Here is a 226,563-nt window from a genome sequence, read left to right on the forward strand (position 1 = left end):
GGGCGGGTGCCGCGTTCCTCGTCGGCTACGGCCTGCTCGCCGCCCGTCGGGCGCTGCGCCCGAGCGGAGCGGCACTCGACGCGAACCCGAGCGAGATGGAAGCGAGCACGAGTCGCGCCGGCACCGGCACGAGGGCGACGGATGCCGGGGGGCCGACGGATGCCGAGGGCGGGGCGCCTTCGGCAACCGCCGGCCCCGCGGCATCCGGTTCGCCCGTCGCGACGCTCGCGCGGCGCAACACCGGACTCGCGGCCGCGGTGCTCACCTGCCTCGCCCTGACCTGGCTGAATCCGCACGTCTACCTCGACACGGTGTTCCTGCTCGGCTCGGTCGCGAACACCCACGGCGACGGCCGGTGGGCCTTCGCCGCGGGTGCTGGTGTCGCGAGCATCCTCTGGTTCTTCGGCCTCGCCTACGGCGCGCGACTGCTCGGCGGCGTGCTCGGCAGCCCCCGCGCCTGGCGCGTGCTCGACGCGGTCATCGCGGTCGTCATGGTCGTGCTCGGCGTGCTTCTCGTGCTGCCGCACTGAGCGATCGGGCGAGCACCGCGCTATCCGGCCTCGGGTGCGGCCTCGGGCTCCGCTGAGCCGAGCGGCCAGGCACGACGCAGCTCGATCCGCCCGAATCGGGCCATCGGATGCTTCGACGCGACCTCGATGGCCTCGTCGAGGTCGCGCACCTCGATGACGTCGAACCCGGCGATCCACTCCTTCGACTCGGTGAACGGGCCGTCGGTGACGATGGCGTCCTCGCCGCGAACCCTCACGGTCTTCGCGAACTCGGGCGGCCGCAGCCGATCGCCCGCGACCGCGACGCCTCGCTGCGTCATCTCCTCGACCCAATCGCCGATGTTGTCCTCCTCGGGCCGGTACGGTTCGGCGTCGGGGTCGGTCGCGACGAACATCATGAACTCCATCGCGTCACTCCCCCGACCCGATCGGCCAGACCGGCCGCAGCTCGAGGGCGCCATGGCGGGCCAGCTCGTCGCCCTTCGCGATCTCGATCGCCTCATCGAGGTCGGCGACCTCGAGCAGGTCGTAGCCCGCGATCCACTCCTTCGACTCGGTGAAGGGGCCGTCGGTGACGAGCACCTCGCCGCCGCGCACCCGAACGGTCACCGCCTCGTCGACGGGACGCAGGCGCATCGCGCGCTTGAACACCCCGCGCGCGGCCATCACGCGATCCCATTCGGCGGATGCCACCTGGTCGACCTCGCCGGCGTCGACCTCTGGGTCGGCGACCACGAACATCATGATTTCCATCGCACGCTCCTTCTGCGTTCACGGTATGCCCATGCGACGAACGGCGGCGGCTGCGATCGACACCTGTCGGAGACTCTCCGCCGAACCGATTCGGCGAGGCATCCGTCAACGTGTCGATTCCAGGACCTCCCGTTCGTCGCATGGGCATACCGTGATACCGAACCGAAGGAGTACTCATGCGCTACATGATGTTCGTCGCCACCGACCTCGACCCCGACCGTTCAGGCGACGAAGGCATCGACATAGAGGACTGGGTCGCCGAGAACGACGGGAGCGGAGTGCGGGTTCTCGGCGAGCGTCTGCGCCCGCCGGCTGATGCCACGCTCGTGCGGGTGCGGAACGGCGATGTGCTCATCACCGACGGCCCCTTCACCGAATCCAAGGAGTGGATCGCCGGATTCGACATCCTCGAGTGCGACGACCTCGATCAGGCCATCGAGGTCGCGTCGAGGCATCCGATGGCCCGCGGTGGCCGCATCGAGCTGCGGCCGTTCCACCCGGACGACCAGGACTGACGTGGGCCGCAATACGGCGTCCGGAGCCGGATGAGCAGCGCCGCCGAGGTCACCGACGCGGTCGCCCTCGTGTACCGCGAGGAGTGGACGCGCATCGTCGCGACGCTCATCAGGGCGACCGGCGACTGGGATGTGGCGGAGGAGGCGGCCGCCGACGCGTTCGAGCGAGCGGCACGGCGGTGGCCGGTCGAGGGCATCCCGCGCAACCCCGGTGCCTGGCTCACGACGGTGGCGCGCAATCGGGCGCTCGACGTGCTGCGCCGGCGCGGAGTCGAGTCGGGCAAGGTCAGGGAGTGGATCGCGATGGACGACATGAGAGGGGGCAAGGCGCCGACCGATCCGGCCGAGATCGCGGCCGCCTCGCCCGAGTGGGACGACCGGTTGCGGCTCGTCTTCACGTGCGCGCACCCTGCCCTGCCACTCGAGGCCCGTGTGGCGCTCACGCTCCGCACCGTCGGCGGCCTCGAAACCGGCGAGATCGCCCGGGCGTTCTTCGTGCCCGAGGCGACGATGGCGCAGCGGCTCGTGCGCGCCAAGCGCAAGATCAAGAACGCCGGCATCCCCTATCGGGTCCCTGGGCCCGAAGACCTCCCCGAGCGGCTCGGCGGGGTGCTCGCCGTGCTCATGCTCGTGCACAACGAGGGCTATCTCGCCTCCTCGGGTGATCGGCTGCTGCGCCTCGATCTGCAGGAGGAGGCGATCCGACTCGCCCGGCTCGTCGCCGGCCTGCTGCCCGACTCGAGCGAGGCGCGCGGCCTGCTCGCCCTGCTCCTCCTGCAGCACGCGCGTTCGGCCGCCCGCGTCGATGCCGGCGGCGAGCTCGTGCCGCTGCACGAGCAGGACCGCTCAGTGTGGAACGCCGCCGAGATCGACGAGGGACTCGCACTGATCGACGCACCGGCAGGCGAGCCGCCCCACGCGGCATCGGGCGCCTACCGGTTGCAGGCCGAGATCCAAGCGATGCACAGCCGAGCGCGCACCGCCGACGAGACCGACTGGACGGCGATCGTCGGATGTTACGACCGACTCCGTGCGGTCTCGCCATCGCCGATCGTCGACCTCAATCACGCGGTCGCGCTCGGCCTTGCCGGCGACCTCGCCGGCGCACTCGACGCGCTCGGCGAGCTCGAGGCATCCGGCCGCCTCGCCGACTACCACCTCTTCGCCGCCACCCAGGCTGATTTCCTCCGTCGGAGCGGCCGAACCGACGAGGCGACGATGCGCTACCGCGATGCGATCCGGCTCGCGCCCACCGGGCCTGAACGACGCTTCCTCGAACGGAGACTCGCGGAGCTGCCAGAACCCCGCCGCGACTGAGGCATCCACCGACCGGTGGATGCGCGAATCGACCGGCCGGACGCTATCGCGGAGATCGCCGAGCGGGCAGTCTCGGAGCATGGAAACAACAGCTCCCGCAACGGGCACCACGGCACAGCGCACGGAAGCCGCAGTGCGGATCCGCGGGCTCCGAAAGAACTACGGCGGGTTCGCCGCCGTCGACGGCCTCGATCTCGACATCGCGCACGGCGAGACCTTCGCCCTGCTCGGCCCGAACGGGGCGGGCAAGTCGACGACCGTCGAGATCCTCGAGGGGTATCGGCTGCGCACCTCGGGCGAGGTGAGCGTGCTCGGCGTCGACCCGGCTCGCGGCGGCCTCGACTGGAAGGCGAGGCTCGGTATCGTGCTGCAGTCGAGCGGTGAGACCGGAGTTCTCACCGTGACCGAGATGCTGCGTCACATCGCCTCGCTCTACCCGAACCCGCGTGACGTTACCGAGGTGATCGCCGCCGTCGGACTCGAGGCGAAGGCGAACACGCGCATCGCCAAGCTCTCGGGCGGCCAGCAGCGACGCGTCGATGTCGCACTCGGCATCGTCGGTCGACCCGAATTGCTCTTCCTCGACGAACCCACCACCGGGTTCGACCCCGAGGCACGCCGACAGTTCTGGGACCTCATCCGTTCACTGAAATCCGACGGCACGACCATCGTGCTCACCACCCACTACCTCGACGAGGCCGCACAGCTCGCCGACCGCGCCGGCGTCATCGCCGGCGGGCGACTCGTCGACGTCGGCGGCATCGACGAGATCGGCGGCGTCGAGGCCCGTGTGCCCATCGTGCGGTGGCGGGATGCCGCAGGCGCCACGCGCGAGATGCGCACCGACGAGCCCGGCCTGCTCGTGGCATCCGTCGTCGGTGAACTCGGCCGTGAGCCGGCCGGCCTCGAGGTGATCCGCCCCACTCTCGAAGACATCTACCTGGGGCTCGTGAAGAGCGCGATTCCCGACACCATCGCCGAGGAGGCATTCGCATGACCACCAACCTGCTGGCCCAGGGCGCCTCGCGCCTCGGCGTCGAGACGAAGGCGTACTTCCGCGCACCCGACTCGCTGTTCTTCACCTTCTTCTTCCCGTTCGTGATGCTCGCGATCTTCAGCGCGGCCTTCAGCGCCTCGGGCGAGGTCGGCCCTCCCGGCGCGGAGATCTCGATCGGCGCCCTGTACCTGCCCGGCATGCTCGCCGCCGGCATCCTCCTCTCGGGGGTGCAGAACCTCGCGGTCGACATCGCCGGTGAGAAGTCGAACGGCACGCTGAAACGCCTCGGCGGCACCCCGCTCTCACCGGTCGCCTACTTCCTCGGCAAAATCGGCCAGGTGTTCGTGACCGGAGTGCTGCAAGCGGCGCTGCTGATCCTCGCCGGGTGGCTCGTGCTCGGCGTCGATCTGCCGACGGACCCGGCGAAGTGGCTCACGTTCGCGTGGGTGTTCCTGCTCGGTCTCACGACGTGCTCGCTCATCGGCATCGCCCTGTCGGCGCTGCCGCGCTCGGGCAAGAGCGCGAGTGCCGTCGTCGTGCCGATCGTGCTGCTGCTGCAGTTCATCTCGGGCGTCTACCTGCAATGGAACATGCTGCCAGAGTGGCTGCAGAACATCGCGAGCCTGTTCCCGCTCAAGTGGATCGCCCAGGGCATGCGCTCGGTGTTCCTGCCCGAAGGGTGGGAGGCCCTGGAGCAGGGCGGCGAGTGGAATCTCGGCGGCATCGCGATCGCACTCGGCGTCTGGCTCGTGGTCGGGTTCGTGCTGACGCGAGTCACCTTCCGGTGGATCCGACGTGATTCGTAGTGGGCGTGCGAAGGTAGCTCTGTGCTGAACAGACGATGGTGGGATGTCGCGGCGATCGCCGTGGCATCCGTCATCGTGCTGTTCAGCCTGATGGACCCGCCGCCGTACGGCCCGAACGACTGGGGAGTCTGGGCGACCAGCGCCGCATTCCTCGCCTTCTACTTCGCCTACGCTCGCCGCCATCTCGGGGTTGATCGCCTCGGGCCGCACCTCGCGGTCTCGATCGGGTTCGCTGTGCTCGTCGGCATCGGCAGCTCGTTCGAACCGTCGTTCGCGATCATCCAGGTGTTCGTCTACCCGTTCATCTGGACGACGGCGCCATCGACTCGTGCCGCGATCGCAGCGAACCTGCTCATCGGTGTCGCCCTCATGATCGGGTACTCCGTGCAGCTCGGCCCGGAGGGCATCGTCACGGGGGTCGTCAGTGCGGCGATCTCGGTCGGCTTCAGCATCGCGCTCGGCTTGTGGATCACGCGCATCGCCGCCTACGGTGTCGAACGCGCTGCACTGCTCGACGAACTGCAGGCGGCGCAGGGTCAGCTCGCCGCGATGCACCGCGACGCCGGAGTCGTCGAGGAGCGCGGGCGGCTCGCGCGCGAGATCCACGACACGATCGCGCAGAGCCTGACCGGACTCGTGATGGTGGCCCAGCGCACGGGCAACCGACTCGCTCCGGTCGAAGGCGTCGCCGCGGCATCCGCTCGCGCCGACGTCGAACTCATCGAGCAGATGGCGCGCGACACCCTCACCGAGGCACGTGGGCTCGTCGCCTCACTGGCACCGGTGGACTCGTCCGCAGGGCTCCCCGATGCACTTCGGCGGCTCGCCGCGGGCTTCGAGCGCGAGACGGGAGTTCGGGTCACCGTGACGACGGATGACTCCGAGCTCAGTCGCGACACCGAAGTCGTGCTGCTGCGGTCGGCTCAAGAGGGGCTCGGGAACGTGCGCAAGCACGCCCGGGCCCGGCACGCGACCGTGACCGTCGAGGCCGGCGACGGCGAGGTCGTGCTCACCGTCGCCGACGACGGTGTCGGGCCGGGGGCCGCGGTGCCCGGCGAGTCGGGCTTCGGGCTGGCCGGCATCCGCGACCGGGCCGCCCTCGTCGGCGGGTCGTTCTCGATCGAACCCGGTGAGGCCGGCGGCACCGTGCTGCGCGTCGGCATTCCCCGCGCGCCCGCCTCCGCGCCCGGTCTCGATACTCTCGCTTCGCTCGCTACTCGACCAACGAACACTCCCGCTGGTCGAGTAGCGCCCGACGTAGGAGGACGCGTATCGAGACCCACCACCGAGGAGACCCCATGACCGCCGCGATCCGCATCGTCGTCGCCGACGACCACCCGATCGTGCGCGCGGGCATCGTGGGCCTGCTCGAATCCGAGCCCGGCCTCGAGGTCGTCGGGGAGGCCGCCGACGGCGCCGACGCGGTTGCGGTCGCGGCATCCGCGCGCCCCGATCTCGTGCTGATGGACCTGCGGATGCCGCAGCTCGACGGCGCCGCCGCCACTGCGCGCATCGTCGCGGAGGTGCCGGGCACCCGCGTGCTCGTGCTCACGACCTACGAGACCGACGACCACATCCTCGCCGCGATCGAGGCGGGCGCGAGCGGGTACCTGCTGAAGGCGGCGCCTCAGGCGGAGATAGTCGCGGGCATCCGCGCGGTCGCCGCCGGGGAGACGGTGCTCGCCCCGTCGATCGCGGCGAAGCTCGTCTCGCGAGTGCGTGCGGATGCGGCATCCGTCACCCCGCCCTCGCTCTCGCCGCGCGAGCTCGACGTATTGCGACTCGTGGCCGACGGCCGCTCGAATCCCGAGATCGCCCGTGCGCTCTTCATCGGGGAGGCGACCGTGAAGACGCACCTCCTGCACGTGTTCGAGAAGCTCGAGGTGAGCGACCGCACTCGCGCTGTGACGCGCGCGATGGAGCTCGGGCTCATCTGAGCCGCGGCCGGATCGGATCGGGCACAGCGGATGCCGCCTACGCTTGAAGCGGAGGCACGCATGAACCCGTATGAACACCGGCCATGGCTCGACCACTACGCCGAGGGCGTGCCGCCGACGATCGAAGAGCCGACGCAGACCCTCGTCGACATGATCGACGATGCCGTCGGCCGATTCCGTCGCCGCACGGCGCTCGAGTTCTTCGGGGCCGAGACCAGCTACCGCGAGCTCGGGGCGCAGATCGCTTCGGCCGCCGAGGGGCTGCGCCGGCTCGGCGTCGGTCCGGGCGACCGGGTCGCACTCGTCCTGCCGAACTGCCCGCAGCACGTCGTGGCGTTCTACGCGGTGCTGCGGCTCGGCGCCATCGTCGTCGAGCACAACCCGCTCTATACGCCCCCCGAGCTGCGGCACCAGTTCGAAGACCACGGCGCCCGCGTCGCGATCGTCTGGGACAGCATCGCCGACACGGTCGCGGAGTTCCCCAGCGACATCCGGCCGGAGCACACGGTGGCCGTCGACCTCACGCGGGCGCTCCCGCTGGGCAAGCGGATGGCGCTGCGCCTGCCGATCCCGAAGGCGCGGCGCTCCCGTGCCGCGCTCACCTCGAAGCCGCGCGCGCGGGGGCTCGTGCCGTGGGAGCGTCTCACCTCCCGGCGGGCACTGGCCACGCGGCATCCGCGGCCCTCGCTCGACGACACGGCGGTGCTGCAGTACACGAGCGGCACCACGGGAAGCCCGAAGGGCGCCGTGCTCAGCCACCGCAACCTGCGCGCCAACGCGATGCAGGGTCGCGCATGGGTGCCGGGCCTCCTCGAGGGCGAGGAGGTCTTCTACGGAGTGCTGCCGCTCTTCCACGCGTACGGCATGACTCTCTGCCTGACGGTCGCGATGAGCATCGGCGCCAGACTCGTGCTGTTCCCGAAATTCGACTCGGGTCTCGTGCTCGACGCAGCACGGCACTCGCCGCCGACGTTCCTGCCCGCGGTGCCGCCGATCTACGACCAGCTCGTGCATGCCACCCAGCACCGCCCGCGTGCGCTCCGGAGCATCCGCTACGCCATCTCGGGCGCGATGAGCCTGCCGATCGCGACCGTCGATCGCTGGGAGAGCGCCACCGGCGGGCTGCTCGTCGAGGGCTACGGCATGACCGAGTCGTCGCCGATCTCGCTCGGCAACCCGATGGGGCCGACCCGTCGCCCCGGCACCGTCGGAGTGCCGTTCCCGAGCACCGAGATCCGAGTGGTCGACCCCGACGACCCAGATGTCGACCGGCCGGCCGGCGAGTCCGGTGAACTGCTCGTGCGCGGCCCGCAGGTCTTCCAGGGGTATTGGCGGCGACCGTCGGAGACGGCCGAGACCTTGCTACCGGGCGAGTGGCTCCGCACCGGCGACATCGTGCACGTCTCCGACGACGGATTCGTCACGATCGTCGACCGGTTGAAGGAGCTCATCATCACGGGCGGGTTCAACGTCTCGCCGTCGGAGGTCGAGGCGGCACTGCTCGCGCACCCCGACGTGCGCGGCGCCGCGGTCGTCGGCCTGCCCCGCGCCTCGGGCGGCGAAGCCGTCGCCGCGGGCGTGGAACTTCGCGAGGGAGCGGTGTTCGACGAGGCCGCGCTCCGCGACTTCTGCCGCACGAGTCTGACACCGTACAAGGTGCCGCGCCGCATCGAGGAGTTCGACGAGTTGCCCCGCTCGCTCATCGGCAAGGTGCTGCGCCGCGAAGTGCGCGACGTGCTGCTCGCGCGCGACACGGCTCGGTAGTCTCGCCGCGGGCTGTGGCCGTGAACGGCGACGTTGATCGCCGACGCGGACGACAGCTGCAGCTCGGAGACATCGTCAGCTTCGATGGACGCACGGTTCGCGTCTGCCCGTGAGGGTACCGATGCGGACGGGAGACAGCGCGGGTCTCACGAGCTGCGGGCTGCGGGCTGCGGGCTGCGGACACGAGATAATGAAGCATGTCCTCTTCCGTCGAACGCCGTTCCAATCCGGCTGCCTGGGCCGCGTTCTGGTTCGCGCTGGCCGGCCTCGTGCTCATGCCCATCCCGCTGTTCATCGGGCTGATCCTCGGCGGCGGCCTCTCGATCGTCGCCGCGATCCTCGCCGTGATCGCCCTCCTCAAGGGACTCGCGCGCAGCGGCACGGGCATCGCGCCCGTCGTGTTCGCCGCGATCTTCATCGCGCTCACGTGGGGCGGCATCTCGGTCGGCGGCGGCACTATCTGGTAGGTCGACCGGCCGGCGGTTTCCTGATCGTGGTGTCATTCGGTCTGCGAACCGACGTTCCCGGCGAGCGCGACTACAGCAACCGCCGCGCATTCGCCCATGCCGTGAGCTCGTGGCGGCTCGAGAGCTGGAGCTTGCGCAGCACCGCGGAAACGTGCGTCTCGACCGTCTTCGTCGAGATGAAGAGCTCGGCCGCGACCTCTTTGTAGGCGTAGCCGCGGGCGATCAGCCGCATGACCTCCTGCTCGCGAGCCGAGAGCCGGTCGAGCTCATCGCTCGCCGAGGCCGTCTCGCCGACCGCGGCGCCGAAGGCATCGAGCACGAAACCCGCGAGCTTCGGTGAGAACACGGCGTCACCTCCCGCGACGGCGTGCACGGCGCGACTGACGTCTGCCCCCGACGAGCCCTTCGTGATGTAGCCCCTTGCGCCTGCACGGATGACGCCGACGACGTCTTCGGCCTTGTCCGAGACCGAGAGCGCGAGAAATCGAGTCGAGGGCACGGATGCCGCGGCGCGCCGGATCACTTCGGCACCGCCGCTCGTGCCCGCCGGCACGGCCACCCCGGGCAAGTGCACGTCGAGGAGCACGACGTCGGGCGCGGCATCCGTCACGGCCGCGACGGCGGACTCGACATCGTGCGCCTCGCCGACGACCTCGATGGAATCGTCGAGGTCGGCCTTCAGACCCGACCGGAAGATCGAATGGTCGTCGACGATGACGACCCGCACGCGCTCAGCCACGAACCGTCTCCGTCCATTCGGCCGGGAACCGCAGGCGCACCTCGGTGCCGACACCACCGACGCCCGTGCGCACTTCGCCGGAGCCACCCGAACGGCGCATGCGGCCGATGATCGACTCCCGCACCCCGAGTCGGTCGCCCGGCACCTCGGCGATCGCGAACCCGGGCCCGCGATCGCGCACGAACACCTCCACCGTGTCGGGCGTCGACTCGACGTACACCGACACCTCCCCGCCCGCATGCCGTGCGGCGTTCAGCATCGCCTCTCGCGCTGCTGCCGCTACCTCGCCGCTCGCGCTCTCACGCGACTCCCCCACCACGACGACATCGACCGTCACCGCGTAGTCGATCTCGAGCGCGGCCGCGAAGTCGCGCAGGTCGGTGCCGAGGTCGCTGTCGGCCGGGGTGTCGCCGGCGAAGAGCCAGTCGCGCAGTTCCCGCTCCTGCGCTCGCGCAATGCGGGCGACCTCGCTCGTCGCGCCGGCGCGGTTCTGGATGAGGGCGAGCGTCTGCAGCACCGAGTCGTGCAGGTGCGCGGCGATCTCGCTGCGCTGCTCCTCGCGGATGCGCTTCGTGCGCTCGGCGGTGAGGTCTCGCCACGCGGTCACGAGCGTCGGCGCATAGACGAGCCCGATACCGAGCACCGCGGCGAGCGCTGCCGCGAAGGTCGGCACGGGATACCAGGCTGCATTCGGGCCGAAGACGAGTGCGAGCGCGGTGATCGCGAGCAGCGCCGTCGCGACGATCCGGATGGCGAGTTCGTTGCGAGGGCCGCGTTCGGGGTCGGGCCGGTCGATGAAGGTCGCCCATGCCCCGGATGCCGCGGCGAAGCCAACCCCGGCGAGCACCGCGCCGATCCACCACTCGAGCCCGTTGCCGCCCGCTTGGGCGACGCGCCAGCTCATGACCCAAGCGGTGAGGAGCGACACGGTCGAGGCGACGACGAGCAGCCAGGCGACGGGCGCGCGCCGGGTCGGACGCTCATCGCCCGGCGCCCATGGCGTGAACACCCAGAGCCACACGTAGAGCAGGAGTCCGGCACCGCCGGCGAGGCTCGTCACCACGAACGCGGCGCGCACGACCCAGACCGGCCAGCCGAGGTGGGTCGCGAGCCCCGCCGCGACGCCGGTCGCGACGCACGAGCGCGGGCGCGTCATGCGGGGCGCCGACTCGTGGGTCGCAGCGGTATGCGTCACCGATTCCGCGCTCGACTGCATGAGTGCCATCCAATCAGACTGAGCCGCTTCGCCCCCGGCCCCGGCCCCACGGTCAGGGTCGAATCAGGGATTCACCCCATGGCGGAGCATCCGTCATCGCTGCCAGCATCGAAGCATGGAGACGAACCCGACTGCCCCAGAGGCGGACCCAATGCCGGACGACGCGAATGGGGACTCCGCGGCGCCCGGCACGTCTGCCGATGGGGCGGCCGGGTCGGCTCCATCCTCCGGTGCACCCGGCGCGGCGACACCCGCGCCGGGGACACCCGCGCCGGGCACCGGCACCGGCTTCTACCCGTGGCTGCGCCGACTCGGCGTGCCGCGGCGTGCGGGGTGGCTCGGCGGGGTCTGCGCGGGCGTCGCCGCTCGCCTCGGCATCGACCCGATCATCGTGCGCGGCATCGTCGTGGTCATCGCGGTGCTCGGTGCGCCGTTCGTGCTGCTGTACGCGATCGCCTGGCTGCTGCTGCCCGACACCGACGGCGAGATCCACTTCGAGCGACTGACCCGGGGCGTCGTCGACCCGGCGATCGTCGGCATCGCCGTCATGGGCGTCATCGGGCTCATCCCGCTCGTTCAGGGCGGATGGCTCGGCTGGCGCTGGTGGCCCGACTGGACGCCGTACTCGTGGGGCTCGGTCGCCGGCATCGACATCGCCTGGCCGCTGCGCGTGCTGTGGGTGCTCATCGTCGTCGGCGCGATCGTCACGTTCGTCATCTGGCTCGCACGGCGAGCCTCCCAGAACTCCCCGGACGGCGGTGGGCCGCGAATGGCTTCCGCGGCGACCGCCGCCGCTCCGGGGTACCACTCGACGACAGCGTTCGCGACGGATGCCTCGGCGACGACCGGGCCGGGAACCGCCGGTTCCTCCGCGTCACCGACCAGCACCGCCTACCCTGACATCGGCACCGACCCGATCGACGGGCTGACCCCACCGCCTGCCGCCGCCGCACTCGGTACCGCCGCAACCGTGCCGAACGTCGAACCCGCCGTTCCCGCCGAGGGCGCCGATGCCGCCGCGATCGCCGAGTGGCGCGCGCAGCACGAGGCGTGGCGCGTCTCGCACGCCGAGTGGAAGGCGGGCCACGACGACGCCGAACGCGCCGCACGAGCCCTCGCTGCCGCGGAGAACAAGGAGAAGGCCCGCCTGCTCACGGCGCAGGCCGATGAGGCGCGAGCGGCGCGACGCGCCTGCCGGCCTCGCGCGAGTGCCGCGTTCGTCTTCGCGTTCCTCGGTCTCGCCGTCGTCGCCGGGTCGATCACGGCGATCTGGTCGCTCGGCACACCGAATGTGGCCGGGTACGCGATCCCGATCGCCTTCGCGGTCGCGACGCTCCTCCTCGCGGTCGGAATGGTCGTGGCGGCGCTCCGGAGACGACGCAGCGGAGCTCTCGCCTTCACGACGACCATCGCCACGGTCTCGATGTCCATCGCCGTGCTCGTCGCCTCGATCATTCCGCAGGGATCACTCGTGCCGCCCGGGTACGGCATCTCGCTCGGCCACTCGCAGCAACTCGTGCAGCCGTTCGGCGACGCGTCCTTCTATGCGACACCCTCCCTCTTCGGCGCCTATGCACCCGTCATCGAGCTCCGACAAGGCACCGGCAACTCGTGGATCACGATCGAGGCGGACTCGCAGATCCTGCTCGACGCGAGCGAGGCCGGCCCGATTCAGCTCTTCGTCTACCCTGCCGATGGCTCGGTGAGCACGACCCCGCAACTCGAAGGGCTCGACCGCGGTGCCCTGATGCTCGGCGGCGAGACGGGGGTCAGCGAGTACCGCCCGGGCGATACCCCCGCCGACGCGAAGATCGTGCTCGAACAGGGATCCGGCATGGTGTACATCGAGATCCGCGAAGGAGCATGACCATGACCACGAGCACCCCGAATTCCGGCGAGCAGGCGCCAACCGCTCCGAGTGACGCGGATGCCGCCGTCACCGCGATCCTCGCCGACTGGGGCGACCCTGCACTTTCCCCGCCGGCGGCCACGCCGCCCGCGAGCGGCGACTCCCACGCGAGCGCTGCCGCGACCCGCCCGACGGTGCGATTGGGGGGCCCTCGTCTGGGCGTTGCTCTTCGGCGCGATGGCCGCGACGACACTCTGGGTCATCGTCGATCCCGCGCGCCGCGATGCGGTCGGCGAGTGGCTCACGACACTGAGCCCGCTCGCCGCCGCCCTCTACGCGGTCGCCGCGGTGGGTGTCATCGTGGCGTTGTTCGGCATCGTCGGCCTCATCCGCCGCGGCGAGCGCCAGCGCCGCAGCTGACCCGTCGCCCCGCGACATCCGCACGCTGAAGTGACGCGAATCGACCTCTGCCTGCCCGGTGCGGGTCGATCCGCGTCGCTTCGCCGGCGGAACCGTCGGAACCGTCGGAGGGCGCTACAGCTCGACGCCGACGAGCACCGGCTCTGGCCGCAGCAGGATGCCGAACTCGGCCTGCACTCGGCTCTGCACGAACCGTGCGAGTGCCGCGATCTCATCGGCGGTCGCGTCGCCGCGGTTCGTGAGCGCGAGCGTGTGCTTCGACGAGATCGCCGCCCGCGAGCCGGGCAGGGCGAACCCGCGGCGCACGCCGGACTGCTCGATCAACCATGCGGCCGAGAGCTTCACGAGCGGTTCGTCGGCCGGGGCATCCGTGACGGTCACGGATGTCTCGAGCTCGGCCTGGTGCGCGAGGAACGCGTCGAGCGGCGACTCCGACGCGAGCGAGCCGAGCGGGGTCACCTCGTCGGCCGCCTCGGGTTCGACGTACCACCGCGGAGCGCCGGCGGGCAACGACCGGGCGACGTGCTCGGAGACGATCGGGTTCGTGAAGAACGAGCCGGCGCTCACCGAGTCGGGGTCGGCGGGGTCGAGCACCATGCCCTTCGAAGCACGCAGCGCGAGCACGCTCTCGCGAACCTTGGCGATGGGCACCCGGTCGCCCTGCTGCACGTGCAGCGCGTCGGCGAGATGCCCGTAGGCGATCGGCCGACCGAGGGCCTCTCCGAGCACCGCCCGCTCGGCGGCGGTGTCGTGCAGTTCGAGCTCGACTGTGACGACGATGCCGCGGAGGCCCTGCTTCAGCACCGAGGTGCGATACCCGAGCTCGAGCTCGGCGGCGGTCATGCGACGCGGGGCGTCGGCCCCCTCGTCGAGGAACTCGATCGCGACGAGCGTCGACTCGAGCTCCTGCCCGTAGGCGCCGATGTTCTGCACGGGCGCCGCACCGACCGAGCCGGGAATGCCCGAAAGCGCCTCGATGCCCGAGTAGCCGTGCTCGACGGTCCACGCCACGAGGTCGTCCCACGACTCGCCCGCCTGCACGCGCAGTCGAGCTGAGTGCTCACGGTCTCGAGACGCTGCGTCGTCTTGGTCTCGATACGCTCCTTCGTCGCTACTCGACCCGAGGCTCGACCCCAGGCTCGACTCATGCGGAGGCAGCACCTCGATGCCGCGCGTCGCGACGCGGATCACCGTGCCATCGAAGCCCTCGTCGCCGACGAGCAGATTCGAGCCGCCGCCGAGCGCGAGCCACGGGGCATCCGTCGCCCATGCCTCGTTCGCGACGTCGACGAGGTCGCGCTGCGTCGTCGCCGTGACGAGTCGGTCGATCGGCCCGCCGACCCGCAGGGTCGTGAGCTCCGAGAAGCGGATGTCGCCGCTCATGTCAGGCGCTGGGATCGAGTAGCGCGGAGCGCGTGTCGAGATCGACGCGCACTTGCGCCTTGCCGAGCACGGTGTCGTCGCCGAGCTTGACGGTGAGGTCGATGCGGGCGACGTTCGCGGACTCGTCGAGCTGGCCGACCTTCGCGGTGACCGTGACAGTCGCACCGGTCTCGGGGTCGACCACGACGGGGCGAGTGAACCGCACCTGGTAGTCGGCGATGCGGCCGGGGTCGCCGGCCCAGTCGACGACGGGCTGCACGGCGAAGCCCATAGTGAGCATGCCGTGGGCGAGCACGCCGGGCAGGCCCACCTCGGCTGCGACGTCGTCACGGTAGTGGATCGGGTTGAAGTCGCCAGAGGCACCGGCGTAGCGCACGAGCGAGTCGCGAGTGAGCGGGAACGACTCCTCGGCGACGATGTCACCGACGGTGAGGGACGCGAAGTCGGGGGCGGGCATCAGTCTTCTCCTCGCACGACGAGCTGCGACAGCGCGGTGACCACGTGGGCGCCGTCGGCGTCGACGATGACCGATTCGGCCACGACGATCGAATGGGCGCCGAGCGACTTCACGCTCGAGACGGTGAGGGTCGCGGTGAGCAGGTCGCCCGCGACCACCGGGCGGGTGTAGGTGAAGCGCTGGTCGCCGTGCACGACGCGGGAGAAGTCGATGCCGGCGTCGGGCTCGGCCAGCAGCTGGGCGAGCGTGCGCTCCTGCACGACGATCGGGAACGTCGGCGGCGCGACGACATCGTCGTACCCGGCAGCACGCGCCGCTTCGGGGTCGAGGTTGATCGGGTTCGTCGCGAAGACGGCACGGGCGAACTCGCGCACCTTCTCACGACCGACGAGGTAGGGCTCGGTCGGCGGGAGGACCCGCCCCTGCAGCTCGGGGTTCACTGGCACCCCGCCAGTCTATGCAGTGGGCCAGAAATCGCCGGTCGAGTAGCGCCGGTCGAGTAGCGCCGGTCGAGTAGCCGCCGGTCGAGTAGCGCCCGACGAAGGAGGACGCGTATCGAGACCCCTCGCGAGGTCTCGCTTCGCTCGCTACACGACCAACGGGTGAGTCAGCGCTTGCCGACGCCGAGCCACCAGCGCGACCGCTCAGTCCTCTGCGACCGCCCGCGAGAGCGTCTCGCCACGGAAGAACGCCGGGCGCTTGCGCCACTGCCAGAGCATGATGACGACGCCCGAGAGCAGCACCACCATCCCGAGCACGAAGACGAGCCCGAGGCCGAAGACCGACGAACCCGATCCGTAGTCGGGGTCCATGCTGTCAATCAGGGTCGTGAAGAACAGCACTCCGAGGATCACGCCACCGACGAGCGGGAACAGGAGCGTGAAGAAGAAGTTCCGCACGGAGCGGAACCACACCGAGCGGAAGAACCACACGCACGCGAACGCCGTGATGCCGTAGTAGAAGCAGATCATCATGCCGAGGGCGGTGATCGTGTCCCACAACACGTTCTCGCTCACGAAGCGCATGACCGCGTAGAAGGCCGATGCCACGATCGCCGAGACGATCGTCGCGTACCCGGGCGTGAAGAAGCGCGGGCTGACCTTCGCGAACTTCTCGGGCAGGGCGCCGTAGTGCCCCATCGCGAGCAGGGTGCGCGCCGGTGAGACGAAGGTCGACTGGAGTGAAGACGCCGAGCTCGTGAGCACCGCGAGCGAGACGAGCACCGCGAGCGGTCCGAGAATGGGGCCGGCGAGATGGAAGAACACGTTGTCCTGGATGTCGGGGTTGCCGAGACCGAACTCGCCGGTGCCGACGCCCGCGAAGGCGATGAGCGAGACCGCGATGAGCAGGTAGAGCACCACGATCGTGACGACCGTGATGGTCGCCGCGCGGCCGGGCGTCTTCTCCGACCCGCGGGTCTCCTCGTTCATCGTGAGTGTGACGTCCCAGCCCCAGAAGATGAAGATCGAGAGCGAGAGGCCTGCCGCGAACGCCGAGAACGAGTCGATGGCGAACGGGTTGAACCACGCCCAGTCGATCGCAGTCGCATCGAACGCATCGCCGTTCGCGACCTCGACGAGCGCCGCGACGGAGAAGATCACGAGCACGAGCACCTGGAAGCCGACGAGCCAGTACTGCAGCTTCTGCGTCGTCTGCATGTCGCGGTACGAGATCCAGGTCGCACCGAGCATGAACAGCAGGCACGTCACGACGTTGACGAGCGGGTTCGCGGCGATGCCGGCGATCTCGGGATTGCCCGCGATCTGCGAGATCAACAGGAAGAGGAAGTCGACGGCGATGCCCGCGAGGTTCGACAGCACGAGGATCGTCGCGGCGACGAGGCCCCACCCGGCGAGCCAGCCGACCCATGGCCCGAACGCACGGCTCGCCCACGTGAACGAGGTGCCCGAGTCGGGCATGCGGCGGTTCAGCTCGCGGTAGCCGAAGGCGACGAGCAGCATCGGGATGAACCCGACGAGGATGATCGCCGGCACCTGCACGCCGACCTCCGACACCGTCGGGCCGAGCGCAGCCGTCAGCGTGTACGCGGGCGCAATGCACGAGATGCCGATGACGATCGCGCCGATGAGGCCGACCGATCCCGCTGAGAGCCCCTTCTTCGAGATGCCGTGCTCGGAGCCGTCGATGGCGCGGGATGCCTCCGTGAGCGGGGCTGTCGATTCTGAGGGATGCGTCATTGCGGTCTCTTTCAGTGGGTCAGTGTGCGCTGGCGTTCGCGGTGCGCGGCACCACGATCATCGGCACCGGCAGCTCGCGCAGCATCTTCGCCGCCGTCGAGCCGAGGAACAGGCGGCTCGGTGTCGCGAGCCGGTTGGAGCCGACGAGCACGAGCTCGCCGGCATGCCAGTCGAGTGATTGCACGGCGGCCTCGATGGTGGCGCCTTTCGCCGTGACGGCGGTGGCCTCCACGCTGGAGGGCAGCGCGCGCCGGGCGGCGAGCAGCACCTCGTCGGCGTGCACGGTGCTCGTGAGGTCGGCGAGTTCCTCGTCCAGGCCTGCGGGCAGGTCGATGGAGACGAGCGAGAGCAGTCGCAGCGGCGCATGGGTCAGGCGTGCAAGGCGAACGGATGCCTCGAGCAGCCCCTCGGCGCCGGGACGCGTGCCGACCGCGGCGGTGATGCGGGTGACGCCCTGCCCGGGCGACACCTCGCGCGAACCCGCGGGCGCGAGCGCCACCGGCACGTCGGAGGAGTGCAGCAGTTCGTTCGCGACCGAGCCGATGCGCGAACGCCCGAGGATGCCGCCGCGCGCCGCGCCGACGACGACGAGCATCGCCTCGAACTCGTGCGCGGCCGCGATCAGCCCTTCGGCGAACGACTCCGCGTAGCGGATGTGCAGCGACTGGGCGACATCGTCCCCGAGCGCGGCGGAGGCTTCGGCCAACCACGTGCGCGAGCGTTCCCTGAGGAATCGTTCGTATCCGGCATCCGTCGGCACGACGCTGTTTCGGGCCTCGCTCGGCAGCACGATGACGACTTCGAGCACGGCCTCGCTCGCTCGCGCGATGCGCGTCGCGAGCGCGAGCGCGTCGGCGCCGCTGTCGTTGGCGATGTAGCCGACGACGATGCGGGTGGGCATCACTGCCCCCCGAGGATCTCGGCGGCGACCTCGCGGCCGACGCGAATGGCACCGTCGACGTGCTGGTAGCCCTTGCCTGCCATGTCGGAGCACGAGAAGTGGATGGGCCCGACCGGCATGCGGAGGTCGGCGCCGTAGCGCGCGAGCCCGCCCATGTCGAAGCTCGCGGCGTAGGCGCCGCGGGTCCATTCCTCGGAACCCCAGTCGCTCTCGTAGTAGACGACCGGGTCCAGCGTCTCGGGCCCGTAGTAGTGCGACATCGACTCGAGGATCTTGGTCTTTCGCTCCGCTGCCGTGAGCGAGAAGACGCCGTCGGCCTCCTCGTCGGAGACGAAGCCCACGAGGGTGCCGCGCGGGTCGCCGTGGTTCGTGTTGTCGTAGGCCTCGTGGCACAGCTCGTACGGGCTGAACGCCGTGCCGCTGAGTCCCGCATCTCGCCAGAACGGCGTCTCGTAGACGGCGTGCACCTTGATGACGAAGCCCATCGAGAGGTGCTGGTGCAGCTGTTGCTGGCGACGCGGCAGCGGCGGCTCATATGAGATGCGGCTGATCAGAATCGGCGGCAGCGCGAGCACGAGGTGCTTCGCGTGCACCTCGAGCGAGTCCGTCACCGCGACGACGCCCGAAGCCGGCGCACCCGGGCTCCAGCGAACGGTGCGCACGGGTTGGCCGAGGCGCACCGCGTTGCCGAGTCGCTCGGCGAGACGCAGCGGCACCTGCTGGAGGCCGCCGACGACCCGCTTGTCGAGGATGAAGTCGGCGTCGACGAGGTTCGAGAACGAGCCCGCGGATGCCGCCATCAGCAGCGCCTGCAGCGCCGAGAAGGCGTGCGCGGGCTTCGTGAGCATGGCACCGGCGATGAACATGGCGACGTTCAGGCGCGCCTCGAGGTCATCGGTCTGGGTCTCGAGCCAGTGCGCGAACGAGATCTCGTCGAGCTCTTTCGCGCGCGGGTGCGCCCACGGCCGGTCGGGGTCGATCTCGGCGACGAGGGCGTCGAGCTTCTCGATGAGGCCGACGATCTCGTTCTCGGTCTTCGCCGGCACCGGGAAGATGTCGCCCTCGAACCTCTTCAGCACACCGTCGGGCCCGATGTAGACGTTCTCGCCCTCGCGGTAGCGCGAGTACATCTCGAGCCCGAGTTCGCCCAGCGTCTCGATGAGCGCGTCCTGGTCGGGCGAGACCCACTGGCCGCCGATCTCGAGCATCGCGCCGTCGATGTCGTCGGTCCAGAGGCGGCCGCCGATGCGGTCACGGGCCTCGAGCACGACGACGGACTTGCCGGCGTCCTTCAGCCGGTTGGCGGCGGTGAGTCCGGATGCCCCGGCGCCGACGATGACGACGTCGCAATCGATGCGTTCCATGGTTCCTGCTCCTGTCTCTGCGCGAACTGCGTTCGTCGTTCGAGTAGGTCCGCCAGGGCCGCCCACCCGCTGGTCGAGTAGGCCCGCCAGGGCCGTATCGAGACCCCGTCACGGATCTCGATACGCTCGCTTCGCTCACTACTCGATCAACGGATGGTGCCTGGCTCAGCTCACCGGGATGAGCGTGTACTTCGTGTCGAGGTACTCGTGGATGCCCTCGAGCCCGCCCTCACGGCCGATGCCCGACTGCTTGATGCCGCCGAACGGCGCTGCGGCGTTGGAGACGAGGCCCGTGTTCAGGCCCATCATGCCCGTGGCGAGACGGTCGATCATGCGGTGACCGCGCGCGAGGTCTTGCGTGAACACGTAGGAGACGAGACCGAACTCGGTGTCGTTCGCGAGGCGCACGGCCTCGTCTTCGGTCGAGAAGGTCGTGATGCCGAGCACCGGGCCGAAGATCTCTTCACGCAGCAGGCGAGCGTCGGCCGGCACCGAGCCGAGCACGGTCGGGGCGTAGAACGTGCCCTCGCCTTCGATCGGGCTGCCGCCGACGAGCACCGTGGCGCCCTTGCCGACCGCGTCCGTGACGAGCTCGTCGGTCGAGGCGACCGCCTTCGCGTCGATGAGCGGGCCGATCGCAACGCCGTCTTCCGTGCCGCGGCCGACGCGCATCGCCCGCACCCGCTCGGCGACCCGGCTGCCGAACTCCTCGGCGATCGACTCGTGCACGATGAAGCGGTTCGCCGCGGTGCACGCCTGCCCGATGTTGCGGAACTTCGCGAGCATCGCGCCGTCGACGGCCTTGTCGAGGTCGGCGTCGTCGAAGATGACGAACGGGGCGTTGCCGCCGAGTTCCATCGAGGTGCGGAGGATTCCCTGCGCCGCCTGCGCCATCAGGCTGCGGCCGACCTCGGTCGAGCCCGTGAAGCTCAGCTTGCGCAGGCGCGGGTCGGCGAGGATCGGGCCCGAGACCTTGGACGACGTCGACGTCGCGATGACGTTGACGACTCCGGCCGGTAGGCCCGCTTCTTCGAGCAGTTGCACGAATGTGAGGGTCGTGAGCGGCGTGAGGGCCGGGGGCTTGATCACCACGGTGCATCCGGCCGCCAATGCCGGGGCGATCTTGCGCGTGGCCATCGCGAGCGGGAAGTTCCACGGCGTGATGAAGAACGACGGGCCGACGGGCCGCTGCGAGACGATCATGCGGCCGGTGCCCTCGGGGTTCAGGCCGTAGCGGCCCGAGATGCGCACGGCCTCTTCGCTGAACCAGCGCAGGAACTCGCCGCCGTAGGCGACCTCGCCGCGCGCCTCGGCGAGTGGCTTGCCCATCTCGAGCGTCATGAGGAGTGCGAACTCCTCCTTGCGCTCCTGAATCAGGTCGAAGGCGCGGCGCAGCAGCTCGCCACGCTCACGCGGAGCGGTCGCAGCCCACGCGTCTTGTGCGGCCACCGCGGCGTCAAGGGCACGGATGCCGTCGGCGACGGAGGCATCCGCGATTTCCTTGATGGTCTCGCCGGTCGACGGGTCGGCGACGGCGAGGGTCTTGCCGCCCTCGGCGTCGACCCACTCGCCGCCGATGAAGAGCCCGCCCTTGACCTTGTCGAGCACGGTGGCTTCCAGTGTGGCGTTCGTCATTCGTGTGCTTTCCGTTCGATGTTCCGTGAGTGGCGGTGCGGGATCCGGTCGGTCTGTCGGTCGGTCGGTCAGGGGTAGAGCCCGCGCAGCTTGTGCGCCTCGGCGACGCGTTCGACGGCGAGCGCCGTTGCTGCGGTGCGAAGCGAGAGCCCGCGCGCCTCGGCGTAGCCCAGCACATGCTGCCATGCGCTGAGCATCCGCTCCTCCAGTCTGGACTCGACCTCGTCGGCGCGCCACCAGTAGGCCTGGTTCGCCTGCACCCATTCGAAGTACGAGACGATGACGCCGCCCGCGTTCGCGAGGATGTCGGGCACGACGAGCACGCCGGCCTCGCGCAGGATGCGGTCGGCGGCCGGGGTCGTCGGGCCGTTCGCGCCCTCGACGACGACCTTCGCACGCACTCCCCCGGCGTTGCCCTCGTGCAGCACGCCCTCCACGGCGGCCGGCACGAGCAGGTCGACCTCGAGGGTGAGCAGCCCTGCGCCGTCGAGCGCCTCGGCGCCCGGGAAGCCCACGACCGATCCGGTCGTCCGCACGTGGTCGGTCAGCGCCTCGATGTCGAGGCCGCTCGCATTGAACACGGCGCCGTACTGGTCGCTCACCCCGGTGATGGAGACGCCGGCCTCGGAGAGGAATCGCGCGGCATCCGCACCGACCTTGCCGAAGCCCTGCACCGCGGCGGTCGCCCGCGACGGCTCGATGCCGGTATGCCGCAGCGCCGCGAGCGCGATGTGGGTCACCCCTCGGCTCGTCGCCGAAGCCCGCCCCTGCGATCCGCCGAGCGAGATGGGCTTGCCGGTCACGATGCCGGGCACCGTGTAGCCCATGTTCACCGAGTACGTGTCCATGATCCAGGCCATGGTCTGCTCGTCGGTGCCGATGTCGGGCGCGGGGATGTCGCGCTCCGGGCCGATGATCGGCAGGATCTCGCTCGTGTAGCGGCGGGTCACGCGCTCGAGCTCGGCCATGGAGTGCTCGCGGGGGTCGATCGCGACGCCGCCCTTCGCGCCGCCGTACGGCACGTCGAGCAGGGCGCACTTCCACGTCATCCACATCGCGAGCGCCCGCACCTCGTCGAGGTTCACGCTCGGCGCGTAGCGCAGGCCACCCTTGGCGGGGCCGCGCGAGAAGTTGTGCTGCACGCGGTAGCCGAGGTAGAGGCGGCTCTCGCCCGAGTCCATGCGCAGCGGCACGGCGACGCTCAGCTCGCGGCGCGGAGTCGCGAGCATCTGGTGCAGTCCGTCGGTGTAGCCGAGCAGCCCGATCGCCTCGGCGAGCTGCGAGCGCGCGTCGGCCAGCGGGGTGGCGATGTGCGGGGCCGCAGCATCCGAGCGAGCGCCGGTGCTCGCCGGATCTGGCGCGGCATCCGATGCGGTCGACATCGTCGTCGCCGCGAGGAGGTCGGTCATGCGGTCTTCAGTCCTTCCGCGACGACGCCGAGGCCGTCGACGAGCAGTTCGTCGGAGATGGTGAGCGGCGGCAGGAATCGGATGACGTTGCCGTACGTGCCGCACGTGAGCACGACGACGCCGTTCGCGTGGGCGTACGTGGCAACCGCATTCGTGAGCGCGGCATCGGGCGCGCCGGTCTCTGGGTCGACGAGTTCGATCGCGACCATCGCGCCGCGACCGCGAACGTCGCCGATACGGGCGTCGGCGGTGCGCAGTGCGTTGAGCCGGCCGATGAGCACGGCGCCGATCTCGCGGGCACGCACGATGAGGCCGTCTTCTTCGTAGGACTCGATCGTCGCGAGCGCCGCGGCGCAGGCGAGCGGGTTGCCGCCGTAGGTGCCGCCGAGGCCGCCGGCCGCCGCGGAGTCCATGATCTCGGCGCGGCCCGTGACCGCCGAGAGCGGCAGGCCGCCGGCGATGCCCTTCGCCGTGACGACGAGGTCGGGCACGATGCCCTCGTGCTGGCTCGCGAACCAGGCCCCGGTGCGGGCGAACCCGGTCTGCACCTCGTCGGCGATGAAGACCACGTCGTTGGTCGCGGCCCACTCGACGAGGGCCGGGAGGAAGCCCGCGGCGGGCACGATGAAGCCACCCTCGCCCTGGATCGGCTCGATGATGATCGCGGCGAGGTTCTCGGCGCCGACCTGCTTCTCGATGACCGAGATGGCGCGGGCCGCGGCATCCGCACCGCTCAGCCCGCCGTCGCGGAACGGGTAGCTGAGCGGGGCGCGGTACACCTCGGAGGCGAACGGTCCGAAGCCGCTCTTGTACGGGATGTTCTTCGCGGTGAGGCCCATCGTGAGGTTCGTGCGGCCGTGGTAGGCGTGGTCGAACGCGACGACGGCCTGCTTCTTCGTGAAGTGGCGGGCGATCTTCACCGCGTTCTCGACGGCCTCGGCGCCCGAGTTGAAGAGCGCCGAGCGCTTGACGTGGTCGCCCGGGGTGAGCGCGTTGAGCTTCTCGGCGACGGCGACGTAGCCCTCATACGGCGCGACCGTGAAGCACGTGTGGGTGAAGGCGTTCAGCTGGGCGGTGACCGCCTCGACGACGCGGGGGTTCGCGTTTCCCACGCCGGTGACGGCGATACCCGAGCCGAGGTCGATGAGCGAGTTGCCGTCGGCGTCGATGATGACGCCGCCGCCCGCGGCGACCACGGAGACGGGGATGGTCGTGCCGACGCCCGCGGCGACGGCCTCGGCCTTGCGTGCCATGAGCTCCTGCGAGCGCGGGCCGGGGATGGCGGTGACGAGACGGCGCTCTTGTGGGAGCGCGGGTCCTCCGGCGATGGTGACCGGGTGGGCCGGGGTGGCCGGGGTGGCCGGGGTGTCGACGAGAGTCATGGATGCTCCGATTCGAGGTGACGACGGTGGCTTTGCGGCCATGCTAGGTCGCGGCCCGCGGATGCCCCAGCGCCACTGTGTACACTCGTGCACTGGTTCGTCGACACGAGGTACACCGCGCTCGAGGCATCCATTCACCGCGCGCACCTCTCCCGACGTCCGCTCCATTCCGGGGGTGATTTCCCGCCACGAATGGGCCTTCGGGGCGCAGTATCTGTCGCAGAACAACCCCGGGAACGGAGTGAGCATCGAGGAAGAGAGGGTAAAAGCGCAATGAAGCCCACCGTGCAGACCCTGCTCGACCGAAGCGAGCTCGGGCTCGGGCTGCTCACCCCTGCCGACGCGATCGCACCGGGCGCACTCCAGGCCCCGGTCGTGTGGGCGCACAGCTCCGACCTGCCCGACCCGACGCCATTCCTCGACGCAGGCCACCTGCTGCTCACGACCGGCACGCAGTTCGGCGATGCGACTCCCGACGGCGCGGGCCCCCCTGGCGGGTCATCCGACGACGACTTCGCCGCAGCCTACGTGCGGCGCCTGCGTGAGGTGGGCGTCGCGGCCCTCGGCTTCGGCACCGAGGTGATTCGCGCCGGCACGCCGGAATCGCTCATCGACGCCTGCACGCGACAAGGCCTGCCGCTCTTCGAGGTGCCCTACCGGGTGCCGTTCATCGCGATCGTCCGCACGGTCGCCGACCTGATCGCGGAGGACGCCTACGCGCGCCGCACCTGGGCATTCGCCGCGCAGCGCGCCATCTCGCTCGCGGCCCTGCGACCCGACGGACTCTCCGCGACGCTCGCCGAGTTGTCGCACCGCATCGGCGCCTGGGTCGGACTCATCGACGCGACCGGGTCGCTCGACCGCGAGGCGCCGTCGGGCGGGCTCGACCAGCCGCTGCTCGGCGAGGTCATCGGCGAGGCCCGTTCGATGCTGCGGCGCGGGCAACGCGCCAGCCGCACCCTGCAGGCGGGCGGGTCCACGGATTCACCCCAGCGGATGACGCTGCAGACGCTCGGCAGCGGCGGAGCGCTCCGCGGGGTGCTCGCGATCGGCGACTCGGCCGAGCTCGACCAGGCCGGCCGTGAGGTCGTCACCTCGGTGATCGCGCTCGCCGGGCTCGCGCTCGAGCAGAACCGAGACCTCGACCGGGCGCGCGGCCACTTGCGCTCAGGCCTGCTCCGCGGCATCCTCGCTGGCGACACCGCGCTCGCCGAGCGCGTCGCGACCGAGATGTGGGGTCCGCTTCCGGCGGCGCCGGTGCGCATCGCAGTGACGGATGCCCCGCTCGCGGGCGCCGACCGCCTGACCGAGCTGCTCGAGCTGCGTGTCGACGAGCGGGGCGGCCGACTCTTCTTCGGCCGGGCCGACGAGCAGTTCGTGCTCGTGCTCGAGGAGTCCGACACCGGCCTGGCCGAGGAGCTCGCGGCAGAGTTCGAACTGCCGGTCGGGCTCTCCGATCCTGTCGGCACGGGCGGCATCGCACTCGCCCACGAGCAGGCGATGCGGGCGCTCGAGCGTGCGCGCGAGTCGGTCTCGGGCGTCGTGCTGTTCGACGAGATCAGTCGTCAGGGCGTGCTCGCGTTCCTCGCGCGCACCGATGCCCGAGCCGTCGCCCTCGCGACGCTCGCCCCACTCGCCGAGCACGACGCCGCGAACGGCACCGCCCTGCTCGCCACGGCGCGGGCATGGCTCGAGCACGGCGGCCAGTACGACGCCACAGCGCAGGCGCTGGGGGTGCACCGGCACACGGTGCGCAGCCGCATCGCGCACGCCGAGCGGCTGCTCGGCCGTGACCTCTCGGGCTTCCATGCGCGCGCCGACCTCTGGGCGGCGCTCCTCGCCGTCGACTGACGTCGCCTCGCGCGAGCGCGTCAGGGCGTCAGCGCGTCAGCGCGTCAGGGCAGGTGATGCCCGCGCTCGCGCGCGATCAGCTCGCGGTACCAGGCGTAGGAGTCCTTCGGCGTGCGCACGCCTGTCGCGAAGTCGACGTGCACGAGCCCGAACCGCTGCGTGTAGCCCTCGGCCCACTCGAAGTTGTCGACGAGCGACCAGAGGTAGTAGCCGCGCACGTCGACGCCGAACTCGATCGCGCGGCGCACCGCGGCGATGTGCTCGTCGAGATACGCGATTCGCCGTTCGTCGTGCACGGCGCCGTCGACGAGCTCGTCGGGGAAAGAGGCACCGTTCTCGGTGATCACGATCGGCGGCAGCCGGTCGCCGTAGTCGTCTTGCAATGAGACCAGCAGGTCGGTGAAGGCGGCCGGCACGATCGGCCAGTCGAACCCGGTGACCGGCACGTCATCGAAGTCGACGGGTTCGAACGGCAGTCCGGCGGCGGCGAACTCCGAGCCCTCGGATGCCGCGGCGACACGCGTCGGGTTGTAGAAGTTGACCCCGTAGAAGTCGAGCGGTGCGCCGATCACCTCGAGGTCGCCGTCTTCGAGGCCCGGCATGGATTCCAGTCCGAGTCCCGAGAGGTCGGGGTAGGTGCCGGTGAGCACGGGGTCGGCGAAGACCCGGTTGTACACGAGGTCGAACCCACCTGCGGCGAGACGGTCGCCCGGGGCATCCGTCGCCGGCACCACGAGGGTGTGATTGTTCGTGATGCCGACCTCGGCGTCGCCGCGCGCGCGAATCACGGCGACGGCGAGCCCGTGCGCGAGCAACTGGTGGTGCGCGGTCGGCAGCGCGCCCATCATGAGCGCATGCCCCGGCGCTTGAGTGCCGAGGGCGTACCCCTGCAGGGTCGTCATCGCGGGCTCGTTGAGGGTGATCCAACGGCCGACGCGATCGCCGAGCCGGTCGACGACGAGCTCGGTGTAGTCGGCGAAGTGTCGAGCGGTGTCGCGGTCGAGCCAGCCGCCGGCGTCTTCGAGGGGCTGCGGCAGGTCCCAGTGGTAGAGGGTCGGCACGGGTGCGATGCCGGCGGCCAGCAGCGCGTCGACCAGTCGTTCGTAGTAGTCGAGCCCTGCCTCGTTGGCCGGGCCGGTGCCGCCGGGTTGCACGCGCGGCCACGCGATCGAGAAGCGGTAGTCGTCGACGCCGAGCCCTGCGAGCAGCGCGACGTCGTCACGGAAACGCCGGTAGCTGTCGGCGGCGACCTCGGCGTTCGCCCCCTCGAGCACGCGGCCCGGGGTGCGCGTGAACACATCCCAGATCGACTCGCCGCGTGCGTCGGCACTCGTCGAGCCCTCGATCTGGAACGCGGCCGTGGCGGCGCCCCACCGGAATCCCTGGGGGAACGGCGGCAGCTCGGCCGTGAGATGGGAGGAGGCGGCAATGCCCATGGGAACCTCGCTGTTCGTCGGCAGTTCACGGTCAGCGGATGCCGCGGCATCCGTTCGCCCGAAGTGGGACGCTCGACCCACTCTGGCAACGTTAGGCCCGCGAGCCCGATCAGGGAAGAGTCGTCATCGACCCATCAACCGGGTGGCGGCGGCATTTCAGCGAGGTCGGGCCACTTCAGCGCGATCGCGGCGACGCGCGCACAGAGCGGCCATCGCCTCGCGCCACTTCCGCCCCGCGCGCGCCCGGCGTACTCTGGAGCGAGCGGGAGGGGACACGATGCAGGCAGCGGTCGGAGCACACCTCATCATTCACGGCAAGCAGGTCGGCCAGGCCGACCGCCACGGCGAGATCCTCGAGGTCCGCGGCGAAGACGGCGGGCCGCCCTACCTCGTGCGCTTCGACGACGGACACGAGACACTGCTCTACCCCGGCGCCGACTGCGAACTCGAGCGCGAGCACGAGGCGCACTGAAGGCGGCGCTCCCTGAACTCGTCGACGGGCGGGGCCCACTCGCCCGCTTCGACCAGCTCCACTCGCCCGCTTCGACCAGCTCCGCGGGCAGGCACGCACGCTAGCGTTGACCCATGTTCCACTCCTATGCGGCGATCGGTGACAGCTTCACCGAGGGCGTCGGCGACGAACTGCCCGACGGCTCCACTCGCGGCTGGGCCGACTTCGTCGCGCTCGGCCTGGCGGCCGCGGCCCGCGAACCGATCGGCTACGCGAACCTCGCGATCCGCGGGCGCAAGCTCGGCCCGATCATCGACGAACAGCTCGACCGCGCCATCGCACTCCGCCCCGAACTGCTGAGCTTCAACGGCGGCGGCAACGACATGCTGCGCCCTCGCATGGACGAGCAAGTCACCGCGTCGAGGTTCCGCGATGCGATCCAGCGCATCCGCGCGGCGGGCATCCACGTGCTCATGTTGAGCGGCGCGAACCCCACCGAGCACCTCCCGATGGGCCGCGTGTTCGATGCCCGCGGTGCCCGGCTCACCGCGGCCCTCGTCGACCTCGCCGACGAGCCCGGCGTCACGTTCGTCGACAATTTCAACGATCGCGGGCTCCGCGACATCCGTTACTGGTCGCCCGACAAGCTGCACCTCAATCCACTGGGCCACGCACGCGTGGCCAGCAATGTGCTGACCGGCCTCGGCGTGGCGGTGCCTGCCGAGTGGGGTGTCGACGAGGTCGCGGCCGCCCCAGCCGGCCCGAAGAGTCGCAACACCGCGGCCTACTACCGCGAGTTCGTGCTGCCCTGGATCGGCCGCCGCCTCACCGGCCGCTCATCGGGCGATGGGCGCACCGCCAAGCGGCCGACGCTCGAGCCGGTGACTCCGGATGCCGCGCGCTGACGCCTGCCCCTTCGCTCTCTGAGCCCGTCGAGCCGAGCGAACCTCGTCGAGCTCAGTGAACCTCGTCGAGCTCAGCGAACCGCCCCGAGCACGTCTGCGACGAACGCCCTCGTGCGTCGGGCCAGCCCCTCGATGCGCTCGAGCTCATGCGCACTCGGCTGCACCTCGGACGGCGCCGGAGGCCGGCCCAGGCGAACCGTCTCTTGACAGCCGAGGTCGGCGCAGATGTAGGTGGCGACGCTGTCGCCGCGCTCCCCGGCCGAGCCTGCTCGCCGAGCCGAGAACAACTCGACCTGGTCGCCGGGCTGCTGCGTGTGGCAGAGATTGCAGATCGCTGCACGGTGGTGCGAACCCGTGCGTTCCGCCGCCCGGAGCACGACGCCCGCCGCTTCGCCGCCGAGCTCCGTGACGAGGTAGCCGCGCGACGAGATGCGCGGGTCGCGCCAGGCGAACGCATCGAGCGGCGCCCACTCGGTGACGAAGAACCGCACGGGGAGCGAGAGCTGTTCGAGCTCGGCGGCATTCGCGTTCCCGAGCGACGAGCGGACTTCGTTCTCGATCAGCGGTTGCATGCATCCCCTTCAGTGCGTGCGTCCCAGTCTACGAATCGGGGGCGACGTGGCTACGAATCGGGGGCGACGTGCCAGGCGATCTCGACGGATCGCGGCCCCCAGGTCACGACGACGACGTCGTCTCGTCGCACCTCGCGAGGCCTGGCCCCGTCGCGGATGTCATCGCCCGAGATGCGCCGTTCGAGGCCGTGTTCCGCAAAGCTCTCGAGCGACGTGCACGTCGTGACCCAGTCGAAGAAGAACTCGCGGCGCGAGAGCAGACAGACCCGGTCGTCGCGACGCGCGACCCAGAACTCGTGTCCGACGGCGACGCCGACGGTGCGGAGCCCGCCGCGATCGCGCTCGTTGAGCTCCGTACCCGCGACGACCTCGCCGGCGAGTCCCTGCTCATCGACCGTCTGCGGCCGGTCGAACACTCCGAGCCCCCCGGCGGGTGAGAGCGACTCCCGAACGGGAGCGAGCAGTGCCCAGCCGCCGGCGACGACCAGGAGCACTGCGGCCGCGACCGCGAGCACCCGGAGCCGCACCCGCGTCGCCGCACGACCGTCGGGCCGAGTCGGCGTCGGGATGACGGTGACGCCCGGCGTCTCGGCGTCATCCGGTACGCCCTGCGAACCCGGGGCACCGGGTGGACCCGACGCAACGGGCGACCCCGACGCAACGGAGGAGCCGTGGTGCCCACGACTCGCCAGCTCGCGCTCCACCTCGGCGAGTTCGTTCACGAGGTCGGCGGGCGGCTCAGCCGAGGTGCCGTAGACGATCCGCTGCAGTTCGTCCCGGCGACGTTCCAGCTCGTCCTCGCCCGCCATCTCCCGCCTCGCGGTGCGGCGGCGGAGCGCACTTCCGCCGTCGCGATCAGTTCACCGGTGGCTGCCCGCCCACCCGTGTCGCGGGCGCCGCTTCGGCCGCGGCATCCGCTCGATCGGGCGCCGCGGCCCGCCCTCGGATCAGGAAGCCGAACGCGAGCGCCACGAAGAACATCAGTACGCCGTACACCGCGGCGGGCAGGCTCATCTCGACGCTGCCGATGACCGTCTGCGCGATCACGATCGCGAGGGTGGCGTTGTGAATGCCGATCTCGAACGAACTCGCGATCGATTGGGCTCGGTCGACCCGCAGCATCCGCGGCACCAGGAAGCCGACCGTCAGGCTGACCAGGCAGAAGAGCACGGTGATGGCCGCGAGACTGCCGAAGTTCTCGAGCAACAGCTCGAGGTTCGAGACGATCGCGCCCGCGATGACGATCACGAGGATCACGACCGAGGCGATGCGCACCGGCTTGTCCATGCGGTCGGCGAAAGTCGGGCGCCACCAGCGCACGAGCATGCCGAGCACCACCGGCAGCAGCACGATCGCGAACACCTCCACGGTCTTGGCCAGTTGCAGGCCGAGGGTGTCGTCGCCCGGCAGGAAGTATGCGATCGCGAGATTCGTGATGAGCGGCAGCGTGAAGACGGCGAGCACCGAGTTGATCGCGGTGAGCGAGATGTTCAGGGCGACGTCGCCACGGAACAGATGGCTGTAGAGGTTCGCGGTCGTCCCTCCGGGGGAGGCGGCGAGCAGCATCATGCCGACCGCGAGCACCGGCGGCAGGCGGAACGCCAGCACGAGTGCGAGGCAGATGCCCGGCAGCAGCAACAGCTGGCAGAGCAGCGCGACGATCACCGCCTTCGGATGCTTCGCGACACGCGCGAAGTCGCCCGGCGTGAGTGAGAGGCCGAGCCCGAACATGATGATGCCGAGGGCGACGGGTAATCCGATGGTGGTCAACGCTGATCCCATGCGCTCAGTGTGCCGCAAAGCGGGCTCGGGCGGAACACCGAATCGCGCTCGTCTCAGGGGCATTGTTCCGCGATTGAGTGCACCGTCACTGTCACTGTCACCGTCACCGTCACCGTCACCGTCACCGAGCGATGGTCAGCAGCACCCATTCGAGTTCGGCGGCATCCGGGCTCCACGTCACCTGCACCACGTCGGACTCGTCGGAACCGTCGGGCCGGTGCGGGCCGAGCTCGGCGACCGAGTACTGCACGGCGATGCCGTGCTCCTCGAACCGGCTCGTCGAGGCGCACTCGCCGCGCTCGACCGTGCCGGTGCCGATCGGCACCACCGAGAGGCACACGCGGTCCTCGCCGTTTCGGTACGCCCAGAATCCGCGGCCGAAGAGCACGCCGAGGTTGCGCACCGTGTCGGCCTGGCTGCCGAGCACGACGGTGAGGCTCTCATCGCTCGAACGTTGCGGCCGGTCGAACACGGCGAGCCCGTGCGGCGCCTGCGAAACGCCGATCGCGGCACTCGCGCCGAGTCCAGCGGCCACGGCGAGCACAGCGGCGAACGCGGCGACGGTCGCGAGGCGACCGGCCGGGCGCGCAGGGGCCACCGGCTCATGCACCGGCCCCGCCCCGGTGTCCGAGACTCCGGCGCCCGAGACCCCGGCGCCCGAGACTCCCGCATTCGAGACTCCGGATTCAGACAACGCACCGGTGATCGACTCCGCGTCGCCGCGCGTGGCACGTCGCGCCGCCAACTCGCGTTCCACCGAGGCCAGCTCTGCCGCGGCATCCGTTCGGTACCCATCGGGCGTGCCGTAGACGACCCGACGCAATGCGACCGCGCGAGCCTCGAGTTCCTGCTCGTGGTCGGTCATCGGCGCCCTCCGGTCCGACGCTACCGAAGGCTCGGCGACGCGCGGAAGCCCCCGCTCGGGTCGCAAAACGAGGTCGACGTCGAACGCGGTGCGAGCCCTACGAATCGCCCGACCGGGCGGCGCTGCCGGACGACGACCACTCCTCGTACGTCATCGGCACCGATCCTCCATCTCGCGTGATCGGCACCCAGACCCAGGCGTCGTCGGTCGACGCCGTCGAGCGCGGCACGATCGACCACTCGACGGTTGCGGATCGGTCGGTCCAGATCAGTGCGACGGCGCTCGCCGGATCGAGCCCTGCGGGCCGCGCCTCAGCGCCGAGCTCGTCGTAGCTGATCAACTGACGGATCCCCGAGCGCGCGAACTCCGTCTCGCTCACGCAGTTCGCGCCCCAACTGCTCCGGTGCTGCGTCTGCGCGATCATGCAGACCTCGTTGCCGTCGCGGAAGACCCACACGTCGTGGTCGACGGCACGTCCGATGCTGCGGAAGCTCGACACGGCGTCCGCTCCGAGCACCGCCACGAAGGCCCGCGGGCCCGCATCGACCTCGTCGCGGGCCTGGTCGAACACCTCGAGCCCCCGCGGCGGGGAGATGGGGTCCATCGCCGGGCGGAACGCGATGACGAGAGCCACGGCGACACCGACGGCGGCCGCGACGGCGAGCGCAGGCCGCCGCCAACCGTGGAGCCGCTGCGACGCCTTCGAGTCGATCGCGACCGCGGTCGCAACCGGCGGCGTCGCCGTCACCGCTCGGGTGCCCGCCGCTGCCTCGGTCGCGGCCTCGGTCGCGGCCTCGGTCGCGGCCTCGGTCGCGGCCTCGGTCGCGGCCTCCTCTTGCGCCTGCATCGCTCGAAGCTGCGCGAGCGTCTCTTCGACGGCGACCAGCTCGGTCACGGCGTCCGACTCGTGCCCACCGGGCGCGCCGTAGACGACTCGCCGCAACTCGTCGCGGCGGGCGGAAAGGCGTGCACGATCGCGGTCCATCGACAGCTCCCGCTTCAACCGTACGCCGCCGAACCGAGAGCCGCACGCGGCGATGCCGAACGCCTGCGGCGCATGGTCGCAGGGCACGCCCCGCCCGAAGAGTCAGTCGGCGAAGTTCGGCCGCGGCCGGTCGTCGACCCGAGGACACCAGCCTGCAGGCGACGAGTCGTAGACGTGCGCGGGCCCGTCGGCGATAAGCCGTGCGAGCGCGTCGAGAAGACGTTCGATGTCGTCGGCTGAGGTGCCGGCGCCGAGGCTCGCGCGCAGGCCGTTGGTGCGCGTCGCCACGCGCTCGAAGAAGGGGTGGGCGCAGAAGCGACCGGCGCGCACCGAGATGCCGTATTCGGCGCCCAATGCAGCGGCCAGGAGGCCGACCGAACCGCGTTCGAGTTCGAGGGTCGCGATGCCGAGCCGGTCGACGGGCGAGGCGGCGGAGTCATCGAAACCGCGGATGACTCGGATGCCGCGCTGCGCGGCGAGCCCGTCGTGCAGGCGAGCAGTGAGCGCGGCCTCGTGCTCGTGGCGGGCCGGCTCGCCGATTCGCTCGAACTCGGTGAGCGCGCGGGCCAGTGCCGCGACGCCGACGACGTTCGGGGTGCCGGCTTCGTGGCGTTCGGCGCCGCGCTTCCACTCGACCCCGTCGAGTCGCACGGCCTCGACCGCTCCCCCGCCGGCGAGATGAGGGGCGGCTTCGTCGAGCCAGTCGCCGCGGCCGATGAGGGCACCCGCACCGAACGGTGCGTAGGCCTTGTGCCCTGAGAAGGCGAGATAGTCGATGCCGGATGCCGCGAGGTCGACCCTGCGGTGCGGCAGCAGTTGCGCGGCGTCGACGGCGAGGCGGGCGCCGTGGGCGTGGGCGATCTCGGCGAGCCGCGCGATGGGCAGCACTTCGCCCGTCACGTTCGACGCGCCCGTCACCGAGAGCAGTGCCGCCGGACATCGTGCGAGTTCGGCCTCGAGCCTGTCGACCGTCGCGTCGATCGTCGACTGCCCGACGACGACCCGGCGCGATCGCCACGGCAGGAGGTTCGCGTGGTGCTCGAGGTCGAGCACCACGGTGTCGCCCGGCACCGCCGAGGCGAGCAGGTTGAGTGCATCGGTCGTGTTGCGGGTGAAGACGACGAGGTCGTCGTCGCGGGCACCGACGTGCCGGGCGACCGTGACGCGGGCGTCATCGACGAGCGAGGTCGACAACTGCGACGGGTAGCCCGAACCGCGGTGCACGCTCGCGTAGTACGGCAGCACCCGCGTCACGTGCTTCGCCACGACCTCGAACGCGGGGGCGGATGCCGCGACATCGAGGTTCACGTGACGCACCCGCCCGCCGCCGAGCACGGGAACCTCGAGTCCGGCGTCGGCGAGCACCGCGAGCGGGCCGAGTGGCGCGGGCGGAGGGACCTCCGTCGCCGCCGTCGCCTGGGCGCGCGAAACGCGGGCGGCGGCGGTCACGTTGGCGATCACGGGGCTCCTCAAGGCGTGGTTTCGTCGAGGCTACGGACGCCCCGCGCCGTGCCTCAACCCTCGCCGACGCGAACCGTCACGGCGCGACACATTCGGAAACATGCCGCACCTCGCGAGTCGGGGAGCGACGAGTCCGAACAAGCGGGCGTGCGAGACGGCTACTCGCCGGGCGGGTTCTCGGGCTCGCCGAGCGAGAGCATGAGCCGATTCGCCCAGTTGAAGAACGCCGCGGAGTGGATGACGTCGGAGACCGCCTGCTCGTCGAACCCGGCAGCGCGCAGCGCGTCGAGGTGACGGCGCTCGAGCCGCGAGGGTGTGGCGGCGAGGGCGACGGCCGCATCGATGACCGCGCGCCACGCGGCATCCTGCTCGCCCGCGATGCCCTCGTCGAGCAGGCGCTGCACGTCGTCGTGACGCTTGGAGTGGTGCGTCGCGAACCGCGCGTGCACCGAGGCGCAGAAGATGCATCCGTTGAACCGGCTCGTCGCGGCGGCGGCGAGTTCGCGCTCGGCACGAGGCAAACCGTCTTTCGCGTTGTAGAAGATGTCCTTGTCGGTGAGCGTGCGCGCTTTCAGAATGTCGGGGTCGCGCGCGAGCAGCCGGAAGTAATCGCTCTTCGCGCGCGAACGGTCGACGAGTCCGTCGTACTGGCGCTCGGTGAGCGTCTCCTCGTCAGCAGGCTCGAGCCACGGCAGCCAGCCGAGCTCGGCCTGCGTGAAGGCCAGGGGCACGGATGCCTCGGGGTGGGTGATGATGCGCACGGGCTCGCCGGTCGCGGCATCCGTCGAACCTGCCGGTGCACCCTCGGTGCGGTCGATCGTCTGTTCGGTCATGCTGCGTCCTCCGTGGTGAGCAGGCGGAGCCCGGCCGCGACGCGCAGTTGGAACGCGAGGAACGAGACGAGCTGGGAGAGGGTGACGATGCCATCGGTCGACCAGCCCGCGTCGCCGAGTGCGGCGAGGGCGGCGACCGACGACTCACGCGGCCGGAAGATGAGGAGGTGCGTGTGCTCGAGAGCGCCGGCGAGCCGCTCGCCAAGTGCTGCTCGCGCGTGGTCGTCGACGGCGAAGCGGCGCCCGGCCACGCTCTCGCCCGCGAGCGGGCCCTCGGCTGGATAGTCGCCGTACGGACCTGTCGTGCGGGCCGCCTCGGCGAGGTCGGTGATCGCGGCGGCGAGCACTTGGCCGCCGGCCTGTCGCGTGAGCGCGTCGTAGTGGCCGGTCGCCACCTCGTCGTCGTGCAGGATCGCGACGAACTGCGCGACGGCCGCGCGTTCGGCGAGGCTCGCGTGCGTCTCGTCGATCGTCGAGAACAGTGCGTCGTAGCTCGCCTGCGCATTGTCGCGGGTGGCGGGCCGGTGCCGGCGGAGCGCGTCGACGGCGCCTCCGGGTGCCACCCCCGCGAGCCGGTCGATGATGTCGGTCATGTGGTCTTCCCTTCGATGGTTCGTTCTTCGCTGATCGAGTAGGCCCGCCAGGGCCGTATCGAGATCCCTCGCCGCTGGTCCGTTCTTCGCTGATCGAGTAGGCCCGCCAGGGCCGTATCGAGATCCCTCGCGAGGTCTCGATACGCTTCCTCCTCCGTCGGGCGCTACTCGACCGGCGGGCGGGCCCTACTCGACGAGTTGGGGTGTACGTGCCTCCCGGGCGCTCCCCCACCCGAGCGCGGGGGCGACCTCGCGGGCGATGAGTTCGATCGACCGCAGCACGAGCTCGTGCGGCGGATCGACGGAGTGCACCTGAAATGCCACCTCGCTCGCCTGCGCGGCCACGGTGTCGGCGGCGAGCGACTCGACGACCTCGTCGACGGTGCCCACGTGCGTGTCGTACGAGGCGATGAGCTCGTCGAGCGTGTCGCCGAACGGTGGCTGCCCGGTGCGCGTGAAGCCGGCGGCCGCCCGGCGCAGCCCGACCTCGGCGTGGCGACGCGCCTCCTCGCGCGAGTCTGCGACGAAGAGCGTGCGCGACGCGAGGATCCGCGGGGGCACGCCGTGCGGGAGCGACTCGAGGTACGCGTCGACGATCGGCTGCTGCAGTTCCGAGATCGAGGCCCGCGAAGCATCCGCTTGCCTGGGTTGCGTACGCGAGAGCATGAGCCCGTGGCCGGCGCGGCCGGCGCGAGTGCCGCCCGAGGCCGAGAACGTCGCCTGCCAGACGTGGCCGAGCAGGTCCCGGCCCAGCGGCTGCAGGCGGTTGCGTTCGTCGCCGAGTGCGCCGCCGGCGAGCGCGGCGACGAGCGTGTCGACCTTCTCCGAGAAGACCCGTGCGCGATCCTCCGAGCGCGCTCCGAACGCGAGGAACGATGCCGGGTTCGCGCCCGAGCCGAGGCCGAGCTCGGCGCGACCGCTCGAGAGCAGGTCGAGCACGACCGCGTCTTCGGCGACCCGCACTGGGTCCTCGAGCGGCAGCGTCACGACGGCCGTGCCGAGCCGGATGCGCGAGGTCGACGCGGCCACGTTCGCGAGGAACACGAACGGCGACGGCAGCCCGCCCTCGGCGGCGTGGAAGTGGTGCTGCGCGACCCACGCCGAGTCGAACCCGTGGCGCTCCGCAGCGACGATCTGCTCGGTCGCGATGCGGTAGCGCTCGGCGGGCCCGGCGTCGTCGAGCAACCTGGTGAAGAATCCGATGCGGGTCATGCGAGGGCCTTTCCGATGGGGACTGCTGACGTTGCTGGTGCTGGAGGCGCCGATACTGCTGGAGGCGGTACAGCTGCTGTTGCTCGCCGGGGAACCGCGTCGAGCAACTCCCGCGTGTACTCGTGCTGCGGGGCACGGAAGACCTGCTCGGTCGGCCCGTTCTCGACGATCCGGCCGCGGCGCATGACCGAGACCGAGTGGCTGAGCCGGGCGACGACCGAGAGGTCGTGCGAGATGAACAGGTAGCTGAGCCCGAGTTCGCCCTGGAGCTGCTCGAGCAGTTCGAGAATGCGCGCCTGCACGGTGACGTCGAGCGCCGACACGGCCTCGTCGAGGATGACGAGTTCGGGTTCGAGCGCGAGCGCCCGTGCGATCGCCACCCGCTGGCGCTGCCCGCCCGAGAGTTCGCCCGGCCGGTGCGAGGCGAGCTGCGCCGGCAACGACACGCGATCGATGAGTTGCCGAGCGGATGCCGCGCGCGACCGTCGATCGCCGACGCCGAAGTTGCGCAACGGCTCGGCGATGATCTCCTCGACCGACTGACGCGGGTCGAGCGAAGCGAAGGGGTTCTGATAGACGAGCTGCACTCGCCGACGGAATGCGCGCTTGGCGCCCCCGGCGAGCGCCGTGACCGGTTCGCCGCCGAGCGACACCTCGCCGGCTTCGGGCGTCACGAACCGGGCGATGATGCGCGCCGTCGTCGTCTTGCCCGAGCCCGACTCCCCCACGATCGCGTGGGTGGTGCCGCGCAGCACGCTGAACGAAACGTCGTCGACGGCGCGGAACGGCTCACGGCCCCGGCCCCGGCCGAGCGAGAACTCCTTCACGAGCCCGGACGCCTCGAGCACGAACGGATTCTCAGCGGCGGCGACGCCCGCGTCGCGCAGGTACAGCGGCGGGCGGGGGTGGCGGAACGCGTGCTCGGCGAGCCCCGGGGCATCCGCCAGCAATTGCCTCGTGTACGTCTCGGCGGGCGCGTCGAGCACCGACTCGGTCTCGCCCTGCTCGACGATGCGCCCGTGCTGCATGACGACGACCCGCTCGGCACGTTCGGCCGCGACGCCCAGGTCGTGCGTGACGAGCAGCACCGCGGTGCCGTGTTCACGGCGCAGTTCGTCGATGAGGTCGAGGATGCGCCGCTGCACGGTCACGTCGAGCGCGCTCGTGGGCTCGTCGGCGATCACGAGTTCGGGCTCGAGGGCGACCGCATTGGCGATGAGCACGCGCTGCCGCATGCCGCCCGAGAGTTCGTGCGGATACTGCTTCGCCCGAAGTGCCGGGTCGTCGAGGCCGACGCGCTCGAGCAGCTCGAGCACCCGCCCCCGTACGTCGCGCCGGTCGCCGCGACCGTGGATGCGGAAGGTGTCGGCCAGTTGCACGCCGATGGGTCGCACGGGATTCAGCGACGACACCGGGTCCTGCGGGATGTAGCCGATGCGGGAGCCGCGCACGCTCTGCAGGCGTCGGTCGCTCCAGCCCGAGATGTCGGTGCCCGAGAGGCGGACCGCACCCGATTCGATGCGTCCGCCGCCGGGCAGCAGCCCGAGCACCGCGCTCGAGGTCGTCGTCTTGCCCGAACCCGATTCGCCGACGAGCGCGACGACTTCGCCGGGCCGCACGTCGAACGAGACGTCGTGCACGACGCGGCGCGGCCCGCCGGAGGTGCGGTACGCGACGTCGAGGTGCTCGATCACGAGCAGCGGTTCGGTCATCGGTTCCTCCCGAGGGAATGGCTGATGCGATTGGCCGAGAGCACGACGGCGACGACCACGAGCCCCGGCAGCACCGTGAGCCACCACGAGGTCGCGACGTAATTGCGGCCCTCGGCGATGGCGAGACCCCACTCGGGCGTCGGCGGCGGAGCGCCGTAGCCGAGGAAGCCGAGCGTGGAGATCGCGAGGATCGCCGTGCCGAACTGCAGCGCGGCGAGCCCGATGACGGCCGTCAGCGAGTTGGGCAGCACGTGCCGGAACAGCACTGTGTGCAACCGCGCCCCCGAGCCGAACGCCGCCTCGACGAAGTCGCTCTGCCGCACCCGCACCACTTCTGACCTCGAGAGGCGCGCGAATGCCGCGATCGAGCCGACGCCGACGGCGATCGCCGCATTCACGGTACCGAAGCCGAGCAGGATGATGATCGAGAGCGCGAGCAGCAAGCCCGGGATCGAGAGCAGCACGTCGACGATGCGCATGACGACCGCATCGACCGCGCCGCCGAGCGAACCCGCGAGCACGCCCAGCAGGGTGCCGACGACGAGACCGACCGTCACCGCGACGAAGGCGCCCGACAACGAGTGCACCGCCCCGTAGACGACCCGGGTGAAGAGGTCGCGCCCGATCGCGTCGGTGCCGAAGAGATGCGCCGCGCTCGGCCCCTGCAGCTTCTCGGCCGGCACGCCACTGATCGGATCCTGCCCGGTGAAGAGCCACGGCACGATCGCCCACGCGATCACGACGGCGATCACCAGCCAGGCGAGCACGAGCCCGGGTCGGATGCCGCGGAGCCGGTGCAGCACCGAACGTCGAGTCTCGACCGTCCCCTCCGCCGGTCGAGTAGCGCCCGACGAAGGAGGACGCGTATCGAGACCGCTCGCGGGGTCTCGATACGGCGCTGGCGCGCCTACTCGACCAACGGGATCCTGCGGCGCTGGCGCGCCCGCCCCATCCGCTGGTCGAGTAGCGCCCGACGAAGGAGGACGCGTATCGAGACCCGTCACGGGATACGGCGCTGGCGCGCCTACTCGACCGGCGAGGTCGTGATCGGTGCTCATGCCGCCACCGCCTTCCGCTTCAGTCTCGGGTCGAGCACGGGGTACACGAGGTCGACGGCGAGGTTCACGACGACGAACACGACGGCGGCGAGGATCACGATGGCCTGCAGCACCGCGACGTCCTGATTCGCGACCGCCTGCTCGGTCAATCGGCCGACGCCCGCCCGGCCGAAGACCGTCTCGGTGACGACGGCGCCGCCGATGAGCTCGCCGATCAGCACGCCCGCGATCGTGATCGCCGGCAGCAGGGCGTTGCGCGCGACATCCCGCCACAGCACGCGCGCCGGGCCGGCTCCCTTCGCCCGCACGACCGCGACGAACGGCGACAGTTGCACCTCGTCGATCGAGCGGGCGAGCACTTGGGCGAGCGGCGCCGAGATCGGGATCGCGAGCGTGAGTACCGGCAGGATGAGCGCCTGCGCCGGATCGGCCCCGATCACCGGCACGAGCTTCAACTGGAACGAGAACACCTGGATCAGCACGATGCCGAGCCAGAACACCGGCACCGACACGAACAATCCGGGTAGCGAACGCAGTGCCTGCCGCAGCCACGCGAACGGCGCAAGCGTCGAGAGGAACGCGACCGCGACCGCGATGAGCACCGCGACGAGGAAGCCGAGGCCCGCGAGCGCGAACGTCTCGGGCACCGCGGCTGCGAGCAGCTCGTGCACGGGAGTGCCGTACTGCACCGAGTACCCGAAGTCGCCCGCGACGAACCCAGACACCGTGTGCAGGTACTGCTGCCACGCCGGCACGTCGGCGCCGTAGCTCGACCGGATGTCGGCGATCTGCGCGGGCGATAACCCGAGTTCGGGGCTCTCGAACTTGATCAGGATCGCATCGCCGGGCAGCGCCTGCAGCAGCACGAACGTCACCGTGAAGGCGAGTGCGAGCACCACGAGCGCCTGCCCGACGCGACGTGCGAGGTACGGCATGGGTGCTCCTTCCGAGGTTTCGCTGGTCGAGTAGCGCGAAGCGCGTATCGAGACGGCGAGCGGGTCTCGATACGGCCCTGGAAGGCCGACTCGAGCAGCGGGTGCGCTACTGCTTCTCGACCCAGGTGTCGTAGAACTGCGGGCGGGCGACGGCTTCGGTCGTGAACCCGTGCACGTACGGCGCGGCGCCATAGACCTGCGGCTCCTCGAAGAGCGGGATGACGTACGCCTGCTCGGTGAGGTAGTCCTGCACGGCGGCCGACGCTGCATCACGTGCCGTCACGTCGGGCTCGGATGCCACGGCCGAAAGCAATTCGTCGAGCTTCGCGTCGTTCGAGAGCAGGGTGTTGCGGTTCTTCGTGAAGTACTGGCTCTTGATCACGTCGTGATCGGCGCGTCCGACCATCGAGTGGTAGAGCGGGGTCTTCAGCGGGTCGGGGATGTCGGCTGCGTAGCTGCCGGCATCCGCTGCCTTGACGTTCAGTTCGACGCCGATCTTCGCGAGCTGCTGGCTGACGAGTTCGAGGGTCTGCTTCGAGAGGGGCTGCGGGGCCGCCTCGTAGACGGTGAGCGAGAGCCGCTCGCCGTCTTTCGCACGGACGCCGTCGGCGCCGACCTTCCAACCGGCCTCGTCGAGCAGTTCCTCTGAGAGGTCGGGGTCGAACGCGAGTGCCTTCGATTCGTCCGTGTACCCCGCGGCGGTCGAAGCGAGCTGCGAGGTCGCGACCGGGTAGTTCTCGGTGAAGATCGTGTCCACGACCTCTTGCGCGTCGACGCCGTGCACGAGTGCCTGTCGCACCCGCAGGTCGCTGAGCAGCGGGTTCGTGAACCGCAGGCCGATCGAGTTGTTGACACCCCGGGTGGGCGCGGCGATGATCTCGAAGCCCGCGCCCGAGACCTGCGCCTCGTCGAAGGCCTGCACGTAGCGGATCACGTCGGCCTGTCCGGCGAGCAGCGAGCCGATGCGCACGCTGTCTTCGGGCGTCACGACGAGGTCGATCGCGTCGAGGTGGGCGCGACCCTGGTGTTCGAACGAGGGCGGGGCCCAGCCGTAATCCTCACGCGCCTCGAGGTGCAGCGAGGTGCCGATCTCCTCCTCGGTGATGACGAACGGGCCCGAGCCGATGATCTCGGTCGACGAACCCGCGCCGAAGTCTTCGAGTTCGCGGTCGAGCGTCTCGGTCGAGAGCAGCCCCGAGTTGATCGTCGAGGTCGCCTGCAGGAACCCGGGCGCCGGCGCTGAGAAGTGGAACGTCACGGTGTCGTCGTCGACGACCTCGCTCGAGGCGTAGTTGTTGATCGCCTCCGAGATGGTCAGGCCGAGCTCGGTGTTGCCGAGGCCGTAGGTGTCGAAGTTCTTCGCGACGGCTGCGGCATCGAGCACGGTGCCGTCGGAGAAGGTCACGTCATCGCGCAGATCGAAGGTGTACTCCGTGGCATCCGCATTCACCGTCCACTCGGTCGCGACCCACGGCTCGATCTCGAGCGACTCCGGGTCCTGCCAGGTGAGGCGGGCCGTGAGATTGTTCACGATGCCGCCGTTCGGGTAGAACCCGGCCTGCGGCGGGTAGAGCGTCGTGTGCGCCTGGTGCTCGAGGTAGGTGAGCGTGCCGCCCTCGACGGGGTCACCGCCCGCGGCGGTATCCGTCGCGCCGGATTGGGCGGCGCATGAGGCGAGCAGGGTCACTGCGGCGAGCGCGGCGGTGCCGGCGACGGCGAGGCGACGGGTGCGTGGGGTGGACATCTGGTGGTCTTCCTTCGGTCGGTACGGATCGTGTGCTCCGTTGGTGAGGGCGTGCGCTCGAAACTACGGATGCCGCGGGGCGGTCTCAACCGGGCCACGACCCGCGCGGTCACGGGGTGAAACGAGGTGAAACGCCGCGTCACCGGGCGACACGTGCACGTTGCCCGGGCGGCCGAGTCCGAGGTGATCGCGCAGCGTCTCGCCCTCGTACTCGGTGGGGAACACGCCACGTCGCTGCAGTTCGGGCACCACTTGGAGCGCGAAGGCCTCGAACTGCTGCGGCTGCACCGCGGAGAGCACGTTGAAGCCGTCGACGGCTCCGGCGTCGCCCCACGCCTCGAACTCGGCGGCGATGTCTTCAGCGGTGCCGACGATCATCGATGCGTTCACGGACGCCGCGACCACGAGGTGGCGCAGCGTCGGCGGGCGCTCTCCGCTGGGGCTGCGCCCGGTGCGTTCAGCGACGATCTCGACGAGCTCCTGCCCGGGGGCGCTGAACTCGGCGACGAGCGCGGGCGTGACCGCCCGATCGGGTGAGAGACCGGCGAGGTCGACCCCGACGAGCGTCGAGAGCTGCGCGAGCGATCGGTTCGCGGGGAACGCCGCCGGCGGACCGCTCGGCCAGTCCTCGGCGATCTGCACGAGCTCGCTGAGCTCATCGGCGATCGACTGGGCGTGTTCGCGGGTCTCCCCCACGATCGGCAGCACCGGCGCGATGACCTTCAGCGTGCGGTCGTCACGACCTGATTCGAAGGCGAGCGAACGCAACTCCTCGCGGATCGTGACCGCGTGCTCGAGCCCGCTGACCGCGACGAGCGCGAGGTCGGCGCTCTGCGCGGCGAACAGCCGTGACCGCGGCGAGGTGCCGGCGTGCACGATCGGCAGGTGCCCCTGCACGGGCCGCGCGACGTTCAGCGGACCCGTCACGCTGAGGTGTTCGCCGTGGAAGTCGGTGGCGTGCAGCTTCTGCGGGTCGAGGTACACGCCGCGCGCGGCATCCGCGACGATCGCATCGTCTTCGAAGGAATCCCAGAGCCGGCGCAGCACGATCTCGAACTCGACGGCCCGGTCGTAGCGTGACTCGTTCGCCGCGTGGAAGTCGAGACCGTGATTGCCGGCGGCGCGCGGCTCGGCCCCGGTCACGAGGTTGAGGCCGACGCGCCCGCCCGAGAGCAGGTCGACCGAGGCCGTCGCCCGCGCGAGCGTGTACGGGTCGGAGTAGCTCGTGTTCGCCGTGGCGATGAGCCCGATGCGGGAGGTGATGCCCGAGAGGTAGGTGATCGCCGAGATCGGGTCGATGCGGGCCACGAGGTACGGGTCGCGGAACTCGAGGTCGTGGCCGGTGGCGAGCCAATCGCCGAAGAAGAGGTAGTCGAGTCGGGCGGCCTCGGCGACCTCGGCCGCGCGCCGCAGCACGGCGGCGTCGGTGCGGGGATCCCGATGGGCGCCGGGGTACCGCCAGCCCGAGGGGTACGCGCCGATGGCCCTGACCATTGCGCCGATGATGAGTCGTGTCATGTTTCGACCTCCTGGGCTCGACGCTAGAGAGGCCGAGCGGATGCCGCGAGGGCCGCTGTCACACGAGGGAACCGGCCGTCACACGCGTCAATCGGGGGTCACACGGCGTCATCGGCATCGTCAGTCCTGACAGCGCCACGCACCTGCCGCGACGCGGCGATGACGCGAAGCAGTGTCGCGAGGGCTGCCCTCAACTCCTCGACCCCGACGACCGCCCCGACCGCGTCGGCCCACGTGTGCTGAGCTGCGCCGAGGCGCGCGACGGCCGCGCGCCCATCGGCGGTGGGCTGCAGCAGCTTGGCCCGGCGGTGCCGCGGATTCTCTGTGTACTCGGCCCAGCCGCGTTCGACGAGGAGGTCGGCGGTGCGCTGCACGCTCTGCCTGGCGAGGCCGAGACCGACCCTGCGGGCGATCTCGGCCACCGGGATCCCCTCGTCGAGCGTCGCACCGAGCACCTGCCATTGCGCGGGGGTGAGGCCGGCCGGGCCGGCGATGTCGCGGGCGGCGTCGAGGAACTCGCCGTTCAGTTCGAACACCGGCAGCACGAGCTCAGTGAGCGCGTCACCCGCGGGGCTGCGGCCTGCCATCATTCGGCACCGACGAGCGCGTCGTAGTACCGGCGCTCGCCGGTCGTGTAGAGGCCGTACCAAGCGTCGATCACCGACTGCGGCATGGCGTCGAGTGCTTCGAAGATCGCCTTGGCGAATTCGATCGGCGCGGTTGCACCCGCGGTGATCACGCCGCCGGCGACGACGGCACGGGCATCGGCGTAGTGCGCGGCCCCGGTGTACCCGCCGGCCAGACCGAGGAAGTCGGGAGCGTTGCTCGTGTGCCGCCGCTCGTTCAACAGCCCCGCGCGGGCGAGACCGAGCGTGCCACCGCAGATCGCGGCGACCGGCGTGCCCGACTCGACAAGGCGCACGGCGAGCTCGAGCACCTGCTCGTGCCCCTCGGCCCAGGTGTCGGCGCCGGGGATGACGAGCATCGCGATGCGGTCGGGATCGAGTTCGGCGAGCGCGACATCCGGTCTCACATGGAGCCCGCCCATGGTGTCGACTTCGTCGCCCGTCTCACCCGCAGTGACGAGCCGGATCGCGCCTCCGGTCATGCCCAGACCGGCGGTGAGGTAGCCGTACTCCCAGTCGGCCATGGTGTCGGTGGCGTAGAGCACCACGAGCCGTTCGTTCGCGTCAATGTTTGTCAGCATGCTGTCATTTTCCTCCAGTTGACAGAGTGCTGTCAAGGGCGGGGATGAGGGCGGGAACAGGAAGAGTGGCGCACACCGCCGCGCTGCGTACAATCAGAGCACCGCGCAATCGCGCACTCCCCACGACCCCTGGAGGCCACTGCTCCGTGACGAGACCCGACCGCGATCGAACCCCTGACCGGCAGCTGCACGACGGACACGCGTTCGCGAGGAGGGAAGCGACGCCCGCCCCGCCGATGCGGCTCTCCGACGCGTCCGAACTCGTGCTCGTGGCATCCGCGAATCGTGTCGCCCGGTTCGATCGCGACGACCTCGTCATGCGCAAGGGACAGTACGCGTTGCGCAACGGCCACATGACCCCTCAGGAGTCGATGGTCGAAGATCTGCTCGCGGTCGGCGATGCGCTGGATGCCGCGAAGATCCCGTTCCTGCTCGTGCGCGGCAACGACGACCGGCCTGTCATCGCCGTCGACCGCGGCGAGCGCAAGGCGGTCGCCCGGGCCTTCGCCGAGTCGTTCGCCGACGAGCCGTTCTACGCGGCGACCCTCGCGCCGGCGCGCGCCGCCGACACTCACCCCGTGCTGCTCGCCGACGGACGCCTCTCGGCCGGGCGCAAGCCCACCGTGCTGCGGGTGTACCGCCCGCGCATCGAGCCGATCGGGCGGCTCCGCTACGGCAGCGAGACGGCGGTGCAGATCGAGTTCTGGCGATTCGGCGACGACACCATCGAGGCGCCCGTCGAGAACGCCCTGATGCGCCGCACCCTGCAGCGCTCCGAGACGACCGACGACGTCGTGCACCTGCACGGCCGCGACTGGCCGACGCTCGAGCACATGTTCGAGTCGCTCGCGAGTGACATCGACTTCGAGATCGACATGGTCTTCTCGTGGGTCGACGGGTCGAGCGACGAGTTCATCCGCGAGCGTGCGAAGCGCATGCAGAGTTACGTCGTCGGCGAGGGCGATGATTCCGAGGCGCGCTACCGGCAGATCGACGAGCTGAAGTACGCGCTGCGATCGGTGCACCTCTTCGCCCCGTGGGTACGGCGCATCTTCATCGCGACCGACTCCCCCGCCCCCGCCTGGCTCGCGAAGCACCCGAAGGTCACGATCGTGCGCAGCGAAGAGATGTTCGCCGACACCTCCGTGCTGCCGACGCACAACTCGCACGCCGTCGAGAGCCAGCTGCACCACATCGACGGACTCGCCGAGCACTTCCTCTACTCGAACGACGACATGTTCTTCGGCCGGCCCATCAGCCCGTCGCTGTTCTTCTCGCCCGGCGGCATCACCAAGTTCGTCGAAGCGGCCACCCGCATCGGGCTGGGCTCGACCCACCCCGGCCGCAGCGGGTTCGAGAACGCGGCACGCGTGAATCGGGCGCTCCTGCGCGACCGCTTCGGCAAGGTCACCACCCGGCACCTCGAACACAGTGCCGCGCCGCTCCGCAAGAGCGTCATGGCCGAGCTCGAGGCCGCATTCCCCGAGGAGTTCCGGCGCACGGCCGCGAGTCGCTTCCGCTCGGCGACCGACATCTCGGTGACGAACTCGCTGTACCACTACTACTCGCTCGTCACCGGGCATGCCGTCGTGCAGACCGATGCCCGGGTGAAGTACGTCGAGACGACGCTGCGCCAGGCGCTGCCCGCGATGAAGCAGCTCCTGAAGCGCCGCGACCACGACATGTTCTGCCTGAACGACGGCAGCTTCCCCGAGATCTCCGTCGAGGAGCGCACGGGCGCCGTGATCGAGTTCCTCGATCGCTACTTCCCGTTCCCGGCGCCGTGGGAGAAGGCGGCGGCGGATGCCTCGGGGCAGGTCGATGCCGCGACATCCATCGCCCCCGACCTCACCGCCTGACGGCCCCCGTTGATCGAGTAGCGAGCGCCAGCGACGTATCGAGATCCCGCACCACCCCGTTGATCGAGTAGCGAGCGCCAGCGAGCGTATCGAGATCCCGCACCACCCCCGTTGATCGAGTAGCGAGCGCCAGCGAGCGTATCGAGATCCCGCACCGGGTCTCGATACGCTCCTTCGTCGCTACTCGACCGACGATCCCGGCTACTGCAGGGCCGAGGTGAGGCGTGCGACCCCGTCGAGGAACGTCGCCGACGCCGGCTCGCGATCCCATTCCTCGAGGGTGAGCTGCCGGCCGGCGTCGCGATAGCCCTGTTCGACGTCGCGCATCTGGTCGACGAACGAGGCGCCGCGCACGAGCAGCATCATCTCGGAGTTCAGGCTGAAGGATCGGATGTCCATGTTGCTCGACCCGATGACGGCGATGTCGTCGTCGATCGACAGGTGCTTCGAATGCAGGATGTACGGGCCGGGATACAGCCAGATCTTCACGCCCGCCCGCAGCAGCGCTCGGTAGTACGAGCGCTGCGCGTGCCAGACGGAACCTTGGTCGCCGACCTCCGAGACGAAGAGCTGCACATCGAGCCCGCGGTAGCACGCCGAGGTGATCGCGTACAGCATCGCCTCGTCGGGCACGAAGTACGGACTCGTGATGATGGCTCGTTGCTGCGCCGAATTGATGAGCGCGAGGAACAGTCGGAGGTTGTTCTCCGCGTCGTAGCCGGGTCCGCTCGGCACCACCTGGCAGACGAGGGCATCGGTCGAGGGGTCGGACGGCACCGCGGCAGCCGGCACGTTCTCCTCGTCGCCGAGCAGCTCGTCGGTCTCGAGGTACCAGTCGGAGAGGAAGACGACGTTGATTCCCGTCACGACCGGCCCGGTCACGCGGGCCACGAGTTCCTGCCACTGCAGGCCGCGCTTCAGGTTCTTCTTGGAGTTGTAGCTGCGGTCGATGAGGTTCTGCGAACCCATGAAGCCGACGAGCCCGTCGACGACGACGAGCTTGCGGTGGTTGCGCAGGTCGGGCCGCTGGTACTCGCCCTTCAGCGGGCGAACGGGCAGCATGAAGCTCCACTTCGCACCGATGCGGTCGAGTTCGGCGTAGGTCTCATCGTGGCCCGCGGCCTTGTTCGAGGCGATGTAGTCGAGCAGCACGCGAACCGTCACTCCGCGCTGCACCGCCCGCTCCATCGCCGCGAAGAACCCCTTGGTCGTCTCATCGAACGAGACGATGAAGAACTCGACGTGCACGAACCGGGTGGCGGTGTCGATGTCGGCAGCCATCGCGTCGATCGATCCGCGATAGTCGCCGATGAGCTGGGCGGTATTGCCGCCGAGCGCCGGCAGGGCGCCGAGCACCCGGTTCTGCTCCGTGATCGAGGCGAACCAGTCGGGCCACGTCGCCCGGTCGGGTGCGAGGTCGAGACCCTCGGCCTTCGCGGCGATCATCGCGTTGATCTCGCGCTGCTTCTCCTGTCGCTTCTTCGGGAGTTTCGAGCTGCCGATGAGTAGGAAGAAGAGGATGCCGACGAAGGGGATCAGGAAGATCGCCAGCAGCCAGGCCATCGCCGCGGTGGGCTTGCGTCCCCGAGGCACGATGATCAGTGCGGCGATGCGGATGGCGAGATCCGCGAGGATCAGCACCACCCCGATGATCGCGGCGAGTTCGGTGCTCATACGCCACCTCCCGTGGTCGGCTCGCCTCACGCGACGTGAAGGGCCGCTGCGGTCGGGAGAAGTGGTCCGAGTATGACACTCCGGCACGATCGCGCGGAAGGTCGCGCGGGATTCCGGCGGGTGCGACTCAGCCGGCGAGCACCGGGATCGGCATGGTGAATGGCGGCTCCTTCGGCACCGGCGCGGCCGCGGCATCCGCAATGCCGATGCCCGACGCGTCGAGGCGCCTCGCACTCTCGCCGGCGTCGATCCAGTCGAGTGCGGGGAACGAGCCGAGCGGCACGACCGAGTGCAGCACCGTGTCCGGGTACACATGCACGAGGTTGAACGCCCTCGCGCCATCGCGGCCGCGGGTGCCGCCGACCGGCACGTTGAGGTCTTGCGTGTAGCAACTGGCCGAAGCGACCGACACCGGCACGCCCGCGAACGTCGCGGTCGACGAGTAGTGCAGATGACCGGCGATGATCGAGCGGATGTCGCTGCCCTCGACGACCTCGGCGAGGCCGGCCTGGTCGCGCAACTCGACCGCGACGGCGAGGTCGAGCACGCTCGGCACGGGCGGGTGGTGCATCGCGAGGATCGTGCCGTGCGGTGCGGGGATCGAGAGCTCTTCGGCGAGCCAGTCGAGTTGCGCCGGTGCGATCTCGCCGTGGTGGTGGCCCGGAACCGTGGAGTCGAGGGTGATGACGCGGAGCCCGTTCACGTCGTCGACCCGGTCGACGGGTCGCACCCCACTCGCGCTGCCCGAGCCCGACTCGCCGAGCAACCCACGCCGGAACGCGCCCCGCTCGTCGTGATTGCCCATGACCCAGATCACCTGGGCGCCGAGCCGTTCGGTGACGGGGTCGACGATGCGGCGGATGCGGTCGTACGCGTCGGGCTCGCCCTTGTCTGCGAGGTCACCGGTGAAGACGATCGCCTCGGGCCGGGCGCCGGATGCCTCGAACTCGTCGAAGAGCGAACGCAGGTGCTGCTCGCTCGCGACCCGGTCGTAGAGCATGCCGCCCCCAGCGAGCACGTGCGTGTCGCTGATGTGGAGGAGGAAGTGGTGCGGTCGAGGATACTCGGCCGTACGGGTGTTCACGATTCGTCCCATCGATCGGTGGTGGACGCGCAGCACCGGGCGTCAGGCTTGAACGCTAGCCGAACACGCTCGCCTGAACGGCTCATGAACGCGGCATGTGACGAAGCCGAACGGGCAGCGTTCACGAACGAACGCGGCATGTGACGAAGCCGAACGCTGCGCATTCGACGAAGCGAACGGGCTGAGCGCCGGTGCGCCACGCATGTGGGCGGCGGATTTGCCGACAGGATGGCGAAGACCGATGTCGAGGGGGAACGAGTGTCGTCGAAGAACACACGCAACACACTGCCGTCGTGGGGCAACGAGATCTGGCTGACCGATCGGCAACGGCGCATCATCGCCATCGTCGCGAGCATCGCCGTGATCGGCTTCCTGATCACCTTCGTGCTGACCCTCACGCCGTGGCCGTCGGCGATGGTGATCCGGGCCGTGTTCGAGAAGGGTGGCACCGACACCGCGGCGGAGATGGACAAATACGTTCCCGACACGAAGCTCACCGAGCAGCTCGAGGTGCCGGTCGACGGCGATGCGGGCGACGCCGGCATGACGTTCGACGTCTTCTCACCCGACGATGGCGACGAGCCGCTGCCCACGATCGTCTGGGTGCACGGGGGCGCGTGGATCGCCGGCAGCTCGACGAACGTCGACCCCTACCTGCGCATCCTCGCCGCCGAGGGGTACACGACGGTGGGACTGAACTACACGCTGGGGCCCGAAGGGACCTATCCCACCGCCGTGTACCAGCTGAATGACGCACTGGCGACCCTCGACGCTCGCGCCGACGAGTTCCGCATCGACCCCGACCGAATCGTGCTCGCGGGCGATTCGGCCGGTGCGCAGCTGGCGAGCCAGCTTGCCACACTGTCGACCAACCCCGACTACGCGCAGCTGATGAGCGTCGACCCAGCGCTCGACGCCGACCAGATCGTGGGCGTCGTGCTCAATTGCGGCGTCTACGATCTCGACGCGATGTCGGAGCTCACCGGCATCGGGGCATGGGGCCTCAAGGTCGCCCTCTGGGGCTACACGGGAGCCAAAGACTGGTCGCAGCGTTCGTCGGGCACGACGATGTCGACGATCGATTTCGTCACGGCCGACTTCCCGACCACCTACATCTCGGGAGGCAACGGCGACGCGCTCACCTGGATCCAGTCCCTGCCGATGGACGCCCGTCTCGATGAGCTGGGTGTCGACGTCACCTCGCTGTTCTGGCCGGCCGACCACGAACCCGCACTCCCGCACGAGTACCAGTTCCACCTGGACTCCGAGGACGCACAGGCGGCGCTCGTCGAGACGCTCGAGTTTCTCGCCGGCGTGACCGGCTGAGCGTTCAGGAGCCCGCGAACCGAGCGGACTAGGCTCGACGGATGTCTGTCGGGCGCACTTCACCTGAGCCCCGGGCGGCTCGGCTCCACATGCCGGAAGGCCGGCACTTCGCCGTCACCTGGTCGATCCCCGACACCTTCGGGGGCATGACCGACGCGATGCTGCGCCGATCGGCCGCATTCCACCGCATCGGCGGCGTGCCCGTCGACGTACTGACCTTCGACGCACGGCCCGATACGGCGAACCTCGAGCGCGAGCTGCGCACTCGCGGTGCACTTGACGACGGGGTGCGCATCTCGAACCTGTACGACTGGCTGCGGGGGCATCCACTGCCGGGCGGTTCGCTGCAGCTGGACCGCGACCTGTTCACTCCGCTCGAGGCGAGCGAGGCGTCGGAGACGCGGCGACACGGGGACGCCGTCATGAGTCGTGAGCGACTCGACGCCGACGGGTACGCACTCCAGGTGGATCACTACCGCGAAGACGGCACCCTGCTGCTGATCGACCGGCGCGACACGCGGGTTCGCGGGGTGCTCGGCGGGCGATCGGTCGTGCTGTGCGACCCTGATGGTCGACCCGTGCGGTCGTGGCGGCACATCTGGCCCCTGTACCGGGCGTGGCTCGACGCCCTGACCGACCATCACGCGAGCTTCATGATCGTCGACAGCAAGACGATCGCGCCATTCATGCTCGACTACCATCGCCCGCACGTCACCACCGCCCATGTGGTGCACGCATCGCACCGGGCCGCGGCCGGTGCGGAGCATCCGATTCGTCGCTCGCGGCGCGAGGTCTTCGAGCGCATCGGCGACTTCGACCTCGTGGTGCTCCTCTCCGAGCGTCAGCGCCACGACGTCGAGCGGATCGTCGGCCCGAGCGAGTACTTGGCGGTGATTCCGAACGCCCGGCCGATGCCGGCTCGAGTGGTGCTGGGGCCTCGCGACCCCGCGCGCGGCATCGTGCTCGCCGCCTTGACCCGGCGCAAGCGCGTGTCGCACGCGATCGATGCGGTACAGAAGGTGAACGCGACGGCGGGTGCATCCGCCGAGTCGGTGCACCTCGACGTCTACGGCGATGGCGAGAGTCGCCGCGCACTCGAACGGCGCATCACGGATGCCTCCGCGGTGCAGCTCCACGGATTCGATCCCGATGCGCGGCGGCACCTCGCCAGTGCGTCGTTCCTGCTGCTGACTTCGCACTCCGAGGGATTCCCGCTCGTGCTCGTCGAGGCGATGGCCGCCGGCTGCCTGCCGATCGCCTACGACATCCCCTACGGACCGGCCGATCTCATCCGCGACGGTCGCAACGGCTTCCTCGTGCCGGCCGGCGACATCGACGGACTCGCGCGCGCGATCCGCCGCCTGCAGGGGATGTCTCCGCGGCGCGTCGTGCGGATGCGGGCCCGTGCGGTGCGCACGGCACGACGCTTCGACGACGAACGCGTCACCCGCAGTTGGGCGCGCGAACTTCGACGGGCAGCACTCCGGCGCGAGGTACGCGGCTCCGCTCGGTTCCGGCGCACCCGGGCAGCGGCGGCGAAGCTGCCGCTGCCACGAGCGGTGCGCTCGATCGGCCGGCGCGCCATCGTGGGCGTCGACCGGGTTCGCCGAGCCTCCGGCGTCGCCGAGTAGACCTCGGCCGTCGGGACAGCATCAGCACGAACAGATCGAGAATGCTCTCGTCACGGGCGGGAGCGCGCGCTGACGGGCTGCCCGGCTGTCAACGCGAGCTGCACGGCGAACGCCAGCACCGCACCACCGGCGTACGCGAGCAGGTCGATCGCATCGAAGGAGCTGCCGAGCAGGAGTCGCGCCGGCGGAAAGACGTCGACCACGCGCTGCGGCAGGCCGGTGAGCTGCAGCAGCTCAACGGCCGCCGCAAAGGCGAACGCCGTCGCCGAAGTCCACACCGCGCCCAGCTGCGGCGAAGCCGCACGGAGGAGGAACGCGATCACTCCCACGTAGAGCATGCTGCCGAGCAGGTCGACGATCATCGTGCGCTCGATCAGTTGCAAGCTGATGCCGAGCACGAGACAGCCGGCCGCGGCCAGGCCGCTTCGCACACGGATGCTGCTCGAGCTCGTCGACCGCACCGGCATCCGCTCGCCGCTCAGCCCTTGTGTCGCGGCTTCCGGAACGGCTTGCCGCCGTCGCCGTCGCTGCGGCGCGCGGGCCCGCCTGCATCGGGCCGCAGCTCGATCAGCCGGCCCGAGATGCGGGTGCCGTCGAGTCGCTCGAGCGTCTCTTGCGAGAGGTCGGCCGGCAGTTCGACGAGTGAGAACTCGGGACGGATCTGGATGGCGCCGAAGTCGCCGCGGCTGAGGCCGCCCTCGTTCGCGAGCGCGCCGACGATCTGACGCGGCTCGACCTTGTGGCGCTTGCCGACGGCGATGCGGTAGGTCGCCATGGGGCCGCTGCTCGGCCGCTGGCGGCGCTCGGGACGGTCGCCGCGGTCGCCGCGGTCGAAGCGGTCGCCGTCTCGGTCACGACGATCGCCGCGCTCGGGACGGTCGCCACGCTCGGGCCGATCGGCGCGCTCACGGTCGGCGCGGCGAGGGCGCTCGGGTTCGGGCTCCAGCAGCAGGGGCGATTCGCCTTGCGCGACGACCGCGAGCGCGGCCGCGACGTCGACCTCGGGCACGTCGTGGTTGCGCACGTAGTGCGCGATGATGTCGCGGAACGTCTCGATGCGCGGAGCCTGGTCGAGCGCCGCGGTGATGCGGTCGTCGAACCGTGCGAGCCGCGTGACGTTGACGTCGTCGACGCTCGGCAGCTGCATCTGCGTGAGCGGCTGGCGGGTGGCCCGCTCGATCGATGAGACGAGGTTGCGCTCGCGCGGCGTCACGAAGCTGATGGCGTCGCCGCTGCGCCCCGCCCGGCCCGTGCGACCGATGCGGTGCACGTACGACTCGGTGTCGGTCGGGATGTCGAAGTTCACCACGTGACTGATGCGCTCGACGTCGAGGCCGCGCGCAGCGACATCCGTTGCGACCAGGATGTCGAGCTTGCCCGACTTCAACTGGTTGACGGTGCGTTCGCGTTGCACCTGCGGGACGTCGCCGTTGATCGCGGCGGCGGAGTATCCGCGTGCGCGGAGCTTCTCGGCGATCTCTTCGGTGACGCTCTTCGTGCGCACGAAGATGATCATGCCCTCGAAGTTCTCGACCTCGAGGATGCGCGTGAGGGCGTCCATCTTCTGCTGGTACGACACCACGAGGTAGCGCTGCGTGGTGTTGACCGACGTCGTGGTCTTGTTCTTGACCGTGATCTCTTCGGGGTCGTGCAGGTACTGCTTCGACATGCGCCGAATGGTGGCGGGCATCGTCGCCGAGAACAGCGCGACCTGCTTGTCGTCGGGGGTGTCGGCGAGGATCGTCTCGACGTCTTCGGCGAAGCCCATCTTGAGCATCTCGTCGGCTTCGTCGAGCACGAGGTACTTGAGCTCCGACAGGTCGAGCGTGCCCTTGTCGAGGTGGTCCATGATGCGCCCGGGGGTGCCGACGACGATGTGCACGCCGCGGCGCAGCGCAGAGAGCTGCACGCCGTAGCCCTGACCGCCGTAGACCGGGAGGATGTGCACGCCCTTGAGGTGTGCGGCGTAGCGCTCGAACGCCTCGCAGACCTGCAGCGCGAGCTCGCGCGTCGGTGCCAGCACGAGCGCCTGCGGGGTCTTCTGCGAGAGGTCGAGGCGCGCGAGAATCGGCAGCGCGAAGGCGGCCGTCTTTCCGGTGCCGGTCTGCGCGAGGCCCACGACATCGCGGCCCGCGAGCAGGGTGGGGATCGTCGCCGCCTGAATGGCGGAGGGGGTCTCGTAGCCGACGTCAGCGAGTGCCTTCAGCACCGCGCCATCGAGCCCGAGATCGGAAAAAGTCGTCGCTGCGGGCTCGGCGGAAGCCTCGGTCTCGACGGGAGTATCACCTGAAGTCACCCTTCAGGGTAGTCCGTCGGGCTGAGAAGCGGCCGGATGCACCGCGGCGCCGATTCTCGACGACTCTGACGCGCGTTCTACTCCAGGAGGGCCCGAAGTGCCTTCTTATACAGCCGGAACGCGTGCCGGCCATCGTCGGTCAAGCTCACGTACGTGACGGGCGATCGCCCCTCGATGACCTTCGAGACCTCGGCGTAACCGGTCTCTTCGAGCTTTCTCAGGTGCGTCGCCAGATTTCCGGACGTCACGCCGAGCACCGACTGAAGCCGTGGGAAGGACAGGGCATCCCCGGCGCCGAGAGCATCGAGCACGGTCACGATTCGAAGCCGAGCCTGGACGTGGATGACCGGGTCGAGTTCATCCATGGTTCTGCCGCGTGATCGGGCCTGAAGTGAGGGTCGGCTTGATGGTCTCGATGAGCGCGAGGGCGAGGAACCCGAGCCCGCCGACGACGCCGACGAGAAGGTTGAACGGCACCGGGACGAGAACCGAGCCGAATCCGATGACGAGGGTCCACAGGCCGAAGACGAGCTGGGACCTGTCGTTCCACATGGCGGCGCCCGCCATGGACTGGATTCCGACGATCAGACACGGCACGGCGACCCAGAAGACCAGCATCACCTCGAAGGGGACGCCGAGGCCCATCATGCGCCCGCCGAGCACGCCCATGAGCGTGAACGCGATCGCAAAGGTGTTGCCGTAGATGGCGCCCTGAACCTTCGACGGGCCCCGCGATCCGAGATTCTTCCGGGTCGAATGCACCGCGGAGAAGACGATCGCCCCCACGAGTGCCGCGCCACCGATGATCGCGCTGAGCAGGAAGGGCAGCGCCGGCCCCTCCACAGGGAACAGGGCGAGGAACAACGCCCCGAACCCGATGATCCACGCCACGCCCCAAGTGCCGTAGAGGAGCCGGGCGTTCGGGCTGAGCGCATTCACCATGCGCTCGCGGTCTCTCTCGATCGACCGGAGGATCTCCGCAGCGTCGACCGCGTCCGATTCCTTGTCATCACTCACAGCAGCACCCTCCGTCGACATTTGTACCACATAGTACTTTCCAACAGACGCTACTTTGTGGTAGAAAGTTCTCGCTTGCATGCCGCGAGCTCAGACATCGGCGGGAGCATCACATGACGGCCGAACACGAGATCGCCCCTGGGGCGGTGATCGAGGCGTTCGAGGTCACCAAGGTCTACCGCGGTGGCGTGCGCGCGCTGGACACGGTGAGCCTGCACATCCGCCCAGGCGAGGTCTACGGCCTGGTCGGCGCCAACGGCGCGGGCAAGACCACCTTCATGCGCGTACTCACAGGACTCGTCGCGCCGAGCAGCGGTGTCATCCGCATGGAGCACGCGCGCAACTCCGGCGACGTCGGCTCCCTGATCGAATCCCCCGCGTTCTACCCGAACCTGTCGGGCTCCGAGAACCTTCGACTCCTGGCGACGTACTGGAACCTTCCTCGCGCGTCGGCGAGTCGAGAGCTTGCTCGTGTCGGCTTGCTGCCGAAGGATCAGAAGCGGCCCTACCGGAGCTACTCGCTCGGCATGAAACAGCGGCTGGGCGTCGCCGCCGCCCTCTTGGGCGAACCCGAGGTGCTCGTGCTCGACGAACCGACGAACGGGCTCGATCCGGAATCCATCGTGAGCATTCGAGAGCTGGTTCGAAGCGTTCGGGACGACGGGCGCACCGTGCTGTTGTCCAGCCACCTCCTCAGCGAAGTCGAGCTGGTCGCCGACCGGGTGGGCGTGCTCGCCAAGGGACGGTTGATCGCCGAAGGATCGCTTCGGGAACTGCGCGATCGCGCCGTGCACCGGAGACGGCTCGCCGTACAGGTCGACGACGCGGAGCGCGCACGCTCGATCATCGGCGCGCTCGGAATCTCTCCGTCCGACATCCACGAGGTCGGACCGGGAATGGAGGTGCAGCTGGGCGAGACTGCACCGCACGAAGTGAATGCCGCGCTCGTTGGTGCGGGCATCGCGGTCTCGTCGCTGGCGGTGGTGTCGGAGTCGCTGGAGAATGCCTTCTTCGAGTTGACCGCTGAACCCGAGACGACAGGGGTGAGCGCAGCATGAGCACATTGGCCGCCACGAGCAGCGGGAACGCGCCGAACTATGCGAGCGCCCTCCGCGGGGAACTCCGCCTCGGCACGAGACGCGTCGCGGTCTGGACGGTGATCGGTGTGTGGGCGGCCTGCATCGCCGCCTTCGCGTACCTCGTGAGCTACATCTCGACGATGGGCGCCGACTGGTACACGCCCGAGCAGCAGGAACTCCAACTCCTGAACATGCTCCCAGAGGGCACCGCGTACTACATCGTGGCGTCCCTGCCGCTGTACTGCGCGCCGATGATGGTGATCCTCGGCGCAATCATCGGAGCATCCGACTACGGCAGAGGAACCCTCCGCGCGATCACCGCACGTTTCATTCGCCGCGGCCCGCTCATCCTCGCTCGCCTCACCGGCGTCGTGGTGATCGCAGCGATCACGGCACTCGCAACCCTCGTGACGAGCATGCTCGCGAGCATCGTCGTCGCCATCGTGGCCGGCCGGGAGATCGTCTTCCCCGAGCTGTACGATCTGGTCGTCGCCACCGTCGCCATCTGGCTGATCGTGACGGTCTTCCTCCTGTTCGGCCTCGCCCTCGGGGTGCTGACGCGAAGTGTCATCGCCGCGATCGCCATCGGGGTGGGCTGGGTGCTCGGCATCGAGACCCTGTTCGTGGGAATGCTCGCTCCTTCCATCGCCTTCTTCGACGCGATCCGCGGGTTCCTCCCGATCGGCGCCAGCAACTCGCTTGCCGCAGCGCTCGTGCCTGACGGGCGCGATGTCGTTCCCGCCGTCGTCGCGTCCACCGGTCCCGGCGTCGCGATCGCCGTGCTCGTCGTCTGGGCGGGTGTGCTCGCGTCGTTCGCCTTCGTTTCGTTCCGCAAGCGCGACCTGGTCTGAACGGCAGCGTTTCAGGGCTGCTCAGGACTCGTCGAAGTCGAGTTCGCCGGTCGTCGGCGATGAGTGCGGCGCGGTCTCATTCGGTCGCGAACGTATACCTCCCAGCCGGCTGAGTGGGTTCTGGCGAGGCCGGCGCAACCGTGTTGCCAAGAATCGTCGAGAACATGCCAAATCGTGCGTCGCGGCAGGCGTTGTCGCGCAGGACGGCCTCGGATATCGTTGCTCAGCAACGCCGCTGCGTGTACTGCTCTGCAGTGCCGGCGCCGGTCAGGGCAGGGGGCGCGGCGGAATGCTGCAGGCGATAGGTCACATACTTCCGATCGCGCTGGCGGTCGCGATCAGTTCCGTTCCGATCATGGCGACGATCGTGATCCTGCTCTCGCCGAAGCGCCGGGCATCCGCCCCACCCTTCCTCATCGGGTGGGTCATCGGCATGGCCCTCGTGGTCTCGATCTGCACGATCTCGGCCCAGGCCATCCCGACGCCGCGATCCTCGCGGCAGCCCGACGTGGCGGTCGCGGCCGCCGAGATCGTCGTGGGCGTCGCCCTCGTCATCATCGCGATCGTCGTCTGGCGGCGCGCCCGACACAACCCTGTGGAGGCCATGCCCGCCTGGCTCGACAGGGTGGAATCGATCGGGCCGTGGAGCGCACTCGGCATTGCGGCCGCCCTGAACGTACGCCCCAAGGCGCTGCTCCTCGCCATCGCGGCCGGCCTGGCCGTGCGCGGTGCCGGGCTCGCCGCTGCCGATGCGGCGCTCGCGATACTGGTCTACACGGTCGTGGGGGCGTCGACCGTGGCCGTGCCGATCATCGTCACGCTCGTCGACGCGAACGGCATGCAACCGAGGCTGGTGAAGGCGAAGGAGTGGATGATCCGAAACAACCGTGAGGTGACGTCACTCATCCCGCTGATGGTCGGCGTGGTCATCATCGGAACCGGCCTCGGCCGTCTGTGAGCCGGCTGCGTTCGCGAACGTCGTGTTGTAGCGAGGGCGGGACTCGAGAGCGAGAGCGAGAGCGACGGGTGTGAGTGCCGTCCGGGCATCGAGGCTCCAAATACACGGATACACCCACGTACACCGAATACACCGAGGTACACCGAGGTACACCGAGTACACCGAGGTACACTGAGTACACATGACTTCACAGGAGGCCCGGATGGCGATCGAACAGGCGCGGAACCCCTTCCGCCCCACGGCCGGTGCCGAGCCACCGCAATTGATCGGCCGCGCCGGCCTGCTGGACGAGTTCGTCTACGGACTCCACATCCGCTCCGGAGCACCGGGCCTGCTGACCATCTTCACCGGCGCTCGAGGCATCGGAAAGACCGTCATGCTGGGCGAGGCCGAGGACGCCGCGCGCGAGCGGGGCTGGGTCGTGGTGTCGGAGACCGCAACACGAGGGTTCTTGGGGCGGATCGGCGAGGCTATGCGCACTGCTGCCCAGGAGCTCAGTGACGGGCCGCCCACTCGACGAGTCACCGGCATCAGCGCAGCCGGGTTCTCCATCACCACTGAACTGCCCCCGGAGCAGCAGGCCGGATGGCGCCAGGTAGGCGAACGACTGCTGCAGCTGCTGGATACACAGAGCACTGGGCTGGCCATCACCCTGGATGAGATCCACGGTGCCAACCGGGACGAACTCGCCCAGCTGGCGGCCTCCGTGCAGCACTTCATCCGCGACGGTCTACCGATCGCCCTCGTCTTTGCTGGCCTTCCCGCGGCCGTGTCTGATCTGCTCAACGAAGGCGTCGCCACGTTCCTGCGCCGCGCTGATCGTATTGACCTGCACACCGCGGCCATCGACGAGGTCGAGGCGTCCTACCGGGAGACGTTCGCCGGCCTACTGCACCCATTGGAGCCCGCCCTGCTCCGGACCGCCGCAGTGTCGACCGGCGGCTACCCGTTCCTGATCCAACTGGTCGGCTACCACCTCTGGCAGCTGGCAGAATCCACGAACACACCGCTGACGGTAGAGGCTGTCGATCTTGCCCTGGCTGCAGCTCACAGGCGCAACACCCGCGTCGTCATCGACGCGGCACTGTCGACCGTGTCACCCAAAGACCTCGACTTCCTGCGGGCCATGGCAGAAGACGACGGGCCCGCGACTAGCGCGGACATCGGTCGGCGGCTCGGAGACCAGAAGAACACCATCGGCAACTACCGCGCCCGACTCATCGACGCGGGCCTGATCCAGCCGGCTGGACGAGGCCGCCTCGACTTCGCGATACCCGGCCTGCGCGAGCACCTCCGCCGGCTTGAGCGATGAGCGGCTGCCCCGCCTGCGGGACCTGGGTGTACGACGACTGCGGCGCCAGCGCGAGCCCATGCCTGAACGAAATTCCTGTTCAGAGGGCATTTATATGTAGCGAGGGCGGGACTCGAACCCGCGACACCACGATTATGAGCCGTGTGCTCTAACCACCTGAGCTACCCCGCCGGGTAGGTCTTCCCGGCCCTGCCGAATGGCCGAACCGAAGAGAACCAGAGCCCCGAGTCAGGATTGAACTGACGACCCCTTCCTTACCATGGAAGTGCTCTACCACTGAGCTATCGGGGCGCGCTGCCGCAATCGGCAACCGTACGAGGATATCACCTCGCGGAGCGTGCTTCGAACCAGTACGACCCCGCGAAATGCCGGTCCGCATCCCCTCCGCTTCCCCCTGCGAAACGCCCGTGTGGCGTCGTCATGAGGGAGGTCTGGCGAGGACTCCACCGATGTAGCCGAGCACCGCGCCGAGCCAGATGACGGGGAGGCCGAGGAAGGGCACCGGTATCGAAACGGCGGCGAATGCGATGGCCACGAGGAAGCCGACGGTGAGCAGCACGACGAGCAGGGCGGACTTGCGGGTCAGCCCACCGGCCTTGCCTGCCATCCCGAACAGCATCGCCACGGCCAAGACGACGAGGAGGATCCGCAACGGGGCCTCGAAGGTGGCGACTGCCGTGTCGGGCGACATGCCTCGGAAGAACTGCACGTTGGAAAGGCTCCCGACCCACTCGTCGAGCGCGAGATCGACGTCGGTGCCGATGAACCACGGGATGAACAACGCACCGATCATGACGAGGAACGCACCGATGACGACCAGCCACCTGCTCGCCGGGCGCCGACGATTCGGGCCGGTCTGGCTGAGCTCCGCGCTCGCCGTGAGATTCTGCACTCCATCGGATGCCACGATCTCGAGCCGGCGCGCACTCACCTGATTCGCCGGCGGGTGCGGGCTCGACACCGACATCCGGGCATGGCCGACGGCGCCCGGGGCGACCGCGACCTGGGGCGGCGCGAAGCTTGCGCGAACGAGCCCGTCGTCGGATCGCCCCGAGAACACCACATTCAGGGGCTCGGCGCCATGGCGGTTGTCGAGCTCGATCGTGTAGTCGCCGCCGCGATGCGTGCCGATGTTCAGCTTCTCGGGACTGACCCGCAACTCGGCGGTCGCGATCGCGGCGGCGGAGGTGCTCATCTCGAGCACGGCCGAGGCCTCGACATCCCTCGTCCCGTCCGAGGCGATGACCGTGAACGGATGCTTCGCACTCGTGCCGCGCGGCGGGGGGTTCGCGCGGAGGCGCCCGTGGGCGAGCGTGACGTGGCCCGGCACGGCGATGAACCGGGCCGGCACGAACGCGAATGCGATCCGCTGTTCGGGGTCGCTTCCCGAGAGCTCCACGGTGACACCGGAGTGGCCGCCTCGGTTGTCGATGTGCACCTCGAACTCGGCGTCGTGAGCATCGACGAGACGGATGCTGCTGGGTTGCAGTTGTACCCGGATCGGCGCGTTCACCGGGGCCGCCGCGGTCGATTGCACGAGGGTCACGATCGTGCTGATCGGCCCCTCGTCGTTCGTCGCCGCGACGGAGAGCTGCCGGTTCAGCTGCTGGCCGGGCGCCGGCTGCGGAGCGGTGAACGACGCGGCGACCTCGACCATCGACCCGGCCGGAACCTCGACGACCTCGGGCGCGAAGGCGAACAGCACGACGCCCTCGGGATCGCTGGCCGACATCCCGACGGTCTGCGGGTAGTTCGCGGCCCGGTTGTCGAGTCGAAGGTAGAACGAGCCCGAGGCCGCGTCCTCGAGCCGGATGAGGGTCGGCCGCGCCTCGAGTGTGGGACGCGGCCCGTAGGGCGGCACGGTCGCGACGAGGCGTACGGTCGCGCTCCGATCCTCGTCTTCCATGGAACGGACGACGACCGTGATCGCGAGGCGTTGCGCGACCACCATGACCCCGTCTCGCAGCCCGAGGGCCAACGCGACGCTGCGCGTCTCACCGGGCATGAGGTGAACGTCGGGATGCGTGAGCTCGAGCCACGACGGAGGATCGACGGCCTCGATGACGTATCCGTCGACGATGCTCGTCGTGTTCTCGATCGCGAAGTCGACCTCGCCGGGAGCATCCTGGGTCACGACCACTTCCGGGGTCGCGACGGTCACGGTGGGAGCATCGTGCTGCGACGACGCCTCGGGGCCGGGCGACGATTGGGCGGGGCCTGCCGCGGCGTCGGCGTCGAGTGCCGTCACAGGTGCGGTGTCGGGCGCGGGCGCGGGCGCGGTCGCGTCGGGCTGCGGCTCCCCCTCGCCCGGCGTGGTCACGTGGGGTTCCGCCGCACCGGCGGGCTCGGCCGGAACCGCGCCCACGACGCGGGGTATCGTGCCGGTGAGCGCCTCTCCGTCGAGCGTCGAGCCTCCGATATCCCAGCCGAGGTACGAGTCGCACGTCGCGCAGAACCGCGCGCCGACGTCGTTCTTGGCGCCGCACGTCTCACAGATGCGTTCGGCCATCTCTGTCCCTCCGGCCGCGACACGGACAAGCAACGACCGATACCGCTGATCATTGCGGAGCGCCGGGCGGGCAACCAGCCCAATGCCTCAACAGGCACCCATCGCTGCCCTCCTGCGACCGATGCGTTCACGCCCGAGAACCAGTGCTCACCCGGACCCGCAGAGGGGCGAGAGGGCATAGATTGAGTTCCGTCAGACCCGAGCGGCGACATCTGCCGACGTGAGGTTTGGCGGTGCGTCGCATGGGGGTTGCGGGAAACGATCAGGCTGCACGCCGGGACTTCGTCCCGGCGCGGTTGGCGCGCCGCCTGCAGTCCCCCTGCGTGTTCATCGTGGCCCCGAGCGGATCGGGGAAGTCGACCCTCCTTCGTCGGCTGAGCAACTCCGTCGACCAGGTCGTCGTCGTCACCCTCGGCCGGGAATGCCGGGATCCTGCGGCGCTCGACGCGTTGATCATGGGCGCCACGTCGGGCGACCCGACGACGGTCGCGATCGATGACGTGCAGCTCGTGGCCGGCACGCGAGGCGAGACCGCTCTCGAGCGGATGATCGCGCACTGCGGCAGCGGACGTCACGTCATCCTCGCCTCGCGGCACGCCCTGGGCGCGAACCTCGCGCACGCCACGGAGATCGAACCCGACATCGTGACCGCACCGGAGCTCGTTCTCCGCATCGATGAGGTGTCCGAGTCATTCCGGGTCGTCGGCGGGCAGATACTCCCTTTCGAATGCGCTTCCCATGTGGCATCCGAGACCTGCGGGTGGGCGGGCCTCGTGCACCAGCTCGCGTTGGCGTCGCGATCGGTCGGCCGCGAGTCGCTCAGCGCGGCGGTCGAGGAGTTGTTGCAGAGCGACTTCGCGGCGACCGGCCTCGAGGTGGCCCTGCATGCGCTTCCGGTCGACGTCGTGCGCTCGCTCGAGCTCACGAGCGGCCTCTCCGCGCTCGGCTTCGCAGATTGCGCCCGACTGCTGGGGGCGGATGCCGCGACGAGACTGCTCGACGCCGTCGACAGCGGTGCGATCATGCACGTCACCGAGTTCGGGTCGCGCGTGTTGCCGCCCATCCTCCGCCGGCATCTCCGTGCGCGCGCGGGACTTCCTGCGGACGTCCGACTTCCCGCGGCACCGAGTCCGAGCAGCGTGGCGACGATCAACGGCACGAACACGGCACCGGTCGCCGCGCGCCTCCGAGTCCCCGCCGTCTCCCGATCCGCGCCGTTCGACGCCGCGATGACGAGGCTCCGCCGCGGCGACGTGGTCGGTGCCGTGCCCCTGCTGCAGCGCGTGCTCCGAACGCCGGGCGACGCTCCCGAGCGCCCCGCAGCGCTCCTCGCCCTCCTCATGATCCGTGAGCCGGTCACGCCGCGCGAGACGACGCTCGACGCGCTTGCGGCCCTCGAACGCGAGTGCGTCGCGCGACGATTGGATGCGCAAGCGCGTGTCGTTCGCGGTGCTGTGGCCGCGACATCCGCCCTTCCCTCTCTGGCCGTGGAAGGAGTCGTCGAGGAGTGCGAGACCCGTGGCGACGACGTGGCCGCTGCTCTCGTCGCGGGAATCGAATTCGTGATGCGCCTACGGCGGGGGCGCGCGACGTACGTGCAAGCGAACTCGCTCGCCGATCGACTCGAACGATTGGGCTTCACGGATGTCGCGGCGTGGGCGCGTGCGTCCGGGGCTCTGCTCGCCGCGGCATCCGGTGCGGCCGACGCGCGCGACCAGATCGTCCAAGCTCAGACCGCCTCGATCGCCACCGGCGTCGAGGGCGCCCGCGCGTTCATCGACGCCGCACGCGCACTCGTCGGGCCCGGCGCGCGTGCGCCCGCCCTCATCGCCTCGGCTCGGCGGTGCGCCCTGCAGACCGGGCTGCCGCGACTGTCCCCTTCTCTCTCCAGCGGGGACGTCGCGGTCATGCGAGCCGGGGCGCCCGGAATCGCCGCGTATGCCGAGCCGAGGCATCCGCACGTGACGGTCAGGTGCTTCGGTGGCTTCCACCTGTGCGCCGACGGCTCCGAGATCGAGCTCAGGGCCGTGCGACCCCAGGCGAGAGCACTGCTGCGAATGCTCGCCCTCAACGCGGGTTCGCCGCTGCACCGAGAGCTCATCGCCGACATCCTCTGGGGCGATCTCGGCATCGACTCCGCCGTGCACGCACTGCACGTGAGCGTGTCCAGCTTGCGCCGAGCGCTCCCCGCGGAGTTGATCGGCCCCGGAGCATCCATCGTCGAACGCGTCGGGGAGGCCTACCGTCTCGGCATCACCGAGCGGCACGACTGCGACCTGGCCGACTTCGACGATCAGCTCGCTCAGGCGGCCGCTTCCAAGCTCGGGCGGGATGCCGTCACCACCGCGAACGGCCTGCGCGGCGCCCTGGCCCTCTACGTCGGCGATGTGCTCCCCGAGGACGGCCCGGCCGAATGGGTGGCCGGGGCTCGTGAACGATACCGGGTGCGGGCAGCAGAGGCCGCCGCGTCGCTGGCGCACCTCGAGCTCCGCATCGGCGACGCGCACGCCGCGGTCGCCGCCGCGAGTCGCGCGGTCGAGATCGACCCGTGGCTCGACGAGTCGTGGCGCACACTCGTCATGGTGCACCGGAGCTCCGGCGACGTCGTCGCGGCACGGCGAGCGGAAGACGGCTACCGCCACATGCGCGTCGCCCTCGGCGTCGAGTAGCCGACCAGCGCCACCCCTGCCGTGTCGTCACGATCCGGCTTCCACCACCGAGACCGACAGGCGAGTCGGCAGGTACGCCGGTACGACGCCGGCGGCCACACGTTCGAAGCGGCGGGCGAGTGACTCCGGGTCGCCGCCCGGCACGGTGATGGTGATGGCGACCACGGCATCGCTCGAGCCGGGAAGCGGCCCGCCCGGGTCCGTCGACCACGAGGTGCCGCCGGACTCCTCGACCTCAACGGTGGCGGCGGGACCTGCCGCCAATTGCAGGGCATCGCGAATGCCTCCCGCCGTGCCGACGCGACGATGCAGCCGCGCGGCATCCGCAACGATGCGGCGGCGCTGCTCCTCGGTCCACTCCTCGTCGACGGCGACGTCGACCCATCCGGCGAGCCATTCGAGGAAATCGGCGGGGGCGTACTCGGGCCGCACGTACGCCTCGAGGTTGTCGAGCGTGGAGTAGACCGGGGCGATCAGGTCGTCGAAGGCGGGCAGCGCCTGATTCAGGAAGTCGTCCTCCTGCAGCACCGCGGGCAGACGGGTGATCAGCGGCACGGGGCTGGGCAGCTCGGGAACCAGGCCGCGCATGTCAGACTCCCGCCGCCACGCGCACACGGTGCTCGAAACTGAACACCAGGGCGTTGCCGCCGATCTCGATGCGTTGCGCGGGCTCACCGCGTTTGCCCGTCGCCGGATCGGCGGTGAAGAGCAGCACCTCGTCGACGAGTTCGGTGCCGGGCAGCGACTGCAGCACCGAGTAGACCTCGCCCGCGAGCACTGGGCGGCCGAACGGCCATCCCCCGCCCGACGAACCGCCCCTGATCGGATCGAAATACCGGTAGAGCGTCGCGAGAGCATCGGCGCGGAGCCGATCGACGGCCACCCTCGGATGTGCGACGAGCTTCGCGACGACCGTGACGCCTTGGTACTCGGGCCGTTCGATCACGAGCCGGGTGCCCGCCATCCGCCGCGGTTCGAGATCCGCGGCGATGGTGCCGAGGAGCTCATCGCCGGGAATCAGGTCGTCGAACTCGATCCGGCCGTCGGCCCCGACCGCCGCGGTCGGCACCAGGAGCAGGCGCACGCCGAGCGTGTCCGGCGCCGCGACGGCGTGGGTGCGGGCGACCCCCGGCGCGGCGCGCTTGGCGAGCTGCTCGTAGTCCTCGAGCGTCACGGCCCGATCGCGAGTGCGCAACGCGAGCGGTCCCCGCACCTTCGCCTCGTCGACGGTCTCGCCGTCGGTGCCGTCGTGCGCGGCCGAGCGGTTCTCCGCGCCGCGCACGAACGGCACGGTCGACCGCAGCACCGAGAGCGTGCCGGCCGCGACATTGCCGCCGCGGCCGCCGCCGACGCGATACCGGGGCACGCGCAGCGGCACGCCCTTGGGCGGCGTGGACCCGTAGACGCGGAACGAACCGTCGGGCTCTCGCACCGCCGGTGGGAACATCACGGTGGCCCGGGCTCGATCGACCATGATGCTGCGGCCGTCATCGCCGGAGCCGGCGAAGGAGTCGACCTCCGTCCACTCGTCCCACCCTTTGCCGGTACCGACCTCGACCACGAACGGTTCGCCGTCGTCGACCACGGGCCGCTCCTGGAGCACGAACGCCTGGCCGGGCACGCCCTCCGAGAGCCCCAGGATCTCGTCGTCGATCGTGTGCGCATGCATGGCCTGCACCACCCCGCCCACGGTTGCCGCCGACGCCTCGCGCACGAGCGGCGGCGACTTGTACCTCGGAACGGTCTGCTCGCGCTCGACGATGCGGCACCGGAGCCAACCGGCGCGTTCGTCTCCAATGACGGATGCCACGTGGTCGCGGGTCACGATGACGATGACGTCGCCCGGCTGGTTGAGCCCGCCGGTTCGGTCGGAGACCACGTCGCAGCGCGACCAGCCGGTGCCGTTCCACGACTCCCAGACGGTCGGCGGATCGAGGGGATCGACGCCGACGCCGCGCACCGCGCAGTCAAGGTGGATGCCGATCGCCAGCCCGGGTGCCGGCTCGTCGAGGCCGATGAGGAACTCGTCGCCGACCTTCGGCGGGTTCGCGAAGGCGTCGAGCGTCTCGGAGCCCAGCCGTGCGCCGCGCACCGTGACGGCCTTGCCCGACCGGTTCCCGATATGGGCGAGCTTTCTGGGCGGAATCGGGAGCTCGGAGGTGGTCTGGAACACGGTCGACTCGGTCTGCTCGGTGCGCGGCGTGCCGACCTCGGTGTGCTCGGGCACGATCACGACGTCTTCCCTCGGGGCGGCAAGCCAGAAGACGAGGTCGGAACGCGCCGCCGTCGGCGGGAAGAGGGTCGTGCCGATGAGCTCCAGGAAGGCGATGTACAGCTTGTCGGGCACGCGGTTCAGCCGGTAGAACAGCTCGTCGGTCATGAACGCGAACGTCTCGATGAGCGTCACACCCGGGTCGGAGACGTTGTGATCCGACCACTCGGGGCAGCGTGCGGCGACGAGTCGCTTGGCGTCGTCGACGAGGTCCTGGAATCGGCGGTCGTCGAGGTGCGGCGTGGGCAGGGTCATGGCAGTCGCTCCGAAGTTCGATCGGGGATGACAGAGGTTCGATCGGGAATGACAGTGCTTCGATCGGGGATGACATAGAACGGGAACACGAGGTTCCGGGGATCGTTCGAGCCGCGGATCGCGTAGCCGACGTCGATGAGCAGCACTCCCTCGTCGGCGTGGTCGAACGTCACCGTGACGCCGGTCACGTCGATGCGGGGTTCCCAGAAGATGAGGGCGGTGCGCACGGCGTCACCGATGGCGCCGGCCGTCGCGGCGTCCGCCGGCGCGAAGACGTAGTCGTGCACGGCGCATCCGAACTCCGGCCGCATCGGCCGCTCGCCGGGTGCCGTGGCGAGGATCAGCCGGATGCTCTCCTCGATCTCGTGCGCGTCGGACGAGAGCGCGATGCGCCCGCTCGCGTCGGCGTGCACGGGGAACGACCACCCTCGCCCGACGAATTCCTGCGACATCCTGTGACCTCCGGTCAGTTGATCTTGACGACGCTGCCCTTGACGACGGTCACGCCCGACGCCGAGAGCTCGGCCGTGCCCGACGCCTTCACCGCGACCGCCGCGCCAGAGAGGTCGAGCGATGCTGCGCCGTCGACCTTCACCTTCGGAGCCGAGATCGCGAGCTCCGATGACGCGTCGAGTGCGATCTTCCTGGCCGCGAGGGAGATGGCGCCCTGGCTCGCGGTCACCGTTGCATCGCCCTCGACGGTGACCGTCGCGTCGCGCTTGGCGACGACCGAGACGGACCCCTCGGACACGATCTGGATGCCCTTCTCGGAGGTCTGCATGAGGGTGACGTGCTGCGCACCTTCGTTCGTGGAGATGCGCAGCAGCTCCTCCCCCTGGCGTTCGACGAACTCGACGACCATCCCCGCGCGCGAGGTGAAACTGCGACGCACGACGCTGCCCGACTCGACGAACGACCCCCAGCCCCCCTGGGGCAGGTCCTTGCCGTTGTAGAGCCCTCCGAGCACGACCGGGCGATCGAATCGTGCCGACTCGAACGCGACGAGCACCTCGTCGCCGACCTCGGGCAGCACGACGGCACCTCGGTCGGCGCCGGCACCCGGCTGTGCGAGGCGGGCCCAGCCGCTCACGTAGTCGTCGGAGAGGGACGGGAACGTCAGCCGGACGCGGCCGTCCTCCCCGGCTGCGCCGGCCCCGGAGATCTCGCTCACGAGTGCACTGACGACCCCGGTCATCCCGAAGCCGGTCACGGCGCGCTCCGGCCGGGATCCGACCCCGAGCAGCGACCGATCCGAGGCGTCGCAGACGGTGAGCGTCGTCGTGTACCCCTGCTCGGAGCTGAACTCGTGCCTCGACTCGGTGACCGTGTAGCGGCCGTCGAACGGCGCACCGAATCCCCGCAGCCGCACGGCGATCCCCGAGCGGATGCGCGGATTGCCGAGGATCTGCGCCTCGACCTCGGCGAACCCGCCGGCGATGCGCGAGGCGATCGCCTCGGCGAGCTTGTCCTGCGGCTGCTGCGCGCCCGCGCCGGCGCCGCTGACGTAGCGGGGGCTCGAGAACACCTTCGCGACCTTCGCAGGATCGAGCGTCGGCAACTCCGTCGTCAGCGTCTTCGCTGGCGCGGTGGACACCACCTTCTCCTTCGCGGCGACATCCCACCCTCGCACCTCGACCTCGGAGACCTGCTCGGCGCTCGTGATCGTGGCGTGCAGGTACGTCGTGTTGCGGCCGTGCTCGACCACGATCGGGTCGTCGTTCGCCGATGCCGAGCCCGATTCCGCCGTCGACGCGTTCGTCGGCGGGCCGAACTGCAGTTGTCGGTCGACGACGGAGAACACGCACCCCGCGGCATCCGCCAGTCGCTTGAGGAACACCCAGTCGCTGACGTTGTCCTGCGTCGTGTGGGCCATGATCGTGGCCGGACCGGTGACGGTGCCGACCTTGACGCCGGCCCGCTGCGCGACCTTCGCCACGATGTCGGCGGTCGACATGTCGACGTAGGCGGCGACCCGACGGCCGCGGAAGAGGCGATGCGAGGTATCGAGGCCGCGCACCCGGGTGCGCAGCTCCCCGCCGACGTCTTCGCGGTCGAGAGCGGTGACCTCCGCGTCGAGCAGCTTCTGCGGTCCATCGCCGCCGTTCTGCGAGACGGCGAGGGTGACGGATGCCCCGATGGCGAACCCGCCCTGCTCGAGCACGATCCCGGCGGAGTCGACGAACTCGAGTTCGAACGAATCGGGGAGGTTCGCGGCATCCGTGACCCTGCTGCGCTCGAGCAGGCCTGTGACGGCGGGCGGCAGCGCCGTGCCCCCGACGGAGACGAGGAGCAGGCTCGTGTAGGTCTCAGTGGAGGCGGGCACGGGCGACCTCCTTCCGGGCGATCTCGCGGCCGTCGGCGCGGGAGAGTTCCTCGAGGGTGGGGATCAGCACGATGTGCCCCGGCCGCAGTCGCAACGGATCGTCGATGCCGTTGACCTCGGCGAGAGAGCGCCAGTGCGCCGGGTTGCCGTACTCGCGGTAGGCGATGCCCGCGAGCGAATCGCCTTCGCGGAGCGTGTGCGCGTGACGTGGCTGCAGGCCCCCCGACGTGGGGTTCTGCTTCTTCGGTTCGTTCGCGAGCTCCTCGAGGGCCACGGTGCAGACCGCCCGGAGCGGCTTGCCGTCGGGTGAGAAGAGCGTGTACTTCGCCGAGACGCTCTTGATGTAGCCGACGAATCCGGTGAGCACCCCCCACTTGAACTTCACCCACGGCGCCGACGGCGTGTCCCCGTCCTTCGAGGCGCTCGTCGGGGTGCACGCCTGGAAGAGCGCCTCGACGTTCTTCACGACGCTTCCGTCGCGCGAGCGCGTCTCGTCGAAGTACATCTCGACGCTCATCTTCTGGGGCTCCGGACCCTGGTAGGTCGCGGGTGGCGCCGACGCCGCCTTCTTCTGGTTCTTGCTCTCCCACTTCGCCGACTTCGCGATGGTCACCTCTTTCGGATTCAGCTGGAAGTCGATCGTGGCGAGGAGGGCGCCGACCTTGCCCGGCGTCTGGCCGGGCTCGTGCACGTCGATGGCGGCGTGCACGAGACTCTTCGTGTCGGAGGCGGTGGAGGTGACGGGCATCGCGGGTCCTCAGTATTTCGAGCCGGTGTTCACGAAGCCGTTGTGGGCGATCTCGAGGGTCTCCATGAGCACCTTCGGCTGGTCGGCGTTCAGCGACGGCCCCGTCCAGCGAACGGGGATGACGTCGTGGAGGTCGTAGGTCGCGACGGTCTGGCCATCGGCGGTCTTCGCTTCGATGTGGCCGGTGCCGCGCGAGAAGCCGGAGACGGCGGCGACGACCCAGTTCACGATCTTGTCGGCGGATTGCTTGCTCACCGGCCGGGTGAGCTTGATGTTCGGATACTTGAGCCGAGTCGGGAACTGCCAGATGAACCCGTTGTTGCCGCCCTCTTCACGCGACTCGAGCACGACCTCGACACCGAGCCCCTCGCAGCTCGCGAAGTCGCCGAGGTCCTCCTCGTCGAGATGCACGAGGTAGTGCACGCCGACGGCGATCTCGGTGTCGGTCAGCATCGTCATCCCCTTCGTTCAGATTCCGTCTCGTTCAGATTCCGTCGATGCGGATGCCGCGGCGCTCGCGGTCGAGCAGCAGTTCGGCCTTGATCCGGCGCACGAGCGGGCCGTACAACTTGCGCACGAGTTGCTCCACGTTCTCGGGACCGGACGCGGCGGCCGCCGCCGCCGCTGCCGTCGCGGGTGCCGCGGACGACAGCGCCTGGCCGGCCTGCGTCAGGGTGTCGGAGGTGGAACGAAGCGCGTCGGCCGCCTCCGGCACCGCATCGGCGGCGCGCGAACGGAGCTCGTCTGCCGAAGGGAGGTCGGGCACCGACGGGAGACCGGGCGCGCGGTCCGCCAGCGACGAGAGGCCAGGCGCCGATGGCACCGACGGCGCCAGGGACGAGAGATCCGGCGCCCGCGGCACCGACGTCGGGAGGCCGAAGGCGCGCTGCACGGGCGCGACGACCGGCTGCGCGGCAGGGCGGGGCGTCGTCGTGCCGTGCATCGCGGCGGACCTCGGCGTTGAGACCCGTGAGACGGATGCCGCGGCCGCGGTTACGGCCGCGGCCGCCCGGGAATCGTCGCTCGGCCATGCCTCGTTCGAGTCGTTCCACGTCCGCGCCGGTCCGTCGACGTGGAACGAACCGTCGGTGGTCGCTGGTGTGCTCGTCGGTCGCGCGGGAGCGGCGGAGCGCTGCACGGGGATCGAGCCGCGCAGGGTCGAGGATGCGGGGGCAGACGCCGCGGCGCGGTTGGAGGCGGGGGTGGAGGGGGTGGGGGCAGGGCCGGAGTTGGAGGCACGGCCGGGGTTGGAGGCAAGTCCGGGGGTGGGGGCAGGGCCGGAGTTGGAGGCAGTGCCGTGGGCGACGAAGGGCGCATCCGGAGCGATCACCCGTGCGGCGACGACCCGGCTGTTCTGGCGCGGCACGGCCGCGGGTCCGAGGCCGGGAGTCGTGATCGCCGGCACGATCGTCCGTGCGGCGAACAGGGGAACTGAGCGCAGCGGGAACGCGGGCGCCGTCACGCCGGGAGCGTCATCCGCGCTGGGAGCGGCAACCGTGTCGGAACCGGCTTGGGCCACGGGCACCGATGCGTCGTCGGCGGGGACGGCTTCAGGCAGGGTCATGTCGACGGATGACGAAGGGATCCCGGACACATCGCGTTGGATGGCGGGAAACGCCGCCCCGCGAGTGTCCTCCGAGTGCACCGATACGCGACCCGGAGGATGCCTTCGGGCGATGCTCGCTGCATCCTCAGCGGAGGAGCGCTGCGCAACCGGAGCATCCGTGGCAGCCGGTTGAGACGTCTCGGACCGTGCGTGAGATCGGTCGGGCGGTTCAGTCGAGGACTGCGCGCCACGATCCGACTCGCGCTGCACCGGTGCGGACGTGAGCGGCGCGCCCAAGCCGACCGGTCGCCGGGTCGAGGCGGGCGGGGGCGATGCATCGAAGGTCGTGGCGGGGCTCCGCGCGAGCCCAGCGTTCAGGGCTGTGCGCTGCAACGTCGGTTGGACACGCGGCGGCGCCGAGGAGGCCGCCTCAGCGGCCGTCGTTCGCGGTGCGGGTCCAGGAGCAGAGCTCGGAAGCGGCTCCGCCCCCCGAGTTGCCCGACTATCGCCGAAGTCGGGAAACTCGATGGGACTCCCAGGCGCGGACTCCACAGAAGGCGGCTCGATCCCTCGAGTTGCCCGACTTCGGCGATAGTCGGGTGAGCCGACGAGGGTCTCGGGCGCGAATGGTTCCGCCTGCGCCTGCGTCGGCGTCTGTGGCTGCACCTGCGTCTGTGGCTGCACCTGCGCCGGTACCTCGGACGAGTCCTGCTCCGGTGTTTCCGCTGCGCTCGATGCTTGCAGCGCCGCGGCGCCCGGGCCCCCGGCAACGACGTCGTCCGCCTCCGCCGGTTGCACGAGCGGCAGCCCCTCGTCGGCATCCAGGCGTTGAACGGGCAGCTCGGGCCCCGCGGCATCCGTCACCGCATGCACCTGACGCGCGGATGGCGCCGACGCTCGACCAGGCGGCTGCTGCGGCCGCTGCCGGAGACTCAGCTCCGACGCGGCCGCGCGCTGCACGGGCGCTCCGAGCGCCCCGCCGTCGAGGCCGAACATGCCCGCCGGAGCCCGGTCGTCGACGAGGTGGCCCATCGTGCCGAGCGACGCCGGCACGACCCGCGTCGGCAGCGACGCGACGAACGCCGGCCGCAAGATGGCCGGAGCGGCATCCGAGACCTGACGTTGCAGCGGCGGCAGGAACGCCCAGCCCGCTGGCGGCACGGAGCGATCAGCGATCGACGGCGCGACGACGCGAGGCGCGGCATCCGTCGTCCGCTCCTCGGATCGCTGCCACGGCCATCGCACGCCTCAACCGCCTTCGCGGAGCCGCGTGTTGATCGCCGCGATCTCGTGCACGTAACGCAGACGCGCCGCGTGCTCCATGTCGAGGATGTCGTCGAGCGACCAGTGGAAGTGATAGGCGACGTACGCGACCTCCTCATGAATGCGGTCGGACGAGTACGTCATGATTCCCCCAGGCGTCCGCCTGCGAGATCGGCGGTGAACCGGTGCGAGCACTCCGGGCACGTCACCGCGATTCGGGTGTGACCCTCGGCGTTGATGCGACGGTAGAAGTCCTGCAGAAACGCGACGTCGGACGCGAACATGTTCTCGATGATCGAGCCGTCGACCGTGCCGAGCGTTCCGAGCGATGTGATCACCCGGCCGAGCAGCACGACCGTCGTGAAGGCGGGGTTCTCCTGCACGCGTGCGTCGTAGAGCGGCAGCAGCTCGTCACGGGCCGTCGCCAGCCGCATGACACCTCGACGATGCACGGTGCCGTCGGCGGTGACGTAGCCGCGCGGAAGCTCGAACGCGAACTCGGTGCGCATGGCCCCCTCGTCGAAGGCGGTCGGCCCCGAGCCCGCACCGGCCCCATCGGATGCCGCATCCGCACCGGGTGCGGCCGACGCGGCCGACGCGCTCGCTCTCGTGGAGAGCACGCGCTGCATCAGGTCACCTCGGACTCGTCGAAGCAGACCGTGAACTTCTCGGTCGCCTGCTCGGTCGCGCCCGCCTTCAGCGAGTTGACCTCGACGACGCGCACCCAGCAGTTGCGGAACTCGTACTTCTTGAGCGAGCTGCCCTCGTAGTCGAGCAACTCGACCGACGCATTCTTGCGCGCCCCGGCCACGTCGCCCTTCATGACGACCTTGAGCCAGTCGGAGATCGTCTTGGATTCGGTGAGGCCCCGCGTCACGGTGAACTCACCCGTCTTCGCCCGGCCGATGAGCTGCCGCGCGACGTATTTTCCGTCGGCGAGCTGCTGTTTCAGTTCGATCTTGTCGACCTCGTTCTTCAGGCCCGAGACCTCGGTCACCTTCGGAATCTCGATTCCGTCGATCGTGACCTTGAAGGCGTAGGCAGGTGAGGAATCGAAGGCATCTGCGAGTGCCATGTCATGCTCCTAGTGGTTGGTGGTCGGTCGTGGTCGGTAGTCGGTGGTCGGTCGTGGTCGGTCATTCGGTGACGAGGCTCGTGCCGCCCGAGAACTGCGAGAGCTGGAACACCACGAACTCGGCGGGCTTCACGGGTGCAACGCCGATCTGGCAGATGACCTGGCCCGCGTCGATGACGTCGGCCGGATTGGTCTCGTCGTCGCACTTCACGTAGAAGGCCTCGTCTGCGCTGCGCCCGAAGAGCGCGCCCTTGCGCCATTCGCCGATGAGGAAGCTCGAGATCGAACGGCTGAGCTTGCCCCACAGGGCCGGGTCGTTCGGCTCGAAGACCGCGAACTGGGTCGCGTTCAGGATCGACTTCTCGAGGTAGTTGAAGAGCCGGCGGATGTTGATGTACCGCCACGCCGGATCGCTCGAGAGGGTGCGTGCACCCCAGACGCGCACGCCGCGCCCCGGGAAGCTGCGGATGGCGTTCACGCCGATCGGGTTGAGGGTCTCCTGCTCGGCGCGGGTCAGCTGCGTCTGCAGTTCGACGGCGCCGCGGATCACCTCGTTGGCCGGCGCCTTGTGCACCCCGCGCTCGTTGTCGTTGCGCGCCCACACGCCGGCGATGTGTCCCGACGGCGGGATGAACCGGTTGGTTCCCGACACCGGGTCGAGCACCTTGATCCACGGGTAGTAGAGCGCCGCGAACTTCGAATCGTAACCCGCGTCCAGGCGCCGCCACTTCGCCGCGTCCTGCGCGGACAGCTGCGGCGGCGGGTCGAGCACCGCCATGCGGTCGCCCATGAGCTCGCAATGCGCGATGACGGCCAGCTGCACGGCCTTCACCGTCTCGATATCGACAGCGCCCTGCTCGTATGCGGCCATGAGGTCGGGCACCGCGACCATCGTGACCTCCTCGACCGCTTCGAGGCCGCTGAAGCCCGTGCGGTCGGCGGAGTCGCCGATGTAGTTCGCCGCGCCGATGTCGTCGAGCACGATGGGCTGCTCTTCGGGTTCGGGCACGACGAGGTCGAACGTGCCGGTCCGAGGCTTCAGACCAGCGGATGCCGGGTCGACCTCTTCGACCGTGACGAGCTTCGATTCGGCGAGTTTCGTCACGACGTATTCGGGGCTGCTGGGCTTGGCCGAGACATTCTCGTAGACCTCCGGTGAGCGACCCTCGGCGGTCACGGTGACTCTGAACGATCCTTCCTCGGGCGCCTCCCCCTCGGGGTCGGCGATCTCGACCTTGACCGGCTTCGCATTCGGCGAGGCGTTCTTCGCCGTGAACGCGTAGTTGCCGATCTGGGCGGTCTGCGGACCGGCAGCGAGCTGCTTGGGCTCGCGCTTGCCGCTGCTCTTCCCGCTGACCGGTGCCGTGCCGATGCGCACGACATAGCAGTTGCCGCCGCCGTTCAGGAAATAGCCGTAGACCGCGTAGGCCAGGTAGGCGCCCTCGTACAGGCCACCGAACGTGTCGACGAACTGAGTCCAGTTCGACACGAGGGTCGGCGAGTTCTCAGGCCCCTTCGGCGCGATGCCGATGAATGCGGCGACCGCGGTGCCGACGCCCTCGATCGGCCGCGTCCCCGCGTCGATCTCCTGCACGTACACACCGGGTGAAAGGTAGGTGGGCATCCCGAACTCCTTCGCTGGATTGCGTCTCTCCAGCGTCGGCGAGCCGATGGCCCGCGGCGCAGTCTTTCGGTGCGTGCGCGTGGGTAGCGGTGGCTGCGCGATCGGGCACTGCCCAGGCGAGCGAGTGCACGCCCCCTGCTCAGCCGGCCGCTTCCTCCTCGTCGGAGTCCTCTTCGCGCTGCACGAACGTGCCCTGCACGAACGTGCCCGGCACCGCCTCTTCCTCCTCGTCGGGCGCCTCCTGCCGCTGCACCGGCGCGGGCGCGCTCATGGCACGGGCCGCGTTGTCGGCGGCAGCGCGCTCGAAGCGGTCATCGGGGTCGCTGACGCTCACCCCGCCGCCGGTCGGTGTTCCCGCGACCGGACCGGAGCGCTGCTGCACGACATGGGTCAGCTCGTGCGCGAGCGTCGTGCGCCCGGCCTGCGACGAGGGATCATACGCATCCCGCTGGAAGACGACGTGGTTGCCCGTGGTGTAGGCGTGCGCACCGACCGACTGCGCCGAGGCGTGGGCCGGTGCATCCGTGTGCACGCGAACGTCGCCGAAATCATGGCCGAGTCGGGACTCCATGTCCGTGCGCACCCCCGGTGCGAGCGACGACCCACCCGAGGTGATCACGTCGTGCACGGGCGAATGCTGCTCCTCGACGAGTTCGCTGACGGCGCCGTTCCCGGCCTCGCGCTGCAATCGAAGCATGGCTGCGCTGCTCAGCACCTCGGGCCGTCGCTCGGCGAGCCCGGGCATCGCCGCGCCCGGCTCTCGCGCGGCCTCCGGCGTACGCCGTCCGGCCTCGACATCGATGCCGTCCATCTCATGTGCGTGCATGGTGCACCTCCATGATCGACCGCTTCCATTCCACCGCGCCCGCGGCACGGTCGTGGGGGATCTGCCCGTTCGGGCAGCCACTCCTGCACATGCGGGTAATCGGAGTCATCGCCCCACGACCTCCGGCCAATACGCGCCGAACTCGCTCTCGACCACGAGCCGGCCGAGCTTGCGGTACTCGCGGTGCACCGCGATCACGCAATGCTTCATGAGCACGGTGCCGCGGTCGGCGGCGGCCAGATACGCGGCGGTCACGGCAGCAGAGCGGATGCCGCCGCCCGCGAGCTCGAACGACCGCCCGAGGAACACCAGGTCGATGTCGTCGGCCCGCCGCAGGTGGTGGCCGAGGCTGCGATCCCAGAGGCGCGTGCGCTGCGAGGCATCCGGCATCGGAAAATCGACGATCACGTCGAGTCGGCGGGTGAACGCCTCGTCGATGTTGGCGCGCAGGTTCGTGGCGAGCACTGCGAGGCCGTCGAAGGTCTCCATGCGCTGCAACAGGTAGGCGCTCTCGACGTTCGCGTAGCGGTCGTGCGAGTCCTTCACGTCGCTGCGCTTGCCGAATACGGCGTCGGCCTCGTCGAAGAGCAGCACCGCGTTCGTGCCGGCGGCCGCCCGGAAGATGCGCTCGAGGTTCTTCTCCGTCTCACCGATGTACTTGTCGACGACGGTCGAAAGGTCGACGACGTACAGGTCCAGCCCCAGGCCCCCCGCCACGACCTCGGCCGACATCGTCTTGCCGGTGCCCGAGTCGCCCGCGAACAGGGCGACGACGCCGTGCCCGCGGCCGCCGCCTGGTCGCATGCCCCAGTCGCCGAGCACCTGCTCGCGGTGCCGCGCCCGGAGCTCGATCTCCTGCAGCGCGTTCAACGGCCCGTTGGGCAGCACGAGGTCATCCCACCCCACGCACGGCGCCACCCGGCGGGCGAGCCGGTCGAGTGCCGAAGCATTCTCGGCACGCGCGCCCGCCGCCAGGTGCTCGGCGGTGATCACGCCGCTCGGCGTGAGCGTCGCCTGCGTGCGCGCGGTGACGGCCGCGCGCTGCACCTGCTCCGGCCCCAACCTGAACGGGCCGGTCGCCTCGGCGACGTCGAGCCCGTCGGCTGCGGGCCCGAGCGACGTGCGCCACAGCTGCGAACGCTCCTCGGTCGTGGTCGGTTCGACGTCGGCCATCGCCGGCAGTTCGCGACACCAAGCCGGGTCCCAGGTCGAGTCGCCGATGAAGACGGTCGGCTGCGGCGAGTCGGCGAGGGCTTCGACGAGGGCCGCCGAGATGTCAGCGGTCACCGGCGCCGCGATCAGGCCGACGTCGCGCAGGCGGGCCTCCCGGGTCGCGAGTCGGGCGAGCGCGAGCGCGTCGCGGTCGCCGCCCAGTCGCGCGAGGTCGAGTTGCACGACGCCGAGCCCCCGCGAACGGATGCCGCGAACCGCTACCGCCTCACCCGAGCCGGTCGCCGACTCTCGCAGGTAGACGAGCCGGATGCCGGCGGCGAGCGCCTGCGTCACACGACTCGAGTCGCCCCAGTCGACGGACGACGGCTCGCGCAGCACCCCCTCCAGCGAGCGATCGGCGGTGTCGTCACCCAACAGGTGCCCGACGATGCGGTCGGGCACGCGTACGGCACGCCCGGGCAGCGGGCGGTCCTCGTCCTCGACGATGACGAGCCCGCCCGACACGAGCGGCCCCGAGATGAGCCGTGCCCGGTCCTCCGCCGACGTCAACGGCACCCCGCAGAGCTCGAGGGCCACGCCGACCGATGGGCGGCGTCGGCCCACATCGTCGTTGAGGTATCCGAAGAACCGCTCGAACCGTTGGTCGAGGTCGGCCGCGAGGGCGATCACGAGCAGGTCCACGTCGATCTGGCTGAGTCCGAAGGCCTGCGCCAGGCGGCGCAGGCGAAGCGGATGCCCCGCCGCCTCGGCCATGTCGGCGTTCTGTTCCGTCGCAGCAAGGCGAGCCGAGGCATCCGACCACGCCGGAATGCCGGGAACACCGGCCAGCAACCGGTCGATCATCTCGTCGCTGAGGTAGAGCCCCCTGAACGGGTCGTCGGGTTGCGGATCGACCGCACGCCGAGCCGCCACGAGCCGGCGGATGCGATCCTCGATCGCTCCGATCCGCCCCAGCAGGTGGGCGATGCTGGGGTCGCCGATCATCTCAGCCCTCCGACGATTCACCGCCGGGCATCGGCGGCAGATCGGATGCCCGGTGCGCGGCGCTCTCGTCGATGCCGAAGCCCGGCGCGCTGAACTGCGCCTCCACACCCGCAGTGACGGGCGGCCCGGCGGGGTATTGCAGGCCCCTCGCGACCGGAGCGGTGATCACCAGATCGAGCGACGGTTTCAACTCGCCGCCGAGCGACGACCAGACATCGGCGAACGCCCGGTCCTCCGGCGGCGGCTGCGCGACGCTCAGCGAACAGGGCAGCCCGGTCTCGGCGAGCGTCGTCAGCACGTAGGTGTCGGGTATCGCGTCGAACCGCAGGAAGCACCGCAGCAAGGCATCGAGCAATCGATGCTCGTCGTCGGGTCGTTGCGTCCACGCGGTCACGAGATAGGAGAGTTTGAAGTAGCGCGGTGCCGGCGTGCGATGCGTGACGAGACCGCGTTCGTCGCGCTGCTCCGTGAAGCCGTATTCGCGTCGCTTCGTGTCCTCCCTGATGTCGTAGAGGAAGAGGTCGACGGTCGGCGCATTGCGTCTGGCCGCCCAGTCCTTCGTCGGAGCATCGAGCGCGATGTCGATGTCGGCGGCGATGCCGTCGGACGCCTTGACGAGGGCGCGGATGGCGTCGTCGATCTCACCGATCATGCGTTCAGTGTGGGATGCCGCGGGGGCGCCGCACCCCGTGCTCCGGGCACCCGTGGGGGCAGCCGTGGGTTCCTCCTCGGGCATGCCGGCGACGGCATCCGGCCGGAGGAGCCCTTCCGGCCGGAGGAGCCCTTCGCGTCAGATGAGGCCTTCGCGCATCGCGTACGCCACGGCGTGCGAGCGGTTCCGAAGTTGCAGGCGCGTGGTCACGTCGTGGAGCACGTTCTTCACGGTGCGCTCGGAGTACGAGAGCCTGGTCGCGATCTGCGCGGTATCCCAGCCCTCGGCGACGAGCTTCAGCACCTCGATCTCACGCGAGGCGAGCCCGGTGAAGGTGATCCCCCGCGGATCGAGCACGGTGCGCTGCAGACGGCCGACCTGGTCGAGCAGGCGTCCGAGCAGGTCGGGCGGAACGGTGCCCTCGCCGGCCGCGGCCGAGGAGATGACCGAGATCAGTCGCTCCGTCGTGGCATCCGATCGCCTGACGAGGCCGACCACGCCGCTCTCGACGGCACGAACGAGATCCTGATCGTCGAGGTGCGAGGCGATCAGGATGACGCGGGCCTCGCCGTTGCGGCGCACGAAGCGAAGGGTGTTCAGCGCCTCGTCGTCGACCGTGTCGACGACGACGAGCACGACGTCGGGCGGCTCGTCTTCGGCCGGGCCGACGACGCGCACTTCGGGGCGCGGTCGCAGGGCGCTCGAGACACCGGCTTCGGAGATGGGGTCGCGCGCGTACACGCGCACGGTCGTTCGAGTCATGAGATCCTCCAGATTCGAGGCGGAGTGATCGGCTCCGCCGAAGGGGAACGAAGCGAGTCTGTCTGGGCACGCTCTTCGCGCACTCAACGCACTCTCAACGGGCAACATCGCTGCGCGCGCGCACGCTCGTCCGGGCTCGAGTCGCCGCATCGAGCGGAGCTACCGTGAAGTCATGCCCACTGGTCCTGCCCTCCGCGTCGGCGACGTCGCCCTGTGCGCGCTCGTCGATGGGGTCACCCCGCATGTGGGCGGGCCGATCACGCCGGCAGCGGGCGCACTCAATGTCATGATCGGCGGGATGCCGGCCGCCGTCGCGAACCTCGTACCCGGTGGCATCGCCTGCGCGTCGCCCGCACCGAACGGCATCGCCCAGGGCAGCCTGACCGTGCTGATCGGCGCCTTTCCCGCCGCTCGCGTCGGCGACCTCACGATGCACGGGATCCCGATCGCGCCGGGACCCGGCGCCGTGAACGTCATCATCGGGGGGTGACGTGGCCCAAAGGGCAGCAGATCTGCCCCGATGGCGGGTCGGAGGGCCGACGCGAGCTCCGGTGCCTCGCCGTAGCGTCGGAGAATGGCCACGGTCGCCGACATCGAGCCCGCGTCGCTCGCCGTCACCCCCGGACAGGCGGGGGCCTTCACGCTGACCGTTCGGAACGACGGCGATGAGGTCGAGGCCTACCATCTGTCGGTGGTCGACGACGCAGCCGACTTCGTCGAGATCGAACCCGACACCCTGCTCGTGCACCCCGGTGAGACCGGTACCGCCACGGCGACGATCACCCTCCCGTACTCCGGCCGGTGGTCGGTCGGGGATCTGGTCGTGCGGCTCCACATCGTTCCCGCGGTGCGGCCCGACGAGTTCGTGGTCGTCGAGGCCCTCGCCACGATCCAGTCGTTCACCGACGTGGCCGCCGTGCTCTCGCCGCCAGTGCTCCAGGGCCGGCGAAGCGCCGACGCGGAGATCGCGATCGCCAACGCCGGCAACTCGCACACCGATGCAGACGTCGCCGTCTCCGCTGGTGAACTCGTCGTGTCGATCGATCACGCGCGGGTGGCTCTGCCTGCCAACAGCACGGAGAGCGTGGACCTCGATGTTCGCGCCAAGGGCCTGCTGTGGCGAGGTGAGGCCGCGCAGCATCCGTTCGTCGTGACGGTCACCCCGCAAGGCGAACAGTCGATCTCGCTGAACGCGACCTTCACGCAGCTTCCCCTCCTTCAGGGATGGACGTTCACGGCCGCGATCGGCCTCGCCGCGGCTGCGGCGCTCGTGCTGGTCGTGTGGCTCGGCGCGATCACGTGGAATGGCTTGACCGGCAATCCCACCGAGGCTGCGTCTCAGTCCGCCACGGAGACGCCGACACCCGAGCCCGTGAATGTCGTCGCCATGGACGTCGCATTCGAGAACGAGACCGTGAAATCCGGTGACCCGGTGATCGCCGTACTGGCCCCGGAGGTCGAAGGCGCACCCGATGGCGCCCGGCTCGCCGTGGAAGTCGAGTGGCCGGAAGGCCTCACCGTCAGTGATGACGACTGCACGGGATGGGTCGCACCCGACGGCCGCGAGGCCGACCCTGCGCTGCAAGGCCGGCCGCAGTCGGGCGACGAGTGCCTGATCGATCCCGCGAGCAGGGGCGGCGACGCGGAGCTGACCTTCGCGACCCAGCCGTCGGGAGTCACCGGGGAGGTGAGCGCCGAAGCGACGCGCATCGTCGCGATCGAGGACGGCGAGGCGACGACCCTCGAAACCGGCGCCGGATCGGACTTCGGCGAGGCGGTCGCGATTCCCATCGCGCTCGAGCCCTACCCGTTCTGGTTGGAAGTCGTCGACGCCGAGTTCACCGAAGGGGGGCCGGATGCCGCGGTCGTCATCCACCGGACCCTGCTCGGCGACGGAACCGACGAGCCGGCCACGATCACGTTCCAGGTGGTCGCACCGGCCTTCGTCGAGGGCATCGACGACACTCAGGGATGCAACATCCAGCTCGACCGCGAAGCATCGACCTGTACCGTCTTGATCGACGGTTCCAACGACCCCGAGAACGTCACCCGGCCGATCGATGTGTGGTTCGAACCGAACGACGCCCGCGGCGTCGGAGCGGTGAACGTGCACGGCGTCGCGCTCACGATCGGGGACCGAGACGTACCGCCGACCGAGATCGACCAGTGGATCCGCGACGCCGATGGCCTGCTCGTCAGCGAGAGCCTCTTCGGGGTAGACGTCAGGTTGGATTCGGATGACGACGCAGCACAGGGCGAGCGCGTCACCGCGACGATCGACGTCAGCGCCTCGGACCTTCCGGCGGACGTCGAGTCCTATCACGGCGGCTCCTGGACGCTCGGACTGGAACTCACGTGGCCCTCGGGGCTCGTGCTCGACGGGCAGCCGGCCGGGTGCACCACGTTCGTGGGTCGCCTCTGCACCCTGCCCGGCCCCGACCCGGGCGAGAAGGCGACGGTCACGCTGTCGTTCACCGTCGACGACCCCTTCGACGGCGGGGAGATCGGGGCGAAGGGCGCCACCCTCACCTACGATCCGACGACCAGCGCCGACCGCAGCGATGGCCGTGAACAACCGGCGATCAGCGTCCCGCCGCACTGGATCGGCAGCGACGCCGAGACGTTCCCACTGTGAGCAGTGAGCGGTCAGCGGCGAGCGCGAGCTACCGGGCGGCACCGGTGGTGTGCGGCCGGGGCGCCCACGCCGGACGTTCGACTCCCGCGAGCGACCAGACCGCGAAGGCCGGGCCGTCGGTCGAGAGACCGACCCGACGGTCGGATGCCTCGAGCAGCACGTCGCCGTACCGGCGCGCCGCGGCATCCGCTCCGCCGAGCGCCGCCGCATCGAACTCGAGTGTCGCCGCCGCGCGCGCCGCGAACACGAGCACGCACTCCTCGGCCGACTCGCGCACGAACGCGACCGCGTCATCGCCGACGGCGAGCCACCGAATGCCGCCGCTCGCGAGCACCGGATGCTCACGCCGAAGGCGCAGCAGCGTGCGATACGTCTCGAGCACGGGAGCGACCTCGGGCGAGGCTTCGCTCCCCCACGGCATCGGCGTGCGCGAGGCCTCGCCGTCTTCACCCGTGAGGCCGAACTCGTCGCCGGCCCAGACGACCGGGATGCCGGGCAATGTGACGGCGAGCCCGAAGGCGGCAGGCGCCGTGCCGGGCCGCGCGCTCGTCGCGAAGCGCGGGGTGTCGTGGGTGTCGAGCGCGTTCATCGTCGCGAGCCGGGTGCGCCAGGGAAACCCGGCTGCGAAGCGCGTGTGCGCAGCGTGGAAGTCGCCGCCGGTGAACGTCGGCACCCGGTCGAGGGCGAACCCGATGCCGCCGGCGCCGTGGCTGCCCGGCTCGAGCAGCCAGCTCCAGAGCGGGCGGGTGAACGGCGTGTAGGTCATCGCGCCATGCCACGCGTCGCCCTGGAAGTCGCTTGCGGCGTCGTTCGTCGACTCGCCCAACAGGATGGTGTCGGGGTTCACGTCGAGCATGGTGCGGTGGATCGTCTGCCGCACCTCGGCGTTCAGGTCGGCGGCCCCGAGACGCCCGGTCATGTTGGCGACGTCGATGCGCCAGCCGTCGAGGTTGAACGGTGGCGCGAGGAAGCGCGCGACGACCGAGTCGCGGCCCTCGATGAAACGGCGACGCAGCTCGGTCGAGCTCCAGTCGAACTTCGGCAGGCTCGGCACGCCGAGCCACGACTCGTAGCTCGATTCGTGCCCGGAGCCGGTCGAGGGGTGGAAGAAATAGAAGCCGCGCTCGGGCGAGGCCGGATCGGCCTGCGCCGCACGGAACCACTCGTGCGCGTCACCCGAGTGATTCGACGTGAGGTCGCCGATGACTCGGATGCCACGGGCGTGCGCCGCCTCGACGAGCCGCACGAGTGCCTCGTCGCCGCCGAGCAGCGGGTCGACGAGGTCGAACGTCGTCGCGTCGTAACGGTGATTCGATCGCGCCGGGAACACCGGCGTCAGGTACAGCAGGTCGACGCCGAGCGACGCGAGGTGGTCGAGCTTCTCGCGCACTCCGTCGAGGTCGCCCCCGAAGAGCTGCTTCGAGCGCCCCGGATACACCGGGTCGAGGGGCTCGTTCCACGCCGCGGGGATCGCCCACTCGGGCAGCGCACCCTGCTCTCTGAGCTCGTCGAAGGGCGCCGCGCCGGATTTCGCGAACCGATCGGGGAACACCTGGTACATGACGCTCGACGCCGCCCACTCTGGCGCCGGCTCGTGCGAGACGAGCTTGAAGTCGTCGTCATCGCGCGTCTCGATCGACGACAGGCCGAGCTGGTTCAGCCAGTGCTGGCGGCCGTCTTCACCGACCAGCAGCCACCGGTAGCCGTGCACGGGGTTCTCGACCTCGACGGCGGCCTCCCACCACTGCCAGCCGTCGATCGTCGCGACCACGGATGCCTCGTCGAACCGCGGCTCGTGGTTCGGGTTCGACCTCGTGCCCGCCCACGAGAGCGGCCCGAACGACTCGGGCACCCGCAGGCGCACGAGCACCGTCTCGCCGAGCGCGGGACTCGCATTCGACACGTGCAGCGGGGATCCGTCGTGGTGCGGCTTCAGCATTCCTTCACCCTTCCATGGCCCACCCACAGCCCCATCACCCACCCACAACCCCATCACCCACCCACCGCCCCTGCAGGCACCCACCACCCATGCAGCAATTCAGGACGGGAGCGGCGTGTCGCGAGCAGCGTGGTCGATACAGTGGCGCGACACGCCTCCGCACCTGAATTGCTGCGGGGGGGGGGAGGGGGGAGAGGGGGACGCGCCGCACGCAACGAGCAGGCCGCGCCACGCGGCATCCGCTCGCCTATTTGACGGCGCCGGCGGTGAGGCCGCCGACGATGTACTTCTGCAGGAACAGGAACAGCGCCACGACCGGCAGTGCCGCGATCACCGCGCCGGCCGAGAACGCGCTCCAGTCCGCATAGCGCGGGTTGGAGACGAGCTTCGTGAGGCCGACGGCGAGCGTCTGCTTGTCGGTGTCGATGAGCAGTACGGATGCCACGACGAACTCGTTCACCGAAGCGATGAACGAGAGCAGCGCCACGACCGAGAGGATCGGGGCGACGAGCCGCAGGATGATCGTGAAGAAGATGCGCGCGTGGCTCGCGCCGTCGATCTTCGCGGCCTCGTCGATCGACGCCGGCACCGTGTTGAAGAAGCCGTACATGAGGTACGTGTTCACGCCGAGCGCGCCGCCGAGGTACACCATGATGAGGCCGACGTGCGTGTTCAGGCCGATCGCCGGGAACCAGTCGCCGATCGCACTCATCAGCAGGAAGATCGCGACGACGGCGAGCAACTGCGGGAACATCTGCACGACGACGATCGAGATGAGGCCGAAACGGCGACCCTTGAAGCGCATGCGCGAGAAGGAATACGCGGCGAGCGCCCCGAGGAACACCGTCAGCACCGCCGTGATGCCCGCGATCATGAGCGTGTTGCCGAACCAGGTCAGGAACGGCACCTGCGGGTTGGTGAGGATGCGAACGTAGCTGTCGAGGCCGATCTTCGAGAAGAGCGCGTTCGACCCCGTGAGCGTGCCCTGCGGGTTCAGCGACGATGAGATCACGAACACGATCGGGAACAGCGAGAAGATCACCATCACGACGCCGACGATGTGGCGCCAGCCCGTCGCGCCGAACCAGCGACGGAAGTTGAACGGCTTGCGAGGCAGGCTCGGGCGGCCACCGCCGCCGCGTGGCACGACGACGCTCGCGCGCGTCGAGGCATCCGCGAACTCGTCGATCTCGCCGGCGATGAGACCGGTCTGGGTTCCGGGAACGGGCTGCTGGGCGGCCATCAGTTCAGCTCCTCGAGCGACTTGGTGCGACGGAACGCGATGACCGCGATCAGGGCCACGATGATGAAGATGATGATCGAGTAGGCGCTCGCCAGACCGTAGTCGCGAGTCTGCCCGGTGAACGCCACCTTGTAGACCATCGAGATGAGGATGTCGGTGAAGCCGACGGGTATCGGCGCATTCGAGTCGCGCGGCCCGCCGTCGGTGAGCATGTAGATCACGTTGAAGTTGTTGAAGTTGAACGCGAACGACGCGATCAGGAGCGGAGCGACCGAGACGAGCAGCAACGGCAGCTTGATGAGGCGGAACACCGCCCACGGTTTCGCGCCGTCGACGGTCGCGGCCTCCTGCAGCTCCTCGGGGATCGACTGCAGCGCACCGGTGCACACGAGGAACATGTACGGGAAGCCGAGCCAGAGATTCACGAGGAGCACCGAGAACTTGGCGAGCACCGGGTCGGTCAACCACGGTATGGATGCCCCGCCGAACAGCACCTGGTTGATGAAGCCGAAGCTCTCGTTCATCATGCCGGCCCAGATCAGCGCCGACAGGAACGACGGGATCGCGTACGGAAGGATCATGAGCACTCGGTAGTACTTGCGCCCCTTCATCCGCATGTCGTTGAACACGATCGCGAGGAAGAGGCCCAGGAAGAACGTCGACGCGACGGAGATGAGCGCGAACGCGAAGGTCCAGAGCGTCACGTAGACGAGCGGACCCGCAAGGCGCTCGTCGGTCACGGCGCGCACGAAGTTGTCGAAGCCGACGACGATCTGCCAGCCGGGCAGCAACTGCTCGCCGTCGTCGGAGGTGAACGCGCCCGTACCGACGTCGGAGTACACGGTGCCGGTCTCGAGGTTCGTCATCGTGCCGGCGGCCTCGTCGTACTCGAGGTTCGAGAGGTAGAGGTAGGCGCTCGAGCCGTCGGGCGTGCGCAGCGCTCCGTCGTTCGGGTCGTCGGAGAACGGCACGGCGAGGGCGGTGATCTCGTCGGTGCGGGCGATCACGTCGGCGAACTGCAGGGTCGTCCATCCGTCGACTGCGACGGCCTTGCCGCCCTCGACGTCGGCGTCGACCGGGGCGAGGGGCTGGTCGTTCGTGCCGACGAGCGCTTCGCCGTCGGGATCCGTCACGAGCAGGCCGAGCGTTCCGCCCTGATCGACGACGGTGACGGGGTAGGTCGGCGAGTCCTCGACGCGCAGCAGCGACGAGGCCATGAGCGACGAGACGGCCTGTTCTTTCGAGCCGTTGTGGCCGGTGCCGTAGTTCGTGAAGGCGATGTAGCCCGTGTAGACGAGCACGAAGACCTGGAACACGACGAGGAAGATGACGCCGGGTGCGAGGTACTTCGCGGGGAGCTTGCGCCGTGAGAAGTAGATCCAGTTGACGATCGCGGCCACGACGGCGACGATCGCCGCGACGAGCCACTGTTCGGCGGTCGCGAGGATGATGACGGCGTAGATCGCGATCGCGTCGACGATGCCGAGCATCAACAGCTTCAGCAGCAGCATCTTCAGCCCACCGGATGCCGCGTCGGCGATGTTCGCCGCCCGCCGCTGCTTCTTCGTCGGCTTCTGCGGCGTCGCCGCCGAGACCTCGTCGTCGATTCCCGTCGTCATGCCTTCGCTCATCCTGTTCGTCGCTCGAGTGGCGCGGAGCCCTGTTCGTTGGTCGAGTAGCGCGAAGCGCGTATCGAGACCGGCCGGTGGCCGAGAAGCGAGCGTATCGAGACCCGCGGGTCTCGATACGCTCCTGCGTCGCTACGCGACCACCGGCATCCGATCAGTCGTTACTCGCCGATCGCAGCCTGCACGTCGGCGGCAAGCTTCTGCCACGTGGCGACCGGGTCGGCACCGTTGATGATGTCGGCCTCGGCGATGCCCCAGTACTGCCAGACGGCTCCCATGGCCGGGATGGCGGGCATCGGCACGGCCTCGGCGCCGACGGCCGCGAAGCCGGCGACGATCGGGTCCTTCGACGCGGTCTCAGCGGCAGCCGAGAGGGCGGGGAGCACGTTGCCGGCCTTGAAGAGCTCGAGCTGCACGTCTTCGGTGCCGATGTAGTTGACGAGGAAGTCGTTCGCGGCGACCTTGTTCTTCGACTCGGACGAGACGAAGAAGCCCTTGACACCGGCGAACGGCGACGCGACCTCAGCGGTCGGGCTCGGCACGGAGTCGATCGCGACGTTGATGCCCGCGTCGGTCGCAGCGCCGACGTTCCACGGACCGGTCAGCCAGAAGGCCGCGGTGCCGTCGATGAAGGCCTGCTTGGCGATGTCACCGTCGATGTCGGTGTTGAAGACGCCCGTGCCGTTCTTGCCCTGGCTGCCGAGCCACGTGGCGAACTGCTCGCCGCCCGCGTTGCCGATCTGCAGGTCGCTCGGGTCGTAGCCCTCGTCGTTGCTGCCGAAGACGGGAGCGCCGAACGCGGTCTGGAAGGGGTAGAGGTGGTACGGGTTGCCCTCGGCGCCCTGCTCGACGACGAACGGCTGCGCGAGGCCTGCGGCCTGGCCCTTGGCGATCATGTCGTCGAAGCTCGTCGCGGCGTCGGGGATGAGGTCGGCATTGCGGAGCACCGCGATGTTCTCGACCGCGTAGGGGAGCATGTAGACGGTGCCCTCGTAGGTCGACGCGTCGATCGCGACCGGGAGGTAGTCGGCGGCCGAGTCGCCGAGCTCGATGGGCGCGACCACGCCGTTGGTCGAGAGCTCGCCCAGCCAGTCGTGTGCACCCATCGTGATGTCGGGGCCCTTGCCGGTCGGCACCTGCTGGATGAAGTCGTCCTTGATGTCGGCGTTGTCCTTGCCGACGAGTTCGACCTCGACGCCCTTCTCCTCGGAGTAGGCGTCGGCCGCGGCCTGCAGTGCATCGACGCGCTCGGCGTCGACCCAGACCGTCAGCGTGCCGCTCGACGAGGCCTCGCCTTCGGAGCCGCTGTCGCCGGCGGAGCAGCTCGCGAGACCGAGCGTCGCGATGACTGCGACGGCCCCGGCAGCGAGGAGGCTCTTCTTGTTCACCCTCATTGGTGTGCCCTTCTCAGTGTGCGTGAGATCGGCGCCTTCGCCCGGTGGATCCACCCCCGTTCCGCATGTGGAACGGGCACCGTGCCCGAAAGGCCGTTCTTCCGTTGAAATGCCCGCATAGTGCAAGCGATTACAGGTATACCTTGCGTGAGGCTCATTACCAAACCGCCCGACCCGCATTGATACCGGTTTGTAACCATCAAGTGAAGCGCCGACGCTGCAAGCGTTTCCATCACCTGATGAGATGTCGTACAGTTTCACAATGACTTCCGAATGGTGGCGCACCGCCGCGATCTACCAGATCTACCCCCGGTCGTTCGCCGATGCGAACGGCGACGGCATGGGCGACCTCGCCGGCATCACGTCGCGCCTCGGCGCGCTGCAAGAGCTCGGCATCGACGCCATCTGGCTCTCGCCGTTCTACACCTCGCCCCAGCGCGACGGCGGATACGACGTCGCCGACTACTGCGACGTCGACCCGCGCTTCGGCACACTCGCCGACTTCGACCTGATGGTCGCCGAGGCGCACGGCCGCGACATCCGCGTCATCGTCGATCTCGTGCCCAACCACTCGTCAGATCGGCATGTGTGGTTCCAGGCGGCGCTCGCCGCGGCGCCCGGCAGCGCCGAGCGCGCTCGCTACCTCTTCCGCGACGGCCGCGGCCCCGCCGGCGAGCTGCCGCCGAACAACTGGGAGTCGGTCTTCGGCGGGCCCGCGTGGACGCGCGTGCTCGAAGCCGACGGCACCCCCGGCCAGTGGTATCTGCACCTCTTCGACAGCTCGCAGCCCGACTTCGACTGGACCAGCGAAGAGGTGCGCGAGGAGTTCCGCCGCATCCTGCGGTTCTGGCTCGATCGCGGTGTCGACGGCTTCCGCGTCGACGTGGCCCACGGCCTGATCAAGGCCGAGGGGCTGCCCGACTACACTCCCCCGGTCGAGGGCGGCAGCATGGGCGGCGGCGCGGCCGCGGCATCCGGAGTGCCCCTCGAACCCGAGATCTCCGTCGAGCCCGGCGACAGCGCGCCCTACTGGGCTCAAGACGGCGTGCACGAGGTCTACCGCGACTGGCGGGCGCTGCTCGACGAATACCCCGGCGACCGCGTCCTCGCGGCCGAGGCATGGGTCGACCCGCTGCCCCGCGTCGCGAAGTGGGTGCGCCCAGACGAGATGCACCAGGCCTTCAACTTCGCCTACCTCGAGACACCGTGGAACGCCGACGCGTTGCGAAACGTCATCGATGCCTCGCTCGACGCGTTCTCCGCCGTCGGCGCACCCTCGACCTGGGTGCTCTCCAACCACGACGTCGTGCGCCACGCGACCCGGCTCTCGGTCACCGAGGCGAACCCGCAGGGTCACGGCCTCGGCGCGCGTTCGAAGGGGCTGCCCGAGTATGCGCCGGGCCTGCGCCGCGCCCGCGCCGCGACCGCCCTCATGCTCGCACTGCCCGGCTCGGTCTACCTCTACCAGGGCGAAGAACTCGGCCTGCCCGAGGTCATCGACCTGCCCGACGACGCCCGTCAAGACCCGACCTGGTTCCGCACGAGCGGCGAGCGCTACGGCCGTGACGGATGCCGCGTGCCGCTGCCCTGGGAATCCGCAGCGCCCTCGTACGGCTTCGGGCCGACGGATGCCTCGTGGCTGCCGCAGCCCGCGCAGTGGGCGGAGCTGGCGCGCGATCGCCAGCGCGACGACGCATCCTCGACACTGTCGCTCTACCGTGATGCGCTCGCGCTGCGGCGCGCGCACGACCTCGGTGCCGGCACCCTCGAGTGGCTGAACGGATACGCCGACCCGGTCGTGGCCTTCCGCAACGGTGATGTCGTCGTGGTTGCGAACACGGGTGATGCGCCGGTCGAGCTGCCCGAGGGCGATGTATTGCTCGCGAGCGAGCCGCTCGACGGGCGCACACTGCCCTCCGACACCACGGTCTGGCTCACGGCGTAGCTCGCGCCGCGCGGCGACGTGGCCCGCGCCGCGCACCGCCGAACGAGCGACCGGCGGCACCGAATGCGTGCGACCGCGCCGATCGTCAGTTGGTGTTCGCGTAGAGCCATTCGAGCGAGTCGACCTTGACACCGTCGATGCCGCCGAGGCGGATCTCGAAGTGCAGGTGCGGCCCGGTCGACATGCCCGTGTCACCGGTCGAGCCGATCACGTCGCCGACCTTGACGGTGTCGCCGGTCTCGAACCGGCGCGAGTCGTACTGCATGTGCGCGTAGACGCTCGTGACGATGTCTCCGTCGATCACGTGATCGATCATCATGACCACGCCGAGGGATCCGCCTGCGTCGGTCGAGTTCGAGACCGTGCCGTCGGCGATGGCCTGAATCTCGGCTCCGAGCCCCGGGTTGAAGTCCTGGCCGCCATGGTCACTCGAACAGCCGGCGCAGTCGCGGTAGCCGAATCGGTCGCCGATGTGCACGCCGACCGCGAATGGCCACTGGATGGTGCCGGCCGGGTTGTTCGTGAAGGTCGCCTCGGCCCGGATGCCGGCTGCACGCGCATACTCGTCGATCGTCTGCGTCTCGTAGCCTTCGCGATCGATCGTCTGTGCAAGCGTGCCGCCCGTGATCTCGACCTGTTGGCCGGGCTCGGTGCCGATGGTCGCCCGTTCGAGCGCCATGGCCTGCACCTCGGCCGGCGACAGCAACGAGAGCGCTGGTACGGATGTCGCGACGGCCAGCAGCGCAACGAATCCCATCGCCGCGAATGCGCTGGCCATGCGGCCCGCGCGGCTGCCACGCTTCACGCGGTTCCGGGGAGCAGGATGCGACGGCGCGCTCGGCGCAGGAGCCCGTCGCGCCGAGCCGTGAGTGCGTGCATCTGCGGGTGTCGCTGCCGCGCCGGTCGTGCGGCGTGGGCGATGGTCGGCGGATGCCGGCACGGTGGTCGTCGGCTGCCACGGGATGCCGTGTTCGCGCGGATCGTCCGCGGTCATCGGGGATTCGTCGCGCCCGGATGGGAACGTCGGTTCATCGAACCGCACGGCGGGCGTGGCGGGCGCCGGCACGGGCGGCCCGTCGAAGCGCACAGCGGCGGGCGCTGCCAGGGCGGCGCCTGCGGCCTCACCGAGCGGGGCCCGCGCACCCGCGGACGCCGAGATCACGGCGGCGAAGTCATCGGCCGCTGACGCACCAACACGCTCGGGAGCGGCGACGGGAGCACCCCGGCGAGGGCCGGGCGCCACGGACTTGGCAGCCTTGCGCTCGGCTCGCGACGGCTTCGGCGCACGAGAGCCCGTGTCGTGACCACGGTCGTCGCGGCGGGTGCCGCCGTGCGGCGCATCGGGCTCGTCGTCGCCGAGTCCGGCGAACAACGCGTCGAATCCGCCCCGGGCGGCCGCGTCGCGCCCGGAAACATCGAAGGCCGAGTTCCTGTCGACGGGATGGTCGACCGGTTCGGCCTGAGGTCTCGGAGCGGAAGTGGAGGGTGCTGCGATAGCGGAACGAGAGGAAGGGACGGGATCCGTCGAGGGGCGAGGCTGCGGCGACGCGGGTTCCGACGCGGGGGCCGGTACGACCAGGGCTGGATTCACCGGCCATGTCGGCGGCGCCGCAGCCGGCGGAACTCCCGGACCCTGCAGCCAAGAGACCTCCGCCGCCGCAACCGGCGGAACTCCCGGACCCTGCAGCCAAGAGACCTCCGGCGCCGCAGCCGGCGGAACTCCCGGACCCTGCTGCCAGGAGACCTCCGGCGCCGCAGCCGGCGGAACTCCCGGACCCTGCTGCCAAGAGACCTCCGGCGCCGCAGCCGGCGGAACTCCCGGACCCTGCAGCCAAGAGACCTCCGGCGCCGCAGCCGGCGGAACTCCCGGACCCTGCAGCCAAGAGACCTCCGGCGCCACAGCCGGCGCGGCCTGCCACTGGGCAGCTGTCGAAACCGAGGGCGACACCGAGCTCGCAGCGGAAGGGGTCGAACCCGTGACCGACGGCGACGGCGCACCGCCACCCGCGAGGCCGAACAGCTCGTCGAAGCTCGGCTGGCTCACCGGTGCCAGGAACTCCTGCGCAGCGCCGGCACGATTCGCCGCAGCCGCTTCGCGTTCACGCAGTTCACGTCGAGTCAGGGGTCGCTCGGGCAGCGACGGGACTTGGGTGCCTGGCGATGAACCGTCGGGCACGAGGGGGGACTCGAGCACGTAAGGGGGGACTCTCGGCGTCGTAGGGCGAACAGTGTGTTGGGGAGGTGCTCATCTCGGCATCACGCCGAGATAACGGATTGGTAAAGACTAGCCTCTCACGGCACTGCGCGCCACGTGGAATGGAGATCGTCGGATGCCTCGGCACTCGAGAGCCGCGACATCCGCGTGAACCCGGGAACGACGATCGCCCGTGCGCCGCAGGGTGGCGCCGCCGCCTACCCACCGCTCGCGTCGCATCCGGCGCATCACGCCTGCAGGCCCGCCTCACGCAGCACCGCCGCGACTTCGCCGTACAGGCCGGGGGCCGCCGCGAGCACGAGTTCGACCGTCGCGGGCCCGCCGTCGGATCCGCCGACGCGGGCGCCGGCCTCTCGGGCGATCAGCGCGCCGGCCGCGTGATCCCACGGATTCAGGCCGCGTTCGTAGTACGCGTCGAGGCGGCCGGCGGCGACAGCGCAGAGGTCGAGGGCGGCGGAGCCGGCACGACGGATGTCCCGTACTTCCGGCAGCACGGTCGACAGCACCGCGGCCTGTGCACGCCGATTCTCGGCCGAGTACGAGAGGCCGGTGCCGACGAGGGCGAGGCCCAGCGGGACATCCGCGTTCACCTGGAGCTCGCGCGTGCCGAGTCGTGCCCCGCCCCCGGTGCTCGCCTCGAAGACCTCGCCCGTGACGGGGTTGACGACGACGGCGGCGAGCGCGGTCCACGTGCGGGGCTCGGGCGGTCCGTCGACGACGGCGATGCTGATCGACCATGCCGGGATGCCGTAGAGGAAGTTCACGGTTCCGTCGATCGGGTCGACGACCCAGTTGATGCCACTCGTGCCGATGTGGCCGGCGTCTTCTTCGCCGAGGATGCCATCGTCGGGCCGAGCCTCGAGGATGAGTCGGCGGATGAGTGCTTCGGTGTCACGATCGACCGCGGTGACGACGTCGACGGGCGAGGATTTCGTGGCGGCGACGCTCACGCCCCCGCGACGCTCTTCGAGCGCGAAATCCGCCGCCTGTACGGCGATGCGTCGGGCGAGGGCGAGCAGCCCAGCGGATGCCTCGACATCCGGTGCCCGGTCGAGGCTCGTCGTTGCATCGTCACCGGTCGCCGACTCGAATTCGCTCATGCCTTCACGCTACTCGCGGCGGCTGGAACCATGAAAGCCCCGGCGAACCGGGGCTTCTCTGGTGGCGAGTGAGGGATTCGAACCCCCGAATGCTGAGCAGTCTGATTTACAGTCAGATCCCTTTGGCCGCTTGGGTAACTCGCCATCGCGCCCGACCACGTTCTGCACACAACCGGGAGCCTGTCAAGGATACCCGGAGGGGGCCGGTGCGAGAAATCGGCGCTCGGCCCGGAGACGGACCGCCCTCCGCGAGGCATCCGACGGCCTGAAATTCACGAAGCGGATGCCGCAGCGCCTCAGCTCGACGTGATGCACCTCAGCTCGACGCGCGCCACCAGGGCATCTCGGCGGTGTCGTTCTGGTCGCTCGGCGGGGTGGTGTCGTAAAGATCTGGCTGCGGCGCAGGGTCGTAGCGGCGCTCTCGCGGAGCATGCTCATGCTGCTCGTCGCGGTCCATGGGGCGAGCGGGGCCCCGCAGGCCGGAGCGCTGGATGACCCGCTGAATCGTCGCCCCGCGCTGGTCGGGGGAACCGACGTACCGGATCTCCCGAAGACCCTGGTCTTGTGCCGCCGACTCGAAAACGAAGTGCCCGTAGCCGAACACGCGACCGATCAGCGGAGTGTGCACCGAAATGTCGAGGATTCGGGAGATCGGCATGGTCGCGATGCGCTGCGACAGGATGCCGTGCACGCGGAACACCCGCATGTTGGTGATCACGAAGCGGTCCATTCGGGCCTGCAGAATGCGCCACAGCCCGTGCAGCACGAGGAAGAGTGCGAGGAAGAGCGGGAACCAGTAGAGCTGCTGCGGCACCCAGGCCAAGAGAATCAGCGCCGGCACCGCGGCGAGCACCTCGAGGATCGCGCCGGCGATCGCGGCCCAGTGCTTGCGCACCTCGTCGACGACCACCTCTCCCTCGTCGGCGATGAGGTGCCGTTCGACGCGAGGATCGAAGCCGAACACGCTCATGACGTCACGCGGCGAGCGAGGTGAAGAACCTGCCCACTGCTTCGGAGGCCGAGACGACCGCGCCGAACGCGCCCTGTACGACGTTCGCGGCGTCTTCGGGCCGGCTGATCATGTAGAAGAGGGCGAAGATCACGACCAACGCAACTGCGATGCCTTTGAGCCACTTCACGGGCGTATTCCCTTCGAGACGGCGAGTGCGGGCAAGCCGCTACCCCCGTGAGCCGGCCCCGACAGGCATTTCTACCGCACCCGGTGAGCAGAGACAACGCGCCACGCGGCGCGGCGGCCGTTCCCGCACCCGTGTTCGATGGCCGGGACGGTGCCGAACGATAGGATTCCTCCTGACTCGGCGATGCCGGGAATGAGGAGCCATGGCCGGCATCGAAGAGGTCGCGAGACTCGCGGGCGTATCGACCGCGACCGTGTCGCGCGCGCTCAGCGGCCGCGGTCACGTCTCCCCTACGTCGAAGGCGAAGGTCGAAGAGGCCGCCGCGCGACTCGGCTACGTCGTCTCGTCGAACGCGTCGAGCCTCGCATCAGGGCGCACACGCAACATCGGCGTCGTCATCCCGTTCCTGAACCGGTGGTTCTTCTCCTCGGTGCTCGAGGGCGCGCAGCAGTCACTCCTCCGCAGCGGGTACGACCTCACCCTCTACAACCTCTCCGGCGACGGGCAGGAACGTTCGAGCGTCTTCGAGCACTTCCTCCTGCGGCAGCGCGTCGACGCAGTGATCGCCGTCTCCCTCGAACTCACCGAGCGCGAGGTCACGCGACTGCACGACCTCGGTAAGCCGCTCGTCGGTGTCGGCGGCCCCATCCCCGGTGTACGCACCCTCACGATCGACGACGTCGCCGTCGCCCGCCTCGCGACCGAGCACCTCATCGGGCTCGGACACACTCGCATTGCGCACATCGGCGGCGACCTCGAGTTCGACATGGACTTCCACCTGCCCACCAATCGCCGCATCGGCTACGAGGCGGCGCTCCGCGACGCGGGCATCGACGTCGACCCGCGCCTCTTCGCCCCCGCCGACTTCACCATCCGCGGCGGCTATCACGCCGCCAAGCAGCTCCTCGGCGCCCCTCACAGCCGGCCGACGGCGATCTTCGCCGCCTCCGACGAGATGGCCATGGGATCCCTGCTCGCCGCACGCGACCTCGGGCTCGTCGTGCCGCGTGACGTCTCCATCGCCGGCATCGACGACCACGACCTCTCCGATTTCTTCGGCCTCACGACGGTCGCGCAGTTCCCCCGCGTGCAGGGCGAGATGGCGGTCGAGATCCTGATGGACGAGCTCGAACCCAGCACGACGGATGCCGCGACGCCCGCCGCGACCCCGTTGCCGTACGAGTTGCGGGTGCGCTCCTCGACGGCCCGCCCGCCGGCCTGATTCGCCGCGCCTGCTCGGGGTCGAACCCGCAAACCCCTGCTCGCGGCATCCGCTCATCGCTAAACTGGCGCGCATGGCAGATGCAACGTTCGACATCGTTTCCAAGGTCGACCAGATGGAGGCCGACAATGCTCTCCACCAGGCGCAGAAGGAGGTCGCTCAGCGCTACGACTTCAAGAACGTGGGCGCATCGATCGAGCAGTCCGGCGAGAAGGTGCTGATCAAGGCCAACAGTGAAGAGCGCGCGAAGGCGATCCTCGAGGTGTATGAGGCGAAGCTCATCAAGCGCGGCATCTCGCTGCGGGCGCTCGATGCGGGCGAGCCGTTCGCGTCGGGCAAGGAGTTCCGCATCGAGACGACCATGAAGGCGGGCATCGACTCCGAGAACGCGAAGAAGGTGTCGAAGATCATCCGCGACGAGGCGCCGAAGAGCGTGAAGAGCCAGATCCAGGGCGACGAGATCCGCGTCACGTCGAAGAGCCGCGACGACCTGCAGGCCACGATGGCGCTGCTCAAGGGCAAAGACCTCGAGGTCGCGCTGCAGTTCGTGAACTTCCGCTGAGCGCTGGCGCCTCGCCACATCCACCACGCACCTCGCGCGCCCACGCACCCCCCGCACACGCACCCACCTCGCGCACCTCACGCACCTCACGCACCTCGCACTTCACCCACTTACGCACTCACGCACCTCACGCACTCACGCACCTCACGCACCTCACGCACCTCGCACTTCACGCACTCACGGCACCCACCTCGCGCACCCCTGCACTTCGCGCACTTCGCGCACTCACCGTGACGGTGGTATGACGCGACACGGTCGGTGCAAGCAGGCGCCACCTGTCAAAAGGTCGTGGCTCGGCGAGGCGGGGCGATCGCGCGCTGCGTTCGAGCGTCGGATGCGCGTCAGAACAGGCGCAAGCGGCGGGACTCTCCCTGAACACCGAGCCGGCGCAAGCGCTGCACCATCGGCTCGCGAGTCCACATCTCGTGCCAGTTCCAGCGATCGAACGCGCGGACCTGTCGCCGTACGGCTTCTTCGCGCTCCTTCTCGTCGATGACGCGTTCGGCCGCACGTTCGGCTCCCTCGGTCAGGAGGTACTTCACGCGCCCGTCGGCCTCGCCGACCGCATCGGAGTCCGGCCAGAAGAAGTCGACGAATGCCCAACGGCCCAGTTCGGCGAGCCAGAACGGATGCTGCTGCACTGGACGAGGGATTCCGAACTCCTCCATCACCAGAAGGCTGCAGGTCTCGAACGGCGTCCCCGACAGTGACGTTGCGCGCCGGAGTACTGCCTCGACTCTCCGGCTGCCCGGGTAGGGCAGCAGCCGGGCATGCTCAGCCCACAATGCCTCGAGTGTGGTGGGTGGTGGCCTGTTCTCCCATGGCATCGCCGCAAGCGCCGCGTCGACCGCGACCAGCGCAGCGCCCAACGTCGCGTGTCGGCAGAGTTGGATCAGCGAATGCTCGAGAGCTGTGACGGCGAGCCCCGCAACCCGACCCGTCAGCACCTCGTCGAGACGCGCAACGGCGATGGTCGTTCGACTCTTGTGACCATGCGACCCCGGCGCGAGCACGAACACCTCTTCAGGCCAGGCTCCGATGATCGGCAGCCCCTGAAGCGCGATTGCCGCAAACGAGGTGAAGATCGGCGCGTGAAGGGTCTCCGCAGCGGCTTTCACTTGGAGGAGGTACCGATCCGCCCGACGTCGAGCGGGGGTACGCCGATCTTCACCAGCAGGCACAGCACGATAGACGCCCCGCCTGACGACCTCGAGCTCGCCCGCCTTCGCTGCGGAGGCCAACTCTGCGCTGCGGCCGAGGGCGCGGGCATCTCTGGCAAGCACGAAGCCCTGGCCTGTGACTGGAAGCATATGCATGACGCCAACCTCGCATCGTCGCACTCACGAAACCGCCTCGTACGCTGTTCCGGCGCACCATCGCACGAGCGCACGAGTGTGGAGGACCAGTCGCCACGACCTCTTGCGCGGCAACGGCGGTTCCCGCAGACCGTCAGCTGGCGAAAGACCGTCACGTTCGCCCGTGTGAGCAGGCCGGGAGTGGGAGCGAGCGCCGGCGGGCCCGGGCGCGGCAGGGCGCGGCGCCGGCAGCGCGTCAGCGGGCGCGCGGAGCGTAGCCGCGCAGCCAGCGCGTGATCGCGGCATACGCGGCCTTCCGCACGGGCCCGCGGGAGAGGAACACGTCGTGCAGCGCACCGTCGATGCGGAGGACGGTGCCGGACTGGCCGAGCCGCAGGGTGCGCTCGGCGATCTCGTCGACGACGAGCACGACGTCGCTCGAGCGCATCCCCGGATCCCAGCGCGCCTGGAGCATCGACCGCTTCGACAGCAACGTGAGCACCGGCACGCCCACGTCGATGCGTGCTGCAACGGTGGCGTGCCCGGCGAGCACGGTCGTCAGCCACGCCGGATGCGTCGTGAACCCGCGATCGGGCCGCCACTCATGGTTGTACTCCCACTCGCCATCCTGCTCCTTCGCGACCGTGCGGGTGTAGAAGCCCAGGTCGACGTTCGGCAGCGCCGCGAGCGGGTTGACCTTCGCACCCCAGCCGATCACCGGTGCGAGCGCCTCGCGCCCGACACGACTCGCCTGGAACTCGAGCCACGGGCTGTTCAGCACCAGAGCCGCCGCCCGTCCGCGGTTGCGGGCGGCCCAGAGGCTGAGGGTGAGTCCACCGGTCGAATGGCCGAGCAGGATCAGCGGCCGAGCGGATGCCTCGGCATCGCTCGCCGTGCCGGGCGTGGCCGACTCCGCGGCATCCGTCGCCCCATGCCCCATGGCACTGAGCGCGGCGCCGATATCGGCGTCGTAGGTGGCGAGATCGGTGATGAAACCAGGAGTCTGGCCGCGGCGCAGGCTGCGGCCGTACTTGCGCAGGTCGAGCGCGAAGAAGCGTGCGCCGGCGTTCGCCCAGTACTCGGCCAGCTCGGGATTGAAGAAGTAGTCGCTCCAGCCGTGCACGTAGAGCACATCGATTCCGGATGCCGCGCCTCGCGTCAGCCGCAGGCGCCGCGGTGGCCGGTACCGCACGAGGGTGGCCACCACCTCTCCCTCATTGTCGCGCCCGAGCGGCAGGGTGAGTTGTTGGAAGCGCTCACCGAGTACGTCCGGGCGCCAGCCTTCAGTGCTCGTCTCGACGTTCGCCACAGCGCCTCCCCTCGCTTGTGCTCAGCATACTGACCCCGACTCAGGCTGCCCCCGGCTCAGGCCGACCCCGACTCAGGCTGACCCCGGCTCAGGCCGACCCCGGCTCAGGCTGCCCCCGACTCAGGCCGACCCCGGCTCAGGCCGACCCCGATTCGTGCCGACCCCGCGAGGCGCTTGAGCGCACAGCCCGACGACGCGCGATCAGGGGCCGACGACGAGCACCGCGAGCAGCGTGCCGGCGAGCATCGACGGCCCGAACGGGATCGAACCGCGCAACGTGACGCGGCGAAGCGCGAGCGCGATGATCGCAACCACTCCCCCGACCAGGAAAGCAGCGAGCAGCCCGAGGAGCCACGCCGAGAGTCCGAACCAGCCGAGCAGCACGCCGATGACGAGCGCGAGCTTGACGTCTCCCATGCCCATCGAGGAGGGCGAGATCAGCGCCAGCACGAGGTAGAGGGCGAACATCGCCGCGGCCCCGGTCACCGCCCACACGAGCGGCATCCACGTGCCGGCCGCCCACGTCGCCGGTACGAGCAGCACCGCCACGGTGGCGAAGGCCGGAAAGACGACGGCATTCGGCAGGCGCTTCTCGGCGAGATCGACGATCGACAGCACGGTGGCGCACGCCGCGAAGGCGAGCAGCGCCGGCAGCACCCACGACGACCCGAACCTCAGGGCGAGCGTGCCGAACACGGTGGCGGTCACGACTGCGGCACTCAGGCGCACCGTCTGCTGCGACATCCGCTCGCTCTGCATCGACCGTCTCGCCCAGTGCGCCAGCGGCCACCAGCCGAGAGCGAAGCCGACGAGGGCCGAACCGGCCGCCGTCAACACGGTCGACCAGTCGAGAGGCATGGTGAGCAGCGTAGCGGCCGGCGGCGGCGTGGGCTCGCGGTTGTCAACAGGGTCGAGGCGACCGTTGCGCGCGTCGGGTCTCGACTCGGCTTGGCGGGCCTGCTCGACGAGCCGGTGCCTACACTTCGTCGCGCGAGATGTCGATCATCTCGTCGCGGGGCACGACTTTGATGCGCACGCGGCCCTCGGCCGAACCGAGTTCCTGCTCGCGCTCGTCGAGGCGGTGCCACCCGTCGAGGTCGGTGTAGCGGATGCCGCGGGACTCGAGCAACTCGACGACGGACTCCTCTGACGGCGACTCGGGGGTCCACCAGTTGCCGAGGTCGTTGATGACGTGCTTGATCGTCTCCATCGCGTCGGACTTCGTGTGCCCGATGAGCCCGACCGGGCCGCGCTTGATCCAGCCGGTCGCGTAGACGCCGTACATCTGGCGGGCCTCGCCCGACTCCTTGTCGCGGATCAGCACCTGGCCCTCGTGGTTCGGGATGACGCCGAACGTCTCGTCGAAGGGGATGCCGGGCAGCGGTGAGCCGAAGTAGCCGACGGCGCGGTACACGGCCTGCACGGGCAGCTCGCGGATCTCGCCCGTGCCGACGACGCCGCCCTCGCCGTCGGGTGCGGTGCGCTCCCAGCGGATCGCGCCGACCCGGCCGGTGCCGTCGTCGACGATCTCGAGCGGCTTCGCGAAGAAGTGCAGGTGCAGGCGGCGAGAGGCCTGGCCGACCTCGCGCTGGCGCCACTGGTTCAGCACCTTGTCGATGACGAAGACCTGTTTGTTGCCCGACACCGCTGCACGGGCCGCGTCGTCGTAGTCGAAGTCCTCGTCGTACAGGATCATGTCGACGTCGCGCAACTCGCCGAGCTCGCGCAGCTCGAGCGGGGTGAACTTCACCGAGGTCGGGCCGCGGCGGCCGAACACGTGCAGATCCGTCACCGGCGACGCGGCGAGACCGGCGGCCACGTTCGCGGGGATCTCGGTGGGCATCAGGTCTTCGACGTGCTTCGCGAGGATGCGCGAGACGTCGAGTGCGACGTTGCCGTTGCCGATGACGGCGACCTCGCGGGCCTCGAGCGGCCACGTGCGCGGAAAATCGGGGTGCCCGTCGAACCAGCTCACGAACTCGGCGGCCCCGTACGAACCGTCGAGCTCGGACCCGGGCACGTTCAGGGAGGCATCTTTCACCGCGCCGGTCGAGAAGATGACGGCGTTGTAGTGCTTCTTCAGGTCGTCGAGCGTGACGTCTTCACCGAAGCGCACATTGCCGAAGATGCGGATGTCGCCGCGGTCGAGCACCTCGCGAAGCGCGGTGACGATTCCCTTGATACGCGGGTGGTCGGGTGCGACGCCGTAGCGCACGAGCCCGTAGGGCGCGGGCAGATGATCGAACAGGTCGATCGAGACGTCGAAGTTGCGTTCGGCCTTCAGCAGGATGTCCGCGGCGTAGATGCCCGCCGGGCCGGCCCCGACGATCGCCAGTCTCAGCTTGTTCTTCGTCACGTGCGCGGTCTCTCCATCAGTTTCGGGCTCTTCATCAGCTCTCGCGCTCCACGACCGTCTCGGCGAATCGTGTGAGCGCCTTCTTCACGCTGCCCCCGGGCAGCGGCGCCAGGGCCGTGACGGCCTCGCGAGCCCAACGGTGGGCCTCAGCGAGCGTAGCGCGCGTCGCTTCGTGCTGCCGCAGTTCAGCGACGATCGCATCGACGGTCGCCCGCGACGGCACGATGCGAGACGCGAGCGTGTTCGTGTCGAGCGGGTCGCCGAGGGCATCGGGGTCGGTGATCGTGACCACGTCGCGCTCGATGCGTTCGAGCAGGGCAGCGGATGCCGCATCGGTCTTCGCCTGTTCGGCGAGCCACAGCATCGGCAGCGTCACGACGCCGGCACGCAGGTCGGTGCCGGGCACCTTGCCGGTCTCGGCCGGTTGCGGCGAGAGATCGATGACGTCGTCGACGAGCTGGAAGGCCACCCCGATCTTCTCGCCGAACTCGATGATCGGCGCCTCGTAGCCGGGGTCGGCGCCCGAGAAGATGATGCCCGACTGGGCCGCGCTTGCGATGAGCGACCCGGTCTTGTCGGCGAGCACCTGGATGTAATGCTCGATGGGGTCGTCGCCCGGCTGCGGGCCGACCGTCTCGTGCAGCTGGCCGAGCACGAGTCGCTCGAACGTGGTGGCCTGCATGCGGATGGCCCCCTCGCCGAGGCCGGCCATGAGCTGGCTCGCACGAGCGAAGAGCAGGTCGCCGGTGAGGATCGCGACGGAGTTGCCCCACACCGCTTGCGCGCTGGGCACCCCGCGGCGTCGGTCGGCGTCGTCCATGACGTCGTCGTGGTACAGGCTCGCGAGATGCGTGATCTCGATCGCCTGCGCCGCGGTGACCACGTCGTCGGTGGCGCCCGCGCCGAGCTGCGCGGTCAACAGGGTGAGCATGGGTCGCACACGCTTGCCGCCCGCTTCGAGCAGGTAGCGCGTCGAGACATCCGCGATCGTGTCGGCGAATCGCACCTCGTCGAGGAGGCCGGCCTCGACGCGATCGAGTCCGTCGTCGATCGCCTTGGCCATGGCCTTGTCGGCGGAGGAGGCGAAGACGCGTTCGCTGAGGCCGAGATTCGCGGCGAGCGATGAGCCTCGACGGGCGACCGGGTGACTCGGTTTCACGTTGCCTAGCCTACCGGGGGTCCGGTGGTCGAGTAGCGCCCGACGAAGGAGGGGTGCGTATCGAGACCGGCCAATGGGTCTCGATACGCTCGCTGTCGTTCGCTGGATCTCGATACGGTGCTGGCGCGCCTACTCGATCCTGCGCTCGACCGACGACGTGCGTGGCTTCACGGCACGGTGCAGGGCGACGACGCCGAGGGTGAGGTTGCGCCACGCGACATCCGTGTACCCGGCCTCGCGGATCCAGCCGGCGAGCGTCGGCTGGTCGGGCCACGCGCCGATGGACTCGTTGAGGTAGTCGTATGCCGTGTCGTTCGAGCTCGAGAGCTTCACGAGCGGCGGCATGACGTAGCGCTGGTAGATGCCGTAACCGGTGCGCACGAGGCCGGCGGGCGGGGTCGAGAACTCGCAAATCACGAGGCGACCACCGGGCTTCGTCACGCGGAAGAACTCGGCGATGGCCTGTTTCGGCTCGTTGACGTTGCGCAGGCCGAACGAGATCGTCACGGCATCGAACTCGTCGTCGCCGAAGGGCAGCTTCGTGGCGTCGGCCTCGACGAACACGAGGTTCTGCACGCCGGCCTGGCGACGACGGCCGACCTCGATCATGCCCGGCGAGAAGTCGGCGGCGACGACGGATGCCCCTGACTTCGCGAGGCTCGCACTCGACGTGCCGGTGCCCGCCGCGACGTCGAGGATGCGCTGCCCGGGCTTCGGATCGACCGCGCGCGTGGTGGCGACCCGCCACAGCGGCGCGTTGCCCACCGAGAGCACGTTGTTCGTGCGGTCGTAGTTCGCGGCGACGCGATCGAACATCGCCGACACCTGTTCGGGCTGCTTGCCGAGGTCTGCGCGGGTCATCCCCCGATTCTACGGCGGAGCCGCCCGCGCCGTTCGACCTCGCGAGCTCACTGGCCGCGTGGCGATCGGTCCGCCATCCCGCGCATCGATGGGATCACGCGACGGCGAGCGGTCCGAGAACGCGGCGTAGGCTGAGGCGGTGAGTCAGAAGGATGGCGCGGCGCAGGCGGCGAGTGCACGCCTCCGCGTTCGCACCGTCGCCGTCGATGAGACGGAGCCGCTGATCCCCCGCGCCGATCCGCGGCATCCGCTCGTCTGGATGCGCCGCGGCGAGGGCATCGTGGGCCTCGGCGAGACGATGCGCATCGAGACGACCGGGCCGCACCGCGTCGCCGACGCCGCCGCCGCGTGGACTTCTCTCGTCGAGATCGCCGAGATCGACGACCGCGTCGGGCTGCCGGGCACCGGGCTCGTCGCCTTCGGTACCTTCGCGTTCGCCGACGAGTCCGAGTCGACGAGCGTGCTGATCGTGCCCGAGCTCGTGATGGGCCGGCGTGACGGCCGCGCCTGGGTCACGCGCATCGCGCTCGACACCGGCGACGACGAGGCGAGGGATGCCACCGGCTCCGCCTCCGGCGTCGACTCCATCGCCGACGCGGAAGACGCACTGCCCGAACCCGCGCCGAAACGTCAGGTGCCGCGCGTCGCCTTCGCACCTGGATCGGTGCCGCCCGAGGCATATGAGGCAGCCGTCGCCGAGGCCGTGCGGCGCATCGACGCGGGCGAGTTCGAGAAGGTCGTGCTCGCCCGGCAACTCGTCGGCGAACTCCACGAAGACGCCGGGCTCCGCGCCACGATCAACCGTCTCGCCGAGGACTACCCCGACACCTGGGTCTTCGCCGTCGACGGGCTCATCGGGGCGAGCCCCGAGACGCTCGTGCGCGTCGATCATGGCACCGTGTCGGCGCGGGTACTCGCCGGCACCGCATCACGCGGCGCCGGCGAGGCGTCGGATCGGGAGCGCGCCATCGCTCTCGCCGCCTCGGAGAAGGACCGCGCCGAGCATGCGCTCGCCGTGCAGAGCGCCGTGACACGGCTCGCGCCGCACACCGCCCGACTCGACACGAGCCCCGAGCCCTTCACCCTGCAGCTACCGAACCTCTGGCACCTCGCGACCGACCTCAAGGGCACGCTCGGCGACGGCTCGAGCTCGCTCGACCTCGTGCAGGCGGTGCATCCGACCGCCGCCGTGGCCGGGACGCCCCGACGCGTCGCCCTGCGCGTGATCGCCGAGCTCGAGGGCTTCGACCGAGGCCGTTACGCCGGCCCTGTGGGATGGATCGACGGCGACGGCGACGGCGAATGGGCGATCGCGCTGCGTTGCGCGCAGGTCGACCCCGACGGCACGGTCACCGCATATGCAGGTTGCGGCATAGTGCACGACTCGGTGCCGACCGACGAACTCGCCGAGACGGTGATGAAGTTCCGTCCGATCGTCGAGGCCTTCGGCGGCTGAGCTCGCCGGGCGGGCCGCTCGGCGGGGCGAGGGCTCCTCGCTCAACTCGCGGCGAGCCGCGCCTGCTGCTCTGCGACGTCGTAGTCGGCCTTCGGCCACTCGAGCTGCATCGCCTCGAGCGCATCGATCAACACGTGCTGCACGGCCAGCCGCGCGTACCACTTGCGGTCGGCGGGAATGACGAACCACGGGGCATCCGCTGCCGCCGTACGCTCGAAGACGAGCTGGTACGCCTCGGCGTACTTCTCCCAGAGGAGTCGTTCGTCGACGTCGCCCGGGTTGAACTTCCAGTGCTTCTCGGGGCGGACGAGTCGCTCGGTCAGGCGCGCCTTCTGCTCGTCTCGCGAGATGTGCAGCATGACCTTGATGATCGTCGTGCCCGTCGCTGCGAGCTCGGCCTCGAAGTCGTTGATCGCCCCGTACCGCCGCTCGATCTCGGCGGGCGGTGCGAGCTCGCGCACCCGGCCGATGAGCACGTCTTCGTAGTGCGAGCGGTCGAACACGCCGACCATGCCGGCTCCCGGCACCCGCTTGTGGATGCGCCACAGAAAGTCGTGCTCGAGCTCTTCAGCGGTCGGCTTCTTGAATGCGGCGAGCTGCACGCCTTGCGGGTCGACCGCACCCATGACGTGCTTCACGATGCCGCCCTTGCCTGCCGTGTCCATCGCCTGCAGCACCAGCAGGATGCGTCGCTCGTCGCCCAGGCGGCTCATCGCGAAGAGCTGCTCCTGCAGCTCGGCGAGGATCTCGGCGCCCTCGGCGAGCGCCGCCTGCCCGGCCTCCTTGTCGCCGTCGAAGCCCGGGTGCGCGTGGGAATCGGTCTTCGACAGCTCGAACCCGGCACCCACCCGCAGCAACTCGGCGGGGTCTGCGGTCCAATACGACTCGCGGCTCATGTCACGCTCCCTCACGCGACGCGGCGTCGCACAGGTCCCATCCTGCCGAGCGAGCGGATGCCACGGCAAGTGCCTGCAGCCGCCTCGACGCCGGTTCGGGTCGCGCGCGGCAACCGCCCGCCCGTACATCGCCCGCGCCTCGCCACCCTGACGAAAGCGACTCAGCGCGGCAGCGGCACCTCGAGGATCGACGGCCCCTCGATGCGGGTGCCGAGCGCTTCGTCGAGCTCGCCGCGTGTGGTCGCCCGAACGTAGGCCCAGCCGTAGGCCACGGCGAGCGCTGCCAGATCGACATGCTGCGGCGTGAATTGCACCCGGTCGAACGCATCGGCGGGGGCGGATGCTGCGACCTCGAGTGAGTCGAAGATCGAACCGCCGCCGTCGTTGCCGACGATCAGCTGCACTCGGGGCCGCGACTCGCCTTCGCCGATGAGCATCGAGCCGACGTCGTGCAGCAGCGTCAGATCACCGATGACCGCGCGGGTGACGCCCGACCGGGCAGCATGGGCGACCGCCGACGCGGGCGCAGCGACATCCGCCGCCCCGCCCGGCCCGGCGAGCCCATCGAGCCCGCCGAGCTCGTCGAGCTCGTCGCCCGAGGCGTTCGCCGCCCTGCCGGCCGCACCTGGGAACGCTGACTGACTCGCGATCGCGATGCCCACCGCGGTTGCGACGGTGCCGTCGATACCGGCGAGCCCCCGGTTGGCATGTACCCGGATGCGTCGCCCGGGCACCACTCGATCGGCGTCGCGGATCAGGCGGGATGCTCCGAACACCAGTCGATCGTGCGGCCAGGTCGCCGACCAGACGGCGTCGACGAGCATGCGCCGAGTGATGGGCGCACGCACGGCGGCGAGCTGCGCCTTCATGTACTCCCGCTGCGCTTCGAAGTTCGAGACATGCCCGGTCTCGTCGATGCCGCTGCGCTGCGCCGACGCAGCGGGCAGGCCCGACTCGACGAGGATGCGGCTCGCGTGCACCCAGCGACCGACCCAGGCGCGTTCCTCCTGCGTCGGCGGGTGCGGCTCCGCGCGAACGGCCCGCTCGAACCGTGCGACCCGGCGCCCGGGGTTGAACCACTCGATGCCCCACGGCGCGACGTCGATCGTCTCGACGCCCTCTCGCTGCACGAGCGCCGGCAGCTCACGCGCGAGCGTCGGATGCCCGAAGACGACGACCCGCTCGATCTCGTCGCCGAATCCCGGCTCGCGCAGCAGCTCGCGGTAGGCGACGACGAGGTTCGGCCCGAAATGCGCGCCACTCGTCACCTCGGCGAGCAGCGGCCAACCGCCATCGCGGGCGAAACGCTCGGCAGCCGGCCCGGCACCCGCCCCGGCGACGACGACCGTGCGCGGCCCAGGCGCGATGAGCGCGACAGGCGCTGCCCCTGCCGCCCCCTCACCTCTCGATCGAGTGGGAAGATCCGGCGCAACGTCGGCGGACGTGGGAGCGGGAGCGACGTCGAGCTCGACGGCGGCCGACAACGGCTCCCGCAACTGCAGGTTCAGGTGCACCGGTCCGGGGCCGGGATGGGGCACCGGCGTGCCGTCGGCATCGAGGCCGAGCGCGGCGACGACGGCCTCGCGCGCGAGGTGTGCCGCGGCATCCGCTTCGCCCACCGCCCCCTCTGGCGGCGCGACGTCGCGCTCGAGACGCACCGCGCCGGCGAAGATGCCGGCCTGCATCGTGGTCTGGTTCGAACGGATGCCGCGGAGCTCTGCCGGCCGATCGGCGGACAAGACGATCAGGGGCACCCCCGAATGGTGCGCCTCGAGCACGGCCGGGTGCAGGTTCGCGACTGCCGTGCCCGACGTCGTGATGACCGCGACCGGTCGCCCCGACTCGACGGCGAGGCCGAGTGCGAGAAACGCTGCACCGCGCTCGTCGATGCGCACGTGCAGACGCGCGGCTCCGACGCGTTCGAGTTCAGCGGCAGCGAGAGCGAGCGCCTGGGAACGAGACCCCGGAGCGACGACGAGATCGACGACACCATCGCGCACGAACGCCGTGAGCAATGCCAGCGAAGCGTCGCTCGCTGGACTGCTGCCGGGCGCTCGGTGGGGCGTCGGCTCAGCCATTCGGACGGCCGGACGGACCGGCCTCGCCCGGCGTCTCAGGGGAGTCGGGTCGTTTGCGGTCGGTGCCGCGCGAGCCGCCGGTCTCGCCGTCGTTCGCGCCACTCTCGGCGCCGGAGTCGAAGTCGGCGAGCTCCTGCTCGAGCCGCCGGATCCGCTCGTCTTGCGCGGCATCGCTGCCCAGCTGACGAAGGAAGTCGGCGTCGTCGTCGGGGGCGACGGTGCGCGCCCGCCCGCCGGGCAGCCGCTCGGCGCGACCACGTCCGATGATGAACCAGAGCAGGGCACCGATGATCGGCACGAAGAGGATGATGACGATCCACCAGCCGCGCCGGAGACCACGAATACGCGTTCGGTCGAAGAACGCGCAATCGGCGACGGCGTAGATCGTGAAGATCACGGCGGCGACGCCGAGTCCGAAGAGCAGCCGGGCCATGACCTCAGTCTAGGCGCGCCAGCGCGTGCCGCGGCTGTGAGTGCGCCCAGCCGCGGCGACCTACACTGTCAGGGTGAAGTCCGTGCCCGTATGGATCTGGTACACCGTGTTGCGGGTGCTGCTGTTCGCCGTTCCGCTCGCGGTGCTGCTCATCGCCAAGGTCGACCCGTGGGTCTCCGCCGCGATCGCCGCGGTCTTCGGTCTCAGCGCGTCGCTGCTCTTCCTGCGCCGGCCGCGTGAGTCGATGTCGAGCGATCTCTACGCCGCCCGCCATCGCGAAACACCCCTCGTGAACGAAGACGACGAAGCCGAAGACGCAGTCGTCGAGCGGCGCCCGCCCGCCGAATAGCCCCGCCATCCGCTGGTGGAGTGGGCCCGCCAGGGCCGTATCGAGACCGGGCACCAGGTCTCGATACGCTCGCTAGATCTCGATACGGCGCTGGCGCGCCTCCTCGATCCGGCGCTCGACCAACGGAAGCTTCAGAGCGCGAACGCCAGTCCGAGCCCGACTCCGTAGACGAGGGCTGTGAGGCTCGTGAGTTGCAGCGCGATGATGAGTTCCCGCGGTGTCTTCGCCGTGAGTACGATCGCGCATGCTGGCAGCGCCGCGAGCAGGGCGAACATCACGAGCCACGCAGTGGGGTAGAGCAGCGCGAAGAACGCGACGATGGCGAACGGCACGATCATGAAGACCACGAACAGGATGCGCCCGACGAGCGGCCCCACAAGCACCGCAAGGGTGCGCTTTCCGGCGATCTTGTCTTGCGTGACGTCGCGCAGGTTGTTGGCCATGAGCACGGCGCAGGCGAGGAGCCCGACGCCGACGCCGCCGAGCCACGCCTCGAAGTTCACCATGAGCGCCTGCACGTACGCGGACCCTGCTGTGGCGACGATGCCGAAGAAGACGAACACGAAGAGCTCACCGAGCCCGTAGTAGCCGTATGGGTGCTTGCCGCCGGTGTAGAACCAGGCGGCGACGATCGCGACCGCGCCGACGGCGAGCATCCACCACTGCCCGGTCACGACCGTGAGGGCGAGCCCGGCAATCGCGGCGAGTGCGAAGAAGCTCACGGCGACGGCGAGCACCTGCCTGGGCTTCGCGACCCCCGAGCCCGTGAGCCGCGCCGGGCCCACCCGGTGCTCGTCGGTGCCGCGCACCCCGTCGGAGTAGTCGTTGGCGTAGTTCACGCCGATCTGCAGGGCGAGGGCGACGACGAGGGCGAGCAGCGCCCTGGCGACGTGCCACGGCCCATCGGGGATCGCGACGATGCCCGCACCGGTGCCGAGGGCGACTGGCGCGACGGCGAGTGGCAGGGTGCGGAGCCGTGCACCCGACACCCAGTCGGCGGCCGACACGCGCTCAGGAGCGCGGTTCGACTTCGCCGCACCCTTCGACTTGGCGTTGCCGTTCGACTTGGCGTTGCCGTTCGACTTGGCGTTGCTCCCACGTCGATCGCGCGCGGCCTCCCGCTTCGCGATCTCGTCGCCGGGGTTCATCCTCTGGGGTTTCGGGCGCGCCACGGAGTCAATGCTAGTTCGCCGCGCCCGCTGGTTCGATTCGCGGGAGCACATCCGATTCACGGGCATGGAATGTCACAAACAGGGCCCCGGCGGGGTCTTGTGAGTGAAGACCCATTTGGAGGCTCGCATGCACCAACTCCCGATCGCCGACCGGCGGCGTGGGACGCCGATCACCGACCGCCTCTCGCACCACCTCCGGACGCGGACCGCGCTCGGCCGCCGACTCTCGGCGATGTCCGGCGAATTGCGCGGTCGAGCGGTTCCGCTCCACTGGACGAACCTGTTCGGGGTGGTGTCGCTCGCGAGCACAGCCGTGCTCTTCCTGACCGGACTCGTGCTGATGTTCTTCTACACGCCGTCGAGTGAGCTGGTGCGGTACGACGGCCCGTTCGTCCCGCTGCACGGTGCGGAAGTGTCGAAGGCGTTCGCGTCGACGATGCACGTCTCACTCGAGGTGCGCGGCGGACTGCTGCTGCGGCAGGCCCACCATTGGGCCGCCCTCCTGTTGCCGGTCTCCCTGACGGTGCAGCTCCTGGTGATGTTCTTCACGGGCGCGTTCCGGAGGCCGCGGCAGGCCAGCTGGGTGATGCTGTTCCTGCTGTTCATCGTGGCGCTGCTCGGCGGCTGGAGCGGCTACGCCCTCCCAGACGACATGCTCTCCGGCACGGGCCTTCGCATCGTCGAGGGCATCGTCTTGGGCATCCCCTTCGTTGGAAGCCAGCTGGCCATGCTGATCTTCGGCGGGGAGTTTCCCGGCCGGATCATCGAGAACCTCTACCCGGTGCACGTTGCGCTGGTGCCCGTGCTCATGGTCGTGCTCATCGCCGCCCGCGTCCGCTCGTCGTACGTGCACAGACCGCCGCAATTCGCCGGCCCCGGACGAACCCAAGGCAATGTGGTGGGAGTGCCGATGCTGCCGAACGCGGCCGCCCGCGCGGCCGGGCTGTTCGCCATCGTCACCGGAATCCTCGTGCTCATCGCCGCCACGGTCACGATCAATCCCATCTGGCTGTTCGGTCCGGCATCGCCCGGCGATGCGTCGGCAGGCAGCCAGCCCGACTGGTACACGGGCTTCCTCGATGGCGCACTCCGCCTCGTCCCGCCGGGCTGGGAGTTCGTCTGGCTCGACCGCACCTGGACCCTCGCCGTCCTGGTTCCGCTCGCCGTCATCGGCGTGTTCCTCGGCACGGCGATGCTCTTTCCGTTCCTCGAGTCGTGGATCACCGGGGATCGGCGCGAGCACCACATCCTCGACCGGCCGCGAAATGCCGCGACCCGCACCGCGATCGGCGTTGCCGGGGTCACGTTCTACGGTGTCCTCTGGGCTGCGGCGAGCGCGGACCTGGTCGCCACCCACTTCGCACTCAGCATCGAAGGCATCATCCTGACCCTGCAGATCGCCCTGCTCGCCGCACCGGCCGTCGCCTTCTCCATCACCCGACGCGTCTGCATCGCCCTCCAGAGGAAGGACTTGGAGATCGCACTCCACGGGTACGAGACGGGCCGCATCGTTCGATTGCCGTCGGGCGAATACCTCGAAGTGCACGAGCGAGTGGATGTCTACGACCGGTGGCGATTGGTCGCCCACCACGGGGCCGCGCAGGCCATCCCCTCACCTTTCGCGGGAGGGCGACCGACCCTCCGACGTCGGACCCGTGCTGCAATCGCTCGTTGGTTCCTCGAAGACCGCATCGTGCCGCCTGAACGGGAGTCGCCGCCGCAGCGTCAGGCGGAGCAGGCCGAGCTCGTCGGGAGCGGCACGGGAGAGCCGGGCGCCTAGTCAACCGTGCGAGCCGGCCGAGCCGGCCGTCAGGCGAGCAGCGCAGCGACCGCTCGTCGATCGGGCTTGCCCGACGCGAGCATCGGCAGGTGTTCGACGACCACGAGGCGCACGGGCCGGGCCGCGGGTGCGAGCCCGGCTTCGTCGGTCGCCGCGGCGAGGGTCGAGAGGGCAGCGGATGCCGCGGCATCCGTCTGGGGTGCGACCACGACTGCCCGCTGGCCCCACTCCGCGTCGGCGACGGCGAGCACCACGGCCTCACCGAAACCGGGGACGCCGCGCACGGCCCGCTCGATCTCTCCGAGGGCGACCTTCACGCCGCCCGAGATGATGACGTCGTCGGCGCGGCCGCGGATGCGGAGCCGGCCCTCGCGGTCGAGCTCGCCGACGTCGCCCGTGCGGTACCAGCGGGTGCCGTGGGCATCGACCGTGAACGCGGCGTCGGTGCGGGCCGGGTCGTCGAGATATCCGTTCGCGAGCACGGGGCCGCTGAGCTCGACCAGGCCGTGCTGCCCTGAACCGGCCGATAGGCGCTGCCCTGAGCCTGCCGATGGGCGCTGCCCCGAGCCTGTCGAAGGGCGCTGCCTCGAGCCTGTCGAAGGGTCGACGACCCGCACGCCGACGCCCTCGAGCGGCATGCCGTCGTAGACGCATCCGCCCGCGGTCTCGCTCGAGCCATAGGTGCGCACGATGTTGGCGCCGAGCTCCGCCGCCCGCTCGGCCACCGCCGGCGCGAGCGCCTGCCCGCCGACGAGCACGGCGTCGTATCCGGTGAGCGCCGCCGCCACGAACGCGTCGCGCTGCGCCCGCTCGACGATGCGGGCGAGCTGCACCGGCACGAGCGAGGTGTAACGCGGCGCATCAGTGGTGAGGCGAGCGGATGCCGCGGCGAACGCCTCGGCCGTGAACGGCCCGTCGTCCAGCACCACCGGGGTCGTGCCCGCCACGATCGAGCGCACGAGCACCTGCACGCCCGCGATGTAATGTCCCGGCAGCGCGAGTAGCCAGCGGCCGGGGCCGCCGAGCCGGTCGGCGGTGGCGTCGGCACTCGCGATGAGGGCGTCTGCCGAGAGCATCACGCGCTTCGGGGCATCCGTCGACCCGCTCGTCTCAACCACAAGTGCGACGTCGTCATCCACCTCGCCCTCCCCGCGTTCCACCCCGTCTGAGCGTTCCGGGGGTGCGTTCGCGCCAGAATCCACACCGATCAGCACGCTTTCCGGCGCAAATGCACCCCCGGAATGAGATCTGGGGGCGGGGGCGGAGAAAGGGGCGGAGTAACGCGTTCCGACGGGCACGGGCCAGACGGCGGGGCCGCCGTCGAGTGCCGACCGCAGAGCTTCGGTGAGCGCCGGGACATCCATCGCTGAAACCTGCACGAGTGGTTTCATCCGCATCGCACCGTTCGCTTCGAAGGATGTTCGGCTCTCGGCAGGACGAACTGGGCCGGCGGTGTCCTCCGCACCGGCGATCGTCCGACGAAGGCGGCTGGCACTCCGTCCCGCGAAGGCCGCCGCGTCAGTAGTGCCACGGGTATGGGCCCCAATCGGGGTCGCGCTTCTCGAGGAAGGCGTCGCGACCCTCGACGGCTTCGTCGGTGCCGTAGGCGAGACGCGTCGCCTCGCCCGCGAAGACCTGCTGGCCGACCATGCCGTCGTCGACGGCGTTGAACGCGAACTTCAGCATGCGGATCGCCGTGGGCGACTTCGTGAGGATGGTGCGGGCCATCGCGATGGCTTCGCGCTCGAGTTCGGCGTGCGGCACGACGCGGTTCACGGCGCCCATCTCGTAAGCGCGATCGGCCGAGTATTCCTCGGCGAGGAAGAACACCTCGCGGGCGAACTTCTGCCCGATCTGACGGGCGAAGTACGCGCTGCCGTAGCCGGCGTCGAAGCTGCCCACATCGGCGTCGGTCTGCTTGAAGCGACCGTGCTCGCGGCTCGCGATCGTGAGGTCGCAGACGACGTGCAGCGAGTGCCCGCCGCCGGCCGCCCAACCGGGCACGACGGCGATGACGACCTTCGGCATGAAGCGGATGAGCCGCTGCACCTCGAGGATGTGCAGGCGCCCGACGGCGGCGTGACTTCCCGGTGCGTCGGCATCGCCGCCGGCCCCGTCGACGATCGCCGTCTCGGCATCCGAGTACTTGTAGCCGTCACGGCCGCGGATGCGCTGGTCGCCGCCAGAGCAGAACGCCCAGCCGCCGTCTTTCGCACTCGGCCCGTTGCCGGTGAGGAGCACCACACCGATGCGCGGGTTCGTGCGTGCATCTTCGAGCGCCCGGTACAGCTCGTCGACGGTGTGCGGGCGGAAGGCGTTGCGCACCTCGGGCCGGTCGAACGCGACACGCGCGATGCGGCCGTCGAGCGAGTGGTGATAGGTGATGTCGGTGAGGCCCGATGGCCCACTGACCGCGGATGCCGCGTCGACCCACTCGCTCGCATCGAACAGTTCGGAGACCGCAGCGCTCATGCCCCCAGCCTATTCGGCCACGACCATGCACCCGCTCGACGGGAGCGGGTGCGAGACTGGGCACATGCTGCCCGAGCCGAATGAACTGCTCGCCACCGCAAGAGTCGTGGCCCTCCCCCTCGTGACGCGGTTCCGCGGCATCGACGTGCGCGAGGCCGTGCTCTTCGAGGGCCCCGAGGGGTGGACCGAGTTCTCCCCGTTCATCGAGTACGACGACTCCGAGGCATCCGCCTGGCTGGCCGCTGCCGTCGACTACGGCTGGAACGCGCCGCCACCTGCCCTGCGCGACCGCATCGCCGTCAATGCGACGGTGCCGGCCGTCGATCCCGACAGCGTCGCCGCGGTGCTCGCACGATTCCCCGGATGTCGTACGGCGAAGGTCAAGGTCGCCGGCACCGACCAGACACTCGCACAGGATGTCGCACGGGTTCGCGCCGTGCGCGAGGCCCTCGGCCCCGAAGGCCGCATCCGGGTCGACGCCAACGGCGGCTGGAACGTCGATGAGGCCGAGCATGCGATCCACGCACTCGCACCGTTCGACCTGGAGTACGTCGAGCAGCCGTGTGCGAGCGTCGAGGAGCTCGCCGAGATCCGCCGTCGCACGAAGTACATGGGGCTGCCGATCGCGGCCGACGAGAGCGTGCGCCGCGCCGACGACCCGCTCGCCGTCGCCGAGGCCGGCGCCGCCGATCTGCTCGTCATCAAGGCGCAACCGCTCGGTGGCATCCGCCGCGCCCTCGAGATCATCGGGCGCACGGGCCTGCCCGTCGTCGTCTCGAGCGCCCTCGACACGAGCGTCGGCCTTGCGATGGGCGCGCAGCTCGCGGCATCCGTGCCCGTGCTCGATTTCGACTGCGGGCTCGGCACCGCCTCATTGCTGGCAGCGGATGTCACGCGGGCGCCGTTGATTCCCGAGAACGGGTCGATCCCGGTGGGCCGTGTGCTGCCCGACCCGGCGTTGCTCGAGCGATACTCCGCGTCGCCCGAGCGCACGGAGTGGTGGCTCGAGCGCATCGTGCGATGTCACGCGGTGCTCGCCGACGCCGGGGCCGGGGCCGGGGCCGGCACACCGTCCACCGCCTGAGCCGGCGGGTTCAGCCGCCGACCGACCGCACGGGTTCGCGAACCGTCACGCCGAGCGAACGTCGCGCGTCAGGCTGCCAAGCGAAGTAGAGACCCGCAGCCAACAGGCACGTGATCAGCAGCTGCACCACGGCGACCGGCACGGGCGCATCGGGGAAGAAGGTGCCGATCGCATTGCCCGAGAAATGGATCAGGATCGCCGCCCACACCCGGCCGCCGAGACGTTCGCTGACGAACAGGTAGATCAGCGAAAGCGGGATGAAGGAGAGGCCGAAGAGCAGCCCGTCGACGGTGAAGAGGCCCATGGCGGCCTGCCCGGTTCCCGGCAGGAAGAACAGGGGGATGTGCCAGATCCCCCACGCGAGTCCGAGCACGACGGAAGTGGTGAAGATGCCGAGTGACCGGCGCAGGCGCGGCTGGGCGTAGCCGCGCCATCCGAACTCCTCAGCGATGGGGCCCGTGATCATGAACAGCAGGATGAAGAGCAGCGGGCCTCCGAAGTCGGCAACGACGGCCGGTGCTTCCGCGAGGCGCGCACTGAACTCCTGCGGTGCGAGCAACAGGTTCGCGATCACGGTCGGGGCGGCGCCGAGTACCAGCGCGGCAGGCAGCCACAGCCACGGGGGCGCGACCCGAGAGCTGCCGCCGCGATCCGGCGCGCGGCGGGTGCGGGTCAGGTAGAGGATCAGCGCCGCGAGCGACGGACCCGACGTCGCGATGCCGAAGATCCAGAGCGCACCGCCTTCGCGCACATTCCCGCCCTGCCAGGCCAGGAGAAGCCACAGCGACCCGCTGATGAGCACGGTGATGAGGGCGAACAGGAGCAGGTCGGTGCGAACCCGGGTGTGCGGCGTCGTTGTGGTGGTCACGCGTTCACCCTGCCAACCGGTTCGCGTCGCCGCTATCGGGCTAACCCCCGCACCGGATCTCGATACGCCCCCTTCGTCGGCGACTCGATCAACGACAACCCGCCGGTCGAGTAGCGCCCGACAAAGGAGGACGCGTGTCGAGACCCCGCACCGGATCTCGATACGCCCCTTTCGTCGGCTACTCGATCAACGAGGCTCGGGTCACCAGAGGATCAGCGGCACCGAGAACGAGCGCGAGTCGGCGAACCCCTCGCCGCCGTCGAACTCGGCCCGCACCAGGTGCAAGCCGCGCGGCAGCTTCGGCAGCTTGACGTCGATGCGGCCGCGATCGGCGGCCGTGAGCTCGACCTCGGCGATGACCTTGCCACCGTCGAGCACCCGCACGGTGCCGACCGCAGGACTGCCATCGAGGGCGAACACCTTGCCCTGCAGCTTCACGGCCGAGCCGGCCTTCGCGAACAGCTTGTTCGGCGCCGCGAGGGTGAACGTCGCGACGGCCGGCGGCGCCTGCTCGTCGACGAGCACGGCGACGCTGCGAGCGGGCACGGTGACCGCGCCGGTCGCGGCGTTCCAGCTCGTCGTCTTCACGACGGCGTCGGCGCCGTTCGCCTGCGCCTCGGCGAGCGCGAAGTCGCGCCCGGCGAGTCCGGCGATGGTCTCGGTGACCGGCTCGGACGACGCATTGAACACGACCAGCGCACCGTCGAGCTCTGGGTCGGCGTCGTCGCCCACGAGGTCGTCGATCTGCATCGCGATGACGCCGGGCGTGGCATCCGCCCCGCTGTTCGGGAAGGTCACCTTCTCATCGATGAGCTCAGCCGAGCCGAGCTGCAGCAGGTCGACCTCGCCACGCACCCGCAACAGGTCGAGGGCGGATGCCTCGGCCGCCGCGATGTCCGCAGCACCCGGCTTGAGCGCCGGGTTCGCGAGCAGCGGCGCCATGATGGGCCACTTGTCCTCGTTGTCGGCCGCAGGCGGCAGTCCGGAGCCGAACGTCGACTCCTGGCCGGTCCAGTCGATGCGGTTGAACCAGTCGCCCGAGTTGTAGCTGTTGCGGTCGAGTGACTTCGAGCGCAGCAGCTCGGTGCCGGCGTGCCAGAACGAGGGTGACTGCGAGAGCGTCACGGTCGCGAGCGACAGCGTGTTCATGCGCACGCGATCGGCCATCGCGGTGTCGGCCGGCAGCTTGAACACCGAGAGGTCGTAGAGCGTCTCGTTGTCGTGGGCGTCGACGTAGTTGATGACCTCGTCGGGCTGGTCGGCGTAGCCGGCCGGCGACCCGTTGTAGTCGAACTGCTCGCCGCGCTTCACGACGCCGTCGGACCCGGTGAACTCGAATCCGCGCAGGTTGCCCGCGAGTCCGAGCTTGACGAGGTCGGTCTGCTGCCCGAGCGTGCGATCGGCGGGGTCGATCGGCGACCCGTTCGGATCGGTGCCGAGCCCGGTGCCGAAGCCCTGCTCGAACGTCGATGCACCGTCGACCGGGCTGCCGCCGTGCACGCCGTCGCGCAGCCGGTCGTTGAACGTGCCGATGCCCGTGCCGCCGAGCTGGCCCTGCGTGGCCTGCTCGAAGAGCGCGTTGTTCGCGACCTCGCCGAAATTCCAGCCCTCGCCGTAGAGGTACACCGCCGAGCCGTCGACGCCGTCCTCCTCGAGGGTGAGCTCATCGAGCGCGGCCCGCACGGCGAGCAGATTCGCCTTCGAGTGGTGACCCATGAGGTCGAAGCGGAACCCGTCGACCTTGTACTCCTCGGCCCACAGCACCACGGAGTCGACCATGAGCTTCTGGGCGACGTCGTGCTCGGTGGCGATGTTCTGGCAGCACGTCGAGGTCTCGACGTTGCCGACGGCGTTCAGGCGCTGGTAGTAGCCGGGCACGATCTGGTCGAGCACCGACTTCTCGCCCTGCCCGGATGCCGCGGTGTGGTTGTACACCTCGTCGAGCACGACCTGCAGGCCCGTCGCGTGGAGCGCGCCGACCATCTCGCGGAACTCGCTCACGCGCGCGCCGCCGTCGGGGTCCACCGCGTAGGAGCCCTCGGGCGCCTGGAAGTGGAACGGGTCGTAGCCCCAGTTGAAGCCGTCGAGGTCGCGGATCGATTCGAGACACGCCTGCTGTTCGGCCGACGCGGGGCCGAAACTCGCCAGGTCGCATGCGGGAGTCGCCTGTGCGGCGCGGTTCTCCTCTATCGTCGCGATGTCGAACGTCGGCAGCAGGTGCACGGTGTTGATGCCTGCTTCGGCGAGCTGCGCGAGCTGCTGAGTGCCGGCCGAGTCCCGCGTGAAGGCGCGGTACGTGCCGCGCTCCTCGGCGGGCACCGACTCGTCGCCGATCGAGAAGTCGCGCACGTGCAGTTCGTAGATCGCACGGTCGACCGGGCGTTCGACGACCGGAGCGGGCGTCTCCTCCCACTGCTCTGGCCGGAGCGACTCGTCGTCGAGGTCGACGACGACCGAACGCACCGAGTTCGTCGTGAGAGCCACGGAGTACGGATCTGTGACCGAGTTCGTCTCGATCGCGCCCGTCGTCGGCGCGTACACCTCGACCGACCAGCGGTACTCGTCGCCCGAGGCGACCTCACCCGACACCGACCACGTGCCGTCGGCGTCGTTGAATTCAGCGGCGATCACCTCGGCGTCACCGGATGCCCCGGCATCCCACCGCTCGACCGAGACCGATCGCGCGGTCGGCGCCCACAGCGCGAGCGTCGCCTGGCCTGCCTCCCAGCTGGCACCGAGGGGCACGGATGCCACGGCGTCGCCGTAGAGATCATCGAGCACGCCCGGCAGCTGCACGCCGGTGAAGGCGCTCAGCTCGCCATCCGTTGATTGCGCGACCGCGAGCTGTTCGGTGACGAGCCCCTGCACCTCGCCGCGGTCGAGCCCGACCGGACGCAGCGCGAGGAAGCCCTCGAGCGCCGGAAACGCGGCGAGCTGGTCGTCGTCGAGCCCATTCGGGTCGAGCTCGAGTACGACCGGCTCGCCGCCGCCCGTCACGGCGCCGTCGCCGACTGCAAGCAACGCGTCGGGCGAGTGCTCGAGCGTCCACGCGGCATCCGTCGCCTCTGCTCCGCCGAGCAGTTCGGCCGGCCAGGCGAGCGTGTCTTCGCTCACCCAGTGGGCGCGCGACTCCCCCGTGCCGGCGAGCGGCGGGTCGGTCACGACGATCTCGAGCACGTGCGTTGCGAGCGTGTAGCGGAACTCGACGAGATTGCCCGTGGTCGCGGTGAACGTGTAGTTCGGGCCCCCGGGCACGCCGCCGACGCCGTAGTTCTCGTCCCAGCCCTGCCCGTGCGCGACCTTCGTCTCGTACGCGCCGTCGGGGATCGACGAGGTCGACCACGTGTAGACGCCGTCCTTATCGCCGTCTTGCATGAGTGAGGCGAGGCACTCGGGCTGCCAGTCGCCGGGGCATCCGACCTCCGATTGGAAGCTGCCGGGCAGCGTCACGATGGGGCCCTCGGCGGTCGAGGAGACGACCTTCGTGTTCGGGTTCCAGAAGAACGTGATCGGGCCGCCCGGGTGCGAGTAGCTGACGTTGCCGCCGTTCAGCTCGCCGTTCGCACCGTAGTTGACGTCCCAGCTGCCGTTGATCGCGACCTTGTACTCGTAGTCGCCGGCGGCGACATCGAAGGTGCCGGCGTAGATGCCGTCGGCGCGCAGCGTGAGCTTCGCGACCTCGCAGCCGGGCGTCCAGTCACCGGCGCAGCCCATCTCGGAGTTGTGCGAACCCGGCACCGTGACGAGATCGATCGGCTGCTCGGGCTCCTCCTCGGAGGCGAGGTTCACGGCGTTGCCGACGCTCGCGTAGGTGCTCGCCGCCGAGCGGTTGCCTGCGGCATCCGTCGACACCGCGCGGTACTCGAGGAGGGTGCCACCGGCGAGGCCGGCCGTGTCGTGGAAGACCCGGGGGCTCGTGTCTTCGGCAGTGCCGAGCTCGTGCCAGGCATCGTCGCCCGTCGCGCCGGCAACCCGCCAGGCGAAGCTCGTCTCCTGCCAGGTGGCGTCATCGACGTCGGCGGCAACCGGGGTGATGCCGGTGACGCCGGCGCCCGCAGCGGGCGTCGAGACAGTGATGGCGGATGCCGCGTCGGGCGCGCTCACCGCACGGCCGGCCCGCAGCACGACGGTGCCGAGCGCCGGCACGGTGACGGATGCCACGCCTTCGGCGTTCGCCACGATCGGCGCGCCGTCGGTGCCGTAGAGCGGCGAGAACACGCCGTCCTTCGTGAGCGTGGGCACTTCGACGGTCTTCGGCGCGTTCGAGTTGTTCGCGGCCACGAGGTACTCGGTCTTCTCCGCCCGGTCGACGCGTGAGAACGCGTAGACGCCGGCGCCGTTGTCGACGTAGCGCTCGATCTGGGCGCCGGTCGAAAGGGCGGGGTGCGCAGCGCGCAGCGCCGAGAGGGCGGCGATGTGCTCGTAGAGCGGGGCATCCGTGCCGAAGTGCTCACCGGTGCCGAACGTCTCACCGGTGACGAGCGGCTGGTTCTGGAACTCGGCCACCTGGCTCGGGAACAGCGTCTGCCGCGCGCTCTGGTCGCCGCCGATGCCCGCGAAGCCCTGCTCGTCGCCGTAGTAGACGACCGGCTGGCCGCGCGTGAGGAAGAGCAGCTCGTGGGCGAGCTCGTCACGCTCGAGCGGGGCATCCGTCGACTGCAGGAAGTAGCCGATGCGCCCCATGTCGTGATTGCCGAGGAAGGTCGGCAACGCAGTCGCCGACGAGTCGGGCGTCGTGTAGTAGTCGTCGCCCGCGAAGAGGGCCTGCAGGTTCTTCGCCGAGTTGCCGGCCGAGAATGCCACGGCCTGCGACTGGAACGTGAAGTCGAGCACCGAGTTCATGTCGGTATTGCGCACGTAGGGCGAGAGCTTCACGGGGTCGGCGTCGTAGACCTCGCCGAACATGAAGAAGTCGGGCTTACCGGCGGTGTGCGCGTAGTCGAGCACCTGCGTCGACCACTGCTCCCAGAACTCGAAGTTCACGTGCTTGGCGGTGTCGATGCGGAAGCCGTCGATGCCGAGGTCGATCCACTGCTCGTAGACGTCGACGAAGCCGTTCACGACGGTGGGGTGCTCGGTCATGAGGTCGTCGAGGCCGACGAAGTCGCCGAAGGTGACCGACTCGCCCTCCCACGTCGAGTCGCCGCGGTTGTGGTACAGCGTCGGGTCGTTGAGCCAGGCCGGCACCTTGAGCTCTGCGTCTTCGGGCGTGAGGGTCGGTGTGTACGGGAAGCTCGTCGCCGCATCGAGGGCTGGGAAGTCGGCGCCCGTGTCGGCATCGGCGAAGTCGGCCGGGTCGAAAGCGGTGCCGCCGGCGTCGAGGTAGGGGCTCGTCGCCTGGTCGATGTAGGCGTGCTCGCCCTCGGCGTAGTCGATGACGTCGGCCGTGTGGTTCGTGATGATGTCGAAGTAGACCTTGATGCCCTTGGCGTGCGCCTCGCCGATGAGCGCCTCGAGCTCGGCGTTCGTGCCGAGGTGGGGGTCGATCTGGGTGAAGTCGGTGATCCAGTAGCCGTGGTAGCCGGCGCTCGCATCAGCGCCCTCGCCCTGCACTGCGCGGTTCTTGAAGCTCGGAGTGAGCCAGATCGCCGTCGTACCGAGACCGTCGATGTAGTCGAGCTGGTCGCGCAGGCCCGCGAGGTCGCCGCCGTTGTAGAAGCCCTTGTGGGTCGGGTCGTAGCCGGTCGTGAGCGCGTCGCCCGTGAGCCCGCCCTCGTCGTTCGAGGTGTCGCCGTTCTCGAAGCGGTCGGTCATGACGAAGTAGAAGGTCTCGTCGCTGCCGGGCTGGCGCACAGGGTCGGCGACGAGGTCGGCGTCGGCCGCCTCGTCGTAGGCGCCGCGCAGCGTGGCATCCGTCGCCTCGAGGCCGACGCGCTTCAGGGTGTCGTCGAACACGACTCGCACCGGGGTGTCGCCCGCGACCGTGAGCGGGATGTTGTCGCCGCCGCCGTTGAGGCCATACGCCTCGTCCCACGTGTCGTTGACCGCGACCTTGTACTCCCACGTGCCGGCGGGGATCGTGAACTCTGCCGCGAAGACGCCGGGCGTGCCGGTCGCGGTGAGCTCGGTCTCGGCGCACTCGGGGGCCCAGTCGGCGGGGCATCCGAGCTCGTCTTGCAGAGAGCCGACGAGCGCGAAGGTGCGTGGCTCGTCTGCGGCCGCGGCGGCGAGGCCCGGAATCACCGAGAGAGCGGATGCCGCGAGGCCCCCCGCAACCACGAGGGCGAACCAGCTGCGAGCGCGAGCGCGTTGCGTCATCCTTGACTCCCGATTTCCGGCACGACTCCGTGCCACCGACCTGCAGGTGACGGTAGCAGCGGCCGGGGCGTTAATGCAAGCGCTTACAACGTGGATGCCGCGAACCGACGCCGCCCGAGCGAGGCCCGCGTCATGCGTCGTGCAAGCGTTGCCAGAACCCGCCGCGGACCCCCTCCGCGCCACGACCTTTTGCCGCGTCACGGCCGTATGCAGAGGCCGTTGCCCGCCAAAACGTCGTCACGGCGAGCCGCGCAGAGCGCGAGACGCCGCTCAGAGGCCCGAGTACGAGTGCAGTCCCTTGAAGAAGAGGTTCACGATGGTGAAGTTGAACAACACCGTCGAGAAGCCGATGATCGCGAGCCACGCCGAGCGGGAGCCGCGCCATCCGCGGGTCGCGCGCGCGTGGATGTAGCCGGCGTAGACCACCCAGATGATGAAGGTCCACACCTCTTTGGTGTCCCAGCCCCAATACCGGCCCCAGGCCTTCTCGGCCCAGATGGAACCGGCCATGAGGGTGAACGTCCAGAGGATGAAGCCGATGATGTTGATGCGGTACGCGAGATTCTCGAGGGTGACCGAATCGGGCAGCGTCGCGAGGAACGTGAGCTTCGCGGCCTTCGCGGTTGCGGTGAGCGACTCGCGACGCGACTGCATGAGCTGCACGACCGAGAGTGCGAAGCCGAGCGCGAAGAGGCCGACCGACGCACTCGCCACGAACACGTGGATGACGAGCCACACCGACTGCAGCGGCGGCGGCAGCGGAATCGGGCTCACGTAGAAGTTCAGCGCCGCGACGCCGAGCAGCACGAGCACCAGCCCGGTGATGAACGTGCCGAGGAAGCGCAGGTCGTGCTTGGAGATCACGAGCACGACGAGGAAGACGGTGGTGATGATGAGTGTGCCGGTGAGCGCGAACTCGTACATGTTGGCCCACGGCACGCGGCCCGCGGCGAGGCCGCGCAGCACATCGGCCGTGAGGTGCAGCAGCCAGGCGAGCACCGTCATCGCCACGCCGACGCGAAGCGCAGGTGAGCGGCCGTAGGCGACCGCACCGTCTTGAGCCGGTCGAGCGGATGCCGCGGGCTTGCCTGCGACCGGGGTGCGCGAGTTGCCCGAGGCGCCGACCGCGACGGTCTCGTGCACGTCGACGCGAGCTGCGGCATCCGTTGCCGCCGTGGCTGCTGCCGAGCGCTTCGCGAGGTCGATCGAGAACGCGATGAACGCGATCGCGTACACGACCATGGCCGAGTACACGCAGAGGATGGAGATCTCGTCGAACGTCAGCTGCACTGTTCTACCTTACGTCGAAGACTTCTCGGGGGCATCGGTCGATTCTTCGACCTCGGCCGGGCCGGCGTGCCCGGCGTGCTTGTCGGCGAAGGCCGTGACGGCCTCTTCGAGACCCGGGTCCTCGCCGCGGGCGAGCGCGGCGTACTCGAGCACGACCCGTCCGTCGGGCTTCGACACGGCCTTGACCCACATGCGCCGCCTGGGCACGAAGAGGGAGACGAGCAGGCCGCCGAGAATGAGCGACGCGAAGACGAGCACCCAGATCTGCGTCGGGTCGTGGTGGATGTCGAAGCTCGCGAAGCGCGGCACGCTCTGCGAGTAGTCGGCTTCCGCGCCATCGGCAGTCTCGGCATCGGGCGACGAGTCCTCGAAGGTGACCGTACCGAGGCCGTTCGGCAGCTCAGCGGTCTCGCCCGGCTTCAGTTCGATGGAGTCGACGCCGGTCTTGCCGCCGGTCAGCTGGTCCATGGTCGACGGGTCGAGTGTGTACACCGAGGTCGGCGTGCCACCGTCGATGCCGAGGTCGCCCTCGTAGACGTTGAGCGTCAGCACCGGCAGGATCAGGTCGGGGTAGCTCGACGTGTACGCACCCGAGGTGAGCTCGCTCTGGGTCGGGTAGAAGAAGCCGACCATGCCGAGCTGCTCGGGCATGCCGTCGGGCACCTTGACGACGCCGATCGAGGTGAGGTTCGCATCTTGCGGCAGGAACGGCACGGAGTCGGTGAAGACGACCTCGCCGTCGGCGTTCTTCACCGTGATCGTCGGGGCGTAGCCGTTGCCGAGCAGGTACACGTCGGTGCCGTGCGTGTAGAGCGGCTCGTTGACCTTCACCGTGCGCTCTTCGGCCTCGCCGCCCTGGCCCTGCACGGTGACGTGCGCGGTGAAGTCGATGGGCTGGCCGATCGCGTTCTGGTTCTGCGTCTCGTACACGGCATCGAGGTTGTCGAGCGAGAGCCGATAGGGCGTCAGCCTGTTGTCATTGAAGAAGCGACCGGGGTTGAACGAGTCGAACGCCGCGAGGGTGTTGACGAAGGTCTGCCCTTCGACGATCACGCGCTGGCCCGAGAAGCCGAATCCGCCGCCGAAGCCGACGGCGACGAGCACGCCGAGCAGGGCCGTGTGGAAGATGAGGTTGCCGGTCTCGCGCAGGTACCCGCGCTCGGCCGACACCGAGGGCTCGCCGCGCAGCTCGTAGCGCTCGACGCGGTACCCGGCTTGGCGCAGCTGCTTCGCGGCGGTGTCGATCGCGGCATCCGCCGCCTCGCTGCTCGTGGCCCCGTCCGAATCCGGACCGGCCGGCAACAGCTCGCGCTCGGTATACCCCGCAAGCCGCGACAACCGCACGGGCGTGCGCGGCGGTCGTGCCCGCAGCGCCTCGAGGTGGTGCTTCGTGCGCGGGATGACGCACCCGATGAGGGAGACGAAGAGCAGCAGGTAGATCGCCGAGAACCATGCCGAGGTGTACACGTCGAACATCTGCACGCCGTCGAGGATCGGCGCGAGCCTCGGGTTGTCGTTGAAGTACTGGGTGACGCCGTTCGGATCGCTCGAGCGCTGCGGCACGAGCGAGCCGGGCACCGCGGCGATCGCGAGCAGCAGCAGGAGCAGCAGCGCGGTGCGCATGCTCGTGAGCTGCCGCCAGGCGAAGCGCACCCAGCCCACGAAGCCGAGCTTCGGTTGGGCGACGGATGCCTCGCCGGCATCCTGCTCGACCGAGTCGATGTGGTCGGCGGGCCGCGAGGGCGCACCCGGGTCAGATTGCGGGGACAAAACCCGTGATCACCGCCTGCAGTTCGTACATCCAGATGGACCAGATTCCCGACAGCATGAGCACGCCGATGAGGATCAGCAGCGCACCGCCCGCGATGTTGATCGCACGGATGTGGCGGCGGAGGAAGGAGAGCGAACCCGTGACCCAGCCGAAGCCCGCTGCGACGAGGAGGAACGGGATGCCGAGACCGATGCAGTACGCGAGACCGAGCAGCACGCCACGGCCCGCCGACGCCGAGTCGGCGCTGAGCGCGAGCACGACGGCGAGCGTCGGGCCGATGCACGGGGTCCAGCCGAGGCCGAAGACGATGCCGAGCAAGGGGGCGCCGGCGAGCCCGGTCGCGGGCCGCCACGAGGGCTTGATCGTGCGCTGCATGAAGGTGAACTGCCCGATGAAGACGAGCCCCATGACGATGAGCAGCACCCCGGCGACGCGCACGATCAGGTCGGAGTACTGCAGCAGCCACGCGCCGGCGACGCCCGCGACGAGGTTGAAGCTGACGAACACCACCGTGAACCCGGCGACGAAGAGCAGCACGCCGAGCAGGAGACGGCGACGGTTCTTGCGCTCGGTCGCGGCGTCGGCCGAGGCGTCCGTGAACCCGCCCAAGTAGCCGAGGTAGCCCGGAACGAGCGGCAGCACGCACGGCGAGAGGAACGAGACGAGTCCCGCGGCGAGTGCGATCGGCATTGCTGCGAGCAACTGCCCGTCGAGCACGATCTCGCCCACGCCCATGCGCTAGGCCTGCTCGGCGAGGAGGTCGGCGATGATCGTCTCGAGGATCGAGGCGTCCTTCAGCTGGCCGAGCACGCGTGCGGCGACCTTGCCGTCTTGGTCGAGCACGATCGTGGTGGGCACGGCGGCCGGCGGCACCGGGCCGGCGAATGCGAGCTGCGCCGTGCCGCTCCCGACATCGAGGATCGACGGGTAGGTGATGCCGTAGTCCTGCTCGAAGGATGTCGCGTTCGCGGCCTGATCGCGCACGTTCACGCCGACGAAGCTCACCGCGTCGGCGTCGGCGCCTTCGTAGACCTCCTGCAGGATCGGCGCCTCGACGCGGCACGGCGCACAGCCCGCGTACCAGAAGTTGACGACCTGCACCTTGCCCGCGGCATCCGCCGAGTCGAAGCTCTCGCCCTCGACGGTCTCGCCGCTGAACTCGATGGGCTCACCCCGACCGTCGACGTCGTACACCGTGATCGTGCCGTCGCCCGCGATGTAGTTCTTGCCGCTGCCCTCGCGGAACTGGTCGGCGAGCGGGTCGCTCGTGCACCCGGTCAGCAGCAGGGCGGATGCCACGACCACCGCCGTCATCGACCAACGCCTGCGCATCACACTGCTCCTACATCCGTGGCCTCGGCGGAGAGCCCCGCCGCGGGGTTTGCGTATCCGACCTCGACGAACCGGTCGCCGCGGCGCTCGAACGACGTGATGCTCGAGAGTGCGCAGCGCCGCCGACGCGGGTCGTGCGCGAGCGAGAGCCCCGCGAGCCGGCGGTGCACCATCCAGATCGGCAGCTGGTGACTGACGATCACGACGTCTCCGCCGTCGGCCGTCTGCCAGGCGTCGCCGATCGCGACAAGCATGCGGTCGGCGATCGAACGGAACGGCTCGCCCCAGCTGGGCTCCCACGGGTTCACGAGCAGCGGCCAATTGCGGATGTCGCGGAGCGCGCCGTCTGGGCCGCGCATGCGCTTGCCCTCGAAGCGGTTCTCGGGTTCGATCACCCGCTCGTCGAGCGTCGGCTCGAGGCCGAACGCCGCGGCGACGGGCTCGGCCGACTGCTGTGTGCGTTGCAGCGGTGACGAGACGAGGGCGTGCACCGGGCGATCGCGTGCGACGAGATCGTCGGCGGCGGCCTGCGCCATGCGACGACCGAGATCGGAGAGGCCGTAGCCGGGAAGTCGACCGTAGAGCACGCCCTGGGGGTTGAACACCTCGCCATGGCGCACGAGGTGGATCTGCTCGGCCGGCACGGCTTCCAGTCTAGAGAGCCGTTCCCTTTGAATCCGCCGAGTGAATCCACCAAACGCTGCCCGGCCGGGCGCCTGAAACCCCCACAGGTAGGATGGTCGATCGTGAGCACCCGCACCCTCGTCAAGAATCTCGCCGCCCTCCCCGACGGCCCCGTCACCGTGTCCGGATGGGTCGAGACCGTGCGAGATCAGAAGAAGGTGCAGTTCGTCATCCTTCGCGACGAGTCGGGTGCGGTGCAGCTCGTGAACCCCGCGACGCGGGAAGTCGACCCCTCGCTCACCGAGCCTGCCGAAGTGTCCGCGGCATCCGCTCGCCTCGCGACGACCGAGGCCATCTCGGCGCTCTCGCACGGCTCGTTCATCACCGTGACGGGCGAGCTGAAGCACGACGAGCGCGTCAAGCTCGGCGGCCTCGAGGTGAAGATCGCCTCGCTCGAGGTCGTCACCGAAGCCAACCCCGAGACGCCGATCGCGCCCGATTCGAGCCTCGACAAGCGCATGGATTGGCGCTTCCTCGACCTGCGCAACCCCAAGCAGGCCCTCATCTTCCGCATCCAGACGACGTTCCTGCACGCGTTGCGCGGCGTGTGGGTCGAGAAGGGGCTCATCGAGATCCACACGCCGAAGCTCATGGCCTCGGCGTCGGAGTCACGTGCAGAGCTCTTCGAGGTCGAGTACTTCGAGACCAAGGCGTACCTCGCGCAGAGCCCCCAGTTCTTCAAGCAGATGGCGCAGGCGGCCGGCTTCGGCGGCGTCTTCGAGGTCGGGCCCGCGTTCCGCGCCGACCCGTCGTTCACCTCGCGGCACGCGACCGAGTTCACCTCGATCGACACCGAGATCAGCTGGATCGACTCGCACGAAGACGTCATGGCGTTGCATGAGGAGCTCATGGTCGCGGGCTTCGAGGCCGTCGTCGCCAAGCACGGCGCCGAGATCGCCGAGCTCTTCGGCATCGAGCTGCAGGTGCCGTCGCGGCCGTTCCCGCGCATCCCGCTCGCCGAGGCGAAGCAGATCGTGGCCGACCGCGGCTACGTGATCCCCCGCGCCGACGACGACATGGACCCCGAGGGCGAGCGCCAGATCTCGGCCTACGTCAAAGAGGCGTTCGGGCACGACTTCGTGTTCCTCACCGACTACGCCTCGAGCATCCGGCCGTTCTATCACATGCGCCACGAGGGCGACCCGAGCCTCACGAACTCGTACGACCTCATCTACAACGGCGTCGAGATCTCGACGGGCGCCCAGCGCGAACACCGCATCGACGTGCTCACCGTCCAAGCCCTCGACAAGGGCATGGACCCTGAAGAGCTCGAGTTCTACCTCGACTTCTTCCGCTACGGCGTGCCCCCGCACGGCGGCTTCGGCATGGGCCTCGCGCGCGTGCTGATGCTCATGCTCGGCGAGCAGTCGATCCGCGAGACGACCTACCTCTTCCGCGGCCCCACGCGCCTCCTCCCCTAGCCCCCCTGCCCCCTCACCCCCCCCGAACTAGCCGCTGATGTCGCACGAACTGCTCGCAAGTGACCGCATCGACGACGTTTCGTGCGACTTCACGGGCTTGGTGCCGGGCGGGATGGGGGCAGTGGCAGGGTCAGCGATGGGGGCGTCCAACCGCGCGCGATCAGGGCTTGGCGTACTCGCTCGAGTCGCAGTTTTCGGGCTCGACCACGATGGCGTTTGGTGAAGCGCACGTTGCGCCAACCGATTCGAGCGAGGTCGTCGAGCCGATCGACGTCGCGCGAATATTGGCGGTCTTCGGTGCGGTGTTGTTCCCCGTCGTACTCGGCGAGCACCCGGTACTCCGGGTAGGCGAGGTCACCGATCGCACACAATCGACCGGACTCGTCGAAGATCGGCAGGTTGACGACCGGTTCCGGCAGGCCGTACTCGATGAGGTCGAGTCGCAACTTCGTCTCTTCCGGTGAATCCGTTCCGGCGCGTACGCGCAGCATCGCCACGGCCAGTGCGCGGTGACCACGGCGACCTGCGTGACGTATGACCGCAGCCCGCATCCGCTCGAGTGTCGAGATCGGGCGTTGCCGACGGAGCATGGAATCCCCGGCGACGACGAGATCACGGGGGGTCGCCGTCGAAGCGAGCTGGCACCAAGCGTCTTCTGGTGAGACGATCCGCCATCCGTGCCACGTGCCGGTCCTCGTACCACCGGTACGCAGTCGATGACCGCGCACACCGCGCGCCCGGGGAATCGGGTTCGGCGCGAAGTCGGCGACATCCACCGCATCGATCTCGTGACTCGCCGGCACGACGATGCCGAAGAGCCGACATGCGGTGGCGTGGCTGAACACTTGCCCCGGCCGCATGATGAGCTGCTTCGCCCGGCATCGCGCTTCGAAGCTGATCGCGTCGGCTTGCACCCGAACGCCGTGGAATGGCCGTGCGAGATCGCTGCCGCGGAGCCGGCCCGCGCCGACGCCTGCGGCGACCGCCTCGGAGATCGTGAACGCCCGAGACGTGAACTCATCGGGCAGTGGCGTGTACGCTCGCATCCGCTCAGCCTGACCGAGTGCGCGCATCAGGCCCGGCGTGCACGCCAATCTGAGCGGACCCCATCCCACCCCCAGCCTGTGGAGGCGCACCCGCCCGCCCCGCCCGTCGGCGCGCCGCCGCCCACCGCCCGCGCGAGTGATGTCGCACGAACTGCGCCCACGCCCGCGAGATGCGGACAGTTCACGCGACATGACGTATGCCAGGCAGTCAGCTCGGCGCCGGGCCGACGCGAGTCGTAGGCTCGGGGCATGGTCGAGACGACAGCCATGGTCCGCATCGACGGCGGCACGTTCCGCATGGGTTCCGCGGAGTTCTACGCCGACGAGGGTCCCGTGCACGACCGCACGGTCGGCCCGTTCGAGATCGAGCTGCACCCCGTCACGAACGGGCAGTTCGCCGAGTTCGTCGAGGCCACTGGCTACATCACGGTCGCCGAGCGCCCGCTCGACCCGGCCGACTTCCCGGGTGTCGACGCGGCCGACCTCGTGCCCGGGGGGCTCGTCTTCACGCCGACCGATGGGCCGGTCGACCTGCGCGACTGGCGGCAGTGGTGGCGGTGGGGTGAGGGCGCGAGCTGGCGTCATCCGTTCGGCTCCGAGTCATCCGTCGACGACCGGCCCGCCCACCCGGTCGTGCAGGTGAGCTTCGCGGATGCCTCGGCGTACGCGGAATGGGCCGGCAAGCGCCTGCCGTCCGAGGCCGAGTTCGAGTTCGCCGCCCGCGGCGGACTCGAGGGTTCGCGGTTCGCGTGGGGCGACGAGGAGTTCCCCGACGGCAAGCTCATGGTCAACCGCTGGCAGGGCTCGTTCCCGTACCGCAACACCGGCGCCGAGGGCTGGGCGGGCACCTCTCCCGTGATGACGTTCCCGGCGAACGGGTACGGCCTCTTCGACGTGACCGGCAACGTGTGGGAATGGACCACCGACTTCTACACCGCCCGCCACAACCGGCCCGGCGTCGAGGCGGTCGACGCCGAACGGCGCCCCAACCTGCTCGCCGCGGCATCAGCCGAACCGGGCTCCCGCATCCCGCGCCGGGTGCTCAAGGGCGGCTCGCACCTGTGCTCGCCCGACTACTGCCTGCGCTACCGCCCGTCGGCCCGCTCGCCCCAGGCCGACGACACGGCGACGACCCACATCGGGTTCCGCTGCGCCCGCGACGCAGGCTGAGCCAGCCATCACCGGGACGTGCTGCGCCCGCGACGCAGGCTGAGCCAGCCATCACCGGGGACCCGCTGCGCGCGCGGCGCAGGCTGAGCTGACCTGCGCGGGTTCCGCGCGCCCGCGACACTGCTGAGCCAGCCATGACGGGGACCCGCTGCGCCTTCGAACTGAGCGGGCTTGCCCCCGCGAGAAGCCCTCGAACGGCCACTCTCGAACCCGCCGCAAAGCAGAGTTGCGCTGACCCCTTGAGACGCCCGGGAACTGTCATACCGAATCAGCGACAACACTTGCAGGCGGGCCGGCGGGCAGGGGCATGCGGGCGGTCATCCGGGCGGACCGGCATGCGGGCAGGGGCATGCGGGCGGTCATCCGGGCGGACCGGCATGCGGGCGGGCACGGGAATGGGCGAACACGCGCGCGCGAGCGCTGCGCTCAGCCGATCTGGTGCCTTCCGGCGACCGCGTCGTCGAGCGTCGGATAGGCGCGGCCCTCGCGCTCGAGGTTCGCGAACCAATCCCCGCGCCGCGCGAGGTCGGCCGCGGCCTCAGGCACGGCCGCGACCCTGAGCTCCACCCCTTGGTCGGCGAGCTCACGCTCGAGGTCGGCGAGGGTGTCGAGCACCGTGATCGAGACGATCACGAGTCGTGCGAGTTCGAGGGCGACGACGCGGATCCCTTCGCGATCAGCCACCGCGGCGAGCACCGCGTTCTCGTTCGCGAGCACGTTCGCCGTGTACAGAGGGCCCATGAGTCGCACGGGCAGCACCCCATCGACCGGATCCTCGACGTCGACGCGCAGCTTGTTGAGTTCGCGCAGCACCACCGTGAGGGTCGCGACGACGCCGACCGCGACCGCGATGAGCAGCCCCGCGGTGAGCCCGACGACGGCGGTCGACACCGCGATCCAGAAGTCGGCTCGACTGATGCGCCAGAAGCGCACGAGCGATCGGATGTCGATGAGCCCGGCCACGGCGACGAACACGATCGCCGCGAGCGTCGCCTGCGGTAAGAGGCTCAACACGGGTGCGAGGAACAGGGCGACGAGCAGCGCGAGCAGCACCGTCACGATCGAGGAGAGCTGGCTCTTCGCCCCCGCGCCTTGGTTGACCGCGCTCTGCGAGAAGCCGCCGGCGGCGGGCAGCACCTGGAAGAAGGAGCCGATGGTGTTGGCCGCGCCGGTTGCGAAGAGCTCCTGGTTGCTGTCGACCTGCGCTTCGCCGGGCTTGCGGATGGTTCGGGCGACCGCCGCGGACTCGAGGAACGCCATGACGGCGATGCCCAATGCACCCGGCAGCAGCGCACCGAGGTTCGCGAACGATGGCAACTCTGGTGCCGGAAACCCCTGCGGGACCGTCGCGATGCGTTCGACCCCGGCGTCGTGAAGACCGGTGAACGCCATGAGGAGGATGCCCGCTGCAACCACGATGAGCGGCCCCGGCACCCGCGGTGCGAACCGCTTCAACAGCAGCAGGGTCGCGATCGACCCGAGCGACAATGCGATCGTCGGCCCGTTCGCCGCGCCGACCGATTCGCCGACGGCGATGAGCGAACTGATGAACCCGTGCGCCGAGACATCCGTCGTCTCACCGAGCAGTTTCGGCAATTGCCCGGCGGCGACGGTCGCCCCGACGCCGATCTGGATGCCGACGATCGTCGCCTTCGAGATGTTCTCGACGAGGGAGCCGAGCTTGAAGAGCCGGGCGATCAGGAGGATGACGCCGACGAGCAGCGTCAGCGCCATGAGATCGGGCACGGGGTCGTTGGAGCCCGCGGCCACGCCGGCCGAGACGAGCGTCGTGGCAGACAGCGTCGCAATCGTCGACGTCGTCGACACGCTCATCGCCCGTGAACCGCCGAGCATCGCGTAGACGAACAGCGGCACCATGCATGAGTAGAGCCCGACCTGCACGGGCAGGTTCGCGATCGTCGCGTACGCCATCGCCTGCGGGATGACGACGGCTCCGGCGGAGAGCCCCGCGAGAACGTCGGCCCCGAGCCATCCTCGCTGATAACCCTGCAGCGTGGGGAACCACCATCGCCGACGGGCCGCGGTCGCGGTCGCGGTCGCTCGGGTCATCCGCCGGCCGGCTCGGCGAAGACCGTCGACCAGTCGCGCTTCACGCTCACGACCGTGAAGTCATGATCGGATGCCGCGGCGAGCAGTGAACTGCAGCCGCGCGCACTCGTGGCGATCTCGGTGATGCCGCCCATGCCGACCGTCTGATGGTTGCGGCCGCCCTCGGGCGGGAGCAGGCGTTCGATCGGCGGGTAGTGGGGGTCGGGGTCGGTCGCGTCGTACGTGCCCGCGCCTCCGCCCGTGCAGGCCAGGTCGGGAGTCGGCAGTGACGAACGCTGCACATCGGACTTCTTGCTCACAGACAGCCCCTCCGTTTGGCCGGGCGACGGCGAGCAGCGAATGCCCCCTCGATCACCCTTCCCGCTCAGAAGCCGTCCTCCCCCGACTGCTTCGCCTCCACCGTGTCACAGCGGGCGCGACAAGACAATGGCGAGACGGCGAACCGTCGGCGCCATGCGGATTCCCGACGGTCAGAGCTGGCCGCCGGGCCGCACGGTCGAACGCAGGTCCCGAGTGGCCGGTCCCTCGATGAGCCCGCCGGATGCCTCGAAGCGCGAGCCGTGCAAGGGGCAGTCCCACGTGTGCTCGGCGTCGTTCCACTGCACGACGCCGCCGAGGTGCGTGCAGATGGCCCGTACCGCGCACGTCTGCCCATCGACCGTCGACACCCCGACGGGCACCCCGCCGCGCGAGGCCACGACCCCCGCGCCTTCGGGCGGCCGCCGCACCGGTGTCGCATGCGCCTCCGCATGCACCCATCCGGCGGCGAGTTCGCGCGCGACCTTCGCGTTCTCCAAGATCCCCCGCCCGAGATCAGCGGGCATGGTCGGCCGGGTGCCGAGCGTGCGAATCCACGGCCGCTGCTCGCGCCACGGCTCGCCGAGGATCTCGGCGGAGATGCGCAGCGCAGCAGCCACGCCGTTCGTCAGGCCCCACTTCGCGTACCCCGTCGCGAGCCAGACGCGACCGCGACCGCGAGGCATCCACCCGGCGAAGGGAATGAGATTCAGCGATTCGTAGTCCTGCGCCGACCAGCGGTGGGTGAGCTCGGCACCGGGGAAGTGGCGCTGCGTCCACTGCACCAGATCGTCGACACGTGCGGCCGCCGACTCGACGCGCCCGACCGGGTGCTCGTTGCCGCTGACGATGAGCTGCAGCCCCGCGGCGCCGGACTCCGGATGCGTCGGCGCTGTTCGCACCGAGCGTGTCGGCGCATCGACGGAGAGGAAGAGCCCGGGCGGCGGCGGATCCCCGACGCGGAACGAGGCGATGTACGAGCGCGAGTGCCGCGTCTTGGCGAAGTAGAGTCCTCGGTCGAGGATGGGCGTCGCGGTGGCGACGACGACGTCGCGTGCCCGCAGCGCGCCGTCGTCGGTCTCGAGCACGACGGGATCCGACGCGTGCACGTCACGCACCCGCACACCGGTCATGAGCACGCCTCCGGCCTCGACGAACGCGCGAGCCAGCTCGAGCACGAGCTGGTACGGGTCCAAGGCGAGCTGCCCCTCGAGGGCGACCGCCCCGGCGAACGGGAACTGCACCGGCATCCGTTCGATCATCTCGACCGGCAGCCCGGCTTCGCGCGCCGCATCGAACTCGGCGAGCACCGTCTTCAGACCACGCTCCGACTGCGCATAGCTGTACGCCGGTTCGGTGGCGAACGGCAGGTCACGTTCTCCGACGAATTCGGCGATCCAAGCCTGCCCGTCGAGGTTCGCCTCGACGTACGCCCGCGTGACCTTCGCCGAGTGCGAACGGCGGATGCGCTGCAGCCTCGCGCCCTGCAGCACGCTGGCCTTGCCCGTGTTGGCACCCGATGCGAGCGCCGCGACCTCCGTCGCCTCGACGACCACCACGGTTCGGCCCGCGCGCTGGAGCATGAGCGCGGTCGAGAGGCCCGTGATGCCGGCGCCGACGACCGCCACGTCGACGGTCCCGGCCGGGATCGACCGACCGGCGGTGAGCGCCGTCGGCTCTGCGTCTGCGCCTGCGTATGCCGCGGCCTTCCAGTAAGAGGAGGTCATGCCGCCAGTCAAGTCCGGGTGGGGTGGCCCCGCAACGGGCTTGACTGATCCCCGAATGACGGTAGGGCGATTCAGTCGGCGAGCAGCGCCGTCTTCAATTGCACCGGGTCGATGCGCCAGTAGTTGTGCACGACGCCGTCGATGAGCAGCACGGGGATGTCCTCGGCGTACTGAGCCCGCAGGCCCTCGTCGTCGAGGATCGAGAGCTCATCGAGGTCGATCCGCGGCGCGGCATCCACTGTCTCGATCTCGGCCATCACGCCCTGCACGACTCCTCGTGCGTCGTCGCAGAGGTGGCAGCCGGGCTTGCCGATGAGGGTGAGTCGGATGTCGCGAGCCATGCTTCGATCGTATGCGGGTCTCGAGACGTCGTCGCCGTGCCGCCGTGATCTGCACGATCACCACGACCTTTTGCGCTCGCACGACCTTCTGTATCGGCCGTGACCCGCCGAAAGGTCGTGGCGCCGCCCGGGTACAGCGAAAAGCGCCAGGCCTAGGGCCTGACGCTCAGCCTGTAGTGCGAAGGACTACTTCTTGTTGCGACGCTGGTGACGCGTCTTGCGAAGCAGTTTGCGGTGCTTCTTCTTCGCCATGCGCTTGCGGCGCTTCTTGATGACGGAACCCATCAGAACCTCACAGAAAAGATCAAGTCGGTCGCGCGTGCCGCGGCCGGTGGCCAGAAAGCCTCGGGGTAGTCTACCGGATTCGCGCGGTCGCCCTCGCCCGATGAGTTACCGTCGAGGGATGCCGCACCACGACATCGTCATTCGCACCACCCGGGAATCCGACTGGCAGGCCGTGCGGGCGCTGCGTCTCGAGATGCTGCGGGACTACCCGTTGGCCTACGGCGAGACCCTCGCGGCCGCCCTCGACGTCGAGGAATCGCTCTGGCGGCTTCGCGGCGCGCGCGGCACGACGGCGGGCCAGACCTCGATCGTCGCGATCGACGGCGAGCGCTGGATCGGGCACATGGGCGGTTATATTCCGGATGCCACGTCGGGTCCGTTGCTCGTCGGTGTGTACGTCGCTGCCGACTACCGGGGCGACGCCGCGGGCGTCTCACGCCGGCTGCTCGACGCCGTCGAGGACTGGGCGCGCGGCTTCGGCGACACCCTTCGGCTCGAGGTGCACGAAGACAACCCCCGGGCGATCCGGTTCTACGAGAAGCTCGGGTTCACTCACACAGGCCGCAGCCGCGAATACGATCTGGACCCCGGCGGTCTCGAGCTCGAGATGATCAAGCCGCTGCGATGATGCCGACCTGCAGGTTCAGCCTGCCGAAGCCCATTACGGCAGACTGACGGCATGGACTTCGTCGACATCTTGCTCATCGTCGCGATCGTCGGCACCGGGCTCGTCGCCGGCGTCTTCTTCGCGTTCTCAGGGTTCGTCACGCGAGGCATCGGCCGCCTGCCCGCTGCGGATGCCGCACGGGCCATGCGGGAGATCAACGTGACCGCGGTGCGGGCCCCGCTCATGCTCGCGATCTTCGGCACCGCCCTCGTCGTCGCGGTGCTCGCCGTGCTCGCCTTCCTCGGCGAGCCCGAGGGCGCCACGTGGTGGTCGGTCGCGGGCGCTGCGCTCTACCTCGTCGGCGTCGTGGGCGTCACTGGCGGCGCGAACGTGCCGCGCAACAATCGGCTTGCTGCGCCATCCGACGCGGATGCCGCGGCGCTCGCGGCGGCATGGCAGGCCTTTCGCCCGGGGTGGCTCGCGTGGAATCACGTGCGCACGCTCACCTCGACGGCCGCAAGCCTCGCGTTCGTGCTGGCCCTCACCCTCGCCGGATGAGCGGCCACGCTGGTCGAGCAGCGAGCGCAGCGAGAGTATCGAGCCCCTCGGGCTCGCTACCGGCGTTTCTTCGGTCCGACGACCGCGGTGACCTGGTGAGCGGTCTCGGCGAACGCCTTGCCGATGGCGGCCGCGAACGCGAACTGCTCGGTGTTCAGCGGAACATCATCGTGCGCCCCAACGCCCGCGAGCGTGGCAGCGTCAGCCGCGGCATCCGTCGACACGAATGGAATCAGCCAGTCTTCGAGTGCCTCGAGCGGCGTGCGGTCGAGCTTGTAGTACCGGTGCTGACCCTCTTCGCGCACCGCCACGAGACCCGACTCGCGCAGCACCTTCAGGTGCTTGGAGACCGTCGGCTGACTCGCGCCGAGCGCGGTCACGATCTCGGACACACTGATCTCGCCGCCCGAAGATGGCACCGCGCCTTCACGCTCGAGGAGAACGGCGAGGATGTCGCGCCGCGTCGAGTCCGCCACCACGTCGAAGATGTCCGCCATGCCCCAAGGCTAGTCACTCACGGCGGGGAGTACCATGACTCACGCGTTCGGTGACGGCACAGAGGGGGCTCGATGCGCGCACAGCCGATGAGTCGTCTTGGTCGTGTCGACCGCCGGTCCTCGCTCGGCAAAGTACGCGACGCGGTCGACGGGCTCATGAAGCACTCCCCGTCGCGATTCGCGATTCTCATCTTCGCCGCACTCATCGTCGTGTTCACCGTGTTGTTCTCGCTCCCGATCGCGAGCGCCGACCGCCAGATCACGCCGTTGCACGATGCCGTGTTCACCGCGGTGTCGGTCATCTGCGTCACGGGCCTCGCGACCGTCGACATGGCCACCCACTGGTCGCCGTTCGGCAACGCACTCGTGTTCATCGGCGTCAACATCGGCGGCGTCGGCGTACTGACCCTCGCGTCGATCCTCGGCCTCGTCATCTCCCGGCGGCTGGGCCTCCGGGCCAAGCTCATCGCCGCGAGCGACTCGAACCCCTCGCGCATCCACGTCGGCCCGGTCTCCGAACGGCAGGCCGTACGCCTCGGCGAGGTCGGCGGGCTGCTCGCGACGGTCGCCATCAGCGCCCTCGTCATCGAGGTGACGATCGCGATCGGCATGATCCCGAGCATGCTCGCTGCGGGCTACGACGCCTGGCACTCGTTCTGGTACAGCTTCTACTACTCGGCCATGGCGTTCACGAACACGGGCTTCAACCCGAACCCCGGCGGTCTCGAGCCGCTCATCGGCGACTACTGGTTCCAATCGCTTCTGATGCTGGGCGTCTTCCTCGGCAGCCTCGGCTTCCCCGTGATCTTCGCGCTGGCCCGGGCCTGGCGGCATCCGCATCGCTGGAGCGTGCACGTCAAGCTCACCCTCACGACGACCACGATCCTCTTCGTGCTGGGCGCAGCGATGTTCCTGCTGCTCGAGTACGGCAATCCCAAGACCTACGGGCAGCTCGACGCCGGACCGACGGTCTTCCAATCGTTCTTCATGTCGATGATGACGAGATCGGGCGGCTTCTCGACGATCAACATGCACGACCTCAACGGGTCGAGCCTGCTCGTCTCCGACATGCTCATGTTCATCGGTGGCGGATCGGCGTCGACCGCCGGCGGCATCAAGGTCACGACGCTCGCCGTGCTCTTCCTCGCCGCATTCGCCGAAGCGAGAGGCGCGCCCTCGATGGAGGCGTTCGGCCGGCGCATCCCACGCGACATGCTGCGGCTGTCGGTCAGTGTCGTGCTCTGGGGTGCGACGATCGTGGCCGTCTCCTCGATCGCGATCCTGCAGATCACGAAGCAGCCGTTCGACTATGTGCTCTTCGACGTCATCTCGGCGTTCGCCACGTGCGGCCTGTCGACCGGCCTCACGGCCGAACTGCCGCCAGAGGGCGTTTACGTCATGGCGGCCACGATGTTCATGGGGCGGGTTGGTACAGTGACACTCGCCGCGGCCCTGGCGGCGAGCCAGCGCCGGCAATTGTTCAAGCGTCCGGAAGAGAGGCCCATCGTTGGTTGATCGAATCAGGCACGACGCCCCGGTGCTCGTGATCGGCCTCGGCCGTTTCGGCGCAGCCACCGCCGGCCAGCTCGACCGGCTCGGCCGCGAGGTGCTCGCCGTCGACGAGAGCGAAGCGCTCGTGCAGAAGTGGTCGGAGCGGGTCACGCACGCCGTCGTCGCCGATGCGAGGTCGATCGATGCACTGAAGCAGATCGGCGCGCAGGACTTCTCGATCGCGGTCTGCGCGGTCGGCTCGTCGATCGAGGCATCCGTGCTCATCACCGCCAACCTGGTCGACCTGAAGATCCCGCAGATCTGGGCGAAGGCGATCTCGGCCTCGCACGGAAAGATCCTGCAGCGCATCGGCGCGAACCACGTGATCTACCCCGAGCGCGAGGCCGGCGAGCGCACAGCGCACCTCGTGAGCGGGCGCATGCTCGACTTCATCGAGTTCGACGACGACTTCGCCCTCGTGAAGATGTACCCGCCGAAACCGATCCGCGGCAAGAACCTCACCGAGTCGGGAGTGCGGTCGAAATACCGCGTGACCGTCGTGGGTGTGAAGAGCCCCGGCAAGCCCTTCACCTACGCGACCGAGAACACCGTGGTCTCCAACCACGACCTCATCATCGTGTCGGGTACCGAGGGCGACATCGAGCGGTTCGCCGCGCTCGAGTGACCCGCGGGCCTCGTCAGCGTCGAGTCGAGCGGATGCCGCCTGCGGCGGCCGCTCGTCAGCCGACGAACATCAGCACGAGGCCGATGACCGCCGCGAGCACGGCGATGCCGATGAGCACGATGCCGACGATGCGGAGCACCCGGCGACCCGTCGGCGGCTCGTGGAGTCGCAGCCGATACGGCTCCCGCTCCTTGTAGTAGGCCGGCTCCTCCTCTGGGCGGGTCACGTGCGCCCGCTCCTCTGCGCTGAGCATCCGCGACTGGAAGCCGTCGTCGGTGAACCACCGCACGACACTGCCGACCTCGCCGCCGTTCCTGTCGTCGCCGTCACTGTCGATGACGACGGCCTCGGTGCGAATCCAACGACCGTCGGCCAGTCGGATGAGCAGCGCCAGCAGCAGGCACACGAGCCCTGCGGCGAGCGCGAACCATCCGATCACCTCGCTGATGACCGAGATGGTGTCCGCCGCATCCATGAGGCAAACGTAGCGCCCGCCGGGCGCCGACGAGCGCGTGCGGGCTCGCGCCGCGCCGAGGGCCTTCGCTCAGTCCTTCGGTGGTGACGAGTGACCCGACCGCCGCCGTGAACGTGCGCTACCGGCCGGGGCCGTGAGCGCCGCATTCGGATCGACGGACGACCCGTTAGGGACTCGTGAGGATCAGCGCCGGGGCATCCGCCCGGGTGTTGCATCGCAAGTGCAGCGAAAATGCTGCCCGCTCGCCGCGCTTGTGGCCCGCGGCCTCCCGAAACTGGAGTCTTCGTGCTCGACGTCGTCTACATTCTCGGCATCATCGCCGTGTTCGTACTCGTCGGCCTCATCGCCAGAGGGGTCGAGAAGCTGTGATCTTCTTCGAACTCCTCGCTGCCGCGTTGGGTGTCGCCGCTGTGGTGTACCTCGTGTACGCCCTCGTGAAACCTGAGCGGTTCTGATGGGCGTGCTGTTCGCCGTGCTGCAGGCGGCCACCCTCGCCCTGATCCTCGCGCTCATCTATCGCCCCCTCGGCGACTACATGGCTCGCCTCTACTCGAGCGACCGCGATTGGAAGATCGAACGCGGCCTCTACCGCCTCATCGGCGTGGACCCTCGCGCCGAGCAGTCGTGGCCCGCCTACCTGCGCGCCGTGCTCGCGTTCTCGGTCATCGGCCTGTTGTTCGTCTACGTGCTGCAGCGCGCCCAGACCGTGCTGCCGTACTCGCTCGGCCTGCCGGCCGTTCCCGAGGGCCTGTCGTTCAACACCGCGGCGTCGTTCGTGGCGAACACGAACTGGCAGTCGTACTCCCCCGAACTCACGATGGGCTACACCGTGCAGCTCGCTGGCCTCGCGGTGCAGAACTTCGTGTCGGCCGCCGTCGGCATCGCCGTCGCCATCGCCCTCGTGCGCGGCTTCGCCCGCCGCGGCTCGGGCACGATCGGCAACTTCTGGGTCGACCTGTTCCGCGGTTCGTTCCGACTGCTGCTCCCGCTCTCGGTGATCGGCGCGATCGTGCTCCTCATCGGCGGCGTCGCGGCGAACTTCAACGGCTTCACCGAGATCACGACGCTCGCCGGCAACTCGCAGAAGATCCCGGGCGGCCCCGTCGCCTCGCAAGAGGTCATCAAGCTGCTCGGCACGAACGGCGGCGGCTTCTTCAACGTGAACTCCGCGCACCCGTTCGAGAACCCCACCGCGTGGACGAGCCTCTTCCAGAACGTGCTCATGCTCGCGATCCCCTTCGCCCTGCCGCGCACCTTCGGCAGGATGGTCGGCTCGAACAAGCAGGGTTACGCGATCCTCGCCGTCATGGCGACGCTCTTCGTCGTCTCGCTCGTGGCGCTCAGCGCGCTCGAGGCGGGCGGCAACGGCACCGCCCCCGAGCTCGCCGGCGGTGCGCTCGAGGGCAAGGAAGCGCGTTTCGGCATCTTCGGCTCGACCCTGTTCGGCTCGACCTCGACGCTCACCTCGACGGGCGCCGTCAACTCGATGCACGACTCGTTCACCGCGATCGGCGGCATGATGCCGATGCTCAACATGATGCTCGGCGAGGTCGCTCCCGGCGGCGTCGGTTCGGGTCTCTACGGCATGCTCGTGCTCGCGGTCATCACGGTGTTCGTCGCGGGCCTGTTGGTGGGTCGCACGCCCGAGTACCTCGGCAAGAAGATCGGGCCGCGCGAGATCAAGCTCGCGAGCCTCTACATCCTCGTCACGCCGACGCTCGTGCTCGTGGGTACCGCGCTCTCGTTCGCGATCCCCGCGATCCGGGCCGACGTCGAAGCGACGTCGATCTGGAACCCGGGCATCCACGGCATGAGCGAAGTGCTCTACGCCTTCACGAGCGCGTCGAACAACAACGGCTCGGCCTTCGCCGGACTCACGGCGAACACGCCCTGGTTCAACACGGCGCTCGGTGTCGCGATGCTGCTCGGCCGGTTCATCCCGATCGTGTTCGTGCTCGCCCTCGCCGGATCCCTCGCGGCGCAGGACAAAGTACCCGCGACCGCCGGCACCCTCCCCACCCACCGGCCGCAGTTCGTCGGCCTCCTGGTCGGTGTGACGGTCATCGTGACCGCCCTCACCTTCTTCCCCGTTCTCACGCTGGGTCCCCTGGCCGAAGGGCTGAACTGAAATGTCCACCATCACCGAACAACCCGAGACCGGGCACACCCCGCGTCCGATGGGTTCACCCTCGAAACGCGCAACCGGCGCCTTCGGCCCCGCCCAGATCGCGCAGGCCCTGCCCGGAGCGTTCAAGAAGCTCGACCCTCGGCTCATGTGGCGCAACCCCGTCATGTTCATCGTCGAGATCGGCGCCGTGCTCACCACGGTGCTCGCGATCGCCGAGCCGCTGCTCGGCGGGCCGGGATCCTCGGGCGGCACCGCCGTACCGCTCACCTTCACCTGGGGCATCGCCGTGTGGCTCTGGCTCACCGTGCTCTTCGCGAACCTCGCGGAGTCGGTGGCCGAGGGCCGCGGCAAGGCGCAGGCCGACACCCTGCGGCAGACCCGCACGTCGACGACCGCCCACCTCATCACGAACTACGACGAGGCGACGGATGATCTCGAAACGGCGCTGGCGCGCCTACTCGATCCGGCGGCCGCAGCCGAACGCACCCCGGTCACCGAGGTCTCCTCGGCCGACCTGAAGCTCGGCGACGTTGTCGTCGTGACCGCCGGGCAGCTCGTGCCGGGCGACGGCGACATCGTCTGGGGCATCGCTTCCGTCGACGAGTCCGCCATCACGGGCGAGTCGGCGCCGGTCGTTCGCGAATCGGGCGGCGACCGCTCGGCCGTCACGGGCGGCACGCGAGTGCTCTCGGACCGCATCGTCGTGCGCATCACCTCGAAGCCGGGTGAGACGTTCGTCGACCGAATGATCGCGCTCGTCGAGGGCGCATCACGCCAGAAGACGCCGAACGAGATCGCGTTGAATATCTTGCTCGCGAGCCTGTCGATCATCTTCGTGATCGTCACGCTCACGCTCAACCCGATCGCCTCGTACGCGGCGACCACGGCCTCGATCCCGGTGCTCGTCGCCCTCCTCGTGTGCCTGATTCCGACGACGATCGGCGCATTGCTCTCGGCGATCGGCATCGCCGGCATGGACCGGCTCGTGCAACGCAACGTGCTCGCGATGTCGGGCCGTGCCGTCGAAGCGGCCGGCGACGTGACGACGCTCCTGCTGGACAAGACCGGCACCATCACGTACGGCAACCGTCGTGCGAGCGAGTTCGTGCCGATGCCGGGCGTCGACATCACCGAGCTGGAGCAGTCAGCAGCACTGTCGTCCCTCGCCGACCCGACGCCCGAGGGCGCCTCGATCGTCGAGCTCGCGGCGGAACGGGGCATCCGCTTCACTACCGCCCCTGAAGGCGAGGTCGTGCCGTTCACCGCGCAGACCCGCATGTCCGGGCTGGATCTTCCCGACGGATCGAGCATTCGCAAGGGCGCCGGTTCCGCGGTCATCGCGTGGGTCGAGGCATCCGGTCGCATCGAGTCGTCGACGCTCGATGAACTGGAGCAGCGCGTCGAGGTGATCTCGAACGGCGGCGGCACCCCGCTCGTCGTCGCCGCGAAGGACAGCTCGGGCGAGGCGCGCCTGCTCGGCGTCGTGCACCTCAAGGACATCGTGAAAGACGGGCTCACCGAACGGTTCGCCGAGCTCCGTGCGATGGGCATCCGCACCGTGATGATCACGGGCGACAACCCGCTCACTGCGAAGGCCATCGCTGCCGAGGCCGGCGTCGACGACTACCTCGCCGAGGCCACGCCCGAAGACAAGATGGCGCTCATCAAGCGCGAGCAGGCGGGCGGCAACCTCGTCGCGATGACCGGTGACGGCACGAACGACGCCCCGGCGCTCGCGCAGGCCGACGTCGGCGTGGCGATGAACACGGGCACGTCGGCCGCGAAAGAGGCCGGCAACATGGTCGATCTCGACTCCGATCCGACGAAGCTCATCGAGATCGTGCGCATCGGCAAGCAATTGCTCATCACCCGCGGCGCACTCACGACGTTCTCGATCGCCAACGACATCGCGAAGTACTTCGCGATCATCCCGGCGATGTTCGCCGGGATCTTCCCGGGGCTCGCGGTGCTGAACATCATGCAGCTGCACTCCCCCGCCTCGGCGATCCTGTCGGCGATCATCTTCAATGCGCTCGTGATCGTGGTGCTCATCCCACTCGCGCTGCGCGGCGTGAAGTACAAGCCGGGCGGAGCCTCCGCGATCCTGAGCCGCAACCTCCTGATCTACGGCCTCGGCGGCATCATCGCCCCCTTCATCGGCATCAAGCTGATCGACCTCGTCGTCAGCCTCATCCCCGGGTTCTGAACCCACCCGCTGGTCGAGTAGCGAGCGTATCGAGGCCTGGCACTCGGTCTCGATACGGCTCTGGCGGGCCTACTCGACCAGCGAGAACTTCGAAAGGAAACCAACACCATGAGCTCCACTCGCACCACGGTCCGCACCCACTGGGTGGCGGTTCGCGCGATGCTCATCTTCACCGCCGTGCTCGGCGTCGCGTACACGCTCGTCGTCACCGGCATCGGCCAGCTCGTACTGCCGGCACAGGCGAACGGCTCGCAGGTCACGACCGACGGCGAAGTCGTCGGCTCGAGCCTGATCGGCCAGTCGTTCACGGATGCCGACGGCGAGCCGCTGCCCGAATGGTTCCAGTCGCGTCCGTCGGCCGCAGGCGACGGCTACGACGGCGGCGCCTCGAGCGGCAGCAACTGGGGACCCGAGAACGCCGACCTGATCGCCGCGATCGGCGACCGAAAAGCCCAGATCGCCGCGTTCAACGGAGTCTCCGAAGCGGATGTCCCTGCCGACGCGGTGACCGCCTCGGCCTCGGGTCTCGACCCGCACATCAGCCCGGAGTACGCCCGCCTCCAGGTGGCGCGCGTGGCCGCGGAGCGCGACCTCGCCGAAGCCGACGTCGAGGCGCTCGTGGAGTCTAGGATTCAGGCACGGGACCTCGGTTATCTGGGCGAGCCGACCGTGAACGTGCTGCAGCTGAACCTCGCGCTCGCCGAGCTCGGCTGAGGAGGGCTGAACGCATGAGACGGGGGCGGTTGCGAGTGCTCCTCGGCGCCGCTCCCGGCGTCGGCAAGACCTACACGATGCTCGAAGAGGGCAAGCGTCTCGCCGCCGAGGGCAACGACGTCGTCGTGGCGTTCGTGGAGACCCACGGGCGCCGCGCGACGGCCTCGATGGTCGAGGGGCTCGAGGTCGTCCCCCGCCACACCGTGACGCACCGCGGCATGGCCCTCACCGAGATGGACCTCGACGCCGTGCTCGCGAGGAAGCCCCAGATCGCCCTCGTCGATGAGCTCGCACACACCAACGCCCCCGGCTCGCGCCACGCGAAACGCTGGCAAGACGTCGATGAGCTGCTCGACGCCGGCATCGACGTCATCTCGACGGTGAACACGCAGCACATCGAATCGCTCGGCGACGTCGTGCTGCAGATCACCGGCGTGCCGCAGCGCGAGACGATCCCCGACCGGGTGCTGCGCAGCGCCGACCAGATCGAGGTCGTCGACCTCGCGCCGCAGGCACTCCGCGACCGTCTCTCGGGCGGGCTCGTCTACCCCGCCGAGCGCATCGACGCCGCACTTTCGAACTACTTCCGGCTCGGCAACCTCACGGCGCTACGGGAGCTCGCCCTGCTGTGGCTCGCCGACGAGGTCGACTCGGCGCTCAAGGCCTACCGAGCCGAGCACGGCATCGACCGCAAGTGGGAGGCGCGTGAGCGCGTCGTCGTCGCCCTCACCGGCGGTCCCGAGGGCGAGACGCTCCTGCGGCGCGGCGCGCGCATCGCTTCGCGTTCCTCCGGTGGCGAGCTCATCGCCGTGCACGTCACGAATCCCGACGGCATGCGGGCGCGGCATCCTGGCACCCTCGATGCCCAGCGCTCGCTCGTGGAACAGCTCGGCGGCACCTTCCACCAGGTCGTCGGCGAAGACGTGCCACGGGCGCTCGTCGAGTTCGCGAGAGCAGCGGATGCCACGCAGCTGGTGATCGGCGTCAGCCGTCGTTCCCGGCTCGCCGCCGCATTCTCGAGTCCCGGCATCGGTGCGACCGTCATCCGCGAGTCGGGCGACATCGACGTGCACATCGTCACCCACGCAGCGGCCGGCTCGGGCATCTCGCTGCCGAAGCTCGGCGGCGCCCTCAGCCGCACGCGCCTGCTCGTCGGCTTCGCCGTCGCCCTCGTCGCCGGCCCGCTGCTCAGCTGGCTGCTCGCGACATTCCACACCGAGACGTCGATCACGAGCGATGTGCTCGCCTATCAGCTGCTCGTCATCGTCGTCGCACTCATCGGCGGCATCTGGCCGGGCCTCTTCGCCGCGGTGCTGTCGGGAATCACCCTGAACGTGCTGTTCGTCGAGCCCCGCTTCACCCTCACGATCGCCGACCCTCGCCAACTGCTCGCCCTGCTCTTCTACGTCGCGAACGCGCTGCTGGTGAGCTACGTCGTCGATCAGGCGGCGAGACGCACGCGCATCGCTCGGCGCGCCGCAGCCGAATCGCAGCTCCTCGCGTCCATCGCCGGCAGCGTGCTGCGCGGTGAGGATGCGCTGCAGGCCATGGTCACGCGCACCCGCGAGGCGTTCGGCCTCACCGGGGTGCGCCTGCTCATCGACGGCGAGAGCCGCGTCGCCGATGGCGAGCCGGCCCGCGACGACCGGGTCACGAACGTGCCGGTCGGCACGCGCGGCGTGCTCGAACTGCACGGCCAGGACCTCGAGGCATCCGAACGCCGCCTGCTGCAGGTCATCGCCTCGCAGATCGACGCCGCGATCGAGCACGGCGCACTGTCTTCTGCGGCGTCGGCGGCAACGGCGCTCGCCGAGACCGACAAGGTGCGCTCGGCGCTCCTCGCCGCGGTCGGCCACGACCTGCGGCGCCCGCTTACGTCGGCGTCGGCCGCGGTGAGCGCGCTGCGGTCGAGGGAGGTCGAGTTGCCGGCTGCCGAGCGCGACGAGCTGCTCGCGACCGCGGGCGAAAGCCTCGAGGCCCTCGCCGAGCTCGTCACGAACCTGCTCGACGTGAGCCGGGTGCAGGCCGGCGCGCTCGCGGTGACCCTCGCCCCGACCGAGGTCGCCGACGTCGTCTTCCCGGCGCTCGATGAGCTCGCACTCGGCCCCGGCGAGGTCGAACTCGACCTCGCCGACGGGCTCGAACCGGTGCTCGCCGATGGGGTGCTGCTGCAACGGGTCGTCGTGAACCTGCTCGCGAACGCCGTACGGCACAGTCCGGCCGGCGAACGGGTGCGCCTCGCCGCGAGCTCCTTCCAGGGCCGCACCGAACTGCGGGTCGTCGACCGCGGACCGGGCATCCCGGCCGAACGCCGCGACGAGGTCTTCACGCCCTTCCAACGACTCGGCGACACCGACAACGACACGGGCCTCGGGCTCGGACTCGCCCTGTCGAAGGGATTCGTCGAGGGAATGGACGGCACACTGGAAGTCGACGACACCCCCGGCGGCGGCCTCACCATGGTCGTCACCCTGCCGTCGGCCCCGACCACCGAGGAGGCGCGATGAGGATCCTCCTCGCCGACGACGACGATCAGTTGCAACGGGCGCTGCGCATCACACTCGCCGCCCGCGGCTACGACGTGATCGCCGCGCGCGACGGCGCAGAGGCGATCGATCTCGCCGCGAACGCCCACCCCGACCTCATCCTCCTCGATCTCGGCATGCCGAAAGTCGATGGCATCGACGTGATCCGCGCCGTGCGCGCGTGGTCGAAGGTACCGATCCTCGTGCTCTCGGGCCGCACCGATTCGGCCGAGAAGGTCGACGCGCTCGATGCCGGCGCCGACGACTACGTGACGAAGCCGTTCGCCATGGACGAGCTCCTCGCCCGCATCCGTGCTCGAGCCCGGTCGACCACCGGCGAAGCGGATGCCGCGGCGTTCACCATCGGGGCACTCACCGTCGACCTCGCCGCGAAGACCATCAGGGCGACGGATGCCTCGGGGCACGCGACATCCGTGCGCCTCACACCGACTGAGTGGCGCCTGCTCGAGCTGTTCCTCAAGAACCCGGGCAAGCTGCTCACCAGGCAGATGCTGCTGAGCGAGGTATGGGGACCGTTCCACGCGAACGACGCCGGCTACTTGCGCCTCTATGTCGCTCAGCTGCGTCGCAAGCTCGAGCCGACACCGTCGGAGCCGCGCTTCTTCCTCACAGAGCCCGGCATGGGCTATCGCTTCGAGCCTGGGGCGGCCCCGGCCGAGCCTGTTCCGTTGGTCGAGTAGCGACGAAGGAGCGTATCGAGACCCCGCCGGCGAACCACAGCGATTCCGCGTCTCGAGTCCCGCCTACGCTGGACCCCGTGGACTGCACCTACTTCGACGCCGGGCGCTGCACCTCGTGCTCGCTCATGGGGCAGCCCTATTCGGCGCAGCTCGCGGGCAAGCAGCGTCACGCCGAAGACCTGCTCGCCGCGCACGACGGCCTCGACTGGCTGCCGCCCGTCGCAAGCACCGAGGCGGGCTACCGCAACAAGGCGAAGATGGTGATCGCCGGCACGACGGCGGCTCCGACGATCGGCATCCTCGATGCCGACGGCCACGGCATCGACCTCGAGGCGTGCGGCATCTGCTCCCCCGGTCATCGCGCCGCGTTTCCCGTGATCTCCGCGTTCATCACGCGCGCGGGCCTCAGACCGTACGACGTGCCGACGCGCACGGGCGAGCTGAAGCATCTGATCCTCACCGAGTCGCCCGACGGCGAGCTCATGATCCGCTTCGTGGTGCGCTCGACGGAACCGGTCGGCCGCATCCGCAAGCATTTGCCGTGGCTCCTCGCCGAGCTGCCGAACGCCCGCGTGGTCACCGCGAACGTACTGCCCGAGCACAAGGCGGTGCTCGAGGGCGAGCACGAGATCGTCTTCACCGAGGCAAGCACCCTGCCCATGCGCCTGAACGATGTGACGATGCACCTGCGCCCGCAGAGCTTCTTCCAGACGAACACCGAGATCGCCTCCGCGCTCTACGTCGAAGCACGCGACTGGGTGCGCGGGCTCGCCCCCGACTCGGCCTGGGACCTCTACTCCGGCGTCGGCGGCTTCGCCCTGCACATCGCGGATGCCGCGGCATCCGTCACCGGCATCGAGACGAGCGTCGAGGCCGTCGCGAGCGCAGAGCTCAGCCGAACGGATGCCGCGCTCTCACGTGTGCGGTTCGAAGCCGGCGACGCCACCGCCTTCGCGCTCGACGCCGAGACGCCACCCGATCTCGTGATCGTGAACCCGCCCCGGCGCGGCATCGGCCGTGAGCTGAGCGGATGGCTCGAGGCATCCGCTGTTCGTCATGTGCTGTATTCGAGCTGCAACGCCGCCTCGCTCGCGCGCGACCTCGAGGCGATGCCGTCGCTGCGCCCAGTGCGCGGCCGGGTGTTCGACATGTTCCCGCAGACGACGCACTTCGAGGTGATGGTGCTGCTCGAGCGCGCTTGAACCGATGCGCATGGGAGGGGCCGGGCTCCACCCATGCGGGCCGGGCCCCTCCCATGCGGGTCACTTGCCGGTGAGGGCCTCCAGCGCCTGCGCTGCGCCCGGGTGCAGCGAGATCGGGTCGGTCTGCTTCGCATCCTCGGGGTCGAACGCGGCCGCGGCCGCGTGCACCTGTTCCAGCTTGTCGACGTTGCTCCAGATCGTCTCGGTGATGTTGCACGCCGTCGCGTCGTCCATGTCGTCGCGCACGAGCAGCACGTTCGGCACCACGATCGTCGGCACATCCGCATCGAGGCCGTACGTATCGGCGGGAATCGCGCCCTCCTGGTAGACGGGGCTGATCTCCTGCAGTCCCGTGAGTTCGGGAGTGATGTCGATGAACTCGACCGCACCGGCATCCGAAGTGAACAGCTCGGTGATGTTGGGAGTCGGCAATCCGCCAGACCAGAAGATCGCATCGACCGTGCCGTTGCGCAGACCGTCGACGCTCGTCGCGAGGTCGAGTCGCTGCGTGGTGACGTCGGTGTCGGGCGTGAGACCGGCCGCCTCGAGCAGCCGGAGCGCGATCACCTCGGTGCCCGACTTCGGCGACCCGGTCGACACCGTCTTGCCGGCCATGTCGGCGATGGTCGTGATGCCGCTGTCCTGCCTCACGATGACCTGGGTGTAATTCGAGTGGATCATGCCGAGTGCTTCGACGGGCTGCGGCTCGCTGAACGAGCCGGTGCCGTTGACCGCGTCGGAAGCGGTGTCGGCCAGCGAGAACGCGATGTCGTAGTCGCCGCTCACGAGTTGCTCGATGTTCTGCACGGATGCCCCGGTCTCGGCGGCGGTGACGCGCAGCTCGGTTTCACTGCTCAGCACATCCGAGATTGCTCCGCCGAGCACGTAGTAGACGCCCGTCGAGTTGCCGGTGGCGATGGTCAGTTGCTGGGGGGAGGCGACGCAGGCCTCACCGCTTCCCTCGGCGGCCGGTTGTTGCGGCTGCTGGCCGCCGCACCCGGTCAGCAGCAGCGCCGATGCGGCTATGACCGCGAACGCTGCGCCGACCTTGCCTCTGTTCGAAGTGGGGAGTGTCATGTGCGTGTTCCTCTCTTGGTGGCGGTCAGGAGTTCTTGGTCACGGTCAGGGTTGAGACGAGGGGGCGCTGCGCTGACGCGTCGGCCGGGCCCCGAGCGCGGCGCCTGCGAAGCCAGTTGACGGCGATCGCAGCAGCGATGCAGACGAGGCCGATGGCGATCGAGACCGGCACGAGGTAGAGGCAGCACAGCGCGCCGAGGAGCAGCAGGATGCGCTCGGGCCAGTTCGCCGGGCCGAGCACCCATCCGCCCGTGGCGCCGGCTAGGGCCGCGACGGCGATGAGCGACACGACGGTCGCCCAGAGCGAGGTGAGAAGTCCGCCCTGCAGCAGCAGTGAGCCGCCCGCAGGGGTGAGCACGAACGCAAGCGGCACGAGGAACGCGGGCAGCGTGTACTTCGTCGCCTGCCACATCGTCTTGATCGTGTCGCCGCCGGTGATCGCCGCGGATGCGACGGCCGCGAGCGCCGTGGGCGGGGAGACCTCGGAGAGCACCGCGAAGTAGAAGATGAACATCGCCGCCTCGGGCCGCTCGACCCCGAGGGCGATGAGCGCGGGGCCGATGATCACCCAGGAGATGATGAACGATGCGGTCACCGGCACCGCCAGGCCGAGCAGGATGATCGCGACCGCGGCGAGCAGGCACGTGATCGTGAGGGTGACTTCGGGGTTGTCGCTGGCGGTTTCGGCGAGCGAGACGAGCATGCGGGCGAAGGTGAGGCCGATGCCGGTCTTGACGATGACGCTCGTGATGATGCCCGCGGCCGCGCACACGGCGACGACTGGAATCGCGCTTCGGATGCCGCTCGCGAGTGCGTGGTACAGCTCGCCGAGGTACTCGGCGACCGCCTTCGGGAGGGTCGTCGCCACCGAGGCGTCGTCGAGCGGGTCGCGCCGCGACACCATCCGCTCGACGAGCCCGAACACTGCGGCGACGAGTGTCGCGTAGACGATCGAACGGAACGCGGGCAGCCCGAGCGCGAGGAAGAAGATGATGACGGCGAGCGAGAGGAAGTGGTAGCCGAAGCGCGCGACCAGCTTGCCGAGGTGCTTCCTCGGTACATCCACCGCCCGAGTCGCGAAGCGGCGGGCGTCGATCTCCACCGCGAGGAAGATGCCGACGTAGTAGAGGATCGTGGGGATGATCGCCCAGATCATCACTTCGAGATACGACACCTGCAGGTACTCCGCGATGATGAAGGCGGCCGCACCGAGCGTCGGCGGTGAGAGGATCGCGCCGATGCCGGCTGCGGCGAGCATCCCGCCGGCGTTGTTCCGCGGATACCCCGCGCGCTGCAGGATCGGCCAGGCAAGGGAGCCGAGCGTCACCGCCGTCGCCGTGCCCGAACCCGACACCGTGCCGAGCAGGAACCCGCTCGTCACGACGGTGCGACCCGAGGCCGACCTCGACGCGGGAAAGAGCGAGAAGGAGAAGTCGATGAAGAAGCGGCCCGCCCCCGTCGCCGACAACACGGCTCCGTAGATGATGAACAGCACGATGTACGTCGCCGCAACGCCCAGTGGTGTGCCGAAGAAGCCCGACTGGTCGTTGTAGAAGCCGTTGATGATCTGGTCGAAGTTCACGCCCGCGTGGCTGATCGCCCAGTCCATCGGCAGGAAGCCGCCGTAGTAGGCGTAGAGGAAGAACACGACGCAGAAGATCGGAAGCACGAGGCCCGTGGTGCGACGGGTCGCCTCGAGAATCAGCAGTGTGAGCGCGGTGCCCGCGATCACGTCGACCGTGCCGAGCGTGCCCTGTCGGTTCAGGAACGCGTCGAAACCGCCTCCGCCATCGCCGATCACGATCGGCAGGATCGGATAGGTGCAGACGAACGCGGTGGCGGCCGTGAGGGTCCAGTCCCACACCGTCGGCGCGTCGGAGCGGAGCGGGTCTCTCCTGCGCTTCCGGCCGCGGTACAGCAGGAAGGTGAGCGGCAGCGTGACCGACAGGAAGGCGATGAGTGAGAACTGCGTGCCCTGGGGCAGCGGGAAGAACACCTGGTAGAGCACGAACAGCGACACGACGAAGCAGTACGCCGTGATCACGCGCTCGAGCCGAATCGGCAGCGTGCGCGACGGGCGCTCTTCGTCGAACTCGGCGATGATGTCGTCGGGTGGCAACGGGCCCGAGCCGGCCTGGCCGGCCTCCGTCGTGGAGGCGGCGCGACCCGTCGGTTCTACTTCGGTGTAGGACATGGCGCAACCGTAGGGCGGCCGCCGCATCCTTCGCCCGAGCCGTCCGGAATCCTTACATCCCCTTTACATCCACCGAGACCGCGATGTCGAACGTGATGTCTAAACTGCGAGGATGCGTGTGCTCATCGCCGAGGACGACACCTCCGTCGCTGCTGCCCTCGCATCGGTGCTCACGCAAAGCGGACACCAGACCGAGCAGGTGGCCCGGGGCGGCGACGTGCTCCTCCGGCACCATGACTTCGACGTGCTCATGCTCGATCTCGGCCTCGAAGACACCGACGGCTTCGACGTCATCAGACGGCTCCGCCTCGTGACCGACCTGCCGGTGCTCGTCGTCACAGCACGCGGCGACGAGCGGTCGACGGTACTCGCTCTGCGCCTCGGCGCCGACGACTATCTCGTGAAGCCCGTGCGCATGCGTGAACTGCTCGCCCGACTCGAGGTCGTCGCCCGCCGCCGTCTCAGCGCCCCCTCCCTCGACCTCGTGCGCACCGGAAGCCTCGAGATCGATCTCGGAGCGCGCCGGGTGCGCGGCGACGGGGAAGAGCTCGCACTGACGCCGACCGAGTTCTCGCTCCTCGCGGTGCTGGCCCGCAGGGTGGGCGCAGCCGTGAGCCGAGAGCAGATCCTCGACGAGGTGTGGCGCGACGCCTACGCCGCGAATTCGCGAGCCTTCGATGTGCACCTCGCACAGCTGCGCCAGAAGCTGCCCTCGAGCGACGCGATCACCACGATCCGCGGCTACGGGTACCGACTGGAAGCGTCGTAGGCATGCGTGCCCAGGTACTGCTGCCGCTCATGCTCTTCGGTCTCCTGGCCGTGCTCGCGATCGTCATTCCCGTGGGCGAGTCCATCGCAGTCTCGCGAACGCAGCAACTCGCGCTGGCCCGCGCATCGTCGATGGACCACATCGTGCGCCTTGCCGAGAACGCCATCACCTCGTCGGACACCGCCGCGCTCGAGCGATACCTCGACCGCTTCGGCGAGGTCTACGGCGAGTCCGTGGTCGTGCTCGACGGCGAAGGCACCGACATCGCGCAGGTCGGCGCCCTCACCCCGGCCGACGAGGAGGTGCGGGCGCACGCGCTCGCCTCGTCGCGCAACCTGCCGCAGTGGCAGCTGCCCGTGATCAGGCCGTGGAGCACCGGCACGGCACTCGTCTCCGAGCCGGTGCTCGGCACCGGAGAACTCAGTATGGGCGTCGTCGTCCTGCAGATCGACGCGGCGGCGGCCAGGCGCGACATCACGCTGTCGTGGCTGCTCGTCGCGTTCGTCGGGCTGCTGGTACTCGGGGGCCTCGCCGCGGCCTCGCTCTGGTGGACGAACTGGGTGCTGCGACCCGTGCGCGCGCTCGACGACGCGACGAACGCGTTCGGTGAGCACCGCGACGTGCGGCTCGTCGACGCCACCGGCCCGCCCGAGTTGCGCCGGCTCGCCGCATCGTTCTCGCGCATGGCCGAGGGCATCGAGGACACCCTCGTGCAGCAGCGCGACTTCGTGGCGGACGCATCGCATCAACTGCGCAATCCGCTCGCGGCCATCCGACTGCGCATCGATGCGCTGAACCGCGACGGCTCCAGCGACGACTCCCTCGAGATCGTCGACGCCGACCTCGACCGCCTCGAATCGACCGTCGGACGGATGCTCGTGCTCGCCGATGCCGAGCATCGTGCGACGGCCGAGGTGAGCAGCGGAAACGGCTTCGCCGAGGCGTCTCGTCGCGAGCACACCGTGCCGACCGCCGCCGCGCTCGCCGAACCGTTCCAGCCCCTCATGCGCGAGGCGGGCCAGAGCCTGGTCGCCGAAGGCACGACCGAGGTGCAGATCGCCTGCCGCCGATCGGATCTCGAGGAGATCGTCGCGACGCTGCTCGAGAATGCCAGGAAGTACGCCGGTGAGGGCGCAACGGTGCGGCTCGCCCTCGCCCACGAGGGCGAGGGCGAGCACGAACGCGAGGGCGATGCGGTGCGCATCGTCATCAGCGACGACGGGCCCGGGCTCGACGACGACGAACTCGCACAGGCCGGCACCCGATTCTGGCGCTCGGCGCAGCATCGCGGGCTCACGGGTACGGGGCTCGGACTGGCCATCGTCGGGCAACTCGTGCGCGCGAACGGCGGCGCGTTGCGTATCGACCGTGCCGACGAGGGGGGCCTCCGCGTCGCCGTGCGATTCGGAGCGATCTCATGACGGGCGGCTCGATCTCGCGCCGCGCGCTGCTCCTCGGGTTCGCCGGGCTCTCGGCCCTCTCGCTCGGCGGCTGTGCGCGACCCGGCACCGGTGGAACGCTCCGGATGGCGTGCGGGGAGCCCGGGGGCACCTACATCCGCTTCGGCCAACTGTTGAGCGACGCTGCCGTCGCCGCGGGTGTCGTGACCGCGATGAAGGCGCTTCCGACCGACGGCAGCATCGAGAACATCGGGATGCTCCGCTCGGGCGACGCCGACCTCGCGATCGCGCTCGCCGACTCGGCCGCGATCGATCCGCACGGGCTCGTCTCGATCGGTCGCGTCTACCAGAACTACCTGCAGTGCATCGTGCCGGTCGGCGGTCCGATCGCCGACGCGGACGATCTCGCCGGCCGCGTCGTCTCGATCGGCGCACCGGCATCCGGCACGGCCGAGACGTCGCGCAGGGTGTTCGACGCACTCGGCCTGACGTCGGGCGCGCGTGCAGCGTCGCTCGTCGAGCTCAACCTGGCCGATGCCGTCACCGCACTCGAGACCGGCGGCATCGACGCCCTGATGTGGTCGGGCGGCATCCCGGTTCCGGAACTCGATCGCCTGCACGGCCTCATCCAGGTGACGCTCGTCGATCTGAGCGCCGCGATACCGCTGCTCGGCGAGGTGCATGCCGACGCGTACCAGCAGACCGTCGTGCCCGCGGGTGTGTACGCGCTCCGCGAGCCGATGCCGACGATCGGCGTCTCGAACTTCCTCCTGGCGCGGGCGGATCTTCCGGACCCTATCGCCACCGCCCTCGTCGATATCCTCATCGACGATGCGGTGCGACTCGTTCCGGAACGCTCGGCCGGGCTGCAGTACCTGACGCCGTCGAGCCTCATCGACACCGGGTCGATGCCGCTGCACCCGGCGGCCGAGCGGCGCTACTTCGAGCGCTACGGGTGACGGCGCGGCGGCTGGATGTCAGCGCTTGCGCGTCTTGATGAATCCCTCGTCGGTCTTCTCGCGCTTCTGCGCTCGCTTCTCTTTCAACGAGAGTTGGGCCTGCTTCTTCGTGGCGTTGCCACGTGTGTTCTTTCCAGACATTCGAGCTCGCTTCCCTTCGTCAGCTGGCGGGCTTCCGATGACCATAGCCCACTCCGCGACGGAAGTCATGTCCGCTCGGAGCGAACCGCGCTGCCGCTCGGAATTCGGCCATGTCCAGGTATTTTTCCGCAGCATGGGCTAAGCTGGCAGGTCACCTGAAGGAGAGTGACATGCGGAGGGTCAACCCCATCGCCGCGGCCGTCGTCGTCGCGTTCTGGCTGTTCATGATCGGCTTCGCCGCCGGTTTCGAGGGCGAAATCGCATCCGACCCGACGCTCACCCGTGAGCACCCAGACGCGGCACTCGCGGGGCTCGTCGGAGGAGCCACGACCGTCGGCATCGTGCTCCTGGTGGGGGCGTGCGTGCTGCTGACGAGGGCCGTGCTCGGTGCGCATCGCTCGCGCGCGGCGCGCACCGCGGCGTAGCGACCGAGCGACTGAACACCGGCGCGAGAGCCGGGCCATTGAATGCAGGATGAGCGCACCTGCGACCGTCGATAACGGCTGCCTTCGAGCGCTCATCCTGCGGACGGGGCAGGCGCAGTGCTATTCGAGCAGGTCGGCCGTGAGCGCGGCGAGTTCAGCCCGCCGGTCAGCCTTGTCGCGAGGCACGCCGGGGACACCGGGCCGCCTCTGCCACGGGTGCGGCCCGTCGAGCGGCCGGTGCGCGACCCCCATCGCGTCGTAGATCGCGAGCTGGTCGCCGAGGCGCGCCTCGAAGCCCGCCCAGTCCTTGCCGGGTGCACTCCACGCGACCTCGGCGAACGCCGCGAGCCGCGGGAACACCATGTAGTCGAGCCGTGAGACGGTGTCCATGTGCTCGCTCCAGGCGTTGGCCTGCACGCCGAGCACATGGCGCCGCATCGCCTCCGAGGCATCCGCCGGCAGCGGCTCGAAGTCGTAGACGTCACGCAGCGTCTGCACCGTGCCGACGGGAATCGGCTCGTCCGCGGCATCCGACTGCCGGTAGTCGAGGTAGGCGAAGTCGTCGGGGCAGAGCACGACGTCGTGACCTCGGGCCACGGCGACCTGGGCACCGCGGAGGCCTCGCCACGACGCGATCGTCGCGCCCGGGTCGAGCGGGCCCTCGAGCACTTCGTCCCAGCCGTAGAGACGTCGGCCGGCCGCGGTGAGGTGCTCGTCGAGCCGGCGGATGAACCACGCCTGCAACTCGTTCGGCGTCGCGAGACCGCGTTCGGCCATGAGCTGCCGCGTGCGCGCGTCGACCGCCCACTGCGTCTTGCGAGCCTCGTCACCGCCGACCGCGATGTACCGCGACGGGAAGACCTCCATGACCTCGTCGAGCACGTTGCGGAAGAAGGCGACCGTCGATTCCTCGGTGTTCAGCACGTCGTCGTTGATGCCGTAGCGCGTCCACACCTCGTACGGCCCGCCGGTGACGCCGAGCTCGGGATACGCGGCGAGCGCTGCCCGCACGTGGCCGGGCGTCTCGATCTCGGGCACGACCTCGATGTGCCGTTCGGCAGCGTACGCGACGATCTCGCGCAGGTCGTCCTGCGTGTAGTAGCCGCCGACCGGGCGACCGTCGACGGTCGATGACGGCCCGTGGCCGAGCTGCGACTCGGGCCGCCACGCGCCGACCTCGGTGAGCCGCGGATATCGGCGGATCTCCATGCGCCAGCCCTGGTCGTCGGTGAGGTGCAGCTGCAGCACGTTGACCCGGTGGAGGGCGAGCAGGTCGATGAGCCGCAGCACTTCGTGCTTCGGCCGGAAGCTGCGTGCGACGTCGAGCATGAAGCCCCGCCACGCGAAGCGCGGTGCGTCGAGCGTGACGGATGCCGCGGCGCGCCACTCCCGCCCCGGCAGCGCTGCCCGCCGGAACGCGTCGGGCCCGAGCAGCTGCCGGAACGCGAGCCCGCCGTAGAAGAGGCCCGCCTGCGCCCCGCCCGTGATGCGCACGCCGCCCGGCGCGACCTCGAGCCGGAACCCCTCGCGCGGCAACTCGGGGTCGATGTCGAGCGCGATCGTGCCCGCCGCGCCCCGCTGGTCGAGGAGCCGCGGGGTCACGGGCAGCGCGGAGCCCGTCGCCGCACTGAGGTCGGCCTGCAGGCGGCGGGCGACGGATGCCGCGGCATCCGTTGCCGTGATGGCCGTGCCTGCGTCGAGCACGAACTCGCCGTCGCGTGCCTCGAACGAGAAGGGCTTCGGAATCAGGCCCCTCACGCCCCGGCCGCCAGCTCGCGGGCGCGGGCGAGCGCGGCATCGGTCGCCCGGTCGAAGGTCTGCTTGAGCGAGGCCTCTTCGAGCACCGCGACTGCGCGCTCGGTCGTGCCCTTCGGGCTCGTCACCCGGCGGCGCAGTTCGGCGGGGCCGGCATCGGATGCGGCGAGCAACTCGCTCGCGCCGCGGAACGTGCCCTCGACCATGACGGCCGCCTGCTCTGGCGTGAAGCCCTTCTCGATCGCCGTCGCCGTGAGCTGCTCGATCAGGTAGAAGACATAGGCCGGCCCGGACCCCGAGATCGTCGAGAGCGCGTCGATCTGCTCCTCGGGCACGACGAGCACTTCGCCGACGGTCTCGAAGAGCGACACGGCGAGCGCGAGGTCGGCGTCGCTCGAGCGCGCGCCGGCCGAGACACCGGTGACCGCGCGGCCGACGACCGCCGGCGTGTTCGGCATCGAGCGGATCACCGTGACCGACGCGGGCAGCAGGGACTCGAACGTCGCCACGGTGACCCCGGCGGCGACGCTCACGACGACTGCGCCGGGCTCGAGTGCGTCCGCGATCTCCTCGAGCAGCGCCGGCACCATGGCGGGCTTGACGGCGACGACCACGAGCTTCGCGCCGGCGACGGCGGTGCGGTTCGCTGCGGCATCCGTCTCGGTCGCGTACGCGGTGACGCCCGCGAGGCCCGCGAGCTCGGCCGCCTTCTCGGCACTGCGGTTCGTCGCACGGATGCCGCCGTCGACCTCGATGCCCGGCTGGAGGAGGCCGGTCAGCACGGCGCGAGCCATCGACCCCGCCCCGAGGAATGCGATCGCGGGCAGTCTGACAGGGGCCTCGACACTCATGCGACCATCCTAGGTTCGGGGTCGAACGCTGTGGCTGGAACGCACATCTTCGCTCCGCTACCCCCTTTAGGATTGCTCCATGAGCGCATCGGGCGGCAACAGAGCCATCATCGCGGCATTCCTCGCCAACACGGGAATCGCGATCACGAAGTTCATCGCCTGGTTCTTCTCGGGCTCGTCCTCGATGCTCGCCGAGGCCGTGCACTCGGTGGCCGATGCCGGCAACCAGCTGCTCCTCATCTTCGGCGGCCGCCAGGCGAAGCGGGCGGCCGACAAGGAGCATCCGTTCGGCTACGGCCGCGAGCGGTACGTCTACGCGTTCGTCGTCTCGATCATCCTGTTCTCGGTCGGTGGGCTCTTCTCGATCTACGAGGGCATCGACAAGCTGCAGCACCCGCATGCGCTCGACGTGCCGTGGCTGCCGATCCTCGTGCTCTCGATCGCGATCGTGCTGGAGTCGTTCTCGCTGCGCACCGCCGTGAAGGAGTCGAACCACGTGCGCGGCAAACTGAGCTGGGTGCAGTTCGTTCGACGCGCCAAGGCTCCCGAACTGCCCGTCGTGCTGCTCGAAGACGTCGCAGCGCTCCTCGGCCTCGTCTTCGCGTTCATCGGCGTCGGGCTCACGATCATCACCGACAACCCGCTCTTCGACGCCATCGGCACCCTCTTCATCGGCACGCTGCTGATCGTCGTCGCCGTCGTGCTCGGCATGGAGACGAAGTCGCTCCTCGTAGGCGAGGGCGCCAATGACGACGATGTCGTGCGCATCGAGCAGGCGATCCTCGCCGGCCCCGAGGTGGAGCGAATCATCCACATGAAGACCCTCTATCTCGGCCCCGACGAGTTGCTCGTCGCCGCGAAGGTCGGCTTCACTGCCGACCAGCGCCTGCTCGAGGTCGCGGCGGCGACGAACGCGATCGAGCTGCGCATCCGCGATGCCGTGCCGTCCGCACGAGTCATCTATGTCGAGCCCGACGTCTACGTCGAGCCGAACCTCGCTGCACCGCCCACCGACGCGATCGTCATCAAGGGCCTCGAGTAACGACGAGGCAGCCGCCGGTCGAGTAGCGACGCAGGAGCGTATCGAGACCTCCCCGGCCGGGGTCTCGATACGGCGCTGGCGCGCCTACTCGACCAGCGTGAGGGCCGCCCCGCTGGCGGCCTACTCGACCAGCGTGAGGGCCGCCCCGCTGGCGGCCTACTCGACCAGCGTGAGGGCCGCCCCGCTGGCGGCCTACTCGACCAGCGTGAGGCGGGCTAGGGCCGGCGCAGAGGGTCGTCGAAGAAGTCGAGCAGCAGCTGCGCCGCGGCATCCGCTTCGACGCCCGCGAACACCTCGACGCGGTGATTGAGCCGCCGATCGCGGAGCACGTCGTAGAGGGAGCCCGCCGCGCCGGCCTTCTCGTCCCATGCGCCGAACACGACGGTCGGGATACGCGCTGCGAGGATCGCCCCCGCGCACATGACGCACGGCTCGAGTGTGACCACGAGCGTGCAGTCGGTCAGGCGCCAGTCGCCGGTGACCTCGGCGGCTGAACGGAGGGCCAGCAGCTCGGCGTGCGCGGTCGGGTCGCCGAGCAGCTCGCGCTCGTTGCGGCGCGCGGCGACGACCTCGCCGGCGGCGTTCACGACCACGGCGCCGACGGGCACGTCGCGCGTGGCCGGAGCCTGCTCGGCTTCGGCGAGCGCGAGTCGCATCCACTCGTGATGGCGGCCGGACTCAATCATGATCGCGCCGGGTCATGACCTCGATCGCTGCATCGAGGATGCGATCTCGCGTCGACATGGGCCTCCTGTACACCTGACTTCCGGTATCGTACCATCGGGGTTAGTAAACACTTACTCACCACTCGATCCCGCCATCGGAGGCAACCTTGGAACCCCTCGAACTCACCCGCCTGCTCTTGCTCGTCGTGCACTTCGTCGGTCTCGCCGCGATCATCGGCGCATACATCCTGCAGATGCCCAGGCGATCGGGCTTCGACTTCTCGCCGGTGCTGGTCGGCTCGATCGTGCAGCTCGCCTCGGGCATCGCGCTGATCGCCGTCAACGAGATCGGCGGCACAGAGATAGATCGCGCGAAGGCGTTCGTGAAGCTCGGTATCGCGCTCCTCGTGCTGGTTCTGGCCATCGTCGGCGTGGTCCGCGGCCGCGCGCTGAAGCGGGCGGAGCAGACGGATGCCTCGCTGCGCCCGTTGCTCTGGAGCGCCGGCATCGCCGCCATCGCCAACGTCGCCGTGGCGGTGTTCTGGCACTGACGACGAGGCCCGCGCTCAGTAGACTCGAGCCCATGCGAGTCCACGTTGCCGATCACCCGCTCATCACCCACAAGCTGACGGTGCTCCGCGACGTGAAGACCCCGTCGCCCGTCTTCCGTTCACTCGTCGACGAGCTCATGACGCTGCTCGCCTACGAGGGCACCCGCGGGGTGCGCGTCGAGCCGGTCGACATCGTGACCCCGGTGGCACCCGCGACGGGCGTGCGCATCGCCGACCCGAAGCCGCTCATCGTGCCGATCCTGCGCGCGGGTCTCGGCATGCTCGAGGGCATGACGAAGCTGCTGCCGACGGCTGAGGTCGGCTTCCTCGGCATGGCGCGCAATGAAGAGACCCTCGAGCCGACGACGTACGCCGAGCGACTGCCCGACGACCTCAGCGACCGCCAGTGCTTCGTGCTCGACCCGATGCTCGCCACGGGCGGCTCGCTCACGGCGGCCATCGAGTTCCTGCTGAAGCGCGGGGCGACGGATGTCACGGCGATCTGCATCCTCGCCGCACCCGAGGGGCTCGCGGCGGTCGAGCAGGCCCTGCACGGCCGTGAGGTCACGATCGTGCTCGGCGCCGTCGACGAGCGCCTCAACGAGCTGGGGTACATCGTGCCGGGTCTCGGCGATGCCGGCGATCGCCTCTACGGCACGGTATAAGCGCAGCCGGCGGCATCCGTTACCCGAAGGATCTTCGAGCCTCGACACGCCGCAGCGGAAATCGCGCGCGGAAGATTTCCGAAACTCGTCATCCATCGCAGAATCTTTCAGGCGACGCATCGGCGTCACTGATCCTGCCGGATGTCGCATCGCAACGCGCACCGCGTGCGACGAAACTCCCCGTCACCTGGCCGTCATGAATTGACACACGCCCGGCCATCCGTTTGACTTTGCTCATGACTGACACTGCACGCAACCTGACCGCCCTCGGCGCTCTCAGGACGACCGGCACGATGATGCCGGCACGTGCACCCATGTGTTGTCGAATGTGCCGCTGACCGCGACCCGACCGCCGAGTCCCGCAGCCGATCCGCATCCAGATCGACGCCGACTCCTCTGAACCTTCCGTCTCTCGAGGTTCGCCCGGCCGAACGGCCATTCGCTCCGACCCCGCTTTCGGGGCCGGTCGCTGCACCCTTCACACAAGGATTCTCGTCATGTCTCTCGCACTCGCAACCGCTCCCGTCCGCACCGTCCAGGCCCGCACGGCACCGTCGCTGCCGGCCGCCCCGACGATTCCGTCGCACACCCCCTCCGCTCCGCTCCGCTCAGTCGCCGCGGCTCCCCGAGCCGCCGCCCCGGCGGCGGATGCCTCGGCCGACGCCGCCCGCGCACCGCGGGTTCGGGCCGTGCCCGAGGGCACCGAGGCCCGCGGCTTCGTGCTCTACGTCGGCATCGATGAGGCCAAGGCACTCGCCGACGGCACGACCCTGCACCGCATCGTCGAGGCGCTGCGCACGCTGACCGCCGAGGTCGCACCCTCGGCCGAGACCTACGCCGCGGTCGCACTCGCTCCCGAAGCCGCGGGTGGCCGCGACGTCGACGTCGTGCGGCTCGCCCTGCAAGACCCCGCCGCGCTCGCCAAGCAGCGCGAGGGTCAGGACACCCGCGACGACGTCGACCGCCACCCCAACGGCGTCATCATCGACATCTCGCGCAAGCGCGTGCTGCTCGACGGCGAGGCTGCCGGTCTCACGTACAAGGAGTTCGAGCTGCTGCAGTACCTCGTGCTGCGCGAAGGTCGCACGATCGACCGCCACGAGCTCATCGACAACCTGTGGGACGCCGACGACGAAGCGCCGAGCGAGCGCACGATCGACGTGCACGTGCGGCGTCTGCGCTCGAAGCTCGCGCACTATCAAGACATCGTGCGCACCGTGCGCGGCGTCGGGTACCGCTTCGACCGTCACGCCGACGTCTCGATCCGCCAGGCGTCGACCCCCTCCCCCGACCTGTACTGAGCGGGTCAGCCGACGCGCACCCAAGTACCTGGGCAGAGCGATATCGCGGCTGGCCGACGGGTCGCTTTCGTACTCGCGAGACGGATCCTTCAGGAGACGGTCAGTCGGCTACGTGAGATTCGGTGGAAAAAGCGCGACTGCCTCATCGATCAATTCGCCAAGCTGACCGACGGGGATGACGCCGCAGTTGACGAGACCGGCGAGGCCTTGGAGGGTGGCGAGGAATACCAATGAGACTCGTTCCGGTTTCCGGCCCCGCAGCAGTTCTTGGGTCTCGTTGCGTTGGAACACTTGCAGAATCGGCGCAAATGCGGCCTCGGCATTCTGGCCCACAGCTTCACTGTCTGCTCCGTGTTTGTGAGCGAACATCAGCTCGACGAGGTTCGCCTCGGAGGTCGCGAAGTCGAGGTAGACGCGGGCGATTGAACGAATCTGTTCGTGAAAGTCGGACGATGCCTCGACCGCTTCATTCAGCCGGGAGCCGAGCCGAACGAAACCCTCGACAGCCAGGGCATCGAGAAGTTCTTGCCTGCCGGTGAAGTACCGGCGCGGGGCAGCGTGGGTAACGCCGATCGTCGCGGCCAGTTCGCGTAACGACAGTTCAGAGACTCCCCGCTCGCGCACCACCTTCGCCGCTTGATCCAACACGGCCCGACGAAGGTTGCCGTGGTGGTACGGACGAGAAGAAGTCACATGTGCAGTCTACCGACTATGTATCCGTTGACAAGATTGTATCCGGTGGTTACATTAACGTCATGCCTCAATTGACCTCTCCTTCTCAGATACCGGATCAGACCGGCCGCACCTTCATCATCACGGGCGCCAACAGCGGGATCGGCCGCGCTGCGGCTGCCGCGCTGGCAGACAGAGGAGCACGGATCGTCCTCGCGGTCAGGGACCAGGACAAGGGCCGAGCGGCAGCCGCCACGATCGATGGCGAAGTCGAAGTCCGCCCCCTAGACCTCGCGTCACTTGCGTCGGTTCGGGACTTCGCCGCCGGCGTGGACGGCAGTGTGGACGTGCTCATCAACAACGCCGGCACGATGACCGACTCGCTACAACTCACCAAGGATGGCTTCGAGATCCAGTTCGGGGTCAATCACCTCGGGCATTTCGCGCTGACGAATCTCTTGCTGGACCGCGTCACGGACCGAGTCGTGACCATCTCGTCGTCCGCTTACCGCACCGCGCGGATCGACTTCGATGATCTGCAGTGGGAGCGGCGAGCGTTCAAGCCGTTCGGCGCCTATGGACAGTCCAAGTTGGCGAACCTGCTGTTCACCGTTGAGCTGCAGCGCCGCCTGACCGCTGTCGACTCACCGGTGATCGCCACCGCCGCCCATCCCGGCTGGGCGTCTACCGGATTCCGGATCACGAGCGGCAACCGGGCGTTCGATGTCCTGTCCGCGATCAGCACGCCTCTGCTCGCCCACGGCCCCGAGGGCGGCGCGCTTCCCACTCTGTTGGCGGCGGTCGGAGACGTGGGCGGCGGCAGCTTCTCGGGGCCGAGCCGCTTCGGCGGAGTCCGCGGACCGGCCGCGGTGGGTGCGCCATCCGCCGCCGCACAGGATCCAGACACGGCCAGACGGCTTTGGGAAGTCTCCGAACAGCTCACTGGAGCACGCTTCCCTCTCAGCACCCGGTCGGTCGCCTCAGAGTAGGAGTCACGCTGTCAGCTCGGATCACCGCTCGTTTCCTTCGCGATCCGGTAGCGCGGGAGCCCGCGAGTACGGAACCGTGACCCGGCTCGATGATCCGGCCCTGGCGATCAGCGGCGACGAAGCGAAAGTCGACCCCGACGGCGCGCCACAATCAGAAGCAGCACTGTCGCCACCGAGCACACCAAGACGGCGATGATGCTGGCTTCCGGTCCGAAACTTCCCCCTGAGAGCCATGCCGGCCCGCTTGTCACGGCGGTGACAAGGGAGTCGCGCGCCTCGGAGCCGGACGTCACTGTGCCGAAGATGCCCACCGTCGCAAAGTTCCAGCCGAAGTGCAGGCCGATCGCCAACCACAGCGACCCGGTGGCGAGGTAGGCAGCACCCAACATGAGTCCGGCTTCGATCGCAATCACAACCGCACCCCAAAGCGAGGCGCCCGGATTGAGCAGATGAACGAGTCCGAAGATGATCGCCGAGGCGCTGAGCGCCACGACTGCGCCCCATCGACCTTGGATGAGGCGGAACACGACTCCCCGGAAGAACACTTCTTCCGAAACGGCGACCGCGCACATCGTTCCGGCGACGGCCAGCGCACCGGCGATCGACCCCCAGCCGGTGATCGTGTACGCACCGAAAAGGGCGAGGATGCCGACGGTCACCGCTGACAGGGCCAACCCGACCCCCGTCCCGATCAGCAGATGACGGGTAGCGCCTTTCGGCGCGAGATCTGTCACCTGGCGACGTTCGACGCGCCGGCCTGTCCAGATGTACAGGGATGCCATCGCAATCGCCAGGGCTGGACCGATGATGAGCGCCGCCACAGGGTTGTGGAGCTCGGTGGCGATGGAGTTCGTGACGAGCATCGCCACGGCGAAGCCGACGACGACAATGGTCGTTCTGATCCAGGATCGAGTTCGAGGTCCCTCGCTCCTGCGCTTGGCTGATGGCTTGAGATCCTGCGTGGACTTCGTCATTCCTGCTCCTTATCCCCTACTCGATTTCGGGGTGTGAGCATGACGTTACGGCGCTCGCGAAAACGGCGAATCCCACGAGGGTGGACACTTGGGATCCCTCGCTCGGGGGACCCAAGTGTCATGGAGATCAGCGATCCGCGCGGAGAATCAGGACCAGGTAGCGAGGCCCGTTCTGTGCGCGAGTACGACAGCCTGCACCCGATCGCGCACGTCGAGCTTCGTCAGGATGCGCGACACGTAGGTCTTCACCGTCTCGTGGCTGATGACGAGCTGTGCAGCGATCTCTGCGTTCGACTGTCCATCGGCGATGAGAGTCAGCACTTCGCGTTCGCGTACGGTGAGTGCTTCAAAGGTCGAACGGTCCTGCGCCGAGGGCCGCAGCCGGTCACCGTAGCGTCCGATCAACGATCGCGTCACTGCCGGCGCGATCAGGGAGTTGCCTGCGGCAACAGTCCGAATGCCCGCCGTCAGCTCGGCGGGCCTGGCGTCTTTCAGCAGGAAGCCGCTCGCTCCTGCGCGCAGGGCGTCGTAGACGAGCGAGTCCAGCGAGAACGTCGTGACCACGAGCACGCGTGCTGCGTCCGGGACCGGGACCTGCGGTCCTGCTATTCTTCTCGTCGCTTCGATCCCGTCGAGAAGCGGCATACGGATGTCCATCACAACGACATCCGGGTGCTCGCGACGGGTGAGCCGTACGGCATCTTCTCCGTCTGCCGCCTCGCCGACGACTACGAGATCGGGCTGAGCATCGATGATGGTGACGAATCCGGTGCGCACGAGCTCTTGGTCGTCGCAGACGACGACACGGATGGGCATCCTCGTCGAGTCCGCGCTCATATGGGAAGCCGCACGCGCACCACGAACCGATCGCCGACCGGTTCGGCCTGCAGATCGCCGCCCACGAGTTCCACGCGCTCACGCATCCCGATGATCCCCCGACCCCCCGATATCGAAGCCGCACTCTTGCGGCTGCGGCCGGAACTGACCACTTCAATCAGGATCTCACGTTCGCCGTATTCGATCGCCACCGTTGCCGCACCGTCACGCGCGTGCTTCATCGCATTCGTGAGGCTCTCCTGCACGACCCGAACGACCACGAGTCCTGTGGCCCCTGCCAATGGTCGAGGCTCGCCACGCTCCACGAGCTCGACCAGCTGCCCGGCCGAGCGGGTCCGGGCGACGATGTCGCCGACCTGCTGCTCGGCTGGCGCACGCGTGATCTCAGCATCCCCCTCGAGAGCCCCGAGCAGACTACGGAGGTCGACGAGCGTCGTTCTGCCCCCGTCAGCGATGGATGCAAGGAGGTCCAGCGTCCCCTGATCGAGCTTCTGACGAAACTGTCCGGCCTCGGCCTGCACGACCATCGCCGTCACATGATGAGTGACCACGTCGTGCAGCTCGTGTGCGATGCGCGCCCGTTCGGCTGTGATCGTCTCCCGTTCAGCTCTCTCGGTGCGGCTGCGACGCAAAGCGGCCTGCGATCGGAGCCACGAGCCGAAGACCCACAGGGCCGCCAGAAGCGCTCCGAAGACCAGCGCGTCGAGCACGGTGAGTGCGGCGTCGAGCGTGATCAGCGCCGCGACGAGAGCGACGTAACCGCCCAGGGCGAGCATCGGAGTCAGCATCCGGTGCCGCTCGACCAACGCCCCTGCGCCCACCAGGGCAACGAGCAGACCGAGGGCAGCGAACGTCGTGGGGAATCCAAGCAATTGGTACGCCGAGAACGCCGAGAAGGTCAGAGCCAAGGACCAGTGCGGCCATCGGCGCAGAAGCGCGACTGCGCCTCCCTGGATCACGATGAGCGATGCACCGAGCAGATCGAGCGGTCGATCGGGCGACCCGGCCAGCTCAAGCCCCTGCTGCGCCACACCCGGCACGAACGACAAGCCGACGAGAACGACGGCGGACAGTACGTCCCACTTGACATGAGTCAGGAGAAAGCGAACGACCCGCATCCTTGCATCGTACGCGGATGCTCGGAGGGGTCTTGGCAGCTCTCGGCGGCCGAACCCGACGAATTCGAAAAATAACAGAACGATAACTAGCGCCTGTTACCGATCCGTTATATATTCGGAAGTGCGCCGACTGTTTGCTGTGGCAGGCGGCGTGGAATGTGATTGCAGGACACTCTTGGTGCAAGGGAGAGGGCCGGTCGTCAGCCTCTACGACCGGCCCTCAACCGCGCCAGGTGCCAAAACGGTCGAGGGGCGGCACCCAGCACCGTCAACCTCTACGACCGGCCCTCAACCGCGCCAGGTGCCAAAACGGTCGAGGGGCGGCACCCAGCACCGTCAGCCTCTACGACCGGCCCTCAACCGTTTCCTCCTGCGGTTCCCTATTGTGGAATGAACCACAATGAAGGGAACGGGCATGGCAGATCGCGCGATCACCGTCGCCGCATGGGAGTCGCTGTTCCGTGCGCAAGTCACGATCATGCGTGCACTCGCGGCCGACTTCCCGAGCGCGATCATCTCGCTCAACGAATACGACGTGCTGTTCAACATCACGCGCGCACCCGGCCGTCGGCTGCGCCTGAAGAACCTGAACAGCAACGTGCTCATCACCCAGCCGAGCGTGAGCCGGCTCGTCGACCGGCTCGCGTCACGCGGACTCGTGGCGAAACTCCACGACCCGAGCGACGGCCGTGGCACGATCGTCACCATCACCGAAGAGGGATTCGCGCTCTTCCGCCGGGTCGCGATCACGCACATGAACTCGATCAATCGGGTGTTCGGCGACACCCTCACCGAAACCGAATTGCACGCGCTCGCCGAACTCTGCAACCGACTCCGCCTCGACATCGACCAGAAGCAGCCCGCCGAAGCCGCGGGATGACGATACGGCGGGCAGCCGAGTCGGCCGGCGTCGCAGCTCGGCGGCTGAGTGACAGGATGACGGTGGGGCGGGAACCCTACCTCCCGCCCCACCGCGGTCTCCTAGGGAGACCCTCCCGCCGAGCGACCCGAACCGAGCCCGGCGAGATTCTCCCCGGGCGATCGGGCGGTCGCTCGATCACGCGACTCGCCGTTGCAGTGCGAGAAGGTCGGTCGGGTCCGACTCGGGTCTGCTCGAATCGTAGCTGCCAGAAGGGAGCACGGATACTGCCCCGATTGGGGGGTCAACGCCGAGTCGATGCCGCGTCTTGACGGCGAACCGACGAGTCATGGCCAGTCGACGGATGCCTCGTACTCGTCGTGTCGCCGAAGGTACGCGGCGATGAACGGACACTCCGGCACGATGCGCTCACCCCGCTCGACGGCGTCGTCGAGCGCGAACTTCGCAAGCCTGCCGCCGAGGCCGCGACCCTCGAACTCGGGCAGCACCACGGTGTGAGTGAAGACGATCACGCCGTCTCTGCGCCGGTACTGTGCGAACCCGGCGCGTTCCCCACCGAACGTGAGTTCGTAGCGGTGGCGGTCGTCGTTGCGGACGATTTCGACGATGTCGTTACCCATGGCGCGACTCTACTCGACCGGTCCGACCGGTCCGACCGGTCCGACCGGTCCGACGGTTGCGCCTGCTTCGCCGGAACCCGCGACGCCGACGCGCAGGGCCCGGCGGCGGCCGAAGGGGTCGAGCGGACGACAGTCGAGGAGATCGTGACGCGCGCCGAGGGCGAGGGCGATGACTCTCACTCCACCTGATCCGCAACGGCGCGGAGACTCCTCGTGACGCGCTCGAGACCTGGAGCGTCGACTGGCGTCCGACGCGAGGAACGGAGCCCGGTCGAGTGCGCACGGCCGGGCGCCCAGGTCGCGGGTGACGGCGACGGATGCCTCGGGCGGGAGCCGCGACATCCGCTGATCGTTGACCTCGCTCGTGCACGGTCGCGGTCGCCACGACGAGGGCGATGAGCCACGCGAACACCAGGGTGAAGGCGACGAGTTCGAAGACGGTGAGGTTGAAGATGCCGAGCTGGTCGTAGGACACCATCGCGGCGGCCTCGATCGCGAGCGAGACGTAGGAGAAGCACACGAACACCCGTGGCATGCGCGACGCGAAGATCTGCACCCCGACGCACAGCAGCGCGAATGAGGCGGCGGCCCCGAGCGCGAAGGCGTTGTGCAGGTCGGTGGCACCGTTGATCGGCACCAGGCCGACACCCATGAGCCCCACGCCGACGAGTGCGATGAGCGTCTGCATCGCGGCGCGAGCCCCCGCCCGCAGACCGAACGGCCCGTGCGCGAGTGCACGGGTGAGCGAAGCCGACAACCCCGCCATGCCGAGTCCCGACACGACGATGGCCACGTTGAAGCAGGCGGCGGCGAGGTCGTTCGATGTACCGAGGGTGCTGAAGTTGCGCGTCCACCATTCGCCCGTCGGCGTGATGCTCATGCTCGCGAGGCTTCCGGCGGCGAGCAGCATGGCGACGAGGTTGAACGTACGGTAGGCCTCGTGCTCGATGGCATGGCGGTGCAGATGGAACGTTCCGACACCGAACACGACGCCGAGTACCACTCCGGCGAGCCGGTGGCCACCGGGAAGCCCGTCGAACGCCGCGGCGGTGAAGTGCACGGCGAGCATGGCGATCGCCGCCCAGGTGAGCCCGTTGGAGAGCGAACGGCCCTGCGGCGTCAATACCGGCACGCCCAGGTGAGCGACGCCCGCGAGCCCCGCGCGCGACGCCGATGCGATGACCAGTGCCGCACCGACGGCGGCACCCCCGGCGAGCGCCGGCATCATCCAGATCATGTCGACCGCGTGCTCGCTGCTCGTCGGCGAGAATTGCGGGTCGAGCGCACGGTAGAGCACGATCGACACGGCCATCGCGATGAGCAGGGCGTAGACACGACGCGTGAGCGACGCGACACGGCGCGAACGCACGCCTCTGGGCCGAACGTGCCCCCCACGCTCGGCATTGCCGGAACTCTTCGTACGCTGGCGCATCAGCATCATCCGGTACAACGAAGCCGGGTCGGACCCGACGCGCACACCCCTCATATCCGAACTCTCGATCACGGGACTCAGATGTGCAATGAGCCTACGCGCCGCGCCGCGCCGCCGTCACCCGATCGACATGCCGCACACACCGATACTCAGCGAAGTCCCAGCAAATGGCAGGGTTGCGCTGAGCACATCCATAGCTCGCAAGATGCACGAGGGGAAACGCTCGGGAGATGCACGATGGGAAACGAAAACGGCCCGCTTTCGCGAGCCGCCACGCCTCTGCGAACAGAGATACTGTCTCAACCAGTGTGCGCCCGGAGGGATTCGAACCCCCAACCTTCTGATCCGTAGTCAGATGCTCTATCCGTTGAGCTACGGGCGCATGGGATGTCGCCTGCGCTTCGTTCGCGATCAGGCAACCACGTAACTCTAACGCACGGGTTCGGATCGCGCCAATCGACCGGCGCATGCCGGAAGCTCCGGCTGCGGGCTTGCACGACGACACCGTCAGACGAAGAACAGGTCCGTCGTCGGGCGTCTCAGCCGCCCGAGTGCTCGGGCCGCAACACATCGAGCGCGCTCACCTGCCGGCGGTTCGCGACCTGCCGATACGAAGTCTCGATGAGCTCGACGATGAGACCCCAGTCGGTGCCCGGCGGGTCGAGGTCGACCGCGACCCAGCGGTTGCGGTCGTAGTAGGGCGGCCCGAAGAACCGCTCGTCTTGCACGAGCGCGAGGTGCTCGTCGGGGTCGGTCTTCAGCACGATCGAGAAGGGTCGCTCCATCGAGGCGCTCACGTGCACGAAGATCGGTTTCGCGGCCCTGAAGGTCGGCCGGCCCCATGCCTCGACCTCGACCGCTTCGGGCAACTCGAGGCAGACGGCGCGCACGCGTTCGACGAGCGGATGCCGCGGGTCGACGACTCGGGGATGCTCCACCTCGCCCACGCTACGCCGCACCGCCGACAGCGCGCGAGCCGCGGCATCCGTTCATCGCACCTACTACCCCTTGACGGCGCCGCCGAGGCCGGCCGAACGGAGGAACACCCCCTGGAAGACGAGGAACAGCGCGACCGGGATGAGCGTCGAGATCGCGAGCGCGGCGAGGAAGACGTCGAGCTCGATCGAGCCCTGCACGGCCGGCAGCCGCACCGAGAGCGGCTGCACCGCGGGGTCGGGCAGCACGAGCATCGGCCAGAGGAAGTCCTTCCACGCCGCGATGATCGCGAAGACCGAGACGACGCCGAGGATCGGCTTCGACATCGGCAGCACGATCGACCAGAACAACCGGAACGGGCCTGCGCCATCGGTGCGCGCCGCCTCGAACACCTCTCGCGGGAGGGCGTCGAAGAAGCGCTTGACGAGCAGGATGTTGAACGCGTTGGCCGCGGCCGGCAACCAGACCGCGAGGTAGTTGTTGAGCAGTGACACGTCGCCGGGCAGCGGCGGGTTCACGATCGTGAGGTACAGCGGCACGAGAAGCACGACGGCCGGGATGAACATCGTCGCGAGGATCGCCCCGTTCAGGATCGGCCCGTACTTCGGCCGCAACACCGACAGCGCGTACCCGGCCGTCGTCGCGACGAGCAACTGGAAGAACCACGAACCCGCCGCGATCACGATCGTGTTCCAGAAGAACTGGTCGATGTGCACCTCGACCCAGGCGGCCTGCAGGTTCGCCCAGTCGATGCCGTTCGGCCAGAGCGCGAGGGGTTGGCGCAGCGTGTCCTGTGTCGGTGTCACCGCCGACTTGGCGAGCCAGAGGAGCGGGCCGAGGCCGACGACGACGAGGCCGGCGAAGAGCACGAGGTGCACGCCGCTCATGCCGAACTTCACGCTGCGCTTCTTGCGCTCGTACTCCGAGACGATTCCGCGGTCGCCTTGGTCGTCGTCGGTTCGCTTGGGCCTGCGGGGCTTCAGGGAGAGACGGGGCAGACGGATGTCCCGTGCGGTCGTCGTCATGAGGCGCTCCAGCGGTTCGTGAGCTTGAAGTAGAGCCAGCTGAGGAGGGCGAGCACGATCGCGAGCATCACGCTGAGCGCCGTCGCCTCGCCGTAGTCACCGCCGAGACTGTTCTGGAACGCGTACCGGTAGATGAGGAGCAGGACCGTCACGGTCGCGTTGTTCGGCCCGCCGCCGGTGAAGAGGTACGGCTCGAGGAACACCTGCGCTGTGCCGATGATCTGCAGGATCAGCATGATGAAGAGGATGCCGCGCAGTTGCGGCAGGGTCACGTGCCAGATCTTCTTCCAGATCGACGCCCCGTCGACCTCTGCGGCATCGTAGAGCTCGGGCGGCACCGCGAGCAGCGCGGCCAGGTAGATGATGATCGATCCACCGGCCGCCGCCCACGTCGCTTCGAGCACGAGCGAGGGCATCGCGGTCGCCGAGGACTGCAGCCACGGCTGCGGCGGGATGCCGACCCAGCCGAGCACGGTGTTGAAGAGCCCGGTCGGGCTCGCGTCGTAGAAGACCTTCCAGAGCAGCACTGCGACGACCGGCGGTACGACCACCGGCAGGTAGGCGAGCGCACTGTAGAATCCCTTGGCCCGGCGCACCTCGCTCATCAGCACGGCGACGAAGATGGGCAACGGGAAGCCGAAGACGAGCGCGAGCCCCGCGAAGTAGAGAGTGTTCGCCACGGCGGTGCCGAGCAGTGGGTCGCTCAGCACGTTGACGAAGTTGTCGAGGCCGACCCAGACGGGCGGGTCGAGCAGGTTCGTCTTCTGCAGGCTCATGATGACCGACGCCGCGATGGGCGACCAGCTGAAGATCCCGAACACGAACAGCATCGGCGCGAGGAAGACGAGGGTCGAGAGACCGCCGCCGCGCACCCAGGTGCGTAGGTTCCTCGGGCGCTTTCGGTGAGTGGATGCCGCAGCCGGCGCGTCCTTGTCGGCAGCCGGTGCCGCGGTGGGCGATTTCGCGGTGAGGGTCATGTGGATTCCTTCATGAGGGTCGCTGGTCGAGGAGCGCGAAGCGCGTATCGAGACTCGGGGGTCTCGATACGCGTCCGACTTCGTCGGGCGCTCCTCGACCAGCGGTCGGGGTCACTCGTCGAGCAGGGCCTGCGCCTCGGTGTTCGCGGTCTCGAGCAGCGCGTCGATGTCGGCGTTCTGGTCGGTGAGCACCGCCTGCACCACGGGGTCGAGTAGTGCGTAGATCTCCTGCGTCTTGCCCTTCGGCTCACCGACGGGCGTCTGCTCCCAGATGCCCTCGATGAACGGGGTCATCTGGTCGCGCGGCACGTTGATGAACGGCTCGATCCAGACGAGCGACTGCTCGTAGGCCTCGCGGTTCAGCACCGGCAGGAGCGGGGTACCGACGGCCTGGTCGCTCGCGGCGAGTGTCTCGGCGTCGAGCACCGCTGCATCCTCGGTCAGGAGCTTCTGCATGTAGTACCAGTCGATCCAGGTCACCGCCGCGGCCTTCGTCTCGTCATCGACCGTGGGGCTCACGACCGCGATGTCACCGCCGCCGAGCGTGCCGCCGCCGTCTTCGACGGGAATGACCGTGAGGCCGTAGTCGTCGGGGTTCAGCGAGAAGTCACGCACGAGGGCCGTGTAGATGTCGGAACCCGTGGTGTACATGCCGATGTTGCCGGCCGCGAACTCCTGGTTGATCGAGCCCCAGTCGAGCAGGAAGTTCGACCCGAGCGAGTTGTCCTCCCAGCGCAGCGTCTGCAGGAACTCCAGCGCAGCCTTCGTGCCGTCGTTCGCGATCGTCGACGTGTAGGTGCCGTCGCCGTTGTCCTCCTGCGTCGAGCCGCCACGTGCGACGGTGGCGGCCGTGAGCTGCCAGCCGCCCGTGTTGTTCTGCGTCATCTGCATGTACCCGGCCTTGCCGGTCTTCTCGGCGATGGTCTTCGCGGCCGCACGGACCTCGTCCCATGTGGTGGGCGGGCTGTCGGGGTCGAGTCCGGCCTCCTCGAAGAGCGTGCGGTTGTAGTGCAGGCCCATGGCGTAGGCCTGACGCGGGAATCCGAAGATGCGCCCCTCGGAGTCGGTGACGCCGTCGAGGATGACGGGGTTGAAGCTGTCGGTGTAGCCGAGCTCCTCGATCTCGTCGGTCACATCGGTGAGCTGGCCGTTCTCGAGCAGCGTCTTCGAGTCGGTGAACGGCACGGTGAACACGTCGGGGAGGCTGCCGCCGGCGAGCTGCACGGCGAACGTCGGCCCCTCCCACTCGTACTCGACGCCGATGATGTCGATGTCGGGGTTGAGCTTCTCGAATTGCTTCTCCTGCGCTTCGAACGCTTCGTACGCTGCGGCGTCGGCGCCGGGCGGGAACGTGGCCACGCGGAGCTCGGTCTTGTCGCCGTCGGTGCCTCCGGAGCTGCAGGCGGCGAGTGCGCCCACCATCGCGAACGCGGCGATGCCGGCGATCACGACCTTTCTTGGTGACTTCATTGTCCAGTCCTTTCGGTGCTGTGTTCAGGTGTGGTGAGGTGCAGTGCCGCGACGTGGTGAGCGCTGCGGCCTCGACGGTCAGGCGGATCGGTGGAGCCAGACCGTGGAGTCGGGAGGGAGCAGCCCGCCGACGAGCGGGGTGCTCGAGAGCAGGATGCTCTCGTGTTCGGGCAGGGCGATCGCATCGCCGCCGAGGTTGGTGACGCTCACGAAGTCGTCGCCACGCTGGAAGGCGATCACGTCGGGTTCGCTCTCGAGCCAGGTGAGCGAACCGTCGCCGAGCGCGCGCTCACGACCACGGATGCGCAGCGCTTGGCGGTAGAGCCAGAGCATCGAGCCCGGATCGGCCTCCTGCGCTTGCACGGTCAGCGCGGCCCAGTCAGCGGGCTGCGGCAGCCATGGGCGAGCGGATGCACCGGCGGGGCTGAACCCGAAGGGGGCCTCTCTGCCGCGCCAGGGCAGGGGCACGCGGCATCCGTCGCGGCCGGGGTCGACACCGCCTGAGCGGAAGTGCATCGGGTCCTCGAGCACCTCGCGGGGCAGCTCGGCCTCGGGAAGGCCGAGCTCGTCGCCCTGATAGAGGTAGAGCGAGCCGGGCAGAGCTGCGGTGAGCAGCGCGGCGGCACGGGCGCGGCGAGTGCCGAGCTCGAGGTCGGTGGGGGTGTCGAAGCGCTTCTTCGCGAACGCGAAGCTCGAGTCCTCACGGCCGTACCGCGTGACCGGGCGGGTGACGTCGTGGTTCGAGAGCACCCACGTGCTCGGGGCGCCGACCGGCGCGTGCGCGGCGAGCATGAGGTCGATCGAGCCGCGCAGCTCGCCGGCATTCCACGGGCGCGACATGAAGTCGAAGTTGAAGGCCGTGTGCATCTCGTCGGGGCGGAGGTAGGCCGCGAAGCGGGCGGCATCCGGAACCCAGACCTCGCCGACGAGCACTCGAGTGCCCTCGTAGGAATCGGCGATGCGCCGCCATGAGCGGTACACCTCGTGCACCTCGTCGCGGTCTTCGGTGGGGTGCTGCCCCGGTGCGGGCTGTTCGGGAACCTCGGGCAGTGACGGGTCCTTGATGAGGAGGCCGGCCGAGTCGATGCGCACACCGGCGACGCCGCGGTCGAACCAGAAGCGCAGGATGTCCTCGTGCTCGCGGCGTACGTCGGGGTGGTTCCAGTTCAGGTCGGGCTGCTCGGGGGTGAAGAGGTGCAGGTACCACTCCCCCGGCGTGCCGTCGGGGTTCGTCGTGCGGGTCCACGTGTCGCCCTGGAAGTTCGAGACCCAGTTCGTGGGCATCTCGTCGCCGTTCGGGCCCTTGCCCGGGTGGAACCAGAAGCGCTCGCGCTCGGGCGAGCCCGGGCCGGCATCGAGGGCGGCCTGGAACCACGGGTGCTCGCTCGAGATGTGGTTGGGCACGACGTCGACGATCGTGCGAATGCCGAGTTCGAGTGCCTCCGAGATGAGGAGCTCGGCGTCTTCGAGGCTGCCGAAGGTCGGGTGGATGTCGCGGTAGTCGGAGACGTCGTAGCCGCCGTCGGCGAAGGGCGAGGGGTACCAGGGGTTGAACCAGAGGGCGTCGACGCCGAGTTCCTTCAGGTAACCGAGTCGGCTGCGCACGCCGCGAAGGTCACCCGTGCCGTCGCCGTCGGAGTCGGCGAAGCTGCGCACGTAGACCTGGTAGATCACGGCGCTGCGCCACCAGAGGGGGTCGGGCGCGACGGTTGCCGGAACCGTCGTGGCGTCCGTGAGGTGCATGGTCACGCTGCGGGTCTCCTCGTGTCGACGGGGTGGCGCGCGACGTCAGGGAGACGACGGCGTCTTGCACGTCAACGTAGTGAGAGCAACAGAATGATGCAACTATTCGACAATTCAGCAAAAGTTTGCGATGCCTTGCGCTGAATTGCGGCACCTGCTTGCCGAATTCACGCAAGCGGGGTGAAGCGGGCTCAGCGTCGCACGGGCGCCGTCGAGCCGCGCACCACGAGCTCGGGGGCGAAGAAGACCTCGTCGCCGATCGCCCGTTCGCTCGACATCTGCCGCATCAGCAGATCGATGATCGTCTTGCCCATCGCCTCGATCGGCTGCCTGACCGTGGTGAGCGGCGGCTCGGTGCACGCCATGAGCGCCGAGTCGTCGTAGCCGATCACCGAGACGTCGTCGGGCACTCGCAGCCCGGCCCGCCGCACCGCCCGGATCGCACCGAGCGCCATCGGGTCGCTCGCACAGACGATGCCGGTGACCCCGGCCGCGAGCAGTTTCGTCGCCGCCGTCTGCCCCGACTCCAGTGAGTACAGCGAATGCACGACACGGTCGTCGCCGAGCTCGATGCCGTGCCGCTCGGCCATGCGGAGGGCGGCCTCGTGCTTGCGGCGCGAGGGAATGTGGTCGCTCGGCCCGAGCAGGATGCCGATGCGCTCGTGCCCGAGCTGCACGAGGTGCCCGAAGGCCTGCTCCATCGAGGTCGCGTCGTCGCACGAGACCGTCGCGAAGCCGATCCCGTCGACCGGCGCACTCACGAGCACGGTCGGCAGCTTCAGCTCGCGCAGGCGCTCGTAGTGGTCGTGGTTCGCGTCGGCCTGGGTGTATGCCCCGCCCGCGAAGATCACCCCCGACACCTGCTGGTGCAGCAGGAGCTCGACGTAGTCGGACTCGGAGATGCCACCGGCGGTCTGGATGCAGAGCACCGGCGTGTAGCCGTTCTGGGCGAGCCCGCCCCCGATCGCCTCGGCGAGCGCGGGGAAGATCGGGTTCTGCAGCTCGGGCATGACGAGTCCCACCAGCCGCGCCCGCTCGCCGCGGAGCTTCGTCGGACGCTCGTACCCGAGCACGTCCAGCGCGGTGAGCACGGCGTCGCGTGTCGACGCCGAGACGCCCGGCTTGCCGTTCAGCACCCGGCTGACGGTGGCTTCGCTGACTCCGACCTTGCGCGCGACATCCGCGAGTCTCCTCGACATGCCCGCCATGCTACGGGAGGCCGCGCAAGAACTCGACAAGCGATCGGATGCCGCGGCGCACCGTGTCTACGAGAACTCGCTCGCGATCTGGCACCTGACGCCCGCGCCTTTTCTGTGCCGCGGAGCGCACGGCGGCTAGAGTGCGAACATGGGCAAGCTCATCTACAACTCTTCGTCACGTGAGATCGAGATCGACGATCGCACCCTCGCCCACTTGCGCGTGGCGATCCTCAACAAGCTCCGTCGCTCCGAGAGCTTCGCCATGACCTGGGAGCACGGGGTCGAGAACGGCAGTGGGCGCACGACCATTTGGTTGCACGAGTCCATCCCGCTGCAGTTCGTCTTCAGTGGCAACCGGCCGCCCGTGCTGAACCGGCTGTGGATCGAGCAGCTGCTGCTCTCGGCCAACAGCACTGCCGGCCTGCACTTCGTGCCCGAACCCGATGAGAGCGAGCAGGTCGAGGGCGAGTAGCCGATTCGCCGAGCGTGCGATCGTTCGGGCGAACGACCCGGCGTCAGTCGACCGGTTCGATCTGCGTGCGCACGTAGTCCTGCTCGGCCGGTGACAGCCGAACCGGTGCCGGCGCCTCCGTGAGCTCCTCGATCTCGCGTGCCGTCTGCACGTCGAGCACGCCGTCGAGTTCGGCGAGCACTCGGTGCTTCGCCACGATCGAGAGTTGCGGCCACCATCGTTCGATCAGTGCGAGCGGCCGCACTTCGACCGGCTGCTGTGTGTTCTCGGCCATCGTTGCCTCCCGTTCTCCGCCTCCGTGAAGCGGACGGCTGTGCGCGCTCAGGTCGGCTGCGACTCCTCGTTGCCGGACTCGACTTCTTGCACGTCGACCTCTTGCACGTCGACTTCTTGAACGTCGACTTCTTGAACGTCGACTTCTTGAACGTCGACGCCGACCTGCACCGGCTGGTCGGGGTTCATCGGGATCGGGTCGGTGTCGAGATTCTCGGGCACGAGCCGGACACCACCGGTGCTGTTCGCCGAGCGCATCAGGGCTTCGATCCACTGGCGGCTGAGCTCGGGCGCCACGGGTTCGTCGAACACGAAGCGCAGCGGGATCGAGGCGTGCAGCCAGAGCGTACTCCGCCCGCGAGGCTGATCATCGTTGTGCTGCCACGAAAGCGTGAACGACTCTCCTCGGCGGAGCTTGGTCGTGATGGCGACTTTCAGGTGCGCGAGGGCACGGTCCTCGATGCCGATCGGGGTACCGGAGTCGCCGTAATACAAGGTTCCCACGCCACCAGCATACGACGTCGGCACGCAGAACGGGCGACCCGAAGGCCGCCCGTACTGATGAAGTGCGTCGCGGGTCAGGCCGTACGGTTCCCGCTGATGTAACGAACGAGGAACACGATGACCGCGATGACCGCCAGTGCGATGCCGACCCAGATGAGGAAGTTCAGCGCGGGGACGACGCCGCCCGTGATGAGCAGCACGACTGCGGCGATGGCGATGATGGCGACGAGGATGTTCATGATCTCTCCTTCATATGTTCCGCGCTCGTGATCGACGAGCGCGGCGAGTGGTTCGGTGCCCGACAGGCAGAACCTCGAGACGGGGGTACGCCTCGTGCTCTCGACGCTAAGGGAGTGTCACGTGGCGGGGCTAGGGGTTGACCCCCCTTCGCGCCGCGTGATACCTGAAGGCCGCCAGCGGCAGCCGGCCCCGTCGGTGCTGGCCGCGGCTGCACGCCTGTCAATCCCCTGACGCAAACAGTGGAGCGCGCGTACGGTGGCTGTGATCTGAGGAGGTCCCATGACCAACGATCGCCCGACCGATCACCTGAGCAACGATCTGCTCATCGATCCGACGACGAAGCACACGACTGACCGGTTCCCGAAGCAGGAGCAGGAACCACCCGGCCTCACCGAACGGATGATTCCCCTGCCCGATCACGGTGAGCAGAGTTATCGCGGCAATCGACGGCTCGAGGGGCGGCGGGCGCTCATCACCGGTGGTGACTCCGGCATCGGGCGGGCCGTCGCGATCGCCTTCGCTCGAGAGGGTGCGAGGGTCGCCATCGCCTATCTGCCCAGTGAACAGGAGGACGCGGACGAGACCGCGAAATGGATCTCGGATGCCGGATCCGACCCGCTGCTGCTGGCGGGCGACCTCCGGAACGAGGACCACAGCAAAGAGCTCGTCGCTCAGACCCATCAGGCCTTCGATGGCATCGACCTGCTCGTGCTGAATGCCGCCCACCAGCGCGAACGCAGCGGCATCGACACGATTCCGACCGACGACTTCGAGACCGTGATGCGCGTGAACCTCTTCGCACCGGTCTTCCTCGCACGTGCCGCGGTGCCGCTCATGGACGCCGGGTCGAGCATCATCACGACGACGTCCATCCAGGGCTTCGATCCGTCGTCGGCGCTCGTAGACTACGCGATGACCAAGGCGGCATTGGTGGCGTTCACGAAGGCCCTCGCCGAGGAACTCGGACCACGCGGCATCCGAGTCAATGCCGTCGCCCCCGGACCGATCTGGACGCCGCTCATCCCCGCGACGGGCTGGCCCGACGCGCTGCCGGAGTTCGGGCACAACACACCGCTCGGTCGGGCAGGGCAGCCTGCGGAACTCGCCGGCGCCTACGTGTACCTCGCCTCGGACGAAGCGTCGTACGTCTCGGGGGCGATACTGCCCGTCACCGGCGGTCGTGGGCTGTGAGAGGAGACGCACCATGCCAGGACGAAGGAACGCATCGCTGAAGGATCCCGAGCTCTACGAGGAGCTTCGCGACGACGGCGCCTCGAAGGAGAAGGCCGCTCGCATCTCGAACGCCGCGGCGGCGCAGGGCCGCAGCGCGGTCGGCCGCAAGGGCGGCCAAAGCGGCGACTACGAGGACTGGACCGTCGACGCGCTGAAGAAGCGCGCGAAGGAACTCGGCCTCACGGGTTACAGCGGCAAGCGCAAGGCCGAACTCATCTCGGCGCTGCGCAACCACTGACCGCCCGACGCCGATGCCGCGCCTCAAGCGGGTCGAGCCCTACGTCTCACCCGGATTCACTCGGGTCAGGCGGGGGCACGGCTTCGCCTACGTTCACCGCGACGGCGGCGCCGCCGGCCGGGCCGAACGCGCACGAATCGCCGATCTCGCGATCCCACCCGCCTGGCAGGAGGTCTGGATCTCCGACGCTCCGAACGCGCACATCCTCGCGGTCGGTGTCGATGCGGCGAGCCGGCGGCAGTACCTCTACCACCCCGCGTGGCGCGAGCGTCAGGACGCCGAGAAGTTCCTGCGGATGACCGCCCTCGCCGAGGTGCTGCCCAGGGCCCGGCGAACAGTCGCTCGTGACCTCGCGCTCGACGGACTGCCTCGCGAGCGGGTGCTCGCCGCTGCCTTCCGCACCCTCGACCTCGGCGCCATCCGCATCGGCTCGGAGGAGTCGCTCGCCGGCTTCCGCAACCGCGGCCTCACGACCCTGCTCGTGCGCAACGCCGTGCTCGACGACCGCGAGACCGTGCGGTTCCGTTTCCGCGCGAAAGGCGGCCTCGCACAAGACCTGCGGGTGACGGATGCCTCGCTCGCCGCGTTCGTCGAGCGAGCGGGCGAACGCTCGGCCGCCGCCCGTCTCTATGCCTGGTCCGCCGGGCGGGCGATGCGCGCCGCAGTACCGGTCGACGTGAACGACGACATCCGTGATCGAACGGGCGGCGACTTCACCGCCAAGGACTTCCGCACCCTGCGGGGCACCGCCGCGGCGGCGGACCGCCTCGCCGAGCTCGGGCCGGCGGCGACCGCCCGGGCTCGCACCGCCGCGATCCGCGAGGCGATCGAAGAGGCATCACGCGTGCTCGGCAACACGCCCGCGATCGCTCGGGGCAGCTACGTCGACCCGCGGGTGCTCGTCGCCTATGAGCAGGGGGCTGTCGTGGCATCCGGGGCGAATCGCGAACGCCGACTGCTCGAGCTGCTCGGGCCGGCGGGCGGCGACGACGCCTGACGGATGCACGACGGCGGCCGTCGGTGACCAGCCGACCCGCCGCGGCTCACGCTTCGCGCACGACGTCGGCCGGCGACTTGTCGGGCCGCAGGCCCCGCCAGCGCGGATGCCGCGCAACCCCGGTGCTCGTCCAGTCGCCGAGTTCGATCTCACCGACGAGGGCCGGGCGCACCCAGACCGCGTCGCGCGTGTCTGTCGCGGGCACCTGTACGAACGGCGACTCCGCCTGCTCGAGCGGCTGCAGCGCCGCGAGCAGGCGGTCGAGGGCGAGCTCGCCGAGTCCTGAACCCACGCGCCCCGCGTACTCGAGCCCGTCGTCGCCGGGGATGCCGATGAGCAGCGAGCGGATGCGGCCGGTGCGCGTGCCGACCCCGCGACGGTAGCCGCCGATCACGACCTCCTGAGTGAGGGTGAGCTTGAGTTTCAGCCAGTCGGCGCTGCGGGCTCCCGGGCGATACCGGGAGTCCGGCCGTTTCGCGACGAGCCCCTCGAGACCGAGTCGGCGGCTCTCTTCGAGGGCATCCGCCGGTGCGCCGGTCGCGGGAGCCGGCACTTCGACCGGCACGCCGCGTTTCATGCGCACAAGGCCCGCGAGTCGCGCGCGGCGCTCGCGGTACGGCTCGTCGATGACCGGTCGGCCGCCGACCTCGAGCACGTCGAACAGCAGCAGACGAACCGGCACGGATGCCGCGACCCGTTCGATCTCGCGAGGCTTCGTGAGGTTCATCCGATGCTGCAACCGACCGAAGTCGGGGCGGCCTTCCGCGTCGAGCGCGACGATCTCGCCGTCGACGAGCGCGTCGCCTCGGACGACGTCGGGCAGCGACGCGAGTTCGGGGTAACGGGCGGTGATGTCGACCCCATTGCGGCTGAGCAGTCGCACGCCTCCCGCCTCGGTGCGCGCGAGCACGCGGATGCCGTCCCACTTCCACTCCAGCGCCCACTCCTCGCCTGCCAGCATGCCGAGGGTGGCAGCGGTCGCGAGCATCGGGCCTTGGGTGATCGGGCCGACCCTGCCCGTCGATCGAGGCGCGTCGGTCGCGGCAGCTTCGGTGACCGCGGGCCCGGGCGCGGGCGCGGACGGAGCGCCCGACGACCCTTCGACAGCCTCAGGAACCGATGGACGCGCATCGAGACCCCCCGAACCGCCCTCCCGGGCCGGTCGCGCGGCCGTCTGGTCCTTCATCCGATGCAGCAGCCACGAACTCTTCTCGCCCTGACCATCGGTGCGAATGAGGGCCAGGCGCACCACGCCGCCGAGCGGCCCGCCGGGTTGCCCGTCGACATCGATGATGATCTCGTCGTCGCGCCACTTCTCGGTGGCGTAGGTGCCTGCGTCCCAGATCGTCATCGACCCCGCGCCGTACTCGCCCTTGGGGATGGTGCCCTCGAACGTCGCGTACTCCATGGGGTGGTCTTCGGTCTGCACCGCGAGATGGTTGGTGCCCGAACCTTCGGGCACGCCTTTCGGCACCGCCCAGCTCTTCAGCACGCCGTCGCGCTCGAGCCTCAGGTCGAAGTGCAGGCGCCTCGCGTGGTGCCCCTGGATCACGAACCGCGGCGCTCCCCCGGGCGGCTTCCCCCAGGCCGACGCGGGCATGGGCTCGGGTGTGACGCCCGTCTTGCGCATGGAGAGGTAGTCCGAAAGCGGGCCGTCGTGGGAGCGCTCGACGACGACCCGCATCGGGTCGCCCGACTCGGCGACCCTTGCGAGCACTTCGGATGCCTCGAGCTGACGAAGCTCGGAGTCGTCGAGCTCTTCCCAGCTGCGCGGCGCCGCGACCGTCGGCCGCGGTCGTCCGCGAAGCGAGTACGGCGCGATCGTGGTCTTCTTGCCGTTGTTCTGGCTCCAGTCGATGAGCACACGCCCGGTGCGGAGAGTCTTGCGCATGCTCGAGACGACGAGTTCGGGGTGGTCGGCCTCGAGCGCTCTCGCGAGTTCGTGCGCCACCGCCGAGACCTGGTCGGAGCTCTGCGAGCCGTCGAGCGCCGCATACAGGTGGATGCCCTTGCTCCCGCTCGTCACCGGCATCGCCTCGAGGCCCATGCCCGAGATGAGGTCGCGCACGAGGCGGGCGACCTCTGCGCACTCGGCGAGCCCCATGCCTTCACCCGGATCGAGGTCGAACACCATGCGATCGGGATTCGCCGGCTCACCGTCGGCGTCGAAGCGCCATTGGGGCACGTGCAGCTCGAGTGCCGCCTGCTGCGCGAGCCACACGAGCGTCGCGCGATCGCCGGCGATCGGGTACGACTTGTCACCGTCGGAATGGTGCTGCACACCGCGGCGCACCCAATCGGGGGCGTGCTCGGCGAGGTTCTTCTCGAAGAACGGCTGCTCAGGGGCATCCGCGGTGCCGACGCCGTGGACCCACCGCTTGCGCGTCACCGGCCGCCCGGCGACGAGGGGCACCATGACGGCGGCGATCTCCGCGTAATAGGAGATCACCTCGCCCTTCGTCATGCCCGTCTCGGGATACATGACCTTGTCGAGGTTCGTCAGCCGCAGGCGGCGGCCATCGACCTCGACGAGCTGCCGCGCGCCATCGGCCATTCCCCCATCCTGTCGCAGCCGCCATCGAGAGTGCAGGAAATGTCGCTCTCAGCCGGGAATTCCAGCAGATTCCGCACTCTCGATGCCGGTCGGCGCTGACGAGAGGGTGATGCGGGGCTATCGCGAGGACGTGCGGCTGGTGTGTACTGGAGGCATGCGAGCCGTCTGGAAGGGGGCGGTCACATTCGGCCTCGTCAATGTGCCCGTCAAGTTGTACAGCGCCACCGAAGACCACGACGTGTCACTGCACCAGGTGCACGACGAAGACGGTGGGCGCATCCGCTACCAGCGCAAGTGCGAGGTCTGCGGCAAGGTCGTCGATTACAAGAACATCGACAAGGCCTACGACGATGGTGAGCAGACGGTGGTGATCACCGACGAAGACCTGAAGTCGCTGCCGGCCGAACGCAGCCGCGAGATCGAGGTCGTCGAGTTCGTGCCGAGCGATCAGATCGACCCGATCATGTTCGACCGCAGCTACTACCTCGAACCCGACTCGGTCTCGTCGAAGGCGTACGTGCTGTTGCGCGAGACGCTCGAATCGACCGATCGCACGGCGATCGTGCAGATGGCGCTGCGCCAGAAGACCCGCCTCGCGGCGCTGCGCGTGCACGGCGACGTGCTCATGGTGCAGACGCTGCTCTGGAGCGACGAGGTGCGCGCGGCCGAATTCGCGTCGCTCGACGAGCCGGTGAAGATCTCGGCGAAGGAGCTCGACCTCTCGAAGCAGCTCGTCGAGAGCCTCGTCTCCGACTTCGCCCCCGAGCAGTACGTCGACGAGTACCAGCAGGAGCTGCGCACGCTCATCGAGGCGAAGCTCGAGCAGGGCGAGGGCGTCGACACCGCCGCGACGTTCGGCGAAGAGCCCGAAGAGGATACGGGCGGCGAGGTCATCGACCTCATGGAGGCGCTGCGCCAATCGATCGCGGCGAAGCGCGACGGCGGCGGGTCGAGCAAGGGGTCGAGCAAGGGGTCGAGCAAGGGCTCGGGCACGAGTTCGAGCAAGGGTTCGAGCAAGGGTTCGAAGTCCGCGAAGGAGAAGGCCGACACGAAGGCATCGGGCACGCGAAAGCGCGCGGCCTCCGAGTGAACGGATGCCGCGCGCTCATCACGTGCGTGGGTTGACCGAGTTGTGCGCCGGCGAGCCGCGCACGCGTGAGCGGCGTGACTCGGCCGGCACAATTCAGCCGACGAGGGTCACTCGGCGGCGCACACCTCGGTGACCTCGGCTGCAGCGGTCTGGATGCCCTCGGTCTGCGCAGCCTGAGCATCGGCGTCGACTTCTGCCCCGGCCTCGACGTCGGCCTCGGTCGGCAGCGTCGCTGCCCAGTCGCTCGCGTCGTCGAGCTTCTCTTGAAGCGCATCGAGAGACTCGGCGAGCGCCGAATCGTCGGCGGCCTCTTCGTCGAGTGCATCGACGCGCTCGGAGAGCCCGTCGAGGTACTCCTGCAGCTCGACCGGGTCGGTGGCCGTGAGGATCGCGTTCTGCGCACCGTTGGAGATGTCGCGCACCTCGACGCGCACCACCTCGCACGGGTCTGCCGACGCCTCGGCTTCGCCATTGCCACCTGAGGCACAGCCCGAGAGCAAGAGCGCGCCGGCGAAGACGAGCGCCGCGGTTTTCAGCAGTCTGGACGACGGCGCTGTGGATGTCATGATTCGTTGCATGGTTGCAATTCCCCCTGATCTAGGTACCCGGAGAGTCTAGCGAGAGGCTCCGACACGGCGTCGGCCGGTCCGGCCGGTCCGGCCGGTCTGGCGGGTCTGGCGGGTCTGGCGGGTCTGGCGGGTGGCGCAGCGTCGATGGTCACACGACCGCGGCCTGCGAGACCGACTGCGAGAGATCGCCGGCAACGCTGTTCCCCACGATGCCGTCTGGCGCTGCCTCGCTGGCTCGCTCACCGCAAACATCCCAGGGTACTCGGATGTGATATCGTTACCAAACTTCGCCCGCTTCGAAAGATGCGGGCGGATTCGAGGCACACACCACAGCGGTAGTTACGTAGGCCATCAAGGAGGATGCAGCATCCATGACACGCAATCAGATACGTCTCAAGCGTCTCGGCGCGCTTGCAATAGCCGCCGCACTCGTCGCCGGATTGGGAGCCTGCTCGCAGGGTTCGGCCAGCACTCCACAGGGTGCATCCGGTGGTTCGGCACTGACGCTGAACGGTGACCGGGCCGACTTCGTCGATGCATACACGGCCGCGGGCGATGCGCTCGAGTCGCTTGGCGATCTCGGCATCGACCCGCGCAACGTTCCGTCGACGGAAAACTACCAACAGGTCATCCGGTCGTCACTCCGTACCGACAGCACGACCGATCTTGTCAAGTGGTGGAACGGCTACCGCCTGCAAGACCTCGCTCGCTCGGGCGGACTCGCCGATCTCTCTGCCGAGTGGGACAAGGCCGTCGACGAGGGGTGGGTGAACCCCGACTCCGAAGCCGACTTCTCGTACGACGGCAAGGTCTACGGCATGCCCATGTACAAGAGCTTCTGGGTGATCTTCTACAACAAGCACGTCTTCGCAGACGTCGGAATCCAGCCGCCCACGACGTGGGATGAATTCTTGTCGAACAACGACAAGATCAAGGCCGCCGGTGCGACCCCGTTGTTCGCCACGCAGGAGGCCGGCTGGACATCGTTCATCTGGTTCGAGGAGATCCTGTCGAAGTCCGACCCCGAGTTCTACGCGAAGTTGATGAACGGCGAAGCGAAGTACACCGACGAGCCGGCACAAGAGGCACTCCGCACGTGGGGCGATCTCTACGCGAAGGGCTACTTCACGGCGCCCGACATCGCCTGGGACAACGAGCCGGCCCTCTTCCAGGAGGGCAAGGTCGCGCAAGTGCCCATGGGCACCTGGCGCAACGGCATCTTCGTGACGAACGGCATGAACGAGGCCGACTACGGGGCCTATCTCCTCCCCGTCGTGAAAGACGGCGTGAAGCCGTCTGTCATCACCGAATCCGGCGTCATCTCCGTGGCCGAGAAGTCGGCGAACAAGGAAGCCGCCGTCGAAGCGATGGGCGATTGGCTGAGCCCGGATGTGCAGTCGGTCTGGGCGAACGCGATCAAGGACACCTCGGCGAACCCCGAGGTGGTGACCGACGATCCGGTGCTGGCATCCGTGAGCGAGCAGGTCACCGCGCAGAAGCCCACCGAACTGGTGCGATTCTGGGAGGCCAGCCCGCCGCCCCTGATCGAAGGCGGCGTGCAATACCTCGCGAGCTTCATGGTGAATCCGACAGACGAGAACATCATGCCCACGCTCGAGAAGCTGCAGACACTCGCCGATTCCGAGTGGGCGAAATGGAAGGCCGCTGAGTAGTGAGCACTTCCACCGCTGAGCGAACCACGACCGGGGCGGGGAGCATTCAAGCTTCCCGCCCCGTCGGGCGCGGGCCGAAGCGCCACCGCCTGAACCCTTTCGGTCACATTCGGTCGGTGCCGTTCCTCCTTCCCGCCCTCGCACTCGTGGGCATCCTGCTGCTCATCCCATTCATCGCGACCCTGTACCAGAGCCTGACAGCGGACAACGGTTTCACCTCGTCCTTCATCGGACTCGACAACTACGTACGCCTGTTCCAAGATCCAACGTTCTTCCAGTCGCTTCTCAACACGGTGATGTGGACCGTGGGTACGCTCATCCTCCCCGTCGGGCTCGGTCTTCTGATCGCCGCTTTCACCAATTCGATGCGTGGCGGTCGATGGATTCGACTCGCCTTCGTGCTCCCCTACGCGCTCTCGGGCGCGGCGACCGCCGTCATCTGGGGCTTCATCCTTCGATCCGACGGCGCGCTCAATCAAGCGATCTCGTTCTTCGGGTTCGCCCCATCGGCTTCGGGCTGGTTGCTCGAGTGGCCATCGAACACGATCGTGATGATCATCGCCAACACGTGGCAGGCCACCGGGGTCACCGTCATTCTCTTTCTCGTCGGCCTCCAAGCGATTCCGCCGGAAACCGTTGAAGCCGGTCAACTCGACGGCGCCAGGGGTATGCGCCTGTTCTGGCATGTTGTCCTGCCGCAGCTTCGACCCGTCACCATCGTGGTGATCGGCATTTCGATTGCAAACAGCCTGCGCGTTTTCGACCTGATTTGGCTGCTCACGAAAGGCGGGCCCGGCGGAGTCTCGGAGACCCTCGCCGTCACGATGTATCGCCAAACGTTCATCGTCAGCGACTACGGTTACGGCGCTGCCGTCGCCGTCGTTCTCGCCGTCATCGTCGTCGCCACGTCGTGGGTATACCTGCGCCGCCAATTGAAGAGGAGCTGACCGTGATCGGACGCATCAGTCGAAACGTCTTCATCACCGTCATGGCGGTGCTCTGGTTGATTCCCGTCTACCTCATGATCGTCAATGCGTTCGTGCCGGCGAGCGATTACACCGGTGAACCGACGTGGCTCCCGAGCGGCTTCGGATTCTTCGACAATCTGGCGATCGCCTGGAACGAGTCGGGCCTCGGCCTCGGCATGCTGAACAGCTTGATCTATTCACTCGTCTCTGCCGGTGCAGCGGTGCTCGCCGCCGCCCTCGCCGGCTTCGCCGTTGTGATCATGCCGACGAGGCGGCCGACGCTCTGGTTCTGGCTGATCTATCTCGGCACCTTGCTGCCGTTGCAGGTCTTCCTCACACCGCTGTTCAAGGCCTACGTTTCGACGAAGCTGTACGACACGAGCCTCGGCATGATCTTCATCTACGCCGCGATCTGCGTGCCCTTCGCGTTCTTCATCGTGCGCAACTTCCTCACAACGTTGCCTCCCGAGATCACCGAGGCGGCACAGCTGGATGGCGCGGGCTGGAGCAGGCTGTTCTTCAGAATCCACCTGCCGCTCATCAAGTCGTCGCTGTTCGCCGCGTTCATCTTCCAATTCACCTGGGTGTGGAATGACTTGCTCTTCGGCATCACGCTCACCACGAGTCCCGATCGTCGTCCGGTCATGGCAGCACTGGCCGAAATCAGTGCAGGTTTCTCGAGCCTGGGCCCGCCGGTGGTTCTCGCCGCGGCAATCGTCGCTTCCCTGCCGACCGTCGTGCTCTTCCTCACCTGTCAGCGCTTCTTCGTCTCCAGCCTGAAGGCGACAGGCTAGGCGGGTACGTACGCGCTACGAGTGAAGTTCGCCGACCTCGACCGGCAGCTCGACCAGACGAGGCGAACTCTCCGAAACAGTCCCATCGAGACGCTCGAAGAGCATGCGGGCGGCCTCCGCACCGAGTTGCTTGGGATCGTGCGAGACCATGATGAGCGGCACGTGCATCATGTCGGCCAGCTCGACGTCGTCGAACCCGACCAGCGTCGGCGGTTTCGGCGCATCAGGATTGTTCTGGCGGGTGCCGATCGCTTGAAGCGCACCGATCGTGTTGCGGTTGTTCGCACTGAAGACTGCTGTCGGAGGCACCGGCAAGTCCAGTAGGGCTTCCATTGCTCGGCGTGCGGCCGCGGCGTCTTGCTGACCACGGAAGACGAGCTCCGCCTCGGGCACGAGCCCCGCCTCGGAGAGCGCCCGGCAGAAGCCCTCGAAGCGACGTCCAGCGGAAGAGACCGACACGAGATTGCCGAGGAAGGCGATGCGGGTGTGACCCGCATCGATCAAGCGGCGCGTGCTCTCATACGCTCCTTGCACGTCGTCGAGCAGCACGGTGTCAGCGGCCACGCCCTCCACCGTTCGCGAAGCCAGAACGAGGGGGAGGTTGCCGAGGCGATGGGCGCTGAGGTGCGCGGACGCACCGCCAGTGGGAACGACGATCAGACCCTCGACCTGCCTGCCGACGAAGTCGGACACGAGCTGTTGCTCGCGCGACACGTCCTCCCCGGTGTTCCCGAGAAGTATGCGTCGCCCGTGCTGGGAGGCGACTTGCTCGACCCCGAGCGCGAACTGACCATAGTAGGGATTGCCGAGGTTCGTGATGGCCACCCCGATCAAGCCTGAAGAGTGGCCAGGGCGGATGCTTCTGGCGTTCTCGTTTCGGTGGTAGCCGAGTTCGGCGACCGCGGCGAGAACCTTCTCTTGCATTTCGGCGCGAACATTCTTTCCGCCAGACAGCGTGCGGGACACCGTCATCGGGCTCACCCCGGCAAGCTCAGCGACCTCTTTGACCGTGGGCATGCCCGATACGCCGCTCTCGATATTGCTCATTGCGATCCTCACCAGTTGGCCGAAGGTGGCACCCTTTGCTCGATGATAACGTTAGCAATTCGGCATGCGCGTCGTCGTGATGCCCACACAACCATCTTCGGCTCGACCGTGGGATCTTCCGTGATTTGGTATCGTTATCAGACCTCGTGGATGCTTGTGGAAAGGTGGACTCATGCGTTCCGATCTCCGGCATTCACGCGCCGACCCCCTGCCTCCCGTTCGAGAGAAGGAGCGCGAGCGATGACCCAACGCGGCCCAGGACTGCCGGTGCTCGAGATCGGGGGCACGCATGTGACCGCTGCGCTCGTGGACCCTCACCCGTGGGGAGTCCGACCCGGATCGGAGTCGCGCGCTGCGATCCGCGCTCAGGGAACCGTCGAGGAGCTCTTGGCGGACCTCCGTCGAGCCGCACAGACACTGCCGGCCTCTGCAGCGACTCGATGGTCGGTGGCCATTCCGGGACCTTTCGACTATCGCCGAGGCATCGGACTGTTCGAGGACGTCGAGAAGTTCGACAGCCTCCGCGGAGTGGACGTTCGTGCCGCGTTGATGACGCTGATCGAACCGACGCCCAGCTCCGTGCACTTCCTGAATGATGCGGATGCCTACGGCATCGGCGAGTATGCGGCAGGCGCCGGCCGCGGGCACGAGCGGCTCATGTGCGTCACGCTCGGCACCGGTGTGGGTTCCGCCTTTCTCGTCGGCGGCGAACCGATGAACGACGGACCTTCCGTGCCGCCCGACGGCAGTGTGCATCTGCTCGAATTCGAAGGCAGACCACTCGAAGACACCGTGTCGCGTCGAGCGATCCGCGCCGCCTTCGTCGCGGCATCCGGAATGGATGCTGAAACCGCCCCCGACGTGCACGAGATAGCAGCCTCGGCCCGACAAGGCGATGCCCTAGCCGCGAGAGTGCTGACAGACGCGTTCAGCGGCCTGGGCTCTGCGCTTTCCGGCGTCGTGTCAGCTTTCGGTGCGGATGCACTCGTGATCGGCGGCTCGATGTCGCGGTCCTGGGACCTCGTCGAACCGGCGATTCGCACCGGCCTCGACCGCGCCGGCTTCTCGTCGAGCGCGCTCCCCCTGCTGCCGGCAGAGCATCCGGATGACGCACCGATCATCGGGGCTGCGTTCTGGGGAGCACGGCACCTCGGCGACTGAGGTGCCGTGCTCACCCTATTCGCGCTCCGTGCCGCGGACCGATGCCTTGACCGTGGCGAGCTTCGTGCCGACCGCATCGCCGTGTGGGCTGATGCGGTACGGGCCGACCCTGGCAGGAACGATGAACGTCTCGGCATAGTGCACCACGAAGGGCTCGAACGCACCACTCGGACTCTCGACGACGGCCTCGGCACCCTCGACGAGGTTGATCACGTTGACCGTGCCGCGAGTGTCGTGCTCGACGCTGCCGGTGAACCAGTGTCGCCGCACTTCGATGAACTCGAGTTCGTGGAGCCCAGTGCGCTCTTCGACCCAGCCATCACCGGTCGCCACCGTCTCGACTTGGTCGACGAGATTCTCGCGGGTCCATTCGGTATCACGGTCCCACTGAATATTGCGAGCGGCATGGTCGAGATGGATGGGCCTCGGCACGCCGTCGAGACCGTTGCGACCCCAGTCCCACATCTTGAAGGTGAAGATGAATGGCGTGGCCGAGATTTCCAGCACCATCGTGTCGGCGCCCGAGCAGTGCACCGTGCCGGCGGGAATGAGGAAGTGATCGTGCTTCTTCGCGGGGAAGGCGTTGATGAACTCGTCGACTGGGAAGTCGACACCCGGGAGGGTGGCCGCCTCGAGTGAAGCGACCATGGCCGCCGGATCCGTACCCGTCTTCAGCCCGAGGTAGACCTTGGCATCTTCAGCCGCGTCGAGCAGGTAGTAGCTTTCGTCTTGCGTGTACGCCATTCCGAACGTGTTCTGGATGTAATCGGTGAGCGGGTGCACCTGCAATGAAAGGTTGCCGCCTTCCATCGTGTCCAAGAAGTCGAAGCGGATCGGGAATTCGGCGCCGAACCGCGCGAAGGTGCGCTCGCCCAAGAGCTCGCGAGAATGCGTGAGCACCACGTCGATCGAGGGCAGTTCGATGATGTCATCGCCGATCCGCAGAAGAATGCTGTTCTCCTCGGGCACGCAGTCGAAGCACCAGGCGTAGTTCTCTGCTTCGGGCAGGTCGAGGACGTCTTGCATCCATTTGCCGCCCCACACGCCCGGGTCGAAGAATGGCACGACCCGGAACGGGGCGTCGACCGCGGCCTGCATGCCCGCGTGAAAAGCCCCTGCGGTGATGAGCTTGCCCTCGGTCGTGGAGGCGTTCGTGTCGAGCACGAAATGCATCTGCTCGAACAGAGAGCGCTTGTGGCGGTCGGCCAGGCGCCACTCCACGAAGAAGCCGCGTTTCACTTTGCGCAGGTTGTCTTCGTCGAAATTCGAGCAGCGCCAATTGGGCGCACCTCTGCGCTGTCGTTGCTGAATCTCCCAGCGCGCCATGTCTGCCAGAACGATCGTCGCGTCGTGGATCGGCACAAGTGCGGCTCCCCAACCCACCAGTACGGTCGCGCGCTCCGAGGCGGCGAGCTCTTCTGCGAGCTTGTCGAGGCGCGGTCGGTCGTAGAGGTCGCTGAGTTCCATGTGACTCATGACTCCGAAGACACGATCGTCGGTGAGATTCCACTTGAGGATCTCATCGATCTCAGTGATCGGCTTCGCGGCCGCCTCTTCGACATCGACGACATCGAACTCGGGCAGGCTCGCACGAATGCTCGCAATCAGCTCCGGCAGGGAGACCCCCGGGTAGGTATCCACAACGATGACCGGCGGCCTGTTCGCGCCGGCTGCCGCGACATCCGCGATGTGCCTCCACGCGGCGGCCCCCTGCCAGACCTCATGCGCGCCAGGGACCGTGACCGTTGGCTGCTTGTCGTACGAACCGCGGGGGTATGGAGAAACCATTTGTGACATCCTTCTCGCTGACGAACTGATTGATAACGTTACCAGTTGCGGCTCGAGTCTTCGAATCGGACATCGGTACCTGCGCCGACGACGGAAGGGGCCCGCTTCGCAGCAGGCCCCTTCCGGTAGTGCGCTTCGGCTAGAAGAGGACGAACACAACGCTCGGCCGGGCACCCGACTGCTCGACATTGTCGTCGCCGCCGTACCGGCCGGTCAACAGGTGCAGACCTCGACTCAGCTTGGGAAGCGGGATGCGGACGCGCCCGTCGTCGCTTGGGGTGAGCGTCGCGGTCGCGATCTTGCGAGTTCCGTCGTAGATGGATACCGGTCCGGTTGGAACGACCTGCCCCGCCTCAACGTTCATGGTGTAGACGATTCCCGCGCCTCCGACGGAGATGAGCTTGTTGAGCGCACCGGAACTCTGCGAGTCGACCTTTTCCGCCGTGAACGTGAAGGACCACTCCGCGGTCGCATCTTCGGCCAGTATGTAGCCGGCGACAGCTCGAGCGACGACCGTGATCGATCCTGAACCGGGATAGGCGCCTGCCGCCACGAGGGCGTCGTCGATCAAGTACTCCACGCCTTCAGAGGCGGGAATCGTGTACTGGTCGCCGTTCGTGCCGTAGGGATCGACGTAGGAGACCGGGGCCGGCGTGACCAGCTTCGGTGGCGTTCCCGCAACGGTCTTCTCGGATTCCGGTCCTGAACCGCGCAGGTTCGACGCAGCCACGGAGAATTCGTACGAGTGTCCGCCCTCGAGCTCGTCGACGGTCGCCTGATTCTCCCCATCTTCGACGTTTCGTGTCTCAACCGGGGCGCCGTCGCGGTACGTGGTGATGACGTATCCGGTCAAGGGAGCTCCGCCATCGAAGGCCGGAGGCTGCCATGCCACGGCGGCCTCGTTTCCCTCGAATGCCGCAGTCACCTCGCGCGGTGCTTCGGGGACGCCGGGGACCGCGTAGACCTCGAGTTCGGCCAGCCCGGGGTTCAACCCGGTTCCCCCTTCGACTTGGAATCTGACCCATTGGAATGTTCGGGCGTCGAAGCTCACGCTCAACGGGCTCCCATTCGGAGCGAGTCCGCTGACCGGCACCGAACTGCCGTCGCTGAACGTCAGCGTTCCGCCGTTGGCGTCATCGAGCAGCGCGGGTCGGTCGAAGAGCACGATTCGATCTGCGGTGATCGGCGTCGCCCAATCGAGTTGGACCCACGGATTGCGTTCGCCGCGCGATGCCCAGTCGCCGCCGTCGCCTGGGCCGATCACTCCGTCGAAGACCTTGCGAGCCGGAAATTTGCTCGAGTATTCCGTGGATGCTGTCGCGGTGACGTTGGGCCAACGCGCAGCGTTTCCCCGCAACAGGTCGACGTCGAGGTCGACGGTCACCGTCTTGCTGGCCGACGCGCCGCTGCCATCCGCGGCGGTCGCGGTCACCACGATGTCGCCCTCTGTATCGTTGACGGTCAATGTGCCGTCGAAACCATCGACCGTTGCCGTGTCGGTGGGGGAACCGTCTGGATTCGTCACGGTCCAGTCGACTCGGTTGTAGGAGGCATCTTCGGGAGCCACCGCAGCGGTCAACGCGATCGTGCTGTACGGCACCTCGATCGAGTCGGGAGCATCGATGGTGACACCGGTCGTCGGGATCTGCTCCGCCTCTTCGGATTCCGACGGCGGAAGGTCGTCGACACCCCACTGCGTGTTCGGGGTGTCCCCCATCCACAGCTCCAGAGTGCCGCCGTCGGCGAACTCCGAATGGTGGAACCAGGAATTGTTCGACGTCGAGCCGTCGAGTTCAGCCTTCTGGATGTACATGTTCTCGGCCGAGTTGTCGTGCGTGATGATCCGGAACTGCCCTCCGGAGTAGTAGTCGGGGTTCAAGGCGATCGTGATCTCGTCGAAGATCGGCGAGGTGATGTCGTAGACGGGGTCGCTCTGGCCACCACCCGTGACCTCGAACAAGCCCATCGCCATGAGGGCGCTCATCGCACCCATCTGGCCTTGATCCTCATCGTGATGACCGTAACCGTCGGTCGTGGTGACGGGTGCGTACACCTGCTTCTGCACTTGTCGCACCCAGTACTGCGTCAGCCACGGGTAGCCGACGTAGTTGAAGAGATGTCCATTCTGGAGGGCGGGCTGGTTGCCGTAATTGACGTGGCTTTCGCCGTATCCGCCGATGAAGCCGCCATCGACCGATTGTTCGAAGGCGTAGTTCAACTTGTCTGCATACGCCTTCGTACCGCCCATCAGATTGGCGAGTCCCATCACGTCGTGAGAGGTGAACCAGGTCGCCTGCCATGAGTTGGCCTCGACGAAGTCCGTTGCGGAAAGCGGATCGAAGTCGGCGAGCCAGTTGCCATTCGCCGATTTGGGCCGGATGAAGTCGGTTCCGGAATCGTAGAGGTTGCGCCAGTTCTCCGACCGATCCATCAGATACGTCCCGAGGTCGGTGTCGTCCCAGATCTCGATGTCGTTGAGTCCGACGTTGGTGCCCTCTCCGCCGGTCGTCTCGAACTTCACCCAGTCGACCGTGCGTGGGCTGAAGTCCACGATCTTGCTCTGCCCGGTCGTGCCGATGTTCTCGACGGTCTCGGTGGATCCGTCACTGAAGGTCAGCACCCCGGAATTCACATTCACTGCGGGATCGACCCGGTCTTTGATCACGATCTGATGGATCGTTCGCGGCTCGTCGAAGGTGACCGTGATCCACGGGTCGGATTCGCCGGCCGACGACCACTCAGCCGGAGTGGAGCGAAGGGGACGGCCGTCGATCGCACGCGCAGCGGCCTGCTTCGAATCGTCGGCTTGCGACGAGGCTTCCGCCGAGGCCAGCTGTGCCACGTTGAATCCGGTCTTGTCCAGCGCCTCGGCCATGCCTGCGAGGCCCCAGTCCTGGAACGAGTACTCCAGGGTCAGACCTGCCCCACCGTTGTGCTTGTCGACACACAGGTCTTCGGGAACGTATCCGTTCTCGATGTACTGCTTGGCCCCGCCGCATCCGCCGAAGCCATCGGGCTCGAACGCGCCGGGCTCGTATTGGCCGCCAAGGGACTGCGAATCCAGCATCGCGTCGAACGCAAGGTCGGCGTCGAAGTCTCGGATGCCCTTGTTGTACGCCCCCGTGATGAAGGACGACACGGGCGAGCCGGTCATCACAGCGGTCTCACTTCCGGCAGCCGGACCTCGGGGAAGGAGCCCTCCGTCTTGATACATCTGAAGCTGCGACTTGACGAAACTGCTGTAGACCTCGGGATAGGCCATTCCCAAGATCGAGTTCAGGTTCCATTGCGTCAGCCACAGGGCGTCGTAGTTGTACATGGCGAACTGCGGCTTGCCATCCTCGTCGAGGGGGATCTGCTTGACCCTGTTCACGCCGAAGGTGTTGTCGAGGTAGGCGCCGTCGACGTCGCTGATGGCGCTTCGTCCGGCGAGAACGTGGAACAGGTCCGTGTAGAACTTCACCTGCTGTTCGTGAGTGCCGCCGTCGACATCGACACGACCGAGCATCTCGTTCCAGCGCTCCTGTGAAGCCTGCTTGACTGCGTCGAAGTCCCATCCGGATGCCTCGGCCTGAACGTTCTTGCGGGCGCCATCCGTGCTGGTGAACGACAAACCGACCTTCATCTGCACTGTCTCACCTGCGGCGAGGTTGTCGTAACGGGCGTACACCCCGCTGTTCTTGCCCGCGTTGGTGTCCAACGGGGCACCATCGTCGGTGAGGTTTCCGTCTTTCCATCCGTGCAGAGAATCGAATGGCTTGTCGAAGGAGATGTTGAAGAAGAGCTTGTTGACCGGGCCCCGATCTCCTCTCTGATTGACGAAGCCCTCGATCTCCGTGTCACTGACCTTGGTCACTTGGGCGTCGGCCATCGTGGCTTCGCCGAGGCGGCCGCCGAGGTTGACGATGATCTCGCTCGGGCCGGCTTGCTCGTAGGTGTAGCGGTGCAGGCCCACCCGGTCGGTCGCCGTGAGCTCGGCCGTCACGCCGTACCGGTCGAGCCGCAGCTTGTGATACCCGGGCTCGACCACTTCGGTCTCATCGTGCTCGACGTGGGACTGCCAGCCGGTGTCGCCTTCGGTCTTGGGCACGCCTTCGCCTGTCGTCGGCATCACCTGCACACCGGAGATCTGCCAGTCGTGAATGTGGCTGAATCCCTTCACCTGATCTTCGCTGGGGCGGTAACCCGAGCTTCGCCCGTCGGCGGTGAAGGTGTCGGGGCGCAACTTCACGAACCCGAATGGATTGCTGGCGGACTGGAAGAAGAAGTACCTCCCGCGATCAGATTCGATCCACGGATCGACCAGACTCACGAAGTCCTCGCTCGCATCCTCAGCGGCCACTGCGGGCACGGCGGTCGCACCGACACCCAGCACCACCAGAGCGCTGGCCAGCACCCCCGATACCACCGACATCGCCGCAATCTTCTTGATGTAGCTCATGATCATCGCTCTCTGTGATCTTCGGGAAGGGAATCCCTGGTCATTCGTGAACTGGGCGGTGAGGAGAAACCATCGGCGGTTTCAGGTGCCACTGCTGCGGCCTGAGGTCAGGTTCTGATGGCCGCAAAGGAGCAGGATCGAAGTTCACCTGTCGGAGTGCGCATCCGAGACGACCCGTGATTGGTAACGCTACCATTCGGGAGCGGTTCAGCACCATACTCGCGTCGTCGATCACGGAACGGCGCACCGCAGTGCGATCTCTCCGAACCGGTAGTCCTCGGCACGCGAATGCTCAGCCGATCATTGCTTCTGCGAACGCTCAGAGCTCGGAACCGAGCCGGTGGAATCCAGCGACGAGGATGTCGGTCAGAACCCGTGCATACTCCCCTTCGGGGTCGAGGTCGGGATCGAAAACGGTGACGGATGCGCCGATCGCGTTCGGTGCGAGCGCTGCCAGAAGGTCGAGCAACTGTTCCGCATCGAAGCCGCCCGGGTCAGGGCTGTCGACGGCCGGCATGATCGACGGATCGAGGACGTCGACATCGACCTGGAGCCAATATCCGCTCGTGCCGGCGACGGCGCGAGCGGCAGCCGCCGCCTCCCCCGTGCCGACGACCATCGCTTCGGATGCGGGCAGAACGAGCCCGATCGTGCGCCGCACCTCATCGGCCTCTTCGTCGTCATCTCGGCATCCGATATGTGCAGCCTTCGCAGGCTGGAAATACGGACCCTGGCCATCGATGTCGGCGATCGCCGGCCAATGCAAGCCGATGGCGGCGGCCAGATCTTCGCCGGCAACACTGGCACAAGCGGCATTGTTGCCTGGGTGGCGGAAGTCGGTGTGACCGTCGACGTGCACGAGCCCTGCCCCCGCACCACGTCGAGACAGGGCGAGGCCGGCCCCGAGCAGCAGGCTGCAGTCCCCTCCGATGACGAGCGGTGATGCGCCCGCGTCGAGCGTCTCGGTCACGCGGTCGGCCAGGCGCCGCGCGTGATCGATCAGTGCGGTCTCGTTGCGCACGCGACCCGGCAAACGAGTCGAGTCATCGTCGACGTACATGCCAGGAAGGACGACGCCTCCCTCGACTGCCCCGAGCTCGGCGAATCGACGAAACAAGCCAGCCTCACGAAACGCCTCAGGCGCCTTCGACGCACCCGGCACGCTCCCGCGCCGCGGCGGACGCAACCCGAGGTTCGTCGGAGCAGAAAGCAACGAAATCACAGCACAATCCTTGCAGAAGCGAAGAACCGGCGAGCATGGGGCGACTCGTATGCATCGTTCAGAGAAACGCCAGAGCGCGGAAAGATGCGCGGCTTCAGAAAGGCAACGGGCGATCGGCTGGCAGTTCTCAACCACGAGCGCTGATCGGCCCAAGAGAGAGCGGAGACGAGGGGATTTGAACCCCTGGTCCCCTTACGGGGACTCCACCTTAGCAGGGTGGTGCACTCGGCCGGACTATGCGACGTCTCCTCGCGGATGCTGGTGCGCACACGCGACTGTCATCATAACCCGGCGACCGTCCGAACGACGATTCCAGCACCCTTCCTCGACATCGCTACGGCTCGCAGTGCTCCCCCATGCCTGACCATCGATGGCCGGCGTGTCCACCGAACTGGGGTATACCAGAAGCCCGTCGTCCACTCGCGGACTCAACGGCATCGGCCTAGAGTGACGCTGTTCAAGCCAAACTCGGAATCTCAAGCCAAACTCGGAATCGTGGTTTGTGAAACATGGAGGACAACCCGTACGTCCTCGCGGTCGACATCGGCACGAGTCGCGTAGCAGCGGCAACTTCCCGAGTCGAGCGAGATGGAAGCATCAGCGCCACGCCCTTCACCCTGGGGCGAAAGGGCGACTGCGTCGCGACCGTCGTCTTCGTTTCAGACGATGGCGACCTGCTGTTCGGCGATGCCGCCGAGCGCAGGGGTGTCGCGCAGCCTGAGCGACTCGTGCGCGAGTTCAAGCGCAGCATCGGCGACGAAGTGCCCCTCGTGGTCGGCGAGCAGACCTTCGCACCCGAAGTGCTGTATGCGAAGACCTTCGCGTCGGTCGTCGACGCCGTCACGGAACGCATGGGCTCGCGCCCCGATGCGATTTCCCTCACGCATCCCACAGCATGGGGGGCGCACCGCCTCGGCCTGATCCGAACAGCGCTCGGCCGTCTCGGCATCGACGACGTCTCCCTGATCACCGAGCCAGAAGCCGCTGCGCGCCACTACGAGGCCACGCGGCCGCTCGAACCCGGCCAGTCCATCGCGGTGTACGACTTGGGCGGCGGCACCTTCGACTCCGTGGTGCTGCGCAGAGGCGCGGACTCGGAATTCACGCTGGCCGGCGATCCCGCGGGCTTGGACGATCTGGGCGGAGCGAACTTCGACGATAGTGTCCTCCAGCACGTCATCGCAGCATCCGGCCTGGATGTCTCCGCCTTGTCGATCGATGATCCCGACACCCGCATCGCCCTCTCCCAATTGCGCCGGGAGTCCATCGACGCGAAAGAGGCGCTCTCCTTCGATTCGGATGCCACGATCCCGGTGCTCATACCGCCGAGCCGATCGAGCGTGCGCCTGACACGCTCCGAGTTCGAGCACATGATCGACGGAGCGCTCGACACGACACTCGGCGTGCTGGAGAACGCGATCGACTCCGCCGACCTCACCGCCGATCAGCTCGAGGCGATCCTCCTCATCGGAGGATCGTCACGGATCCCACTCGTCGCCCAGCGCCTCTCCGAGCGATTCGACCGACCGCTGGCGGTCGATGCGGATCCCAAGGCCTCCATCGCCCTGGGTGCGGCGCGCACGGTGCTCGCCCGGTTGAACCAACGCGAAGCTGTCGCCGCTTCGACCGCGCTGGCGACACTCGATCCCACCGTCGAAGACACCGACACCGACACCGAGGTCGAGGTCGAGGTGACCACAGGCAGCGGGCTCGTGCTCGCGCGCGTCGCCAGCGCATTCTCTCTCGTGCGCCCCACGACGAACCGCGTCGCGAGGCACGGATCGACGTGGCTGATGGCGGGCGCCGTCGCACTGATCTCAGGAGCGATCGTCTTCGGCGGCGCGATGGCCGCGGGTTCGCGGATGACCGCCTACGACAATGCCGCTTCCGGCAACACTGTCGGCACGTCGGACTCGCCCGAAGCGATGCCGTCGCCGTTGACCGACCCGGCGACGAAAGCGATCGCCCCGTTCGCGAAAGCGCTCCCCCCGGCCGGTCCGATCATCGATTCGGGGTTGTTCGAGCGGCCCGACGACACCGACGACGTCTCGGGACCGAATACACGCCTCAGCCCGATCAACGAGCCGTCTCCGGTTCGACGTCCGGCAGTACCGCGCACCACGCCGCCGGCGCTCTCGCCGCCTCCGGTGCGGGCAGCCGACCAGCCCGTCATCACTGGGCCGCCCACCGGTGACCCGATCCAGCCGACCGTCGACCCAACAGACCCGCCCACGACTGAGCCCACCACAGAACCCACGACCGATCCCACCACCGATCCCACCATGGACCCTCCCCCGGCAGACCCCACTCCAGAGCCTGCGACCGACCCTCCCCCGGCAGACCCCACCACTGACCCCGCGCCGGACCCGCCCATCACCGACCCCGCCTCGCCCTCACCGACGACGACCGAACCCGCCTGATCCGGCATCGACGAACCACCCACGCCATGACAGTCCTGCAAGTGTCGAGCACCGTGCTTCCGCAGACCGGTCCGCCGTTCGTCTGGGAGCGCCAGATGCGACCTGCGGTGGATGCGATCGTCGCCCCCTGGGCCGGATCCGCCCGGGCGATGGTCGTCGGCAATGCCGGCTCAGGCAAGTCGACCGTGCTGCGTCATCTGCAACGGATGCTCGCCGAGGAGCATCGCGATGCAAGCCTGGTGGCCGCCGGCGACCTGGATGTCGCGCGCGTCCCGCGTTCGCATGTACTCCTGGTCGATGACCTGCATCTGATGAACGCCGAGCAACTGGAACGCGTGCGAATCCGTTCGGACGATCCCGATGCCGCGCTCGTGGTGGCCAGCCGCCCATGGCCGCAGTCGGATACCCTCACCACGATCGCGCGACGGCTCGAGCGGACACGACCGGCGATCGTGCTCGGTCATGTCTCGCGGTCGGACGTGCTCGCCTATCTGGACAGCCACGACCAGCTGATCCCGAGCCGCTGCCTCGACCACATTCTCGTGACCACCGGCGGCGTGTCGTGGCTCGTGTCCGAGGCCCTGACTGCACACGACGAGCGCGACTGCCTCGACGACGAGACCCACGGCGAGCTCGCCCGCGTACTCGAGGAGCGGATCGCGCACCGGCTCGACACCCTCGACTCCGATCTCCGACGCACGATCGAGCTGCTCTCGATCGTGGGCGGGCACGGACGATCGGTTCTCGGAACGCCCGAACACAGCGATGAGAACATCATGAAGGGATACGCCGAGGGCCTGTTGATGCGCAACGGTCAGCCGGTGCCGGTGGTGCGTGCCACCGTCAGGGTGACGATCCCCGCACGGCGCCTCATCGACATGAGCAGCAGCCTGGCGGAGGTCATCGCGCGCTCCGCCGAGTCGGGAGACCCCGGCGACGATGAATGGGTCGGTCTCGTCGGCGATCCGCAGGTCGGCGCCGCGCTGGTGCAGCACGGCGATGGGATGCTCGAGGATCACCCGCACCGGGCGGCCGAGCTCTATTGCGCCGCGATCAACTCGGGCGTCGACCCGGCGGACCTCGTTGCGCGCCGAGCACAGGCGGCTTGGGCAGTGACCGATCTGGATGCCGCCAGTGCGCTGATCGATGCGGCGCCGTCCGGCGTGCACGGCACGGACGGCGATCGAATGGCCGACGTCGCGGCCGCGACCTGGGCCAGCCGCGGGATGATGGAACAGAGTTCCGCCGTGTACCGCGCGACGCCCCCCGACAACCCTGACTCGACCGTACGAGCGATGATCGCCGCGTACGGCGTCGGTGCGCTCGACGACGCGACCGAGATCACCCACGAGATCACCACGGCGCGCAGCGGTGCGCCGTCCGCACTCGGCGTCTCGATGCAGCTGCTCCGTCGCGGGCTCGCCGCATCCATCGCCCCCGAGGGCGCCGCCCCGACCATGCTCGTCGATCTGGTGCGCGCCTCGGAGATGTACACATCGTCACGCACGTCCGCAGCGATCCCCGAGTTGCCGGCCGTCATCGCGACGACGGTCGCGATCAACCTCGGCGACCTCGCCACCGCGCACTCCGTGATCGAAGACGCGATCGCCGGTGGCCACGGCGGGCAGTGGGCGCGGCCGCGCCTGCTGCTGTGGCGCGCATGGGTCGCGGTGCAGCGAGCCTGGTCCGCCGAGGCGCGAGAGTCACTCGCCCGTGCTCTCGAGTGTGCACCGACCACGTCGCCGCGCGACGCGCTGCTCGCCAATGCGGTGCAGGTTGCGATCGCGCGCCGCTACGAGGATGCGGCGGGCCTCGAGGCAGCCTGGCGACAGGCCCGACCGAGCATCCTGCGCACCGAGATCGACCTGTACCTGCTGCATCCCTTCGCCGAACTCGTCTGCTCGGCGGCGAAGGTGGGAGACTCCGAACACCTCGAGCCTCACCTCGCCCGTGGCCTCGAGATCATCGACGGGCTCGGCGCTCCCGCGCAATGGTCGGCGCATCTGCGCTGGGCGGGCATCCAGCAGGGAATCCTGCTGAACCGGCCCGAGGATCTCGCCCCGCACGCGCACGCGCTCGTGTCGGCCGCCCCGACCAACCGTGTCGCCGCAGTCATGGCGAAGGCCGGGAGAGTGTGGACCTCGGTGCTCGCCGGCACGGTGCACGCAGACGCCGTCGAGAGTTCCGCCCGTGGCCTCGCCGCAGCGGGACTCGCCTGGGACGCGGCTCGCCTGGCGGGGCATGGCGCCGCACGCACCGCCGACCGCAAGGTCGCCGCCCGCCTGCTGTCGTGCGCGCGCGACCTGCACCCCAACGATGCCGCACGCCGCCCCGCGGCATCCGGAACCGAGTCTTCCCCCGCGCCCATGTCGTCTGAGTCGCCGACGGAGATGCTGAGCGATCGCGAACTCGAGGTGGCCAGGCTCGTCCTGCAGGGTAAGACCTACGCCGAGATCGGCGAGACCATCTTCATCTCGCCTCGCACCGCGGAGCACCATATCGCTCACATCCGGCGCCGGCTCCGTGCGTCGTCGCGTTCCGAAGTGATCGCCAAGCTGCGAGTACTGATCGAAGGATCGGAGGCCGCCCAGGACGTCGCGGCAGCAGGAGACGGGCGAACTGACGCACCCCCCTGATGCCCCCGTGCGATTTCGGGGATACCCCCGATGCCATGCCCGGCATGAGCGGCATACATTAGGACAGACCAGCTTCGAACATGCGTGCATGTTGCCGTTGGACCGCTGAGGAGTCGATACATGAACACACCCGTGACGACCATCGCCGACGCGCTGATCGCGTTCATCCTGAGTCTGCTTCGCGACCCGGCCGCGGTCGACGAGTTCAACTCGGCCCCGCGGGAGACCCTGGCCAATCACGGCCTCCAGGGCGCGTGCGGGGCAGACGTGAAGGCGGTCGCACCGGTGATCATCGATGACCCGTCGGTGACCTCGAGAGCGCAGGCGTCGCCGCATCCCCGCTCGACGGAAGATCCGGGGTCGCAGCAACCTGATCCAGGGTCGCCGCAACCGTTCAGCGAAACCAACGAGGTGGTCAACGAGATCTCGCGCATCATCAATCAGTTCACTACGATCGACAACCGAACGACGATCGTGGACCAGTCGACGAATCAGAACATCTGGGCCCAGGGCGACGTGACGCAGATCTTCGATCAAGATGCCGTCGTCGCCTCGGGCGACGATGCTGTCGCCGCGGGCAACGATGCCGACATCGACAACTCCGACTCCACGGTCACGGCGGGCGACATCGCGGTGGGCAACACCACCGGCTCGAACAACACGACCTCGACGGGTGCGCCGAGCGACACCCCGGCCGATACGGTCACTGGAACCGACGACGCCCCTGTCGTCGACACAGCAACCGATGCATCGTCGGCGGATGCCACGGCCGCGGCCCCCGAGCAACCCGCAGCGGTCGAACCGGAAGCGCAGCCCGATGCGCTGATGGCGGACCTCACCGCGGCGGACTCGTACGACGCGAACGAGCCCCTCACCGCGCCTGACCCCGACCCGTATCCTGAAGATCCGGCCGAGGAGCCGTGACCTGGGCTACGTGACCGAGCAGACGAATCCACCCGCCGGAACGCCGGCGATGAATGCGGCTATGACGACCGCAAGTCACAAGCGAGACGCGCCGGAACGCCCTCCCGTCGCGAATCCCAACGCAGCCCCGGTGCTCGTGAAGCTGACCCCGCCGTTCTCCGTGCGCGCGAGCCAGGTGCTCTGGATCCTCAGTTTCGCCGTCGGCGGGTTCACGGTCGTCTACTTCTTCGTCATCCGTCAGACCCAGCTTCCCCTGATCGCGGACGTCGTTCGCGGCGTCAGCGACGGGCGCGCCGAGCAGACCTACCAGACCGCCGCCGACGTCGTGTTCTGGGTCGTGTTCGGGGTGATGGTGGCAGCACTGCTGACGCAGATCACGCTTCTGGTGTCGTTCATGAGCAGGCGTCCCAAGGTGCGCTGGTGGCAGCTCGCGACGTTGGTGGTGCAGGTCCTCCTCCTGCTGCTGTCGACGGAACTGGTGGCGATCGGCGAACGCGGTGAACCAGTGCGGCTCCTACTTGCCGCCCAATGCGGGCTCGTGGTGCTCGCGCTGCTCTTCAGTGTGCTCCCGGGTGCCATCGCGTGGTCCGCCCGGCAGCACGACATCCGCCGCGGGCCGCAGCTCTGACGCGATCTCTTCGAGACTGCGGATCACCACCCGGCACACGCTCACCGCCGCTCGGTCCGTGAGCGGAGACTCGCACAACCGACGCCAGTGCACGAGGACGGTTCCGACGCGGTCGCGGAGTGAGTCGCTGTCCGTGTTCTCCGCCACACCGAGACGCACGTGGGCCGGGGTGCCTTTGGCACCGATGATCGTCTGGGCGTCCGCGGCATCCTGTGCGATCAGCGGAAGCCCTTCCGACCTCGCGCTGGCCAGCAACGAGAGTTCGCGCAGCGCGTGCGCGCCGGCCGTGATGCGCTCGATACCGCCGCGGATCACTTCTGTACCCTCGCGCGGATTCTCGCGGATGAGCTGGTCGAGCCCGAGCAGCACGCCGCGCACCTTGAGCGTCGACGCACGAGTGCGGAACTGATCTCGCACGAACCGCTGGAGCTCGATCAGTCCGCTCTGCTGCACCAGTTGCCCCGACAGATCGGACGAGCTTTCGACTCCGCCGCGGATGAGTGCGGTGGCCAGCCGCACCCCGAACAGCCCGAATCGGCCGAGCAGGTTCCGGCGCTCGGCCGCGCTCACGTCGGTGATGTCGGATTCACCGGTGAATCGGTCGGCCGACACGAGCAGGCGCTCACGGTCGACCCGTTCGAGCCCCGCAAGTTCTTGGAAGGCCGTGTACTCGTGCTCGCGGAGCGTGCGAGCCCCCTCGGCGACGAGCCCGGCCACCGGGATGACACCCAGCACCAGTGAGGCCAGCTCACCATCGAGCTCGTAACGTCGTGCCACCTTCCCCGCCGACAGCAGGGAATCGATGCGGCCGGAGCCGATCTCGTCTGAGCGCGAGAGCACCCCGACCGCACAGATGCTCTGCGCCGCCCCGGCCGCGGTGTCACGGAAGGCCTCGAGAAACTTGATGTCCGAGGCGTGCAGGTGCCGCATGAGATACACGACGGCATCCGCCGACGACGGGGCTTCCTCCGGGGTGAGGAACAACGTCGCTCGCGCTGAGACGCCTTCCGACAACGACGCGATACCCGGCGTGTCGATCAGGATCATCGACTTCAGAGCGATCAGCGGCCAGCCGATGTCGATCCAACCCACCTCCTCGACGGGAGCGCCACCGAGGTCGAGCACCAGGCGCCCGTGATCTCGACGCACCGGCAGCCGCCGGGGTTCGCCCTCCTTCGGGTGAAGCGTGACGGTCGGAGTCGCCGAGTACCGATACCAGGTGACGACCCGTGTGCACTCACCGGCGTCAGTCGGCGCGATCTGCTCGCCGAGCAGGGCATTCAGCAACGTCGACTTGCCCGCCTTCACCATGCCGGCGATGGCCAACCGCAAGGGTTCGCGCAAGCGCCGGTCGAGTTCGGCGAGCGTGTTCTGCGCCGCAGGATCATCGTCGTAGACGGCGCGGGCGGTACGCAGCAAGCCCGCTGCGTCCTCCCTCACCTGTGCCGTCACCGTTGTACAGCCTCGGTGCGCATCGGCGGAAGCTCGGGGATCTCAGCGCGAAGCCGCTCGAGTTGGCCGATCTGCGCCTTCAGTTGGACCACCCGCTGGTCGCGCCTGGACGTATAGGTGGTCGCCGTTTGCTTCGCCGTGACGAGTGCCTCCGACAACGAGCGGTGCAGTTCTTCGGCCATCGCCCCGAAATGGTCGCGAGCGGCGCGCTGCACCAGGCGCAGCCGGTCTTTGAGCTGCTTGCCGACCTGGAAGGTGACTTCGTCGATGTAGCGGCGCACATGGCCTTTGGCTTCGTGCTTCCTGCGGATCAATCGTGCGCTCATGTCTTCACGGTAGGCGCGCCGGCCGACGAGCACTCCGGCGAGCAGTGACAACGGATTGATCAGCGAAAGTCCGATCAATCCTGTGGCGAGGCCGACCATGAGCACGCCGCCGTACGATCCGCGCACGCCGATGTAGATCCGCTCTCCTGCGCCGAGACGACCCGGGTCGAGCTCGGAGATGCCCTCGACCGGGTCGAGCACTCCTTGCGTGTCGCCGACGTCGATCGCCGGGAGTGCGGACTCCCCCTCGCTGAACATCTCGGCCACTTCCTCCGACAGCCAGCGCGAGCGTTCATCGGTCCACACGAAGGTCTCGGACACCGCGCTGGTCACCCGCTGGTCGAGCCATTCGGTGATCTGATCCCAGATCGGTCCGGGATCGCCCTCCTCGATCGCGTCCTCGGCCTCGCGCTGCACTTTGCGCAGCCGATCGCGCAGGTCGTGCTCCATGTCGGCGATGAGATCGGCGACACCATCGGTGAGCGTCACCTGCCAGCGCGACGACCGCCCGCGAAACTCGTCGGCGCGCGCCTTCGCCGCCTCCAACTGAGCGATCATGCGCGGCGTGTCCTCGGGGTGCAGGATCGCATTCAGCTCGGAACGAAGTGACATCGTGAGCTGCTCGACCACTGACACGAGATCGTGCACGGCGCTGCGTTCGTGAATCACCTCGGCGCGGCCGAGCACCTCTCGGCGCAGATGTGCGACGAGCGCCGGAAAGCCCGACTCGTCGTTCAGCGCGCTGTCGCGGAGTTCGGCAGCGAGCAGGCGAAGATCGCTGGAGACGGAGAATATCGGCACGTCGCCGGCGTCGCGGAGGTGGCCTCGGTCGATCTGCTCGATCTCACGCCACGATGGGTAGAGGTCGGTCTTGGCGAGCACTGCGGCGACGTTCGGCGAGATGCGCATCGCGTGCTTGAGGAACTGCACCTCGGGTTCGGTGTACTCCTGCGAGGCATCCGACACCAGCAGCACGGCGTGCGCCGTCGACAGTGCCGACAGCGTCGCCAGCGCGTTGGACGACTCCATGCCGCCCACGCCGGGCGAGTCGACGAGCTTCAGCCCGCCCTTGAGGATCTCGCGCGGTAGCAGCACCTCGGCCGACACGATGCGACGCTCGTTACGCGGATTGCCGTGCTCCGACACGAATTCGGAGATCTCCTCGAGCGGTATCTGACGGCGATCGACGCCAGCCGCGCCAGTGGCGGGATCCGTGTGCTGCTTGAGCACCCATGCCGAGGGCACCTCGGCATACCCCACCGACGTCGGCACGCTCGTCGCGACGTCGTCGTCGACGGGGCATGCCGGCGCGTTCACCAGGGCGTTGATGAGCTTGCTCTTCCCCTGCTTGAACTCGCCGACCACGATGACTCGGATGTCGGGATCGGCGAGCCGTTCCTGTGTCTGTTGGATTCGTCTGGCCAGGTCTGCACGACCGGAGGAAGCGGCGAGCTGCCCGACGTTGCGGACGACGTCCATCATGGCCGAAGCCTCGCCCTCGAGCTCCGGTGCGCGTTGCAGGTGCGCCGCCACCGGCGGATCTTCGGGCGTCGCCGTTTGCTCGCGCTCGACCACTGCAGACTCCTCAGTGTTGACTGCTTCCGGCACGAATTCCCTCGTTCTCTCCATCGTGACAGAGAACGGGGCGGAGTGCACCCCGCCCCGTCACGCGCCCGATTCAGAGTGGGAAATCGGGCCCGATACTCCCAGCGTCGTCGACGACATCGTCGATGACATCGCCCCAGATGAGCGCGGTGTCGACATCCCAATCGGATGCGTCGACGTGCTCGATCTCCGCGGTGAAGAGGTTCGCCGCGCTCGGGTCGGAGAGGGCGTCTGCGAGATCGGTCTCCCATGCACCGGCGTCGAACCCGTCGTCGGGCTCGACCATCGGATCTGCCGCCTGTGCCGACGAGTCGTCGTACGGCAGGGCACCCTGCTCGCTCGCGGCCTCGTCACTGGACATTTCGGACACCTTCGGAACTTGTGGGGGAACTTCTGTCTGCACTGCAAACCAGGGGATGTCAGCAGTGACCGCGGCCGTCAGCGACCGGGTGGGGGTGTGCCCGGCCGCCCCAGGGGGCGACCGGGCAGAACTGCAGCGCCCCTACAGGGTGATGTCGTCGATCTGCACGGCAACGGCGTCGGGGCTGAGGATGTTGGCGTTGTCAACGTCGACGTCGACATCGGTCGAGTAGTCGTCGTTGAACGAGTCGTCCACATCCACGTCGAGGTTGGTCGAGTTGTCGTTGAACGAGTCGCTCACATCGACGTCCCAGCTGTAGTCCTCGTTGTACGAATCGATGGTGTTGCCGATCGAGATGTCTCCGACCGAGACGTCGAACGACGAGTTGTCGATGTCGACATCGCCTCCCGCAGCGACGCCGTAGTCACCGGAGTTGACGACAGCTTCGTTGTTGAAGTACTGCGACACGTTGCCGCCGCTGGCGTCGCCACCGGAAGAGCCGGTATCGCCGGCGCCGCCGCCGGTACCGGACCCACCGGCGCCGCCTGTGCCGCTGGCACCGTTGCCGCCAGTGGCGTCACCGCCGGCACCACCGTCACCGCCGGCACCCACGGCGGCATCGCCGCCACCGCCGGCCGCACCCGAGGTGGCACTACCACCCGAGCCGCCGCTGCCGGAAGCACCGGAACCTCCGCTGCCGGAACCGCCGCCTGAGCCGAGCGCACCGGAATCGCCACCGCTGCCAGCCGCGGCAGCGATGTTCTGGTTGACCGACTGGTCGAGCACCGTCGAACGGTTGTCGATGTTGACGCTCGTGCCGCCGCCATCAGCGAGCAGGCTCGACCCGCCGGCTTCACCGTCGGCGCCGAGGCTTCCGACGATCGTGAGGTCGCCGAACCCGACGTTGTACTCCCGCACACCCGCGTTGATCGAGTGGTCGTTCAGCGTCGTGTTGCCCGAGTCGTGGATCGAGTTGTCGTTGTTCGAGTCGTGCACCGAGTTGTCGGAGTTGTCCGAGTTGTCGTTGTACGAGTCGTTGGTCGAGTTATCCGAGTTGTCGGAGTTATCCGAGTTGTCGGAGTTATCCGAGTTGTCGGAGTTGTCCGAGTTGTCGGAGTTGTCGGAGTTATCCGAGTTGTCGGAGTTGTCCGAGTTGTCGGAGTTGTCCGAGTTGTCGGAGTTGTCCGAGTTGTCGGAGTTGTCGGAGTTGTCCGAGTTGTCGGAGTTGTCCGAGTTGTCGGAGTTGTCCGAGTTGTCGGAGTTATCCGAGTTGTCGGAGTTATCCGAGTTGTCGGAGTTATCCGAGTTGTCGTTGTGCGAGTTGAAGTCGTTGTCGTTCAGCGAGTCGACGGTGTTGTCGTTGAGCGAGTCGACAGTGTTGTCGCTGATCGGCACCGCCACGTTGACGTTGAACGAGTCTCGGACTCGAGTCCAGACGCTGTTGTCATCGAAAGCCATGAGTGTGTTCCTTCGCTTCCCCGGACGATTTCACGCCCTGTTGTCGATTACCCGTCTCACGCTACGAGCGAGGTGCGGTGGTCGGCATCGGGGGCTTACCCGAGGGTTCGCGAGGTGCTGTAGGGGGCTCCGGCGCCCGATCAGGGGGCCACTGGGGGATCAGCTCAGGTGCAGAAGCTGATCGCGGAAACCGCCTACTGGTCGTCGAGCGTGCGGCCGGCGGAGCACCGCGTCTCGGCCGCGGTCTGACCGGCGACGTCGCTCGGCAGGGCTTCCACCGTCGGTGCGGCAGGGTCGGCCGGCGTCTCGGCGGTAGCGTCGTCGGCGGGCGCATCTTCGACGGGAGCCTCGTCGGCGGGCACGATTGCACTGGGATCGCCGGCCGAAGCGAATGCCGACTCCTGCGCAGCCGCGTCGAAGGTCACGGGGAGGTCGTTCTGGAGCGACGTTCTCACATATTCGGCCGAGCTCGTGGCCTCGACGGCACCGCCGCCCTCGACGTACGCGGTCGGGTACTGGATGAACGCGATCTTGCTGAGATCAGTGGCGCTCAGCGCCTTCGCGATCGAGATCATGCGGGTCGGGTCCATGAGCCCGTCGGAGAGTTGCATGTTGGCCAGCGCGGCCTTCGCGATGGAGTAGAGCTTCACCGGGTCGCTGAGCGTGCCGTTCGATTGAACGGTACGCACGAGGGAGGAGAGGAACACCTGCTGATTCGAGATGCGGGCGAGGTCGCTGCCGTCGCCGACACCGTGACGCGTACGGAGGAACTGCAGCGCGGCCACCCCCGAGAGGTTGTGCGTGCCCGCCTCGAGGAACGTGCCGGTGTACTCGTCTTCGATGGGCTCGGCAACGCAGACGTCGACGCCGCCCACGGCTTCGGAGAGACCGGCTACGCCCATGAACTGCACGACACCGGCGAAGGGGATCGTGACGCCCAGCTCGGCCTCGATCGTCTTGACGACGCAACCGAGACCGCCATGCGAGAGCACGGTGTTCATCTTCATGCCGTATTGCTCGGAGAACGGCTCTTCGGGGTCATCGGGGTCATCGCACTCGGGCACGTCGACGAGCATGTCGCGCGGGAAGCTCACGACCGAGGCGTTGGAGTGGTCTTGCGAGATGTGCAGCATCATCGTGACGTCGTTGAGCACGGCGGTCTCTTCGTCGGGATCGCCGAACGCCATACCCTGCCCCTGGCGGCTGTCGCTGCCGACGACGAGAATGTTGACGCCGCCTTCCATGGCACCCACATCGGGCACGCCCTCGAGCACGTCTTCGTTGCCGAGCGTGATGGTGGGTTGCACGGTCTTCGCGAGATCGAAGGCGGCGTACGCGGCGACGGCCGTGCCCGAGACGAGGGCGACGGCTGCCACGGACGCGGTCACTTTGCCCACGGTCTTCCACACACTGCGCCGCTTGAGACGGCCATGCCGCACGACGGGATTCGAGGTCGCAGCACGGCGTGCACTGCTTCGCAACTCTTCGGCCACCATCATCCTTTCGTCGTGGTCATCTCGCGCGGAGGGCGTGGGATTCGAACCCACGAGGCATTGCTGCCCACTGGTTTTCAAGACCAGCTCCATCGGCCGCTCGGACAGCCCTCCAAGCTTGCAGTCTCGCACCCTGAGGCACGATTCGTGCAGGCAGGCCCCGATTCTAGCCGAAGCAAGTCCCCGAAAGCCTCGCAGGCCACCCTGAAAAGGTGCTGAAGCGGCTCGTTCGTACTCGATTCAGCCTTCGTTGGCGCTCGAGCACCGCACCTCGGCGGCGGTCTGTCCCGTGACGTCATCGGGCAGCACAGCCCCGGGGGTCTCAGTCGGGGCGGATGCCTCGGGCGCGGCCGATGCCTCGGGCGCGGGTTCGGGCGCGGGTGCCGTCTCGTCGGGCACCGTGCCGAACTCGGTGCCGTCGGTGGCGTTCGGATCGATGACCAACGGCACGTCGGCCTGGAGGTCGGCGTTCACCTGTTCGGCCGACTCGGCGGGCTCGACGCCCGAGCGATCATCGGTGTACACCGTCGGATACTGCAGGAACGCGACCTTCGACAGGTCGACGTCTTGCAGGGCCTTCGCAATCGAGATGAGCTTCACCGGGTCTTGCAGCGCCGGCGAGAGGCTCATGTTCGAGGTGACGGCCTTCGCGATCGAATAGAGCTTCGTCGGATCGCCGAGCGTGCCGTCGGCCTGCACGGTACGCATGAGCGAGGCCATGAAGGTCTGTTGATTCGAAATGCGCCCGAGATCGCTGCCGTCGCCGACGCCGTGCCGCGAGCGCAGGAAGGCAAGCGCGTCGTAGCCCGAGATCGTGTGCTTGCCAGCGTCGAGGTGCAACCCCGAGTAGTCGTCGTCGATGCGGTCGGCGACGCAGACCTCGACGCCGCCGACCGCCGTCGCGAGCGCTGCGACTCCGTCGAACTGCACGATGCCGCCGACGGGGATCTGCACGCCCGTGAGCTGCTCGATCGTCTGCCCGACGCAGCCGATGCCGCCGTGTTCGAGCACGGTGTTGATCTTCACGCCCGACATCGCCGACAGCTCGTCGCCCTCAGGGTCTTCGGGATCGGTGCACTCCGGCACCGGCACGATCATGTCGCGCGGAAAGCTCACGACCTCGACGTGCGAGTGGTCTTGCGCGATGTGGAGCAGCATCGTCACGTCGTTGAGCTCGGCCGACTCCTCCTCAGGATCGCCGAAGGCGCCGCTCTCGGGCCGCTTGTCGCTACCGAGGAGCAGGAAGTTGAGACCGCCGTCCATCGCACCGATGTCGGGCACCCCGTCGAGCAGGTGTTCGCTCTCGAGCTCGGCGCCCTGCTGCACCGATCCGAACAGGTCGAGTGCGGCATATGCGACGACCGAGGTGGCGGTGACAGCGAGCACGGCGACGACGGATGCCGCGAGCTTCAGGTACGTCGAGATGGCACCGCGCCGCGGCATCCGCCCGTGCCTCGGCACCGCCGTCTGCTCGACGGCGACCTCTCGCTCGACCGAACCGCTCATCGCACCCCTTCGATTTCGCCGATTCTATGCTGGCGACCTCTGCGAGCACCGCGATCGGCGCGATCACGGCAGCGAGTCGAGCACCGCCGCGAGTCCTGCATCGTCGATCGTGCCGCCGACTTCGCCCGCGGCCGCGCGCACCTCTTCGGGCGCCTGGCCCATCGCGACGGCCCTGCCGGCCGCCCCCGCCCAGGCGAACATCTCGAGGTCGTTGCGCCCGTCGCCCGCAGCGAGCACGCGGTCGTTCGGAAGGTCGAGCCAGCCGCGCACCCGTTCGAGCGCGGTCGCCTTGTTGACCCCGTCGGGGGCGATGTCGAGCCACGCGGTCCAGCCGATGGCGTAGCTCACGTGATGCAGGCCCATCTGGTCGACGATGCCGAAGAACTCGTCGAGCCCGTGCTCGAGGCTCGTCACGACGACACGCGTGGCGCGCTGGTCGAGCAGCTCTTCGAAGAGCACCTCACGGGCGTTGTCGACGTTCCACTCGCTCATGCCCTCGGTGTAGAGGCGATAGCCGTCGGGCAGTTCGACCATGAACTTGCCGGCCGGCAGGAACGAGCGGATACGTTCGAGCACGGGCGTCGGATCGAACGTCTCGACGTGACGGCGAACATAGCCATCGGATGCCGCATCGTCGCGCTGCATCGTGATCGCACCGTTGGCGCACACGACGTACTCGGGGGTGAGCTCGAGCCGCTCGAGCACCGGAGCGGTCGTCGCCCACGAACGCCCGGTGGCGAGCGTCACGACATGGCCGCGATCGCGGGCCGCCGCAACCGCCTCGGCGACGATCGGATCGATCGAGCCGTCTTCATGCATGATCGTGCCGTCGACATCGAGCGCGACGAACCAGGGGTCATCCGTTGATCGAGGAGCGCCCGACGAAGGAGGACGTGTCTCGAGATCCTCGCCATGGGGTCTCGATACGCTCGCTGCGCTCGCTACTCGACCAGCGGGATTCTCGCTGTTCATGCGACCGGCTCGAGCACCTCGAGGCCGCCGAGGTACCCGCGAAGGGCCTCGGGCACCACGACCGAGCCGTCAGCCTGCTGGTGGGTCTCGAGGATCGCGACGAGCCAGCGGGTCGTCGCGAGCGTGCCGTTGAGCGTTGCGACGGGAGCCGTCTTGCCGCTCTCGGTGCGGTGGCGGATGTCGAGGCGGCGCGCCTGGAACGTCGTGCAGTTCGAGGTCGAGGTGAGCTCGCGGTAGGCGTTCTGCGTGGGCACCCACGCTTCGACGTCGTACTTGCGGGCAGCGCTCGAGCCGAGGTCGCCAGCCGCGGTGTCGATCACGCGGTACGTCAGGCCGAGGTCTTGCAGCATGCCCTCCTGCCAACCGAGCAGGCGCTCGTGCTCAGCCTCGGCGTCGGCCGGGTCGATGTAGGTGAACATCTCGAGCTTGTTGAACTGGTGCACCCGGATGATGCCGCGGGTGTCTTTGCCGTGGCTGCCGGCCTCGCTGCGATAGCAGGTCGACCAGCCGGCGTAGCGGATCGGCCCCTTCGACACGTCGATGATCTCGTCGGAGTGGTACCCGGCGAGCGCGACCTCGCTCGTGCCCGTCAGGTAGAGCTCCTGCTCGGGTAGGTAGTAGACCTCGTCGGAGTGCGCACCGAGGAACCCCGTACCGTTCATGATCTCGGGCCGCACGAGGGTCGGGGTGATGAGCGGCGTGAATCCGGCCGCGAGCGCCCGGTCGAGGCCCATGTTCATGAGCGCGAGCTCGAGACGGGCACCGATGCCCTTGAGATAGTGGAAGCGCGCGCCCGAGACCTTCGCACCGCGCTGCATGTCGATGGCGTCGAGCAACTCGCCGATCTCGAGGTGGTCGCGCGGCTCGAAGTCGAACGCGGGGATCTCGCCGACCTCGCGCAGCACGACGAAGTCGTCTTCGCCGCCGGCCGGCACACCGTCGATGACGACGTTGCCGAGTCGCTGAACGGCGAGCGTGAACTCGGACTCGGCGTCGCTCGCAGCCTGATTCGCGGTCTTCACACGGGCCGCGAGCTCTTGCGCTTCGGCGACGAGGGCGGCCTTGGCCGCTTTCGGCGCCTGAGCGACCTGCTTGCCGAAGGCGTTCTGCTCGGCGCGGAGCGCCTCGAACACCGTGATCGCGGTGCGCCTCGCGGCATCAGCTTCGACGGCCGTGTCGACGAGCGCCACGGACTCACCACGGAGCTCTTGCGAACGCTTGATCAGGTCAGGGTTCTCGCGAAGCAGCACGGGGTCGATCACCCGAGCAAGTCTAGCCGGGGCATCCGACGTCCCGATCGGCACCCGAGCGCGTTCACGGCTGTTTCAGGCCTCGATGCAATACCGTGGGCTGCGTGACGGCAGTCGAGCAGGGGGTGACGGATGCCGCGGGCCAGCGCCTGCGCGCGGCCGTGATCTTCAATCCAACCAAGCAGGGCGTCGCCGCACTGCGGGCCGCTGTCGAGGCCGCCGAGCAACGCCAGAACTTCGCGCCCTCACTCTGGATCGAGACGGCCGAAGACGATCCGGGCAAGGGCATGGCGCGTGAGGCGCTCGAGGCCCGTGTCGATCTCGTGATCGCGGCCGGCGGCGACGGCACCGTGCGTTCGGTCGCAGCTTCGCTGCGCGGCAGCGGCGTACCGCTCGGACTCGTACCGATCGGCACCGGCAACCTGTTCGCCCGCAACCTCGACATCCCCGTGAACGACCAGGCCGACGCCGTCGTGCTCGCGTTCTCGGGCATGGACCGCGCGGTCGACGTGATCGTCGCCGACGTCACCCGCGCCGACGGCACCGACGAAACGCACGTGTCACTCGTGATGAGCGGAATCGGCATCGACGCGGCCATGATCGCGGGCACCAACGCCGACCTGAAGAAGCGGGTCGGCTGGCTGGCGTACGTCGACGCGGGCCTGCGAGCCCTGCCCGCATCGAAGCCGTATCGCGTCGTGCACCAGGTCGACGCCGGTCGGCAGCACCGCTCGAAGGTCGCGAGCATCCTCGTGGCGAACCTCGGCTATCTGCCCGGCAACATCGAGCTGATCCCCGACGCCGAGATCGACGACGGCCGCCTCGACGTGGTCGTGCTGGCGCCCCGCAATCTCTTCGGATGGCTGCTCATCTGGCGCAAGGTCACGTGGGAGAACCGGGTGCTGCGCAAGACAGCGCTGGGCCGGCAGATCCTCGACCTCACCGGCGGCAGCAAGCGCAACGAGATCGTCTACCTGCGCGGCCGATCGGTCGATCTCGAGATCGAGGGCGCGCCCGAGGAGTTCGAGATCGACGGCGACGAGTTCGGGCTCGTGGTCTCTGCGCGGTTCAAGGTCGACCCGGCTGCGCTGATCGTGCGCGTGCCGCGCTGATCGCTGCGCGGCGCACTTCGACCGCGACGATCGCGACGAATGCGGCGATCGCCGCGGTTGCCGCTGGGCCGATGAGGCTCTGCGCGAATTGGCCGAGCGCCATCGCGGCAAGGCTGTCGGATTGTTGGACTTCTCCGCCCCCGTTGACGATGATGCCCTGAACCGCGCCCGAGCCTTCGAGCATCCGGCCGATGCCCCAGACGACCGCGACGACGCCCGCCACCAGGATCGCTACGAGCGCCCACCATGTCGCACCCCGCCGCGATCGAGGCTCGGCAGACTCGACATCCAGTGGTTCCGCGCTCTGACGCAGCAGCGTCGCCAACGCCGTCACCACGACCGAGCCGACCGCACCGGCCATCAACAGCGGCGGCGACAGCGCCCAGCCGAGCTCGCGCAACCCCCGCTCATCCGGCGCCACCGCTCCGGCGTAGTAGCGAACGTCCGAGAACACGGCCCACGACCACCACGCTCCGACCGCGAACGTTGAGATGGTGACCGCCCAGCCCGCGATCAGCCACATGCGCGCGCGCACCGCTGCGTCGTCGGCTGCTTCATCACCGGACGAGCCTCGATCCGGCCCGAAGAGTCGTTCGAGCTCAGATCTTTCGAGCTCGGATGAGGGGTGATCCGCGACGGATCGATCGGACTCGGGGCTCAGGATCGCATCGACGGTGGACCCAGATTCGACGCGCCGGCCGGATTCCGTCGGCGCCGGTGCGATCGGCTCAGGCGCCCTCGGTGGATCGGGCACGCGCGACACCGACGGGAGGCGCGTCGGCGGGTCATCCGTCTCGCTCGCCCCATGTCCTGAATACCCGCGCTGGAAGCGCGGATCGAACTGCGGGTCGATACCGGTCGTGGCGCCGTCGCTCACGTGACCTCCTCGGGTCAAGGCCGCCCGATCAGTCGGGCTCGCCGCTCAGCAGGCCGCGCAGCCAGTCGCGGGCCTCGATGAAGATACCGTCATCGTACTTCGAGTGGTAGGCGACCTCCTGCTGGTCGGCCCGCGGATACGAGCCGAGGAAGATCACCTTGGGGCTCGTGCGACGCAGGCCGAGCAAGGCGTCGGCGACCCTCTCGTCGGCGACGTGCCCGTCGAAGTCGACGACGAATCGGTAGCGACCGAGGGCATCGCCGATGGGCCGCGACTGGATGAGCGACAGGTTCACACCCCGCGTCGAGAACTGCTCGAGCATCGCGAGCAGGGCGCCGGGCTCGTCGTCGGGCAGTTCGACGATGATGCTCGTCTTGTCGGCGCCCGTCGGTTCGGGCAGCATCCGGGAGCGGCTGACGAGCACGAAGCGGGTGACGGCGTTGGGGTCGCCGATCTCGCGGGCGAGCACGTCGACGTCGAGGTGCTCGGTGATGCCGGGCGGCGCCACGGCCGCGTCGGCATGGCTGCCTTCGAAGAGGGATGCCGCGGCGGCGACGTTGCTCGACGCCGGGATGTGCCCGTGGTCGGGGAGCTCGCGTTCGAGCCAGCCGCGCGACTGCGCGTAGGCGACGGGGTGGGCGTTGACGACCCGCACCTCGGCGAGCGCGGTGCCCGGCCGCGCGACGAGCACGAAGTTCACGGGCACGAGGTACTCGCCGAGGATGCGGAGTCCGGGCACGGTCGCCAGGGCGTCCTGCGTGGCCGAGACCCCGCCGTCGATCGAGTTCTCGATCGCGATCATCGCGGCGATCGAGCGGCCGTTCGTGACATCCGCGAGCGCCTCGCCGACGTTGTTCACGGCCCGCCAGTGCTTTCCGGATGCCTCGGGCACCTGCTTCAGCGCCGCCTCGGTGAAGGTGCCGGCCGGCCCCAGGTAGGAGTACGTCTCCTCGGGCGGTGGGGGCGCGGCATCCGTCATGCAGGCCAGCCTACGACTGTCGGCGCGTGCGAAACTCCGGAGTTCCCACAGCGACACGCCGGTGTCCAGCCTGCCAGCGCGGCGCGCCGCGCGCTGCATCCGGAGTTCGGCACGGGCCGCACGGTCGGCACGGTCGAGTCGGCACGGCGGCAAAGCCGCACACGGGATAGCGTCGACACCGTGCGACACCCCGCAGCGCGAGGAGGGGCCGATGACCAAGATCGATGAACGCCGGGCCGTGCCCACCGATTCTGAGCGGCTCGAGGCGCTCCGGCGAATGAAGCGCGTCGCGACGAGCCTGCTGCTCGTCGCCGCCGTCGTGTTCGCGGTCTCGTTCGCGCTGCAGGAACAGGTGCCGTGGCTCGGCTACGTGCGGGCGGCCGCCGAGGGCGCGATGGTCGGCGCGATCGCCGACTGGTTCGCGGTGACGGCGTTGTTCCGGCATCCGCTCGGCATTCCGATCCCGCACACGGCGATCATCCCGAACCGTAAAGACGAGATCGGTGCGAGCCTCGGCGCATTCGTCGAGCACGAATTCCTCTCCGACGAGGTCGTGCTCGGCAAGCTCCGCTCGATCGGCATCGCCCGCCGGCTCGGCGGCTGGCTCGCGATGCCCGCCAACGCCGAGCGGCTGACCGCCGAGGCATCCGTCGCCGCGCGTGGCATGCTCACCCTGCTCGGTGACGACGACGTTGAAGACGTGATCGAGCGGCTCGCCCGGCGCCACTTCTTCGAGCCCGAATGGGCGCCCGCGATCGGTCGGGTCGGCGCCCGACTCGTCGCCGACCACCAGCAGCGCGCCGCAGTGGACGTCGTGCTCGAGAAGGCCGAGGCGTGGCTCGATGCGCACCCCGAAGCATTCGGCAGCATGATCTCCGATCGGCTGCCGCGGTGGCTGCCCGGCTTCGTCGACCGCGTCGTCGACGACCGCGCCTACCGCGAGGTGCTCGGGTTCGTGCGGGCCGTGCGCGCGGATCCGGGGCATCCGCTGCGCATCGCGATCGACCGCTACCTCGCCGAGCTCGCCGACGCCATGCAGCACGACCCGGCCATGATCGCGCGTGTCGAGACGCTGAAGGCCGAACTGCTCGAGAGCCCGCGCGTGCGCGAGTTCGCCGGCGAGGCGTGGGCCTCGGTGAAGGCGACGCTCGACGCCTCGCTCGCCGACCCGACGAGCGAGTTGCGGGCCGGCCTGACGTCGGCGGTCGTCGAGGTCGGCGCCCGCCTCGTCGCCGACGAGGGGCTCGCCGCGAAGGTCGACACCTGGGTGACGGATGCCGCGGCCTACGTCGTGCGCAACTACCGGCACGAGATCGCGGGCGTCATCACCGAGACCGTCGAGCGCTGGGATCCCCGCGAGACGACCGAGAAACTCGAGCTGCAGGTGGGCCGCGACCTGCAGTTCATCCGCATCAACGGCACCGTCGTCGGCGCGCTCGCCGGACTCGCGATCTTCACGATCGCGACGGCGGTGCACGCCCTCCCGTTCTGATGCGCTCCGGGGGTCGTTTCGCGACATCCCGACGGCGAATTCACGGTGCAGGTGGCGCAATACCACCCCCGGAACGGTGCGGGACGGTGCCAGACTGATGGAATGCACGAGCGAGCAGGCACCCCGGCGACCGCATCCGACCTCATCGACGTGGAGGCGCTCGTCAGGGCGTATTACGAGCGGCATCCGGATGCCTCGGAGCCCGCGCAGCGCGTCGCATTCGGCACCTCGGGCCACCGCGGATCGGCGCTCACGTCGAGCTTCAATGAAGACCACATCCTCGCGATCACCCAGGCGATCGTCGAGTACCGCGCCGGGCAGGGCATCACGGGGCCGCTCTTCATCGGCGCGGACACGCACGCGCTCAGCGCCCCCGCGCAGACGACGGCGCTCGACGTGCTCGTCGCCAACGAAGTGCGCGTGCTCGCCGACGAGTTCGACGACTACGTGCCGACGCCCGCGCTCTCGCACGCGATCCTGAAGTGGAACAACGACCCCGCCAAGCGCGCCGAAGGCCAGGCCGACGGCATCGTCATCACGCCCTCGCACAACCCGCCGCACGACGGCGGCTTCAAGTACAACCCGCCGCACGGCGGGCCAGCCGACTCGGATGCCACGAAATGGATCGCCGACCGGGCCAACGAACTCATCGCGAGCGGGCTGAAGGACGTCAAGCAGGCCGAACCGAGCGGCGTCGAGACCTACGACTTCCGCGGCGAGTACGTCGCCGACCTCGCGAACATCATCGACTTCGACGCGATCCGTGCCGCGGAGATCAAGATCGGCGCCGACCCGCTCGGCGGGGCATCCGTCTCGTATTGGGGTGCGATCCGCGACGCCTACGACCTCGACCTGACCGTCGTCAACGAGCGCGTCGACCCCGCCTGGTCGTTCATGACGCTCGACTGGGACGGCAAGATCCGCATGGACCCGTCGTCGCCGAGCGCCATGGCCTCCGTGCTCGAGCACGCGGGCGACTTCGACATCCTCACGGGCAACGACGCCGACGCCGACCGGCACGGCATCGTCACGCCCGACGGCGGCCTCATGAACCCCAACCACTACCTCGCCGTCGCGATCGAGTACCTCTTCGGGCACCGGCCGAACTGGCGGGCGGATGCCGCGATCGGCAAGACCCTCGTCTCGAGCTCGATGATCGACCGCGTCGCCGACTCGCTCGGTCGTCGCCTCTGGGAGGTGCCGGTCGGCTTCAAGTGGTTCGTCCCGGGCCTCATCGACGGCTCGGTCGGCTTCGGCGGTGAAGAGAGCGCGGGCGCCTCGTTCCTGCGATTCGATGGCACTGTCTGGACGACCGACAAAGACGGAATCCTGCTGTGCCTGCTCGCCTCCGAGATCCGCGCGGTCACGGGCAAGTCGCCGTCGGCCTTGTACTCGGAGCTCGTCGAGCGCTTCGGCGACCCCGCCTACGAGCGAACGGATGCCGCGGCATCCGCTGCCCAGAAAGCCGCCCTCGGCAAGCTCGACGGCGACGCGATCACCGCCACCGAACTCGCGGGCGAGCCGATCACGGCGAAGCTCTCGCACGCGCCGGGCAACGACGCGGCGATCGGCGGTGTCAAGGTCGAGACGGCAGACGCCTGGTTCGCGGCGCGGCCGAGCGGCACCGAAGACGTCTACAAGATCTACGCCGAGTCGTTCAAAGGGCCGGAGCATCTGCGGCTCGTGCAGGCCGAGGCCAAGGCGATCGTCGACGCCGCGCTCGGCGCTTCGCCGGTCGAGTAGCAGGAACCGGCACGCCGCAACGGACCGCGCACAGGCGGTCGGCCACCTGACCATTCAGCAATTCAGGACGGCACCCGGCGTGTTGCCCCGACGCGCCGGAGCAAGACGGCGCGACACGCCTCCGCTCCTGAATTGCTGCACCGGTCAGGCGCGACGGGTTACTTCAGCGAGAAGTAGGTGACGGCGCCGCCGCCCGAGGCGAGGGCCTCGTCGACGTTCCAGTAGTCGGCGTCCTTGGTGTGGCCGCCGACCCAGACGGTCGTGCCGGTGGCACTCCGGTCGACGCGGGTGACGACGGCGGTGTGGTCGCGGTCGCCCGAACCGTCCCAGTCGAACTGGGCGATGTCGCCGACCTTCACGAGGCTCCGCTGCGAGTCGTCGAGCGGCGTGGCCAGGTCCGGACGGGTGGACAGCCAGTCGCGCATCGCGGTCGAGCTCGCCCAGCTGGGCGACATCGCACCGGTCGCTCGGTCGTAGTACCAGCCGGCATCCATCGCCCAACCGCGGGCGACGAGCGACTGGCTCGTGAAGTTCGCGCAATCGACACCGCTCAAGACGGTGTACTCGGCCGTGTTGTAACCGCTCCAGTAGGTGAGCACGTAGCCCAGCTGCGTATCGATCGCGGGGTTCGAGGTGTAGGTCAGGGTGAGCGACTGCGACGCGGCGTGCGCGGCCGCTTCGTCGATCTCGGTCAGCTGGGCTGCGAGTGAGACCGGGACTGCGGCGCCGGCGACCGTCGCGGTCCACGGCGCCACGACGGCGACAGGCTCCCCCGCGACATCCGTGAATGCCACCGGGACACCACCGAGGGCGGTGTCGGCCACGGCCGGCACCTGGAAGGTGAGCTGCTCCGGGGCGACGGCGACGATGGGTGCGGCGGCGCCGCCCACGACGACCTGGCCCACCTGGTCGAGCTCCTCCCCCGTCACGGTCACCTGGGTGCCACCGGTGAACGGTGCGGCGGCGGTCGAGAGCCCGCTCGTGACGGCGGGTCGAGCCGAGATCTCGATCGACGAGGTGATCACATCGGCCGCAGCAGCTGCCGCGAGCGTCGGCTCCGCGAGGTCGCTCGAACTCGCGCGGGTTGCGTCGGCGTCGGCGTCGGCCGCGGCAACGGCCCCGAACGCGCTGACGCTCAGGATCGCGCTCGCGCAGCCGAACGCCAGGATCCGGCGCGGCGCTCCGCTCGACGGGCGGCGGTTGCGCACGCGCTCGGCACGGTGACGCGCACGACGCGCACGACGTCCCTCGACACCATCGGAGGAATCGCCCGAGTCCGCGCCGGACTCATCGCGCGAGCCCTCGCCCGGCCGCCCGGCCGAGTCATCACGCGACGTCGCGTCGGACCCCTGGGCTGATTCAACGCGCGACCCCTCACCCGGCTCCCCGACAGCGGCAGCGGCAGCGGCAGCGGCAGCGACAGCAGGGTCGCCGACAACGGGTTCGCGGAACGTCGAGCGTCGTCGAGCGGACGGATCAGTGGGCGTGGAGGCAGGCGTGAGGAAGCTGAAGATCACAGGTGGGGATTCCGGGTCGGCATTAAGGGGGACATCACACCCCATCACGCGAATTTGTGAGGAACCCTCTCATACTCTGGGAACCCGGTGAGAGCGCGATCTCGGCGCCGAGTCGCGCTTAGGGTGCTGCGACCCGACGATTCGCGGCCATCGCACGCACACCGACGACGGCGAGCGGCACCAGCACGAGCAACGCGACGACGTTCACGCCCGCGAACCCCGCCGCTCCGAGCACAAGACCCGACAGGGCTGCGGATGCCGCGGCCGCGAAGTTCATCGCGGCATCCGTCGCGCCCTGCAACGGCACCCGGATCGCCGGATCGACTGATGTGGTCAGCAGTGTGGAGCCGCCGATGAGCCCGCACGACCAGCCGAGGCCGAGCAGCCCGAGGGCAAGCGGGATGAGCAGCATGTCATCGGCCGGCGCCAGGATGCCGATGAGTGCGGCGACCGCGAGGATGCCGGCGCCGGTGACGATCACGCGAGCGGCGCCGATGCGGTCGACGAGCCATCCGACGAGCGGGCTCGCGCCGTACATGCCGAGGATGTGGATGCTGATCACGACGCCGACGAGCGACAGCGACAAGCCGTGCGCCGTCATGTGCACCGGCGTCATCACCATCACGCCGACCATCACGGTATGCGAGCAGACGATCGCGAGGATCGCGAAGAGGCCACGCGGGCTGCGGATCGCGGTGCGGAACGCGAGCCACGCGCCGACGGGACGAGCTGGGTCGCGGGTGCTCCCTGAGCCTGTCGAGCTTCCTGAGCCGGTCGAAGGGAGGCCGGGCGGCACGAGGGAAGCTCCTTCGGCGAGCTCGGGGAGCAGAGACGCATCCGACGCATGAGACGCATCCGAGGCATCCGAGGCATCCGACGCATCGGAGGCATCCGACGCATCGGA

199 protein-coding genes, 6 tRNA genes and 1 pseudogene (2 of these 206 cut by a window edge) are annotated in these 226,563 nt (G+C 68.9%); 74 read left to right on the top strand and 132 right to left on the bottom strand.

Going from position 1 to position 226,563, the window contains the following annotated elements:
* Window positions 1-530 carry the 3' portion of a LysE/ArgO family amino acid transporter gene (locus tag AC1C2R_RS05505; RefSeq protein ID WP_495380377.1) on the top strand. The gene continues 217 nt to the left of window position 1, outside the view, so 530 of the gene's 747 nt are visible here — the last part of the coding sequence; the start codon falls outside the window, past its left edge; its stop codon occupies window positions 528-530.
* Between the two features lie 20 nt (window positions 531-550).
* Here AC1C2R_RS05505 and AC1C2R_RS05510 read toward each other — a convergent pair whose 3' ends face one another.
* Window positions 551-916 (bottom strand): YciI family protein, encoded by a 366-nt coding sequence (locus AC1C2R_RS05510; RefSeq protein ID WP_495379258.1) that lies wholly within the window; start codon window positions 914-916, stop codon window positions 551-553.
* Between the two features lie 4 nt (window positions 917-920).
* Entirely contained in the window at window positions 921-1,262 is a 342-nt protein-coding gene (locus AC1C2R_RS05515; RefSeq protein ID WP_495379259.1) for a YciI family protein, read from the bottom strand.
* 176 nt (window positions 1,263-1,438) lie between these two features.
* Here AC1C2R_RS05515 and AC1C2R_RS05520 point away from each other — a divergent pair, with 176 nt between their 5' ends.
* The 9 genes from AC1C2R_RS05520 to AC1C2R_RS05560 all read left to right on the top strand — a co-directional run bounded on the left by AC1C2R_RS05520 (window position 1,439) and on the right by AC1C2R_RS05560 (window position 9,065).
* Window positions 1,439-1,777, top strand: a complete 339-nt coding sequence (locus tag AC1C2R_RS05520) for a YciI family protein (RefSeq protein ID WP_495379260.1) — start codon at window positions 1,439-1,441, stop codon at window positions 1,775-1,777.
* A gap of 30 nt (window positions 1,778-1,807) precedes the next feature.
* Window positions 1,808-3,094, top strand: coding sequence for an RNA polymerase sigma factor (locus AC1C2R_RS05525; RefSeq protein ID WP_495379261.1), 1,287 nt, complete (start codon window positions 1,808-1,810; stop codon window positions 3,092-3,094).
* Between the two features lie 79 nt (window positions 3,095-3,173).
* Entirely contained in the window at window positions 3,174-4,091 is a 918-nt protein-coding gene (locus tag AC1C2R_RS05530) for an ABC transporter ATP-binding protein (RefSeq protein WP_495379262.1), read from the top strand.
* Entirely contained in the window at window positions 4,088-4,897 is an 810-nt protein-coding gene (locus AC1C2R_RS05535) for an ABC transporter permease (RefSeq protein WP_495351515.1), read from the top strand. Before AC1C2R_RS05530 ends, AC1C2R_RS05535 begins: the two co-directional genes overlap by 4 nt.
* A gap of 21 nt (window positions 4,898-4,918) precedes the next feature.
* Window positions 4,919-6,199 (top strand): sensor histidine kinase, encoded by a 1,281-nt coding sequence (locus AC1C2R_RS05540; RefSeq protein WP_495351516.1) that lies wholly within the window; start codon window positions 4,919-4,921, stop codon window positions 6,197-6,199.
* Window positions 6,196-6,834 carry a response regulator gene (locus AC1C2R_RS05545; RefSeq protein WP_495379263.1) on the top strand — a complete coding sequence of 213 codons (639 nt, stop codon included), beginning with the start codon at window positions 6,196-6,198 and terminating at the stop codon, window positions 6,832-6,834. The genes AC1C2R_RS05540 and AC1C2R_RS05545 overlap by 4 nt, the downstream gene beginning before the upstream one ends.
* A 60-nt stretch (window positions 6,835-6,894) precedes the next feature.
* Window positions 6,895-8,598, top strand: coding sequence for a long-chain-fatty-acid--CoA ligase (locus AC1C2R_RS05550; protein WP_495379264.1), 1,704 nt, complete (start codon window positions 6,895-6,897; stop codon window positions 8,596-8,598).
* A gap of 20 nt (window positions 8,599-8,618) precedes the next feature.
* Window positions 8,619-8,711 carry an RNA-binding S4 domain-containing protein gene (locus AC1C2R_RS05555; protein ID WP_495379265.1) on the top strand — a complete coding sequence of 31 codons (93 nt, stop codon included), beginning with the start codon at window positions 8,619-8,621 and terminating at the stop codon, window positions 8,709-8,711.
* Between the two features lie 84 nt (window positions 8,712-8,795).
* Window positions 8,796-9,065, top strand: a complete 270-nt coding sequence (locus AC1C2R_RS05560) for a hypothetical protein (protein ID WP_495351519.1) — start codon at window positions 8,796-8,798, stop codon at window positions 9,063-9,065.
* Window positions 9,066-9,135: 70 nt separating this feature from the next.
* Here the strand turns inward: AC1C2R_RS05560 and AC1C2R_RS05565 are convergent, their stop codons facing one another.
* On the bottom strand, window positions 9,136-9,804 hold the full coding sequence (locus AC1C2R_RS05565; protein WP_495379266.1) for a LuxR C-terminal-related transcriptional regulator: 669 nt from the start codon (window positions 9,802-9,804) through the stop codon (window positions 9,136-9,138).
* Window positions 9,797-11,029 (bottom strand): ATP-binding protein, encoded by a 1,233-nt coding sequence (locus tag AC1C2R_RS05570; RefSeq protein ID WP_495379267.1) that lies wholly within the window; start codon window positions 11,027-11,029, stop codon window positions 9,797-9,799. The genes AC1C2R_RS05565 and AC1C2R_RS05570 overlap by 8 nt, the downstream gene beginning before the upstream one ends.
* Window positions 11,030-11,171: 142 nt before the next feature.
* On the opposite strand from AC1C2R_RS05570, the gene AC1C2R_RS05575 reads away from it, so the two are divergent.
* A complete protein-coding gene (locus AC1C2R_RS05575; protein ID WP_495379268.1) occupies window positions 11,172-12,887 on the top strand; it encodes a PspC domain-containing protein in 1,716 nt (571 codons plus the stop codon).
* A gap of 219 nt (window positions 12,888-13,106) precedes the next feature.
* Complete coding sequence (locus AC1C2R_RS05580; RefSeq protein ID WP_495379269.1) at window positions 13,107-13,289, top strand: hypothetical protein; 183 nt, start codon at window positions 13,107-13,109, stop codon at window positions 13,287-13,289.
* Window positions 13,290-13,403: 114 nt separating this feature from the next.
* Here AC1C2R_RS05580 and AC1C2R_RS05585 read toward each other — a convergent pair whose 3' ends face one another.
* From AC1C2R_RS05585 to gabT, 9 genes are all read right to left on the bottom strand, one after another.
* A complete protein-coding gene (locus AC1C2R_RS05585) occupies window positions 13,404-14,672 on the bottom strand; it encodes a UDP-N-acetylmuramate dehydrogenase (RefSeq protein ID WP_495379270.1) in 1,269 nt (422 codons plus the stop codon).
* Between the two features lies 1 nt (window position 14,673).
* Complete coding sequence (locus tag AC1C2R_RS05590; RefSeq protein ID WP_495379271.1) at window positions 14,674-15,129, bottom strand: MaoC family dehydratase; 456 nt, start codon at window positions 15,127-15,129, stop codon at window positions 14,674-14,676.
* The gene (locus AC1C2R_RS05595; protein WP_495379272.1) at window positions 15,129-15,575 is read right to left on the bottom strand and encodes an FAS1-like dehydratase domain-containing protein; all 447 of its coding nucleotides are present in this window, start codon (window positions 15,573-15,575) and stop codon (window positions 15,129-15,131) included. Before AC1C2R_RS05595 ends, AC1C2R_RS05590 begins: the two co-directional genes overlap by 1 nt.
* Before the next feature lie 198 nt (window positions 15,576-15,773).
* A complete protein-coding gene (locus AC1C2R_RS05600) occupies window positions 15,774-17,327 on the bottom strand; it encodes an APC family permease (protein WP_495379273.1) in 1,554 nt (517 codons plus the stop codon).
* A 19-nt stretch (window positions 17,328-17,346) separates the two neighbouring features.
* Window positions 17,347-18,228, bottom strand: a complete 882-nt coding sequence (locus AC1C2R_RS05605; protein ID WP_495351528.1) for a universal stress protein — start codon at window positions 18,226-18,228, stop codon at window positions 17,347-17,349.
* Window positions 18,228-19,592: a flavin monoamine oxidase family protein gene (locus tag AC1C2R_RS05610; RefSeq protein ID WP_495379274.1), complete on the bottom strand. Its 1,365-nt coding sequence runs from the start codon at window positions 19,590-19,592 to the stop codon at window positions 18,228-18,230. Before AC1C2R_RS05610 ends, AC1C2R_RS05605 begins: the two co-directional genes overlap by 1 nt.
* Before the next feature lie 165 nt (window positions 19,593-19,757).
* Entirely contained in the window at window positions 19,758-21,227 is a 1,470-nt protein-coding gene (locus AC1C2R_RS05615; protein ID WP_495379275.1) for an NAD-dependent succinate-semialdehyde dehydrogenase, read from the bottom strand.
* A 68-nt stretch (window positions 21,228-21,295) separates the two neighbouring features.
* Window positions 21,296-22,609 (bottom strand): Glu/Leu/Phe/Val family dehydrogenase, encoded by a 1,314-nt coding sequence (locus tag AC1C2R_RS05620; RefSeq protein WP_495380378.1) that lies wholly within the window; start codon window positions 22,607-22,609, stop codon window positions 21,296-21,298.
* Window positions 22,610-22,632: 23 nt separating this feature from the next.
* Window positions 22,633-24,018: a 4-aminobutyrate--2-oxoglutarate transaminase gene (gene gabT, locus AC1C2R_RS05625; RefSeq protein WP_495379276.1), complete on the bottom strand. Its 1,386-nt coding sequence runs from the start codon at window positions 24,016-24,018 to the stop codon at window positions 22,633-22,635.
* A gap of 273 nt (window positions 24,019-24,291) precedes the next feature.
* Between gabT and AC1C2R_RS05630 the strand changes: the two genes are divergently transcribed.
* Window positions 24,292-25,869, top strand: coding sequence for a PucR family transcriptional regulator (locus AC1C2R_RS05630; protein ID WP_495379277.1), 1,578 nt, complete (start codon window positions 24,292-24,294; stop codon window positions 25,867-25,869).
* Between the two features lie 44 nt (window positions 25,870-25,913).
* Here the strand turns inward: AC1C2R_RS05630 and AC1C2R_RS05635 are convergent, their stop codons facing one another.
* Window positions 25,914-27,386: a GH1 family beta-glucosidase gene (locus AC1C2R_RS05635; RefSeq protein WP_495379278.1), complete on the bottom strand. Its 1,473-nt coding sequence runs from the start codon at window positions 27,384-27,386 to the stop codon at window positions 25,914-25,916.
* Between the two features lie 196 nt (window positions 27,387-27,582).
* Here AC1C2R_RS05635 and AC1C2R_RS05640 point away from each other — a divergent pair, with 196 nt between their 5' ends.
* Both AC1C2R_RS05640 and AC1C2R_RS05645 read left to right on the top strand, forming a co-directional pair.
* Complete coding sequence (locus tag AC1C2R_RS05640; protein ID WP_495351534.1) at window positions 27,583-27,777, top strand: DUF1918 domain-containing protein; 195 nt, start codon at window positions 27,583-27,585, stop codon at window positions 27,775-27,777.
* A 113-nt stretch (window positions 27,778-27,890) separates the two neighbouring features.
* Window positions 27,891-28,661: an SGNH/GDSL hydrolase family protein gene (locus AC1C2R_RS05645; RefSeq protein ID WP_495351535.1), complete on the top strand. Its 771-nt coding sequence runs from the start codon at window positions 27,891-27,893 to the stop codon at window positions 28,659-28,661.
* Between the two features lie 71 nt (window positions 28,662-28,732).
* Here the strand turns inward: AC1C2R_RS05645 and AC1C2R_RS05650 are convergent, their stop codons facing one another.
* The 16 genes from AC1C2R_RS05650 to AC1C2R_RS05725 form a co-directional block, all read right to left on the bottom strand.
* Entirely contained in the window at window positions 28,733-29,233 is a 501-nt protein-coding gene (locus AC1C2R_RS05650; RefSeq protein ID WP_495351536.1) for an FBP domain-containing protein, read from the bottom strand.
* A 50-nt stretch (window positions 29,234-29,283) separates the two neighbouring features.
* A complete protein-coding gene (locus AC1C2R_RS05655) occupies window positions 29,284-30,042 on the bottom strand; it encodes a hypothetical protein (RefSeq protein ID WP_495379279.1) in 759 nt (252 codons plus the stop codon).
* A gap of 46 nt (window positions 30,043-30,088) precedes the next feature.
* On the bottom strand, window positions 30,089-31,015 hold the full coding sequence (locus tag AC1C2R_RS05660; RefSeq protein WP_495379280.1) for a bile acid:sodium symporter family protein: 927 nt from the start codon (window positions 31,013-31,015) through the stop codon (window positions 30,089-30,091).
* A gap of 121 nt (window positions 31,016-31,136) precedes the next feature.
* Complete coding sequence (locus tag AC1C2R_RS05665; protein WP_495379281.1) at window positions 31,137-31,880, bottom strand: hypothetical protein; 744 nt, start codon at window positions 31,878-31,880, stop codon at window positions 31,137-31,139.
* Between the two features lie 97 nt (window positions 31,881-31,977).
* A complete protein-coding gene (locus tag AC1C2R_RS05670; protein WP_495379282.1) occupies window positions 31,978-32,865 on the bottom strand; it encodes a hypothetical protein in 888 nt (295 codons plus the stop codon).
* Window positions 32,866-32,967: 102 nt separating this feature from the next.
* A complete protein-coding gene (locus AC1C2R_RS05675) occupies window positions 32,968-34,326 on the bottom strand; it encodes an aminotransferase class V-fold PLP-dependent enzyme (RefSeq protein ID WP_495379283.1) in 1,359 nt (452 codons plus the stop codon).
* A gap of 158 nt (window positions 34,327-34,484) precedes the next feature.
* The gene (locus AC1C2R_RS05680) at window positions 34,485-35,159 is read right to left on the bottom strand and encodes an alkylhydroperoxidase domain protein (RefSeq protein WP_495379284.1); all 675 of its coding nucleotides are present in this window, start codon (window positions 35,157-35,159) and stop codon (window positions 34,485-34,487) included.
* Entirely contained in the window at window positions 35,156-35,752 is a 597-nt protein-coding gene (locus AC1C2R_RS05685) for a CMD domain protein (protein ID WP_495379285.1), read from the bottom strand. The genes AC1C2R_RS05680 and AC1C2R_RS05685 overlap by 4 nt, the downstream gene beginning before the upstream one ends.
* Before the next feature lie 186 nt (window positions 35,753-35,938).
* Window positions 35,939-36,964, bottom strand: coding sequence for a putative FMN-dependent luciferase-like monooxygenase (locus AC1C2R_RS05690; protein WP_495379286.1), 1,026 nt, complete (start codon window positions 36,962-36,964; stop codon window positions 35,939-35,941).
* The gene (locus AC1C2R_RS05695) at window positions 36,961-38,676 is read right to left on the bottom strand and encodes a dipeptide ABC transporter ATP-binding protein (protein WP_495379287.1); all 1,716 of its coding nucleotides are present in this window, start codon (window positions 38,674-38,676) and stop codon (window positions 36,961-36,963) included. The genes AC1C2R_RS05690 and AC1C2R_RS05695 overlap by 4 nt, the downstream gene beginning before the upstream one ends.
* Complete coding sequence (locus AC1C2R_RS05700) at window positions 38,673-39,479, bottom strand: ABC transporter permease (protein ID WP_495379288.1); 807 nt, start codon at window positions 39,477-39,479, stop codon at window positions 38,673-38,675. The genes AC1C2R_RS05695 and AC1C2R_RS05700 overlap by 4 nt, the downstream gene beginning before the upstream one ends.
* A 251-nt stretch (window positions 39,480-39,730) precedes the next feature.
* The gene (locus AC1C2R_RS05705) at window positions 39,731-40,669 is read right to left on the bottom strand and encodes an ABC transporter permease (protein WP_495379289.1); all 939 of its coding nucleotides are present in this window, start codon (window positions 40,667-40,669) and stop codon (window positions 39,731-39,733) included.
* Window positions 40,670-40,775: 106 nt separating this feature from the next.
* Complete coding sequence (locus AC1C2R_RS05710) at window positions 40,776-42,413, bottom strand: TIGR04028 family ABC transporter substrate-binding protein (RefSeq protein WP_495379290.1); 1,638 nt, start codon at window positions 42,411-42,413, stop codon at window positions 40,776-40,778.
* A gap of 63 nt (window positions 42,414-42,476) precedes the next feature.
* Window positions 42,477-43,931 (bottom strand): NtaA/DmoA family FMN-dependent monooxygenase, encoded by a 1,455-nt coding sequence (locus AC1C2R_RS05715; protein WP_495379291.1) that lies wholly within the window; start codon window positions 43,929-43,931, stop codon window positions 42,477-42,479.
* Between the two features lie 98 nt (window positions 43,932-44,029).
* Window positions 44,030-44,518: a MarR family winged helix-turn-helix transcriptional regulator gene (locus tag AC1C2R_RS05720; RefSeq protein ID WP_495379292.1), complete on the bottom strand. Its 489-nt coding sequence runs from the start codon at window positions 44,516-44,518 to the stop codon at window positions 44,030-44,032.
* Complete coding sequence (locus AC1C2R_RS05725) at window positions 44,518-45,138, bottom strand: DJ-1/PfpI family protein (protein WP_495379293.1); 621 nt, start codon at window positions 45,136-45,138, stop codon at window positions 44,518-44,520. The genes AC1C2R_RS05720 and AC1C2R_RS05725 overlap by 1 nt, the downstream gene beginning before the upstream one ends.
* 236 nt (window positions 45,139-45,374) lie before the next feature.
* Between AC1C2R_RS05725 and AC1C2R_RS05730 the strand changes: the two genes are divergently transcribed.
* Window positions 45,375-46,997 carry a stealth family protein gene (locus tag AC1C2R_RS05730; RefSeq protein ID WP_495353201.1) on the top strand — a complete coding sequence of 541 codons (1,623 nt, stop codon included), beginning with the start codon at window positions 45,375-45,377 and terminating at the stop codon, window positions 46,995-46,997.
* Window positions 46,998-47,198: 201 nt separating this feature from the next.
* Here the strand turns inward: AC1C2R_RS05730 and cls are convergent, their stop codons facing one another.
* Window positions 47,199-48,671, bottom strand: coding sequence for a cardiolipin synthase (gene cls / locus AC1C2R_RS05735; RefSeq protein ID WP_495379294.1), 1,473 nt, complete (start codon window positions 48,669-48,671; stop codon window positions 47,199-47,201).
* Window positions 48,672-48,798: 127 nt separating this feature from the next.
* Window positions 48,799-49,767, bottom strand: a complete 969-nt coding sequence (locus AC1C2R_RS05740) for a metallophosphoesterase (protein ID WP_495379295.1) — start codon at window positions 49,765-49,767, stop codon at window positions 48,799-48,801.
* A gap of 216 nt (window positions 49,768-49,983) precedes the next feature.
* Between AC1C2R_RS05740 and AC1C2R_RS05745 the strand changes: the two genes are divergently transcribed.
* Together AC1C2R_RS05745 and AC1C2R_RS05750 are read left to right on the top strand one after the other, a co-directional pair.
* Entirely contained in the window at window positions 49,984-51,081 is a 1,098-nt protein-coding gene (locus AC1C2R_RS05745) for an alpha/beta hydrolase (RefSeq protein WP_495379296.1), read from the top strand.
* 89 nt (window positions 51,082-51,170) lie between these two features.
* Entirely contained in the window at window positions 51,171-52,712 is a 1,542-nt protein-coding gene (locus AC1C2R_RS05750; RefSeq protein WP_495379297.1) for a glycosyltransferase, read from the top strand.
* A 50-nt stretch (window positions 52,713-52,762) separates the two neighbouring features.
* Here the strand turns inward: AC1C2R_RS05750 and AC1C2R_RS05755 are convergent, their stop codons facing one another.
* From AC1C2R_RS05755 to AC1C2R_RS05770, 4 genes are all read right to left on the bottom strand, one after another.
* Window positions 52,763-53,143, bottom strand: coding sequence for a DUF2809 domain-containing protein (locus AC1C2R_RS05755; RefSeq protein WP_495351556.1), 381 nt, complete (start codon window positions 53,141-53,143; stop codon window positions 52,763-52,765).
* Window positions 53,144-53,190: 47 nt separating this feature from the next.
* On the bottom strand, window positions 53,191-55,008 hold the full coding sequence (locus AC1C2R_RS05760) for a DEAD/DEAH box helicase (protein ID WP_495379298.1): 1,818 nt from the start codon (window positions 55,006-55,008) through the stop codon (window positions 53,191-53,193).
* A gap of 77 nt (window positions 55,009-55,085) precedes the next feature.
* Window positions 55,086-55,373, bottom strand: a complete 288-nt coding sequence (locus AC1C2R_RS05765; protein ID WP_495351558.1) for a transcriptional regulator — start codon at window positions 55,371-55,373, stop codon at window positions 55,086-55,088.
* Window positions 55,366-56,025, bottom strand: a complete 660-nt coding sequence (locus AC1C2R_RS05770; protein WP_495379299.1) for a hypothetical protein — start codon at window positions 56,023-56,025, stop codon at window positions 55,366-55,368. The genes AC1C2R_RS05765 and AC1C2R_RS05770 overlap by 8 nt, the downstream gene beginning before the upstream one ends.
* Before the next feature lie 113 nt (window positions 56,026-56,138).
* Between AC1C2R_RS05770 and AC1C2R_RS05775 the strand changes: the two genes are divergently transcribed.
* The 4 genes from AC1C2R_RS05775 (at window position 56,139) to AC1C2R_RS05790 (ending at window position 60,225) form a co-directional block, all read left to right on the top strand.
* Window positions 56,139-57,083: an ABC transporter ATP-binding protein gene (locus AC1C2R_RS05775; protein ID WP_495379300.1), complete on the top strand. Its 945-nt coding sequence runs from the start codon at window positions 56,139-56,141 to the stop codon at window positions 57,081-57,083.
* Window positions 57,080-57,955: an ABC-2 transporter permease gene (locus tag AC1C2R_RS05780; protein WP_495379301.1), complete on the top strand. Its 876-nt coding sequence runs from the start codon at window positions 57,080-57,082 to the stop codon at window positions 57,953-57,955. Before AC1C2R_RS05775 ends, AC1C2R_RS05780 begins: the two co-directional genes overlap by 4 nt.
* Before the next feature lie 289 nt (window positions 57,956-58,244).
* Entirely contained in the window at window positions 58,245-58,913 is a 669-nt protein-coding gene (locus tag AC1C2R_RS05785; protein WP_495379302.1) for a GAP family protein, read from the top strand.
* A gap of 181 nt (window positions 58,914-59,094) precedes the next feature.
* The gene (locus AC1C2R_RS05790; protein WP_495379303.1) at window positions 59,095-60,225 is read left to right on the top strand and encodes a DUF8462 domain-containing protein; all 1,131 of its coding nucleotides are present in this window, start codon (window positions 59,095-59,097) and stop codon (window positions 60,223-60,225) included.
* Window positions 60,226-60,322: 97 nt separating this feature from the next.
* On the opposite strand, the gene AC1C2R_RS05795 is transcribed toward AC1C2R_RS05790, so the two are convergent.
* The 3 genes from AC1C2R_RS05795 to AC1C2R_RS05805 all read right to left on the bottom strand — a co-directional run bounded on the left by AC1C2R_RS05795 (window position 60,323) and on the right by AC1C2R_RS05805 (window position 62,734).
* Window positions 60,323-60,396, bottom strand: a tRNA-Met gene (locus AC1C2R_RS05795).
* Window positions 60,397-60,444: 48 nt separating this feature from the next.
* Window positions 60,445-60,516 (bottom strand) — tRNA-Thr (locus AC1C2R_RS05800).
* Between the two features lie 127 nt (window positions 60,517-60,643).
* A complete protein-coding gene (locus tag AC1C2R_RS05805; RefSeq protein ID WP_495379304.1) occupies window positions 60,644-62,734 on the bottom strand; it encodes a hypothetical protein in 2,091 nt (696 codons plus the stop codon).
* 323 nt (window positions 62,735-63,057) lie between these two features.
* On the opposite strand from AC1C2R_RS05805, the gene AC1C2R_RS05810 reads away from it, so the two are divergent.
* On the top strand, window positions 63,058-65,403 hold the full coding sequence (locus AC1C2R_RS05810) for a BTAD domain-containing putative transcriptional regulator (protein WP_495379305.1): 2,346 nt from the start codon (window positions 63,058-63,060) through the stop codon (window positions 65,401-65,403).
* A 27-nt stretch (window positions 65,404-65,430) separates the two neighbouring features.
* Here the strand turns inward: AC1C2R_RS05810 and AC1C2R_RS05815 are convergent, their stop codons facing one another.
* Genes AC1C2R_RS05815 through AC1C2R_RS05845 form a run of 7 tightly spaced genes read right to left on the bottom strand, consistent with a single transcriptional unit; the run spans window position 65,431 to window position 72,565 of the window.
* Window positions 65,431-65,991: a phage tail protein gene (locus AC1C2R_RS05815; protein WP_495379306.1), complete on the bottom strand. Its 561-nt coding sequence runs from the start codon at window positions 65,989-65,991 to the stop codon at window positions 65,431-65,433.
* Window position 65,992: 1 nt separating this feature from the next.
* Complete coding sequence (locus tag AC1C2R_RS05820) at window positions 65,993-67,930, bottom strand: putative baseplate assembly protein (protein WP_495379307.1); 1,938 nt, start codon at window positions 67,928-67,930, stop codon at window positions 65,993-65,995.
* Entirely contained in the window at window positions 67,927-68,382 is a 456-nt protein-coding gene (locus AC1C2R_RS05825; RefSeq protein ID WP_495351568.1) for a GPW/gp25 family protein, read from the bottom strand. The genes AC1C2R_RS05820 and AC1C2R_RS05825 overlap by 4 nt, the downstream gene beginning before the upstream one ends.
* A 14-nt stretch (window positions 68,383-68,396) precedes the next feature.
* Window positions 68,397-70,253: a VgrG-related protein gene (locus tag AC1C2R_RS05830; RefSeq protein ID WP_495379308.1), complete on the bottom strand. Its 1,857-nt coding sequence runs from the start codon at window positions 70,251-70,253 to the stop codon at window positions 68,397-68,399.
* Window positions 70,237-71,001, bottom strand: a complete 765-nt coding sequence (locus tag AC1C2R_RS05835; protein ID WP_495351570.1) for a CIS tube protein — start codon at window positions 70,999-71,001, stop codon at window positions 70,237-70,239. The genes AC1C2R_RS05830 and AC1C2R_RS05835 overlap by 17 nt, the downstream gene beginning before the upstream one ends.
* A gap of 9 nt (window positions 71,002-71,010) precedes the next feature.
* The gene (locus AC1C2R_RS05840) at window positions 71,011-71,454 is read right to left on the bottom strand and encodes a phage tail protein (protein WP_495351571.1); all 444 of its coding nucleotides are present in this window, start codon (window positions 71,452-71,454) and stop codon (window positions 71,011-71,013) included.
* 31 nt (window positions 71,455-71,485) lie between these two features.
* Window positions 71,486-72,565 (bottom strand): hypothetical protein, encoded by a 1,080-nt coding sequence (locus AC1C2R_RS05845; protein ID WP_495379309.1) that lies wholly within the window; start codon window positions 72,563-72,565, stop codon window positions 71,486-71,488.
* Between the two features lie 976 nt (window positions 72,566-73,541).
* On the opposite strand from AC1C2R_RS05845, the gene AC1C2R_RS05850 reads away from it, so the two are divergent.
* Window positions 73,542-73,667 carry a hypothetical protein gene (locus AC1C2R_RS05850; protein WP_495351573.1) on the top strand — a complete coding sequence of 42 codons (126 nt, stop codon included), beginning with the start codon at window positions 73,542-73,544 and terminating at the stop codon, window positions 73,665-73,667.
* Window positions 73,668-73,795: 128 nt separating this feature from the next.
* On the opposite strand, the gene AC1C2R_RS05855 is transcribed toward AC1C2R_RS05850, so the two are convergent.
* The 8 genes from AC1C2R_RS05855 to AC1C2R_RS05890 form a co-directional block, all read right to left on the bottom strand.
* A complete protein-coding gene (locus AC1C2R_RS05855; protein ID WP_495351574.1) occupies window positions 73,796-73,954 on the bottom strand; it encodes a DUF6760 family protein in 159 nt (52 codons plus the stop codon).
* Window positions 73,951-74,439: a hypothetical protein gene (locus AC1C2R_RS05860; RefSeq protein ID WP_495351575.1), complete on the bottom strand. Its 489-nt coding sequence runs from the start codon at window positions 74,437-74,439 to the stop codon at window positions 73,951-73,953. Before AC1C2R_RS05860 ends, AC1C2R_RS05855 begins: the two co-directional genes overlap by 4 nt.
* The gene (locus AC1C2R_RS05865) at window positions 74,439-74,885 is read right to left on the bottom strand and encodes a phage tail protein (RefSeq protein ID WP_495351576.1); all 447 of its coding nucleotides are present in this window, start codon (window positions 74,883-74,885) and stop codon (window positions 74,439-74,441) included. Before AC1C2R_RS05865 ends, AC1C2R_RS05860 begins: the two co-directional genes overlap by 1 nt.
* A 61-nt stretch (window positions 74,886-74,946) precedes the next feature.
* On the bottom strand, window positions 74,947-76,509 hold the full coding sequence (locus AC1C2R_RS05870; protein ID WP_495379310.1) for a phage tail sheath family protein: 1,563 nt from the start codon (window positions 76,507-76,509) through the stop codon (window positions 74,947-74,949).
* Between the two features lie 139 nt (window positions 76,510-76,648).
* Entirely contained in the window at window positions 76,649-77,335 is a 687-nt protein-coding gene (locus AC1C2R_RS05875; RefSeq protein ID WP_495379311.1) for an eCIS core domain-containing protein, read from the bottom strand.
* Window positions 77,336-77,440: 105 nt separating this feature from the next.
* Entirely contained in the window at window positions 77,441-79,492 is a 2,052-nt protein-coding gene (locus AC1C2R_RS05880; RefSeq protein ID WP_495379312.1) for an ATP-binding protein, read from the bottom strand.
* 1 nt (window position 79,493) lies between these two features.
* Window positions 79,494-80,144, bottom strand: coding sequence for a Pvc16 family protein (locus tag AC1C2R_RS05885; RefSeq protein WP_495379313.1), 651 nt, complete (start codon window positions 80,142-80,144; stop codon window positions 79,494-79,496).
* 138 nt (window positions 80,145-80,282) lie between these two features.
* Entirely contained in the window at window positions 80,283-80,906 is a 624-nt protein-coding gene (locus AC1C2R_RS05890) for a response regulator transcription factor (protein ID WP_495351581.1), read from the bottom strand.
* Between the two features lie 172 nt (window positions 80,907-81,078).
* Between AC1C2R_RS05890 and AC1C2R_RS05895 the strand changes: the two genes are divergently transcribed.
* Together AC1C2R_RS05895 and AC1C2R_RS05900 are read left to right on the top strand one after the other, a co-directional pair.
* Window positions 81,079-81,396 carry a PAAR domain-containing protein gene (locus AC1C2R_RS05895; RefSeq protein WP_495379314.1) on the top strand — a complete coding sequence of 106 codons (318 nt, stop codon included), beginning with the start codon at window positions 81,079-81,081 and terminating at the stop codon, window positions 81,394-81,396.
* An 84-nt stretch (window positions 81,397-81,480) separates the two neighbouring features.
* Window positions 81,481-83,541 carry a COG1470 family protein gene (locus AC1C2R_RS05900; RefSeq protein WP_495379315.1) on the top strand — a complete coding sequence of 687 codons (2,061 nt, stop codon included), beginning with the start codon at window positions 81,481-81,483 and terminating at the stop codon, window positions 83,539-83,541.
* A gap of 28 nt (window positions 83,542-83,569) precedes the next feature.
* Here AC1C2R_RS05900 and AC1C2R_RS05905 read toward each other — a convergent pair whose 3' ends face one another.
* From AC1C2R_RS05905 to AC1C2R_RS05920, 4 genes are all read right to left on the bottom strand, one after another.
* Window positions 83,570-85,480, bottom strand: a complete 1,911-nt coding sequence (locus tag AC1C2R_RS05905; RefSeq protein WP_495379316.1) for a glycoside hydrolase family 13 protein — start codon at window positions 85,478-85,480, stop codon at window positions 83,570-83,572.
* 247 nt (window positions 85,481-85,727) lie between these two features.
* Complete coding sequence (locus AC1C2R_RS05910; protein ID WP_495353202.1) at window positions 85,728-86,726, bottom strand: sugar ABC transporter permease; 999 nt, start codon at window positions 86,724-86,726, stop codon at window positions 85,728-85,730.
* Entirely contained in the window at window positions 86,723-88,342 is a 1,620-nt protein-coding gene (locus AC1C2R_RS05915) for an ABC transporter permease subunit (RefSeq protein ID WP_495379317.1), read from the bottom strand. Before AC1C2R_RS05915 ends, AC1C2R_RS05910 begins: the two co-directional genes overlap by 4 nt.
* A 170-nt stretch (window positions 88,343-88,512) precedes the next feature.
* Entirely contained in the window at window positions 88,513-89,745 is a 1,233-nt protein-coding gene (locus AC1C2R_RS05920; RefSeq protein ID WP_495351586.1) for a sugar ABC transporter substrate-binding protein, read from the bottom strand.
* A 262-nt stretch (window positions 89,746-90,007) separates the two neighbouring features.
* Between AC1C2R_RS05920 and AC1C2R_RS05925 the strand changes: the two genes are divergently transcribed.
* Window positions 90,008-91,690, top strand: coding sequence for a glycoside hydrolase family 13 protein (locus AC1C2R_RS05925; protein ID WP_495379318.1), 1,683 nt, complete (start codon window positions 90,008-90,010; stop codon window positions 91,688-91,690).
* 85 nt (window positions 91,691-91,775) lie between these two features.
* Here AC1C2R_RS05925 and AC1C2R_RS05930 read toward each other — a convergent pair whose 3' ends face one another.
* The 5 genes from AC1C2R_RS05930 to AC1C2R_RS05950 form a co-directional block, all read right to left on the bottom strand.
* The gene (locus AC1C2R_RS05930) at window positions 91,776-93,062 is read right to left on the bottom strand and encodes a M23 family metallopeptidase (RefSeq protein WP_495379319.1); all 1,287 of its coding nucleotides are present in this window, start codon (window positions 93,060-93,062) and stop codon (window positions 91,776-91,778) included.
* Between the two features lie 1,070 nt (window positions 93,063-94,132).
* The gene (locus AC1C2R_RS05935) at window positions 94,133-95,005 is read right to left on the bottom strand and encodes an inositol monophosphatase family protein (protein ID WP_495379320.1); all 873 of its coding nucleotides are present in this window, start codon (window positions 95,003-95,005) and stop codon (window positions 94,133-94,135) included.
* A gap of 59 nt (window positions 95,006-95,064) precedes the next feature.
* Window positions 95,065-95,149, bottom strand: a tRNA-Tyr gene (locus tag AC1C2R_RS05940).
* Between the two features lie 172 nt (window positions 95,150-95,321).
* Window positions 95,322-95,975 (bottom strand): PH domain-containing protein, encoded by a 654-nt coding sequence (locus AC1C2R_RS05945; RefSeq protein ID WP_495379321.1) that lies wholly within the window; start codon window positions 95,973-95,975, stop codon window positions 95,322-95,324.
* Between the two features lie 4 nt (window positions 95,976-95,979).
* On the bottom strand, window positions 95,980-96,144 hold the full coding sequence (locus AC1C2R_RS05950; RefSeq protein WP_495351591.1) for a hypothetical protein: 165 nt from the start codon (window positions 96,142-96,144) through the stop codon (window positions 95,980-95,982).
* A gap of 202 nt (window positions 96,145-96,346) precedes the next feature.
* On the opposite strand from AC1C2R_RS05950, the gene AC1C2R_RS05955 reads away from it, so the two are divergent.
* Both AC1C2R_RS05955 and AC1C2R_RS05960 read left to right on the top strand, forming a co-directional pair.
* On the top strand, window positions 96,347-97,366 hold the full coding sequence (locus AC1C2R_RS05955; protein WP_495351592.1) for a LacI family DNA-binding transcriptional regulator: 1,020 nt from the start codon (window positions 96,347-96,349) through the stop codon (window positions 97,364-97,366).
* Between the two features lie 73 nt (window positions 97,367-97,439).
* Entirely contained in the window at window positions 97,440-97,928 is a 489-nt protein-coding gene (locus AC1C2R_RS05960) for a YajQ family cyclic di-GMP-binding protein (RefSeq protein WP_495379322.1), read from the top strand.
* Window positions 97,929-98,269: 341 nt separating this feature from the next.
* Here AC1C2R_RS05960 and AC1C2R_RS05965 read toward each other — a convergent pair whose 3' ends face one another.
* The 6 genes from AC1C2R_RS05965 to AC1C2R_RS05990 all read right to left on the bottom strand — a co-directional run bounded on the left by AC1C2R_RS05965 (window position 98,270) and on the right by AC1C2R_RS05990 (window position 104,908).
* Window positions 98,270-99,244, bottom strand: a complete 975-nt coding sequence (locus tag AC1C2R_RS05965) for a type IV toxin-antitoxin system AbiEi family antitoxin domain-containing protein (protein ID WP_495379323.1) — start codon at window positions 99,242-99,244, stop codon at window positions 98,270-98,272.
* A 235-nt stretch (window positions 99,245-99,479) separates the two neighbouring features.
* On the bottom strand, window positions 99,480-100,532 hold the full coding sequence (locus tag AC1C2R_RS05970; protein ID WP_495379324.1) for an alpha/beta hydrolase: 1,053 nt from the start codon (window positions 100,530-100,532) through the stop codon (window positions 99,480-99,482).
* A 201-nt stretch (window positions 100,533-100,733) separates the two neighbouring features.
* A complete protein-coding gene (locus AC1C2R_RS05975; protein ID WP_495379325.1) occupies window positions 100,734-101,390 on the bottom strand; it encodes a prepilin peptidase in 657 nt (218 codons plus the stop codon).
* Between the two features lie 118 nt (window positions 101,391-101,508).
* Complete coding sequence (locus AC1C2R_RS05980; protein WP_495351597.1) at window positions 101,509-102,888, bottom strand: FAD-dependent oxidoreductase; 1,380 nt, start codon at window positions 102,886-102,888, stop codon at window positions 101,509-101,511.
* A 34-nt stretch (window positions 102,889-102,922) separates the two neighbouring features.
* Window positions 102,923-104,047, bottom strand: a complete 1,125-nt coding sequence (locus tag AC1C2R_RS05985; protein WP_495379326.1) for a polyprenyl synthetase family protein — start codon at window positions 104,045-104,047, stop codon at window positions 102,923-102,925.
* Window positions 104,048-104,176: 129 nt separating this feature from the next.
* On the bottom strand, window positions 104,177-104,908 hold the full coding sequence (locus AC1C2R_RS05990; protein WP_495351599.1) for a class I SAM-dependent methyltransferase: 732 nt from the start codon (window positions 104,906-104,908) through the stop codon (window positions 104,177-104,179).
* A 139-nt stretch (window positions 104,909-105,047) separates the two neighbouring features.
* On the opposite strand from AC1C2R_RS05990, the gene AC1C2R_RS05995 reads away from it, so the two are divergent.
* Window positions 105,048-106,364: an isochorismate synthase gene (locus AC1C2R_RS05995; protein ID WP_495351600.1), complete on the top strand. Its 1,317-nt coding sequence runs from the start codon at window positions 105,048-105,050 to the stop codon at window positions 106,362-106,364.
* A gap of 41 nt (window positions 106,365-106,405) precedes the next feature.
* Here AC1C2R_RS05995 and AC1C2R_RS06000 read toward each other — a convergent pair whose 3' ends face one another.
* From AC1C2R_RS06000 to AC1C2R_RS06010, 3 genes are all read right to left on the bottom strand, one after another.
* On the bottom strand, window positions 106,406-107,260 hold the full coding sequence (locus AC1C2R_RS06000) for a PPK2 family polyphosphate kinase (protein WP_495379327.1): 855 nt from the start codon (window positions 107,258-107,260) through the stop codon (window positions 106,406-106,408).
* A 161-nt stretch (window positions 107,261-107,421) separates the two neighbouring features.
* The gene (gene menD, locus AC1C2R_RS06005) at window positions 107,422-109,338 is read right to left on the bottom strand and encodes a 2-succinyl-5-enolpyruvyl-6-hydroxy-3-cyclohexene-1-carboxylic-acid synthase (RefSeq protein ID WP_495379328.1); all 1,917 of its coding nucleotides are present in this window, start codon (window positions 109,336-109,338) and stop codon (window positions 107,422-107,424) included.
* Window positions 109,331-109,771 (bottom strand): PLD nuclease N-terminal domain-containing protein, encoded by a 441-nt coding sequence (locus tag AC1C2R_RS06010; protein WP_495379329.1) that lies wholly within the window; start codon window positions 109,769-109,771, stop codon window positions 109,331-109,333. Before AC1C2R_RS06010 ends, menD begins: the two co-directional genes overlap by 8 nt.
* A 73-nt stretch (window positions 109,772-109,844) precedes the next feature.
* Here AC1C2R_RS06010 and AC1C2R_RS06015 point away from each other — a divergent pair, with 73 nt between their 5' ends.
* Window positions 109,845-110,120 carry a DUF4229 domain-containing protein gene (locus AC1C2R_RS06015; RefSeq protein ID WP_495351604.1) on the top strand — a complete coding sequence of 92 codons (276 nt, stop codon included), beginning with the start codon at window positions 109,845-109,847 and terminating at the stop codon, window positions 110,118-110,120.
* 131 nt (window positions 110,121-110,251) lie between these two features.
* Here AC1C2R_RS06015 and AC1C2R_RS06020 read toward each other — a convergent pair whose 3' ends face one another.
* The gene (locus AC1C2R_RS06020; protein WP_495380379.1) at window positions 110,252-111,268 is read right to left on the bottom strand and encodes a 1,4-dihydroxy-2-naphthoate polyprenyltransferase; all 1,017 of its coding nucleotides are present in this window, start codon (window positions 111,266-111,268) and stop codon (window positions 110,252-110,254) included.
* 151 nt (window positions 111,269-111,419) lie between these two features.
* Between AC1C2R_RS06020 and qcrB the strand changes: the two genes are divergently transcribed.
* A complete protein-coding gene (qcrB, locus tag AC1C2R_RS06025; RefSeq protein WP_495379330.1) occupies window positions 111,420-113,072 on the top strand; it encodes a cytochrome bc1 complex cytochrome b subunit in 1,653 nt (550 codons plus the stop codon).
* A gap of 29 nt (window positions 113,073-113,101) precedes the next feature.
* Here the strand turns inward: qcrB and AC1C2R_RS06030 are convergent, their stop codons facing one another.
* Together AC1C2R_RS06030 and AC1C2R_RS06035 are read right to left on the bottom strand one after the other, a co-directional pair.
* Complete coding sequence (locus tag AC1C2R_RS06030; RefSeq protein ID WP_495379331.1) at window positions 113,102-114,211, bottom strand: AMP-binding protein; 1,110 nt, start codon at window positions 114,209-114,211, stop codon at window positions 113,102-113,104.
* A 379-nt stretch (window positions 114,212-114,590) separates the two neighbouring features.
* A complete protein-coding gene (locus tag AC1C2R_RS06035) occupies window positions 114,591-115,544 on the bottom strand; it encodes a 1,4-dihydroxy-2-naphthoyl-CoA synthase (protein ID WP_495379332.1) in 954 nt (317 codons plus the stop codon).
* 64 nt (window positions 115,545-115,608) lie between these two features.
* Between AC1C2R_RS06035 and AC1C2R_RS06040 the strand changes: the two genes are divergently transcribed.
* Window positions 115,609-116,628, top strand: a complete 1,020-nt coding sequence (locus AC1C2R_RS06040; RefSeq protein ID WP_495379333.1) for an o-succinylbenzoate synthase — start codon at window positions 115,609-115,611, stop codon at window positions 116,626-116,628.
* A gap of 10 nt (window positions 116,629-116,638) precedes the next feature.
* On the opposite strand, the gene AC1C2R_RS06045 is transcribed toward AC1C2R_RS06040, so the two are convergent.
* The 7 genes from AC1C2R_RS06045 to AC1C2R_RS06075 all read right to left on the bottom strand — a co-directional run bounded on the left by AC1C2R_RS06045 (window position 116,639) and on the right by AC1C2R_RS06075 (window position 128,791).
* Window positions 116,639-117,496, bottom strand: coding sequence for a CPBP family intramembrane glutamic endopeptidase (locus tag AC1C2R_RS06045; protein ID WP_495379334.1), 858 nt, complete (start codon window positions 117,494-117,496; stop codon window positions 116,639-116,641).
* Between the two features lie 201 nt (window positions 117,497-117,697).
* Entirely contained in the window at window positions 117,698-123,754 is a 6,057-nt protein-coding gene (pulA, locus tag AC1C2R_RS06050; protein ID WP_495379335.1) for a pullulanase-type alpha-1,6-glucosidase, read from the bottom strand.
* A gap of 270 nt (window positions 123,755-124,024) precedes the next feature.
* The gene (gene ccsB, locus AC1C2R_RS06055; RefSeq protein WP_495380380.1) at window positions 124,025-124,996 is read right to left on the bottom strand and encodes a c-type cytochrome biogenesis protein CcsB; all 972 of its coding nucleotides are present in this window, start codon (window positions 124,994-124,996) and stop codon (window positions 124,025-124,027) included.
* A 57-nt stretch (window positions 124,997-125,053) separates the two neighbouring features.
* Window positions 125,054-126,814 (bottom strand): cytochrome c biogenesis protein ResB, encoded by a 1,761-nt coding sequence (resB, locus tag AC1C2R_RS06060; RefSeq protein WP_495379336.1) that lies wholly within the window; start codon window positions 126,812-126,814, stop codon window positions 125,054-125,056.
* Entirely contained in the window at window positions 126,798-127,550 is a 753-nt protein-coding gene (locus AC1C2R_RS06065; RefSeq protein ID WP_495351613.1) for a cytochrome c biogenesis CcdA family protein, read from the bottom strand. Before AC1C2R_RS06065 ends, resB begins: the two co-directional genes overlap by 17 nt.
* A gap of 3 nt (window positions 127,551-127,553) precedes the next feature.
* Window positions 127,554-128,147, bottom strand: coding sequence for a TlpA family protein disulfide reductase (locus tag AC1C2R_RS06070; RefSeq protein WP_495379337.1), 594 nt, complete (start codon window positions 128,145-128,147; stop codon window positions 127,554-127,556).
* The gene (locus AC1C2R_RS06075; protein WP_495379338.1) at window positions 128,147-128,791 is read right to left on the bottom strand and encodes a histidine phosphatase family protein; all 645 of its coding nucleotides are present in this window, start codon (window positions 128,789-128,791) and stop codon (window positions 128,147-128,149) included. The genes AC1C2R_RS06070 and AC1C2R_RS06075 overlap by 1 nt, the downstream gene beginning before the upstream one ends.
* A 102-nt stretch (window positions 128,792-128,893) precedes the next feature.
* Between AC1C2R_RS06075 and aspS the strand changes: the two genes are divergently transcribed.
* Window positions 128,894-130,252 carry an aspartate--tRNA(Asn) ligase gene (gene aspS, locus AC1C2R_RS06080; protein ID WP_495379339.1) on the top strand — a complete coding sequence of 453 codons (1,359 nt, stop codon included), beginning with the start codon at window positions 128,894-128,896 and terminating at the stop codon, window positions 130,250-130,252.
* Between the two features lie 89 nt (window positions 130,253-130,341).
* Here the strand turns inward: aspS and AC1C2R_RS06085 are convergent, their stop codons facing one another.
* The gene (locus AC1C2R_RS06085) at window positions 130,342-131,298 is read right to left on the bottom strand and encodes a putative endonuclease domain-containing protein (protein ID WP_495379340.1); all 957 of its coding nucleotides are present in this window, start codon (window positions 131,296-131,298) and stop codon (window positions 130,342-130,344) included.
* Window positions 131,299-131,547: 249 nt separating this feature from the next.
* On the opposite strand from AC1C2R_RS06085, the gene AC1C2R_RS06090 reads away from it, so the two are divergent.
* Window positions 131,548-132,468, top strand: a complete 921-nt coding sequence (locus AC1C2R_RS06090; protein WP_495379341.1) for a formylglycine-generating enzyme family protein — start codon at window positions 131,548-131,550, stop codon at window positions 132,466-132,468.
* Window positions 132,469-132,894: 426 nt separating this feature from the next.
* On the opposite strand, the gene AC1C2R_RS06095 is transcribed toward AC1C2R_RS06090, so the two are convergent.
* The 5 genes from AC1C2R_RS06095 to AC1C2R_RS06115 all read right to left on the bottom strand — a co-directional run bounded on the left by AC1C2R_RS06095 (window position 132,895) and on the right by AC1C2R_RS06115 (window position 137,188).
* Entirely contained in the window at window positions 132,895-134,538 is a 1,644-nt protein-coding gene (locus AC1C2R_RS06095) for a SulP family inorganic anion transporter (RefSeq protein WP_495379342.1), read from the bottom strand.
* Complete coding sequence (locus AC1C2R_RS06100; protein ID WP_495379343.1) at window positions 134,535-134,837, bottom strand: hypothetical protein; 303 nt, start codon at window positions 134,835-134,837, stop codon at window positions 134,535-134,537. Before AC1C2R_RS06100 ends, AC1C2R_RS06095 begins: the two co-directional genes overlap by 4 nt.
* A 171-nt stretch (window positions 134,838-135,008) precedes the next feature.
* Window positions 135,009-136,562: an FAD-dependent oxidoreductase gene (locus AC1C2R_RS06105; protein WP_495379344.1), complete on the bottom strand. Its 1,554-nt coding sequence runs from the start codon at window positions 136,560-136,562 to the stop codon at window positions 135,009-135,011.
* Between the two features lie 71 nt (window positions 136,563-136,633).
* The gene (locus AC1C2R_RS06110) at window positions 136,634-136,903 is read right to left on the bottom strand and encodes a glutaredoxin family protein (RefSeq protein WP_495379345.1); all 270 of its coding nucleotides are present in this window, start codon (window positions 136,901-136,903) and stop codon (window positions 136,634-136,636) included.
* Between the two features lie 186 nt (window positions 136,904-137,089).
* A complete protein-coding gene (locus AC1C2R_RS06115) occupies window positions 137,090-137,188 on the bottom strand; it encodes a 30S ribosomal protein bS22 (protein ID WP_003792170.1) in 99 nt (32 codons plus the stop codon).
* Window positions 137,189-137,306: 118 nt separating this feature from the next.
* Here AC1C2R_RS06115 and AC1C2R_RS06120 point away from each other — a divergent pair, with 118 nt between their 5' ends.
* Window positions 137,307-137,816, top strand: a complete 510-nt coding sequence (locus tag AC1C2R_RS06120) for a GNAT family N-acetyltransferase (protein ID WP_495379346.1) — start codon at window positions 137,307-137,309, stop codon at window positions 137,814-137,816.
* 51 nt (window positions 137,817-137,867) lie between these two features.
* On the top strand, window positions 137,868-138,353 hold the full coding sequence (locus AC1C2R_RS06125; protein ID WP_495379347.1) for an anthrone oxygenase family protein: 486 nt from the start codon (window positions 137,868-137,870) through the stop codon (window positions 138,351-138,353).
* A 56-nt stretch (window positions 138,354-138,409) separates the two neighbouring features.
* Here the strand turns inward: AC1C2R_RS06125 and AC1C2R_RS06130 are convergent, their stop codons facing one another.
* Entirely contained in the window at window positions 138,410-138,850 is a 441-nt protein-coding gene (locus AC1C2R_RS06130) for an ArsR/SmtB family transcription factor (protein ID WP_495351625.1), read from the bottom strand.
* Between the two features lie 72 nt (window positions 138,851-138,922).
* Between AC1C2R_RS06130 and AC1C2R_RS06135 the strand changes: the two genes are divergently transcribed.
* The gene (locus AC1C2R_RS06135; protein ID WP_495351626.1) at window positions 138,923-140,365 is read left to right on the top strand and encodes a TrkH family potassium uptake protein; all 1,443 of its coding nucleotides are present in this window, start codon (window positions 138,923-138,925) and stop codon (window positions 140,363-140,365) included.
* Entirely contained in the window at window positions 140,358-141,026 is a 669-nt protein-coding gene (locus AC1C2R_RS06140) for a potassium channel family protein (protein WP_495351627.1), read from the top strand. The genes AC1C2R_RS06135 and AC1C2R_RS06140 overlap by 8 nt, the downstream gene beginning before the upstream one ends.
* Window positions 141,027-141,081: 55 nt before the next feature.
* Here AC1C2R_RS06140 and AC1C2R_RS06145 read toward each other — a convergent pair whose 3' ends face one another.
* Window positions 141,082-141,501 carry a hypothetical protein gene (locus tag AC1C2R_RS06145; RefSeq protein WP_495351628.1) on the bottom strand — a complete coding sequence of 140 codons (420 nt, stop codon included), beginning with the start codon at window positions 141,499-141,501 and terminating at the stop codon, window positions 141,082-141,084.
* Between the two features lie 231 nt (window positions 141,502-141,732).
* On the opposite strand from AC1C2R_RS06145, the gene AC1C2R_RS06150 reads away from it, so the two are divergent.
* The 8 genes from AC1C2R_RS06150 to rlmC all read left to right on the top strand — a co-directional run bounded on the left by AC1C2R_RS06150 (window position 141,733) and on the right by rlmC (window position 150,977).
* Entirely contained in the window at window positions 141,733-141,870 is a 138-nt protein-coding gene (locus tag AC1C2R_RS06150; RefSeq protein WP_495379348.1) for a hypothetical protein, read from the top strand.
* Window positions 141,867-141,956, top strand: coding sequence for a potassium-transporting ATPase subunit F (locus AC1C2R_RS06155; protein ID WP_022891167.1), 90 nt, complete (start codon window positions 141,867-141,869; stop codon window positions 141,954-141,956). The genes AC1C2R_RS06150 and AC1C2R_RS06155 overlap by 4 nt, the downstream gene beginning before the upstream one ends.
* Window positions 141,956-143,629 (top strand): potassium-transporting ATPase subunit KdpA, encoded by a 1,674-nt coding sequence (gene kdpA, locus AC1C2R_RS06160; RefSeq protein WP_495379349.1) that lies wholly within the window; start codon window positions 141,956-141,958, stop codon window positions 143,627-143,629. Before AC1C2R_RS06155 ends, kdpA begins: the two co-directional genes overlap by 1 nt.
* Before the next feature lies 1 nt (window position 143,630).
* Entirely contained in the window at window positions 143,631-145,835 is a 2,205-nt protein-coding gene (gene kdpB / locus AC1C2R_RS06165; protein WP_495379350.1) for a potassium-transporting ATPase subunit KdpB, read from the top strand.
* Window positions 145,836-145,943: 108 nt separating this feature from the next.
* Window positions 145,944-146,549 carry a potassium-transporting ATPase subunit KdpC gene (gene kdpC, locus AC1C2R_RS06170; RefSeq protein ID WP_495379351.1) on the top strand — a complete coding sequence of 202 codons (606 nt, stop codon included), beginning with the start codon at window positions 145,944-145,946 and terminating at the stop codon, window positions 146,547-146,549.
* A gap of 14 nt (window positions 146,550-146,563) precedes the next feature.
* Window positions 146,564-149,056 carry an ATP-binding protein gene (locus tag AC1C2R_RS06175; RefSeq protein ID WP_495379352.1) on the top strand — a complete coding sequence of 831 codons (2,493 nt, stop codon included), beginning with the start codon at window positions 146,564-146,566 and terminating at the stop codon, window positions 149,054-149,056.
* Window positions 149,053-149,775 (top strand): response regulator, encoded by a 723-nt coding sequence (locus AC1C2R_RS06180; protein WP_495379353.1) that lies wholly within the window; start codon window positions 149,053-149,055, stop codon window positions 149,773-149,775. The genes AC1C2R_RS06175 and AC1C2R_RS06180 overlap by 4 nt, the downstream gene beginning before the upstream one ends.
* Window positions 149,776-149,852: 77 nt before the next feature.
* The gene (gene rlmC / locus AC1C2R_RS06185; protein WP_495379354.1) at window positions 149,853-150,977 is read left to right on the top strand and encodes a 23S rRNA (uracil(747)-C(5))-methyltransferase RlmC; all 1,125 of its coding nucleotides are present in this window, start codon (window positions 149,853-149,855) and stop codon (window positions 150,975-150,977) included.
* A 60-nt stretch (window positions 150,978-151,037) separates the two neighbouring features.
* Here the strand turns inward: rlmC and AC1C2R_RS06190 are convergent, their stop codons facing one another.
* Together AC1C2R_RS06190 and AC1C2R_RS06195 are read right to left on the bottom strand one after the other, a co-directional pair.
* The gene (locus AC1C2R_RS06190) at window positions 151,038-152,054 is read right to left on the bottom strand and encodes a TAXI family TRAP transporter solute-binding subunit (protein WP_495351636.1); all 1,017 of its coding nucleotides are present in this window, start codon (window positions 152,052-152,054) and stop codon (window positions 151,038-151,040) included.
* Window positions 152,055-152,079: 25 nt separating this feature from the next.
* Window positions 152,080-154,248 carry a TRAP transporter permease gene (locus AC1C2R_RS06195; protein WP_495379355.1) on the bottom strand — a complete coding sequence of 723 codons (2,169 nt, stop codon included), beginning with the start codon at window positions 154,246-154,248 and terminating at the stop codon, window positions 152,080-152,082.
* A gap of 112 nt (window positions 154,249-154,360) precedes the next feature.
* Here AC1C2R_RS06195 and AC1C2R_RS06200 point away from each other — a divergent pair, with 112 nt between their 5' ends.
* Genes AC1C2R_RS06200 through AC1C2R_RS06210 form a run of 3 tightly spaced genes read left to right on the top strand, consistent with a single transcriptional unit; the run spans window position 154,361 to window position 157,376 of the window.
* Window positions 154,361-155,017: a response regulator transcription factor gene (locus AC1C2R_RS06200; RefSeq protein ID WP_495351638.1), complete on the top strand. Its 657-nt coding sequence runs from the start codon at window positions 154,361-154,363 to the stop codon at window positions 155,015-155,017.
* Between the two features lie 2 nt (window positions 155,018-155,019).
* Entirely contained in the window at window positions 155,020-156,438 is a 1,419-nt protein-coding gene (locus AC1C2R_RS06205) for a sensor histidine kinase (protein ID WP_495379356.1), read from the top strand.
* Window positions 156,435-157,376 carry a TAXI family TRAP transporter solute-binding subunit gene (locus AC1C2R_RS06210; protein ID WP_495351640.1) on the top strand — a complete coding sequence of 314 codons (942 nt, stop codon included), beginning with the start codon at window positions 156,435-156,437 and terminating at the stop codon, window positions 157,374-157,376. The genes AC1C2R_RS06205 and AC1C2R_RS06210 overlap by 4 nt, the downstream gene beginning before the upstream one ends.
* A gap of 18 nt (window positions 157,377-157,394) precedes the next feature.
* Here AC1C2R_RS06210 and AC1C2R_RS06215 read toward each other — a convergent pair whose 3' ends face one another.
* Window positions 157,395-157,517 carry a hypothetical protein gene (locus AC1C2R_RS06215; RefSeq protein WP_495351641.1) on the bottom strand — a complete coding sequence of 41 codons (123 nt, stop codon included), beginning with the start codon at window positions 157,515-157,517 and terminating at the stop codon, window positions 157,395-157,397.
* Window positions 157,518-157,687: 170 nt separating this feature from the next.
* Between AC1C2R_RS06215 and AC1C2R_RS06220 the strand changes: the two genes are divergently transcribed.
* Window positions 157,688-157,942 carry a hypothetical protein gene (locus tag AC1C2R_RS06220; protein ID WP_495379357.1) on the top strand — a complete coding sequence of 85 codons (255 nt, stop codon included), beginning with the start codon at window positions 157,688-157,690 and terminating at the stop codon, window positions 157,940-157,942.
* 120 nt (window positions 157,943-158,062) lie between these two features.
* Here AC1C2R_RS06220 and AC1C2R_RS06225 read toward each other — a convergent pair whose 3' ends face one another.
* The gene (locus tag AC1C2R_RS06225; protein WP_495379358.1) at window positions 158,063-159,700 is read right to left on the bottom strand and encodes a beta-N-acetylhexosaminidase; all 1,638 of its coding nucleotides are present in this window, start codon (window positions 159,698-159,700) and stop codon (window positions 158,063-158,065) included.
* Window positions 159,697-160,548: a pyrroline-5-carboxylate reductase gene (gene proC / locus AC1C2R_RS06230; protein ID WP_495379359.1), complete on the bottom strand. Its 852-nt coding sequence runs from the start codon at window positions 160,546-160,548 to the stop codon at window positions 159,697-159,699. The genes AC1C2R_RS06225 and proC overlap by 4 nt, the downstream gene beginning before the upstream one ends.
* 79 nt (window positions 160,549-160,627) lie before the next feature.
* Here proC and AC1C2R_RS06235 point away from each other — a divergent pair, with 79 nt between their 5' ends.
* Entirely contained in the window at window positions 160,628-161,590 is a 963-nt protein-coding gene (locus tag AC1C2R_RS06235; RefSeq protein ID WP_495351645.1) for a cation diffusion facilitator family transporter, read from the top strand.
* 215 nt (window positions 161,591-161,805) lie between these two features.
* Here the strand turns inward: AC1C2R_RS06235 and tadA are convergent, their stop codons facing one another.
* Window positions 161,806-162,276, bottom strand: a complete 471-nt coding sequence (gene tadA, locus AC1C2R_RS06240; protein ID WP_495351646.1) for a tRNA adenosine(34) deaminase TadA — start codon at window positions 162,274-162,276, stop codon at window positions 161,806-161,808.
* Window positions 162,277-162,422: 146 nt separating this feature from the next.
* Here tadA and AC1C2R_RS06245 point away from each other — a divergent pair, with 146 nt between their 5' ends.
* The 3 genes from AC1C2R_RS06245 (at window position 162,423) to AC1C2R_RS06255 (ending at window position 164,772) form a co-directional block, all read left to right on the top strand.
* The gene (locus tag AC1C2R_RS06245; protein WP_495379360.1) at window positions 162,423-162,806 is read left to right on the top strand and encodes a hypothetical protein; all 384 of its coding nucleotides are present in this window, start codon (window positions 162,423-162,425) and stop codon (window positions 162,804-162,806) included.
* Window positions 162,807-162,838: 32 nt separating this feature from the next.
* The gene (gene upp / locus AC1C2R_RS06250) at window positions 162,839-163,471 is read left to right on the top strand and encodes a uracil phosphoribosyltransferase (protein WP_495379361.1); all 633 of its coding nucleotides are present in this window, start codon (window positions 162,839-162,841) and stop codon (window positions 163,469-163,471) included.
* 497 nt (window positions 163,472-163,968) lie between these two features.
* A complete protein-coding gene (locus AC1C2R_RS06255; protein WP_495379362.1) occupies window positions 163,969-164,772 on the top strand; it encodes a winged helix-turn-helix domain-containing protein in 804 nt (267 codons plus the stop codon).
* A 108-nt stretch (window positions 164,773-164,880) separates the two neighbouring features.
* On the opposite strand, the gene AC1C2R_RS06260 is transcribed toward AC1C2R_RS06255, so the two are convergent.
* Entirely contained in the window at window positions 164,881-165,465 is a 585-nt protein-coding gene (locus AC1C2R_RS06260; protein WP_495379363.1) for a TetR/AcrR family transcriptional regulator, read from the bottom strand.
* Window positions 165,466-165,527: 62 nt separating this feature from the next.
* Here AC1C2R_RS06260 and AC1C2R_RS06265 point away from each other — a divergent pair, with 62 nt between their 5' ends.
* Entirely contained in the window at window positions 165,528-166,433 is a 906-nt protein-coding gene (locus AC1C2R_RS06265) for an oxidoreductase (RefSeq protein ID WP_495351651.1), read from the top strand.
* Window positions 166,434-166,540: 107 nt separating this feature from the next.
* Here AC1C2R_RS06265 and AC1C2R_RS06270 read toward each other — a convergent pair whose 3' ends face one another.
* The 3 genes from AC1C2R_RS06270 to AC1C2R_RS06280 all read right to left on the bottom strand — a co-directional run bounded on the left by AC1C2R_RS06270 (window position 166,541) and on the right by AC1C2R_RS06280 (window position 169,362).
* Window positions 166,541-167,407, bottom strand: a complete 867-nt coding sequence (locus AC1C2R_RS06270; RefSeq protein ID WP_495379364.1) for a CPBP family intramembrane glutamic endopeptidase — start codon at window positions 167,405-167,407, stop codon at window positions 166,541-166,543.
* A gap of 147 nt (window positions 167,408-167,554) precedes the next feature.
* A complete protein-coding gene (locus AC1C2R_RS06275; protein ID WP_495379365.1) occupies window positions 167,555-168,244 on the bottom strand; it encodes a response regulator in 690 nt (229 codons plus the stop codon).
* Window positions 168,241-169,362, bottom strand: coding sequence for a sensor histidine kinase (locus AC1C2R_RS06280; RefSeq protein ID WP_495379366.1), 1,122 nt, complete (start codon window positions 169,360-169,362; stop codon window positions 168,241-168,243). The genes AC1C2R_RS06275 and AC1C2R_RS06280 overlap by 4 nt, the downstream gene beginning before the upstream one ends.
* 415 nt (window positions 169,363-169,777) lie before the next feature.
* Here AC1C2R_RS06280 and AC1C2R_RS06285 point away from each other — a divergent pair, with 415 nt between their 5' ends.
* Window positions 169,778-170,242 (top strand): MarR family winged helix-turn-helix transcriptional regulator, encoded by a 465-nt coding sequence (locus AC1C2R_RS06285; RefSeq protein ID WP_495379367.1) that lies wholly within the window; start codon window positions 169,778-169,780, stop codon window positions 170,240-170,242.
* A gap of 326 nt (window positions 170,243-170,568) precedes the next feature.
* Here AC1C2R_RS06285 and AC1C2R_RS06290 read toward each other — a convergent pair whose 3' ends face one another.
* The 9 genes from AC1C2R_RS06290 to AC1C2R_RS06330 form a co-directional block, all read right to left on the bottom strand.
* Window positions 170,569-170,862 carry a GNAT family N-acetyltransferase gene (locus AC1C2R_RS06290; RefSeq protein WP_495351656.1) on the bottom strand — a complete coding sequence of 98 codons (294 nt, stop codon included), beginning with the start codon at window positions 170,860-170,862 and terminating at the stop codon, window positions 170,569-170,571.
* Complete coding sequence (locus tag AC1C2R_RS06295; RefSeq protein WP_495379368.1) at window positions 170,855-172,231, bottom strand: hypothetical protein; 1,377 nt, start codon at window positions 172,229-172,231, stop codon at window positions 170,855-170,857. Before AC1C2R_RS06295 ends, AC1C2R_RS06290 begins: the two co-directional genes overlap by 8 nt.
* Before the next feature lie 372 nt (window positions 172,232-172,603).
* Window positions 172,604-172,676: transfer RNA gene (locus tag AC1C2R_RS06300), tRNA-Arg, on the bottom strand.
* A 157-nt stretch (window positions 172,677-172,833) separates the two neighbouring features.
* The gene (locus AC1C2R_RS06305; RefSeq protein WP_495351658.1) at window positions 172,834-173,232 is read right to left on the bottom strand and encodes an MmcQ/YjbR family DNA-binding protein; all 399 of its coding nucleotides are present in this window, start codon (window positions 173,230-173,232) and stop codon (window positions 172,834-172,836) included.
* A 63-nt stretch (window positions 173,233-173,295) separates the two neighbouring features.
* Complete coding sequence (locus tag AC1C2R_RS06310; protein ID WP_495379369.1) at window positions 173,296-174,255, bottom strand: carbohydrate ABC transporter permease; 960 nt, start codon at window positions 174,253-174,255, stop codon at window positions 173,296-173,298.
* Entirely contained in the window at window positions 174,252-175,232 is a 981-nt protein-coding gene (locus AC1C2R_RS06315) for a carbohydrate ABC transporter permease (protein WP_495379370.1), read from the bottom strand. The genes AC1C2R_RS06310 and AC1C2R_RS06315 overlap by 4 nt, the downstream gene beginning before the upstream one ends.
* Before the next feature lie 111 nt (window positions 175,233-175,343).
* Window positions 175,344-176,702 carry an ABC transporter substrate-binding protein gene (locus AC1C2R_RS06320; protein ID WP_495379371.1) on the bottom strand — a complete coding sequence of 453 codons (1,359 nt, stop codon included), beginning with the start codon at window positions 176,700-176,702 and terminating at the stop codon, window positions 175,344-175,346.
* Window positions 176,703-176,780: 78 nt separating this feature from the next.
* Window positions 176,781-178,445 (bottom strand): glycoside hydrolase family 13 protein, encoded by a 1,665-nt coding sequence (locus AC1C2R_RS06325; RefSeq protein ID WP_495380381.1) that lies wholly within the window; start codon window positions 178,443-178,445, stop codon window positions 176,781-176,783.
* 191 nt (window positions 178,446-178,636) lie between these two features.
* Entirely contained in the window at window positions 178,637-179,644 is a 1,008-nt protein-coding gene (locus AC1C2R_RS06330; protein WP_495351662.1) for a LacI family DNA-binding transcriptional regulator, read from the bottom strand.
* Here AC1C2R_RS06330 and AC1C2R_RS06335 point away from each other — a divergent pair.
* Both AC1C2R_RS06335 and AC1C2R_RS06340 read left to right on the top strand, forming a co-directional pair.
* The gene (locus AC1C2R_RS06335) at window positions 179,643-179,783 is read left to right on the top strand and encodes a hypothetical protein (protein ID WP_495379372.1); all 141 of its coding nucleotides are present in this window, start codon (window positions 179,643-179,645) and stop codon (window positions 179,781-179,783) included. The two genes, AC1C2R_RS06330 and AC1C2R_RS06335, sit on opposite strands and share 2 nt — an antisense overlap.
* A gap of 9 nt (window positions 179,784-179,792) precedes the next feature.
* Window positions 179,793-180,116, top strand: a complete 324-nt coding sequence (locus AC1C2R_RS06340; protein WP_495351664.1) for a DUF7882 family protein — start codon at window positions 179,793-179,795, stop codon at window positions 180,114-180,116.
* A 43-nt stretch (window positions 180,117-180,159) separates the two neighbouring features.
* On the opposite strand, the gene AC1C2R_RS06345 is transcribed toward AC1C2R_RS06340, so the two are convergent.
* From AC1C2R_RS06345 to AC1C2R_RS06355, 3 genes and pseudogenes are all read right to left on the bottom strand, one after another.
* A complete protein-coding gene (locus AC1C2R_RS06345; protein ID WP_495351665.1) occupies window positions 180,160-180,390 on the bottom strand; it encodes a hypothetical protein in 231 nt (76 codons plus the stop codon).
* 203 nt (window positions 180,391-180,593) lie between these two features.
* Window positions 180,594-180,893 (bottom strand): annotated as a pseudogene (locus tag AC1C2R_RS06350) (DUF7882 family protein); the annotation flags it as partial.
* Between the two features lie 74 nt (window positions 180,894-180,967).
* Window positions 180,968-181,132 carry a hypothetical protein gene (locus AC1C2R_RS06355; protein WP_495351666.1) on the bottom strand — a complete coding sequence of 55 codons (165 nt, stop codon included), beginning with the start codon at window positions 181,130-181,132 and terminating at the stop codon, window positions 180,968-180,970.
* Between the two features lie 280 nt (window positions 181,133-181,412).
* Here AC1C2R_RS06355 and AC1C2R_RS06360 point away from each other — a divergent pair, with 280 nt between their 5' ends.
* Genes AC1C2R_RS06360 through AC1C2R_RS06370 form a run of 3 tightly spaced genes read left to right on the top strand, consistent with a single transcriptional unit; the run spans window position 181,413 to window position 183,601 of the window.
* Window positions 181,413-182,324 (top strand): SDR family oxidoreductase, encoded by a 912-nt coding sequence (locus AC1C2R_RS06360; protein ID WP_495351667.1) that lies wholly within the window; start codon window positions 181,413-181,415, stop codon window positions 182,322-182,324.
* Window positions 182,325-182,337: 13 nt separating this feature from the next.
* Window positions 182,338-182,604: a DUF7218 family protein gene (locus tag AC1C2R_RS06365; protein WP_495351668.1), complete on the top strand. Its 267-nt coding sequence runs from the start codon at window positions 182,338-182,340 to the stop codon at window positions 182,602-182,604.
* A gap of 13 nt (window positions 182,605-182,617) precedes the next feature.
* Entirely contained in the window at window positions 182,618-183,601 is a 984-nt protein-coding gene (locus AC1C2R_RS06370) for a DNA topoisomerase IB (protein ID WP_495379373.1), read from the top strand.
* Between the two features lie 46 nt (window positions 183,602-183,647).
* Here AC1C2R_RS06370 and AC1C2R_RS06375 read toward each other — a convergent pair whose 3' ends face one another.
* The gene (locus tag AC1C2R_RS06375) at window positions 183,648-186,155 is read right to left on the bottom strand and encodes an ATP-dependent DNA ligase (protein ID WP_495379374.1); all 2,508 of its coding nucleotides are present in this window, start codon (window positions 186,153-186,155) and stop codon (window positions 183,648-183,650) included.
* A 154-nt stretch (window positions 186,156-186,309) separates the two neighbouring features.
* Between AC1C2R_RS06375 and ku the strand changes: the two genes are divergently transcribed.
* The gene (gene ku, locus AC1C2R_RS06380; protein WP_495379375.1) at window positions 186,310-187,245 is read left to right on the top strand and encodes a non-homologous end joining protein Ku; all 936 of its coding nucleotides are present in this window, start codon (window positions 186,310-186,312) and stop codon (window positions 187,243-187,245) included.
* A gap of 107 nt (window positions 187,246-187,352) precedes the next feature.
* Here the strand turns inward: ku and AC1C2R_RS06385 are convergent, their stop codons facing one another.
* A complete protein-coding gene (locus AC1C2R_RS06385) occupies window positions 187,353-187,811 on the bottom strand; it encodes a hypothetical protein (protein ID WP_495351672.1) in 459 nt (152 codons plus the stop codon).
* Window positions 187,812-188,185: 374 nt separating this feature from the next.
* Between AC1C2R_RS06385 and AC1C2R_RS06390 the strand changes: the two genes are divergently transcribed.
* From AC1C2R_RS06390 to AC1C2R_RS06400, 3 genes are all read left to right on the top strand, one after another.
* On the top strand, window positions 188,186-189,487 hold the full coding sequence (locus tag AC1C2R_RS06390; protein WP_495379376.1) for an ABC transporter substrate-binding protein: 1,302 nt from the start codon (window positions 188,186-188,188) through the stop codon (window positions 189,485-189,487).
* A gap of 116 nt (window positions 189,488-189,603) precedes the next feature.
* Complete coding sequence (locus tag AC1C2R_RS06395; RefSeq protein ID WP_495351674.1) at window positions 189,604-190,434, top strand: carbohydrate ABC transporter permease; 831 nt, start codon at window positions 189,604-189,606, stop codon at window positions 190,432-190,434.
* Window positions 190,435-190,436: 2 nt separating this feature from the next.
* Complete coding sequence (locus AC1C2R_RS06400; RefSeq protein WP_495351675.1) at window positions 190,437-191,249, top strand: carbohydrate ABC transporter permease; 813 nt, start codon at window positions 190,437-190,439, stop codon at window positions 191,247-191,249.
* 15 nt (window positions 191,250-191,264) lie between these two features.
* Here AC1C2R_RS06400 and AC1C2R_RS06405 read toward each other — a convergent pair whose 3' ends face one another.
* On the bottom strand, window positions 191,265-192,296 hold the full coding sequence (locus AC1C2R_RS06405; protein WP_495379377.1) for a LacI family DNA-binding transcriptional regulator: 1,032 nt from the start codon (window positions 192,294-192,296) through the stop codon (window positions 191,265-191,267).
* 240 nt (window positions 192,297-192,536) lie between these two features.
* Between AC1C2R_RS06405 and AC1C2R_RS06410 the strand changes: the two genes are divergently transcribed.
* Complete coding sequence (locus AC1C2R_RS06410) at window positions 192,537-193,457, top strand: ROK family protein (RefSeq protein ID WP_495379378.1); 921 nt, start codon at window positions 192,537-192,539, stop codon at window positions 193,455-193,457.
* 15 nt (window positions 193,458-193,472) lie between these two features.
* On the opposite strand, the gene AC1C2R_RS06415 is transcribed toward AC1C2R_RS06410, so the two are convergent.
* The 4 genes from AC1C2R_RS06415 to AC1C2R_RS06430 all read right to left on the bottom strand — a co-directional run bounded on the left by AC1C2R_RS06415 (window position 193,473) and on the right by AC1C2R_RS06430 (window position 201,157).
* Entirely contained in the window at window positions 193,473-195,245 is a 1,773-nt protein-coding gene (locus tag AC1C2R_RS06415; protein WP_495379379.1) for a class I mannose-6-phosphate isomerase, read from the bottom strand.
* 139 nt (window positions 195,246-195,384) lie between these two features.
* Entirely contained in the window at window positions 195,385-199,686 is a 4,302-nt protein-coding gene (locus tag AC1C2R_RS06420; protein ID WP_495379380.1) for a glycoside hydrolase domain-containing protein, read from the bottom strand.
* A 319-nt stretch (window positions 199,687-200,005) separates the two neighbouring features.
* The gene (locus AC1C2R_RS06425) at window positions 200,006-201,043 is read right to left on the bottom strand and encodes an arginase family protein (protein WP_495379381.1); all 1,038 of its coding nucleotides are present in this window, start codon (window positions 201,041-201,043) and stop codon (window positions 200,006-200,008) included.
* Between the two features lie 25 nt (window positions 201,044-201,068).
* Window positions 201,069-201,157, bottom strand: a tRNA-Ser gene (locus AC1C2R_RS06430).
* A 260-nt stretch (window positions 201,158-201,417) separates the two neighbouring features.
* On the opposite strand from AC1C2R_RS06430, the gene AC1C2R_RS06435 reads away from it, so the two are divergent.
* The 4 genes from AC1C2R_RS06435 to AC1C2R_RS06450 all read left to right on the top strand — a co-directional run bounded on the left by AC1C2R_RS06435 (window position 201,418) and on the right by AC1C2R_RS06450 (window position 207,516).
* A complete protein-coding gene (locus tag AC1C2R_RS06435; RefSeq protein ID WP_495379382.1) occupies window positions 201,418-203,328 on the top strand; it encodes an Hsp70 family protein in 1,911 nt (636 codons plus the stop codon).
* Between the two features lie 41 nt (window positions 203,329-203,369).
* On the top strand, window positions 203,370-205,964 hold the full coding sequence (locus tag AC1C2R_RS06440; RefSeq protein WP_495379383.1) for a LuxR C-terminal-related transcriptional regulator: 2,595 nt from the start codon (window positions 203,370-203,372) through the stop codon (window positions 205,962-205,964).
* Between the two features lie 120 nt (window positions 205,965-206,084).
* Window positions 206,085-206,888, top strand: coding sequence for an IniB N-terminal domain-containing protein (locus AC1C2R_RS06445; protein WP_495351683.1), 804 nt, complete (start codon window positions 206,085-206,087; stop codon window positions 206,886-206,888).
* A 61-nt stretch (window positions 206,889-206,949) separates the two neighbouring features.
* On the top strand, window positions 206,950-207,516 hold the full coding sequence (locus AC1C2R_RS06450; RefSeq protein ID WP_495379384.1) for a hypothetical protein: 567 nt from the start codon (window positions 206,950-206,952) through the stop codon (window positions 207,514-207,516).
* Here AC1C2R_RS06450 and AC1C2R_RS06455 read toward each other — a convergent pair.
* From AC1C2R_RS06455 to serS, 9 genes are all read right to left on the bottom strand, one after another.
* Window positions 207,403-208,968 (bottom strand): dynamin family protein, encoded by a 1,566-nt coding sequence (locus AC1C2R_RS06455; RefSeq protein ID WP_495379385.1) that lies wholly within the window; start codon window positions 208,966-208,968, stop codon window positions 207,403-207,405. The two genes, AC1C2R_RS06450 and AC1C2R_RS06455, sit on opposite strands and share 114 nt — an antisense overlap.
* Window positions 208,965-210,902: a dynamin family protein gene (locus AC1C2R_RS06460; protein WP_495351686.1), complete on the bottom strand. Its 1,938-nt coding sequence runs from the start codon at window positions 210,900-210,902 to the stop codon at window positions 208,965-208,967. The genes AC1C2R_RS06455 and AC1C2R_RS06460 overlap by 4 nt, the downstream gene beginning before the upstream one ends.
* A gap of 70 nt (window positions 210,903-210,972) precedes the next feature.
* Window positions 210,973-211,260 (bottom strand): hypothetical protein, encoded by a 288-nt coding sequence (locus tag AC1C2R_RS06465; RefSeq protein ID WP_495351687.1) that lies wholly within the window; start codon window positions 211,258-211,260, stop codon window positions 210,973-210,975.
* A gap of 141 nt (window positions 211,261-211,401) precedes the next feature.
* On the bottom strand, window positions 211,402-212,718 hold the full coding sequence (locus AC1C2R_RS06470; RefSeq protein ID WP_495379386.1) for a hypothetical protein: 1,317 nt from the start codon (window positions 212,716-212,718) through the stop codon (window positions 211,402-211,404).
* Window positions 212,719-212,912: 194 nt separating this feature from the next.
* Complete coding sequence (locus AC1C2R_RS06475; RefSeq protein ID WP_495379387.1) at window positions 212,913-214,106, bottom strand: LCP family protein; 1,194 nt, start codon at window positions 214,104-214,106, stop codon at window positions 212,913-212,915.
* Window positions 214,107-214,240: 134 nt separating this feature from the next.
* A tRNA-Ser gene (locus AC1C2R_RS06480) sits at window positions 214,241-214,325 on the bottom strand.
* 126 nt (window positions 214,326-214,451) lie between these two features.
* On the bottom strand, window positions 214,452-215,717 hold the full coding sequence (locus tag AC1C2R_RS06485) for an LCP family protein (RefSeq protein WP_495379388.1): 1,266 nt from the start codon (window positions 215,715-215,717) through the stop codon (window positions 214,452-214,454).
* Window positions 215,718-215,780: 63 nt separating this feature from the next.
* The gene (locus AC1C2R_RS06490) at window positions 215,781-216,689 is read right to left on the bottom strand and encodes an HAD family hydrolase (RefSeq protein WP_495379389.1); all 909 of its coding nucleotides are present in this window, start codon (window positions 216,687-216,689) and stop codon (window positions 215,781-215,783) included.
* Entirely contained in the window at window positions 216,686-217,951 is a 1,266-nt protein-coding gene (gene serS / locus AC1C2R_RS06495) for a serine--tRNA ligase (protein WP_495379390.1), read from the bottom strand. The genes AC1C2R_RS06490 and serS overlap by 4 nt, the downstream gene beginning before the upstream one ends.
* Before the next feature lie 92 nt (window positions 217,952-218,043).
* Between serS and AC1C2R_RS06500 the strand changes: the two genes are divergently transcribed.
* Window positions 218,044-219,051 carry a diacylglycerol/lipid kinase family protein gene (locus tag AC1C2R_RS06500; RefSeq protein ID WP_495351693.1) on the top strand — a complete coding sequence of 336 codons (1,008 nt, stop codon included), beginning with the start codon at window positions 218,044-218,046 and terminating at the stop codon, window positions 219,049-219,051.
* Here AC1C2R_RS06500 and AC1C2R_RS06505 read toward each other — a convergent pair.
* Complete coding sequence (locus tag AC1C2R_RS06505; protein WP_495379391.1) at window positions 219,008-219,928, bottom strand: hypothetical protein; 921 nt, start codon at window positions 219,926-219,928, stop codon at window positions 219,008-219,010. The genes AC1C2R_RS06500 and AC1C2R_RS06505 overlap by 44 nt on opposite strands.
* 28 nt (window positions 219,929-219,956) lie before the next feature.
* A complete protein-coding gene (gene pheA / locus AC1C2R_RS06510) occupies window positions 219,957-220,907 on the bottom strand; it encodes a prephenate dehydratase (RefSeq protein WP_495379392.1) in 951 nt (316 codons plus the stop codon).
* Between the two features lie 211 nt (window positions 220,908-221,118).
* On the opposite strand from pheA, the gene AC1C2R_RS06515 reads away from it, so the two are divergent.
* Window positions 221,119-222,399 carry a DUF445 domain-containing protein gene (locus AC1C2R_RS06515; protein ID WP_495379393.1) on the top strand — a complete coding sequence of 427 codons (1,281 nt, stop codon included), beginning with the start codon at window positions 221,119-221,121 and terminating at the stop codon, window positions 222,397-222,399.
* A 102-nt stretch (window positions 222,400-222,501) separates the two neighbouring features.
* Window positions 222,502-224,142, top strand: a complete 1,641-nt coding sequence (pgm, locus tag AC1C2R_RS06520) for a phosphoglucomutase (alpha-D-glucose-1,6-bisphosphate-dependent) (protein ID WP_495351698.1) — start codon at window positions 222,502-222,504, stop codon at window positions 224,140-224,142.
* Between the two features lie 158 nt (window positions 224,143-224,300).
* On the opposite strand, the gene AC1C2R_RS06525 is transcribed toward pgm, so the two are convergent.
* Entirely contained in the window at window positions 224,301-225,350 is a 1,050-nt protein-coding gene (locus AC1C2R_RS06525; RefSeq protein WP_495351699.1) for an amidase domain-containing protein, read from the bottom strand.
* Between the two features lie 427 nt (window positions 225,351-225,777).
* Window positions 225,778-226,563, bottom strand: partial view of an MFS transporter gene (locus AC1C2R_RS06530; protein ID WP_495379394.1) — the 3' portion only. The gene runs 636 nt beyond the window's last position; 786 of the gene's 1,422 nt are visible here — the last part of the coding sequence; its start codon lies off the right edge, out of view; its stop codon occupies window positions 225,778-225,780.

The organism is Agromyces sp. Y182, from assembly GCF_059445385.1.

What these genes read in the sequence shown, in the direction of transcription:
- AC1C2R_RS05510 (WP_495379258.1), bottom strand. Translation starts at nt 916, where the DNA reads ATGGAGTTCATGATGTTCGTCGCGACCGACCCCGACGCCGAACCGTAC.
- AC1C2R_RS05515 (WP_495379259.1), bottom strand. Translation starts at nt 1,262, where the DNA reads ATGGAAATCATGATGTTCGTGGTCGCCGACCCAGAGGTCGACGCCGGC.
- AC1C2R_RS05520 (WP_495379260.1), top strand. Translation starts at nt 1,439, where the DNA reads ATGCGCTACATGATGTTCGTCGCCACCGACCTCGACCCCGACCGTTCA.
- AC1C2R_RS05525 (WP_495379261.1), top strand. Translation starts at nt 1,808, where the DNA reads ATGAGCAGCGCCGCCGAGGTCACCGACGCGGTCGCCCTCGTGTACCGC.
- AC1C2R_RS05530 (WP_495379262.1), top strand. Translation starts at nt 3,174, where the DNA reads ATGGAAACAACAGCTCCCGCAACGGGCACCACGGCACAGCGCACGGAA.
- AC1C2R_RS05535 (WP_495351515.1), top strand. Translation starts at nt 4,088, where the DNA reads ATGACCACCAACCTGCTGGCCCAGGGCGCCTCGCGCCTCGGCGTCGAG.
- AC1C2R_RS05545 (WP_495379263.1), top strand. Translation starts at nt 6,196, where the DNA reads ATGACCGCCGCGATCCGCATCGTCGTCGCCGACGACCACCCGATCGTG.
- AC1C2R_RS05550 (WP_495379264.1), top strand. Translation starts at nt 6,895, where the DNA reads ATGAACCCGTATGAACACCGGCCATGGCTCGACCACTACGCCGAGGGC.
- AC1C2R_RS05560 (WP_495351519.1), top strand. Translation starts at nt 8,796, where the DNA reads ATGTCCTCTTCCGTCGAACGCCGTTCCAATCCGGCTGCCTGGGCCGCG.
- AC1C2R_RS05570 (WP_495379267.1), bottom strand. Translation starts at nt 11,029, where the DNA reads ATGGCACTCATGCAGTCGAGCGCGGAATCGGTGACGCATACCGCTGCG.
- AC1C2R_RS05575 (WP_495379268.1), top strand. Translation starts at nt 11,172, where the DNA reads ATGCCGGACGACGCGAATGGGGACTCCGCGGCGCCCGGCACGTCTGCC.
- AC1C2R_RS05580 (WP_495379269.1), top strand. Translation starts at nt 13,107, where the DNA reads ATGGCCGCGACGACACTCTGGGTCATCGTCGATCCCGCGCGCCGCGAT.
- AC1C2R_RS05585 (WP_495379270.1), bottom strand. Translation starts at nt 14,672, where the DNA reads ATGAGCGGCGACATCCGCTTCTCGGAGCTCACGACCCTGCGGGTCGGC.
- AC1C2R_RS05590 (WP_495379271.1), bottom strand. Translation starts at nt 15,129, where the DNA reads ATGCCCGCCCCCGACTTCGCGTCCCTCACCGTCGGTGACATCGTCGCC.
- AC1C2R_RS05600 (WP_495379273.1), bottom strand. Translation starts at nt 17,327, where the DNA reads ATGACGCATCCCTCAGAATCGACAGCCCCGCTCACGGAGGCATCCCGC.
- AC1C2R_RS05605 (WP_495351528.1), bottom strand. Translation starts at nt 18,228, where the DNA reads ATGCCCACCCGCATCGTCGTCGGCTACATCGCCAACGACAGCGGCGCC.
- AC1C2R_RS05610 (WP_495379274.1), bottom strand. Translation starts at nt 19,592, where the DNA reads ATGGAACGCATCGATTGCGACGTCGTCATCGTCGGCGCCGGGGCATCC.
- AC1C2R_RS05615 (WP_495379275.1), bottom strand. Translation starts at nt 21,227, where the DNA reads ATGACGAACGCCACACTGGAAGCCACCGTGCTCGACAAGGTCAAGGGC.
- AC1C2R_RS05620 (WP_495380378.1), bottom strand. Translation starts at nt 22,609, where the DNA reads ATGTCGACCGCATCGGATGCCGCGCCAGATCCGGCGAGCACCGGCGCT.
- gabT (WP_495379276.1), bottom strand. Translation starts at nt 24,018, where the DNA reads ATGACTCTCGTCGACACCCCGGCCACCCCGGCCACCCCGGCCCACCCG.
- AC1C2R_RS05630 (WP_495379277.1), top strand. Translation starts at nt 24,292, where the DNA reads ATGAAGCCCACCGTGCAGACCCTGCTCGACCGAAGCGAGCTCGGGCTC.
- AC1C2R_RS05640 (WP_495351534.1), top strand. Translation starts at nt 27,583, where the DNA reads ATGCAGGCAGCGGTCGGAGCACACCTCATCATTCACGGCAAGCAGGTC.
- AC1C2R_RS05645 (WP_495351535.1), top strand. Translation starts at nt 27,891, where the DNA reads ATGTTCCACTCCTATGCGGCGATCGGTGACAGCTTCACCGAGGGCGTC.
- AC1C2R_RS05650 (WP_495351536.1), bottom strand. Translation starts at nt 29,233, where the DNA reads ATGCAACCGCTGATCGAGAACGAAGTCCGCTCGTCGCTCGGGAACGCG.
- AC1C2R_RS05655 (WP_495379279.1), bottom strand. Translation starts at nt 30,042, where the DNA reads ATGGCGGGCGAGGACGAGCTGGAACGTCGCCGGGACGAACTGCAGCGG.
- AC1C2R_RS05660 (WP_495379280.1), bottom strand. Translation starts at nt 31,015, where the DNA reads ATGGGATCAGCGTTGACCACCATCGGATTACCCGTCGCCCTCGGCATC.
- AC1C2R_RS05665 (WP_495379281.1), bottom strand. Translation starts at nt 31,880, where the DNA reads ATGACCGACCACGAGCAGGAACTCGAGGCTCGCGCGGTCGCATTGCGT.
- AC1C2R_RS05670 (WP_495379282.1), bottom strand. Translation starts at nt 32,865, where the DNA reads ATGGACCGCGATCGTGCACGCCTTTCCGCCCGCCGCGACGAGTTGCGG.
- AC1C2R_RS05680 (WP_495379284.1), bottom strand. Translation starts at nt 35,159, where the DNA reads ATGACCGAACAGACGATCGACCGCACCGAGGGTGCACCGGCAGGTTCG.
- AC1C2R_RS05685 (WP_495379285.1), bottom strand. Translation starts at nt 35,752, where the DNA reads ATGACCGACATCATCGACCGGCTCGCGGGGGTGGCACCCGGAGGCGCC.
- AC1C2R_RS05690 (WP_495379286.1), bottom strand. Translation starts at nt 36,964, where the DNA reads ATGACCCGCATCGGATTCTTCACCAGGTTGCTCGACGACGCCGGGCCC.
- AC1C2R_RS05695 (WP_495379287.1), bottom strand. Translation starts at nt 38,676, where the DNA reads ATGACCGAACCGCTGCTCGTGATCGAGCACCTCGACGTCGCGTACCGC.
- AC1C2R_RS05705 (WP_495379289.1), bottom strand. Translation starts at nt 40,669, where the DNA reads ATGCCGTACCTCGCACGTCGCGTCGGGCAGGCGCTCGTGGTGCTCGCA.
- AC1C2R_RS05710 (WP_495379290.1), bottom strand. Translation starts at nt 42,413, where the DNA reads ATGTCCACCCCACGCACCCGTCGCCTCGCCGTCGCCGGCACCGCCGCG.
- AC1C2R_RS05715 (WP_495379291.1), bottom strand. Translation starts at nt 43,931, where the DNA reads ATGACACGACTCATCATCGGCGCAATGGTCAGGGCCATCGGCGCGTAC.
- AC1C2R_RS05720 (WP_495379292.1), bottom strand. Translation starts at nt 44,518, where the DNA reads ATGGCAGGCCGCAGCCCCGCGGGTGACGCGCTCACTGAGCTCGTGCTG.
- AC1C2R_RS05725 (WP_495379293.1), bottom strand. Translation starts at nt 45,138, where the DNA reads ATGCTGACAAACATTGACGCGAACGAACGGCTCGTGGTGCTCTACGCC.
- AC1C2R_RS05730 (WP_495353201.1), top strand. Translation starts at nt 45,375, where the DNA reads ATGCGGCTCTCCGACGCGTCCGAACTCGTGCTCGTGGCATCCGCGAAT.
- cls (WP_495379294.1), bottom strand. Translation starts at nt 48,671, where the DNA reads ATGAGCACCGAACTCGCCGCGATCATCGGGGTGGTGCTGATCCTCGCG.
- AC1C2R_RS05740 (WP_495379295.1), bottom strand. Translation starts at nt 49,767, where the DNA reads ATGGGACGAATCGTGAACACCCGTACGGCCGAGTATCCTCGACCGCAC.
- AC1C2R_RS05745 (WP_495379296.1), top strand. Translation starts at nt 49,984, where the DNA reads ATGGCGAAGACCGATGTCGAGGGGGAACGAGTGTCGTCGAAGAACACA.
- AC1C2R_RS05750 (WP_495379297.1), top strand. Translation starts at nt 51,171, where the DNA reads ATGCCGGAAGGCCGGCACTTCGCCGTCACCTGGTCGATCCCCGACACC.
- AC1C2R_RS05765 (WP_495351558.1), bottom strand. Translation starts at nt 55,373, where the DNA reads ATGGATGAACTCGACCCGGTCATCCACGTCCAGGCTCGGCTTCGAATC.
- AC1C2R_RS05775 (WP_495379300.1), top strand. Translation starts at nt 56,139, where the DNA reads ATGACGGCCGAACACGAGATCGCCCCTGGGGCGGTGATCGAGGCGTTC.
- AC1C2R_RS05780 (WP_495379301.1), top strand. Translation starts at nt 57,080, where the DNA reads ATGAGCACATTGGCCGCCACGAGCAGCGGGAACGCGCCGAACTATGCG.
- AC1C2R_RS05785 (WP_495379302.1), top strand. Translation starts at nt 58,245, where the DNA reads ATGCTGCAGGCGATAGGTCACATACTTCCGATCGCGCTGGCGGTCGCG.
- AC1C2R_RS05790 (WP_495379303.1), top strand. Translation starts at nt 59,095, where the DNA reads ATGACTTCACAGGAGGCCCGGATGGCGATCGAACAGGCGCGGAACCCC.
- AC1C2R_RS05805 (WP_495379304.1), bottom strand. Translation starts at nt 62,734, where the DNA reads ATGGCCGAACGCATCTGTGAGACGTGCGGCGCCAAGAACGACGTCGGC.
- AC1C2R_RS05815 (WP_495379306.1), bottom strand. Translation starts at nt 65,991, where the DNA reads ATGCGCGGCCTGGTTCCCGAGCTGCCCAGCCCCGTGCCGCTGATCACC.
- AC1C2R_RS05820 (WP_495379307.1), bottom strand. Translation starts at nt 67,930, where the DNA reads ATGACCCTGCCCACGCCGCACCTCGACGACCGCCGATTCCAGGACCTC.
- AC1C2R_RS05825 (WP_495351568.1), bottom strand. Translation starts at nt 68,382, where the DNA reads ATGTCGCAGGAATTCGTCGGGCGAGGGTGGTCGTTCCCCGTGCACGCC.
- AC1C2R_RS05835 (WP_495351570.1), bottom strand. Translation starts at nt 71,001, where the DNA reads ATGCCCGTCACCTCCACCGCCTCCGACACGAAGAGTCTCGTGCACGCC.
- AC1C2R_RS05840 (WP_495351571.1), bottom strand. Translation starts at nt 71,454, where the DNA reads ATGCTGACCGACACCGAGATCGCCGTCGGCGTGCACTACCTCGTGCAT.
- AC1C2R_RS05845 (WP_495379309.1), bottom strand. Translation starts at nt 72,565, where the DNA reads ATGACCCTGCCTGAAGCCGTCCCCGCCGACGACGCATCGGTGCCCGTG.
- AC1C2R_RS05850 (WP_495351573.1), top strand. Translation starts at nt 73,542, where the DNA reads ATGCCCGCCGGAGCCCGGTCGTCGACGAGGTGGCCCATCGTGCCGAGC.
- AC1C2R_RS05855 (WP_495351574.1), bottom strand. Translation starts at nt 73,954, where the DNA reads ATGACGTACTCGTCCGACCGCATTCATGAGGAGGTCGCGTACGTCGCC.
- AC1C2R_RS05860 (WP_495351575.1), bottom strand. Translation starts at nt 74,439, where the DNA reads ATGCAGCGCGTGCTCTCCACGAGAGCGAGCGCGTCGGCCGCGTCGGCC.
- AC1C2R_RS05865 (WP_495351576.1), bottom strand. Translation starts at nt 74,885, where the DNA reads ATGGCACTCGCAGATGCCTTCGATTCCTCACCTGCCTACGCCTTCAAG.
- AC1C2R_RS05870 (WP_495379310.1), bottom strand. Translation starts at nt 76,509, where the DNA reads ATGCCCACCTACCTTTCACCCGGTGTGTACGTGCAGGAGATCGACGCG.
- AC1C2R_RS05875 (WP_495379311.1), bottom strand. Translation starts at nt 77,335, where the DNA reads ATGCACGCACATGAGATGGACGGCATCGATGTCGAGGCCGGACGGCGT.
- AC1C2R_RS05880 (WP_495379312.1), bottom strand. Translation starts at nt 79,492, where the DNA reads ATGATCGGCGACCCCAGCATCGCCCACCTGCTGGGGCGGATCGGAGCG.
- AC1C2R_RS05885 (WP_495379313.1), bottom strand. Translation starts at nt 80,144, where the DNA reads ATGATCGGTGAGATCGACGACGCCATCCGCGCCCTCGTCAAGGCGTCC.
- AC1C2R_RS05890 (WP_495351581.1), bottom strand. Translation starts at nt 80,906, where the DNA reads ATGACTCGAACGACCGTGCGCGTGTACGCGCGCGACCCCATCTCCGAA.
- AC1C2R_RS05895 (WP_495379314.1), top strand. Translation starts at nt 81,079, where the DNA reads ATGCCCACTGGTCCTGCCCTCCGCGTCGGCGACGTCGCCCTGTGCGCG.
- AC1C2R_RS05900 (WP_495379315.1), top strand. Translation starts at nt 81,481, where the DNA reads ATGGCCACGGTCGCCGACATCGAGCCCGCGTCGCTCGCCGTCACCCCC.
- AC1C2R_RS05905 (WP_495379316.1), bottom strand. Translation starts at nt 85,480, where the DNA reads ATGCTGAAGCCGCACCACGACGGATCCCCGCTGCACGTGTCGAATGCG.
- AC1C2R_RS05915 (WP_495379317.1), bottom strand. Translation starts at nt 88,342, where the DNA reads ATGACGACGGGAATCGACGACGAGGTCTCGGCGGCGACGCCGCAGAAG.
- AC1C2R_RS05920 (WP_495351586.1), bottom strand. Translation starts at nt 89,745, where the DNA reads ATGAGGGTGAACAAGAAGAGCCTCCTCGCTGCCGGGGCCGTCGCAGTC.
- AC1C2R_RS05925 (WP_495379318.1), top strand. Translation starts at nt 90,008, where the DNA reads ATGACTTCCGAATGGTGGCGCACCGCCGCGATCTACCAGATCTACCCC.
- AC1C2R_RS05935 (WP_495379320.1), bottom strand. Translation starts at nt 95,005, where the DNA reads ATGAGCGAATTCGAGTCGGCGACCGGTGACGATGCAACGACGAGCCTC.
- AC1C2R_RS05945 (WP_495379321.1), bottom strand. Translation starts at nt 95,975, where the DNA reads ATGAGCGTGTTCGGCTTCGATCCTCGCGTCGAACGGCACCTCATCGCC.
- AC1C2R_RS05955 (WP_495351592.1), top strand. Translation starts at nt 96,347, where the DNA reads ATGGCCGGCATCGAAGAGGTCGCGAGACTCGCGGGCGTATCGACCGCG.
- AC1C2R_RS05960 (WP_495379322.1), top strand. Translation starts at nt 97,440, where the DNA reads ATGGCAGATGCAACGTTCGACATCGTTTCCAAGGTCGACCAGATGGAG.
- AC1C2R_RS05965 (WP_495379323.1), bottom strand. Translation starts at nt 99,244, where the DNA reads ATGCATATGCTTCCAGTCACAGGCCAGGGCTTCGTGCTTGCCAGAGAT.
- AC1C2R_RS05975 (WP_495379325.1), bottom strand. Translation starts at nt 101,390, where the DNA reads ATGCCTCTCGACTGGTCGACCGTGTTGACGGCGGCCGGTTCGGCCCTC.
- AC1C2R_RS05990 (WP_495351599.1), bottom strand. Translation starts at nt 104,908, where the DNA reads ATGACCCGCGCAGACCTCGGCAAGCAGCCCGAACAGGTGTCGGCGATG.
- AC1C2R_RS06000 (WP_495379327.1), bottom strand. Translation starts at nt 107,260, where the DNA reads ATGAGCCGCGAGTCGTATTGGACCGCAGACCCCGCCGAGTTGCTGCGG.
- menD (WP_495379328.1), bottom strand. Translation starts at nt 109,338, where the DNA reads ATGGCTGAGCCGACGCCCCACCGAGCGCCCGGCAGCAGTCCAGCGAGC.
- AC1C2R_RS06010 (WP_495379329.1), bottom strand. Translation starts at nt 109,771, where the DNA reads ATGGCCCGGCTGCTCTTCGGACTCGGCGTCGCCGCCGTGATCTTCACG.
- AC1C2R_RS06020 (WP_495380379.1), bottom strand. Translation starts at nt 111,268, where the DNA reads ATGAACCCCGGCGACGAGATCGCGAAGCGGGAGGCCGCGCGCGATCGA.
- qcrB (WP_495379330.1), top strand. Translation starts at nt 111,420, where the DNA reads ATGCACCAACTCCCGATCGCCGACCGGCGGCGTGGGACGCCGATCACC.
- AC1C2R_RS06035 (WP_495379332.1), bottom strand. Translation starts at nt 115,544, where the DNA reads ATGAGCGCTGCGGTCTCCGAACTGTTCGATGCGAGCGAGTGGGTCGAC.
- AC1C2R_RS06040 (WP_495379333.1), top strand. Translation starts at nt 115,609, where the DNA reads ATGCTGCCCGAGCCGAATGAACTGCTCGCCACCGCAAGAGTCGTGGCC.
- pulA (WP_495379335.1), bottom strand. Translation starts at nt 123,754, where the DNA reads ATGACGCAACGCGCTCGCGCTCGCAGCTGGTTCGCCCTCGTGGTTGCG.
- ccsB (WP_495380380.1), bottom strand. Translation starts at nt 124,996, where the DNA reads ATGGTCGTGTACGCGATCGCGTTCATCGCGTTCTCGATCGACCTCGCG.
- AC1C2R_RS06065 (WP_495351613.1), bottom strand. Translation starts at nt 127,550, where the DNA reads ATGGGCGTGGGCGAGATCGTGCTCGACGGGCAGTTGCTCGCAGCAATG.
- AC1C2R_RS06070 (WP_495379337.1), bottom strand. Translation starts at nt 128,147, where the DNA reads ATGCGCAGGCGTTGGTCGATGACGGCGGTGGTCGTGGCATCCGCCCTG.
- AC1C2R_RS06085 (WP_495379340.1), bottom strand. Translation starts at nt 131,298, where the DNA reads ATGCGAGCGTACACGCCACTGCCCGATGAGTTCACGTCTCGGGCGTTC.
- AC1C2R_RS06090 (WP_495379341.1), top strand. Translation starts at nt 131,548, where the DNA reads ATGGTCGAGACGACAGCCATGGTCCGCATCGACGGCGGCACGTTCCGC.
- AC1C2R_RS06095 (WP_495379342.1), bottom strand. Translation starts at nt 134,538, where the DNA reads ATGACCCGAGCGACCGCGACCGCGACCGCGGCCCGTCGGCGATGGTGG.
- AC1C2R_RS06105 (WP_495379344.1), bottom strand. Translation starts at nt 136,562, where the DNA reads ATGACCTCCTCTTACTGGAAGGCCGCGGCATACGCAGGCGCAGACGCA.
- AC1C2R_RS06110 (WP_495379345.1), bottom strand. Translation starts at nt 136,903, where the DNA reads ATGGCTCGCGACATCCGACTCACCCTCATCGGCAAGCCCGGCTGCCAC.
- AC1C2R_RS06115 (WP_003792170.1), bottom strand. Translation starts at nt 137,188, where the DNA reads ATGGGTTCCGTCATCAAGAAGCGCCGCAAGCGCATGGCGAAGAAGAAG.
- AC1C2R_RS06120 (WP_495379346.1), top strand. Translation starts at nt 137,307, where the DNA reads ATGCCGCACCACGACATCGTCATTCGCACCACCCGGGAATCCGACTGG.
- AC1C2R_RS06125 (WP_495379347.1), top strand. Translation starts at nt 137,868, where the DNA reads ATGGACTTCGTCGACATCTTGCTCATCGTCGCGATCGTCGGCACCGGG.
- AC1C2R_RS06130 (WP_495351625.1), bottom strand. Translation starts at nt 138,850, where the DNA reads ATGGCGGACATCTTCGACGTGGTGGCGGACTCGACGCGGCGCGACATC.
- AC1C2R_RS06135 (WP_495351626.1), top strand. Translation starts at nt 138,923, where the DNA reads ATGCGCGCACAGCCGATGAGTCGTCTTGGTCGTGTCGACCGCCGGTCC.
- AC1C2R_RS06145 (WP_495351628.1), bottom strand. Translation starts at nt 141,501, where the DNA reads ATGGATGCGGCGGACACCATCTCGGTCATCAGCGAGGTGATCGGATGG.
- AC1C2R_RS06150 (WP_495379348.1), top strand. Translation starts at nt 141,733, where the DNA reads ATGCTGCCCGCTCGCCGCGCTTGTGGCCCGCGGCCTCCCGAAACTGGA.
- kdpA (WP_495379349.1), top strand. Translation starts at nt 141,956, where the DNA reads ATGGGCGTGCTGTTCGCCGTGCTGCAGGCGGCCACCCTCGCCCTGATC.
- kdpB (WP_495379350.1), top strand. Translation starts at nt 143,631, where the DNA reads ATGTCCACCATCACCGAACAACCCGAGACCGGGCACACCCCGCGTCCG.
- kdpC (WP_495379351.1), top strand. Translation starts at nt 145,944, where the DNA reads ATGAGCTCCACTCGCACCACGGTCCGCACCCACTGGGTGGCGGTTCGC.
- AC1C2R_RS06175 (WP_495379352.1), top strand. Translation starts at nt 146,564, where the DNA reads ATGAGACGGGGGCGGTTGCGAGTGCTCCTCGGCGCCGCTCCCGGCGTC.
- AC1C2R_RS06180 (WP_495379353.1), top strand. Translation starts at nt 149,053, where the DNA reads ATGAGGATCCTCCTCGCCGACGACGACGATCAGTTGCAACGGGCGCTG.
- AC1C2R_RS06190 (WP_495351636.1), bottom strand. Translation starts at nt 152,054, where the DNA reads ATGACACTCCCCACTTCGAACAGAGGCAAGGTCGGCGCAGCGTTCGCG.
- AC1C2R_RS06195 (WP_495379355.1), bottom strand. Translation starts at nt 154,248, where the DNA reads ATGTCCTACACCGAAGTAGAACCGACGGGTCGCGCCGCCTCCACGACG.
- AC1C2R_RS06200 (WP_495351638.1), top strand. Translation starts at nt 154,361, where the DNA reads ATGCGTGTGCTCATCGCCGAGGACGACACCTCCGTCGCTGCTGCCCTC.
- AC1C2R_RS06205 (WP_495379356.1), top strand. Translation starts at nt 155,020, where the DNA reads ATGCGTGCCCAGGTACTGCTGCCGCTCATGCTCTTCGGTCTCCTGGCC.
- AC1C2R_RS06210 (WP_495351640.1), top strand. Translation starts at nt 156,435, where the DNA reads ATGACGGGCGGCTCGATCTCGCGCCGCGCGCTGCTCCTCGGGTTCGCC.
- AC1C2R_RS06215 (WP_495351641.1), bottom strand. Translation starts at nt 157,517, where the DNA reads ATGTCTGGAAAGAACACACGTGGCAACGCCACGAAGAAGCAGGCCCAA.
- AC1C2R_RS06220 (WP_495379357.1), top strand. Translation starts at nt 157,688, where the DNA reads ATGCGGAGGGTCAACCCCATCGCCGCGGCCGTCGTCGTCGCGTTCTGG.
- proC (WP_495379359.1), bottom strand. Translation starts at nt 160,548, where the DNA reads ATGAGTGTCGAGGCCCCTGTCAGACTGCCCGCGATCGCATTCCTCGGG.
- AC1C2R_RS06235 (WP_495351645.1), top strand. Translation starts at nt 160,628, where the DNA reads ATGAGCGCATCGGGCGGCAACAGAGCCATCATCGCGGCATTCCTCGCC.
- tadA (WP_495351646.1), bottom strand. Translation starts at nt 162,276, where the DNA reads ATGATTGAGTCCGGCCGCCATCACGAGTGGATGCGACTCGCGCTCGCC.
- upp (WP_495379361.1), top strand. Translation starts at nt 162,839, where the DNA reads ATGCGAGTCCACGTTGCCGATCACCCGCTCATCACCCACAAGCTGACG.
- AC1C2R_RS06255 (WP_495379362.1), top strand. Translation starts at nt 163,969, where the DNA reads ATGTCTCTCGCACTCGCAACCGCTCCCGTCCGCACCGTCCAGGCCCGC.
- AC1C2R_RS06265 (WP_495351651.1), top strand. Translation starts at nt 165,528, where the DNA reads ATGCCTCAATTGACCTCTCCTTCTCAGATACCGGATCAGACCGGCCGC.
- AC1C2R_RS06270 (WP_495379364.1), bottom strand. Translation starts at nt 167,407, where the DNA reads ATGACGAAGTCCACGCAGGATCTCAAGCCATCAGCCAAGCGCAGGAGC.
- AC1C2R_RS06275 (WP_495379365.1), bottom strand. Translation starts at nt 168,244, where the DNA reads ATGAGCGCGGACTCGACGAGGATGCCCATCCGTGTCGTCGTCTGCGAC.
- AC1C2R_RS06280 (WP_495379366.1), bottom strand. Translation starts at nt 169,362, where the DNA reads ATGCGGGTCGTTCGCTTTCTCCTGACTCATGTCAAGTGGGACGTACTG.
- AC1C2R_RS06285 (WP_495379367.1), top strand. Translation starts at nt 169,778, where the DNA reads ATGGCAGATCGCGCGATCACCGTCGCCGCATGGGAGTCGCTGTTCCGT.
- AC1C2R_RS06290 (WP_495351656.1), bottom strand. Translation starts at nt 170,862, where the DNA reads ATGGGTAACGACATCGTCGAAATCGTCCGCAACGACGACCGCCACCGC.
- AC1C2R_RS06310 (WP_495379369.1), bottom strand. Translation starts at nt 174,255, where the DNA reads ATGACGACGACCGCACGGGACATCCGTCTGCCCCGTCTCTCCCTGAAG.
- AC1C2R_RS06315 (WP_495379370.1), bottom strand. Translation starts at nt 175,232, where the DNA reads ATGACCCTCACCGCGAAATCGCCCACCGCGGCACCGGCTGCCGACAAG.
- AC1C2R_RS06320 (WP_495379371.1), bottom strand. Translation starts at nt 176,702, where the DNA reads ATGAAGTCACCAAGAAAGGTCGTGATCGCCGGCATCGCCGCGTTCGCG.
- AC1C2R_RS06325 (WP_495380381.1), bottom strand. Translation starts at nt 178,445, where the DNA reads ATGCACCTCACGGACGCCACGACGGTTCCGGCAACCGTCGCGCCCGAC.
- AC1C2R_RS06335 (WP_495379372.1), top strand. Translation starts at nt 179,643, where the DNA reads ATGCCCGCCATGCTACGGGAGGCCGCGCAAGAACTCGACAAGCGATCG.
- AC1C2R_RS06330 (WP_495351662.1), bottom strand. Translation starts at nt 179,644, where the DNA reads ATGTCGAGGAGACTCGCGGATGTCGCGCGCAAGGTCGGAGTCAGCGAA.
- AC1C2R_RS06340 (WP_495351664.1), top strand. Translation starts at nt 179,793, where the DNA reads ATGGGCAAGCTCATCTACAACTCTTCGTCACGTGAGATCGAGATCGAC.
- AC1C2R_RS06345 (WP_495351665.1), bottom strand. Translation starts at nt 180,390, where the DNA reads ATGGCCGAGAACACACAGCAGCCGGTCGAAGTGCGGCCGCTCGCACTG.
- AC1C2R_RS06355 (WP_495351666.1), bottom strand. Translation starts at nt 181,132, where the DNA reads ATGAACATCCTCGTCGCCATCATCGCCATCGCCGCAGTCGTGCTGCTC.
- AC1C2R_RS06360 (WP_495351667.1), top strand. Translation starts at nt 181,413, where the DNA reads ATGACCAACGATCGCCCGACCGATCACCTGAGCAACGATCTGCTCATC.
- AC1C2R_RS06365 (WP_495351668.1), top strand. Translation starts at nt 182,338, where the DNA reads ATGCCAGGACGAAGGAACGCATCGCTGAAGGATCCCGAGCTCTACGAG.
- AC1C2R_RS06370 (WP_495379373.1), top strand. Translation starts at nt 182,618, where the DNA reads ATGCCGCGCCTCAAGCGGGTCGAGCCCTACGTCTCACCCGGATTCACT.
- AC1C2R_RS06375 (WP_495379374.1), bottom strand. Translation starts at nt 186,155, where the DNA reads ATGGCCGATGGCGCGCGGCAGCTCGTCGAGGTCGATGGCCGCCGCCTG.
- ku (WP_495379375.1), top strand. Translation starts at nt 186,310, where the DNA reads ATGCGAGCCGTCTGGAAGGGGGCGGTCACATTCGGCCTCGTCAATGTG.
- AC1C2R_RS06385 (WP_495351672.1), bottom strand. Translation starts at nt 187,811, where the DNA reads ATGACATCCACAGCGCCGTCGTCCAGACTGCTGAAAACCGCGGCGCTC.
- AC1C2R_RS06390 (WP_495379376.1), top strand. Translation starts at nt 188,186, where the DNA reads ATGACACGCAATCAGATACGTCTCAAGCGTCTCGGCGCGCTTGCAATA.
- AC1C2R_RS06405 (WP_495379377.1), bottom strand. Translation starts at nt 192,296, where the DNA reads ATGAGCAATATCGAGAGCGGCGTATCGGGCATGCCCACGGTCAAAGAG.
- AC1C2R_RS06410 (WP_495379378.1), top strand. Translation starts at nt 192,537, where the DNA reads ATGACCCAACGCGGCCCAGGACTGCCGGTGCTCGAGATCGGGGGCACG.
- AC1C2R_RS06415 (WP_495379379.1), bottom strand. Translation starts at nt 195,245, where the DNA reads ATGGTTTCTCCATACCCCCGCGGTTCGTACGACAAGCAGCCAACGGTC.
- AC1C2R_RS06420 (WP_495379380.1), bottom strand. Translation starts at nt 199,686, where the DNA reads ATGAGCTACATCAAGAAGATTGCGGCGATGTCGGTGGTATCGGGGGTG.
- AC1C2R_RS06435 (WP_495379382.1), top strand. Translation starts at nt 201,418, where the DNA reads ATGGAGGACAACCCGTACGTCCTCGCGGTCGACATCGGCACGAGTCGC.
- AC1C2R_RS06445 (WP_495351683.1), top strand. Translation starts at nt 206,085, where the DNA reads ATGAACACACCCGTGACGACCATCGCCGACGCGCTGATCGCGTTCATC.
- AC1C2R_RS06450 (WP_495379384.1), top strand. Translation starts at nt 206,950, where the DNA reads ATGACGACCGCAAGTCACAAGCGAGACGCGCCGGAACGCCCTCCCGTC.
- AC1C2R_RS06465 (WP_495351687.1), bottom strand. Translation starts at nt 211,260, where the DNA reads ATGTCCAGTGACGAGGCCGCGAGCGAGCAGGGTGCCCTGCCGTACGAC.
- AC1C2R_RS06470 (WP_495379386.1), bottom strand. Translation starts at nt 212,718, where the DNA reads ATGGCTTTCGATGACAACAGCGTCTGGACTCGAGTCCGAGACTCGTTC.
- AC1C2R_RS06485 (WP_495379388.1), bottom strand. Translation starts at nt 215,717, where the DNA reads ATGAGCGGTTCGGTCGAGCGAGAGGTCGCCGTCGAGCAGACGGCGGTG.
- AC1C2R_RS06490 (WP_495379389.1), bottom strand. Translation starts at nt 216,689, where the DNA reads ATGAACAGCGAGAATCCCGCTGGTCGAGTAGCGAGCGCAGCGAGCGTA.
- pheA (WP_495379392.1), bottom strand. Translation starts at nt 220,907, where the DNA reads ATGACGGATGCCGCGCCCCCACCGCCCGAGGAGACGTACTCCTACCTG.
- AC1C2R_RS06515 (WP_495379393.1), top strand. Translation starts at nt 221,119, where the DNA reads ATGACCAAGATCGATGAACGCCGGGCCGTGCCCACCGATTCTGAGCGG.
- pgm (WP_495351698.1), top strand. Translation starts at nt 222,502, where the DNA reads ATGCACGAGCGAGCAGGCACCCCGGCGACCGCATCCGACCTCATCGAC.